This window comes from Bordetella muralis, from assembly GCF_054781015.1.
Genome location: NZ_BAAGVF010000008.1, coordinates 56,249 through 286,934, shown reverse-complemented (window position 1 = coordinate 286,934; position 230,686 = coordinate 56,249). Strand labels below are relative to the sequence as shown.

Sequence of the window (230,686 nt, the reverse complement as noted above, 5' to 3'; positions counted from 1 at the left end):
CTGCGGGGGCTTGCGAGCCATACTGGGCTAATTGGGGCGTCAATCGTGCGCGAATGGAGCCGGCCGATACGGCCACGCGTAACCGTTGCTCTCCGGTGCGCGGCGGCTTTTACCTGCATGATTCGACCAAGGGTTTCAGTCACGGATGCATTGAGGTCGATGGCCGCATTTTCCCGCTGCTGCGTACCTATGCGCGTGGCGGTAGAGGGCGTTCGACGATGATCATCAAGGTCGATTACGTAGCCGGCCGCGAGACCAATGGAGGCACGCTTGTCGAATAATGCACGATGCCTGGCGATGCTATTGGCAGCCGCCCTGACCGGCACGGCAGCACAAGCGGCCGGGCCGATCAAAGTCGAGAACGCCCTGGCGCAATGCGTCGCGTTGCAGCCGGGAGTGCGTACGACCACCGGACAGCAGGTGGTGACGGAGGCTACTCTGACTGTCAAGAAATCGATCGGAGAGTGCGGCTGCAAGTCTGCTATTGCGACGTATACCTCGCAGGTGGAGATGGAGGGAGGATATCGCAGCTTTTTGCAGCGCGGCGCCTTGTTGGTCAAGGAGTCGGGAGTGCAGCCGCTGACATTGGCGAGCAGTGCGCAGCTGCTGGGGGATCGAGGCGTGGTGCTATCGTTGGCTTGTGCGGGACCGGATTGACGTTGCTCAAGCATGGCGCTTGATTGATTTTCCTGTTTGATCCTGCCAGATTGTGCTGGCGGGCGGGTTCGTTTTCACGCTGGGTACTACACAACGATATGTCTGATATTGGCCGCATAGATTTGTTTGGCAAGCTCAATCCGCTGCTATACCAGGCGCTGGAGGGCGCGACCTCGTTTTGCAAGCTGCGAGGTAATCCCTATGTGGAACTGGTGCACTGGATACACCAGATCGTGCACACGCAGGATAGCGATCTGCATCGTGTCGCGCGGCGGTTTAATGTCGATATGGGGATGCTGCAGGCCGATCTGACACAGGCGCTGGATCAGCTGCCGCGTGGCGCGGGGTCGGTGTCCGACTTGTCCGAGCATATTGACCATGCTGTTGAACGAGCCTGGGTGCTCGGGTCGCTGCGCTATGGCGCAGGGCGCATTCGCGGCGGGCATTTGATCGCGGGGCTGGTAAAGACCTATGCCTTGCGTAATGTGCTGCTGGGGATGTCCGACCAGTTTTCGCGCATCGTGCCGGATGTGTTGCTGGAACAGTTGGATGACATCGTACGCGGGTCGCCCGAGGATGCCACGGCGCAACCGGTGCAGACTGATGCGGAGGGTCAGGCATCAGCCGAGGGCGGCGGCTCCGCATTGGCGAAATATGCGGTCGACTTGACTGCCAAGGCGCGCGCGGGCGAAATCGACCCTGTATCCGGACGGGACGAGGAAATTCGCCAGATTGTCGATATTCTGATGCGGCGTCGGCAGAACAACCCGTTGCTGGCAGGCGAAGCCGGTGTAGGCAAGACGGCGGTGGTCGAGGGGCTGGCGCTGCGTCTGGCCAGTGGCGATGTGCCGCCTCCGCTGCGCGAGGTTTCTCTGCTGTTGTTGGATATCGGGCTGTTGCAGGCAGGCGCCGGTGTCAAGGGCGAGTTCGAGCAACGTCTGCGCAGCGTGATCGACGAAGTGCAGTCCAGCCCGCGTCCGATCGTGTTGTTTATCGATGAGATTCACACGCTGGTAGGCGCTGGCGGTGCGGCAGGGACCGGTGATGCGGCGAATCTGCTCAAACCCGCATTGGCGCGGGGCCAGTTGCGCACGATCGGCGCGACGACGTGGTCCGAGTACAAGAAATACATCGAGAAAGACCCCGCGCTGACGCGGCGTTTTCAGGTGGTGCAGATCCATGAGCCGGCAGAGCCTCGTGCGGTAGGGATGCTGCGAGGGCTGGCAGCGACACTCGAGGCACACCATCAGGTGCTGTTGCTGGACGAGGCGATCGAGGCGGCGGTGTCGTTATCGCACCGATATATTCCCGCCCGGCAATTGCCTGACAAGGCGGTTGCCTTGCTGGATACGGCGTGCGCCCGGGTTGCCGTGAGTCAACATGCGGTGCCTGCTGCACTGGAGGACGCGCGTCGCCGTATCGAGGCTCTGGAAATCGAGCAGCGTATCGCCGTGCGCGAGGCGCACTTGGGTGCGGGAGCCGCAGACCGGGTGGATCAGGTCGCAACGGACCTCGAGCAGGCGCGTGGACAAGAGCGCGAACTGGTGCAACGCTGGGAGGCCGAGCGTGAGCTGGCCGAGCGGGTATTTGCGTTGCGGCAGGCGCTGGATGCGTCGAACACGCGCGATGGTGGGTCGACAGAGGCATCGGCTGGCGGTGCGGCTGGTGCGGGTGGCGCATCGACGGCGCGTACCGTTGCCGCGACGGATGCAGAGGGAACGAGTGCAACGGCTGCGGCTGAAGCATCGGCGCAGAGCCCGGTCGCCACGGCGGACCCTGCGCAATTGCGTGCCGAGTTGGCGCAGGCACAAGAGGAGCTGGCACGCCGTCAGGGCGAGCATGCGTTGATTTATCCTGCCGTGGATGCCGCGGCAGTGGCGTCGGTCGTCGCGGATTGGACCGGTATTCCCGTGGGCCGCATGGTGCGCGATGAGGCCCATTCGGTATTGCGTTTGGCGGATACGTTGGAACAGCGGGTCATTGGCCAACGGCATGGTCTGGAGGCGATCGCACGGCGTATTCAGACTTCCCGCGCGCGTCTGACCGATCCCAACAAGCCCGTAGGCGTATTTTTGTTGTGCGGCCCCAGCGGTGTGGGCAAGACCGAGACGGCATTGACCTTGGCCGAGGCCCTGTACGGCGGTGAGCAGAATCTGATCTCGATCAACATGAGCGAGTTTCAGGAATCGCATACGGTGTCTACGCTGAAGGGCGCGCCGCCGGGCTATGTGGGGTACGGTGAGGGCGGCGTGCTGACCGAGGCTGTACGGCGGCGTCCCTATAGCGTCGTGCTGCTCGACGAGGTAGAGAAAGCCCACGCGGACGTACATGAGATTTTTTTCCAGGTCTTCGACAAAGGCTGGATGGAAGACGGTGAAGGCCGCTATATCGATTTTCGCAATACCGTCATCATCCTCACCTCGAATGTCGGTACCGAGTTGATCAGCAGCCTGTGCAAGGATCCGGATCTGATGCCGGATGCCGATGGGCTGGCCTCTGCCTTGCGAGAGCCGCTATTAAAGGCGTTTCCTGCAGCATTGCTGGGGCGTCTGGTGGCGGTGCCCTATTTGCCGCTCTCTGACGAGATGTTGGCTCGGATTGTGGATCTGCAGTTTGAGCGGGTTCGCCAACGGCTGTGGGATAACCATGGCATTACGTTGACGGTCAGCCCCGAGGCGACGGCCCTGGTGGTAGCACGTTGCACCGAGGTTGAATCGGGCGGACGCATGGTGGACGCGATTCTGACCAACACGGTGTTGCCGCAGATCAGCCGCGAACTGCTGACCGCCTCAATGGATGGGCGCCGGGTGAACGCCGTCAGTTTGCAAGCGGCTGATGGAGAGTTTCAGTACGAGTACGAGTCGTAGCCCTAGCCCTGAGCGTTCGGGGCCCTCTCCGTGCGCTATTTGCGGCGGGGAGTGTCTGGCTTGCCGTCGGCTTCGTCGGAGGTGGGAGCAGGCTGCTGCACGCGCGCCGGGCGCAGGTAGCCGCCATATTCGCGCAAATGATCGCGTGCCGCCCAGCCTTGGGTATCGTGATCCTGCTTGTTGCGCAGGGCCTCGCTGACAGGGTCCAGGCGATGCGGGGCGAGCGGATCATGTGAGGGCAGGGTCGAGGGCGTTTGATCAGAAAATACGTTGTGCACGTCCTCGCCTTCGTGAGAATCCAGCAGGTCCAGAGGATCGCGCAGGGGACCTGAAACATTGGCATCGCCGCGCGGCAAATGACGCAGGGGATCTTCGGGATTGCGGGTTTGCGCGGATTCCATATCGAAGGGATGTGCGGAAACATCGGGTACGCTGCCGACGGGAAGGGTGCCCGGGCCGAACAGGTCACTGAAAACGTCGGTGGATGAGGTATCAGCTGACGATGCCGGAGCAAGCGGTTCGTCGAAAAGGCTTTCCTCGGCGACGGGGGGATTGTCCGCTGGTGCCGTCTGCGGGAAGGGATCCGTGGCCGGGGATTGCGCGAAGTGCGTTGTGGGCGGAGGCGGGGCAACGGGCTCAACGGCGGGCTGCGGCGGGACATCCTCGGTGAACGGGGCTGCTGCGACAGTCTCTGGAACAGGGGCTGTCGTGGTGGGGATATCGGCCGCAGATGAGGTGTCTGAGGTATCAGAGGGATGTGCGCTTTCGGGCTGAGCTGCGGTTTCTGGCTCGGGCTTGGCGGTGACGAGTGGGGCCGTCATTTCGGCAGCAGTGGTCATTGCCGCGGTTGCTGTTGCGACGGCGACAGGGGCCGATGTGGGGAGTGGCGGCGAGGCAGGTGCGGACGTAACTCGCGAGATAGGCGTCGGGTTTTCCCGAGGTGCTACGGATTTGGGCGTGATCGCTGCAGGGTCCAGTAATGGGCTTTCCAGCAGAGGGTCCGGTTCTGCCAGGAGCGGGTCCGGCGCTACGGCGTTCAGCGTCGCGAATCCGCCTGCCGATGCAGGGGCGTCCTCGACGGCGGGGGCAAGCGGGTCTTCAGCTTTGAGCGTATAGGATCCGATCACCAATTCGTCGCCGGGAGAAAGCGGCACCTCCTGGTCTCGCTGGATTGCGCGGCCATTGATGCTGACGCTGCTCATGCTGCTGAGGTTCACCAGGTAGCAAGCATCGTTGCTGATACGCAAGGCGGCTTGAATACGGCATATGCCGCGTTCAGGATCCGGCAGGATGAGGTGGTTGTCTGCCGACCGTCCCAGCGTGCCGCCTGGGGCTTCGAATACCGCGGACCACGGCGTGATGAAGCCGGAGTCGTTGGGATAATGCTGAACGGTGAGTTTCATGCAGAGATCTCCAGTGCAGGTTGTTCAATGATAACGACCCTTATAGGTGGAAGTGATGACGGGGAGTGATGAAAATTTATTGGCTCAAGGTTTTTTCGCCATGTGCGTAACAGTCGTAACTGTTTCTGTATTTACACGACAGTTTCTTATTTTTCGCTTGATATAGTCGGTTTATTCATAAGCTAGGGAGGCGAGCCGCGAATGATGGTGTTCCGTAATACCTCGACTGCGCTTGGGAGAGCCCTGCGGGCAGGGCTGCTGATGGTTTTCGCGCTGGTGATCGCGGGCTGTTCTTCCACGGCAAGCCGTGTTGCGGTGCCGTATGCGATTGAGTTGACGGCTGATAAGCAGGTTAACCCCGACATCAACGGGCGGCCTTCTCCTGTACAGATCACAGTCTATGAGTTGAGCTCGACCAGTGCGTTCAGCTCTCGCGATTTTTTTGCACTGCAATCTGATCCCCAGGTTGCGTTGGGCAAAGAACTGCTGAATTCGGATCAGGTGGTGCTGCGCCCCGGCGAAACAAAGACCCTGCAGTATGCTGGCAATACCGAGGCCCGCATGGTGGGTATCGTGGCGGCGTACCGCGATTTAGAGAAAAGCCAGTGGCGCCTGGCGGTGGAGTTGCCCGAGGCGCAGAAAACCAACATCTTCAAGGTATGGCAGTTTTCACCCAACGAAGAGACGATCAAGGTCTCTGTCAAAGATAACGAAGTGGTTGTCACGGATCGGGATAGATCGTGGTGGCCGTTTTAGGCGCACGGCTCGCGCTGCCCGCGGTCTGACTCCGCAACCCTATTGCAAGCATAACCATGGCAGAGAAGAACAAAGTCATTTGGTCAGAGGGGATGTTTCTGCGTCCCCAGCATTTTCAGCAATTTGAACGTTATCTCGATGGCGCGCTAAAGCAGCGCACCGCAGCGCTGCAGGGGTTTTTCTGGGGCTTCAGCCACCTGGTGCTGGATCGCGATGCGCTGGCGATCGGCAAGCTGGTGATGACGGAGGCCAGCGGCGTCTTGCCGGACGGTACGCCGTTCGACTTTTCCCATCCGGACGATGCACCGCAGGCGCTGGATGTGCCCGGCTCGGCGCAGGACGTGCGCGTCATGCTGGCTTTGCCGCGCGTGCGGCCTGGGGCCACTGATGTGCAGTACGAGGACGAAGCGGATTCGCTGGCGCGCTACCTTGTGCAAGAGGCGGAGGTCGCCGATTCGGGATCAGTGGGGTTGGAGCCTGCATTGCTGCAGGTGGGACGCCTGCGCTTGCGCCTGATGCTCGAAACCGACATGGGTGACGAGTGGCTGGGCCTGGGTGTGGTGCGCGTCATTGAGCGCCGTGCGGACAATCGGGTCGTGCTGGACGAGCGCTACATTGCGCCGTGGCTGTCGACGGGGACGCATCCCTTGTTGCTGGGCTTTGTGCAGGAGCTCTACGGCTTGCTGCAGGCGCGCAGCGAGGCGCTGGCGATGCGCCTGTCGCAACCTGGCCGAGGCGGCGTGTCTGAAGTCTCCGATTTCATGTTGCTGGAGACGGTGAATCGCTATATCGGGTCGCTATGGCACACACGCCAGTCGGCGTGGCTGCATCCGGAACGCCTGTTTCATGATTGGCTGATGCTGGCCTGCGACTTGGCGACCTATACCGCGGCAACGCGACGGCCTGAGGTCCTGCCCACTTATGAGCATGACGATCTGCAATTGACGTTCGGTACCCTGATGGATGAATTGCGCCGATCGCTGTCGGCGGTGCTGGAGCAGCACGCTTTGCAGATACCGCTGCAGGATCGTGGCCAGGGTGTGAAGGTGGCGCAGATTCCCGATCTGGAGTTGCTGCGCACGGCGGGGTTTATCCTGGCCGTGCACGCGGACATGCCGTCGGATACGGTGCGTTCGCGCTTCCCAGCACAGGTCAAGATCGGACCGGTAGAACGCATTCGCGATCTGGTGCATTTGCAACTGCCCGGTGTGACGGTACGGGCTTTGCCGGTGGCGCCTCGTCAGATTCCGTACAGCGCGGGCCACGTGTATTTCGAGCTCGACAAGGGCGGCGATTTCTGGAAACAGCTGGAGCGCACGGGCGCTCTGGCTTTGCATTTGGCGGGCGAGTTCCCGGGCCTATCCATGGAGTTCTGGGCATTGCGCGATTAGGGTAGCCCGCCGGAGATATCATGCACGCATCTGATTCTGCATTACCCGGCCCCATGGGGTCAGGCCTTCCAGAAGGGGGCGCTTCGGCCTCCGGCCGATTGCGGCCACACGAGTATGTGATCAGCGGCTCTAATCCATTGGTCGCTGCCGCGAATCCATTGCTGGATTTGATTCCCCAGATACGTGCGACTACGTCGCACCCGTCACCAGCCATGTTGCGCGAGCATCTGCTCGATGAGATTCGCCAGTTCGAGTTGCGTGCGCAGCAGGCCGGCATCCCTAACGAGACCATTCTCGGGGCACGATATTGCTTGTGCACCGCATTGGATGAGGCGGCTGCTCTGACCCCATGGGGAGGCAATGGGGTATGGTCGGCGCACAGTCTGCTCGTGACGTTTCACAATGAGACCTGGGGCGGGGAGAAATTTTTTCAGTTGCTGGCAAAACTCTCGCAGAACCCCGGTCAGCATCTGGATTTGCTGGAACTGCTGTACTTTTGCCTGGCGCTGGGGTTTGAAGGGCGTTATCGCGTCCTCGATAACGGCCGTTCGCAGCTGGAGACGCTGCGTCAACGCTTGCTGCGGATTTTGCGCGGTGCTCGAGGCGAATACGCGCTTGCCTTGTCGCCACATTGGCAGGATGTGCCGGCCCAGACCCAATTGCGGCGGTTGCCTGTGCCCTTATGGGTGTTCGGCGCGCTGGCTGCAGTATTGGCGCTGGCTATTTATTGGGCCTTGGCTTGGAGTTTGAGCCGGCAGTCTGATGTCGTGTTTTCGGCAGTGAACGGTTTGAGGCCACCTACGGTGCAGATCGCACCGACGCGCCAGCCAGCGTCTTCGCCGCGTTTGGCGGTGTTTTTGGCGCCGGAAATCCGGGATGATCTGGTGACTGTGCGCGATGAGGTTGACCGCAGTGTTGTCGTGCTGCGCGGCGACGGGTTGTTCGAGTCAGGATCGGCTGCAGTGAGAGACCAATACTTGCCGGTGCTGTCGCGCGTGGCCGATGCCATGCGTCAAACCGAAGGCGATATTCTGGTGCGTGGGTATTCCGACAATGTTCCGATACGCAGCGCGCGCTATCCGTCGAACTGGCATTTGTCGCAAGAGCGTGCGGACGCGGTCAAGGATCTGCTGGAGGCCCGATTGAATCAACCAAACCGCGTGCGGGCAGAAGGCCGTGGCGACGCCGACCCGGTTGCGCCCAACGATACTGCAGCAGGGCGCGCGCGTAATCGTCGTGTTGAGATCACGCTGATGGTGCCACCGGTGCCGCGAGGGGAAACTGTCGAGGGTGCGCGGCAATGATTCATAACGTGTTTAGTTTCCTCTTTAGCCGAGGGCTGTGGAATTTCTTTGGCTTGGTGGCGATTTCGCTGCTGATCTGGATTGCCGGGCCGCTGCTTGCCATTGGCACGACGCGTCCTCTGGAAAGCGAGATGACCCGCATCATTGTGATTGCGGTGTTGTTCGGGCTCTGGTTGTTGCGCATTATCTGGCGCAAATGGCGTGAGGGCCGATTGAATGCGCAGCTGCTAGGTCAACTACGCAAGCCTGCTGCTAAAAAGAAGGTCGAGCCCGAGCCTGGCAATCCTGAGATTCGCCAGCTCGAAGAGCGTTTCAACGAGGCCGTGGAGTTGTTGCGCAAGACGCGCTTTGATGGCGATAAGCGACGGTTCTCGTTGTCTCGTTTTTCCAAGCAGCATCTGTATCAACTGCCTTGGTATGTCATCATCGGTGCGCCAGGGGCGGGCAAGACGACGGCGTTGGTGAATTCAGGCCTGAATTTCCCGCTGGCGGATCGTTTTGGCAAGGTCGCGCTGCGTGGGGTGGGCGGTACACGGAATTGCGATTGGTGGTTTACCGACGATGCCGTGCTGCTGGATACGGCCGGCCGCTACACCACTCACGAAAGCGATGCGACGGGTGACGAAGAGGAATGGAAAGGATTCCTCGGCCTGTTGTCGAAGTATCGCGGCCGTCAGCCGATCAATGGCGCCATGCTGACGATCAGTGTGGAGGATTTGCTCGCCGCGTCGGACGCGGAGCGTGCGCAGCATGCCGCGGTGTTGCGCCGTCGCTTGCAAGAGCTGCGTGAGCAGCTTGGTATTCAGTTTCCGGTGTATGTGCTGGTGACGAAAGCCGATTTGCTGTCGGGTTTCGAGGAGTATTTCGGGTCCTTCAGCCGCGAGGATTTGTCGCAGGTGTGGGGCTTTACCTTGCCCTATACCCGGACTCAGGAAGCCGATTTCGATTTGTACGAGGCATTTCATACTGAATATCAGTTGTTGCAGCGCCGCTTGCATGATGCATTGCCCGAGGTGCTGGCGGCTGAGACGGATCCAGCCCGGCGGGCGTTGGCCTATATGCTGCCGCAGCAGTTTGCCGGGTTGCAGACGGTGTTGGGACAGTTCCTGAGTGATGTGTTCGCGACGTCGAAATTCGAGGCACGGCTGGTGCCGCGCGGTGTGTATTTCACCAGTGGCACGCAGGGCGGCGAAACGTTTGACCAGGTAACGGGCTATCTGAAGCGCTACCTGCGTATTGATGGTGGCGCGGCACAGGCAACGCCAGCACCGGAGGAAGACGGACGCAGCTATTTCTTGAAAGGCGTGCTGCAGGACGTGATCTTTCGCGAGGCCGGCCTGGCAGGCCGGAATTTGCGCTGGGAACGCCGCTATCGGCGTTTGCATTGGGCGGGTTATGGGTTGATCACGGTGTTGTTGATTGCCTTGCTGGTCGGGTGGGGTATCAGCTATCGCAATAACAAGACGTATGTCGCCGAAGTCGAGCGTCGTGTGCCTACCGTAGAGAAGCTGGGACGCGACATCAAGATTACGCGTGCAGGCGATGTGCTGGGGTTGATGCCCTTTCTGGATAGCTTGTGGTATTTGCCGCGCGATGCGAGCTTTGAGTTGGATTCGCCGCCCTTGACGTATCAGTTTGGCCTGTATCAAGGTCAAAAAATGCAGTCTGCAGCCCAAGGGGTGTATCGAAATACGCTAGAGCAAGTACTGTTGCCACAGATAGCACGTCGCGTAGAAAGTGCATTGCGTACGTCGGCGCCGAATGACCTGGAATTTTCGTATGAGGCCTTGCGTGCCTATCTGATGCTGTATGAACCTGATCATTATGATGCAGAGTTCATGCATGCCTGGTTGCTGTCGGATATGCAAAAGACCTTGCCCGAGGGCTATACGCGGCGTCAGTATGATTTTATGTCGTTGCATTTGCGCAATCTGGTGCAGGGCCGTGTGTTGTCCTCGCCGTTCCCGCGTGATGACGAGCTGGTGACTCAGATGCGTCAGAGACTGGCGCATTACACGTTGGCGCAACGCTCGTATAGCCGTCTGCGCCGATTGCTGTCCAATACCGATCAAGGTCCGGAGCAGACAGCAGTGACGTTGGGTGGGCCTCAGGCCAGTTCCGTGTTTGTGCGCAAGAGCGGCAAGCCCCTGACGGACGGGATCCCATCGCTGTACAGCTACGATGGCTATTGGAAGGTTTTTAATCAACGGGTGAATCGGGTTGCCGAGTTGCTGCGTCAGGATGATGCCTGGGTGCTGAATATCGCGCCGCCTGGGGCCTTGGATCAGGCAGCCCAGCAGCAGTTGATCGTCGATATCAAGCGGTTGTACATGAACGACTATGTACAACAGTGGGATGCCTATCTGAATGATCTGAAGCTGGCGCCAGCGACATCGCTGCTGCAGAATATTCAGATTGCCCGCACCTTGTCAGCGCCGGACTCGCCGTTGGTCAAGCTGGTGCAAGGCGTCGCACGCGAGACGAATCTGCTGCGCGATACGGGTGACGGACGCTCGCTCATGGATCAGGCCCGTGAGCGCGTGAGCAGCACACGCGATGCGTTGGAGCAGATGTTTGGTCCCACAGGGCCCAATTCGGCCGTCCGTAGCGACGCGACGGATGACAAGCTCGAGCGGATCGTGGACCTGCATTTTGAGCCTTATCGTCGCCTGGCTCAGAGTGAAACGCAGGGTGGTCCGCCGCTGATTACGGCTACGACGGGTTTGATCAACGACCTCTACACGTATCTGACTGCCGCAGATGCGGCGCTGCGCAGCGCCAGTCCCGCGCCCAATTCGGATGTCGTGACCAAGCTGCGCGCGGAGGCGGGACGATTGCCCGAGCCGATACGTGACGTGCTCAATACGATGTCGGTGAATGCTTCCGATGAGATCTCCGGTGCATCGCGCCAGCGCATGGGCGAGACGATGTCGGCGACCATCGGATTGTTTTGCCGGCAATCGATTGCGGGGCGTTATCCGTTTGCCCGCAGTTCGTCGCGCGATGTTGCGCCGAACGATATGGCGCGGCTGTTCGGCCCCAACGGGATGATGGACGAATTTTTCCAGAAGGAATTGGCCACACAGATCGATGTGTCGGGTTCGCGGTGGCGATTCAAACCCGGTATCGACGGCGAAAAAGGTGAGCGCGCGTCGTATCTGGATTCGTTCCAGCGTGCGGGGGTGATTCGCGATGTGTATTTCATGGCGAGCAGCCCGTTGCCGTCTTATCGAGTCGCGATTCGTCCGATCGAAATGGATGCGCAGATTACGCAATTCGTGATGGATGTGGATGGCCAGGCCGTGCGCTATGCTCATGGTCCGCAGATCGCAACCACGGTGCAATGGCCGGGGGCGAGAGGATCGAATCAGGTGCGCATTGAACTGACGCCGCAGACGGGGGGCGCAGGTCTGTCTGCTTCGGGGCCTTGGGCGTTGAACCGGTTGCTGGACAAGGCGCAATTGAGCCGCGGCCCATCGCCTGAGATTACGATAGCGACATTTGATATTAACGGCCGCAAGGTCGTGTTGGAGATCACTGCGAGCAGTGCAAAAAGCCCTTTCAATCTCGCCGAGATGCAGGGTTTTGCCTGCCCGGGCCGCTAGATGAGACTCGCCATGGACGACGCAAGAGGACAGTTGGGGTGGTACGGCAAGATTCCCGCGTCGGGGGACTTTGTTCATCGTCGCTTGTCGCGTGAGCTCATTGCCTGGTGGGACCGATGGCTGCAATATGGATTGGCGGCGATGAAACAAGCGCCCGATGACAGCGTGGCTCGCAGTTTTGCATCGGCGCCAATTTGGAATTTCGCAATACCGGCCGGGCCGAGTGGCGGCGGCGCGCAATTGGGATGTCTGGCGCCGAGCCGGGATAGAGTGGGGCGAGCCTATCCTTTGTGCGTGATCATGCCGATTGCCGAGAATGACTATCACAGCAGCATTCTGGATGGCGCGAGCGACTATTACCGCAAGATCGGCGCGAGCATCCTGACAGCAGTGCGCCATGGTTGTGCAACGGAACAGTTTGATCGCGAGCTGCAGACGATCCAGATACCGGGGGTCTTGCAGCCGGTGGCCCGCTCCAGCGGCAGCGACATCATGGATATCTTGAATGCGGGTCTGGAGACGGCGGCCGAACCGGTGGCAGCGCGCAGTTTGACGGCGTGGCCCGATTTGCCTTTTTGCTTTAACCCCAGTTCGCATACCAGTTATTGGTGGACGAATCAGATTGATGGGGCTGCATTACAGACGTATATACACGGCGGGGCTTTCAATGCCACGTTGTTTACCCGATTGTTTGCATCGCTGCCCGCGTGGCGCTAGCGACGTAGCAGGTGTCTGGAGTTCCGAGCATGAGTGCGACCACCCCTTTGCCCAAGCGCGATGCGTCTGCGAGCGATGCTCCTGGATTGCGATCTTTGAATGTAATTGCCGCTGCTGCCAACGGCGGCGTTCCTCAGGCGCGGATCCGCAGAGTGTTGGCCGATGTCGCCGAATCGCTCAAGCCATTGCATGCGCAAGGCGGTGTGCATGGCGGCATCGCCATGAGCACCATTGGTCTGGATGCATCGGGCAAGGCTCACTTGTTGATTCCGCCGCTGACGCCCGCGGCCGATGCGGAGAGCGCCGCCCGTATCGACGGTTATGCGGCCTTTGAGCAATACACCGATGATCCAGATTCGCCCTGCGGGCCTTGGACAGATATTTATGCCTTGAGCGCGGTGGCGCACACGATGCTGGTGGGAAAGGCCCCGCCGTCAGCGCTGGAACGCTGCATCAAAGACGTGTCTGCTCCCTTGGCGGGTCGCGATATCGGTGCTTACGATCCGGAGTTTCTCCAGGCAGTGGATCGCGGATTGTCGATGAGACCATCCGCGCGGCCTGCGAGTATCGAGTCGTTTGCTCGCGCGTTCGGCTTGGAGCCGGCCGTGTCGGCCGTTGCGCCCGCGGCAGCGGCAGTTGCAGGATCGACGCAAGCGCCTGAGTCAGTCTCGACATCTTCACATCAGCCAGAGCCCGAGTCGCAGCCGCAGTCAGAGACGCAGGCGCCCGTTGCATCTGCCGAGACCAGCGATGCATCTGCCGCACTGCCTCCGGTGGCTCCGGCGGTGACAGGACGGGCCAAGTCGGGGCCGCGTGTACCGTTGCTTGTTTTATTGGGGGTTTTGGCAGCGATAGCGCTGGCGGTCTATATGTGGTTGCGTCCCGATGGTCTGCTGTCTGCTTCCAACGGGCAGAAACCCGCGCCCAGCGCTGGAATCGAGCCGCCTCCTGCGCCGGCCAAACCAGAGCCGCCGGTCCCGACGCCACCCGCCTTGTCCGATCTCGGACGCAGTGCGCAGCCAGGCGAGGGGACTGAAGGGACTGCGTCTGGCACTTCGCCCGCGGCTACGCCGGACCCCTCTGCGGTCACGAGTTCCGGCGCGCCACCGACAGCAGGCACCGCGAATGGCGAGGACGGACAGACCGGGGCTATCAATTCTGGCTCATCCGTTAGTGCTGCGGGGACGGCGTCAACGTCTGCCGCTGCGACACCAGAAGGGGCGATTGCGCCGCGTGTCTTATCGAATCCCGGCAGTGACTTGAGCCCGGGGGCTGCATCGGGCTCTGAAACTGCACCCAGTGCTCAGGCGCCGTCGAATACCGGTGCGAGTGTGGCAGGGACGGGTACGGACCCAGGCGCGACGCCAGATGGCGCTTCGACCTCGATCCCTGCGACGCCGCCCGCGCCCGGAACGTCTCCCGATGCAGCAAACGCCTCGACAGTTACGGATGGCAACCAGGCCCTCAGCCAGGATATCGACGCTGCTGCGCAAGCAAAGGCCGCTGCAGAAGCGAAAGCCGCCGCAGACGCCAAGGCGGCAGAGCAAGCCAAGACTGCAGCCGCACAGGTGGCGGTGCGGATCAGCGTGCGCCCCTGGGGTGAAGTGATCATCGATGGCCGTTCGCGGGGAATCAGTCCGCCGTTGGGCCAAGTCATGCTGGCGCCAGGCCGGCACCAAGTCACGATTCGCAATCCTGCATCGAGCGATTATCAGACGACTATTAACGTCACGGCTCGTGGTTCAGCCGGTATTTCTCACGTCTTTGAGTGACGGCGGATGCTCGTGTTGGCGCCGCAGCGGCGCTAACACGAGCGCCTGGGTTTTCGAAGCCGGCGTGCTATTGAGCTTAATCGGAGTCCGTCATCGTTCCCTCGAAATCGGGAATATCTGCGTCGACGAGCAGATCGGCAGTGAACATATAACCCCAACCGTGCACCGCTTTGATGGGCAGGCGCACTCGCTGAGCGGCCGCTTTGCGCCGCATGCGGCTGATCATGACGTCGATAAAGCGCCCACGGCGATCGCTTTCGGAGCCTTCGCCTGCGGCAGTGTCGAGGCTCAACGCATCGCGGCTGATCCGTTTGTCGGGTTCGTGGGCAAATCGCAGCAGCAAGCTGCGTTCGGCGGTGGTCAGAGAAAGTGTCTGTCCACTGGGTGCCATCAACGCCCAGCCTTTGCTGGTCAGGCGCCATCCGCCCGAGGGGGACGGAACGGATTCGGCTGAAGCGTACGCAGAGTCGGGCGCCGTTGCGGTGGGAGTCAGCGTTTGGGCCGAAGCGGCATCCGCCGGAGCAGGGGCTTGCGTAGTGTCGGGCATCCGACGCATGAGAGCCTGAAACACGGCAGCCAATTCCAGGCCGTTGATATAGGTGTCCAGACAAGCATCGGCGCCGCTTAACAGCGTGCGCACCCGAGCATCGCTATTGGGAAATTGTGCGAGGGCGACGATGCCGATACCAGGGCGCATGACGCGCAACTGCGCTGCTGCAATATCGATAATGGCCAACGGACCTGCGAGCACTACTAAGGGAATGGCCTGCTGGGACAGGTGCAGATATAGCTCTGATAGTCCAGAATAACGATGTATCTGAAATCCCAGGCGCGATAACTCAGTGATCTGCTGTGGATAGGCGGTGTCGTCGCCAGTAAGAAAAAGGACGTCCGGCGATGTGTTCATGATTCCGTTCCGAATAGGGCGTCGAGACCCATCAATAATAGGGCCGTGCCCGGTCAACCCCGGCGAGGGACTTGTTTGTGTTGTGGCTCAGGACGAGCCGTGCAAGATGCACGCGGCAAATCTGAGCTAATGTCCAATTCGCGCGAATCAAGGATAGATCGCCAGGCTGTAACAGACGAGATGTGAAGGGCAATCTTGTGTGACGCTGTGTGTCATATGGCGCGAGGCGGGCCGAAGTCCGCGTTACAGTTAATGAGTGTACAAATAGGTTGGAGTGCAAAGATGTTCACTTGGTTGCATGTGCGTAATGTGATATTCGCCGGTTTACTCGTCGGGACGGCCGGATGTGCCGGCACAACCGGCCATGCCACGGCAGAGGGGGCTGCGGCCAGCAACGCGGCCACCAGTGCGGATTCGTTGGCTCAGACCAGCTGGGAGTTGACCCGCTGGGTGAACGCGACAGGAGATCAACGGGCCATTCCGCATGGTGACAATGGTGAGCCTATTCAGTTGGTATTTTTGGCCCAAGGCCAAACGTATCGGGTCAATGGGTTTTCTGGTTGTAATCGCTATATGGGCGATTATCGCTTGCAGGACGGGAAACTGTCGATTTCTGTGCAGGGGGCGACTCGCATGGCATGTGCGGCGCAGGATCGCGCCCAACTGGAAGCCTCGTATTTGCGAGCCCTGTCGGATATTCGGTCTTTTACCCTGGATAGTGGCGGTGCGCCACGTCATTTGACATTCAATGTGCGCAATGGGGATGTGCTGGAGTTCGTGCGCAGACAGGACCCGCCGACGCCGCAATAATTTACCCGGGTAAAATTCTGAAAAACGTCATTTCCGGCGGACTCGTTTACTATTACGCCGCTCCGCTTATGCCGTTGTTTCATTTGCCATGTCTTCCGTCGTCAATATTGCTGCTTACAAATTTATCCCTTTGCAGGGCCTCCCCGATCTGCGGGCGCAGGCGTTGGCTCAGGCTGAAGCGGCAGACCTGAAAGGCACTGTGCTGTTGGCCGAAGAGGGTATCAATCTCTTTTTGGCTGGGTCTGCCAGCGGTATCCAGGCGTGGCTGCAATGGCTGCAGTCGGACTCGCGCTTTGCTGAATTAGAGGTGAAATTCAGCTATTCGGCGCATGTTCCATTTCGCAAGATGCTGGTCAAGATCAAGCGCGAGATCATCCGCATGGATCATCCGGCGATTCAACCGCGAACCGGGCGCGCGCCCGCCGTCGCGCCGGTGACGTTGGCCCGTTGGCTGGATCAAGGGGTGGACGACGAGGGGCGGCCGGTGGTGATGCTGGATACGCGCAATGCCTTCGAGGTCGACGAGGGGACTTTTGACGGAGCCATCGACTGGCGCATTGACCGGTTTACGCAGTTTCCCGATGCGGTGCAGACGAACCGCGATAGTCTGCTCGGCAAGACGGTGGTCAGTTTCTGCACAGGGGGCATTCGCTGTGAAAAAGCAGCCTTGTACATGGCAGAAGCCGGGGTCGAGCATGTGTATCAGCTCGATGGGGGCATCCTGAAGTATTTCGAAGAAACCGGCGGCAAAGGGTTTCGCGGCAATTGTTTCGTGTTCGACGAACGTATCGCGCTGGATCCGGCGTTGGCACCGGCCCCGGCGCCGGACGATTCAGCCGGATAGGACCGTTGACGCGGGTGCGCCGGGAAATCCCGGCGTCCCGCGCGATGTTTTAACGCACGCGCATGCCCGGCTTGGCGCCGGGCCAGGGCTCCAGGACGTAGATGCCGGCATCGACCTTGTCATCGGCATGACTGCCGGCCAGGACCATACCCTCGGAGACGCCGAATTTCATCTTGCGTGGCGCCAGGTTGGCGACCATGACGGTGAGTTTGCCGACCAGATCTTCGGGTTTGTAGGCCGATTTGATGCCGGAAAACACATTGCGATGACGGCCTTCGCCGACGTCGAGCGTGAGTTGCAGCAGCTTGGTCGAGCCTTCGACGTGCTGGCAATCGACGATCTGCGCAATCCGCAGGTCGATCTTGGCAAAGTCGTCGATGGTGATGGTGTCCGCGATGGCTTCGCCACCCGGCATGGGAGCGACGGGCTCCGGCGCCGCTGGCGGTTCGAAGAGCTGATCCAGCATGGCGGGGTCTACACGTTGCATCAGGTGCTTGAAGGGCGCCACATGTTGCGGCAGCGCGGCCGCGTCGGCCCAGGTGTAGGACTGCTGGGCGCCGAACAGCTCGCGTGCCACACGATCGGTCAAGGCGGGAAGAACCGGCGTCAGCATGACGGACAGTGCTTTGAAGCCAGCCAGCGAACGCGAGCAGATGTCTTGCAGCGCGGCCTTTTGCGCCGCGTCAGCGGTGCCGATGCCTTTGGCCAGAACCCAGGGCTGGGCTGTATCGAACGCCTGGTTGATGCTGTCGGCATAGCCCATGATCTCGCGAATGGCGCGGTTGTATTCACGGGCCTCGAAGGCGGCACGGATGGTCTCTGCCTGGGCCGCAAAGCCGGCCGAGAGCGCATCGGTATCGCCGGTGTAGGCCAACGCACCGTCAAAGTGCTTGGTGATGAAGTTGGCGGCGCGGCTGGCGATATTGACGTATTTGCCCACCAGGTCGCTATTGACGCGCGCGATGAAGTCATCGGGGTTGAAATCGATGTCTTCGACCTTGGCATTGAGCTTGGCGGCGATGTAGTAACGCAGCCATTCCGCATTCATGCCGATTTCCAGATAGCGCAGTGGCGAGATGCCCGTGCCCCGGCTCTTGGACATTTTTTCACCGCTGACGGTGATAAAGCCGTGCACGTTCAACGAGTCAGGTGTCTTGCGGCCGGCGAATTTGAGCATGGCCGGCCAGAACAGGGCGTGGAAATAGATGATGTCTTTGCCAATGAAGTGCACTTGTTCGGTGCTGCCCTGCGGGTCCAGCAACGCGTCGAAATCCAGCCCTTGTTTGTTGCAATAGGATTTGAGCGAAGCCAGGTAGCCCACCGGGGCGTCCAGCCAGACGTAGAAATATTTGCCCGGTGCATCGGGGATTTCGATACCGAAATAGGGGGCATCCCGCGAGATATCCCAATCGCCCAGTTTGGCTTCGCCGTCGTTGCCTCCCAGCCATTCGCGGGTCTTGGCCTGAACCTCGGGTTGCAGGTGCTTCAGGCCCATGGCGTTGGTGCCGGTCGTCCAGCTTTGCAGAAACTCGACGCAGCGGGGGTCGGACAGCTTAAAGAAAAAGTGTTCGGATGATTTCAGGACCGGCGTGGCACCGGTCAGGGCCGAGTAGGGGTTGATCAGTTCGGTCGGGGCGTAGACGGCGCCGCAGACTTCGCAGGAGTCGCCGTATTGGTCCTTGGCATGGCACTTGGGGCATTCGCCCTTGATGTAGCGGTCCGCCAGGAACATGCCCTTGACTGGATCATAGAACTGCTCGATGGCGCGCGTTTCGATCAGGCCCTGTGCTTTGAGTGCACGGTAGATGTCATGCGACAGGGCGATGTTTTCGTCCGAGTCGGTCGAATGCCAGTGGTCGAAACGGATATGAAAGCCGTCCAGGTAGCGCGGGCGCTCGGCAGCATAGCGGGCCACCAGGTCGCGCGGCGAGATCCCTTCTTTTTCGGCCTTGAGCATGATGGGCGCGCCATGCGCGTCGTCAGCCCCCACGAAATGCACGGTGTGACCCGCCATACGCATCGAACGAACCCAGATATCGGCCTGGATGTATTCCATGATGTGGCCGATATGGAAGGATCCGTTGGCATAGGGAAGCGCGGTCGTGACGAACAGAGTGCGAGACATATCGTGGATGACGTTTGAGGACTAGAGTGGCGCTATTTTACCGGCCCTGTCAGGGTCATGCGGCAGAGGTAGAAAAGCGATGCCCCCGCCTTGGCTCGTGCCAGGACAGGGGCTGGTGATTGGTGCGCCGGACGCGGGGCGCTGTGACGCGGCCCGGAAACGTGGGCTACGCCAGAGGCACGGTACGCTGTTGGCGCGCGCCGTGCAGGTGGCCGGGGTCAGTGGATCTCTCGGGCCTCGACGTCGATGACCTCGCCGCGCGGCGTCGCAAAGGGCGGCGCGGAACGAGTGGACGACGATGCGGTCTGGCCACTAGGCCGAAAAGCGTTCGGGCGGCCGTTTGTCCGCTGGCTCCAGTAGGCACGTACGCCGAAGGGCTTGCCACGGACCTTGGCGACGAGATACAGGATACCGATCGCGATGGCGGTCGATATCATGAAAGCCAGCGCCATGGCCATGCCGAACAAAGCCAGCACAGCGAACGCTACGGCACGAAGAAATCGGGAAATTGTGTCGATCATGATCATCCGATGCAAAACAGGAGAAAAGGTTCCCTTGTATCCGCTATCCTTGCGGGTAGCGGCGAGCGCAAAGCTCTCCTGCCTATGGAATTAGAGTAATGAGTATAACGATAGCGCAAGTTCGCGAGGTGTTGCGAGCAGTTACAGATTCGGCAGGTCCCTCCGACCGGGCGGCGGGGCGGGCATTATCGACGTTTGTAAGAGACAGTGACATTAACGTGGCCGGCGAGTCGGTGGCGCTCACTCTGACGTTGGGATACCCCGCGGCGTATGCCGCCAGTCGCGTAGAAGAGGCGGTACGGCAGGCGTTGATCGCGGCTGGGGCAAAGCAGGCGCAAGTGACGGTGAATTGGTCCGTTACGCCTCATGCCGTGCAGCGTGGCCTGAAACCGTTGCCCAACGTGCGTAACATCATCGCGGTAGCCTCCGGTAAAGGCGGCGTCGGCAAAAGCACGACAGCAGTCAATCTGGCCCTGGCATTGGCTGCGGACGGTGCCCGGGTAGGAATGCTCGATGCCGATATTTACGGTCCCAGTGTGCCCACCATGCTGGGGATTTCGGGCCGTCCGGCTAGCCATGACAACAAGACGATGGAGCCGCTGGAGGGCCATGGCCTGCAGGCGAACTCGATAGGCTTTTTGATCGATGCCGACGCCCCCGCCATCTGGCGAGGTGCGATGGTGACGCGAGCTTTCGAGCAGATGTTGCGGCAGACGAACTGGGGCGATCTGGATTATTTGATTATCGATATGCCGCCGGGGACGGGCGATCTGGCCCTGACTCTGGCTCAAAAGGTGCCGGTCGTGGGCGCGGTGATCGTGACGACGCCACAGGACCTGGCGTTGCAGGATGCCCGTAAGGGGTTGCGTATGTTCCAGAAGGTCGACGTCCCGATTCTGGGAATTGTGGAAAACATGGCCGTGCATATTTGCACGCAATGCGGTCATGCCGAACATATTTTCGGCGAAGGCGGCGGCCAGCGGATGGCGCAGCAGTATCAGACGCCCTGGCTCGGCAGCCTGCCGCTGACGATGCGCATTCGCGAGCAAACGGATTCGGGCCGCCCCACGATGGTGTCGGATCCCGACAGTGAAGCTGCCCGGCATTACCGCGACATCGCGCGTAAGCTGGCCAGAGCGGTTGCGGCGCTGCCGCGTGACATGGCGGGCAAATTGCCTTCTATCGTCGTACAGCCGCCGACCTGACATATGCGGGTCTGGGTTGCACTGTTACTCGTAGGCCTGCTGGGCGTGATGGGCAGCGCTCGCGCGCAGGGACCGGAGGTCATTATTGATCCTGGGGGCGTACCGCCTGCGGCACTGACTTCTATCACCGAGGCGGTTGCCGCGATTACGCGTCTGGCCGAGGACCAGGACGGTGGCGAGATCAATCGGCTGCGGCGGCGCGCGCGTGATGCCGCGTTGGCTGCGTTGGCCACACAGGGGTATTTCACGCCTACTGTCACGCTCGAGGCGGGAACCGATGTTGGCGGTGAGACCTGGGATATCACGATTCAGCCCGGCAAGCGCGCAGTGGTGGCTGCGGTGGATCTCAAGTTCACAGGGCGCGTGACCCGCCCCGAATACGCGGCGCGCATCGAGGAACTGCGCAAGAGCTGGTCCTTGGCGGTCGGACAGCCCTTTATTAATAGTGATTGGAACAAGGCCAAGGCGGCGCTGTTGGATTCGGTGTCGTCGCGTGATTTCATGCTGGCCTACATGACAGCGTCGGAGGCGGCTGTGCACGCCGACACGGCGGAGGTCTATCTGGCGGTCACTGTCGACAGCGGGCCGCTGGTGCGTATGGGGCCGCTCAAGACACAGGGTTTCAAGCGGGTGCCCGATTCATTGGCGCGCCGTTATGTGCGCTATGACGAGGGCGAGCCCTACAGTCAGGACAAGCTCGATAATTGGCAGCAGGACCTGCAGGCTACCTCGTTTTTCCGGGGAGCCTTTGTGACCTTGGGGTCAGCGTCGGACCAGACGCGCTCCTCGGGTGCGGACGATCTGGCGGCAGCGACGCCGGGCGGGGATCCGGCCGTATCAGGCGGACCCGCGGCGGCGCCCGCCCCATCGCGCGATTCCGACGGTGTCGTTACCTTGCCGGTTGATGTGCGCGTGGTCGAAGGGCCTGCTCGCCGCCTGAGCGCATCCATCGGCGTGGACGACGACGTGGGCGTGCGTGGTGAAGTGACATACCAGCAGAACGTTGTGTTCGGTTTGCCAGTGACCTTGGAGAGCGGCATCAGCCTGGACCGGCAGGAGCAGCGCGCCTACGCTGATTTCCATTTGCCACCTGATGAAAAAGGTCAGAAGGACTCGGTTGGCGTATTGGCGAGCCATTCGGATATCCAGGGACTGGACGTCCGTCGTGTTGCCCTGGGGGCGACGCGGTTGCGCGAACGCAAGGGCGCGGGCGACAGTCGGGTCGAATACGAAAACCGTTGGGGCGCATTGTTGGCCTATGACAAGGTAAAAATCGATGGCGGCGACGAATACGATTTGCCCACGGCAACGCTGACATCGGAATGGCTGCGGCGGGATGTCGATAGCAAATATGATCCGCGTGAAGGCAATTTGATTGCCATCGGCGGCGGGGTCGGGGTGGTACTGGATACTGGCAAGCCGTTCTTCCGCGCCCGCTTGCGTGGCCAGAAATGGTGGCCTATCGGCGAACGCGATGTGTTGACACTGCGTGGCGAGGTCGGCCGCATCTGGTCTGATTCGAAGACCCGGGTGCCGGATGATTTCGGGTTCCGTACCGGCGGCGCCCGTACGATTCGGGGTTACCGCTACCAGAGTATCGGTGTGGAGCAAGATGACGCGGTGGTAGGGGCACCTACGTTGGCCGTCGCGAGTATTGAATACGACCATTATTTTGACGAGCGTTGGGGGATGGGCGTATTTGTCGATGCGGGCGATGCTGCCGAGTCTTTCGGCGAGATGGAAATGCATGTAGGGTACGGGGCCGGGCTGCGGGTGCGCACGCCGGCGGGCCCCATTTTTCTGGATCTGGCGTACGGTCAAAAAGAGCGTGACCTGCGGCTGCACTTTTCGTTGGGGATCGCGTTTTGAAGGGCCTGCGAGCGCTGTTGCGTCACCTGTTGGTGTGGTGGTTGCCGCTGCCGATTGCGTTGGTGGTGCTGCTGTGCGGCTTTGCATTGTGGCTGACAGGCACGCAATCGGGAACGCGCACGTTGCTGGGCGCGGTGGCGCAGCAGTTTGACGGACGAGCAGAAGACGTCAACGGTACGATCCTCGGCAAGTTGCAGGTCGGACGTCTGCAGTTGGTGTTCCCGGGAACGGCTGTCGATTTGGCGGATCTGCGTCTGGATATACGGTGGAGCGCCTTGGGGCAGCGTTTGGTGCATGTACAGGAGTTGTCTGCGGGCACAGTACAGGTGGCGTTGACGACGACGCCGGACGAGCCGGAGCCGATGGTGGTTGATGAGCCTTTCGTCATGCCGGACTTGCCTGTGAAATTACAGGTTGACCGGTTTGCCGTGGGCAGTCTGGACGTGACGATGGACGGCGAGCCCTTGCCTGTCGCAGTGAGTGACGTTGGCGTCAGCCTGGGCGCGGATCAAAAGGGCGCCAGCTTGAGTCTGCACAGCTTGCATGTGGCGCACGATCAGGTGTTTGCCGATATGCACGGCAAGGTCGAATTGTTGGGGATGGCTCAACCATGGCCGTTGCAGGCAGCGCTGGATATCCAGGCTCAGGGACGGGGGGACGATTCTCCGCTATGTGCCAGCCAGATGCTGGCCGCGAAATCCGATAAGGCTGCCGGAGCGAAAGCAGCGGCGTCAAAAAACGCTGCGACGAAGGCATCCAACTCGAAAGCCGCAGCATCGAAGGCGTCTGCCTCGAAGGCAACTGTCTCGAAAGCGGCGGGATCGCGAGACGCCGGGCCAAAAACTGCAGACTCAACGGACGCAGCACCAACGGCCGCAGCTTCCGCTGCATCGACGGCCATCTGCGCAGCGACGGTGCAGCTTCAGGCCGAAGGTTCGCTCCAGCAGATGGATGTACGCCTGGATGGCGCAACCGCTGATGGCGCGTTGAAATTGTTGGCGCAGGCCGGCCTGGAGCTTGACCAGCCATTTCCCCTGCGCACGGCCAATGTGAATATGCGCTTGGCGGATCAGTCGGGCGTCGTCGTAACAGTGGATCGTCAACCTTTACCATTACAGCCCGGTATAGATCGGGTCGTGGCGACGCTGGATGCCGAGCGGCTGAATATCGGCGATTTTGTCGGTGACGTGATTCCGCCTGCGTTGTTGAGCGCGCGTATGGCCGTCGATGCGCAGGTCGAAAATGTCTATGACTTGAAACACGCGTATGTGCAGGCCACGATTTCCAAGGACAGCCGTTGGAATAAGCAGGTATTGGCCGGGAGTCTGACAGGCCGCATTGATGCGTTGCAGGAGGCGGAGTCTAAGGCAACATCTGGATCGACATCGACATCGACATCGACATCGACATCGACATCGACATCGACATCGGCACCAGAGACGTCCGCCTCGCATGCCGCTGATCCCCTGGCTGGCTTCGAGCTTCGCGATCTGCTGCTCGATCTCACCGTGGGTCCGAATCGCGTAAAAGCCCAGGGCGGATTGAGCCGGGGCGAGGGCACGCTGACGTTGGACGCCGATACGCCGCGGCTGGATGCGTTCTGGCCGGATCTGCCGGGTGGCGCGTCGCTGAAAGCCAAGCTGGCCGGACGGCTGGATCAGCATCAGGGACAGCTTTCGGCCCGTTATACGCCCGGGGATTCCCGCGCCGATACATTGGGCCGGGCACCGATGCAGGCAGATCTGGCTTTTAGCGGCGGTTGGGGGCCGGGACGTCCCACACCTGCTTCAGGGACTACACCCGCTGCGCAGACGAACACACGCTCTGGACCCGCGGAAAACGGCGCTGCGGGCCTCATCGGTTGGCGCGGCAAGGTAGAACGCTTGACGGCGGAATCGATGAAATTCGCAGCGGCATTGCAGCCTGTGACGTTGTCGTTCCTGCCTGATGCCAAGGCCCCTCATTGGCAATGGGACGTGGGGGCGACGCAGCTGACCATGACCTTGCCGGACAAACAGCGTGCCGTGCTTTCGCATCAAGGATCGCGTGGCGGCCAAGGACGGTGGCAGACGGCTGGCCGTGCGGATAATCTCGTGATTACCGCGTCCATGTTGCGCCAGATCATGCGGGCGCTGGATCCCGCAGCGGCCGAAGCCCGCCGACAGCGTGTCAATGCCCGTCCATCGGAGGGACAGCGCCGCATTGCGCTGGATGCCGCGTGGGATCTGAAATTCGCAGGGGCTTTGTCGGGCACCGCGCGTGTCGCCCGCCGTGATGGCGATTTACGCATTCCCGGGGACCCTCCGATTCCGCTGGGACTGACCAATCTCGCGATCGATGTCAAAGCGACGCCGACCAGCGGCAACGCCAGCCGCCTGGATGCGACGCTGGATGTCCGTACTCAGAAAATGGGCACGGTATCTGGTTCAGCCTCGGCGGTGCTGGTGAGCGGCGCAGGCGGCGCGATGGCCTTGGATGCCAAACGCCCGATTCGCGTCAATCTCGATGCGGATATTGCCGATCTGACATGGGTAGACCTGTTTGTTGGCGACACCATGGAGATCCGTGGCAAAGTCCAGGCGAAGATCGACGCGCAAGGTACGCTCAATGGCAAATGGACTACGGCGGGAACGATCCGCGGTGAAGCGTTGCGCCTGGTCCGCATCGATGATGGCGTGCGGCTCATCGATGGCACGCTGAATGCGCGTCTGGACGGGACGCGCCTGGTGTTGGACTCGTTGAAATTCCCGGCCTCGCTGCGAGTGATGCCGGACGAGTGGCGCACGAAGGAATGGGTGACCGAGAATCCTGACGCCAAGAACGGCTATGCCGAGGCCTCGGGACAGTGGGATTTGCAGGCGATGCAAGGCGCGATTCATCTGAAGCTGCATCGGTTCCCCGCGTTGCAGCGTTCCGACCGCTATGCCATGGTGTCGGGGACCGTCGATGTCGATGCACAATTGCCCCGCTTGACGATTACCGGCGATCTGACCGCAGATGCGGGCTGGTTCAGCCTGGAGATCCTGCAAGGCGTTCCGAGCCTGGATGAGGATGTCCATGTCATTAAAGCCGGTGAGACGGATCAGGCTGCTGATTCGCCGATACAGATGTCCATGACGCTGAAATTCGATATGGGGCCGCGTTTCTACATTACGGGTATGGGGCTGGATGCGGGCTTATTGGGTTCGATCCAGATTCATATGGCCGACGGTCGCCTGACGGGTATCGGAGCATTGCGCACGCGAGGTGGTGGCATCGAGGCATATGGCCAAAAATTACGGCTGCGGCGCGGCACGCTCACGTTCCAGGGGCGATTGGATAATCCGCTGCTGGATATCGAGGCGTTGCGTACCGGCGATCAGGTCGAGGCCGGCGTCAAGGTAGGGGGGACGGCACAGCGTCCCAGGATCGATCTGGTGTCGTATCCGGATGTCAGCGATGTTGAGAAATTGTCCTGGCTGGTGCTGGGCCGCGGTCCCGACGAGAGCGGCAATGACGCTGCTCTGATGTTGTCGGTCGGTGCAGCGTTGCTGGGCGGCGGACAGCCGTTTTACAAGCAGTTCGGGCTGGACGACGTGAGTATCCGCTCTGGCGCTATCGGCAGCTCGGGGAGCTTGCTGCCGGATCGTACCGTTGCCAGTGCGGTCAACGCAGACAGCGACAGCGATCTGGCGACGCAATTCCTGGTGGCGAGCAAACACTTTGCCAATGGAATCACGCTGAGCATCGAACAGGCGATGGCAGGGTCGGAAACCGTGGGGCGTGCCAGCTATCAACTGTCTCGGCGCTGGTCGTTGGACCTGAAGGGCGGGGCAGTGAACGGGTTAGCATTGGTGTACCGGACGTTCTTTGCCGATTGAGGCGATAAAATACCTGCTAACCAACCTGAGCAAGTTATTACCATGAGCATTAAAAGCGACCGCTGGATCCGACGCGCGGCCGAGGCCGGCATGATCGAACCTTATGAGCCCGGCCAGGTTCGCACGGCCAATGGCGGCCGTATCGTGAGCTATGGCACCAGTAGCTATGGCTACGACGTGCGCTGCGCGAACGAATTCAAGATCTTTACCAATATCAATTCCACCATCGTCGATCCCAAAAATTTCGACGAGAAGTCCTTTGTGGATTTCACGGGCGACGTGTGCATCATCCCGCCCAATTCGTTCGCCCTGGCGCGTACGGTGGAGTTTTTCCGCATCCCACGCAGCGTGCTGACCATTTGCCTGGGCAAGAGCACCTATGCGCGCTGCGGCATCATCGTCAACGTCACGCCGCTCGAGCCGGAATGGGAAGGCCACGTCACGCTCGAGTTTTCCAACACCACGCCGCTACCCGCCAAGATCTATGCCGGCGAAGGCTGCGCGCAGATGTTGTTCTTGGAAAGCGACGAGGTCTGCGAGACGTCGTACCGTGACCGTGGCGGAAAATACCAGGGCCAACGTGGGGTGACCTTGCCGCGCACCTGACGGCGCGCGGCTTGGCGAGGCCTGATTTGTGTTGCTTTTTTGCAACTTTACGTGGGTGGCCGGAATATAATGGAGTTTCCTTATCGCGCGGGTTGCCGGCGCAGGAGCCTACGATGTTCGGTTTCCTCAAAAACCCCCAACATGTGGACGAAGATGCGCAAGATGAGTTCGTCGAGCGCGTCAATGCAGCGGCCGAGGACTTTTTGACGGCAGTGTCTGATCAGTCCGCCCTGGACTACTCCCTCCAAAGCATCGACGCTTTGGATTCGGTACTGGGCGACGCTCATCAAGGGCGCCTCACGCTGACTCCGATGCAGACCGTTGGCGCTGCCGCCTATTTGTACGAGGTGGCTCGGCGGCACTTTGGCGGTTTGTATGAGGTATGCGACGACGAGGATCCGGTGGTTCTGGTGACGGGCGAACCCGAATTCGACGTGTGCCTGTGTGCGATCGCCAAGGTTGAGCGGCGGATTCGCTATGGCCAGACCGAATCATTGCCGGCCTTTTTTCAACGCTATGTCGGCGCGGTGAACACGCGTGCCTCCGTGACGATCAGCTAGTGTCATTGCTCGATCGGCGCAGTCCAGATGTAAATCTCCCTGCCAGGTTGACGGGATGTCAACCTGCTGCCTCCTTATCGCTGTACACTCGCGTCCGTTTTGGCCTTGCCTCAGGAGCGCCCGCATGAAATTCCGCTTCCCTATTTTTATCATCGACGAAGACTACCGTTCCGAGAATGCCTCGGGTCTGGGGATTCGTGCATTGGCGACGGCGATTGAGGCCGAGGGCGTAGAGGTGATCGGGGTCACCAGCTACGGTGATCTGAGTTCCTTTGCGCAACAGCAGAGCCGGGCCAGCGCATTCATCTTGTCGATCGACGACGAGGAGTTCGACGTCGACTCGCCCGAGGATGTGGCCAGCGCGATCAAGAATCTGCGCAGCTTTATCGGCGAATTACGTTTCCGTAATGCCGACATCCCGATTTATCTGTACGGTGAGACGCGCACCTCCGAGCATATCCCCAACGATATTCTGCGTGAGCTGCATGGCTTCATCCATATGTTCGAGGACACGCCCGAGTTCGTGGCGCGTCACATTATCCGCGAGGCGCGCAGCTACGTCGATGGCCTGCCGCCGCCGTTTTTCCGTGAGCTGGTCAATTACGCGCAAGACGGTTCGTATTCCTGGCACTGCCCGGGGCACTCTGGCGGCGTGGCATTTTTGAAGAGCCCGGTGGGGCAGATGTTCCACCAGTTCTTTGGCGAAAACATGCTGCGCGCCGATGTGTGCAACGCTGTGGACGAACTGGGTCAACTGCTGGATCACACCGGCCCGGTGGCCGAGTCCGAGCTGAATGCGGCGCGTATTTTCCACGCGGATCACTGCTTTTTCGTGACCAACGGCACGTCCACATCCAACAAAGTCGTGTGGCACGCCAACGTGGCCGCGGGCGATGTGGTGGTGGTGGATCGTAACTGCCACAAGTCGATTCTGCATGCGATCACCATGACTGGCGCGATCCCGGTGTTTCTGCGTCCGACGCGTAATCACCTGGGCATCATCGGCCCGATCCCGCTCGAGGAATTCGACCCCGAGAACATCAAGAAGAAAATCGAGGCCAACCCGTTTGCACGCGAAGCGGTCAATAAAAAACCGCGCATCCTGACGTTGACGCAAAGTACTTACGACGGCGTGATCTACAACGTCGAGATGATCAAGGAAAAGCTCGGCGATTACGTCGACACCTTGCATTTCGACGAGGCGTGGCTGCCGCACGCCTCGTTTCATGAGTATTACCAGGACATGCACGCCATTGGTCAGGACCGTCCGCGTCCGCACGGACCAATGGTGTTCGCGACGCACTCGACCCACAAGCTGCTGGCCGGTATTTCCCAGGCGTCGCAGATCATTGTGCAAGAGTCCGAGTCGCGCAAACTGGATCGCAATATCTTCAACGAAGCCTATTTGATGCACACCTCGACATCGCCGCAGTACGCGATCATCGCCTCGTGCGACGTGGCGGCGGCGATGATGGAGCCCCCGGGCGGCACCGCGCTGGTCGAAGAAAGCATACGCGAGGCGATGGATTTCCGTCGCGCGATGCGCAAGGTGGAATCCGAGTTCGGCAAGAACGATTGGTGGTTCAAGGTCTGGGGACCGAATCGCTTGGTGTCCGAAGGCATCGGCAATCGCGATGATTGGTTCCTGGAGGCCAATGATCACTGGCATGGCTTCGGCGAGATGGCCGACGGCTTTAACATGCTGGACCCGATCAAGGCGACCTTGGTCACCCCCGGATTGGACATCTCGGGCAGCTTTGGCGAGACGGGTATCCCCGCTGCGCTGGTGTCCAAGTATCTGGCCGAACACGGCGTGGTGGTTGAAAAGACCGGTTTGTACTCGTTCTTTATCCTGTTCACCATCGGCATTACCAAGGGCCGTTGGAATACGCTGTTGACCGCGTTGCAGCAGTTCAAGGACGACTACGATCGCAACCAGCCTTTGTGGCGCATTCTGCCCGAGTTCTGCCGCGGTCATCGCCGCTACGAGCGCATGGGTTTGCGCGATCTGTGCCAGCAGATCCACGAGGCCTATCGCGCCAACGACGTGGCGCGTCTGACGACCGAGATGTATCTCAGCGACATGGTGCCGGCGCTCAAGCCCTCGGATGCGTTCGCACGCATGGCGCACCGCGAAGTCGAGCGCGTGGAAGTCTCGCAGCTGGAAGGGCGTGTGACCGGCGTGTTGCTGACACCGTACCCGCCGGGCATTCCGTTGCTGATTCCGGGCGAACGTTTTAACCGCACCATCGTGCAGTACCTGCAGTTCGCGCGTGACTTCAACGAGCGTTTCCCGGGATTCGAAACCTATATCCACGGCTTGGCCGAAGAGACCGCGCCCGATGGCAGCAAGCGGTATTACGTGGATTGCCTGATCGAAGAGTGAGCGCGATGTTTGCGACTGCCGTGCTGGACTCGGTGCACGGCAGGCTCCGTGATGTCGGCGTGGACAGCTGTCCATCGCTGGGGAGCCGCCTGTGTTTGACGTAGCCATCATCGGCGCGGGCGCTGCAGGCATGATGTGCGCTGCCGTGGCAGGACAACGTGGACTGCGCGTTGTATTGATCGATCACGCCGAGCGTTTGGCGGAAAAAATCCGGATCTCTGGCGGCGGCCGCTGCAATTTCACCAACCTGGGGGCCGGGCCGGCAAATTTCTTGTCTGATAACCCGCACTTTTGCCGGTCGGCATTAGCGGGCTATACGCCGCAGGACTTTCTGGCACTGTTGCGCAGCCATCGTGTGGCGTGGCATGAAAAGCATCGCGGACAGTTGTTCTGTGATGACAGCAGCGAATCGATCATCGAGATGCTGCGCGCCGAATGTCAGACAGGACGCGTGCATTGGCGCATGCCGTGCAGTGTGAACGAGATCAGCCGCTCCGAGGCGGGCTATACCTTGCGCACCAGCCAGGGCGAGATCCGCGCTGCCAAATTGGTTATTGCGAGCGGTGGAATGGCCATTCCCCAATTGGGCGCCACGGATTTTGGCTTGAAAATCGCTCGGCAATTCGGCTTGAAAGTCGTCGAGCCGCGTCCGGCGTTGGTGCCGCTGACCTTCGATGCCGCGCAGTGGAAGCCTTTTGCCGAGTTGTCCGGGGTGGCGCTGGAGGTCTCTCTGGTCACAGGCGCCGGCCGTGCGCGTGGCGAATTTCTGGAGGACCTGCTGTTCACGCATCGCGGTTTGTCGGGGCCGGCAATTTTGCAGATCTCCAGCTTTTGGCAACCCGGCGAGGCCATCGTGATCGATCTCGCGCCGGGCCGTGACCTGGCGGCCGAATTGATCGCAGCCAAGCCGGGTAACCGGCAGCAGTTGCATACGGTCCTGGGCGCACTGTGGCCCAGGCGCCTGGCCGATCAATGGCTGGGCTTCGCGGGACAATCAGGACACGCAGGGCATCAGGCCGCCGGGCAAACCAGGCAAGCCGGGCGGCAAGCGGTCAGCCCTGCCGGCAAGAGCGAATTGGCCGAACAGCGTTTAGCTGACATTCCCGATAAAACCTTGCGCTCCCTGGCCGACGGCATTCATCAATGGCGTCTCGTTCCCAGCGGTACCGCCGGATATAAAAAGGCCGAAGTCATGCGCGGTGGCGTCGATACGCGCGGGCTGGATCAAAAGTCCATGCAGGCGCGCACCGTGCCTGGCCTGTACTTCATTGGCGAGGCGGTCGATGTGACCGGCTGGCTGGGCGGCTATAACTTCCAATGGGCCTGGGCCTCTGGCGTGGCGTGCGGCCGCGCGTTGTGAGGACGCGGCTGGCATAGGTGTCGAGGCCGCGCCGCATCAGACAAATTTTTTCCAACTTCAGAATCCGTCACGCCAGACTGGTTCGAATCTGAGCACCATGAGCGTGCTCAGGACACGTCGCGTTGTTTTATTAAATAAAAATGACTATCATTTAGGTTGTCTTTATTGATTAATTTCATCCTGACGGAGAGTCTCGATGGTCCATATTCAACCCAGGCCTGCCGCAGTACCGCCTCCTGCGACGACGTCTTGCCTTGGCGTATGGCAGCGGACGACGTTGCGGGGCAATCGTGCCTATGAGCGGGGTGATCATGCTGCAGCGTTGACCCAATACCGCGCGGCCTTGAGTCTGGCCGATACCTTGCCGGGGCAGTCGGATGATGTCGAAGCCGCATTGGCTGCGCTCGTCGTGTCGCATCACAACCTGCTGACGCTGTATGAGTTGACCGCCCAGCCTGAACTGGCCGCCGCTCACGCCTGTCGGGCACATGAATTGCTGCATGAAATGGCGTTGGATCCCGCCTTGCCGGAGTGTTGGCGTGAGGCTGCCTGGCGTCATGGGCGTGCGACTTATGCGGAGCTGCTGCAGTTTTTACAGCGTCATCCGGGTCATGAGCGCGCCTGCCGCGCCGCCGCGCTGGTATGGCGCGATGCGACGCAGCCGCCGCACTAAATCTCAACGGAAATATTGAGCGTCTCAGATTGCTGTGTGAGGCGCCATGTCCCTCATGACTGCCGATTCGCGTTGGCAGCCGAACCGCTCCTCCGGGAGCTCGAACAGGAGATTTGCCATGCCCTATACCTTGCCCGATCTGCCCTACGCCTACGATGCGCTTGAGCCGCACATCGATGCGCAGACGATGGAAATTCACTACACCAAACATCACCAGACCTATATCAACAACTTGAATGCCGCGCTGGAAGGCGCTGGTCTGTCGAGTGACGAGCCGGTCGAAAAGCTGATCACCCATATCGACAGCCTGCCCGAGGCCGTGCGGGGCGCCGTCCGTAATAACGGGGGCGGCCATGCCAACCACAGTCTGTTCTGGACGGTCATGTCTCCCAAAGGCGGCGGCCAGCCCCAAGGCCGCGTGGCGGCCGCGATCGATGCCGATCTCGGTGGCGTCGAGGCATTTCGCGACGCCTTTACCAAGGCGGCCCTGACCCGTTTTGGCAGCGGCTGGGCCTGGCTGAGCGTCACGCCGCAAGGCAAGCTGGTGGTGGAAAGCTCGGCCAATCAGGACAGCCCCCTGATGCAGGGCAATACCCCGGTGTTGGGCCTCGATGTCTGGGAACACGCGTATTATCTGAAATATCAGAACCGTCGCCCGGAATACATCGGCGCGTTTTTCAATGTGATTGACTGGGCCGAAGTGGCCCGCCGTTACGAGGCCGCCTTGGCCTGAGTACCGGTTTGTGCTGCATCCTTTGCGCAGGTTGTTGATGAACACATTCAGCCGTCACCGTATTCGCCCGCAGCTGACCAGCGTCAGTGTCTGGACACTGGCTGTCCTGGTCGCGTGTCTGGGCGCTTATGCGTTGTGGGAATATCTGTTGCCGCGCGCGCCCCACGTCGCCAATGCTTTGGCGGGTGGCTTGCTGGCGGCGGGCGCGACGGCGCTGGGCACGGTGCCGGTGATGTTCTCGCAAACCCTGTCCGACAAGGTGCAGGATACGATGTTTGGATTTGGCGCAGGCGTCATGTTGGCGGCCTGCGCTTTTTCCCTGGTGGCTCCAGGCCTCGAAGCCGCCGGCCAGTTGGGGCATGGACCCTGGGGATCAGGGTTCATCGTCGGCGGCGCTATTTTGTTGGGTGCGGCGGTGTTGTTGACGATGGATCGTCTCTTGCCTCACGAGCATTTCATCAAAGGCAAAGAAGGCATCGAGGTGCATCGTTTGCGCCGCACCTGGCTGTTTGTGTTTGCCATTGCGCTGCATAACCTGCCCGAAGGCCTGGCCATAGGCGTGGGGTATGTGGGGAACGACCCGGTGCAAGGCAGTGCGCTCGCGACCGGGATTGCGATCCAGGACGTGCCCGAAGGGCTGGTGGTCGCGCTGGCGTTACTGTCGGCGGGCTATAGCCGGGCGTTTTCCGTGGCGCTGGGCATGTTGTCGGGGCTCGTAGAGCCCTTGGGGGCTGTCGTGGGAGCCCTCGTGGTCGGCTGGTCCGCGGAGTTGCTGCCCTGGGGGCTGGGCTTTGCGGCGGGCGCCATGTTGTTTGTCATCAGTCATGAAATCATTCCAGAGTCCCATCGCAAGGGCCACGAAGTGTTTGCGACCGGGGGGCTCATGATCGGTTTTGTCCTGATGATGTTGCTGGATACGGCGCTGGGGTAAATCAGCTCTCACGCTGCGCCTGAGGCAGGTTGCCCCGGCCCGGCGGGGCTTTTTAACGTCCAACCGCTTCGAGGATGGAAAACCGGCACGCCGCCGCTAGTCGGCACCCCGCTTTTCGCGGTATGCTTCACTCCGCTGTCATGTTCGTCGCGGGAGAGAGCGGCCCACCACCACGGTATAGGGTCGCCGCCGAAGGCGCAATTCGCCCGGAATCGCTCAGGTAACCCATACCGCGACGCATCAGTTTCCTGCCTGGCCGTGTGCCGAGGCGGGGGCTGACACAGCACTCTGGAGAGACCTGGCGCCGCGGATTCCGTGCGTAGCCCAGGCGCCGAAGGTGCAAACCCGCACAACGCGGGGCAACTCTCAGGCAAAAGGACAGAGGGGCGGAAAATCCAGCTGGTTTCTGGCGCTTTCCGCATCCAGACCGGCATTCCGTAACCTCGAGGCGATGCCGCCACTCTGGAGCCTGTTCATGTCCGCTGTTCTTCAACGTACCCCCTTGGCCGAGACCCATGTCGCCGCTGGCGCGCGCATGGTCGATTTTGGCGGCTGGGATATGCCGTTGGCGTACGGATCGCAACTGGAAGAACACCACGCCGTGCGCCGCGACGCAGGCATGTTTGACGTGTCGCACATGTTGAATGCCGATGTCGCCGGTCCCCAGGCAACCGAATTTCTGCAGCGTCTGGTGGCCAACGATGTCGCCAAACTGACAGTCCCGGGCAAAGCGCTCTATACCTGCATGCTGAACCCGCAGGGCGGCATTGTGGACGATTTGATCGTCTATTTCTTTGCCGCGGATCAGTGGCGTGTGGTGGTCAATGCCGGCACGGCCGACAAAGACATTGCCTGGATGCGCCGCGTGGCGGCCGCCGGGCGGTTCGACGTGACGATTACGCCCCGCCGAGATCTGGCTATGGTGGCGGTGCAGGGCCCCAACGCCCGTGCCAAAGTCTGGGCTGCGCGTCCGGCATGGCAGGCTGCTACCGAGCCGCTGACTCCCTTCGTGGCCGCTGTAGTGGCCGACGATACCTTGGTGGCGCGTACCGGCTATACCGGCGAGGATGGTTTCGAAATCGTGCTGCCTGCCACCGAGGTCGTGGCATTGTGGAACGATCTGGCCGCTCAGGGCGTGCGTCCCTGCGGTCTGGGCGCGCGTGACACGCTGCGCCTGGAGGCCGGCATGAATCTCTACGGCCAGGACATGGACGAATTGACCCAGCCGAATCAGGCAGGATTGTCGTGGACGGTATCCCTGAAAGACGCCTCGCGCCGTTTTGTCGGCCGCGATGCACTGGAGCAGTTCGCGACGCCGTGCGCATTCGTGGGGCTCAAGCTCCAGGACCGTGGCGTGATGCGTGCCCATATGGCGGTGCGCACGCCGCAGGGTGCGGGCGAGCTCACCAGCGGCACCATGTCGCCGACCTTGGGCGTATCCGTGGGTTTTGCCCGCGTTCCCCTGGGCGTCGAACCCGGTCAGACGGTCGAAGTCGAGATCCGCGGCAAATGGGTGCCCGCCCTGGTAACCAAATTACCATTCGTGCGTCACGGCAAAGCCGTCGAACACTCGTAAACTGCCGCCATGCGCTGGCAGGGGTGCCGGCGCAGGTGCGACCCAATTTTTAGGAGCTTTTATGAGCCTGCCCACCGATCGTAAATACACTGAGTCCCATGAATGGGTGCTCGCCGAAGGCGACGTGTTCGTCGTCGGCATTACCGACAACGCCCAGGAACAATTGGGTGATCTCGTCTTCGTTGGCGATGTCAACGTAGGCGCCAAGCTCAAGGCCGGCGAGACCGCAGGCGTGGTTGAGTCGGTCAAGGCTGCCTCCGATATCTATGCACCCGTGACGGGCGAGATCGTGGCCTTTAACGAAGAGCTGGAAAACACGCCGAACCTGATCAACGATTCGCCCTATACCGCCTGGATCTACAAGATCAAGCCGGACAACGCCGCTGACGCCGACAAACTGTTGGACGCCGCCGGCTACGAAGCCGTCGCCAACGGCTGATCTGGCTGACGCCGCGCGGGCGCTGCGCCCGCGCGGCCATTTTTCTGTACCGAGACCTCTCATGTCGCGCGCTCTAGATACCCATTCCGATTTCATTCCTCGTCATATTGGTCCCTCGCTGGGGGATCAGGAAAAAATGCTCGCGGCCGTTGGCTGCGATAGTCTGAACACCTTGCTTGACGAGGTCGTGCCGCCCGCGATTCGCAGCCGGGCGCCCTTGGCGTTGCCTGCCTCGCGCAGTGAGCCCGATGTGCTGGCCGAGCTCAAGGCCATCGCTGGCCGTAATCGCATTTACCGCAATTACATCGGTCAAGGGTATTACGGCACGCACACGCCGAATGTGGTGTTGCGCAACGTGCTGGAGAATCCGGCTTGGTACACGGCGTATACGCCTTATCAACCCGAGATCTCGCAAGGCCGCCTGGAAGCCCTGTTGAACTACCAGACTATGGTGGCGGACCTGACGGGCCTGGATATTTCCAATGCGTCGCTGCTGGACGAGGGGACAGCGGCTGCTGAGGCCATGACGCTGGCGCGCCGTGGTTCCAAATCGGCCAGCCCGGTGTTCTTTGTCTCGGCGCATTGCCATCCGCAAACGATCGAAGTCGTGCGCACGCGTGCCGAAGGCCTGGGTATCGAGATCGCCATAGGCGATGAGGCGCAAGGTTTGCCGGAATGCTTTGGCGTACTGCTGCAATATCCGCATAGCCTGGGCGCGGTCAGCGACTATCGTGCGTTGGCCGAGGCGGCACATGCACAAGGCGCCGTTGTCGCGTGCGCGACGGACTTGCTGGCGCTGGCGTTGTTGACGCCCCCGGGAGAGTGGGGCGCGGACATCGCCGTCGGCTCGTCGCAGCGCTTTGGGGTGCCGTTTGGTTTCGGCGGCCCGCACGCGGGTTTCATGGCCTGCAAAGACGCCTTCAAGCGCAATATGCCGGGCCGTTTGGTCGGCGTGTCGAAAGATGCCCAGGGCAATCCGGCATTGCGCCTGGCATTGCAGACGCGCGAACAGCATATCCGCCGCGAGAAAGCGACGTCGAATATTTGCACGGCGCAGGTGCTGCTGGCCGTGATGGCGGGCTTGTACGCCGTGTGGCACGGTCCCGAGGGTATCCGTCGCATCGCCACGCGCGTGCAGCGCTACACGGCGATTCTGCGCACGGCGCTGACGCAGTTGGGGGTCAAAGTCGTCAACGACACGTTCTTTGACACGCTGCTGCTGGAAACAGGGGCGGCGACGCCAGCGTTGGTAGTGGCTGCCGAGTGCGAACACATCAACCTGCGCCGCGTCGATGGCGCACGCTTGTCGGTCTCGCTGGACGAGACGGTGACTGCCGCCGATTTGCAGGCTCTGGTGAATGTCTTTGCCGCGGGCCTGGAAAAAGACGACGTGGCGCTGGATATCGACGCCCTGGATGCCAAGGCTGCGGGCGGGATTCCCGCGGCGGTGCAACGTGAGAGTGCGATTCTGTCGCACCCCGTGTTCTCCAGTGTGCAATCTGAAACCGACATGCTGCGCTATCTGCGCAAGCTGTCCGACAAAGACCTGGCCCTGGATCGCAGCATGATTCCGTTGGGCTCGTGCACGATGAAGCTGAACGCGACGGCCGAGATGATTCCCGTCACGTGGCCCGAGTTTGCGCAGATCCATCCGTATGCGCCGGTGGACCAAAGCCAGGGCTATCGCGAATTGGTGCAGCGCCTGTCTGACGCGCTGTGCGAAATCACCGGATATGACGATATCAGCCTGCAGCCGAACTCGGGCGCGCAGGGCGAATATGCGGGCCTGCTGGCGATCCGCGGTTATCACCGCGCCAACGGCCAATCTCAGCGCGATGTATGTTTGATCCCCGCCTCGGCGCACGGCACCAATCCCGCATCCGCCCAGTTGGTGGGGATGAGTGTGGTCGTCGTGGCCTCTGACGCCAACGGCAACGTCGATATCGCAGACCTGCGCGCCAAGGTCGAGCAGGTGGGCGATCGCCTGGCTGCTTTGATGATCACCTATCCGTCGACACACGGTGTGTTCGAAGAGGCCATCACCGAGATTTGCGATCTGGTGCATCAGGCCGGTGGCCAGGTATATCTGGATGGCGCCAACATGAACGCCATGGTCGGTGTCGCCCAGCCCGGGAAGTTCGGTTCCGATGTCTCGCACCTGAACCTGCACAAGACGTTCTGCATCCCGCACGGCGGTGGCGGGCCGGGTGTCGGTCCGGTGGCCGTGCGTTCGCATCTGGCGCCGTATTTGCCGGGCGTGTTGAATGCGCAAGGCAAGCTGGATGTCGAATCCGAGGTCGGCCCCGTGTCCGCAGCACCGTTTGGCTCGGCCAGCATTTTGCCGATCTCGTTTGCCTATATTGCGCTGATGGGAGCCGATGGCCTGCGTAGCGCGACCGAGATGGCGATCCTGAATGCGAACTATCTGGCAGCACGATTGCGTGATCATTATCCGGTGCTGTACGCCGGCCGAAATGGCCGTGTCGCGCACGAATGTATTCTGGACGTTCGTCCGCTGAAAGACACGACGGGTATCAGCGCCGAGGACATCGCCAAACGCTTGATGGACTATGGTTTCCACGCGCCTACGATGAGCTTTCCGGTGGCAGGAACGCTGATGGTCGAGCCGACCGAGTCCGAAGGCCTGGCGGAACTGGATCGCTTTGTCGATGCCATGATCTCCATCCGTGAAGAGATCGCGCAAATCGAACGCGGTGAGCGTGATCGCGACGACAACGTGCTGAAGAATGCTCCGCACACGGCGCAGATGCTGTTGGCTGAGGAATGGCACCACGACTATCCCCGTCAGCAGGCCGCGTATCCGGTCGAGTCGCTGCGCGAGACCAAGTACTGGCCGCCTGTGGCGCGCGTGGATAACGCCTACGGTGATCGCAATCTGGTGTGCGCTTGCTTGCCCATCGAGGCCTATGCGTGACCTCGTAGTGTGACGATGGCGCTGCGCGGATAGCGCGCCAACGTAAAAACGCCCGCCGATTGATAGTCGGCGGGCGTTTTTGTTTAGCGATGCCAGCGGGGCCGGCATCATGTCAGTGCTTATTTACGAGGCGCCTCTTTCATCGTGTCGGTGAACATCGACACATTGGCCAGGAACATCTGTACTGTGAATTCCACATTGTCTTGGCCTACGCCACCGTAGGCATTTACATCCATTTCCATGGTGGCGACTTTGTTCTCGGTATCCCAATAGGCGCGCGTCAGGCGGTTGTTCTGGTTCCATTCGTTGAGCACGCGCATCGGCACGGGGTAAGGCGTGGCGACGGTGAGGCGCATTTGCATGTCGGTGCACGAGGACTCGGTGTCGCAATCGTTGAACAGGATCTCGACGCTTTTGGCGCCTTCGTTGTTGCCATCGATCGTCAGCACGGGCGTGTCGTAATCCGAGGTGCCGAGTTCGTAGTCGAAGCCCGTGTCACTGACCATCTGGCCGATCTGGGCCGGGTCCAGCGAGTTCAGCAAGGTGTTTTCGCTGTCCTCGCCATAATCGTGGTCGTCGTCCTCGACACTGCTCAGCAGGGCGCCAAACAGCTCGTCGGCGGGGACTTCTTCACCATTCAGGTTGGCCTTGCCGTCGGCATAGTGGAACGTGCTCACGACGTTGTCGCCATCGGTCTTGGCGATGCCGAACATCTCGGCCATACCGGCCATGGAGGTCACTTGGTCAGCGGCTTCTTTGGCAGCGGCTGCAGCGTCTATTCCTTCGCCTTGCAAGTACTGTGCGGCCAGGCCTTGCACCATGGGCTTGGAGACGGTGACCTTCATGTCGATCAGCTTGACGGATTGCTGCAGCAGTTGCTTGGCATCGTCTGGCAGTTCCTTGCCTGCGACCAGGCCGGCGGGCTTGGTCAACTCGATGGCCAGGTTCAAGTTGCTTTTGCCTTTGGCGGTCTCCCAGACGAAGGGATCGACGCGCATGGTCGGGTTGGCGGCCAGCAATTGGATCGCCTGGTTGACGAGTTCGATTGCCTGCGCGCCGTCCGCCTTGCTGTCTTCGGTACCGTCGGCGACCTTGGTCAGCATTTCGTTATAGAGATCGGACAGTGCTTTTGCGGCTTTGCCGTCGATCTTGTCGAATTTGATCGTGGCATGGCCTTTACCGAAATCGCTGCCATTGACGGCGATCTGGCCGATTTTATAGTCGGCTGCGACGTTGATGGTGGTGTCTTGTTCGGCGATTTTCGCGGTGTAGGCCAGATCCTTCAGTTCGATCTTGGTCTTGACGGTTGCCGCTGGGGGCTGAGCAGGCTGTTTAGGCTGGGCGGGCTGTTCGGGTTGCGCCGGCGTCTGGCTTTCTGCGCTCGGATTCTGCGCAGCATTGGCGGCCTCGTCGGCGGCTCGTGCAGCTTCTTCCGCCGCTTCTGCTGCGTCGGAGGCGGCGTCCGCGTAGGGGTCCTGCGGCTCTTCGACCTCGATCATGATGTTATCGAATTTGGCACCAGAACTGCCTACGCCAAAGCCGAATTTGCCCTGCTGGCTGTCGACGTCCACCGTTATGCCGGTGATATTCGCATTGACCTTCTGGCCTTCGTCGTCCTCGGACAATTGCAGAGCCAGTTGGTTGACCTTGCCGGTGCCGACGGCGTGTTTGGTGGCGCGTACAAAGCTGCCTTCGAATTGGGCGCCGCTGAACTTGACGGACTGGTCCGTTTGCGCAGCGTACTCGATAGGGGCAATCGTGGCCGTGCCGACGCCGTCACCGTTGTAAGACAGGACCGTGTCACCGACCAACGGCGAGACGCCCTTGGTCAGTTCGAACAAGGGTTTGACGAGATCATTGGAGGCGACTTCGCTGTGAACGAAAGCCAGCTTGGGCAGCCATTGGCCACGGGCCAATGCGCCTTTGGGGAAGGGGCCGTGTTCAATGCGGCCGACAATTTCCACCATGCCTTTGGGGGGCGCTTCTTCGCCCGGGACTTTGGTCAGTTGGATGCCATAGCGGACGTCGCTGCTGAAAAAATGACGGTCGTAGGAAATCTGGCTGATCGTGACACCAAAGCCTGTGCTGCCCAATGCGCTGGCCAACTCTTTGTTGAGTTCCGTCAGGCGCACAGGCTCTTCTGTTTGGATGCGCTTGCCGGTGTACCACGTGGCGCCGAGCCAGCCTGCGACTGCGATGACGACCACGCCCGTCGTGATCCCTACTACCTTTTTCATTTTTTCGTCCATTTATTGTTTGCATGCTGACGGGACGGCGATGGTGCGCCGTCCCGTCAGGAGCGATAGCCGCCCGCGGTGAGTATAACGAGGTGTAGTCAGCGCGTTCTGGGAACTACATTACAAGTCGTGTCTATGGTAAACAAATAACATCTGGCCTGACTACAGGTGTCTCGCCGACGACGCTAAGAGAGCGGTGGGAGTATAGCGAATGGACTTTGGGACAACGAGGCCGGCGTGAGCGCTGGAATCGTAGGTGGTACAGGGGGGCACAGCCTGCTTTGATGCCCCCCCGAAAATCGGACCCACGGAGCACACGGGCGCGAACCTGTCGGTGTTGATGTCATGCGTTTTCGTTTACAGCGGGTCTAGAGGATAAATCGGGCGCCGCACGTGCTTGAATTCCAATTGGCTGTAGTCGGAGGTAGTGACGCCCACCCCGGTGCATTCGATGATCTCGCTCGCCAGATCGGAAAAGCCGGCTCGCCAGTGAACGCGGCTTTTCAGGACCACATAGTTTTTCTGCAAGGGATCTATGCCCGCCGAGAGCAGGCAGTTGATGTCAAAGGGTTCCTGGTGGCGCGAGATCAAGACGATTTCGACATTGCCCGTGTCGAAGACGACGGTCAGTCCGGTGTCGTTGCGTACGCCGCGATACATGGGGCCGCGGTTCAGGTAGACGCCGTCAAAGATCAGCTTGACGCGACCGGTGACAGATAGGGTCCGACTTTGCTGTTTGAGGGCGGGCATGGGCATTTTGCCGCCCAGGTTTAAGGTGATCTCGGTACCTACCCCCGCGGCGGCGGCTTGTTGGGCGGCCTCGGGGTCGCACAGCGCGTAGAAGGCGACGTTTTTCAGGTCCTGGCGCAGGATCTCGGCGAGGACTTCGGTGGTGTCCATCGTGCCGCCCGAGCCTGTATTGTCAAAATGATCCAGCAAGACGACAGGGCCTTGTGCGATGGCCTTCGCGCGGGTGATGGCGGGAGCCAGGGGCTCGCAGTGAAAGACCCATTGTTCGCGTGCGTTCCACGCGGTGTCCAGCAACTCGTCCCGATAGCGTTCGGCGGCAGGCAGGTCGCCGTCGGTGCAGATGACGGCGCTCAGGCCCGCCTCGCCAATGTCTGCATGGGGAAAACCGACAAATACAGAAGCAGCGAGAACGGCATCCTGCGATTCCAATGCTTCGCAGCGTTGCTGCAGCGACTTATTCGGCTCGGCATGGGTGCCCTGGCACATGATGTGAGGCAGCATGGGTTTGTTGGCCCATGTCATCACGGGGCGAATTTCGCCTTTCAGCGTGCGTGCAATCGTATCGGCCGCACGGACGCCCGCGGCGCGAATGTCAACGTGAGGGTACGTATGAAACCCGGTGACGACGGTGGCATGGCGCACGATGTCGTCGTAGATGTTGGCATGCATATCCAGCGTGACGCCCACCGGTGTGTCGGGGTCTATCTCGCGCAGACGGCGCAGCAGATTGCCCTCGGCGTCTTCGACGCCCTCTGCCACCATCGCGCCGTGCAGATCGAGCAGGATGGCGTCATAGCCGCCGCGCCGCACCTCGTCCAGAATGAGTTCGCACAAGCGTGCGTAAGTATCTGCATCAGTGGGGGCGCTGGGCCACGATTCCGCGGCGACGGGGATCGTGATCTCGGCGCCTTCGCGGCGTGCGATCTCGATATAGCCTCCCAGGCCGCTATCGGTATTCTCGTAGGCACGAACGGCGCGCTCGCCTGCCAGGATCTCCGGGCTGCCGCGAAAGAATCGCTCCAGCGGCGTGGGCACAGGAGAAAAGGTATTGGTTTCATGCTTGATCATTGCCAGTAGCCAACGCATGTCGAAGTCCTTATTAACCTATCAATGAAGAGAGAGTCGAAGTCAGCGAGAGATGACAAAACCGGAAAACCGCTATGTCCTTCGGCCGTCATCGTCACGCAGCGGCCAGCGGCCGAAAATGCTGAAAATCCCATCCGCGCCCGGGCGCAGCATCGATCAGGGCGCGGGTGTAATCGTGTGTCGGCTGCGTGAGCACGGTTTCGGCCGCGCCCGTTTCTACGACCTGCCCGCGTTGCATGACCAGAATGGTGTCGCAGATTTGCGCCGCGACCCGCAGGTCGTGCGTAATGAACAGCACGCCCACGCCGGTGCGTTGGCGGATTTGTTCCAGCAGCCCTAATACTTGGGCCTGCACCGAGACATCCAATGCCGAGACGGCTTCGTCGGCAACGAGGACTTCGGGTTCCATCACCAAGGCGCGGGCGATGCAGATGCGTTGCCGCTGTCCGCCGGAAAACTGGTGGGGATAGCGATCCATGGCATCAGCATCGAGCCCGACGATGCGCAATGTATCGACGGCCTTTGCGGTGGCTTGATCACGTGGAGTGCCGAAATTCAGCAGGCCTTCGATAATGGATTCGCCAATTTTGCGGCGTGGATTCAGCGAACGATAGGGATCCTGAAAAACGATTTGAATACGCTGGCGTACCGGTCTGAGTGCAGTGCCCGACAGCACGGCGATATCGTCGTTGCCCATCAATACTTTGCCAGTTGTGGGCTCGATCAAGCGCATGATGCAACGCGCGACCGTGGATTTTCCGGAGCCGGATTCGCCCACGATACCCAGGATCTCGCCCTTGTGCAGTACCAGATTGACGTCTTGGGCGGCAGGCACTTGGCGCAGACCGCCGGACCAGAATGAACGTTTGTCGATGTAGGTGCGCCCCAAACCCTGTACCCGCAACACCGGATCGCCTGTCGGCGCGTCGCGACGCAATGGGACCAGGCTGGGCACGGACGATACCAAGCGGCGGGTATAGCTTTGTTCGGGGCGCGCCAGAATATCGTCGCGTGTGCCGGACTCGATCAGATCGCCTCGATTCATGACCACAATGCGGTCGGCGATTTCCGCGACGACGCCAAAATCATGCGTGATGAACAGGACCGCGGTCTGATGTTCGGTCTGAAGCTCTTTGATCAGCGCCAGGATTTGTTTTTGCGTGGTGACATCCAGAGCCGTGGTCGGCTCGTCGGCGATCAGCAGGCGAGGCTCCAGAATGAGCGCCATTGCGATGACGATACGCTGGCGCTGACCGCCGGAGAGTTGATGCGGGTACGAGTCATAAATGCGCTCGACGTCTGGCAGATGTACCGAACGGAACATGTTCAGTACTCTATCGCGCCGCTCGGCGCGCGACAGCCGGCGATGCAGCCGCAGAACCTCATCGACCTGGCGGCCCACAGTGTGCACGGGGTTGAGCGCGGTCATGGGTTCTTGGAACACCATGGCCATGCGGGTGGCGCGCATCTCGCGCAAACGCTGCGGCGTAGCGCTGAGGATGTCCTCGCCTTCGACGCGAATGGCGCCGCTGGGTTTGAGCGCGCCGGGCGGCAGCAACCCCATGATAGCCAGTGAACTGACCGATTTGCCCGATCCTGATTCGCCGACTACGCAGACGGTTTCGCCTGCCCGCACGTCCAGGCTCAGATTGCGGACGACCTGTTTGCTGGTGCCGGCCACTGTCACAGACAGATTGCGAATGGCCAGGACGGCGTCCGACGTGTCTCCGGCAGGGGGGTACGGGGAATAGGGCATGACGTTAGATCCTGCGCACCATTTTGGGGTCGAGTGCGTCGCGCAATGCATCACCCAGAATGTTGACACTGAGCACCGTGAGCGACAGAAACAGGCCGGGGAACAGAATTAGGCCGGGCAGCATCCGAAAGTACATGCGGCCCTCGGACATGATGTTGCCCCAGGACGGAATTTCCGGTGGAATGCCTGCTCCCAGAAAACTGAGAATGGCCTCTGTCAGCATGGCCGAGGCGAATACGTAGGTGCCTTGCACGGTGAGCGGAGCAATCGTGCTGGGCACCATATGCCGCCACAACAGCAGCGGCAATGGCGTGCCCAGAGCCAGCGCGGCCTCGACGTAGGGCTCGCCGCGTACGCTGAGGATCTGGCCGCGCACGAGGCGTACGACGCGAGGGATTTCAGGAATGGTGACGGCGACCAGGACCGTGGTCAGACTCGCACCCGTGACGGCGACCAACGAGATCGCCAGCAAGATCCCCGGGATCGCCATGATCGCGTCCATGACGCGCATGATGAATCCATCCAATCGACGGAACCAGCCTGCGAGCAGGCCGATGACCAAGCCTAGGGCGACACTGATGACGGCGGCGCCCAGACCGGTAATGAGCGAGACGCGTGCGCCGTACACGATGCGAGACCAGAGGTCACGGCCAAACGCGTCTGTTCCCAGCAAGGTTTCGGTAAAGGGCCGTTTGAGTCGCTGGCCAGGATCCAGGGCAGTCGGGTCGACCGTCCCTAGCCAAGGAGCCAACAGCGCGGCCGCGGCGATGACGAGCAGAATCGCCAGCGCCAGCAGCACAGGCCAGCTTTTGAATCCCTGCAGCACCCGATGCCATGCCGTGGATCGTGGCGCTGTGTCGGGTGCCTGAACGGCAGGGGCGGCGACGTTGGGCGGGGTGGCCATGGTCAGTACCTGATGCGCGGGTCGAACAGCGTATAGGCGCAATCGACGACCAGATTGATGAACACATATACAAAGGCAAAGAACAGCGTCAGCCCTTGAATGACCGGATAGTCGCGCGCCAATACCGCCTCGACCACCAGACGTCCCAGGCCCGGGATGTTAAACACCGACTCCGTGACGACGACGCCACTGATCAACAAGGCGATGCCTACGCCGATCACCGTGGCGATGGGCACGGCCGCATTGCGCAGCGCATGTCCCAGCAATACGCCGGTTTCGCCCAGGCCTTTTGCTCGAGCAGTGCGGATGAAGTCTTCGCCCATGACTTCGATGACACTGGTGCGGGTGATGCGCGCAATCAGCGCAATGTAGATGGTGGAAAGCGCCAGCGCAGGCAAAATCAACCGATGGAGAAAGGGCCAGAAACCGCTGGATAACGGCGTATAGCCCTGCACCTTGAACCAGTTCAGTTCGATCGCAAAACCCCAGATCAATAGATAGCCTGTCACGAAGACCGGTACGGAAAATCCCAATACGGAAAATCCCATGACCATGCGGTCGAGCAAGCGGCCCTGTTTCCAGGCAGCCAGAATGCCCAGGGGCAGCGCTACGATCAGGGTGAACACCAGTGTCAGAACAGCGAGGCTGAGCGAGGGTTCCAGACGTTGCCCGATCAGCTGCCGCACAGGCACTCCCGACATCAATGAAGTGCCGAAATCGCCCTGTACGAGGCGGCCAGCCCATAGAAAGAACTGTTTGAACAACGGTTGATCCAGCCCCATCACCTGGCGTATCTGCTCGATGCGTTCAGGAGTGGCGCCGTCGCCGGCCATGATGACAGCCGGGTCGCCGGGACTCAGGCGCAAGATGGCAAAGACGACCACGGCCACCAGGATGAGTACCGGAATGGTGGCCAGCAGTCGGCGCAGAATAAAAGCCAGCATGACAGGGCTACCGGATCAAGGGGCTTTCTTGACGTTCCAGAACGCCATGATCGGTGCGTGCACCAGCCCACTGAGTTTGACAGAGTACGCGGTGGGAACAGACATCTGACCGAGCGGCACATACAGGCCTTCGTCGATACCGATGCGTTGCGCTTCGTCGGCGATTTTCTTTTGCTCGGCCGGATCGGAGGTCAGTGCGAATTTGGTGCGCAGGGCTTCGATTTCCGGGAAATTCGGCCAACCGAACCAGGCACTGTCGCCATTGGCCGACGCAGGGGCGGAGCGTACCGGATCCATGATGTCGGTGGCGTACCAGTTGGTGTTGTGGATGTTCCAGCCGCCAGCATCCGGTGCGGCCTTCGATGCACGTCGAGTGGCGACGCTTTGCCAGTCCATGGCGGCCAGGTTCACGTTAAAGCCGGCTTTGCGCAGCGCCTCCGCCATGACGACCGGTTGCGGACTGAGGGTGCCGACGTCCGTCGCGTGCATGAGCAGGACAGGGGTATTGTCGTAACCGGCTTCTTTGAGCAGCGCTTTGGCTTTGTCAATGTTCGACGGTACGACGATGTCTTTGCCGATATCGCTTTCAAACGGCGTGCCGCAGCCCCAGAGCGAAGCGCAGGTCTGGTAGTACTTCGGATTGCCTACCAGTGCCTTCATGACGTCTTCCTGGCCGATCGCGTACATGGCGGCCTGCCGGATCTTTTTATTGTCGAAGGGTGGGTACTTGAAGTTGAAGCGATACATCGTGAAATAGCCCACCGGACTGAGCGACTCGACCTTGAATTCGTCGTTGCCATCCAGCATGGGCAGCAGGTCATACGGGAACTGTTCGACGTAGTCGAGCTCGCCGCCCAAGAGTGCGTTCGCCGTCGTCAGCGCATCGGGCATGACGTCCCAGACGACTTTGTCGACGTTGACGACTTTGCCGCCGGCCAATCCGCTGGCGGGTTCTTTGCGCGGCACGTAGTCCGTGTTCTTGACGTAGACCGTTTTGACGCCGGGTTTGAATTCGGCGACTTTGAACGGGCCGGAGCCTGTCATGTCGGTGATGGGCTTGCCAATAGGCGTCTCCGCGATGCGCTTGGGCATCATGAACGCCGCGGTGCCGGTGGGTTTGGAAAGCGCGCGCAAGGCCAGGTCCGTGGGCTCGGTCATGACGATGCGAAAGGTCTTGTCGTCGACCACATCAATGCTGGAGACGAACTTCAGCAGCGTGCGGCCCATGCCGTCGCCGGCAGCCCAGCGTTTGATCGAGGCTACGCAATCCTCGGCTTTGACAGGCTGGCCGTCATGCCATTTCAGGCCGGGCCGCAGCGTCATCGTGTACGTCTTGCCATCACTCGACACGTCCCACTTGTCCAGCATTTGCGGCTGGACCTTGTTGTTTGCGTCGGTCGCCAGCAAGGTGTCGTAGATCATGTAACCATGCCACGTCGTGATGTACGCGGTGGTCGCATGAGGATCGGTTAATCGCAGCGGCGAGTGCATCACCGCGCGAATGGCGGTTTCTGCATGGGCGCTTCCCACTGCGAAGAGCGCAGCACCGGCCAGGGCGGCCGCACGAACAAACTTCAACATGAAAATCCCCTTTTCTTTCCGTTGTTGGGCGAGCCGAGAGCCGCCGCATGACCGTATACGCCGCGAAGGCAGCATATACGGTCAGAGTGTTGCCGTGCGGGCCGCAAAGGCGGGACCGCAAGGCGCCATTCTGATGCCATGGCGTAGCCGTGTCCATGGCTGCTGTGCTGCATCCATCAGCATCGATCCAGGCGCAGCACATACCAGGATGGTCTGCGCAATCTGGGTGAAGTCTGCCCGGAAATGGGCGGAGCTTTTCAGTACGAGGATGGCCTGGCGCGTGGGCTCGATGCCGGCAAAGCGGAACATCTCCTGATCCGCCATCTGGACTTTGTTGGACGCGACCACAATGCGTACGTCATTCAGGCGCAAGCAGGCACTGGGGCCGAGGTCCATGTGAAAGCCGCGGTAAAACGCGCCGTGAGTGTCGAACCGGCCATCGGAAATTTTTTCGACGATGTAGTCGGCTTCGAGAGGCTCGTCGTCGGGGATGCCCGAATGCCCGCCCAACGCGAGGCGTACCGTTTTGCCTTCGCCCGCATGGTGTGCCGCGAGCGCCGCCGCGGGGTCGACGATCAGGCCGATGGCTGCGTTGGTGGCGTTGTGGCGTATCAGGGCACGCAGAATGCCGGTGGTGTCTGAGCTCCCACCTGCGCCGGGGTTGTCCTGGACGTCGGCAATGATGATGGGGCGAAGGCTGTTGTGCGCCAGGGAGATGGCCATTTGCACGGCTTCGTCCGCGTTCAGTATTTTGCCGCCAAAGTCGGCTTCGGCGTTGAGGACGGCGCGTTCCATGGCATCTGCTGCAGTATCGGCGTCGGCCTGCGTGTCGCCATAGGCCCAGACGGTGGGAGCGCATTCGGGAAAGTCTGCGGCTGGAAAGCCCGTGGCAAAGGACAAGCTGATCGAGGAATCGCGAGACTCGAGATCCTCCAGCCGCTGATACAGGCTGTTCGAGGGCTCGATGTCGGTGGATTGCCAGCACAGCGATATCAAATAGGGAATGCTGCGCAGGGCGACGTAGGGGCGAGGCATGCCATGCAATCTGCGGTCGAGCAGTTGTGCTGCGCGTTGGCCGGTTTCGGCCATGTCGATGTGCGGATAGGTGCGATAGCAGATCAGGCTGTCGGCCTGCGCGATCATGGCGCGCGTAACGTTGGCGTGCAGGTCCAGGCTCGCGACGATGGGAACGTTCGGCCCGACGAGCGCGCGTACGCGGCGCAGGAGTTCGCCTTCGCCATCGTCGAGATGTTCGGCCACCATGGCGCCGTGCAGATCCAGATAGACGCCGTCCAGGGGAAGTGCTTGTTCCAGACCGTTGAGGATCATGCCGCTGATACGCTCGTAGGCGTCGCGGGTGACGTGTCCGGAGGGACTGGCTGCAGCCCAGGTGGTGGGTAGGAGTGTGTGGGCGCGCATGGCATCGATGAAGCCTGCGATCGGGATGTTGGCGCCTGCGACGGCATCAAACAAGGCTGGACCGGATACTAGTTTGGGCCAGCCGCCGCCTTTGTCGGCGAATTCTTCCCAGGTGGCGCGTGAGGGTGCAAAAGTATTTGTTTCGTGCTGGAACCCGCCTATCCCGATACGCATCGGTACGATCCTTCTGTAGTGGGCGTGCGTTGGTGGTAGTTGACTATAAGGATTCTGCGGAAGATGCAAGGGATGGGCAATCAGGCTTTGCCCGGATGTTTGGGCGAGGCGTGCCTGTGAGATGGGGGGGCGTTTCAGTGAGGATGTTTGTTTTTGTAATTGGCGTTTGTTTTTAGTGTTGGAGTTTGTTTTAGACGATGGCGTTTGTTTGTTTTTTTATGGTGATGCTTTTGGGGTTTGAGCTGTGGGGAGAGGGCTTTTGTCTCTAGCTCGTTTGTTGTTCTCGGCTCATCGGCTGTTCGTTCTTAATACGTCGGTGCGGGGGGATAAAGGCTGACAGGGCTTCGCGGGACCGGCCTGGGCGCCTGCGCGCCCAGGCACCGCTTCGTCAACCTCGTCGCTGCGCTCCTTCGGTTTCCCTCGCTCGGTCCCGAGGCGCCCTGTCAGCCTTTATCCCCCCGCACCGACTGTACCAATGAAAGGCGAACGGCCCGACGTATCTGATGTGAGTTTGTCGCCGCCCGGCAGGCGTGGCGGGCAGGCCTGTCGGAGGCTGCCGAGTCCGTGGAGGATTGGCGGGGGAAGTCCGGGGGCCATGTTTGAGTGGAGCGCAGCGGAGCGAGTTTGGCCCCCGGCCCGCCGATCCTCTGCGGACGAAGGCCGAACCCCCGTCCAGGGGGTGAGTCAGCCGACCAGGCCTGTCCGTCACGCCTGCCGGGCGGCGACAAACGTGTTAAGAATCCGCTCTCCCCCAAAAGACATCCGGCTCAGGCCCATTCAATCAGAGCCCGATTCGATTTATCAGGCAACGTCTTTCAGTGCATTACCGATATGCTGGAAAAGCTCAGCGATCTGGTTTTCCTCGATGATCAGTGGTGGCGAGAGGGCGATGGTATCTCCGGTGTAGCGGACCATGAGTCCGCTGTCGAAGCATTTTTGGAATACTTCGGCAGCGCGAGCGCCGGGTGCACCTTCGCGCGGTGCGAGTTCGATGCCGGTGACCAGGCCAATGTTGCGCACGTCGATGACTTTGGGGTCGCCTTTCAGGCCGTGCGCCGCGGCTTCGAAGGCCGGAGCGAGCTCACGGGCGCGGGCAAACAGATTGTCGCGCTTGTAGATATCCAGCGTAGCCAGGATAGCGGCCGCAGCCAAGGGGTGGGCCGAATACGTGTAGCCATGGAAAAACTCGATGCCACCTTGTACACCGTTGACGATGGCGTCGTGGACATCTCGCTTGACAGCCACCGCACCTGCCGGGACCGCAGCGTTGCTGATCCCTTTGGCCATCGTGATCAGGTCGGGAGTGACGCCGAAGTATTCGCTTGCGGTCGCGGCACCCAGACGGCCAAAGCCGGTGATGACTTCGTCAAAGATCAGCAGGATGCCGTATTTGGCGGTGATGGCGCGCAAGCGTTCCAGGTAGCCTTTGGGGGGAACCAGGACGCCGGTGGAGCCGGCCATGGGCTCGACGATGACGGCGGCGATGGTTGATGGGTCATGCAGGGCGACGATGCGTTCGAGGTCGTCGGCCAAGTGTTCGCCCCAGGCGGGCTGGCCTTTCGAGAAGGCGTTCTTCTCCAGGTTGTGGGTATGCGGCAGGTGATCGACTGCGGGCAACAAGGCGCCGGAGAAGGTCTTGCGGTTGGGCGAGATGCCGCCGACGGAGATGCCGCCGAATCCCACGCCATGGTAGCCGCGCTCGCGGCCGATCAGGCGGGTGCGCTGGCCTTCGCCGCGGGCGCGGTGGTAGGCCAGGGCGATCTTCAGTGCGGTATCGACTGACTCGGAGCCGGAGTTCGTAAAGAAGATGCGGTCCAGGCCTTGCGGCATGAGCCCGGCAACCGCCGATGCGGCTTCGAATGCCAAAGGGTGCCCCAGTTGGAAACCGGGCGCGTAATCCATCTCTGCGGCTTGGTTGGCGATGGCTTGTACGATTTCTTCGCGGCAATGGCCGGCATTGACGCACCACAGGCCGGAAGTGCCGTCCAGGATCTGGCGGCCGTCAACCGAGGTGTAGTACATGCCCTTGGCGCTGGACAACAGGCGCGGCTTGCTTTTGAACTGCCGATTGGCGGTGAAGGGCATCCACAGATGGGACAGGTCGGGCAAATCGGTGGGGGCGTTCATGATGCAAGCTCCAGATGAAACTGCGCGATGGGCCGCTGGTACGCAGCAGGATGGCAACCATTCTGATCGTGCCGGGACAGGATGAAAATATACAATGGGTGCAAAGCTTGCGAACTGTACTGGTTTTAATCCTATAACTGTATTGATATGTTCGATTTTCAGCCTGTCCGTACCCGTCATCAGGCGCCGACACTGGTGGACCAGGTGGTCGACGCCTACGTCAGCGCCATCCGGGACCAAACGCTGCGTTCGGGCATGCCTGTGCCGTCGATCCGCGATTTTGCCCGGACCTATCAGCTCAGCACGTTTACGGTGGCGGGCGCCTATAGCCGGTTGGTGGCGCAAGGGTGGCTGGTCGCGCGGCCTGGCGCCGGCTACCGTGTTGCGCCTCGGCCCAAATCGGATGCGCAGGTACTGCCAACGCCATGGCAGCCGCCACGGCTGAATGCGGGCTGGCTGCTATCGGACATTTATGCGGATCATTCCATCCCTATCAAGTCGGGAGGGGGATGGTTGCCAGGCGAATGGCTGAACGAGGAGGGGCTGCATCAAGCATTGCGGCATCTAGGGCGTGTGCCGGCTTTGCGTATTGCGGGTTATGGACATCCGTACGGCTATGCGCCATTACGCGAGACGGTGGCGGCCAGCCTCGCCACGCAGGGCCTGGATGTGACGATGGATCAGGTGGTGCTCACGCAGGGCGTGGCGCATGGTCTGGATGTGGTGATTCGTACCTTGTTGCGGCCGGGCGATACAGTGCTGGTCGAGCAGCCGTGCTATGCCAACCTGTTGCCGCTGTTGCGCTTGGCGGGGCTGCGGATCGTCAGTGTGCCGCGGACCTCGGAGGGGCTGGATTGCGAGGCGTTGGCTCGGGCGGCCGAGGCGCATCGTCCGCGGGCGTTGTTCGTCAATACGGTGCTGCAAAATCCGTCCGGTGCCGTGATGACCATGGCGAATGCGTTCCGTGTATTGCAGGCTGCGCAACAACATAATCTCTGGATCATCGAGGACGATATCTCACGCGAGTTGATGCCAGGTACCGCGCCGTTATTGGCTGCGCTGGACGGCGCGCAGCGTGTGGTGTATCTCGGCGGTTATTCCAAAGTCATCAGTCCGTCGGTCCGCGTGGGCTACATCGCCGCGCATCGGGATTTGATCCGTGATATCGCCCGCACCAAGATGGCGGTGGGGCTGACGTCGCCAGAGATTATGGAGCGTGTTGTGTATCAGGTGATACGCGAGGGCCGTTATCGCGCGCACATCGTCCGTACGCGCGAGCGTCTGGCTCAGGCTCATGCGCAGGTGACGCAACAGATGGATGAGCTCGGTATGCAGGTGTGGGCGCGCCCGCAGGCCGGGTTGTTTCTATGGGCTCGCTTGCCCGAGCCCAGCATGCATTCTGGTGCAAATGCGTTGGCCGAGTTGGCGTTGCAAGACGGCATCTGGTTGGCGCCGGGTTCTTATTTCGACCCGGGCGAAGCCGATATTCCCTGGATACGCTTTAACGTCGCGTATTCGCAGGGTCCGCAGTTATGGCGATTCTTGCAGCGCGTGCAGGCGGGCGAGCGCTGATCGAGACAGCGGCCTGCGATCGAATTCCAGGCCGGTGCATTGGCGCAAGACGGCATGCGCCTTTGAGTTCAGTGACTGTCTCAATGATCGCCGGGTGTTCGTGCGCCATTGTTTCGATAACGATCAGGCCCGGCGTTCGTATCCGACAAAATCGTAGGCGTAGCCATTCTCGGCAGGCTGCGGCTCACGCGATATTTCTCGCCATTGTTCAGCGGGTAATGCAGGGAAAAACGCATCGCCCTCAACAACGGCATGCACTTCAGTGGCGATCAGCCGTTGGGCGAGGGGCAAGGCTTGTTCATAAATCTGTGCGCCGCCGATGACGTAGGCATCAGCGACATCGCCACAGGCTTGAACAGCGGCTTGCAGCGTGGGTACCACGACAGCTCCCGGCGCGGCATATTCCGTATTACGGCTCACGACCACGTTCGTGCGTCCCGGCAATGGCCGCCCCAATGATTCCCATGTCTTGCGGCCCATGATGATCGGACTGCCCAGCGTGGTCCGTTTGAAATGCGCCAGATCACCTGGCAGTTTCCAGGGCAGCGCATTGTCGCGGCCGATCACACGGTTATCAGAATAGGCGACGACTAGCGTCAGGCGAGGCGAGGCGGACATGGCAGTAATAACGAGTGATGAGGATGGCCCAGTTTTGCAACGACTTCGGTCTCACACCGCCATCGGCGCCGTCAGGGCGGGGTGGTGTTCGTAGCCGTGCAGGACAAAATCCGTAGGCTCGACTTGTTCCAACCATTGCGGTTCATATTTTCCAGTCACTGCGTAATCGGGAATGCGATCCGACAGCACCAATTGCGGCGCGGCATAGGGTTCGCGCGTCAATTGTTCGCGCAGCATCGGCAGATGGTTTTCGTAGATATGCGCATCGCCTATGAAATACGAGAACCAGCGAGGTTTGTAGCCCGTCAGGCGGCCGACCAAGTGCAGCAGCGCCGCGCCTTCGGTCAGGTTGAACGGCGTGCCCAGGCCGACATCGTTGGAACGGATATACAGGCACAGCGAGATTTCGCGCGTGCTGGCGTTGGGCAGGAATTGGTACAGCAAATGGCACGGCGGCAGGGCCATTTCCTCGATCTGCGCCCAGTTCCAGCCATGGAACAGGATGCGGCGATCCTGCGGGTTGCTCTGGATCGTGTCCAGGCATTGGCGCAGTTGGTCCACGGCTTTGTACAACAGCACGTGAGGTACGCCGTCTTCGTCGGGTTCGGCGACCTGGCGGTAACCGCGGTTTAGCGCGTCCTGAATCTGTGCCGTGTTCGTGCGAGGCAGCAGCTTGTATGCAGGCCAGCGGCGCCATTGGACGCCATAGACCGGGCCCAGGTCATCGGGGCCTTCACGATAGGGGTTGGCCAGCCAATTGGCGTTTTCATTGGCGTTCTGGTCCCAGACCTTGCAGCCCAATGCCCGAAAATCGGCCGCGCTGCGTGCGCCGCGCATGAAACCTACCAGTTCGCCGATGGCGGATTTGAACGCCAGCTTTTTGGTGGTCACGGCGGGAAAGCCCTGTTGCAGGTCAAAACGCAGCGCCGCACCAGGCAGCGACAGCGTCCGTATGCCCGTGCGGTTTTCCTGCCACGCACCGTGATCGAGAATGGATTGAATAAGCGAAAGGTATTGTTTCATGGCGATCTGCCCGCCGATGCGGGCTTGCTGGCGAGGCGGCATGCAAAAGCGCGCAGCTGCCTCAAATTGCTAGAGCCCCTCGCGGGGCGAGCCGGGTAACGCCGGCCTGGAGGGCGCTTTACGCGGCCTGGGCTTCCTGTGTGTCGACAATATCCACTGAGAACGTCAGCTCTGCCGTTTTTTCCAGCATGGCCGACGCCGAGCAGTATTTTTCGTGCGACAACTGCACGGCGCGCTCGACTGCGGCACGTGGCAGGTTCTTGCCCGTGACGGTGAAGGCGAAATGAATCCGGGTGAAGACTTTGGGATCCGTTTCCGCACGGTCGGCCGAGAGTTTGACGCTGCAGCCGGTGACCGCATGGCGGCCGCGCTTGAGGATCAACACGACATCGTATGCCGTACACCCGCCGGTGCCGGCCAACAGCAACTCCATCGGGCGCGGCGCCAGATTGTTGCCGCCGCCTTCGACGGCGCCGTCCATGGTGGCGATGTGACCGCTGCCAGTCTGGGCCACGAACAGCATGCCGTCCGGGCCGCCCCAGTTGATCGTGCAATCCATGAGAAAAATTCCTTGTGCGTGATTCGCGAACAAAGGTTGATGATAACCGGTGGGATTGCCAGCGTGCTGGGCAGGGGAAACGGGGACAGGAGCACTCAGGGGCGAGGAGGCCGCTGAGGGTAGGCCGAGGTGCCCAGCGTGTTGCCCATGCGATTGGACGTGGCCGAGCGGTTGAACAGCCCCAGTTGGTTTCCGGGCTGCGAAAGGGTGTCTTTGGAGGCTAGCGCCGGGTTGTCGACAGGCCGCTGCGGGGACGGCGCGATCTGGGCGCTCAGGCACTCATAGGACAGGGCGCGGTAGCCGTTTACCTCGACGTCGACACAGGGGGATGCGCTGGGGGGCGGTGGAGGGGCTGTACCGTCTGACTGCGCGACGGCCGTGGCAGACAGCGCCAGACCGGAAAGGAATAGCCATTTGGATGCGGGCATGATGCAGCTCCTTCGAGCCGTCAGTGTAGCGCCCGTTCGGACCGGTGAGATTGGGTTTCCGGCGGTGTCATGGATCTTTCTTGTGGGATGAGCGCGATGGGCCTTCCTGCCTGGCACCGCATGCCCTGCGGTGGGGTGCGATCCATGATGCTTTGCGGAGACTCGCTGCCCCTGGGGCACGCTCGGCATGTCACGAAACCGTCACGGCGTCTGCCTACTATCCCGGCTTTCCTCGCGTGCTGGCCGTAGGTTTGGCCGGTGATTTATTTCTCGGCAATGAGGCATGACGGTAGAGCAGGTGCCGATCAAGGTTCGTCCCCTGGGCTGGCGCGCGATGGCGGCGATGGCCTTGCTGGCCTTTACAGGGGCTTGGGCTCATTTGCCAGCTCCTGAGGTGTCCGGCGTGATGGCTTTCGACATTCCCGCCCAACCGCTGGATGCAGCGCTGAATGCCTTTACCCAGACGAGCGGATGGTCGGCACTGGTTGATAGCCGTTTGACGGCGGGGCGCCGATCGACCTCCGTGCGTGGATTGTTCACGCCGTCGCAGGCCTTGCTCGAGTTGATTGCAGATACGGGTTTGCATGTGCGTTACATCAGCTCTACTTCGTTCACCCTGGCCGAACGGCCCGAAGCAAAGCCGCGGGCCGTGGGGCGTGGGGGGAGTGTGGCCGCCTATGCGGGCAAAGTGCAGGCAGCCTTGACGCGCTCGTTATGCCATTGGCAGGGCAGCGATTTTGGCCGCTATCGGGCTGCCCTGCAGTTATGGATCACGCAATCCGGTTCAATAGACCGGATCAAACTCCTGGACACCACGGGTGTGCCGCAACGCGATAACTTGCTGCGGCAGCGTCTGCGGGGCTTGTTTGTCGGAAAGCCTCCGCAGGGCATGGTCCAGCCGCTGACGATCCTTTTGACCCCACGCAACGATGCCGAGCAGGAATGCCGCGCGGCGGGCGAGATGCCGTAGACCGCCATGTCCAATACGCAAAGCGCGTTGCGCGCGTTGTTTCTGTCCAAGTACGAGTCGTTCAGGCGTCGCCTGCGCCTGCGCCTGGGCTCGGAAGACTTGGCCGACGATGCCCTGCACGACGCTTGGCTAAAGCTCCAGGGCCTGTCGGAGACGGGCTCCATTGATTACCCCTCCGCCTACCTGTTCCGTATGGCCGTCAATGCCGCTGAGGATCAGCGCCGGGGCCAGGCGAGGCTGTTGTCGGTCGATGAGGTCGAGGCACTGTACGACATGGCCGATGAGCTGGCCGGCGGGCAGGCGGGAGATGTGCTGGACCCGTCGCGCATCGCCGCCGGACGGGCCGAAATTCAAGAGCTGGAGCGTGCGTTGGATGAGCTGCCGCCGCGGCGGCGCGCGATCGTCATCGCTGCTCGGGTCGAGGAGCTGCCGCACCGCGATATTGCCTTGCGCTTTGGTATTTCCGTGCGCATGGTCGAGAAAGAGTTGCGTGCCGGTCTGAAGCATTGCTGCGCCAAACTTGAAAGAAATTATGTCCAGCGATTCGGTCCTGGTGCTGGCCGTACGTCATGATGAGTATGGCGATCCTTCCCTTTACCCGTCGTGGTTATCGCAGAACCTTGCAGCGCGAGGCCCAGGCTTGGCTCGTGCGCCTGACATCTGGAAGAGTCAGCGAGGCTGATGGTGCGGCCTTTCGGTGCTGGTGCGCGCAAAGCCCGGAGCACGCACGCGCGTTCGCGCAGGCCCGGCAAGTGTGGCAAAAAATGCAGCCGGCGGCGCGACAAATCGCTGGCCGTGTGCCTGCGAGCCGCTCGTGGGCAGCGCGTGCAGGCCGGCGCGCTTTTCTGGGTGGCGCCGTGACGGCTGCAACGGCGTATTTGCTGGTGCGGCCACCGCTGGGCTTGTGGCCCGGCCTGACCGAATGGCAGGCTGATTACCGCACTGGTACGGGCGAGCAGCGTCAACTCACGCTGGCTGGCGGCTTGCAGGTCGAATTGAACACGCAGACACGCATCAACGTGCAGCAGGATCAGGCCATGGGCGGTGTGGTCGGCATCGAACTGGTGGCGGGCGAGGCTGAAATCCTGACCCCGGCACGTGCCGGCGGCGAGCCCATGTGCCAAGTGCTGGCCGGTCCGGGTCGGATCACCGCCATGGCGGCCCGTTTCAATGTGCGCTACACCGATGCAAAGGTCCATGTCAGTTGCCTGCAGGGCGAAGTCAGTGTGGAAAGCGGTCCCGGCGGGGCACCGGTGCGCCTGTTGGCGTCCCAGCAATTGAGTTATGACGACGCAGGGCACTCGACGCCTATGCCTATCGACGGGGAACAGGTTTCGGCATGGCGCCAGCGTATGCTGGTTTTCAATGGCGTGCCGTTGGCTGCGGTGATTGAGGAACTGAATCGCTACCGTCGCGGCCGCATTGTGCTGACCGATCCGGCGCTGGGCCGTAATCCCGTGCAGGCGCATTTTTCTCTGGATCGTCTGGACGAGGCCATTGCGTTGATCCGCGATGTGTATGGCGCGTCGATCACGCAATTGCCCGGCGGGATCGTGCTGGTGGGACAGGGGAGGGCCTAGACTCGCGCAGCGTTTTTCAGCGTGGAAATACGCCAACGTTAAATTTTTATGACCCGGTTCAATCCCGCGCCCGGTGGCGCGTCTAGGGCTTGACTCAGGCGGCCGAACTGCCGCGTCAATCCAGGACAGCATAAGAAGGGATTCAAGCCATGCACAGCCGCCGCGCCCGCACCGCCGGTTCTTCGCCCGCCCGCAAAGGGCACGTTATTCGACTGAAACCTTTGGCTGCTTCGTTGTCGGCATTGGCGTTGCTGACGGGTGTTTCCCTGTCTGTCGGGATGCCGAATGCCTACGCTGCCGGCGCATGGTGGGTGGGCGCGGATGCTGCAGGCAAAGCCCGCGCGCTGCGGCAGAATGCGCCGGGCTTGAACACGCAGACGGCGGCAGCGCAGCGCCGGCTGGCAAAGCAGCAACTGAGCCGCTCCGTCGAGAACCTGAATCGCGTGGCCGGTGAAGCGGGTGCCATTGCTCGGGCACAGTCTCGTCAAATGGAGGCCTGGCGCAAGGAACGCGATCGCCAGGCGCTGGCGACGGATTCGCCCAATGGGCTGACACAGGGCGGGCTATGGGACAAAGACGCCAGTGGTCAGAACCTGCCCTGGATCGGCGTGTCGGGCAAGCGGGCGGTCGTCGGCAAGGCGGCCAATGGCAATACGACCGTCACGATCGAGCAGACCGAGTCCAAGGCGATTCTGGACTGGGATACCTTTAACGTGGGGCGCAATACCGAAGTCGTATTCGACCAGGCGACTTATGCGAATGCGGCCGACCGTACGGGCGCGCGCACGGCGCAGCCCGACTGGGCGGTCTTGAATCGGGTGACGGGGGCTTCAACGAGCCCGAGCCAGATCCAGGGTTCGGTCCGGGCGGACGGCACGGTGATGGTGGTGAATCAGAACGGGGTCGTGTTTACCGGCACCAGCCAGGTGAATGTGCGCAATCTGGTGGTAGCCGCCGCGAAGATCAGTAACGATCAATTCCTGAGCCGTGGGCTGTACGGCGCCGACAATAACACCGCTACGTTTACCGATGCGTTGGGCAAAGTCACGGTGCAGGCGGGAGCGCTGGTGCAAACCCATGAGCCGGCCAGTGTGACGCAGGGCGGGGGTTATGTGCTGCTGTTGGGCCAAGAGGTGCACAACGACGGAGAAATCACGACTCGCAAGGGCCAGACACAATTGGCGGCAGGCGATAGTTTCGTCATACGCAAGGGCCTCGTCTCCAACAGCTCGGCGGGCGGAACGGCGTATTCCACGACACGCGGCAACGAAGTCGCGCCCAAGGCGGTGCCGGGACTGGATGGGGCGCTGATCGATCCCGCCATCCAGCGTGGCCGGGTGAGCAATACCGGTCTGATTCAATCCCGCGAGGGCGACATCACGCTGGCGGGGCGCGATGTACGGCAGGAAGGCGTGGCGCTGTCCACGACCACCGTGAATACGCGCGGCACGATTCACCTGCTCAACAGTGCTGCCGATGCAGAGGGCCGAGTGACGTTGGGACAGGATTCGGTGACTGCCATCCTGTTGGAAAACGACGGACAGACCGCTTTTGACAGTCAACGTCAGACCTTGATCGAGGAGTCGGCTCAACTCGACGCGCAACGTCGAGGGGGAATCACGGGGACGTTCGACAACCTGTCCACGATGGCAGATCGGCGCGATCAGTCGCGTATCGAGATTGTGTCTGGTCAGAGCGTTGATTTCAGCGCAGGCAGCCTGACGCTGGCGACCGGAGGGCAAGTCGCCGTGATGGCACAGGGCTCCGCGACCGTACATGAAAGCGCTGCCGTGGATGTGTCCGGCGCCGTGGGCGTGCAGGTCGCAATGGCGGCCAACAATGTGCAGATCAATATCCAGGGCAACGAGCAGCGCGACGCGCCGGGTAACCGCGACACCGGCAATCTGAACAACAACAATGTGTGGGTGGATCGCCGTTATCTGGTGCTGGTGCCGGCCGGCACGGGTGGATATGAAACGGATCGCTGGTATACGCCTGGCGGCTTGCTGGAGGTAGGTGGCTACCTGGGCACGACGGGCCATACGATCGGCGAGTGGATGGCACAGGGCGGAACCGTGAATTTTGCCGGCGGCAATGTGGCGACGCGCGCGGGTTCCAGCATCAATCTGTCAGGGGGGACGCTGGACGTTCAAAGCGGCTACATCAAGCAAAGCTGGGTGCGCGGCCAGGATGGCCGGCTGTACACCGCAGACCGCGCTCCGGGCGACTTGCTCTACCAGGAAGGCCTGTACCAGGGATATCAACGCGAGAGTGTGCGTTGGGGCCGTACGGATACCTGGGTCAATCCGCTGGTCGCACAGGGTACGCGTTGGGAGGAAGGCTATACCGTGGGCCGCGATGCAGGCCGCTTGATTATCAGTACTCAGGCAGCGATGTTGGCCGGAGACATCGAGACCGAAGTTTTCCAAGGCTCGCGCCAACTGACGACGCCGGTGTCCACGCTGGACGGCTACCGTCAAAGCCAGATGGCGGTAGGGCGTCGCGGTGGATTGATCATCGGTAGTTGGACTCCGGTCTATGACGAAGCGACCGGGAACCTGCGATTCAGTCCCGGGGCGATGGTCGATGACATTGTGATCGGCTTGCTGCAGGGGAGCCCCGGTACCGCTCCTGCCACTGATCCTGTATCGGGCGGCGCGGCAAACGAGACCCCAGCCGACGAGTCGACGCGCATCGTGCTGGATGCTGCCTGGCTCAACGGCCTGGAATTGGGTGAGCTGCGCGCCTATGCGAAAGGCGCGATCCAGACTGACGAAGCCGTGCAGGTCGCGCCTGGTGGCGAGATCGCGCTGCATGCCACGCAGGTGAACGTGAATGCCGATCTGGTTGCTCGCGGGGGTGCCATCACCCTGGGCAATATGGTCGATCAGTACGTCGGCAACACCACGGGTTGGCAGTCGTTGCCACTGACGGGGGCGGGGGCTCAGGCCGCTTATCCAGCGCGCGTTTCGATCAGCGATGGCATCACGCTGGACGCGCGTGGCCTGTGGAGCAATCTGCTGCTGGATGATGCCAATATCAATGCCCTGCCTTTCGTCAATGGAGGCAGCATCACGCTGCGCAGCAGTGGCGACGTACGTGTGGGCGCGGGTGCTCTGTTGGATGTTTCTGCAGGCGCGGCGCTGCTGGAGGATCAGAGTCTGCAGGGAGGCAAAAGCGGCAGCATCACATTGTCTGCCGACGCTTATTCGGTAGCGGGCGGCCCCAAGGGGCGGCTGGAGATCGAAGGCGAGTTGCGCAGCCGCGGCATCAAGGGCGGCGGCACGCTGACGTTGCAAACCGGCAATGTGATCGTCATCGGCGGCGAAGTGGCCGGCAGCAACGGTTTCCTTCAGGCGGGGGATAGCTCGCCGGTGGACCTGGTTACTGAAGAGGCTTTCACCGTCGCTGCGGGAGCGGTTCTGCCGGTGGATTATCACTACACCCGTACGCACGCCAATCCGGGGGATGTCATCGGCGGGGCGCCGCGGGTGATCGCCGAGAATCCGGCCAGCTGGCTGACACTGGGCGCCGCGTGGACTTTGCCAAAGGCAGCCACCGAAAGCTCCAGCTACAGCGTGACGTTGTCTAATGGCCAATATCTCACGGTCAACGGTTACAGCTGGAGCACGCCGCCGACGCTACCGGCAGGCACGGTTATTACGTCCATCGTGAATCCGCAGAATTTCCCGGCCAGCTATGTCGTCGATGCGGCCGTCCTGCCCAACGGTGTCGCGATCGCGCCGACCGCTGGGGTGCTTAAAGCCGGTGCTATTGCGGCAAGCGATGTGACGTATGCGGCCGGTACCTTGATCCGCGCCGGGTCGAGTCTGCCACAGACAGTGGCAGTCGAGTCCATGCTGCACTTGGATGCTGCGCGTTTTCAACAGGGGTTCTCGCGTTACGACATCACGGGCAACGCGGGCCTGGCGGTGGCGCCAGACGCCGATCTGCACGTGACGATGCCTGTGCTGCAAGCCGATTTATCCCTGGTGCGTGACGTGGCCACGGGTGCGGACCTGCAGTCCGTATTGACGATGTGGCAGCCGCCGCTGTTTGCCGAAAAACCCAAGCAAGGTGTGCTGGCACAACGTGCCGGTGCGGATCTCGTCTTGACCGCTGGAGGCGCACGCACGACGGTCGTCGGGGGCGAGGCACCTACGCTGGCCATTGCCGAGGGCACTCGTGTCGAGGTTGATCCGGGACACAGCATCGTTCTGAATGGCAACGGCCAGATCACCATCGACGGCGAATTGCATGCAGCCGGTGGCCGGATCGGGGTATATGGCCTGGGCTTCGGCAATGAGGATGTGGGTGATTTGAAAGGTCACGACCGTTCGGTATGGATCGGCAGCAAGGCCTGGTTGAACGTGGCGGGCGTCGCCCGGACGGCAGTGGATGTGCAAGGGCAGCGCTACGGTGTGGTGCTTGATGGCGGCCGTATTGAAATCGGAGGCGAATATCGCGCCTATGCCACGCAGGCTGGAGCGATCGATCAATTCATCGTCATTCGAGACGGCGCGCGCCTGGATGCATCCGGCGCTGCCGCCACAGTGCATTTGCCCGGCCAGGGCCCGACCCAGTTAGCATCCGATGGCGGGGTGATACATCTGGCGAGTTTCAACGGCCTGTATCTGGACGGCGACATGCGGGCAGCGGCCGGCGGCGCGGGCGCGTCTGGCGGTACCTTATCGCTGGCGCTGGAAGCGCCAGCCTATCGTAACGCCGGCTTGCCGACCGATCGCGTGCTGGCGCCCCGGGAACTGCAGTTGGTACAGGAACAGACGCCCGAGAGTCTCGCGGCGGACTTGCGTCCGAGCCAAGCCGATCCGGCGCTGGTCTACGGTCGTGGGCGTATCGGCGTGGACCGCGTCGAAGCGGGTGGGTTCGATAACTTGTCCATGCTGGTGACTGGCGTTTTGTCGCTGGGCGACGGTGTCGATCTGAGGCTGGGGCAGAGTTTGAATCTGGCCTCGCGCGCCATTGCGCTCACCGCAGATGCGCCCGTAGGCGCGCGCGTGAATCTGGCCGCGCCCTATGTGCGTGTGGCGGGGCACTCGCGCCTTGGCAAGGACGCCTATACCTTGCCCGATCTGATTGCCCCCTCCACCGCAGTGGGCGGCATGGTCGAGTTGCAGGATGCCACGCAATTGCAGATCGAAGCGGGCGTGCTGGACGTGCTCAACAAGGTTGCGTTCGGCGCCTATGGGCACTCGACGCAAAGCGACAGAACGATCGTTTCGCGCCGTGGTTTCGAATTGCTGGCGCTGCGCAGTCAGAACGATCTGCGTTTCCTCAAGCACACGGTCAGCGACCGCACGTCGCTGACCACAGAGGGCGATCTCGTGCTGGCCGCCAGCCAGATTTATCCCGCCACCGGTGCGATAGCCGAGGTGATTGCGGGGCGTAAGGGCCAAGTTGATATGTGGGGCAACTTTCAGGTTCTATTCGACCCCGAACGCAGCCTGCGCATCGAGCGCAGTGGCGCCGAGACGCCGCCCGTGCCGTACTCGGCTTTTGGCACCTTGCGCCTGATGTCGCTCAATATCAATCAGAGCGGTGTCGTGCGTGCGCCGCTAGGCGTGTTGGAGTTTGGTCCCCGCGCAACGAACAACCAGGCACCGGGCACGATTGTGATGCGCCCCGGCAGCATCTCGTCGGTCAGCGCAGCCGGCCTGATCATGCCTTATGGCGGCACGGTCGATGGCCTGACCTACAACTATGCTGGGTCGGATGCGCGGTTTTCCGGACTGGGAGAGGGGCTGGGCAATGTGCACTTGATAGCCGACCGCATCGACGTGCAGGAGGGCGCCCGGATCGATTTGTCCGGCGGTGGCGAATTGACAGGCGCGGGCTTTTTGACGGGGCGTGGCGGCTCTACCGATGCCCGCTTGAACCCGCTGATGCAGGTGGAGTGGGATGGCAACGGCTTTACCCAGCCGGGGCTGGATAGCAACCCGGTCTACGCCGTCGTCCCGGGTCTGCAACCGGTCGTGGCGCCGATTGCTGCCGAGAACGGTGCGGGTGATCCGGCAATAGGGCGCCAGATCACCATCGCCCCCGGTGTGCCGGGCCTTCCCCCGGGGACCTATACGCTGTTGCCATCCACCTACGCCTTGTTGCCGGGCGCCTTCCGTGTAGAGCTCAATGGGCTGGCGCCGAATCAGGTGGCCTTTGGCAGTGGCGGCGTCATGCGCAACCGGTCTTACACCACGGCCGCTCGTTTGAACATTCGCAACACCGGCATCGCCGATGTACAGACCACTCAGGCTATTTTGACGCCGGCCGACACGCTACGTAGCTATTCGCAATACAACGAGACCGGCTACGCACAATTCGGCATGGACTGGGCTCTGCGCGACAGCGCACCGCGCCCTCAGCTAGAGCGCGATGCGCGTCAATTGAGTCTCTCGCCAGGCAGCCAGCTGAATATCGCCGCCGGGACCGCAGATTTCACGCCGGCCGAGGGCGGGCACGGCGGCACGGTGGTTCTGAACGGCAGCCGTATTGAGATACTCGCCGATGGTGCAGCGCCGACTGAGGGGTTCGAGGGCACGTCTGTCTATGCACGGACGCTCAACGGTCTGGGCGCCGCAGGCATCAGTATCGGCGGTACGCCGACGTCCATGTTTACCAAAGAGAATGTCGATGGCTTGTCGACGCAGGATTCCTGGCGGGTCGGCCTTGCCAATAGCTCCACCGGTGAACTCATCCTGCGTCAGGGGGCCGTGCTCGAAGCGGCCTCGGTATTCCTGGTGGTCAACAACAAGACCCAAGGGCTGACCATCGAACAGGGCGCGGGTGTCAATACCTTGGGGCGTGGCAGCGCGCCCTGGGACTCGAACGATGGCTATGTGTTGAGCCCCGGTCAGAACGGGGTGCTGGCCGTGACCAATGGCTGGTTGAACGTGATGTCGCCGACCGCCGACGATCCCTCGACGTCGGCGGGCGCCGGGTATTTGCACATCGGGACTTGCGCCGCGGGGGCAAGCTGCGCCGGTGAAACCGTGCTGTATTCCGAAGGCACAATTACCGCCGCCACCAACAAATCGTTCGAACTGGGCGAGTCGGTGCGTTATGGCACGCGTAACCTCGTGCTGGCGGTGGGCGGTATCAACGTGGGCAGTGCTGCCTCGCTGGCCCAAGCGAACGCTGACGGCGTCCTGCCCTCGGGCTTGACGCTGAACCAGGCTGTGCTCGATCGCCTGTTGCGAGGCGATACCACCACTGGCGCTCCCGCGCTGGAAAACCTGGTCCTGAACGCCAGTGATTCGATCAATTTTTACGGCAATGTGGATCTGAGCACCCTCAACCCGGCAACGGGCGAGTCGGCGCTGGAACGGTTGGTATTGGGAACCCCCGCTATCTATGGTCATGGCGGCGCCAACGATGTCGCGCGCATCCAGACCAGCACGCTGGTCTGGAATGGCGCAACGTCGCCCGCCAGCCCCGTCATCGCGGCAGGCGCCGGCACAGGCAGCGGCCGGTTCGTGATTGACGCTGATACCATCGAATTCGGCTATGGGCCGCAGAGCCAGCCCGATTCGGTGGGAATGCACGAGCGGCTGGCGCTGGGCTTTGCCAACGTCGATCTGAATGCCAGCGGGCGTATTACCGCCAACCACAAAGGCGCCCTGGCGGTGTATCAATCCCAAGGCGCGTGGGACGAGACGACCAAGGCATGGCGATACAGCGGCGGCAATCTGAACATCAATACGCCGTTGCTATCCGGCCAGGCCGGCTCGGTGAACCACATCAAGGCCGGTGGCGCCATTACCGTGGTTGCGCCGGCAGGCTCTGCCGCGCCGTCTCTTGACCACGCCATGGCCGCCGGCGCTCTGGGCGCCGAGCTGTCGCTGGATGCGGGCACCCGTCTCGTCGTGGACACCGCCATGCTGCTGCCCAGCGGCAAACTCACCTTGTCGGCGCAACGCGATGTGAGTCTGGAGGACGGTGCGCAACTGGATGTGGCCGGCCGCAAAATCGATTTCTTTGACGTCAGCAAATATAGCTGGGGCGGCGACATCACGCTCCAGAGCCGTCATGGCAACATCGTTCAGGATGCCGCATCGACGATCAACATTGCGGCGGACAACAACCGCGCCGGCCGGTTGACGGCGATAGCACTGGAAGGCGCAGCCGACCTGAAGGGCAGCATACAGGGCGCCAGCACCGGCCGCTACGATGCGGGTGGAACCATCGTGCCATTTGCCGGCGGCTATATCGATGTACGCGCACAGAATATCGCCGATTTTGCCGGACTCAACGAGCGGTTGACGCAGGGCCAGGTCTTTGGCGGCCGCAGCTTCCAGCTCAAGCAAGGCAATCTCGCGATAGGCAGCGAACTCAAAGCTCGGGAGATCAATATCTCTGTGGACAATGGCAGCCTCACGGTGTCAGGTCTGGTCGATGCGAGCGGTGAGCAGGCTGGCAGCATTCGCCTGGCCGCGAACAACGGCGTGACCATTGTCGGCAGCGCCGTACTGGATGCGAGCGCAAGCGCGCTGCGCCGCGACAGCTATGGACAGGCCATCGACGCGCCTAACCGCGCCATCATCGAGATCGACGCGGGCCATGGCCGCCTGGTGTTGAGCAACGGTGCTCGTATGGATTTGAGTGTGGATGGCGCGAACGCGAACTACGGCACCGTGGCGCTCAATGCACCGCGCCTGGGGGGTGCTAGGGGCGATGACGTCGATATCGACGCCAGTGGCGCCGTGGCGATCACCGGGGCGAAATCCATTGCGGTCAATGCTTTCTACACGTATGACGATGCGGCCCCGGGCACCGATGTTTCCGTGGATGGCCGTACCTATCAGCGCATCGACCAGGCCTACCTGGATGCCAAACACAACGATAGCGTTGCCTTTATCGACAACGCGCTGGCCAACGGGACGTTGATGAATGGCAAGCTGGGGGGCTTGCGCGGCTATGGTGAACAATTCCACCTGCGTCCTGGTGTAGAGATTGTCAGTAACGCGGCGGTCAATCCCGATGGCGGTCTGCACGTCGACGGTGATATCGACCTGTCGCGGTATCGTTACGCCAGTGTCAATCCGCGTACGCAGCAAACGGCGGTTTACGGTTCTGGCGAAGCCGGCGCGCTCGTGTTGCGCGCACAGGGCGACCTGGCGATTTTCGGCAGCATTACCGACGGCTTCGACACGTCCAAGCAGGGCGTGACCGCGGATGATAATGGTTGGGTGCTGCCTGCCGGGCGCATGCCGTTTGGTGGGGATCTCGTCATTCCGCATGGCGGTATGGCCACGCTGGAGACCGGCACCAAGTTCGCGAGCGGCCGCACGCTGAACTACGATCTGCCGGTTGCGGGTTTGAGCTTGCCTGCGGGCACGCTGCTGCCTGCCGCCATGCCGCTGGCCCAGAGCCTGACTTTGTCTGCCGGCACGGTGCTGGGTGCCGCGGTGCACGACGTCGCCGGCAACGTCGTGCTCGCGGCCGGCACGGTCCTGCAGACACCATTGACGCTGGAGCCCGGCATGCAGCTTGGTGCCGGTTTCCGCTTGCCCGCGCAGACCCAGATTGCCGCCACGGTGTGGCCCAAAGGCGTAGCGCTGCCGGTGGCCATGACACTCAGCCAGCCGCTGGCCTTGGCCAAGGGTGCTGTGGTGCCGTCAGAAACCGACGTGGTGTTGCCCGGCGGTGTCGAAATGGTGAATTTGCGTCCTGTCGGTATCGACAATACCCAAGGCCGCACTCTGGCACTGGCGCCCATGCTTGCCGCTGGCTCGCAGTCCTGGGACATCCGGATGGTGGCCGGCGCGGATCTGCAGGCCGCCGACTCGCGCCTGATCCAGCCCGTCAGTACGACTCGCCTTCGCCTGTCCGATACCCACTTCGGCCTAGGCGTCGACGTGCGCGAGGTACCCGGTACGGGGTCACCCGCGATCTACCGTTGGAGCGATGTGAGCGGGTTTACGCAGCTGTCGGAGGTGTTGACGGGCGGCTATTTCTTCAGCTTCGTGCCGGCGGCGGGCGAGATTATCACGCAGGCGCAGATCGACGAAATGGTGATGTGGGGCTTGATGTGGGAGTCTCCGGCGGATCTGAACATTTTCGGCTTTGGTGACAACATCGCCCAGTTCGACACACCGGCGACGCCTCCCGACAAGGTCGAGGCCTACCGCCCCGCGCGCCAGCAGTTGTTCAGCGTGGTACGTACCGGCACGGGCGACCTTGATCTGATCTCTAGCGGCGATTTCGAGATGACCTCGCTGTATGGCGTCTATACCGCCGGCACCGCATCGACGTCCACGGGCGGCGGCTATAACCAGGTGCGCGGCCGCTTAAGCGACGGCACCGTCTTGCGTCCTGAAGGGGCAGGCTTCGAGGCGCTAGTCGATGGCGGCGCCGGCAGTTTGTATCAGGCCTGGTATCCGGAGCACGGCGGCAACGTGCTGGTGCGCGCCCAAGGCGATCTCAAGGGGGATCTGGTCGGCAACAACGACAATCGCCTCGACCCCGAGGGCTATACCTTCTACAACACGCGTCAGCAGATCGCGACCACCGCCATCGGCAACTGGCTATGGCGTCAAGGGTCGGGCAGTGTCGAGGCAGGTGCGGATGCGGTGCCGACGGCATGGTGGGTCAACTTCGGTACCTATGTCGCGGGTGATGCGACTGGGCAGCGCGACCCCTATAACCAACGATTATTCAGCAACGACCCCTTCCTGGTGGGATTTACCGGCATCGGCACACTGGGGGGCGGCAATCTGACCGTGCAAGCCGGCGGCGACGCAGGCATGATCGACCCACGCGGGATACAGGCGATGACGAATGTCTCGTTCCACACGCCGCGCAGCCAGGGGCTGAACCTGGTCGTGGCCAGTACCGGCCGCATCACGCAGGCGGGCGAACTGGTGCAGACAGGCGGCGGCGACCTCGAGTTGCGCCTAGGCGGGACACTGAATCCCAACCCCGAACTGCGGATCAACGAACACGATCTCAACAGCACCTTCGTCAATCTGCGTGGCACGCTGTCCATCGATGCGGGCGCCATTGGGGGCGTGAAGTTGGGCTATGGCGACCTGGGCCAGATGGACTCACGCCTGGGCGATGTGTATACGGCCGGGCGCGGCAGTGCCGCCGGCGGGCCCATCGTCGTGCTGGGCGATGCTCCTGCACGCATCGAGACGCGCGGTGATCTGGTGTTGGGCGGTGCAGCCGATCCGGGACGTACGCTGCTGCTAAATTCGACGCCTTTCACCTATCAAGGCACCCGCCATGACGGCGACGGCTGGAGCTGGTTTTCGCTATGGACGCCAGCCACGGCGATTGATCTGTTTAGCGCAGGAGGAAGCCTGACGCCGACCACAACGTGGGACGAACGGGGTGGCACCGAGGACGTGCGCTGGGGCAGCAACGGCCGTAACCAGTCGGCCAACGGCGACGGTTATTTCTACCCGTCCATTCTGCGCGCGGCAGCGGCCAATGGCAGTGTGTACTATGGCGCCAGCGCTAGTGTCGCATCTGCAAGTGGTGGCCCGTTCATACGTTACGGCTACGGTACGGTGCTGGCGCCGTCACCCGTAGGCGAGCAGTTTACGAACGCTACCGGCAAAGGCGAACTGCAGTTGCTGGCCCAGGAGTCGATTCAAGGTGCGGGCTACGTATTCTCAGCCTCCACTGCCGATCCCTTGTCCATGGCCAGTCCCTTCCGGCCCGGTTTCGTCGGTATGGTGGCCGAGACGGGCGGCGGCCAGTTTGGATTCAACCCTCTGCTGATCACGAATGCAGCGCCTGAAACGCAAAGATATAACGACTGGATTCTGAGCAGCTATGACGCGTCGCCGGTGGGCACCGGCGGACGCATGAACTCGGCGGCGTTGTTCACCTTTGGCAACGCCGTCACGTCTGCCTATGCGACGGCAGGACGGGAGCCCGCGCGTTATTACGCGGTCAATGGCGATATCGTTGGCCTGCGCGTGGGACAGGCTGTTCTGGGGGATTTCCAAGCGGGCTTTGAGCAAGCGCGCTACGAAGCATCGATCCCGGTGGCGATTCGTGCCGGTCGCGACATTACCAATTCCGGCACGCCGTTGGGTCAGAAAGATCCGACGGCAGGCACCCAACGGGCCGGCAACGTCTCGACCCGCGGTAATCTCATCGCTCACGCCTATGGCGATGATATCTCCGTCGTTCAAGCCGGCCGCGATGTGCGCGACAGTAGCTTTTATATTCTGGGCCCAGGCCTGCTCGATGTTTCGGCGGGGCGCCACGTCTATCTGGGCAACAAAGGCGAGCTGAAGAGTCTGGGGCCGATCAGCGGCGCCGCGTCCTCGGGCGAGCGCAGCGGCGGCGCCGGTATCTCGGTCTCGGCCGGCATGGGAGAGGGCGCATACTGGGATGCCTTTGCCGAGCGTTATCTGAATCCGGACAACCAGGCAAATCCGGATCTGCCCTTCGCCGACCAGCCTGGCAAGGCTGTGATCACCTATGGTGGTGAGCTGACGCTGGGGCAATGGCTGCAAAGTGAGTTTGGCTATACCGGCGATGAAGCCGGGGCCGAAGCGTTCCTGGCTCAGAAACAAGCCGAACTCGATGCGGCGCGCGTCACTGCAACGGCCGAGGGCCGCAGCGCTGGCAACCGATCGCTCGCGCGCGAATTCCGAGCGGAAAGCCAACTGCGCTTGGTGAATTGGTTGAGCGAACGTTTCGGTGGTGCCAATGGCCTGGGCTTGCACTTCGATGCGGCCACCACGGACGCGCGCGCCTTTTTTAACGCTTTGCCGTCGGATCAGCAGCGTGCCTTCCTGCGCAATGTCTATTACGCGGAACTGCGCGAGTCGGGCCGCGAGTACAACGATCCCGACGGCAAGCGCTTTGGCAGCTATCTGCGCGGCCGCGAAGCCATCGCCACCCTGTTCCCCGCACAGGATGTGCAAGGCCGGGCGCTGACGTACGAGGGCGACCTGACAATGTTCAGCAGCGCGCTCTACTTTAACGCCGACTATGTATCCAACAACATTGGCCGCACCCGTCCCACACCGGGCGTGACCTACATTACCAAGGCGCAGTGGGAAGCGATGGGCAGCCCGGGTTACAACGTGTCGTTTTACGATGTACTGGACGCCGGTATCCACACCAATTTCGGGGGCGATATCAGCATCATGACGCCAGGCGGCCGTACCCTGGTGGGCATCGATGGCGGGTTCAATCCAGGTCCGGGTTCGGGCGTGATCACGCAGGGCGATGGGAATATCAATCTCTACGCGCTCGACAGCATCTTGATGGGCCAGAGCCGTATATTCACGACTTTTGGCGGCAGCATCCTGGCCTGGTCTGCTGAGGGAGATATCAACGCCGGCCGCGGCAGCAAGACCAGCATGGTCTATACGCCCCAGCGCCGGGAATACGACAGCGTAGGCAACATCGCGTTGTCTCCCTCCGCGCCTACGACCGGCGCGGGCATCGCCACACTGAATCCCATCCCGGAAATCCCGCCGGGCGACATCGACCTGATTGCGCCGTTGGGTACCGTCGATGCGGGCGAGGCGGGTATCCGGGTGTCAGGCGACGTCAACATTGCCGCATTGCGTGTGGTCAATGCGGAGAACATCCAGGTGCAGGGCGAATCCACGGGGATCCCGATGGTGGCGACAGTCAACGTCGGCGCGTTGACCAGCGCCAGCGCAGCGGCATCCACTGCTGCCTCTGCCGCATCTGATGCGGCAAGAGGTGCACGTGCCGCCGCCCAGCGTGCGTTGCCCTCGATCATCAACGTCCAGATTCTGGGTTTTGGCAACGAACCCATCAGCAGCGCGCCGCCGCCCGCCAGCTCGTCTGCGTCGGTCATCCAGCCGCTGTCCTATCGTCCAAACGGCGTGGTCCAAGTCGTCGGCACGGGCTCCCTGACGTCCGAACAGTTGGCAAGCCTGACGCCGTCAGAGCGGCGCAATCTTGCACAGTAGAGGAGCATCGTTAAAAAGGGGGCGCCAGCCCCCTTTTTAACGACTGCAGTACAAGCCCGCACTGAGCACAGCCGCACGGTACAACGCGTACCGTCTTCGCTCCTCTAGTCAGCGGCCATTGTCCTGAGCATGCTGCGCTTCACAGGTGCGCGTCCACTACCCAGTACCCGCTGCGTAGCTTCTTTCCTGCTCCACACAAATTTCTCCGTGAAGTTTTTGTGACATTGAGCACTCCCCACGTCCGTCATTCGTCTAGCAATCAGTAAACGCTGGTCATTGCCGGTTCGTAAATGTGATCGGTTTGATCGACCGGCTTTTCGTGATTCACAGGCGGCCGCTGCGCGTTGCTGATGCCTTGCGGCTCCGTGACTCGCGGCGAATTCTAATCAGGATTGAGTGCGGTTCTATGCATGAATTGAACAACGCAGGCCACGGCGTCTGTCTCAGGATCTTTAGCGCGGCTCTCGCGGCGCTAGGTATACATGCCTGTGTAAACGCCCAATCATCGGTGGGCACCGATAGCGCCGAACCCGTTGCTGCCGCTGCTTCACAGCGGGCCGACGCCCGCCGTGTGAACGTCAGCGAGTACATCGTGCGGGGCAATTCCGTATTGACCGCGCGCGACATCGAAAAGGCCGTTTACGCTTATCTGGGACCCGACCGCACGATGGCCGACATCGAGGCGGCTCGCGATGCCTTGCAAGAGGTCTATCACCAATCAGGTTACCAATCTGTGTACGTCGACTTGCCTGAACAGCAGGTCAGCGGCGGTGTGGTGATCTTGCAAGTGACCGAAACCAAGGTGGGGCGCCTGCGCGTGGTGGGAGCCAAACATTACTCGCCGCTGGAAATCCGCGATGAGGTTCCTGCCTTGAAAGAAGGCGAGGTTCCGGATTTCAACGAAGCGCAAACGCAGTTGACTGCCTTGAATCGTACGGCCAGCCGCCAGGTCATGCCCCTGGTGCGTGAGGGCAAGATGCCCGGCACCATGGACGTCGATCTGCGCGTAGAAGACAAAAGCCCCTGGAATGCCAGCGTGGGCTTGAACAACGACTACAGCGCCGACACGGAAAAACTGCGGGCGATGGTCACACTGGGCCACGATAATCTGTGGCAGCGCGGGCATGCGTTCTCGGTGACTTATTTCACCGCACCCGAGGAGCCTTCCAACGCCAAAGTGTGGTCGGGTTCCTACACCATGCCCTTATCCGGAAAGTGGAGTCTGCAGTTTTCCGGCTATCACTCCGATAGCAACGTGGCCACGATTGGCGGCACCAATGTGCTGGGCAAGGGTTACTCCTTCGGCATGATGGCTACCTACTCCATGGAGCCATTAGGCAATTGGCACAACTCCTTGTCCGTCGGTGTGGACTACAAGAACTTCGATGAGAACCTGATCTATGGCGGGGACGGCGACGAGGTGCCGTTGAAATACGTTCCGTTCACCTTGGCATACGACGGCTACCGCTATACCGAAACATCGCAAAGCTCGGTCAGCATGAGCGTGGTCGGTGCCACGCGTACCTCGTTCGGCGTGAGCAGCAGCGACGAAGAGTTCGACTACAAGCGCTATATGGCCAGCCCCAGCTTTGCGCTGTTGCGCGGCGACCTGACTCACACTCAAACGGTCGGCAACGATTGGCAGGCTTTCTTGCGCACGGGCTTTCAGTTGGCCTCGGGTGCGCTGGTATCCAACGAACAGTTTTCGGCCGGAGGCGCCACCAGTGTGCGCGGCTATCTGGCAGCCGAACGTTCGGCTGACGAAGGCCTGATGGCCTCTCTCGAATTGCGGACTCCTTCGCTGTCGCGCTGGTTGGGGCCTCAGGTGAATGAATGGCGTTTCTTCGCCTTTAGCGACTGGGCCTTTATGCGCCTGCGCGACCCGCTGCCCGATCAAGAGAGGTCTTTCGGTTTGGCCAGCGTCGGCCTGGGCACGCGTATGCAGTTGTTCGATTGGCTGCATGGCGGCCTGGTCTGGGGCTATGCCCTGCGTGACGGCGATGTCACCAAGAAAAACGAATCGCGCGTGAATTTCAACCTGCGCGCCAACTTTTAACCCTTACGCATGACGGACTACCGGAGCACGGCAACCATGCAACGCTTACTTTTCCTCATGCTGGCCTTGATGGCCAGTGTGTTTCCCTTGACTGCCAACGCTTGGTGGCAGGCCGACTGGAATTTTCGCAAGCAGATTTCTGTTGATACCACTGCACAGGCCGGGGCCATCAATGAAAACGTCGGCCGCATGCCGTTACTGGTGCGCTTGCACACCGGCAACTTCGCGTTTGACGGCGTGAACGAGAAAGGCGACGACCTGCGCTTTGTGACCAGCGATGATCAGACGGTGCTGAACTACCAGATCGAGAGCTTTGATCCCTTGCTGGGCATGGCGTTGGTGTGGGTGGATATCCCAGACGTCGTCGGCGCGCAGCGCCAGGACATCTGGATGTATTACGGCAACCAGAAAGCGCCTGCCACCTCGAACGGCCAGCTTGCGTTCGACCCGAACTACACCTTGGTGTACCACTTCAATGGTGCGTCGGATGCGCCGCCGCGTGATGCCACGGCCTACAGCAACCACGCCCAGACTGCGCTGGCAGGCATGGTCGATGGGGTGACGGGCCGTGCGGCGCAGTTCGTGGGCGGCGCCCCGCTGATGCTGCCAGCCAGCCCCTCGCTGGCCGTTCCGGCCGCAGGCGCATTCACATTCAGCGCCTGGGTGCGCTCGGACCAAGCCGCGGGTGCGCAATTGATCTACGCACGTCGGGATAGCGGCAACGCGTTGTTGATCGGCGTGGATAACGGTGTTCCCTTTGTCGAAGTCAATGGCCAACGCACGCAGCCGGGCCAGCCTTTGTCGCCGGCCGCGTGGCAACATTTGGCTGTCACGGCGGATGGCCGTCAGGTCGTGCTCTATGTCAATGGTCAGGCGAGCGCAACGCTGGCCGCCAGTCTGCCGCCGCTGAACACGATCGCCGCCATCGGGGCCGATGTTCCAGGTCAGACCACGCCGGCCGTAGCGGCGCCCACAAACCCTGCGCCATCTGCCGACACCCCCGCAGCCCAGGGGACCGCAGCCGCGTCAGAATCTGCTGGCGCTGCGGCGCCTGCCGTCCCGGTCGCGACCTATGCACCGTTCATCGGCGCCATCGACGAAATCCGTTTATCCAAGACCGCTCGGTCCGCTGCGCTGATTCTGGCCGATGCCGTGTCCCAGGGAGCAGAGTCGCGCTTGGTCGTCTACGGTGCCGACGAAGAGCAATCCGGTTTTGGTTTTGGCGGCCTGGGCTACTTGTTGAACGCCGTGCCGCTGGATGCCTGGATCGTGATCGCGGTGCTGGTCTTCATGATGCTGCAATCCTGGGTCATCATGGTGTCCAAGAGCCGCAAGGTCAAACGCGTGGAGCAAGGCAATGCGGCATTCCGCGAAGCCTTTGCCAAAGTCGGCAACCGCCTCGAAATGTTGATCGACGACACGGCGTTGAAAGGCCGTATGCAAGACGCGCCGCTGTGGAACCTGTACGAGGTTGCAGTCAACGAACTGCGTGTGCGCCGTTCGCAAGGTGCTGACACCACTTCGATTTCCGGCGCCACCATCGAAGCCATACGCGCCTCCATGGATGCCGTGCGGACCAAAGAATCCCAAGCACTGGGACGTCGCATGGGCGTGTTGTCCAACGCGATTGCGGGAGGACCCTACATCGGGCTACTGGGTACTGTGCTCGGGATCATGGTGGTGTTCCTGGGGACGGCCATGGCTGGTGACGTGAATATCAACGCGATCGCCCCGGGTATGGCTGCCGCGCTGCTGGCGACTGCCATGGGCCTGTTCGTCGCGATCCCGGCACTGTTTGGCTACAACCGTCTGCAGGGGCGCAACAAAGATGTCGGCGCCGACATGCGCGTATTCGTAGACGAGTTCGTGACGCGCCTGGCCGAGGTGCAGGGCGAAAGCCAGGCTGCCGAGGCTGCCCATCAGGGCCGTCGCACACCGGCATCGGTCAAACCCGAAGCCGCCGTTGTCTAAAGGAGACCGCACATGGCATCCGTGTCCTCGACCCCTGATGACGACGACGGCGTACCGGTCGACAGCATCAACATCACGCCGTTGGTCGACGTGCTGATGGTGGTGCTGGTGATGTTCATCCTGACTGCCACGGCGCAAGTCGCGGGCATTCAAGTCAACCTGCCCAAGGCCAGCAGCACCGTATCGCTGGCGCAGCCCAAGACGAAAGCCATTTCGATCAACGAGAACGGCCAGGTTTTCCTGGACGCTTATCCGGTCACCTTGCCCGAGCTGGAAGATCGATTGCGCACCGAAAAGGCGCTGAACCCCGATTTTCCCGTCATCGTCCGCGGCGACGCCATCGTGCAATACCAGAAAGTCGTCGAGGTGCTGGACATGCTGCGCCGTCTCGAGCTGTCCCAGATTGGTCTAGTCACCGGCAAGCCGACCTCGTAGAGCGCGCAACATGTCGTCGAACATTCCTGATCCAACCGGCCGCCAGGACGCCGGCCGCGGCAAAGACCGGCGCGTGCGCATCGCCAAAGGCGCAGGGGTCGTGGCGGTGGTGGCCGTGCTCGGCTATTTCCTCTGGCAATGGGCCAACGATATGGCCGGCGTGAAGCGGGAGGCCCCGAAGGTCGCCACCATTATTCCGCTGCCCCCGCCGCCGCCTCCGCCTCCCGAGCCGGAACAGCCGCCTCCTGAGCCCGAGCAGAAAGAGGAAGTCGTAGAGCCTGAACCCGAGCCCGAACCCGAGCCTCAGGACGAACCGCCGCAGCCCAAGGAAGAAGCGCCGCCGTCGCCCTCCGATGACCTGGCCAAGCCCATGCAGATGGACGCCGACGCGCAAGCCGGCAGCGATTCTTTCAACATCGGCGCAGGAAAAGGCGGCGGCATGGCGGGTTCCGGAGGCGGCCGCGCAGGCAATGCGACGTACAGCCAATACATGGCCTACGCCCTGCAGAAAATCCTGCGCGAGGACGACCGCACCCGCAATCTGACTTTCCGCATGACCGTCAACATCTGGCTCAACGCAACGGGGCAGATTCTGCGCGTAGAGATCGGGCGCTCCAGTGGTGATGCCGACGTGGACGAGCGAGTGATTGCCGCATTGCGTGCCGTGCCTGCGCTGGACGAGCGGCCACCGGCCTCCGTCAGCATGCCTGTGCGCGCGTCGTTGACGGGCCGCCGCCCGTCTTGATCGAGCTGTCTTGAACATGATTCTTAGATTCGGAGTTTTGCAGATGAAATTCACATCCACACGATTGGCTAGCGCTTTGGCCGTCGCGCTGGTGGTAGGCGTGGGCCCGGCCGTCGCGCAGAGCCAGGCGTCGCCCAACGCCACTATCAATCTGATTCGTCTATTGGTCCAGCAGGGCGTACTGAAACAGGATCAAGCCGACGCCCTGGTGCAACAAGCCGAATCGGAAGCAGCCGAGGCGCAAAAAGCGCAGGCCCAGGCCGCCCCGGCACATCAGGTGGGGGCCGCAGGCGCCGCAGTGGCTCAGCCGGGCGACGTGCGCGTGACCTATATCCCCGAATCGGTGCGCGATAGTATTCGCGACCAGGTCAAAGCCGAGGTGATGGTCCAGGCCAAGGCCGAAAACTGGGCGCAGCCCAATACCTTTCCTGACTGGGTTTCTCGCATCACCGTCGAAGGCGATGTGCGGGCTCGCTACGAGTCGCGCCTGTACGACTCGTATAACAGCGACACGATCGTCGACTTCAACGATTGGAACCGCAACGGTCCTGTCCCTGTCGTCGTCAATGGCCAAGACTATCCGTTGGAGATGCCATTCCTGAATACCCGCAAGGACCGCCGCAACATGATGCGTGCCCGCGCGCGTCTGGGTGTGAAGGCTCAGATCTCGGATCAATGGATGGCGGGCATCCGGTTGGCCACCGGCAGCGACGACAGTCCCGTGTCCACGACGCAGACGCTGGGCGGCGGCATGGACAAGAAGGATATCTGGCTGGATCAGGCCTATATCACCTACCGGCCTGCACAGTGGGCCAGCATCACGGCAGGGCGCGGGGCCAATCCCTTTGTGTCCACCAATATGCTGTATTCAGATGATTTGAACTTCGACGGCATCTCGGCCCAGTTCAAGCAGGCGCTGCAAGACAGCCCGGTGACACTATTCGGCTCGTTAGGTGCGTTTGCCCTGGAGAACACCTTCGGCAGTTGGAGTGATAGCAGCTGGAGCGAGGGCGAGACGGAAAACAAGTGGTTGTTCGGCGCGCAGATCGGCGCTCGTTGGGAATTGGACAAACGCAATACGCTGACCGGTGCGTTGGCGTATTATCGTTTCGATAATATCGAAGGCCAGCGTTCCTCGCCCTGCCTGACGACCTCGGCCGTGTGCGACACCGACTGGTCGCGGCCCGCTTTCATGCAGCACGGCAACACGGTGTTCCTGCTGCGTGACCTGATGGCCGCTGTGCCGGGTAATCCCGCCGATCCTGCCAACGATCAATATCAATACGTCGGCCTGGCCTCCAAATTCAATTTGCTGGACGTCAACCTGATCTGGGATACCCAGATATTCGACGGCATGGGTCTGCGTTTGCACGGCAACTATGTTCGTAACCTGGCCTACGACGAAGACAAAATGGTCAGCCGCGCGGGCGGCATCAACAACGTGGCCAACAATCGGACGGGCGCAAACAACGATTCGATCGAAAGCGGCCCCAACGCCTGGATGCTGCAAGCGTCGCTCGGTCGCGGGCTCGATCTGCGTGCCCAAGGCGATTGGATGGTGTTCGCGGGATACAAATACATCCAGCCTGATGCGATGCCTGACGGCTACAACGATTCCACCTTCCACTTGGGCGGCACTAACGCTCGCGGCTATTTCCTGGGAGGCGGTTACGCCTTTGACAAGAACGTCTACGGCCTGCTGCGTTGGACCAGCACCAAGGAAGTCTATGGTGCTCCGTACTCCGTCGACGTCCTGCAGGCGGAAGTCAACGCGCGCTTCTAAGGTGGTTGGCACTCATGACAACTTTATATTTTTCTCGTCGTCACGCGACGATACGCCAAGAGCCCGTGTCCCGGCGCGGCTTGCGTTTTCCTTGGGCGGGGCTGTGGTTGGCCCTGTCGGTAGTGTGGGCCGCGCCGGCCGCCCACGCGCAGAGCATGGAGGAACGCCTGCGGTCGGAATTGCGCAACGTCACCCAGCAATTGCAGCAAGTGCAGAGCGAGCGCGCCCAAACCTTGGCCGCCAAGGTCACCGCGGAGGCGCAACGTGAAGCGGCACACAAGGACAACGAGCAGCTGCGAGCCCAGATCGCGCAACTTCGTACGCAATTGGGCGTCGCGCAAGACGAAGCCGGCAAACTGGAGGCCGTACGCGAAGCCGCCCACGCCCAGGTGGCGGCCAGCCATGCGCAGATCGACAAATTTCGCGGCGCTTACGAGGAACTCCTGGGCATGGCGCGCGCCAGCGAGGCCAAGCGCGTCACCCTGGAGGCGTCCTTGAAAGACCGAGACGGCCTGCTGACGATGTGCGAGAAAAAAAACGCCGCAATGTATGCCGCTGGCAAGGAGTTGCTATCGGCCTACGAAGCATTCGGAACGGGCGACATATTGAAAATCCGCCAGCCCTTTGCGGGGCAGGCTCGTGTGTTGTTCGACGAGCAGGCCCAGGCGCACGGCGACAAACTGTACGAGGCCCAGTTCAGCCGTGACGCGGCCGCTGCACTGGCGCGCAAACAACAGGCGGCCAATCAAGAAACGGCGGAGCCTGCTGCAGCCGGCAACGCGTCACGCCTGACCAACGACTGAGTTTTCATTTTTTCTACATGGAAAGATCACACAATGACCGACAGCACTTCTCTCGTCCAGACCGTCACAGCCGAAAGCCTGACCCACTTGTTGCAAGATGCGGGCTACCGCGTGAACCGTTCCGAACAGAACGGTTCGGTGCAGTTGCTCAGCGCCAGCCAGGGGGTGGGGTTCTCCGTCCGTTTCGGCAACCCGGGTCCGCAAGCAGGCGAGTTTGTCGACTACACGCTGAGTTGCGCATTGCGCGTGCAAGGCGAGCTGTCTGCTGACTTCGTCGCTGGCTGGAACGTGGCCAAGCGTTTCGCACGCCTGACGGTGCAGGGCGGTTCGTTCCTGGTGTTGGAGTTCGACGTCATCGTTGCCGGCGGCGTCAGCCAGTCTCACGTGCGTGCCGTGACCGAGTTGTGGGACCACTTGCTGCAGGAGTTTCTATTGTTCCTGCGCCAGTATGCCCAACAGACGGTGGCATCACAGCAAGGCGCAGGCAGTGTTGCTCCGCAGGATCACGCTGTTGCGGTAGAAGAGGGCAGTGCGCAATCCGCCGCGGTGCATGACGCCGCGTAGTTGTGTTGTGTCCATTCCGAGAGTCCTTATGAACGAAAGCAATATCTTGCGTGTGGCCGCCGTGCTCGGGTTGAGCGCGGCATTGTTGGGCGGCTGCGGCGACGGCGGCGATGCGCACGCGCAATCGCAGGGCGCGCCGAACACGCCGGTCCGAGCGGTGGGTGGCGCCGCCTCCGGACCGGTCACTCAAAGCGCAGGCAAGTCCGCGCCATCCAAGATCGACGTCAGCAAACCCGTGGCCACGCTGGGCACCATTTCGATTTCGCGTGCCGACATGGACGCGGTCTTGCGTGGTTTGCCGTCCGAGCAGCGTCTGCAGTTACAGGCCGACCGGGCATCGCTGGATCAGTGGCTGCGCGGCCGTTTGGCCGAAAAAGCGTTGATCGAACAGGCCACCCTGCAGGGCTGGCCCGAACGTCCGGAAATTCACCGTGTGCTGGAGCTGGCCCACAATCAGGTGGTGCTGCGCACGTATCTGGAGTCGGTCAGCCAGCCGCCTGACGATTACCCCTCGCAACAGGAACTGCAGGCTGCCTACGATCAGAGCAAGTCGCAGTTGACCATGCCTGCGCGCTATCGCGTCAGCCAGATCTTCCTGGCCGCCCCGTACACCGATAACCAGGCCGTAGCAAAGGCTCGCAAACAGGCAGCCGACTTGGTCAAGCAAGCGCGCGCCGCCAATGCCGATTTTGCCTCCCTCGCGCGCGAATATTCGCAGGACGCGGCCACGGCCAAGCAGGGCGGCGACAGCGGTGAAATGACGTTGCAGCAATTGGTGCCGGGCCTGCGCGAAGTCGTGCAGCACCTGTCCGAGGGCGAGGTCAGCGATCCCATTCAAATGCCGGGTGGTGTCCACATCATCAAAGTCGTAGATGCGCACATGGCCCAAGTGCCGCCGCTCGCGCAGGTACAAGACCAACTGCGCATCGCATTGCGCACCCAGCGTCAACAGCAAGCGGCGCGGGCTTATCTGGAGGGACTGATTAATGGCGGAACAGTCAGTATCGACGGCAGTGAAGTCAACGCGGCTTTCAAAGCCATCGAGACGGCGGCAACCGTCCAATAAAGACAACGCAGGCCTGGACGTGCGCACCAGGTTGCAGCGGCGTATCGAGGCATCGCTTGGTTATGTGAGCTCGCCCCGGTCGACGGCAATGGGTCCCGTGTTGCTCGAGATCCTGCGGGATGATCTGACCGAAGTCAGCCTGTCGTGCCTGATCGAACCGGCTCCTCCGGCTGAGATGACCCGCAAATATGTGGTGTCGCTGTACCGCGCTGTGCGCGTCGTCTGGTTGGCAGAACTGGTCTTTGGCAATCGAGACACGGCCCGCGCGTGGCTGCGTCAGCCCAAAAGCCGCCTGCATGGCCGTGCGCCCCTGGAACTGGCCCGTTGCGCCGCCGATGCCCCCTTGCTGGAGCGCTGGCTGATCGCGATCGATCAAGGCAGCGGGCTCTGACGTGGGCGCGCCGACGAGGCATATGGCGGCGCAGGCCGGACGGCCCGCTGCAGCCATACCCACAATGTATTAGGAGACATACAACCTTGACGACACTTTGGCGGTTGAGCAATAGCGACAATTTGACGGGTACGGCAGTTCTGGACGGGCGCTGGGCGGTGGCGGGTGCACCGGTGATCCTGTTGGATGCGAGTCCAGCTGCCGCAATTTGTGCGCGCCTGGCCTTGGCCGAGGTGCCGCATCCTCATCAACTGCCGCGCACCTATCGGCTGCTCGAAATCAACGCGCCGGCACGTTGCATCACGACGCCACCGCCGGCGCTTTTACGGGGTCACGACACGGAGGCGACCCGAGCGTTTGGTCAACGCTGGCTGGACAATGAGAGCTCGTTGTTGCTGCGGGTTCCGTCCATGGCCGGTGCGATGCAATTCCTCCTCAATAGCGTCCATGCCGACACGGCGCTGTGTACTGTCAAACGCCGCGCTGTTTATCCCTTTGATGGACTGCTCGAGGGCCTCTCGCTCAACCTGGCCGACGGCAGCGACTGGTTAGCCCGCGAGCCGGCGCGCGCGGCATGTCTTTATGCATTTCCGTACAATTCCTAGAGGAGAACCTCGGCCATAGCCGGGGATGTCCACTTAGGAGTTCTATTTATGTCTGTGTCACCCTCAATGTCCGATTTCGCCCCTTTTTCACGCCGGCGAGGTCCGCTTGACGCTTTGTTTGGCGAGGTTGACCGGGCATTGCGAGTGTTGACGGGGGCGGCGACGGCGTCTCGTCCCAACCCTGCCGAGGCGGCCGAGCCCGAGCCACCGCTGACGGAGCAAGAAAAGCGTCATGCCGCGGGCTTGATGCGCGTCAATCATGTCGGCGAGGTATGTGCGCAGGCGCTCTATCGGGGCCAGGCAGCGGCCTGCCGAGAGGAACCGATTAAAAAATTGCTCCTCGATGCAGCCGTCGAAGAGGTCGACCACCTCGTCTGGTGCACCCAACGGCTCGAGGAGCTGGGCAGCCGTCCCAGCCTGCTCAACCCGATCTGGTACGCGGGCTCGTTTACGTTGGGTGTGCTGGCCAGTTATGCAGGCGCGCCGCGTAATCTAGGTTTCATGGCCGAGACCGAACGTCAGGTTGAAGAGCATCTCGACAGCCATTTGTCTGCTTTGCCGGCGACCGACCAGCGTTCGCGCCAGATCGTGAGCAAGATGAAAGACGACGAGGCAAAGCATCGAGCGAGCGCCGAAGATGCCGGCGGGGTGTCCCTGCCTATGCCCGTACGGGGAATGATGCGCGCGATGTCGCGTGTGATGACCACCACCGCCTATCGGATTTGAAGCGCGAAGGCGGGGCGAGGGTAGTGGCAGACGCTTGGTGCGTCGCACAACAAAATCCTCATATGGATAAGAAATGCCTCAATGCACTCGGTATAAGTGGTTGAAAACTATAGGGTAAGCCCGCAAGGGTTTACCCTTTTACCTAAAATCAGGTTTGATGCATGTGCGTGCTGCGGTGCGGCTTTCCGGCGAGGTGATGTGGTTTTGCAACACTCAACGGCGATCAAAATCCCAGCTAAAAAAATATCTTGCATCGCACAAAACCATGCGCTAATATTCATTCATGGATGTTGAAAACGCAGCGGCGCGGTGAATCACCCCGATGCGTAGCGGTCGAACCTGATGCAGTGTTCACCCCAACATGCCCCGGTTGTCTCCTCCACCCTCCTCCTTTGGTGGATTTAGCCCGAGATCGCAAGATCTCGGGCTTTTTTTTAATCAGAATTGTTGTGTCCCCAATTCTTGCGGATAGACCCGACTTTGCGATATGGAGCCGACTCGAGGACGCTCGACGGCGATAGAACCCGAGTGACGAGCCCTCGTTGTAGAGCCTGTTCAGACACCCCGTAATTCTTTGTCTCGGTTGGCGTAGGGATAGCATTACAATCCGTTGAAACTAGGTGTGTAATGTAGGCTCATATCCATAGCGCCGTTACGTTTTGTGGGGGTGCCTTGCACTTGTTTATGCCCTACATACAAGAGCGTTACACGCACTGTAGATAATGGTGTGTTTCCGGGCATTCCGCCCAATCTGCTTTTTTGCCGCCGAGCCGGCTCAAGGCAAAACGCCTTCTTGCGAGGGCAACAAGCCGAAGGCGCAGCGTGGGGGTTAGATTTTGTGACTTGGTTGTATATCTGCGTGGCGGCGTTCATGGTTGGGGGGCTCATTGTTGCCTCCGAACGCTGGCATGGTGCATTTACCGGTGATAGCGACCTGAGCAAGCCGCAGGCCTCGCACACGCGTGCGACGCCTCGCGTGGGTGGTTTGGCCGTGTTGGCAGGCTCTTTGGCGGGCCTGTTGGTGCTGGGGCCCAGCAATATGACGCTGACCTGGCTGTGGCCCGCGCTGTTTGTGGCAGCGCTGCCTGTGTTTGTCGCAGGCCTGCTCGAAGACATTACAAAAGATATCGGTGCCAGTAAACGTCTGCTGGCGGCTTTTCTGTCTGCGGCGATTGCGTGGTGGCTGCTGGGCGGCGTCAGCCGTGTCGGTATTGCCCCGGTAGATTGGGTACTGTCGTTCTGGCCCGTTTCGCTGGTGTTCACGATGTTCGCTGTCGGTGGCTGTACGCACGCGCTGAATATCGTGGATGGTATGAACGGCCTGGCGGGTATGGTGGCTACGCTGATGGCCGTGTCCATCGCGCTGGTCGCGCTGCAGGTCGGCGATATGCCTATCTTTATGATCGCGGCGTCGCTGGCGTCGGCCACGCTGGGCTTTCTGGTGTGGAATTTCCCGTTTGGCCGGGTGTTTCTGGGCGATGGCGGGGCATATTTCCTGGGCTTTATGTTGGCGGAACTGGCGGTGCTCCTGGTGGTGCGCAATCCGTCCGTGTCGCCTTTTTATGCCTTGGCCGTGCTGTTTTATCCTGTATTCGAAACCGGTTTTTCGATCTGGCGCCGCCGTTTCAAGCGTGGTGTGCCGGTGGATCAGCCGGATGCGCTGCACTTGCACCAGTTGGTGTTTCGCCGCTTGGTCCGGGTGACGTTCAGCCGCGGGCGCCGTCATGCCGTACCGGCCTTGTGCAATGCCCTGGCTTCCCCATATATGTGGGTGTTGGCCTTGATAGGCCTGGTCCCGGCGACCATCTGGTGGGACAACGCCTGGATCCTGAGCTTGAGTCTTGCTGTCTTTGCGGCAGCCTATATCTGGCTGTACGTGCGGCTGGTGTCGTGGCGTCGTCCGGGGTGGCTGTTGTTGCCACGTACTCACTGAGTGAATGTCCTGGCGACAGGCCCACAACGGGTCAAGGGCCACTGTTACAATTTTCCCCGTTCCTATTTAAAATGCCGTGATCGTAGCGCGGCAAAGGGAGAGCTATCTTGCGTATCGATGAGGTAAAACTTGCCGTGGTCGGCCTCGGTTATGTCGGGCTGCCGCTGGCCGTGGAGTTCGGCAAGAAGCGTCCGGTCATCGGGTTTGATATCAACGTCAAGCGTATTCAGGCCCTGCAGGCTGGTCATGACCACACGCTGGAGGTCGATGACGCCGAGTTGGCCGAGGCCAAGCATCTGACATATACCGCCGAGCGTGCCGAGTTGGCCAAGGCCAATGTGTACATTGTGACGGTGCCTACGCCTATTGACGAATACAAACAGCCCGATCTGACACCGCTGGTCAAGGCCAGCGAAACCATCGGTGCGGTACTCAAGCGCGGCGATATCGTCATTTACGAGTCCACCGTCTATCCTGGCGCCACCGAAGAAGACTGCGTGCCGGTGCTGGAACGCGTGTCGGGCCTGAAATTCAACGAGGATTTCTACGCCGGCTATAGCCCCGAGCGTATCAACCCGGGCGACAAGGCGCACCGCGTCAGCACGATCAAGAAAGTGACCTCGGGTTCCACGCCCGAAATCGCCGATCTGGTCGATGCGCTATATAACGAAATCATCACGGCGGGCACGCACAAGGCGTCCAGCATTCGTGTGGCCGAGGCCGCCAAGGTCATCGAAAACACACAGCGTGACGTGAACATCGCGTTGATCAATGAGCTGGCCCTGATCTTTAACAAGATGGGCATCGACACCGAGGCCGTACTGCAGGCTGCCGGCACCAAATGGAATTTCCTGCCGTTCCGTCCGGGTCTGGTGGGCGGTCATTGCATCGGCGTGGATCCGTACTATCTGACGCACAAGGCGCAATCCATCGGCTACCACCCGGAAATCATTCTGGCAGGCCGTCGTCTGAACGACTCCATGGGCGGCTACGTAGTGTCGCAGCTGGTCAAGGCCATGACCAAAGAGCGTATCCATGTACAGGGCGCGCGCGTACTGGTGATGGGCCTGACCTTCAAGGAAAACTGCCCCGACCTGCGCAACACCCGCGTGGTCGACATCGTGCACGAGCTGGGGGAATACAACGTCGATGTCGACGTTTACGATCCCTGGGTCGATCCGGAAGAAGCCGTGCACGAATACGGCATCACGCCCGTCGCCAAACCGGAACAGGGCAAATACGACGCCATCATCCTGGCGGTGTCGCATGAACAATTCGTCAAAATGGGCGCTGCCGAGATTCGTAAACTGGGCAAGGCCAAGCATGTGTTGTACGACTTGAAGTACGTGCTGGCCACCAACGAATCCGACCTGCGTCTGTAAAGAGGGTGGTATGAGCGAACGTTACGAAAGCATTCAGCGCGAGTTGCGCGCTACGCCGCGTAAATGGCTGGTCACGGGCTGCGCTGGTTTCATCGGATCAAACTTGCTGGAAGCGCTGCTCAAGCTCGACCAGACAGTCGTGGGGTTGGATAACTTCGCGACCGGCCATCAGCGCAATCTGGATGAGGTGCGCGATTCGGTGGAGCCCGCTCAATGGGCGCGCTTTACCTTTATCGAGGGCGATATCCGCAATCTCGAGGATTGCCAGAAGGCCACGCAAGGCGTGGACTATGTGTTGCATCAGGCGGCGCTGGGGTCGGTGCCTCGTTCGTTGAACGATCCGATCACGACGAATGCGGTCAACATCAGTGGTTCGCTGAACATGCTGGTCGCAGCTCGCGATGCCAAGGTCAAGACCTTCGTGTACGCCGCCTCCAGCTCGACCTATGGCGATCATCCGGCCTTGCCCAAGGTCGAAGACCAGATCGGCAAGCCGCTGTCGCCCTACGCAGTCACCAAATACGTCAACGAGTTATATGCGGATGTGTTTGCGCGCTCGTACGGTTTCCGCAGCGTGGGCCTGCGTTACTTCAACGTGTTCGGCAAGCGCCAGGATCCCGATGGCGCCTACGCGGCGGTCATCCCGAAATGGACAGCCGCCATGATCGGCGGCGAGGACGTCAACATCAACGGTGATGGCGAAACCAGCCGGGATTTCTGCTTTGTGGACAACGCCGTGCAGGCCAATTTGCTGGCTGCAATGGCGCCCGAAGAAGGCATCAATCAGGTGTACAACGTGGCCTATAGCGGACGCACGACGCTGACTCAGTTGTATGGCTTTCTGGCCAAAACCTTGGCCACGGAGGGCGTGCAATACGACAAAAAGCCGGTGTACGTGGATTTCCGGGCGGGCGATGTACGGCATTCGCAGGCCGATATCAGCAAGGCAAGCAAACTGCTGGGTTATCAGCCCGCGTTCGATATTCTGCGTGGCCTGGAAACCGCGATGCCCTGGTACGTCAAATTCCTGGGTTGATCATTCCAAAGGCCGCGGGCGCGCTCTGCCGGGCCGCCCGCGTGCCGTGCGGTCGCTTTTACCGCGACGAATCATAGGCGAGTGGGAGAATTCTTGAAAGCGCTCATTCGCAGAGTCAACGCGATCCATCCGGATCATCAACGCATCTTCAAGGCTGCGTTCCGTGTGGCAGTTTTCTTGATCCTGGGCAAGGCTGCCGGCGCTGTCAAGGAAATGGCGGTCGCGTATCGTTATGGCATCAGCGATGCGGTAGATGCCTATCAGTTCACGATGACCATGACCAACTGGTTGCCGGTCACGATCGTCGGCGTCCTGGGGGTGGTATTGATTCCTGTGCTCGTGCGCCTGAGGCGCACGGGGGGCAAGGAACGCGACCTGTTCATCAGCGAGCTCCAAGGCTGGATGCTGATGCTGGGGCTGGTATTGGCTGTGGCGACTGCGCTGGCCTGGCCCTGGGTATTGCAATGGCTGGGCAGCGGCCTGTCCGTGCAGGTCGCCAGCATGAGTACGGATTTGCTGCTGGCGTTTGTGCCGGTCACGGTGTTCTTGTTGATGGCAGGCATCAGCGGGGCGCGTTTGCGCTCACACGAGCGGCACGTCAATACCTTGCTGGACAGCGTGCCGGCCATCGCTACGCTGGCATGGGTCATGCTGGCCGCGGCCTCACCGCACGATGTGGGCCCCTTGTTGTGGGGGACGTTGGTCGGCTATGCGATTCAGGCGGTGTGGCTGGCTTGGCTGGCGGCGCGCGCCGATAACGGTTTTTGGGGTACGCCGCGCCTGACGATGCAGTCATCGCACTGGCCCGAGCTGGTAAGCGCGGCGGGCATCATGCTGGTGGGCCAAGTCGCGATGAGTTTCGTTGGTCCGCTGGATCAGTACACAGCCGCCAATCTGGGCGACAACGCCAATGCGACGCTGGGATATGCGGCTCGGTTGTTATCGTTATTGATCGGTATCGGCGCCGTGTCCGTCGGGCGGGCGGCGTTACCGGTGCTGGCTGATATCCAGAGCCGTGGCGATGCCGCGCGGGCGCGTACGATGGCTTTGAAATGGTCGGTCTTGATGCTCGGGGCTGGCGCCGTTGCGGTGGCGATTGCGTGGGTGTTGGCGCCTTGGGGCGTGTCGGTGTTGTACCAGCGCGGTGCATTTAGCGCCGACAATACTCAGGCCGTAGCCGAGGTATTTCGCTGGGGACTGCTGCAACTGCCGTTTTATTTCGGGGTGCTGATTCTGGTGCAACTGTTGGCGAGCCAGAATCGATATCGCGTCATGGCGCTGATCGCGGTCGCCAATTTTCTGCTCAAGGCGGTGTTGAACACCGTGCTCGCGCCGCGTATGGGGGCATCGGGCATCATGTTGGCCACGGCGCTGATGTATGCCTTGTCGTTTGCGTGTTATCTCGTGGTGGCATTACAGCGTCATGAGCCGCCGGCCGCTAAGGAGACCGTTTGATGGATTCGCCCGCGATGCGTGAGCCGCGTGTCCTGATCTTTATCCACTCGCTGCATGGCGGTGGCGCCGAGCGCGTCGCTGCCGATTTGAGCGCGCATTGGGCGCAGGCCGGCTGGCAAGTCATGCTGGTTACGCAAGCGGACGCCCGCGACGATGCCTACACGCTGCATCCGCACGTGCAGCGCAAAATCCTGCACACGGCAGGCGAGGGCGGTGGCTTACGCGGGATATGGGCGAATGTGCGGCGCGTGCATGCTTTGCGCCGGGTGTTGCGAGAGTTTCAGCCCGATATCGTGCTGGGCATGATGACGACGGCGTCGGTGTTGGCGGTGATGGCCGCGCGCGGTATGCCGTGCCAAGTCATCGCGACAGAACACACGCATCCGCCATCGCAGACGTTGTCTGGGTTATGGCAACGCTTGCGCCGGTGGACGTACCCGCAGGCCGCCCGCGTGGTGGCGCTCACACGTGGCACGGCGGATTGGTTGGAACAGCACGTACCGGGCAGCAAGCTCGCAGTGATTCCGAATCCGGTGCATTGGCCGTTGTCGCGTGCCGAGCCGGTCGTCGCGCCGCCTGCAGCCGATAGCCGACGCCGTCTGTTGGCGGTGGGACGATTGCATCCGGACAAGGGGTTCGACCTGCTGGTACAGGCCTATGCGCAGATTGCGGATCGGTACCCGCAGTGGGATCTGATCATCCTGGGCGAGGGTGGCGAACGCCAACGCTTGCAGACCCAGATCGATGCGGCGGGTTTGCAGGGGCGTGTCAGCATGCCAGGGCGGGTAGGCAATGTGGGCGACTGGTATGCGAGTGCGGACATCTATGTTCTGAGCTCTCGTTTCGAGGGTTTGTCCAATACCTTGCTGGAGTCTTTGGCCAGCGGATTGGCTGCGGTCTGCTTTGATTGCGATACCGGGCCGCGCGAGGTCGTCCGTGACGGTACGGATGGCGTACTGGTTCGGCCCAACGGTGATGTCGCGGCCATGGCGGCGGCGCTGTCGGCGTTGATGGACGATGACGAGACCCGTCAGGCTTTGGCGCAGCGGGCCATCGAAGCGCGTGAACGATTTTCGGCTCAGCGGGTGCTGGGCTTGTGGCAACAACTTTTCGACGATGTGCGAGGGCAGGGCTGATCGCCCGGCCCAACAGTCGTCTGGACGAGCACGGAAGAAACCATCATGTGTGGAATAGTCGGAATCTGGGGAGCCTTGCAGGACAAGGCGCAGGTGCTGGCAGAGAGCTGCCGGCGTATTCGGCATCGTGGTCCTGACAGCAATGGCTTTTGGGAAGACCCTGCAGCCGATGTGGCGCTGGCGCATGTCCGTCTGGCCATTCTGGACCTGACCGAGGCTGGGCATCAGCCTATGGTGTCTGCCTGCGGCCGTTATGTACTGGTGCTCAACGGCGAGATCTACAACCATATGGAGTTGCGCGCTCGCCTGGAGCAGTCCGGGCAGGCGCCTCAGTGGCGTGGGCACTCGGACACGGAAACCGTACTGGCCAGCTTCGCCGCATTGGGTGTCGAGGCGACCTTGCAGGCCGCCGTGGGCATGTACGCGATTGCCTTGTGGGATCGTGAGCGCCGCACGTTGACGCTCGCGCGAGACCGGATGGGCGAAAAGCCGTTGTACTACGGCTATACGGGCGCCAATCTGGTGTTCGCCTCCGAGCTGAAGGGCTTGATGCCGATTCCAGGGTTTGGCCGCCAGCTGAGCCGCGCTGCGATTACTTCGCTGATGCGCCATAACTACATTCCTTCGCCGCAATCCATCTACGAAGGCATCTACAAGCTGCCACCCGGAACGTGGCTGGAAATTTCCGAGGCGGACATGCGCGCGCAGCGTGTGCCCGCACATCATGCCTATTGGTCTGCCTTGCAGATGGCGGATCAGGGTGTGCAGACACGCAGCAGTTTTGCCTCGGATGCACAGGCCACCGATGAACTCGAGGCAGTGCTGTCCAAGGCGGTGGGTGGACAGATGCTGTCAGACGTGAGCCTGGGCGCGTTCTTGTCGGGCGGCATTGATTCGTCGACGATTGTCGCACTGATGCAGGCGCAAAGCTCGCAGCCTGTGCGTACATTTGCGATTGGATTCCACGAGAAAAAATATAACGAAGCCGAGCACGCCAAGGCGGTGGCGCAGCATCTGGGCACCGACCATACCGAGCTCTACGTCACGGCCGACGATGCCCTGGCTGTCGTGCCGACGTTGGCCGATATGTATGACGAGCCGTTTGCAGATTCTTCGCAGATCCCTACCGCGCTGGTGACGCGCTTGGCGCGCCAGCATGTGACCGTGGCGCTGTCTGGTGACGGTGGCGACGAGCTGTTTGGTGGTTACTCACGGTATTTTCGCGTGCGGGATTGGTGGCGCAAGTGTGAACGTTTCCCCGGCCCGGTGCGTCATGCGATGGGCGCCATCATGGGGGCGTCCACGGCATTGCCTGGACGTGGCGCCTGGCGCGGTAAAGTAGGCAAATTCGGCGAGATGCTACGCGCCGACACGCATGGTGATTTTTATCGGTCGTTCGTTTCGTATTGGTCGGACCCGACTTCGGTCGTCAAGCAAGGGGTCGAGCCTCCGTCGTTGTTCGAACAGTCTATGGACGGCTCCGTGTTCGACGTAATGATGAAGCTCGACACGGTGACCTATATGCCGGATGACATTCTGGTCAAGGTCGATCGCGCTGCCATGGCAGTCAGTCTCGAAACGCGCGTACCCTTGTTGGACCATCGTGTTTATGAGTTTGCCTGGCGCTTGCCCTTTGAATACAAGGTGCGCGGCGACACCGGCAAGTGGTTGTTGCGCCAAGTGCTGTACCGCCATGTGCCTCAGTCTTTGGTGGATCGTCCCAAGCGCGGATTTGCCGTGCCGCTGGCGAGCTGGCTGCGCGGGCCGTTGCGAGATTGGGCCGAATCGTTGCTGGACCCGGCGCGCTTGCGCCAGGAGGGCTGGTTTGAACCCGAACCCATCCTGCACAAATGGCGTGAGCATGTCTCCGGTCATCGCGACTGGAGCAGCCGCTTGTGGGGCGTGCTGATGATGCAGGCCTGGTTGGATCGCTATCACGCCGGCGTTGCCGGCGAAAAGGATGCTTCACGATGAAAATATTGCTGCTGGTCAGTTCCATGCATGCAGGCGGAGCCGAACGGGTGGCCGCCACGTTAGTAAACGCCTGGACCGATCGCGGTGATACCGTGACACTGGTGCCCACTTATTCCTCCAAGGGTACGTGTTTTTATCCTGTTTCCGATGCCGTGAATCTGATCTGGCTGGCCGATCGGGTCGGCACGCGCAGCGGCGGCCCATTGACCGCGTGGCGGCGACTGCGCGCATTGCGGGAATTGATTCGCGAACAGGCCCCTGATGTGGTGGTGTCCTTTCTGACCAACGTCAATGTGGCCGCGATCCTGGCAACGAAGGTGCTGGGCAAGTCGGATATTCCACTGATTGTCTGCGAACGGACGAACCCAGTCGCGGAACTCTCGACGGGCCGTGTGTGGCGTATTGCGCGCCGCTGGCTCTATCCTCGTGCCGACATGGTGACGGTGCAGGCCGATGATACGGTCGCTCCATTTGCACGTGATGTGCCCGGCATCAAGCAATTGAAAGTCATCCCCAATCCTTTGCCGCCCGAGTTGCTGGACGCGCCCTTGGTGGATACGCAGGCCGTCACGCCGCGCAAACAGCTGTTGGCGATGGGACGGCTGGCGCCGGCCAAACGGTTCGATTTACTGATCGACGTTTTTGCCGACTTGGCCGACGAGTTTTCCGATTGGGATCTCAGTATCTGGGGCGAAGGCGCGGATCGCGACGATCTGCAGGCGCGTATCGATGCAGCGGGCCTGCAGCATCGCGTGCAACTGCGCGGGCGCACCGACGCTCCGTGGGATGCGTTATCTCAGGGACAGGCGTTTGTGCTGAGCTCGGCGGTAGAGGGTTTTCCAAATGTGTTGTTGGAGTCGATGGCATTGGGCCTGCCTTGCGTGACGTTCGATTGCCCGAGCGGTCCGCGAGAGATGACGCGCGATGGCCAGGACGCCGTGCTGGTGCCCGCGGGTGACCGGGACAAGCTGCGCGAGGGGTTGCGCCGCGTATTGTCCGACCCGGCCTTGCGTCAGGAATTGGGCAAACGTGCCGCCGAGTCGGTACGCAATCGCTATGCGTTGCCGGCGGTATTGGCGCAATGGGATGCCTTGTTTGACAGCGTGCGAGGCAGATCGTGAATACGCCTGCGACTTTGCGCGTCACGCATGTGATTACGGGTTTGGGGCAGGGCGGCGCCGAAGCTGTCCTGTTTCGCTTGGTGACGTATCCCGACCAACAGGTACATCACACGGTGGTGTCGTTGACGGATGAGGGTGTGTATGGAGAGCGCCTGCGTGCTGCAGGCGTCACCGTGCATACGCTGGGTATGGCGCGTGGCCGTGTCAGCCTGAGTGGCGTGTTGAAATTGCGTCAACTATTGGCCGAGCAAAAGCCGGATGCGGTGCAGACATGGATGTATCACGCGGACTTGATCGGCGGCGTGGCCGCGCGGTTGGCCGGTGTGCGTGCCGTGGCGTGGGGGATTCGTAATTCCGGAGCGCATCTGCAACGCAGCAGCCGCTCGGCCCGATTGGTGTTGAAGCTCTGCGCGTTGCTATCGGGTCGCGTACCCGCCGCGATTGTTTGCGCTGCACGCGATGCCGCGGTACGTCATGAGCAGTATGGTTATCGCGCAGATCGCCTCGTGGTGATTGCCAATGGCTATGATTTATCGCGCTATCAGCCCGATGCTGAGGCTCGCCGGCGCGTGCGCGGACAATGGCAACTGGCTGACGAAGTTCCTGTGATCGGCTGCGTGGCGCGTTGGGATCCGTTGAAGGATCATGCGAATTTGCTGGGGGCTTTGGCCGTGCTACTGCGCCAGAGACGTGATCGCGGACAGGGTGCGGATCAAGGACATGGCAGCAGCGAGAGGGACGCAGGGGCTGGTCCCGACACCACGGCTGATCCGGCTGCGTTGGCTCAGTTGCGTTGCGCGTTGGTGGGGCGCGGCATGTCGCCAGACAATGCCGAGCTGGGCGCGTTGATAGATCGTTTGGGACTGCGCGATCATGTCCTGTTGTTGGGCCCTAGTGATGACGTCCCGGCCGTCATGAATGCATTGGACATGCACGTACTGTCCAGTTGCGCAGAAGGTTTTCCCAACGTGGTCGCCGAGGCCATGGCCTGCGGCACGCCTTGCGTCGTCACGGATGTGGGCGATGCGGCCCACATCGTCGGGCAGACAGCCGCTGTCGTGCCGCCCGAGAATGCCGAGGCCTTGGCCCAAGGGATCGCTACGACATTGCAAGACATCGCGGCACGCGGCCGTCGGGCTGTCGGCGAGCCGGGGCGCGCACGCGTGCTGGCTGAATTCGACTTGGCCCACATGGTCGCGGCATACGATGCCGTGTGGCGCCGCATCGCGCAGGAGGCTAGATGACCGCACCTCGTTTGCTGTTCGTGGTGAATAATCCCGCGTTCTTTCTCTCGCATCGTTTGCCATTGGCACTGGCCGCGCAGCGTGCCGGTTACGATGTTCACGTGGCCACCATGGCAGGCGACAGCGTGTCGCGCATCCAGGGCCATGGGCTGACGCATCATGCGATTCCGATGACGCGCAGTGGTAAGAATCCCGTACAAGAACTGCGCACGGTGTGGGCGCTGTATCAATTATTCCGCCGCTTGCGGCCGGATGTGGTGCATCTGGTGACGATCAAGCCTGTGCTGTACGGCGGCATCGCTGCACGGCTGGCCGGTGTGCCTGCCATGGTGTCGGCGATCTCCGGGCTGGGCTTCGTGTTTGTCGCCAAAGGCGCTAAAGCTGCATTGGTACGGCAGGTGGTAGCCATGTTGTATCGCCTGGCGCTCGGCCACCGCAACAGCCGTATCGTTTTTCAGAATGGCAATGATCGCGACGTGCTAGCGGGCCTGGGCGCGGTGCGCGATGGGCAAGTCGTCATGATTCGTGGATCCGGTGTGAACCTGGCTGACTATGCCGCTGTCGCCGAGCCGCCTCCACCCGTGGTGGCACTGATGGTGGCCCGTCTGCTGCGGGACAAGGGACTGCAGGAGTTCGTTGAGGCAGCCCGCATCCTGCGCCGTGAAGGGGTCAACGTGCGTATGCGCTTGGCCGGCGGCATCGACCCTGGTAATCCCGCCTCGGTCACGCAAGCCGATGTCGACGCATGGCAGCAAGAAGGCCTTATCGAGGCCCTGGGCGAACGCAGCGATGTCGCCGCGTTGTACGCGGCTTCGCATATTGCGGTATTGCCTTCATATCGCGAGGGGCTGCCGAAATCGCTGATCGAGGCTGCGGCATGCGGCCGTGCGGTCGTCACCACCGATGTGCCGGGTTGCCGTGATGCCATCGAGCCTGATACGACGGGGCTGCTCGTTCCCTCGCATGATGCGCCAGCGCTGGCCGCAGCGATTGGCCGTTTAGTCAACGATGACGCATTGCGCCAAAAAATGGGTCATGCGGGCCGCGTGTTGGCCGAGCGGGAATTCGATATCGACGATGTGTGCCGTAAACATCTGGATATCTACCAGACCTTGCTCGATCAGCGTGCCCGTTAGCCGGGCGGCATTGAACTCGAGATGTCCGCGAGGATGCGTTGCGAGAGCCTTGACGTCAAGGCTCTCGTTCGGCGTTGACCGCCATCCCAATCAGAACGGCAATTTCGCACCAGGGGCGAGTTGCTGCAATTGCTTGCGGAAATCCTCCTGGATACGAGTCAGGGCCTCATCCGTGTCGGCCTCGAATCGCAGCACGACGACCGGCGTGGTGTTCGACGCACGCGCCAGGCCGAAACCATCGGGATATTCTGCACGCACGCCATCGATGGTGACCACGCGCAGGGAACCGTCGAACTTGCCTTGCGCTTGCAGCTTTTGAATCAGCGCAAATGGCTGGCCTTCTTCCATTTCGAGTTTGAGCTCGGGCGTGGAGACGGCTTGCGGCAGGGCTTCGAGGAGCTGCGAGGGGTTGCTTTCTCGCGAGACGATTTCGAGCAGGCGCGCACCGGTGTACAGGCCATCATCGAAACCGAACCAACGTTCCTTGAAGAAGATATGGCCGCTCATTTCGCCCGCCAGCGGCGCGCCGGTTTCGGCGAGTTTGGCTTTGACCAATGAGTGGCCGGTCTGCCACATCAGCGGTTTGCCGCCGGCGGCCTCGACAGCCAGACCCACGTGGCGGCTGCACTTGACGTCGTAAATGATGGTCTCGCCCGGGCAGCGTTGCAGCACGTCGCGCGCGAACAGGATCAACTGGCGATCAGGCCAAATGATCTGCCCGGACTTGGTGACCACGCCCAGACGGTCGCCGTCGCCGTCGAACGCCAGGCCAATCTCGCAATCGGTCGTCGCCAGGCAGTGAATCAGGTCTTCCAGATTGTGCGGGTCGGCGGGATCGGGATGGTGGTTGGGGAACGTGCCGTCAACCTCGCAGAACAGCTCGGTGACTTCGCAGCCCAGCGCGCGAAACAGCTGTGGCGCCACGGCGCCGGCAACGCCGTTGCCGCAGTCGATGGCGATCTTGAGCGGGCGTGCCAGTTTGACGTCGCCGACGATGCGCTGGATGTACTCGTCAATCAGATTCAGCTCACGGCGGGTGCCGCGCTGGCTCGCCGGCGCGGTTTGCCCGGACGTTGCAGCGGTATTCATGGCATCGCGCAGCGCCAGGACACCTGGGCCGTAGAGCGCCTTGCCGCCCATCATCATTTTGAACCCGTTGTATTGCGGCGGGTTATGGCTGCCGGTAATGGCAACCCCGGAGCCGGTTTTCTGCGTGTAGGCTGCGTAATACACCAGCGGAGTCGGGACCTCGCCGATATCGATCGTATCGATGCCGCCATCCAGAATGCCGTCTTGCAGGGCTTGTGACAGCTCGGCGCTGCTGAGGCGGCCGTCGCGGCCGACCACCAGCGCGGAAATGCCTTGGGCGCGTGCCTGATCGGCCAGCGCGCGGCCCAGTGCAACAGCAAAGGCCGGATTCAATGCATCGGGTACCGTGCCCCGGATGTCGTATGCCTTGAAGACGGAATCGGGGTAATGAGTGGCGGTGTTCAAGCAGGCTCCTGGGAATGATGAATAATCAAATAGGGCTGATCATATTCAAGCAGCAGGGCGTTACGTGTGCGTGAATGTGAATTATGTGTGCAGGAATGTGAATTATCCTCGATTCGCGGGTGTTGCGGGGCGGCTGCCGGCGGAACGGACCGCCAAATTTGCTGGTCAGCCCTACAATAACCCTCCTGTCTTCCATGTCGTCCTGCGTGGCCGGGCGCTTTGATTGCGGTTTTCGCTATGAGCTTATTGAACGCATTGCAATCCCTACTGGGCCCGGCCCATGTGCTGACCGGCGAAGATGCCGCGGTGTACCTGCAAGACTGGCGCCGACGTTATCGGGGAACCGCGTTGGCGGTGATCCGTCCCGGCTCCACTGAACAAGTCGCGCAGGCAGTGCGGCTGTGTGTCCAGCACGGTACGCCGGTAGTGCCGCAGGGCGGTAATACCGGTCTGTGCGGCGGTGCAACCCCCGACGACTCGGGCCAGGCGGTCGTGCTGTCGACCGGCAGGTTGAACCGCGTCCGTGCCATCGATACGGCCAACGATACGATTACGGTCGAGGCCGGCTGCATTTTGCAGGCTGTGCAGCAGGCGGCCGCCGAAGCCGGGCGTCTGTTTCCCCTGAGCCTGGCGGCCGAAGGCAGTTGCACGATAGGCGGAAATCTCGCCACCAACGCGGGCGGTACGCAGGTGTTGCGCTACGGCAATGCCCGCGAACTGGCGCTAGGGCTGGAGGTCGTGACCGCCGAAGGCGAGATATGGAACGGCCTGCGGGGGCTGCGCAAAGATAACACTGGTTACGATTTACGTGACCTCTATATCGGCAGCGAGGGCACGCTGGGCATTATTACCGCCGCCACCCTGAAGTTGTATCCGCAACCCGTGGCTTCTTGTACGGCGTTGCTGGCATTGGATTCTATCGATGCTGCAGTCGAGTTGCTGTCGCGGGCGCGGTCCGGGTTCGGGGCGTCGCTGACGGGGTTCGAGTTGATGGCGGGCGATTGCCTGCAGATCGTCGTGCAGCTATTTCCCCAGCAGCGGCTGCCCTTTGAGGGCGATTCGGCCAAATCCCCGTGGTTTGCCTTGCTGGAGCTATCTGACAGCGAGAGCGAGGCGCATGCCCGCGAGCGTTTCGAGGCAGTATTGGGCGAGGCGATCGAGGCGGGGCTGGTTACCGATGCGGCCATTGCTGCCAGCGTGGCGCAGAGCCGTGCACTATGGCATTTGCGCGAGAGCATTCCCTTGGCCGAGGCTGAGCAAGGCAAAGGCGTCAAGCACGATGTGTCGATTCCGATTTCATCGATTGCCGGGTTTGTGCACAAGACCAATGGGTTGCTGCAGGAACGCTTTCCCAATGTGCGCAACGTGGTATTTGGGCACCTCGGCGATGGCAACCTGCATTACAACGTGGCGCGTGCGCCGGGCCAGACAGAGGCTGATCTGCTGGCGTTGCAGCAAGACATTTACGACGTCGTGCATCGTAGCGTGATCGAGCATGCAGGCTCCATCAGCGCCGAGCATGGAGTCGGTCAGCTCAAGCGTGATGAGCTGCCTCATTACAAGAGTGCCCTGGAGCTGGGCCTGATGAAGCGGATCAAACAGGCGCTGGATCCGCGGGGATTGATGAATCCTGGCAAAGTCTTGCAAGCGTGATCGATCCGCGGCGGCATGCGCAATGCCGCCGCAGTCTGCGTCGTGTCTACTTGAACAGCAGATCAGGCAACCACGACGAGAACGTCGGCACATAGGTCACGAGGGCCAACGCCACAATCAGCGCGCCATAGAACGGCCATATGGTGCGCATGACGGTACCCACTGACACTTTTCCTATGGCGCACCCTACAAACTGCACCGTGCCTACCGGAGGCGTGTTCAGTCCCAGTGCGCAATTCAACAGCATGACCACGCCGAATTGCACGGGACTCATGCCGTACTGCATGCAGATCGGCAGAAAGATCGGCGTGCAGATCAGGATCGTAGCTGCCATGTCCAGAAAAGTGCCCAGCACAAACAGCGCGATGTTGACCATCAGAAAAATGGCCCAGGGCTCTGTAGAGATCGCGCCCATCAGTTCACCGGTCTTTTCTGCGACGCTGTAGAACCCGATCAGATAGCCGAAGGTAGCCGAGATACCGATCAGCAACAGCACGATGCCGGTGGTCTTGACCGCCTTGGCGGCCGCCCGGATGAACTGATCCCAACTCAGCGAACGGTACACCAGCGCGGTGAGCGCCAGTGAATACAGGACGGCGACAGCGGCAGATTCTGTGGCGGTGAAGACGCCACTGAGAATACCGGTAATGATCAGCACGATGACAAACAACCCCGGTGCAGCCGCTACGAGCGATCGCACTACCACTGCCCATCCGGGAAATGTGCCCGCGGGATAACCGCGTTTGCGGGCTACGAGATAGGCTGCTGCCAAGTTGCAAAGCGTCAAGATGACTGCCGGTACAACGCAGGCGGCAATCAACGCCGCGATGGAGACTTTGCCGCCGGTAGCCAAGGTATAAATGATGATGTTGTGGCTGGTGGGCATCAGTGCGCCCACCAATGCCGCATGCGTGGTGACGTTCACCGCGTAATCTGCGTGGTAGCCCTCGCGCTTCATCATCGGGATCATGACTGAACCCATTGCCGAAACGTCGGCGACCGGCGAACCCGATACGCCGCCGAACAGCGTGCAAGCCAGGACATTGGACATGCCGAGCCCGCCGCGCACATGACCGACGACGGATTTGGCAAACGCGACAATACGGTCGGCAATGCCGCCGTACAACATCAATTCTCCGGTAAAGATAAAAAACGGAATGGCCAGGAACGAAAAGGCGTTCATGCCCGAGGTCATCTGCTGAAAAGCCACCGCGATAGGCAGGTCCTCATAGACGATGGCCGATATCGAGGCCAGACCGATGGCAAAGGCGACCGGCACTCCGATGACCAGGAACCCAATGAACGTCAATGAAAGTAGAGTCAATGCCATGCGGGGACCACCTTTTGATTGCGCAGCAGCGCAATGATGTGTTCGATCGAGAACAGCACGATCAGTGCGCCGGACAACGTGGCAGGCGCGTATTTCCAGCCTTCAGACAGACCCAGGTTGGGAATTTTGTAGCTGTGCACCGACTCGGCCAATTGGCCGCAATACCACGCCATGAGCGCACCGAACAGCAGCACCAGCAAATGGATGACAATCTGCAGGCGCCGTTGGCCGGCTTCGGGCAGCAGATTGACCAGCGATTCAAAGCCGATATGGCCAGCATCGCGCACGGCCACAGCCGCACCCAGCATCGTGACGTACAGCACCAGCAGCAGCGACAGGCTTTCGGCCCAGGTCGGTGTGTTGTTCAGGACGTGACGGCCGAAGATTTGATACGAGACAGCGGCGACCAGGCATATCACCCCGATCACACTTAGCACCATGCATAGCCGGGCAATGGCTGCGCACAGACGTGCGTAGCCATTTAACACCCGTGACACTGTGCTGCCGCTGCTTTCCGTAGGTGAAAGCGTTTGGGCAGACATGGTTGTTCCTTTATTGAACGGCCTGGATGCGAGTCACCAGATCTTTCGTTTCTGGTGTCGTGACAAAGCGCTCGTAGACGGGCTTCATTGCCGCCTGGAACGAGGCCTTATCGGGCTCGATGATTTCCGAGCCTGCTTTGACGACGATGGCACGCGATGTGTTTTCGCGCTCGGCCCACAGCTTGCGCATATAGGGCACGGATTCGCGAGCGGCATCGCGAATGATCTTGCGATCTTCGTCCGACAGCTTGTCCCATTGACGTTTGGAAAACAGCAGGATTTCCGGTGTCATGGTGTGTTCGGTCAGAGAGTAATACTTGGCCACCTCATAATGGTGCGCGCTTTCGTAGCTGGGATAGTTGTTTTCTGCGGCATCCACGAGGCCGGTCTTTAATGCCGTGTAGACCTCGCCCATGGACATGGGGGTGGCATTGCCGCCCAGCGCCTCGACCATGGCGACTGACAGATCCGACTGCTGGACGCGGATCTTCATGCCTTTGATGTCGTCTTTGCTCTTGACCGGTTTGTTGCGCGTGTACATCGATCGTGCGCCGCTGTCATACCAGGCCAATCCGACAAAGCCCGCGTTCTCGCAGGATTTCAGAATTTGTTCGCCGATGTCGCTATCGAGCACTTTGTGCAGGTGCTCTTTGGAACGGAATAAAAAGGGCAGCGATGGCACGCGGGTGGTTTCGCAGATGTTGTGCATCGCGGCGCTGCTGACGCGTGTCATGGCGAGCGCGCCCATTTTGACTTGTTCGATGGAGTCTTCTTCGCGCCCTAGTGTGCCGCCAGCGTAGACCTTGACGTCGATACGTCCGTTGGTCCGTTGTTTGATCAACTCGCCCATGTGGCGTACGGCTTGTACGGTGGGGTAGTCGTCAGGGTGTATGTCCGCCGAGCGCAGCGTTTCGGCATGAAGGGATGCGCCTGTGGACAGGCACGCAGCAGTCAACGCGGCCACGGTGGCGCGTTTCAGGGTAAAGCACAACATTGTCTACCTCCGGCTTAGGAGTGGGGCGTAATCAGGTTTCTTGTGGAAAAAAACGCTGCGGGCACTACGTTGGTGCCAAGTGGGCCATGGGTGTTGGCCCGTTATGAGTCAGTCGCTCGGGGGCTAGCCGATAAAAGCGGGTTCCTCCAGGCCGCGGGTGCCAGGTGTGAGGGCGAACAGGGCGCCGTCCAGCGCGTCGGGCGCAGCATGAGGAGGGCGGATGCTGGTGATGAATAAGGTGTCCAGGCCTGCACCGCCAAAGGCGCACATGGCCAGTTTGGCGACGGGCAGTGCCAGACTGCGATCCAGTTTGCCCGCCGGGGTGTAGCGGTACAACATGCCGGCATCGTTGCCGCATATCCAGTAGCCGCCGTCTTGATCCACGGCTGCGCCATCCGGGCGGCCCGCGGGCAGGCGATCGATGAAGACGCGGCCATGATGCGGCACGCCGTTATCAACGTCATAATCAAAGGCCCATACGGTCTGACGAGCCGGGTGTGAATCGGACACATACATGATGCGGCCGTCGGGGCTGAAGGCCATGCCGTTCGGCACGATGAATGTCGTGGGCAAGGGGATGCTGAGTTCACCGCCCGCGTAGCGATATAGCCGGCCGGCGTCATGGCCCAATGCCATGTTCTGGACCATCGTGCCTGCCCAGAAACGGCCCTGGCGGTCGCAGCGACCGTCGTTAAAGCGCATCTCGGGTGCGGCATGCGTGACGAGAGCGAGCGCTGTCGCAGGCAGCGGTGCCGGTTCAGAAACGCTATTGCCGGCGCTGGGGGGCGCGGTGACTGCTGGCAAGGCATAGAGGCCGCTTTCCATGGCAGCCAGCCAGCCTGTGCCGTGCATCGCGATGCAGCCCGCCATTTCAGGGAGCGGCCAATGATGTGCCAATCCTTGGGCGGGATCGTAGCGCCACAGGCGGCGTGCCGGGATGTCTGTCCAATACAGGGCCTGCTCACTGGCACGCCATACGGGGCTTTCGCCCACGGTGCATAGCATGCTGCCCAGCCGTTCTGCTTGGGGCTGGGTGTTCATGATCGTTCTCTGTGATGAATGCCCGCTGCGCGGGTCGGCGGGCAATGGCAGTGTCGGGTGTTCGTGGGTGATTCAGTAACGAGAGTCATTCAAGCATTCCGGCGGTGTAGCAGAAGCAAGGGACAGACTGAGTGATACGTGAACGCCGACAGATATCCTGGGTGATACAGATACGTTGTCGTACAACTTCGGGCAGTATAATGAGGCCAGAATTTTCACGTCAAGCGCAGTATTACTCGGGATATCCCTTGATGACGAACAACGCAGACTGGCCGGTTTCTGTACCGCGTCGGCCGCGCAATCTGGCGCAAGGCTTGGTTGAGGACGTGTCCGAACGTATTCGAGGTGGGCAAATCCGGCCAGGTGACAAATTACCGACCGAGTCCGAATTGATGCGTCAATTCGGTGTCAGCCGTACGGTAGTGCGCGAGGCTTTGTCGCGTTTGCAGGCGGCAGGGTTGGTCGAGACTCATCATGGTATTGGCACTTATGCGCTGGAACCCAGCGGCGGGGCGGATTTTCGGGTCGATCCCGCGGATCTGGCGACGGTGCGCGATGTGCTGGTGTTGCTGGAATTACGCATCTGTCTGGAGAGCGAGGCGGCGGGGTTGGCCGCGATGCGCCGTACGGATGCGCAGTTGGCGGATATGCGGGTGGCGCTCGATGAGTTCCGCCATAGCTTAGGATCCGATGGTGACACGATTACGCCTGATTTTCGGTTCCACTTATTGATCGCACAAGCGACGGACAATCGTTATTTTGCTGATCTGATGTCTCATCTGGGGTCGGCGGCGATTCCTCGCACTCGGATCAATTCGGCACGTATTGCTGATGAAGGACGCGAGCAGTATCTGGCTCGGGTCAATCGGGAACATGAGGATATTTATGACGCGATTTCGCGTCAGGAACCGGATGCGGCTCGGGGGGCGATGCGGACGCATTTGAGTAATAGCCGGGAGAGGTTGAGGAGGGGGCAGACGCGGTAGGGGGGCTGTGCAATGCGAGCATGTGTGCGTTGCGGAGGCATTGTGCGGATACGTATTTCGTTTCGGTTGAGGGGGCGGAGTTCTTTTGGACGTCGAGCCGAGGCAATCGGGCCGGGAGGCCTTCGCAAAGCCAGTCCGGCGCGCGGGCGCCGGACACCGCGTTCGCTCGCTTCGTCCGGCCCCTACGGGCCTACCTTCAGCATCCGCTCCGCTTGGCTTTGAGGCGGCCTCCCGGCCCGATTGCCTCGGCTCGACTGGCAGCAATTAGAGCTCTCTGCATCGCTGGCACGTTTTGTTTGCTTGGCATTTTTTTGTGCCGGTGGTGGCAAGGAGAATGATCTTGCGGGGCTGTTTTCGTTGAGCGCCCTGCGCGCCCAACGAAAACGATCATGTACAAGGCGTGCGGAGGTATCGAGATTCGGCGTTTCGCTTGTCCGCGACGGCGATCAGATCATGCTGTGCGGAAATGTTCGCAATCGTTCTGCGTGTCCGGAAGCAATCAGGTCGCGATTTGCCTGTACTGACATGCGCATTCTCGCCGCTGCGCGCCCGCCCGATGAAAGCCATCGGGCGGTGATTGTTGCGCGATCGGTCGTCCGCGATGCAGGCGTTTACAGGGCAGGCAGGACGGTGCCGACGGATTCGCCGAAGGCGATGCGCGGGTAGCCGGGTTTGCGGCACTCGGCGCGGATGATGATCTGGTCGCCGTCTTGCAGGAAGGTGCGCTGCTCGCCCCACGGGAGCGTGATGGGGGTTTTGCCGCCGTTGGTGAGTTCCAGGATGGAGCCGGCTTGGTCGGGTTCAGGGCCGGACAGGGTGCCGGTGCCGAGCAGGTCGCCAGGCTGCAGATTGCAGCCGTTGACGGTGTGGTGCGTGATCAACTGAGCGATGTTCCAGTAGGCGTCGCGGAAATTGCTGGCCGACAGGTGAGCAGGCGCGTGCTGGGCAGTGCGCGAGGCCTGTGTGGTCATGAGCACTTCCATTTGCACGTCGTAGGCACCCTGGGCTCGGTTGGTGTCCGATGCCAGGTACGGTAGAGGTTGCGGCTCGCCGGCTGCGCGGGCGAAGGCGGTGCGAAAGGGCTCCAAGGCCTCGAGGGTGACGATCCACGGCGATATCGTCGAGGCGAAGTTCTTGGATAGGAAGGGGCCCAGCGGCTGGTATTCCCAAGCCTGGATGTCGCGTGCGGACCAGTCGTTCAGGATGCACAGACCGAAGATGTGTTCGTCTGCCTCATCCAGCGGGATACGATGGCCTTGTGCGTTGCCTGTGCCTACGAATACGCCGAGCTCCAGTTCGTAGTCCAGGCGCTGGCAAGGGCCGAATTGAGGCATTTCGCCTTCGGCGGCGGGACGGGTTTGGCCGACGGGGCGCGGGAACTGTTGATTGACGCCCAGGCTGGAGGCGCGGCCGTGATAGCCGATCGGTACCCATTTGTAGTTGGGCAGCAGGGGATTGTCAGGGCGGAACTGTCTGCCGATGTTGGTGGCGTGATGCACCGAGATATAAAAATCGGTGTAGTCGCCGATGCGCGCGGGTGTGGTGTATTCGGCATCACTTTGCGCGAACAGCAAGGGCTCGATCTGCGATTGCAGGGTCGATCCGGTGCGCAGCGCGCGCGATAGCGCGAGGCGCAATGCGCTCCAATGGGCGCTGCCCAACGCCATCAGAGCGTTCAGGCTGTCTGCGGTGCAGGTGTTCAGGGCTGCAGCGGCCGGGCCGTCGAATAGATTCAGTTTAGCTAACGCGGCCAGATCGACAATTTGGTCGCCAATGGCGACGCCAGGGCGGAAGGGTTCCGAGGAGCCGCGTTTGCGGAATACGGCAAAGGGCAGGTTTTGCACCGGAAAGCCGGTGGTGTCGTCGTTCGCGCTGGCGACCCAACTGGTGAGGGCGGCGTCGTGGGTTTCGTTCAAGGTGGTCATGGGCGTCGTATCAATCAGTTAGGGGTGGAAGGCGTGAAGTGTTTTTTCAGGCCCTGCCAGCATTGGTAGTAGTCGCTTTGCAGTTCGGCGCACGCCAGTGCCTGGTCAGTAGGCCGGATGACGCGGCGTGTTTCGAACATGAAGGCCATCGTATCGCGGATGTAATGCGCTTGTTTGGTGTCGGCGACGCTGGCTTTTTCAAAGGTTTCCGCATCGGGGCCGTGGCCGCTCATGCAGTTGTGCAGGCTCGCCCCGCCGGGTGCGAAGCCTTCGGCTTTGGCGTCGTAGACGCCGTGAATCAAGCCCATGAATTCGCTGGCGACGTTGCGGTGAAACCAGGGTGGACGGAATGTGTCGACCATGGCCAGCACGCGCGGCGGGAAAATGGCGAAGTCCATGTTGGCAGTGCCCGGGGTATCAGACGGTGCAGTCAGAACCGTAAAAATCGAAGGGTCCGGATGATCGAAGCTGATCGAGCCCACGGTGTTGAAGCGGCGCAGGTCGTATTTATAGGGGGCATGTGTGCCATGCCAGGCGACGACGTCCAGCGGGGAATGATCGATCTTGGCGCGCCAGAATCCGCCGGTGAATTTGGCGATCAGTTCAAAGTCGCCATCCACGTCCTCGTACCAGGCCACGGGCGTCTGGAAATCACGGGCGTTGGCCAGGCAATTCGATCCCAAGGGCCCGAGCTCCGGCAGACGCAGTGCGGCGCCAAAGTTCTCCAGCATGTAGCCGCGAGCCTGGCCATCGGGCAGCTCTACACGCAGGCGTACGCCTCGCGGGATGACGGCGATCTCCTGGGGTTCGAGTTCGATGACGCCCAATTCTGTGACCAGGCGCAGCCGCCCTTGTTGCGGCACGATCAGGAGTTCGCCATCCGCGTTATAGAAGAAACGCCCTTGCATGGAGCGGTTGGCCGTATACAGGTGAATGCCGACACCGCTTTGCTCGCCCGGAGAACCGTTGCCGCCCCAGGTTTGCACGCCTTCGATAAAGTCGGTAGGACTGTCCGGGATGGCCAGCGGGCTCCAGCGCAACTGATTGGGCGTGACAGGGCCTGTGCCAAAGTCGCTGAGCCAGCGTGAGGCGGCGCCGAACGGCTCAAACGGCAGGTGCTGTGCAGCGGGTCGGATGCGATACAGCCATGAACGGCGGTTTTCGGCACGCGGGGCGGTAAACGCCGTGCCCGACAACTGTTCGGCATAGAGGCCATAAGGGCAACGCTGAGGGGAGTTGCGGCCGACCGGTAATGCGCCGGGCAAGGCTTCGGTGGCCCAGTCATTGCCAAAGCCTGATTGGTATTGCAAGGACATGATGTGAGTCTCCTGGCGCACGTATGAGTTGGCCGTATGTGAATGGCCGGGTGGCGCCGTGATGCAAGCCTTATTGTCGGGAAAAAGTGGAGGCCTGGCTACGGGAATAGAAAAATATCGACTATAAATTTCGTGAATATTGATGCTATCGTTCAATAGCAGCTCGGTTAGGCAAAAAAGTCTCTATGGTCACCGAGGGCGATCGCAAAGGAATACGATGGCGGAATTGCGAAATATCGATCTGAACCTGCTGGTGGTGTTTCAGCATTTGCTGGAGGAGCGCAATATTTCGGCCGTCGCGCGGCGGCTCGATCTGTCTCAGCCGGCCGTCAGCAATGCGTTGCGACGCCTGCGTACGGTGTTGGGCGACGAGTTGTTCGTGCGTACTGCGCACGGCATGCAGCCCACCCCTCAGGCAGAACGATTGGGCGGGCCGGTGGGCGAGGCGCTGGCGCTGTTGTCGCACACGCTGGACGCGACACACGATTTCCGGGCGGCCGACAGTCAGCGGCGTTTTCGTATTGCCATGTCAGACGTGGGTGAAATTCACTTCATGCCCAGGCTGATGGAGCAATGTGCGCATCACGCGCCGGGCGTGCGTATTGATTCGCTGCGACTGTCGGGCGCGGATTTGCGTAGAGAAATGGACGCGGGCCGCGTAGATCTGGCAATAGGCGCATTCGAAGACCTGGGCAGCGGGTTCATGCAGCGCATGTTGTTTCGCCAGGGTTACGCGACGCTCTTTCGGCGCGGTCATCCCACCGCGCACGAGGGGATGAATTTGAAGGCGTTTCGTGCTGAACGGCATCTGGTCGTGTCGCACGCGGCACCGTATGGTCAGGTGAATCAATCGTTGGAAAAAGCTGGGGTGGCGCTGGATGCCCACTTCAGCGTGCCGCATTTCTCGGCCGTGCCCTATATCGTGAGCACGACCGACTTGCTCGCAACAGTGCCTAAAAAGCTGGCCGACACGGTGGCCACACATTTTCAACTAGGGCTCCTGACGCCGCCGCTGCGCGTGCCGGCATTGCAGACCAATCTCTATTGGCATCGGCGCTTTCATCGCGATGGCGGCAATCAATGGCTGCGCGCGATGACGATCAATACTTTCGCCGATGCGTCCTGAGTCTGCGGGCGCATTCAGGCTTTAGCGACAGCTTCCACTTCGACCTTGAAGCCATGATGCAGCGGGCCCGTGGGCACGATGGCGCGTGCTGGCCGTGCCGTTCCTGCCCATTCGGCGTACACCGCATTGAAGGCAGGCCAGTGTTCGACACTGTCGATATATACCCGTACCTGCACCAGGCGGTCGATGCCGCTGCCGGCCGCCTCCAGTGCGGCGGCGACATTGGCCAGGACCTGGTGCGCCTGATGCTCGAACGAGGCGTCCGCCAGTTTTACGCCATCGTGCCGGATCGGTAATTGGCCGGACACATAGACCATGCCGTTGGCGACGCAGGCATGGCTGTAATGGCCGCCGGGCGCAGCCAGCGTGGCGGGCGAGACATACTGAATAGAGGTGTCGGGTAGGGGCATGGTGGAGGTGTCGGGTAGAGGGATGATGCGCGGCTGCCCGCCGGCCGCATCGATGGTCGTGGGCATGGCGTTCACCAACCGTGTGCGCGGTCCCAGACCTGCAGGCCGACATCGGGCGACAAGGCATGGTATTGCGGGAATTGTGCGCCGGTGGCACAGGCGTGGTTCGGCAGGATGCGCAGGCGCGTGCCGATCGGGAATTGCGTCGTGACATCCGCGCCGGTCGAGACGGCAGCCGCTACGATGCCGTGCTCTTGATTGGCGCCGATGACCGTATAGCCGGGCAACGGTTCGCCATCGAGCGTGCATACCTGGCCGTAGCCGAAGTCGTGCTTCTGCTTACGCGTGCCTTGGTCGCGGCTCATCGCCATCCAGCCGGCATCGACAATGACCCAGCCTTTTTCTACCTGATGCCCGATCACCGTGGTCAGCACGCTGAGTGCCAGTTCGTCAGTGCGGCATACGCCGATGTTGTGCATCACGAGGTCGAAAAAGACATAGACGCCGGCGCGCACTTCGGTCACGCCTTGGAGCTGCGTGGCCGACAGCGCGGTCGGCGTCGAGCCCACGCTGACGACTGGGCAGGGCAGGCCGGCGGCGCGCAGGCGTTCAGCGGCTCGCACGCAGCCCGCGCGTTCCTGCTCGGCCATGGCAGCCAGTGCCGACGGAGTATCCAGATCGTAGCTGGAGCCGGCATGGGTCATGACGCCGCCTAGCCGCATCCCGCCCTCGTGCAACGCCGTGCCCACGTCCAGTAGCGCGGCTTCATCAGGTTTGATGCCGGAACGATGACCATCCGTGTCGACTTCGATCCAGACTTCGAAACGTTCACCGTGCGTGCGCCCGAAGGCCGCAATAGCCCGTGCGGAAACGGCATTGTCAGTGATGATCTTCAGATCGCAGCCGCGCTGACGCAGCGACAGCGCGGCTGGCAGGCGGTGTTCGGCCATGCCCACGGCGTACAGAATATCGGTGACGCCGGCCTCGAAAAACTGCTCGGCCTCTTTCAGCGTGGACACGGTCACACCGCGCGCACCCGCCGCCAGTTGTGCTTGGGCGACGGGTAAGCATTTGCTGGTCTTGACGTGAGGTCGCAGCTTCACGCCCAGCGTGTCCATGCGTTGCTGCATACGGCGGATGTTCGCTTGCATGCGCGCGACATCGACGATGGCGGCAGGTGTGTCCAGTGGGGCGAGGGAATGAGTGGAATAGGGCATGATGTTAGTAACGTATCGTGGCGCGAGACGCCTTAGTCTAGAAATTCTTGCTTGGCTTGCAAAGCGGATACTCAGAACCGGCAGCGGCATTCCAGACGGTCCAGGAATCGAGCAGTGCCGGGAGCAGGTCGAACAGCACAGCACGTGGATATGCAACAGGCGCGGCAGACATGAAAAACTCCAAGGTCGATGAGCAATGCGATGACTATAGGCGAGGCTGACCCCGTTGTGATTTAATGATTCTTCATCAATCGTTAAGCTGTGCTGAATGATCAGGATCGAGGATCTGGAGCTCATCGTCGCGTTGGCCCAGGCGCCATCGCTGAGTGGCGCTGCCCGCGCACTGAATGTGACGCCGCCCGCGCTGTCGATGCGGCTGCGCAAACTGGAGACGACGCTGGGCTTGGCGTTGGCAGTGCGCACCGCGCGCCGTCTGAGCCTGACTCCCGCGGGCGAGCGCTTTGCTGCGGAGGCCTCGGTCCTGCTGGCTCAATTGCAGGCCCTGCCCGAGGCGCTGCAGCGCGACGACAACAGCCTGACCGGCACGCTGCGCGTGGCCGCGCCATTCGGCTACGGACGGCGTCACATCGCGCCGGTGTTGGCGCGCCTGGCGCAACGTTATCCGGGCTTGCGGGTACAACTGGATTTGCGTGAAACGCCCTGGCCGGACTATCACGACGCCGACGCCGTCGTGCATATCGGCGCGGTGCGTGATTCGTCGTGGGTGGCGCGGCGGCTGGCTGCCAACGAGCGCTGGCTGTGCGCCAGCCCGCAATACCTGCAAGCGTTCGGTATGCCGCGCGAGCCACGCGATTTGCTGCATCATCGCTGCATCTGCATCCGTGAGAATGACGAGGATGTCACCCTGTGGCGTTTTCGTCGGCCTGGCCGGCGCACCGCGGGGCAAAAGGCTTTTGAGACGGTGCGGGTAACAGCCGCCTACGTTTCTAACGACGGTAATGTGGCGCGAGCCTGGGCCGAGCAGGGGTTGGGTATGGTGGTGCGCTCGCAATGGGATGCCGAGGCCGCCGTGGCGCGTGGCACGCTGGTGCGCGTATTACCAACGTGGCAATTGGAAGCCGCGCCGGTCATGTTGCTGGTGCCGGGTCGCAAAGGCCGCAGTGCGCGGGTCAAAGCGTTGCTGGCATGTTTCGACGAGGCCTAGAGCCAGACTGGCCGGACCCCGTGTCGCAGGATCCAGCCGCGGGGATCAAGGTTGCACCGACTGACGCGCTCGCTGCAGCGCCTCGCGGATAATCCCCATATCGCCAATATGATTGGCCAACAGCAGAATCAGCGCGGCATTCATTTCGGCACTTTGTTCGTCCGTCAGGCCGCAATGCGTATCGATCAAGGTCTCGTAGAACGCGTCCGGGGCAGGTAAATTGGGTTCAACGATGAGGGGCATGATGGATTCCTTCAAGCTCGGCCCAGGGCGCGTTGCAATGCTGAGTTCATGACTGTCTCGTTGAGTTCACGGCGGCGAGCGGCAATATGCTGATCGGGCCGAAATAAATAGCAGGTGCCAGGGCGAGCGTCGTAGCGTTGCCTCAGGCAGGCATGTTCATCCTGTACCACCGTGAAATTGTCGGGCACGGTTAACGGCGCGCTGCCATCACCGATCAATACGATGCGTACCGGCACGGTGCCGTGCGAGAGACGTTGCAGTGCCTCCAGCGTCGTGCTGTCTGGAGTGACGGCGCCGCAAAACAACGCCAGCACAAAGCGGCCATCCAGATACGATAGCCACCAGGACTCATTGCCTTGCGCATCACGAACGGGTGCATCGAGCGCCACAGCGCCCGGCACCATGCGGCCTGTAAATGCGCCGGTATTTGTCTGAGGGGCTTTGGGGCCCTCCGCGTCATGCGTGTTCAACGGCGAGTCTACGTAAGTGCTGGGCAACGACAGCCGTCCGCTATTGACCAGGCCGCGCGCGAAAGCATGTTCGCGAGCCAGGTTCAAGACCGCATTGCGGAAATGCCTGCTGGCCGCGCTCTTGGGCGTGATGAAATCGGTCGATCGCGTGGAGTTCAACAGGTTTTCGTCGGCGGCGTATTCGCGTTCTGTGGCATAGGTATCGAGCAAGGTTTCGGGTGCGACGCCGGCCAGGACTGCTTGCAATTTCCACGCCAGGTTTTCAGCGTCCTGCACACCACTGTTCGCGCCGCGTGCGCCAAAGGGCGAGACTCGATGCGCCGCATCGCCCGCAAACACAATGCGCCCGTGACGAAACGCGTCCATGCGTTCGCAGGCAAAGGTATAAACACTCGCCCATTCCAATTCAAATTGCGCCTCGGCGCCCAGCAAAGCGCGGATGCGCGGCAGGACATTGGCAGGTTTGATCGCCTCTACGGGGTCGGCATTCCACCCCAACTGGAAATCGATCCGCCATACATTATCGGGTTGCATATGCAACAGCACCGATTGATTCGGATGAAACGGCGGATCGAACCAGAACCACCGCTCGGCCGGGAAATCAGCGTGCATTTTCACGTCGGCGATCAGGAACCGGTCTTTAAAAACGCGGCCATGGCTTTCCTGGCCCAGCAGTTTGCGGATGGGCGAGCGTGCGCCATCACACGCAATCACCCATTCACTATGCAGGTCATACGAGCCGTCAGGTGTCTCGATACTCAAATCGACGCTGCTCGCCTGCTGCGTGACGCCCACCACTTTGTTTTTCCAGCGCAGGTCGATCAATGGGTGTGCCGCAGCGGCTTCGTACAAAAAGCCTTCGACATAGTATTGCTGCAAATTGATAAAGGCCGGACGTCGATGGCCGTGCTCGGGCAGCAGATCAAAACGCCATACCTCCTGGTCGCGGAAAAATATTTTGCCGACGTTCCACGACACGCCTTTGCTGGTCATCCGTTCGCCTATGCCCAGGCGGTCCCAGATTTCCAAGGTACGTTTGGCAAAACAGATGGCGCGCGATCCGGTGGACAATTTGCAATCATCGTCGAGCACAACGACCGATACGCCGCGCTGTGCCAGGTCCAGCGCGGTCGTCAGGCCGACAGGTCCGGCACCCACCACGATCACGCGATGCGAGGCAGGCGCGGGGGCTGTCTGATCTGAGTGTTTTAGATAGGCGAATTCCAACGCCTGATAATCGATATCGGTCACGCATGGTCTCCTGATGACGAGCGTTGTCGCTCATCACGGCCCGTCGCCATCCCCTCTGGTGGGAGATGTGCGCGAGCCTTGCGATGCAGATGTTGTTGGCACAGCCGTTCAGCTGGGTGGAGCCGGTCGATCCCTTTGGCCGAAAAAAAACCTCGGCGAAATCAAGCTATCTAGAGATGGTCCCCATGCAGGAATGTCAGCCTTCCAACTGTTTCCACATCTCGATATCACGCTTGTCCGTCCAGATGCGCGGATCGTCGTAGCCGGTGGCCTCATCGTAGGCGCGCGATACATCGAACGGCATGCAGTGATCAAAGATGACCCAGTCGCTATAGCGCGGCTGCATAAAGTCATAGACTTCGCGGTAGATCGTCTTCAGGTCCTTGCCGTCGGCGACGCCTCGATTCACGGCGCTGTAAAGATCGGTCAAGAATGCGCGGGTACCGGCCAGACCCTGGCGAACTTCCGTCGCGTTTTTCAATGCCGGTCCGCGGCCGGGAACCATTTTTTCAGCGTTGAATCCGGTCAGCGTATCCAAGGTACCAGGCCAGTCGCGGAAATAGGCATCGCCGCAATAGGGCGTGGATTGGTATTCGACCAGATCGCCTGCAAACAGAATTTTTTGCTCGGGCAGCCAAGCGATGGTGTCACCTTTGGTGTGGCCGCGTCCGACTTGCAATAGTTGGACCTCCAGGTTGCCCAGATTCACCGTCATGGCGCCCTGAAAGGTCATCGTGGGCCACACGAGGCCGGGAGGAATCGACTCGGCATTACGGAACAGGCGAGGGAACCGCCCGATTTCGCTGGCCTTGTCCTGCTCGCCTCGCTCGGCGATCAGGTCGTACGTGTCGCGGCTGGCCAGAATTTCCTGTGCGTCATAGGCCGAGGCGCCGAACACCCGCACCGCGTGGTAATGCGACAGCAGGATGTATTTGATCGGCTTGTCGGTGACCTCGCGGATGCGGCGGATGACGTCCTGCGCCATCACGGGGGTTGCCTGGGTATCGATCACCATGACGGCCTCGTCGCCGATGATGACGCCGGTGTTCGGGTCGCCCTCGGCCGTGTAGGCATAGGCGTTATCGGACAGCTTGTCGAACGACACGACCTTGTCGGCCATGTCAGCGTGCGACGCGAATTGTTTGCTCACGATGTCTCCTTGTTTTATTCCGGCCAACGGCCGCGACCATGGAGGCAATATTAAATTGCAGTTCGTTTTTGTGCAATACGTTCGCTATAAACGAATTATCGAGGCATGTTCGTGGTGGAGGAAGCGATCAGGCTCTCATCGGAATGGTCGTTCGCCGTGCCGGGCGCCGCAGCGAGGCGTTATAGAGGCCACGCGGCCGCTCCCTGCTTGATCGCGCACGGCCTGCTTCTGCGCTCAGACAGGCGCGGGCTATCCGGGACAGGAAGGAATGCAGGGCGCGGAAGGCGGCTTATCGCCGTTGGCAGCGAGGGCAGTAATAAGTGGCGCGTTGGCCTTGGACCAATCGCCGGATAATCGTGCTGCAAACCCGGCAGGGCCGGCCGTCACGTTCGTAGACGGCGGCATGGATATCGAAATAGCTGCCCGGTTGCCCGGTCGCGCCCACATAGTCGCGCAGAGTGCTGCCGCCCGACGCCAGTGCATCGGCCAGCGTGGCCCGGATGCTGTCGGCCAGCTTCGTGCAGCGCGCCAGGGAAACTCGGCTGGCCGGCGTGCGGGGATCGATACCCGCGCGAAACAGGCTTTCCGAAGCGTAAATGTTACCCACGCCGACAACGGCGCTGCCCGCCAGCAAAGCCTGCTTGATGGCCATGCTTCGGCCACGAAACTGCTGATGCAGCCAGGCCCCGTCAAAGCGAGGGTCAAAGGGTTCGATTCCGAGCTTCGCCAGCAAGGGGTGAGCAATGATCGGTCCATCGCTATCCGGGTGCCACAGCACCGCGCCAAAACGGCGTGGATCGTGCAGCCGTAGCGTGGCGTGCTCAAAGATCCAATCGACGTGATCGTGTTTACGCGGAGCCTCGCCTGATGGCACGCTGCGCAGCGACCCGGACATGCCCAGGTGCACGATCTGCGTGCCATGTTCGAAACGTAGTAACAGATATTTGCCGCGGCGCGCACATTCCAGGACAGTACGATCAGACAGCAGCGAGGGCATGTCGGCCGGGATAGGCCAGCGCATGCGGGGCTCGCGCACGACCAGACGGCGCAGTGTCTTACCGGTAATGACGGCGTCGATTCCGCGACGCGTTGTTTCGACTTCGGGGAGTTCCGGCATGAGCCAGTGTAAGATGATCAAACGTTGTACAGATGATTGTGCCATTAACCGGGCGGGTCGTGTGAAGTCGTCATTCAAATCAGTTCATTACCTAACTTTCGTGCTGGCGTGTGCGCTGGCGGGCTTACAGCCACTACCGGCGCTGGCGGCCGGTGCCGTTCCGGGCGATGCCACAGGGCCGCGAATGGGAACCCAGCCGCGCGCGCCCGAGACCCAGGTCATACGTTTACGGCCGGGCCAGTTGCCTTATGTGTCACTGACAGGCGACATCTTCTTTCGCATCATGGCGTCCGAAATCGCGGCGCAACGCGGCATGTACGACACGGCGGCAACGACCTTGTTGGGGTTGTCCCAGGAAACCGGCGACCCTCGTCTGGCGCGTCGTGCTCTCGAATTCCAGCTCGCAGGGGGGAACCTGCCGGGCGCTTTAGCGGCTGCACGCACCTGGTCGCGCCAGGCGCCTCGCGATCTGGAGGCCAGTTCCACCGAGCTGGCTTTGGCCGCTGCCAATGGCGAAACGACGGGGTTGTCTGCGGCACTGCGTAATCGCATCGACGCCTCTCCCAACAAGCCCGCCGCGATTGCCCAGGCGCTCGGGGTGCTCAGCCGCCTCAATGACCGCCGCCTCGCGTTGCGGATTTTGAACGAGTCGTTCAGCCCCGAGGTGAGCAAGCTGCCCGAGGCACATCTGGCACTGGCCGATGTGGCGCAGGCCGCCGGCGAAGACGCTCGTGCCGTGGCCGAGTCGCGCGCCGCATTGCAGGCCGATCCGAACTCGGAAGCTGCCGCGCAACGCGTACTGGAATATGGCGCGCGGGTCGATCCGGTCCGTGCGGAAAGCGAGGCGCGCGCCTTTTTGGCCAAACATCCTGATGCCCGTAAATTGCATTTGTCTCTGGCGGGCCTGATGGCCGATCGGGGAAATTACGATGGGGCGCTGACCGAGCTGCAACTGATGGCGCGCCGGGCACCGGAGGACTTTGACCTGCTGTACCTGCAGGCGCAGTTGGCGTACAAGGCCGGCCGGAAAGACCAGGCGCGCGTGCTGCTCCAGGAGTATCTGGACGTCCAGAATCAACGCCAGGAGGCCATCGCCGAAGGGGCAACCGACGCGGGCGCCGCCGAGGCCGATGCGCGCGTTCTGTTGTCGCGCATCGCCGAAGATCAGGGGCAGTACGATGAGGCTATCTCGCAGTTGGGCCAGATCGATGACCCGGCGCTGCGTTATTCCGCGCAAATGCGTCAGGCGGGATTGCGCGCCAAACAGGGGCGTGTGAATGAGGCGCTGACGATGGTCGATGCCGCGCAGCCCAATGACGAAGACGACCAGGTTCAGGGTGTGCTGACCAAGGCGCAGATATTGCGCGACGCGGATCGCGTCGACGAGGCGGTCAAGGTCCTGGAGGCGGCCAATCAGGCTCAGCCCGACACGATAGAGATCAAATACGAACTGGCGATGCTGTACGAACGCCAGGGGCGCTACAAAGAACTGGAAACACAACTGCGACAGGTCATTGCGCTTGATCCCGATCATGCGCATGCCTACAACGCCCTTGGTTATACCCTGGCCGATCGCAACGAGCGTCTGCCGGAGGCGTTGGACCTGATTACCCAGGCGCTCGAGTTGCTGCCCGACAATCCATTTGTGCTCGACAGTATGGGCTGGGTCAAATTCCGTATGGGCGACAGCCAGGCGGCGGCAGATTACTTGTCGCGCGCCTATGCACAACAGCCTGAGCCGGATATTGCCGCCCATTGGGCCGAGGTCCTGTGGACCCAGGGGCAACGCGCGAAAGCCCAGGAATTGCTGCAGTCCGGATTCAAAAAAGATCCGAAAAACCGTACGTTGTTGGACACCGCCAAACGGCTCGGTGTGCAGCTTGAGGGCGCGAAATGATCTGGAGCTTCACAAGATTACGCGCCTGGCTGGTTGTGGGGGCTTGTGCTTTGGTGACGGCGTGCACCAGCGTGCCCGAGACGCCCTTGAGTACGGACAACGGCGCGTTTTCGCGTAACGGCCGTTTCGCGATCACCGTCACCGAGTCTGATGGGCAACAGAAAGCCGTGCAGGGAGGATTCAACTGGCATGACGATGGCAGCCGCTATCGCCTGGATCTGACCACCCCGTTAGGGTCTATCGAGGCGCGCGTCGAAGGGCGTCCAGGACACGCCACGCTGACCAAGGCTGACGGCGCCGTTTATGAGGCCCGCAACCCCGACGAATTGGCCGAGGAGGCACTCGGGGGGCCGATTCCCGTATCGAATCTGCGCGATTGGATGCGCGGCCGCGTTGCCGATACGTCGGCAACGGACCTGCAGCGTGACGAGTTGGGTCATCCCGTCTCGTTCCAGCAAGACGGCTGGCAAGCCCGACTATCGCGCTACGACACTCAGGGCCCTGGCTTGCTGGTGTTGCAGCGTGCCGAGCCGGGCCGCCGTATCGTGGTAAGGCTGGCGGTTGACCAGCCATGATGTATGACGTTCCGGCGCCGGCCAAGCTGAATTTATTTCTGCATGTGGTCGGCCGCCGTGCCGATGGCTACCATCTGCTGCAGACGGCGTTTCGGTTCATTGACCTATGCGACACGCTGCATTTTGAGGCACGCAGCGATGGCCGCATCGAGCGCGTTTCAGAGCTGCCCGGTGTACCTTCCGAGCAAGACCTGACGGTGCGTGCGGCGCGCGCGCTGCAACAGGCGGCCGGCGTTCGGCAGGGCGTCAATATCGCTCTCGAAAAACAGATCCCCCAAGGCGGTGGCCTGGGCGGGGGCTCCAGCGATGCGGCCTCGACGCTGATTGCACTGAATCGTCTATGGGGGACGGGCCTGTCACGCCGTGAGCTGATGGCCTTGGCTTTGCCTTTAGGCGCTGATGTTCCGGTGTTTGTGTTCGGGCAATCTGCTTTTGCCGAGGGCGTCGGCGAAATCCTGTCTCCGCTGGATCTGCCTGCCGCAACCTATCTGGTGGCCCAGCCCGACACGAGCGTGCCCACCGCAAATATTTTTTCCGATCCGGATTTGACAAGGGATTCTTCTTCCGTCACAATAGCGGACTTTCTTGCTTCACAAAGTTTTGGCGCAGATGCTTCAGGGCAGGCGGCACCGGAATTTTTCGGCAGAAACGACTTGGAACCGGTGGTTTACCGGCGCTATCCAGAGGTTTCTCAGGCAGCGCAGTGGCTATCGGGACGTGGTATCCACGTCCGCATGTCGGGGTCTGGCGCGTGTTTATTCGCCCAGTTTTCGACAGCCAGACAGGCCGTTTTGGCGGAGCACGAAATTACCGCTACAATGCGCGTCGCTGGTAAATTAACTGGCAACACGCAAGTCGGGTTCAGATTGATACGGGTATGTCCCGGATTAGCTGAGCACCCGTTGCGGGACTGGATCGCAAGATAGTTGGGGAGTCGCCAAGCTGGTTAAGGCACCGGATTTTGATTCCGGCATGCGAAGGTTCGAATCCTTCCTCCCCAGCCAAAAATTTCAATAAAAAAGCTGTTGAACGCGCCTGTCAGACACTGGCCTCGGTTCAGCAGCTTTTTTATTTGCCGGATTTCCGGCGTGTATCTTCGTACGGCAGTACACGTTTTCGCGTCTTAACCGACCATCGCAGCAGCTTCCATCATGGCAAACGACAGCTTCATGATCTTCACCGGCACAGCCAACACCCGTCTGGCTGTGGACGTAGTCAACCATCTGGATATGTCGCTCGGCAAAATGACCGTCGGCCGATTTTCCGATGGCGAGGTGATGGTTGAAATCAACGAAAACGTGCGCGGCAAAGACGTTTTTGTTTTGCAGCCCACCTGTGCACCGACCAATGACAATCTGATGGAAATCATGGTCATGGTCGATGCCTTGCGCCGGGCTTCGGCGGGCCGCATCACAGCCGCCATTCCGTATTTCGGCTACGCCCGCCAAGACCGCCGTCCGCGTTCGGCACGTGTGGCGATCTCGGCAAAGGTCGTGGCCAACATGCTCCAGGTCGCCGGCGTTGACCGCGTGCTGACCATGGACTTGCACGCTGACCAGATCCAGGGCTTTTTCGACATCCCGGTCGACAACATTTACGCCGGTCCGATCTTGCTGGGCGACATTTGGCGCCGCAATTTCTCCAACCTGGTCGTGGTGTCGCCCGATATCGGCGGTGTGGTGCGTGCCCGTGCGCTGGCCAAGCAGCTCGAAGCCGACCTGGCCATCATCGACAAGCGCCGTCCCCGTGCGAACGTGTCCGAGGTCATGAACATCATCGGCGAAGTCGATGGCCGTACCTGCATCATCATGGACGACATGGTGGATACCGCCGGCACGCTGTGCAAGGCTGCCCAAGCCCTGAAAGACCGTGGCGCCGGTGCTGTATACGCGTATTGCACGCACCCCGTGTTGTCCGGTGGCGCGATCGACCGCATCGAGGGCTCCGAGCTCGACGAATTGGTCGTGACCGACACCATCCCGCTGTCCGAACAAGGCCAAGCCAGCAGCAAGATCCGCCAATTGTCGTGCGCGGCGCTGTTGGGCGAAACCATTCTGCGTATTTCCAACGCGGAGTCGGTCAGCTCGCTGTTTACCGACTGACGTCATCGACGGCAGTCCGCATTTTCGAATTTGCCCGCTTGCTGGTCGCGGCAGGGGGGCGAACAACACGGTACGCATGTCGCGTGCCGTGTCACTTAACCGGCAGTGTCGCCACTGCCAGATTGTCTGGAGTCATCCATGAAATTCAATGCCACTGCGCGTAGCGTCCAGGGTTCGAGTGCGAGCCGCCGCCTGCGCCGCGCGGGCCGCGTTCCTGCCATCGTTTATGGCGGTAAGGCTGCCCCCCTGAACATCGAACTCGACCACAACGAAATCTTCCACGCCCTGCGCAAGGAAGAATTCCACGCCTCGATCCTGCAAATGGAAGTCGACGGCAACAAGGCAGAACCTGTTCTGCTGCGTTCGGTTCAATGGCACGCCTACAAGCCGCAAGTCTTGCACGTCGACTTCCAACGCGTCGATGCCGGCCAAGCCCTGCACACCAAGGTGCCCCTGCACTTCATCAACGGCGACGAATCGCCCGCGGTCAAGCTGAGCAGCGCCATCATCAGCCATGTGGTTACCGAACTGGAAATCACCTGCCTGCCGGCCGCCTTGCCTCAGTTCATCGAAGTCGACCTGGCTGACCTGCTGGGCGGCGCTTCGGTGCACTTGGCTGACATCAAGCTGCCCAAGGGCGTGACCTACGTCGCGCACGGTGGCGATGCCAACCCGTTGTTGGCCACGGCTCTGGTCAAGGGCGGCGGTGCTGCAGCTGCTGACGAAGGCGAAGGCGAAGCCCCCGCTGAAGCCTAAGCCAGTGCTCTCGGCCTGAGCCGAGCGCCAGCGCAAACCCTGCGTATGCTTTTCGCATTCGCAGGGTTTTGTTTTTTGTCTTGCAGAGATGCAAAGTCAAAAGACGGCCATTCCCCTTTATCATGCTCCCCATGTCTACTGCTATCCGTCTCATCGTGGGTTTGGGTAATCCTGGCCCGGAATACGAAACCACCCGCCATAACGCCGGGTTCTGGCTGGCCGACCATTTGGCCGACGATTTGCATGCCAGCTTCAACCTGGAAAAGAGCTTCTTTGGCTTGGTCGCCAAAGCGCGTCGCGCAGGCGAAAACGTAATGTTGGCCAAGCCCATCACCTATATGAACCGCTCCGGCCAGTCGGTGGGCGCATTGGCGAGGTTTTACAAGCTCACGCCTGAACAGGTATTAGTGTTGCATGACGAACTGGATCTGCTGCCAGGTCAGGTGAAATTGAAACAAGGCGGCGGCCATGCAGGCCACAATGGCCTGAAAGACATCCAGGCCGCGCTGGGCAGCCCGAATTTCTGGCGTATGCGTATCGGTATCGGCCATCCTCGTTCATTGGGCCTGGCACAGCAAGTCGCCGATTTTGTTTTGCATCCGCCGCGTCGCGAAGAGCAGACTGCTATCGACGAGGTGATTCGCCGTTGCCGCGTTGTGGTGCCGGCAATGTTGGACGGCGATATAGAGCGCGCCACGCGCGAGTTGCATAGCGGTAATTCGGCCTGAGTGAAATGAATACGACCATGGCCACTCCGCAAGGCAAGATGCGATTCCGACAAGAGCTCGCCGATTTCTGGCATTTTCTTCGCCAGCCGGACTTGCGCCGTTTGCCGGGCCGTCGCGCCAGCAGCGGATTGGCCAGCGATTGGTGGTCGGGCATTCCGTTCGGTCGTCTCCTCGCCTGGGCTGCAGTGTTGTGGCTGCTGAACTTCATCGCATTGGGGCCGCTCGCCGTTCTGGCGGCGAACTCCGGCGGCGCAGCGCATCGCATGGACCCCACGGCCATTCCATGGCTGACCGCCATCTTGTGGGCGCCATTGATCGAGGAAATGCTGTTCCGCTATGGCTTGCGCCGCCCTCGACAGGCCCTATGGGTATGTCCTGCCATGTTGCCGCCTTTGTTGTGGGGCGTGCAGGGATGGACGGTCGCGTGGGTTGTGGCGGTGATATTGTTGGCCAGCCTGCCGCTGCGGCGTGGTCATATCAAACGATCAGGCTGGCAGATGGATTGGCGTCGCTACTATCGTTGGCGGTTCGGTTGGGTCTATCACCTATCTGCACTGATATTCGCCGCTGTGCATCTGAATAATTTCCGTCTGGCCGATGTTCCCTACTGGATGTTGCCGTTGCTGGTCTTGCCTCAATGGTCGGCAGGGCTGGTTGTGGGGTGGATGCGCGTGCGGCGGGGCATCGGCGCGGCCATGCTCCTGCATGGCATTTTCAATTCCGGCCCGATATTGATCATCATGCTGGTATTGAATCGAGCGGGATAATGCGTTGTTTCAGCGTGTTTAGCTCTTTATAGGCTTTCAGGGTATTGTCGATCAAATCGTTATTGACCATCAATATCATTATTCCTTGGCGAAACACCCCGCATTGAGTCAGACGCGTGCCTACCTGTTTTCTTAGAAGGTATAAGCGACCCCTACGCTCACGACGGGATACCACCGCACCTTGTTCGCCATTCGCTCGATTTCGCGCTTTTGTTCAGCCATACCGTCTCTCACTCGTTGAGAGTTGATATTGCGCAGCCGCTCAGGCGGCTCAACGTTGACTCTGGCGTGGCCTTGATAGAGCACGCCGATATCTGCCGCAAAGCTGAATCCTTCTTTTGTGACGTTGTGGTATCCGATTCCCAGATAAGGGGCGACTGGCGCATAGTCAACCGTGACCGCGCTTTTCCCCAGTTGCTTGCCGTCTATCTGGACCACATGATTGCCGACGCGATGAGAAAACGTACGATCGAGAACGCCGCTCGCGGAAATGCGGTTGTTGTTCCGGTACAAGCCCGCGGTCACATGAAAACCATTGTCCAGCGGATATAAATCAAATAACAAGCCGATCGATTTCAAGTGGATATCGGCATCGTATTTGGCATTGCCGACCTCGAACGACTTATCAAAACCAAACTGGTTCCAGGCCGCACGTACGCTGAAGTCATGGTCAGATCGATACCCCAACTGTGCGCTTACGCCTTGCGTACCGATTTGGGGGGAAGCAAACCATGATGAGGCCAATACGCTCCTGGGACACAGGACAACGAGAACCAATAGGAGACAGCACACACCGGGACGGCCAGACGATTCTGTTTGCATCAAGTTTTCGTTCTTTGCAGATTGACGGAACCCGTGAGTGGTCCGTTTCCTGGTTGAGTTCCATAAATCAACGGTGCCCCATCACTGGAACCTTCTGCAATTTAGGGTTACTCACGCGTTGTTCACTGCCTTTTTTTGGATACGCATAATGTCAACGGACTCAGCGGCACAGTTACGTGATTGGGGAAGCTCTCTCGAACAAGCTCTAGGGATCTCAATCGTCATAGATCAGAACGGCATGCTGGCCTTGACGACCAAGGGCGGGAACGTCTTTAGCGTTGCGCCGGCGCCTGTCCCGATGGGGTTGATCTTTACCGGCATTCTGGGCATGGCCGATGAGACGGTGCCTGCCAGTACCCTCCGCGCGTTGCTGACGGTCAATATGGCACCGAGTCTGTCAGGCATGGCTATTGTCGGGGTCGCACCTGTAACCCACGAAATCTTGCTGAAACTGACCTGGATGCCGAACGAGGCCAGTTGGACCGAGCCTGCGTTTGCTGGCGTGCTGATCGCATTTGCCGAGCATGTTGACGCATTGGCGGCTGCTATTCGCGATGGCGAACTGGAGCCGATACTGGCGCTTGCCTCTGTCGTCGATCCGTCTCTCGCGGCATCGGCAACGCATTCTGCTGACTTGGTTTAAAGGACGGATCGATTATGCAATTCTCTCCTGTTGGCGTGTCATTGATACCCGGCGTATATGACATTGACCCTGACATTCCGAAGGACGTGAAAGACCTCGGATGCGATGTGGTCAAGCTGGTAGCCGACGTGCTGAGCGTCAAATCGGTGGCGCACGCGAGCCGTGAAAGCCTACGAAATTTGGGCAGCGTAGCTCAGGATTCTGTCTTGGCTGTTTTTGGCACGTGTTCCACAGCGATCGCTGTCGCCAACAGTATGACAAGCGGCCTTTTCAGCCCCGATGCGCTGTCAGCGGTGGCTAACAGTTTGAATGTGATGGCCTTGGCGGATCGTGCCGTGCAGGCGGGGGCAGGCATCGGGATAGGGGCCGGAAATTATCAGGCCGTGACCGGGAATTTAGTGACAACGGCAACGCTCGTCTCGCGGGCGTATCAGGGCGATGTGCCAGGCGCGATCCTTTCCGGCGGAAAACTGCTAACCAGCATCGCCTGCACAGGCGGTTCCCTTGCGCAGATACTGGTCGCCGCGGATATGCTGTACGTCTCCTCGGGCTGGCTGCCCATAGGGAGATAAGCGCAGACAGCCGATCAGGCACTTTCAATGAATGGCATGATAGTGAATTCGTTATATAGTTGTGTATATAACGAATTCACTATGCTTTCTGTTGTAGGATGACTCTGTCATGACTGCCATGCGTTTTGCTATCGTTTTGACTGCTGGTCTGTTGCCGGTATCCACATCCGCGGTGGCCGCAGAGGTGCAAGTCGCCGTCGCAGCCAATTTCACCGCACCGTTGCAGGCCATCGCCAAGCAATTCGAGCAGGACACGGGCCACAAGGTTAGAGCCTCCTTTGGGGCGACCGGCCAGTTTTATTCGCAAATCAAAAACGGTGCGCCCTTCGAGATGTTCCTGGCTGCCGATGATGATAGGCCTGCCAGACTCGAGTCCGAAGGCGACACGGTGCAGGGCTCGCGGTTTACTTATGCGGTAGGGACATTGGCGCTATGGTCCGCCCAGCCCGGTTATGTCGATGATCAGGGCAATGTATTAAAGAAAAATGGATTCCGGCATTTGGCCATCGCCAATCCGAAAGCCGCGCCGTATGGCTTGGCTGCCATGCAAGTGATGCAAAAACTCGGCTTGGCCGAAACCTTGAAACCCAAAATTGTCGAAGGGCAGAGCATTGGGCAAGCACAGCAATTTGTCGGCTCCGGCAATGCCGAGCTAGGCTTTGTCGCGCTGTCGCAGATCTACAAGGACGGCAAACTGAGCTCTGGCTCGGCCTGGATCGTTCCGGGTGATTTGCATGACACCATCAAACAGGATGCCGTGGTGCTGGCCAAAGGCAAAGACAATCCCGTAGCCGCCGAGTTCGCTGCATACCTGAAAGGCCCCAAAGCCGCCGAGATTATCAAGTCCTACGGATATCAATTAGGCGGACAATAGGCGTATCTCGTCGTCCCTGTCTCTTATGCCCTTAGACTCTGCCGATTTGGCCGCGATCTGGTTGACGCTGGAACTGGCGTCTGTGGTGACTGTGTTGTTATTGATCGTTGGCACGCCCATTGCATGGTGGCTGGCGCATACGCCATCGCGTCTGAAAGGCCCAATCGGTGCCGTTGTGGCCTTGCCCTTGGTATTGCCGCCGACAGTGTTGGGTTTTTATTTACTGGTACTGATGGGCCCCAACGGCTGGATCGGCCAGGTCACTCAGGCGTTGGGCCTGGGGATATTGCCGTTCACCTTTGCGGGGCTGGTGGTGGCTTCGGTCATTTATTCCTTGCCCTTTGTTGTGCAGCCCCTGCAAAATTCGTTCGAAGCCATTGGACGCCGTCCGTTGGAGGTCGCGGCTACGTTGCGGGCCAGCCCCTGGGACCGCTTCTTTTCCGTGGTGTTGCCGATGGCGCGGCCCGGATTTGTCACGGCCGCGATTCTGGGGTTTGCCCACACGGTAGGCGAGTTTGGTGTCGTGCTGATGATGGGTGGCAACATCGAGGGAAAAACGCGCGTGGTCTCCGTGCAGATTTACGATCATGTCGAGGCGCTGGAATATGCGCAGGCGCATTGGTTGGCCGGGGGGATGGTCGCGTTTGCATTTGTGGTGTTGCTGTTGCTGTATACGCGCCGGCGCACTGCACGATTGTGGTGACGAGTGTGATCACACCTGCGCAAAAACTTTCCCCTGACACCATGACGAGTACAGGTATCGAAGCCCGCTTTCGCGTGGATTATCCTGAGTTTTCGCTGGACATTGCACTGGAACTGCCGGGACGCGGTGTGTCGGCGCTCTATGGGCATTCCGGGTCGGGCAAGACGACGTGCTTGCGATGCATGGCGGGATTGGCGCCGGTGTCGCGAGGTTATTTGCGCATCAATGGCGAGGTCTGGCTGGATACGGAGGCCGGCATTGCCGTGCCTACGCATCGCCGGTCGCTAGGCTATGTCTTTCAAGAGGCCAGTCTGTTTGACCACATGACGGTCCAGCGCAATCTTGCGTTTGGCCTGAACCGCATCCCTGCGCCCGAGCGTCGCGTGGATCTGTTGCAGGCAGCCGAACTGCTGGGGATCGCGCATCTGTTGGAACGTATGCCAGACGGGTTGTCTGGCGGTGAACGCCAGCGTGTCGGTATCGCTCGAGCGCTGCTGACCAGTCCTCGCCTGTTGTTGATGGATGAACCCTTGGCTTCGCTGGATGTTGCGCGTAAGCAGGAGATTCTGCCTTATCTCGAACGGCTGCATGACGAACTCGATATTCCTGTGGTCTATGTCAGTCACTCGCCCGACGAGGTGGCGCGTCTGGCTGACCATCTGGTGATGCTCAGTGGCGGACGAGTTATTGCGAGCGGTGCAATTGCTCAGATGCTGACGCGTTTGGATTTACCCTTGGCGATGGCTGATGACGCTTCTGTCGTGGTTTGCGGGACGGTCGCCGGATTTGATCCGGACTATCGGCTGATGTCTGTGCAATTGCCTGACAGCGCATCGTGCTTGCGCGTCGTGCACGAGCGATTGCCGCCAGGTACTGCAACTCGTTTGGCCGTCAAGGCACGTGACGTGAGCATCACGCTCGTGCATCCGGAGCAGAGCAGTATTGTGAATGTGATTCCTGTCCGCGTGCAGGACATGGCGCCCGCCGACCATCCCGACCAGATCCTGGTGCGCCTGGATGCTGACGGCACACCATTGTTGGCGCGGATTACCCGCTATTCGCGTGATCAATTAGGCTTGGTGCCGGGCACGCATGCCTGGGCGCAGATCAAAGCGGTATCGGTGTTGACCTAAGCGTCGTAGTGCGTGTGTGTCGAGTTGCGTTTGATACTCGGCGTGGCTTTCGTTTGTTGGGCCGTATGCATACAACGCATCGCCATACAACGCATCGCCTTTATTTCCTGAGAGGCGGTCATGCAAACAGTTGCCGGATATCAAGATCCCGGATGATGTTCGCGGTGGATTCGACCAGCGGGGGGAGCGTCTGACGGTCAGGCGTGGCCAAGGTCAGATTATTCATAATGACGGGATCGGTAATGCTCGAGCAGACCAGATCGTCGCGTCCTTGGATATCGTGTAACGCCGATCTCGGCAGTATGGTGTACAAGCTGTCCTGGGTCATGGTTTCCAGAATGGTGTGCACAACGTCGACCTCGGCGACGATGTCCAACGATACATTGAGCTCGCGGCATGTTTTCTCGACCAGTGCCCGGATGGTGTTCGGAGCGCTGGGCAATACCAGGGGATAGCGGCCCAGATCACGTGCGCGAACGCTGGGGGGCGGGGCAGGCCTGCACGATCTGGTGTAGGCCAGGACAAGATCCTCGCGATACACCGACTGATAGCGCACCAGCGTCGAGGGAGGCGGGTCGTACAGCAGCGCCAAGTCGACGCGGTCTTTGACCAGCCATTCGTTCATTTCCAGGCTCAGGCCCTCTGCCAACGTCAATGCGGCCGTGGGATGTTTTCGGCGAAACGCTTGCATGATGTGGGGAGCCAAGCGACGCGCTACGCGATGCGGCATGGCGAGACGGACCTTGTCCTGCGAGATCGAGGCAAAGGCACGCATATCCTGTTTTGCATGTTGAGCCAGATCATCCAGCGCCTGCGCGTGCGCCAGAAAACGCAACCCGGCAGGTGTAGGAGCCACGCCGCGGCCGGTGCGGATCAATAAATGATGGCGCAGCTCCGCCTCCAGCAACTGAATCTGCCGGCTGAGCGAGGGTTGTGACAGTCCCAGCACCTCGGCGGCGCGGGACAGGCTGCGCATTTCGCAGGCCACGATGAAATAACGGATTTGCTTGAGATCCATAGACACAATGGTATACGTTTTTTCTATATCAGAAGTCCGCTAAGTCTCATTGCCGATGGGGCCTGGACTGCGCATCATGCGAATTCACGACAGCCACCCGATTCCCATGCCCGATTGCGCGCCTCCTCTAGCTCAGATTACGCCTGCCAGCCAAGTATTACCGGCGCAGGCCTGCGATAGCCATTTTCATATCTTTGGGCCAGCCGATGTTTTCCCTTACGCGGTAGATCGGCCCTATACGCCTCCCGATGCGTCTTTTGAACAATTGCGCCGTATGCATCAGCAACTGGGGTTCAGCCGCGGCGTGATCGTTCAGCCGGGTTGTCATGGCTACGACATGTCGGCCACCTTGGACGCGCTGGACAAAGGCGCTGGGCAGTATCGCGCCATTGCGTTGGTGCGACCCACGGTGAGCGAGCGTGAGCTGGCGGATATGGATTCCCGGGGTGTGCGGGGTGTGCGCTACAACTTCGTTGCCCATCTTGCCAATGGGGGCTGGGATGAACTGGCTCAGGTCGCGCCTCGGATCGCTCGGCTCGGCTGGCATGTGTGTATTCATTCCGACCAGGCATCGCTGATGGATCTGTTGCCGCGTCTGAAATGTTTGCCGGTTCCGTTTGTGATCGACCACATGGGACGGGTCGCCGCCTCGCAAGGTGTCGCGAACGACGCGTTTCAGGCCTTGCTGGCATTGCGTGATCACCCCAATGCCTGGATCAAGATTTCCGGGCTCGATCGTGTTTCCAGTCGTGGGAAACGGCCTTTTGCAGATGCCGAACCCTTGGTTGCCGCCTTGTTGGAGACGATGCCGGAACGCTTGCTGTGGGGCACGGATTGGCCGCATCCGAACGTGGCCGGTGATATGCCGGATGACGGCGAGTTGCTCAACACGTTTCTGCGTTTGTGTCCGGATCACGCTATGCAGCGTCAGATATTGGTCGATAACCCCCACACCTTGTATCGATTTGGATTATGAAATCACTGTTGATCAAATTTCCCGATGAGGCGTTAAGTGCGGTCACGGTGCTGGCGCTGCCTGGTGCAAAGCAAGCGAATGTGCGTGTTTATCATGCGGTGGATCACGTTGAAACTTATGTGTGGTGGTCTTGGCCCGCCGAGGGCGCCAGCACGGACTCTCGCTTGAGCACAGACATCGGCAGTTTGCAGGCGGTTTTGCGGCAATCGCATCCTGACGCGCTGATGGTGAGCCTCGCATTGACGACTGACGTTGCGGGTCACTCAGCCGGACAGGCGGCCCCTTGGTTTTACATGGTCGAGACCGACATCCAGTCTGGCGCAGAAACCGATTTTGATCGTTGGTATGAGACTGAGCATCTGCCCGGATTAGCTGCCGTGCCAGGCACGGTGCGGGCACGCCGTTATCTCGCTGAAAACAGTTCGCCGCGCTATTACGCCTGCTATGACCTGGCACAACGCGAAGCCTTTGGGTCGCCTGCCTGGCTGGCGGTGCGCGCGACGTCCTGGAGCGATCGCGTCCGCCCTAATTTCATCAATACCAAGCGCACCATGTTTCATCTGGTGCTAGACCAGGCAGAGGCCTGAATATGCCACGACTGAATCCTCCCGAACTCGAAAACCTGTCCGACCATCAACGCCGCATCTACGACGCGATCGCCTCTGGGCCTCGTGGCAAAGTCCGCGGGCCTCTGGCCATTTGGTTGCATCGCGCTGGCCTGGCAGAGCACGCACAAGCCTTGGGCCAGTATTGCCGCTATGACTCCAGCTTGCCGCCGAGATTGTCTGAGCTGGCCATCTTGACGATGGCGGCGTGGTGGCAGGCATCGTTCGAATGGTGGGCGCATCATCCGATCGCACTGAAAGCCGGGCTGGATGCAGGCATCGCCGAGCAGATTCGCCTGGGTGACGTGCCCGTTTTTACGCAGCCGGACGAGTCGGTGGTGTATCGCTTCGTATGCGAATTGCTGCAGACCCGTCGCGTTCCGGATGCCTTGTATCAAGAGGCGGCAGAGGTATTGGGAACGGACGGTGTCGTCGATCTGGTCGGCATCACCGGCTACTACACCTTGATTTCGATGACGATCAATGTGTTCGAGATCGAGCCGCCGGATGGCAGCACGATCAGCTTTGGACGTTGAGGATAGCCGTTTCTACGCTGCATTCTTTTTTAACGAAAACAACATCATGCGAGACAGATTATGACAGGCCGTTTGCAAGGAAAGGTAGCCATCGTTACGGGCGCGGGCAGCGTGGGTCCGGGTTGGGGCAATGGCCGCGCCATTGCCTATCGATTCGCGCAAGAGGGCGCACAGGTCTTTGCCGTGGATCGCGACGAAAGTGCGATGCAGGAAACCGTTGTACGCGTGCGCGAGGTGGGAGGCCAGATCACGACCTGGTGCGCCGATGTGACGGACTCCGATGCCGTACGCAATATGGTGCAAGCCTGCGTGGATACGTGGGGGCGCGTCGATATCCTGGTCAATAACGTAGGTGGGTCGCGCAAAGGCGGCCCGGTGGCCTTGGACGAAGACGCCTGGGATAGCCAGATCGATTTCAACTTGAAGAGCGTCTACCTCGGTTGCCGCCATGTATTGCCGCAGATGCAGGCTCAAGGCGGCGGCGCCATCGTGAACATTGCATCGACCTCCGGTATCCGCTGGACGGGTTCGGCACAAGTGGGATACGCCAGCGCAAAAGCGGGTGTGATTCAACTTTCCCGTGTGGTGGCGATAGAGCACGCCAAGCAGAATATTCGTTGCAATACGGTGATCCCGGGCCAGATGCATACTCCCATGGTCGAAGTGCGTCTGGCAGGTCAGCGTTCGGGAGGTGATGTAGACGCTTTGCTGGCGCAGCGGCAGTCGCGTATTCCGTTGCCGTTCATGGGTGACGGCATGGATACTGCCAATGCCGCGTTGTTCTTGGCATCGGACGAGGCGCGATTCATTACCGCGACCGAAATCATCGTCGACGGAGGCATGAGTGCACGATGCGATTGAATGGGCGCAGCCCACGCGTTATCCCGACGCGGCGGTGATTTCACTGGACCCCCGTTTCGAGAAATTGGTGTTGCCGTTGGCTGCCATTGAGCGCGTGGCTACGGGCAACCGCTGGGCAGAGGGGCCGGTATGGTTCGGTGATGGACGCTATCTGCTTTGGAGCGATGTGCCGAATGACCGCATCATGCGATGGGATGAGATCAGTCAGCAAACGCACGTCTGGCGTCACACCTCGGGCTATGCGAATGGCAACACGCGTGATCGCCAAGGCCGCCTGATTACCTGCGAACATCTGGGCCGCCGTGTGACGCGCACAGAGCATGATGGCCGAATCACGGTACTGGCCGATCGCTATCACGGCAAACGCCTGAATTCACCTAATGATGTGGTGGTGAAGTCCGATGGTTCGATTTGGTTTACCGATCCCCCCTTTGGCATTATCGGCTATTACCAGGGTGAGAAAGCCGAACAGGAGCTGCAAGCGGCGATCTATCGTATCAGCCCCGATGGTCAAGAAATCCGCTTGATGTGCGACACCGTGCAGGGTCCCAACGGACTGGCATTTTCACCCGACGAACGGCATTTGTACGTGATCGAATCGCGCTCGCGGCCGCGCAATATCGTGGTGTTCGATGTGGCGAGCGATGGCCTCAGCCTGAGTCCGCCCCGCGTGCTGTTTGACGCTGGCGACGGAACACCTGACGGTTTTCGCGTGGATATAGAAGGCAACCTGTGGTGTGGCTGGGGGATGGGCTGCGCCGAGTTGGATGGCGTACGCGTGTTTTCCCCGCAGGGTGAATTGCTCGGGCGTATCGCGTTGCCTGAGCGTTGCGCCAATCTGTGTTTCGGCGGCAAGCATCGCAACCGGTTGTTCATGGCGTCGTGCACGTCGATCTATTCCTTATTCGTTAATACCCAGGGCGCTACTGCTTTGTAGGTTCAACGTTGTTTTGCAGCTCTCGGCGTGGCTGGTCGAGCTGCACCCCATAATCAGACAGGAGACAGTCATGTTTCATTTACTCTACGCAGGCGTGGCCAAACGCCTGAGCGCGGCGCATCTGCCCATATCCCATTTATTCAAGTATGTCGCGGCTGCCGTATTAGGTGTTGCCGCTGTCGGTGCGCAGGCACAAACCAGCACGAGTCTGGTGATCGCCTTTCCGGCAGGCGGCCCCGCAGATTCTCTGGCTCGTATTGTCGCGGCGCAGCTGGAAAAAGAATTGAAGCATCCCGTTCTGGTCGAGAACAAGCCCGGTGGAAACGGTGCCATCGCCGCGTCGTACGTGGCGCGTGCACGCCCTGATGGCCAGACCTTGTTCTTGAGCTCTGTTGGCGCGATTTCCATCAACCCTGCGCTGTATCCGAAGCTGATTTACGATCCCGTCAAGGACTTCGCGCCTGTATCGTTGCTGGTTTCCGTGCCGGAGGTATTGGTGGTCGGTGCAAAGAGTCCGTATGCTGACGCACAGGCATTCGTGGCAAAGGTCAAGAGCGACGGCCTGTCGATGGCATCGTCCGGTGTGGGCAGCATGCCGCACATGGCTGTCGCCCAGCTCAAGCTCTCGACAAAGGGCAAGATTCTGCATGTGCCGTACAAGGGCGCTGCACCTGCCATTACTGACACCATCGGCGGACAAGTGGATGGATTCATTGGCGACGTTTCCGGGCTGATGCCGCACATTCAGTCCGGTAAAGCGAAAGCGCTGGCGATTGCTGCGCCCAAGCGTTCCAGTGTGCTGCCCGATGTGCCGACATTTGATGAGCTGGGCATTCCTGATGTTTACGCCAATAACTGGTACGGCGTGTTTGCGCCGAAGGGCACGCCAGCCGATACCGTCGCTGCGCTGAATACCGTTTTGGCCAATGTTCTCAAGACCTCCGAGTTAAAAGCCTATGCCGAGTCCACAGGCGTCGAGCTGTCGCCGACGACCCCTCAGGCGTTTGCCGATCTGATGCGCGACGACACCAAAAAGTGGGGCGACTTGATACGGGCCGAAGGAATCACCGTCGACAACTGAGTCGCCCGTATCGATGGGGAGGTTGCCTCTTGAAATTGGCCAAGCCGCTGGCTACACTGCCGGCCGTTCCTTGGCCTTTTCTGGCGCCTTCCATCATGACCCGGCTACAGCCGAATCCCGTCGAGCTTATTGCTCCCGCCACGCTAGGTGGCGATGATGCCAATCCCTGCCTGAGTTGCGGCGCCTGTTGTGCGCATTTTCGGGTGTCGTTCTATTGCGGCGAGGTTGCCGGCGAGAACGGCGGCATTGTTCCTTTGGAACTGGTGCGGCCCATCAGTCCTCTGCGGGTGTGCATGGCCGGCACGGAAAAAGGCGGCGGGCGTTGTGTCGCATTGCGCGGAGAACTGGGCCAGCCGGGGATCCATTGCGATATTTACCCGCTGCGGCCCACGCCGTGCCGCGAATTCGAGGTCTGGCAGCCCGATGGGTCGGTCAATCCCGACTGCCAACGTCTGCGAGCCCAGCTCGGTTTACCTCCTATTGCGCCTCGTCCCGACGCCGAAAACGATCCGCAGGGGCCTTTTACCCCTGTCCATCCCGCTGCGGCCTGAAACTTGCTGTGCGGCTATCGTCCACATCATCATTGCAGAGAGCGTGGTTTTTATCTCTTTTTTGGCATGGCCGATTGCGTCTTTTGAACGGATTTAGAAAAATCCGTATACATTCTCTGGCAATGACTCCCTGATCTGCCTATACCCTAGGTAGGAAAGCCGGGCTGCATGAGGCGGGTCAGGCAAAGGAATACAGCCATGACGCGTACGAAGAAGGTACTTATCGGGCTGGGTAGCGTCATCATTGTCCTGGTGGCGGCCCTGGTAGTCGTTATTGCCCTTTTTAATTGGAACTACTTCAAGCCCACCATCAATAACAAGGTCTCTGAGGCAATCGGACGTCCGTTCGCCATCAACGGAGATTTGACGGTGCAGTGGCAACGCCCCGGCGATATGCCCGGCTGGCAGGGCTGGATACCCTGGCCCCATGTGGTGCTGAACGATGTCACCCTAGGCAACCCGCCATGGGGACAGTATCCGGATATGGCCTCGCTCCAACGCGCCGAATTCACACTGTCACCGCTGCCGTTATTGACTCAGCGCGTTGTCATTCGCGAAATCCAGCTGACAGGGCCTCGGGCGAATCTGGAACGCTTGAAGGACGGGCGCACCAACTGGTTATTTACGCTTCCAGAAGGCGACGGACAGCCTTCGAAATGGAAAATCGATATAGACGAAATTGGTTTTGACCGAGGGCAGATCTCATTTCGGGATGAGACCTTGCACGCGGAGATCCTGGGCCAAATCGACCCCTTAGGCAAGCCCATTCCCTACGAAGCCATCGCGGGCAAGGCCAGTACCAGCGGCAAAAAAGAGGACGCAGGCAAAGACGCCAAATCCGCGGCCAAATCCGAGAAAAAGGCAGGCGATAAAGCGGCAGAGGCAAAAGCGGCAGAACCGGCTCCTTCAGCCGCCTTGCCCGCCCAGCAGGCCGCCAGCCAGGGACCTGCGGCCAAGCCCTCGAGCGCTCAGCTGGCTGCGGCGAAGGCCGAGTTGGCTACCAAGCCGCCAGCCAGCGGCGAGGACGGAGCCAACACCGCGCAAGCGACGAGCCAGGCCGCCGTCGCGGTTCCGGATGACTACGTTTTTGGTTGGAAAGTAAAAGGTCGCTACAAGCAACTGCCCCTGAAAGGGGAGGGCAAGATCGGCGGCATGCTGGCAGTCAAAGATCCCAATCGGCCGTTTCCTTTGCAGGCCGACGTCACTATCGGCGACACACATGCCGCCGTGGCCGGTACGTTGACAGACCCCACGAATCTGGGGGCGCTCGATCTGCGCCTGGCCTTGTCGGGCGCCACGATGTCGGACCTGTATCCGCTGATCGGCGTGACCTTGCCAGACACGCCGCGTTACGCCACTGACGGCCGCTTGAGCGCGCGTCTCAAACAGGCTGACGGCGCTACGTTTCGCTATCGCGATTTCAACGGTAAGGTTGGAGCGAGCGATTTGCACGGAGATTTGACATTCAAGTTGGGCGTGCCTCGTCCGAAGCTCACCGGGACATTGAACTCGAATCAGCTGCGCATGCAGGACCTGGGGCCGCTGATCGGCGTTGAACCGAATGCCGGGAAAAAGACCGCTGCCAAAGGCGAGGACAAGTCGAAATCATCAGGGGGTAAAGTCCTGCCTACGCAGCAATTCCGTACCGATCGGTGGCGCGATATGGACGCGGACGTGACATTGACCGCCGGGCGCATCGTCTATGACGAAAAGAAACCGATCTCCAAACTCGACGTGCATCTCGTGCTGGATAACGGCTTGCTCACGCTGGACCCCTTACGCTTTGGCTTTGCCGGCGGCACGATCAACTCCGACCTGAAGCTCGATGGGGGCAAAACCCCTATGACCGGAGACGCAAAGGTCGCCGTACGCGGCTTGCGATTGAAGCAACTATTTCCCAACGTCGAAGCCATGCAGCAGGCCCTGGGCCAATTGAATGGCGACGTGGCGTTGAAGGGCTCGGGCAACTCCGTCGCGGCCTTGCTGGGTACCGCAAGCGGCGATGCGCGGTTATTGGTCAACGATGGTGTCATCAGCAAAGGGCTCATGGAGATTGCGGGCTTGAACGTCGGCAACTACGTGATCAGCAAACTGTTCGGTGACGAAGACGTCAAAATCAATTGTGGCGCGGCAGACCTGAACATGAAGCAGGGCGTCATGACGCCACGGGTGTTTGTCTTTGACACAGAAAATGCCATTGTGCAGATCGAGGGCAACGTCAATTTCAAGGACGAGACGCTTGATTTGGACATCTCGCCTGAAAGCAAAGGCATTCGCTTGTTCTCGCTGCGTTCACCACTGTATGTGAAGGGTACCTTTGCCAATCCCGATGCGGGGGTACAGGTGCTGCCGCTGGCCGCGCGCGGCGCAGGCGCGGTCGCATTGGGCGTGCTGTTGACCCCGGTAGCGAGCTTGTTGGCCCTGGTGGCGCCCAGCTCGGGTGAGGAAGACAAGCCATGCAGCGAAATGATGCAGCAATTGCGCCAACCGGCCAAGGCATCGTCGTCTGAGGGTAAAGCAAAATCCCGATAGCCGCGCTCGACACCAACGTGCCGAACGCGGCTTCTGGGGAGCAGTTTTATTGCGGGTCGAATGGCCCCGCGATGGTGAACTTGCCGCCTTGGAACCTCACCGACGGGTCATCGGGCGGGGGCGCGGGCTGCGACTCGATCTTGTCCCGATAGATCTCCGACGTGTCGCGCGGGGTGTAGCCGAGTCTGGCGGCATAGCGGTTGTCCCACCACACCTTGCGATTGTTCGACATGCCATAGACGACGGTGTGGCCGATGTCCGGCGTATATAGACAACGGTGCAACAGCGCGTCGAAATCGTTCAGGCTGATCCATGTCGCCATCATGCGCCGGTCCGCCGGCTCGGGAAACAGCGAGCCGATACGGATGCTGGCCGTTTCGATCCCATAGCGGTCGAAATACAGCTGCGCCATGTCTTCGCCAAACGATTTGGAGACGCCGTAATAGCCATCGGGGCGGCGCAGGGCATGCGCGTCGATGATCTCGTCTTGCCGGTAAAAACCGGTGACGTGGTTGGAACTGGCGAACACGATGCGTTTGATGCCGTGATGGCGTGCAGCCTCGTACAGGTTGAATACGCCCTTGATGTTGGCCTCGAGGATTTCCTCGAATGGGCGTTCGACGGATACGCCTCCTAGATGCACGATCGCGTCGCAATCGGCTGCCAGCGCGTCAAAGGCGGCACGATCCGAGATGTCGCAAGGAACGGTTTCTTCGTGCGGTGCCGGATTCGTCACCTGAGCCGCCAATGCTGCGGGCAGGTCAGACAAGCGCACGTGCTGTGCATGAGCCGTCAGCAGAGGGCGGATCGCTCGGCCCACGCCTCCAGCGGCGCCAGTCAATAGCAAACGGTTGAACAAACGAGATTGGGCAGGGGGACTGCTCATGATGTTGTCTCCGGTCGCGCAGGCCTGATATCGCTGCGGACAAGGGTAATGGTCGCAGGTGGACTGATTCTTGTATGTCATCGTACAAGTGGGAAGGAATCATCGAACACTGCCTGTTTGCTTGTCAATAGTGATCGGGGGGCGTTCAGCGTAATCCCGGATATATGACGCAGCCGCCGCCCTGTTTTCGTAAGTTATCTGTCAGTTTGCAGGGCTTATGGGGCAGTTTGGTGAGATTTTTAGAACCATGTATAATTTCGCCTCTTGATTGCTTGTGCGCTTTTTTGTGCGCATGCAGCAGTTCAGGGCTGTTAGCTCAGTTGGTAGAGCAGCGGACTCTTAATCCGTAGGTCGAGTGTTCGAGCCACTCACAGCCCACCAAGAATATCAAGCACTTACGCCAATCCTTCGGGATTGGCGTTTTGTTTTTGTGCTGGAATCTTGCCCGAATCCTGACTGAAAAATCCGCTGTTGGGCAGACCTGCTCGGACCTCGGTGGGTGAGTGTCAGGCGGCCATGCCTATGATCGCGTGCGCCGCAATTGTGCGGGCGGATGGCCGTAGCGGGCGCGCATGGTCCTGCTGAAATGCGATTCGTCCGCGAAACCCGCACGGAATCCGATGTCGGCAATAGTCAATGTGTCGAACTGCGGTGAAATCAGCATCCTGTATGCCACGTCGCTTCTGGCAGTGAGCAGCAATGCGCCAAAGGTTTCGCTGCCCGCCGACAAGGCACGGTGCAAGGTGCGAGGGGATATCCCGATGTCGGCGGCAATTTGCGCCGCCGTCAGGCCGATGTCCGTACAGCGCTGGCGTATGGACTCGATGATCCTGCCGCGCAGATCCGCCTGCGTCGACTTCCGCATCTCGCTCCTGCCGACGCCGTCCGTGGCCGAGAGCGTGATAAGCGCGCCCAACTGATCCTCAAGAACGGATGCGGGCAATGGCATTCGGGTCACGTCGAGATGGACCAACTGATCGACGAAGGTGGACAGGACATGTCCCCAGCCTTTGTCTCCACGCAGCCGCTTTCCCACGATGCGGTCCGGATCGGAAAGCCACTTTCGGAGGACGTCGGGGGCAATCGACACGGTGTGGTTGCGAAATCCGTCGGGCAATCGCGACGCATACTCGCGTTCGGTGTCGATGAGGACGAGGTCCGTTGCGTTCAGCTTGATTCGCTGGTCTCTACACTCGAAATCCCAGTTGGTGAGTCCCGCCACCAGATGAAAGGCCCGGTCGCCACTGGCCTTGATGTTCTGCCGCGTGCGGGCCGACTGCTTGGCCGATCCACCGATCGACGCGACACGCAGCCGTCCCAGCGGGCTCACTTGCATGTCCGTTTTGAAACCGCGCGTGTCGCTGCAGCGGGTCGTTACGCTGATGAGATTCTTGCGCACCATTTCGACGTATTGATCGAAGCGGTGATGAACCGGAATGTCATCCGTGTTCCAACGGAAAACAGGGGGCGTTAAGTCACTGGACATGAGTGGTGGACCGATATTGGCACTTTGAGTCATGCGGGTGGCACGCGCAGCCATTGAGCCAAGCTTGGCGTGAGGTCATCATATCACCGGCTACAGACGCAGCGAGCAGGGCGACGAAAGCTTCAAAAAACCATCTTCATCAACCACACAGCAGGAAAGCTCCATGACGAGTGAAACGATCCGCAATTCCCGAACCGACCAGCTTCTGTCGCCGGAGAATTCAGCCCTCATCATCATCGACTATCAGCCGATCCAGGTCTCCTCAATCCGCTCGATGGGGCGCGACGAACTGGTCTTCAATATCACGGGCGTCGCCAAGGCGGCGATCAACTACGGTCTTCCAATCGTCCATTCGACCGTCAATGTCGCGACCGGCCGAAACAAGCCGCCTATCCAGGAACTGCAGGACGTCATCGGCCATTTGCCGACCTACGATCGCACCTCGATCAATAGCTGGGAGGACGTCGAGTTCAAGGAAGCAGTGAAATCGCTTGGCCGGCGCAAGCTGATCATGACGGCACTGTGGACCGAGGCATGCCTGACGTTCCCAGCATTGGACGCAATCCAGGAAGGCTACGAGGTCTACGTGCCGGTCGATGCAGTCGGCGGCACGTCGCCTGCCGCGCATGAGGCGGCGCTGCGCCGCATCGAACAGGCGGGCGGCAGGCTGATCAGCCGCGTGCAGATGTACTGCGAGCTGCAGCGAGATTGGGCGCGCGAGGCGACGGTGCCCGGTTTTATGGATGTGTTCGAGAGCTTTGACGGATTCAATCCCGAAAAAGCAATGGCCCAAGAGGCCTGAGAGCCGCCCCGCTTCGCAAGGAGAAGAGTGAATGAGTGAACTGTTCATGGTCGTAGCCCTGAAGGCCAAGGCCGGCAAGGAGGACCTGCTGCGTCGCGATCTGTCCGCCCTGGTCGAACCCTCGCGCAACGAGGACGGCAATATTCGCTACGACCTGTTTGAAGACCAGACCGAGCCCGGACGCTTTGTATTTGTCGAGGCCTGGTCGTCTCCGGAGGCGCAGCGGCGGCATCACGAGCACGGGCCGCACATCCAGCAGTTTCACGCCAACGGCGTGGGCAACGTCGACAGGACGGAGTTCGCGCACAGATTGAAGCGGATCGTCTGATCGACGCTCCAGCTGCAAGCCTGGTACTGCCATTTTTCTCAACGTCTTGCAACCGTGCCAGCCGGCAGCATCGTATCGGCGATCTCCAGCATTGCACGCAAGCGATCCATGTGCCGAAGGTCGTGATGGTAGCCCACCCATATATCTCTGGTTGGAGGAGGCTCTGGCGTTTCGATGCGCTGCAATCCAGACACTGCATCGCCGAGCGGTCTTGGCAGTACGGCAATGCCCATGCCTCGTAAGCACATTTGTGCCTGAACGGCCCGGCTCGTGCTCGTGAAGACACGCCGTGATCGTGGAAACCTATCGAGCAGCCAGGCAACATCGGGAAAGTGGGATTGCGCCGTATTCATGAGAATAAGCCCCGCTGAAGAGGGATCTGTCTGCATTGCGCGCACGGTTTCGGCCGAGCCATAGAGACCGTATGAAACCGTCATCAGACGGCGCTGCACAATGTCCGGTTCGCTAAAGGGAACGAGCCTGAAGGCCACATCGGCATCTCGACGCGATAGATTGAGTAGCCGGTAGCTGGCGATCACCTCCGGCACAACGGCAGGATGGCGGCGCGTCAATTCGGCCAGGACGGGCGCCAGAACATAGCCGGCAAACCACTCTGCTGAGGATATCCGCAGGATACCTTCGAGCCGTTCGTGGTTGCCTACCAAGCGCCTTTCCATGGACAGAGCGGAATTTTCCATGGATTCCGCCAGGGTCATGACAGAGTCTCCCGCATCTGTCAGGACCAGCCCATCGCCTGTCCTGCGAAAGAGCGGTTGCTCTGCTTCATCTTCAAGCACCTTTATCCGGCGACCTACCGTCGGATGGCTTACACCCAGGCTTCGGGCGGCTGCACCGAAAGATCCTCCGCGGGCTACCGCCAGAAAGATTCGAACATCGCTCCATTCCATGCCATGAACCACCGTTCAAAAATGTACAGAAAATATACAGGAATGGCAGTTCACAAACAATTTCGTAGGCGTCACCATCTCGCCTGTCAGTCAGTCGGCCCATTCCGGGCAGTCGCACTTTAATTGGCCACGACAGGCTCACCGCCCATGAATACCTTGACTTATGCATCCCAGCCAGCGGCGCTTGATTCGCGCCGCTGGCTGGCCCTCGCTGTTCTGTTGATCGGCACAATGTTGCCGCCGCTGGACTTCTTCATCGTCAATGTGACGCTACCCGCCATCCGCGCCGACCTGCAAGCATCTTCCGATGTCGCGCAACTGGTGATCTCGGTCTACGCCGCGGCCTATGCTGTCACGTTGATTTTGGGAGGGCGTCTTGGCGATCTCTATGGGCGAAAGCGAGTTTTCGTCGGCGGTATTTTTGGCTTTGGCGTGGCGTCAGCGTTGTGTGGTTTGGCGCCGTCGCCAGGCGTGCTCGTTGTCGGGCGACTGCTGCAAGGCATATCGGCGGCCATCATGGCGCCGCAATCGTTGGCATCGATACACGCCCTTTTTCCAGCAAGCGAGAAGAATCGCGCACTCAGTCTGTATGGAGCGACGTTCGGCTTGGCTTCTGTGGGGGGGCAACTGCTGGGGGGCGTACTGGTTTCAACCAGTCCGTGGGGGCTAGGCTGGCGCAGCGTTTTTCTGATCAACCTCCCCATTATTGTCGTCGCGATCCCCGCTGCGCTGGCGCTGCTTCGTGAGAGTCGGGCAGAGCGTTCCGCTCGCCTGGACGTGCCGGGGGCGTTGCTGCTAGCGTCCGGTTTGCTGGCTTTGGTGGTACCCCTCGTAGAAGGACGAGAGCACCACTGGCCGTGGTGGTGCGTCGCTCTGCTCTGTTTGAGCGCGCCATTTTTGTGTGTCTTCTGGTGGTATGAAAAAAGACAAGAGCTCGCTGACAGAACGCCCTTGGTCTTGCCCTCGATTCTGGCGGCTCGCGGACTGAAACGCAGTCTGGCAGCAGCATTCTTTTTCTACTCTCTCGCGGCGTTCTTCTTTGTGTTTGCGGTGTACGAACAGGCCGGTTTGGCTAATGATGCATTGGCAGCCGGCCTGGCAATCCTGCCGCTCGGCATTGGCTTTTTCCTGGGGCCGCTATGCGCTCCACCCATCGCCCGGCGGCTGGGTTCGCGCACTGCAGCGTTTGGCATGATCCTGGAAGCCCTTGGTCTGGTCATGGTCGCCGTGTTGGCCTGCATCGATGCATCGTCTTGGCTCGTCTTTCCTTTGTTCCTGATTGGCGCTGGACAAGGCATCGCATTACCTGCACTGGTTCGCCTGAACGTGGACCAGGTTGACACACGTTGGGCTGGGCTTGCTTCCGGTTTGGTCACTGCCACTTTTCAGATTAGCGCTGCGGTAAGCGTCGCGATAATTGGTGGTCTTTTCATCGCGATCGCGCCTGACGGCGCAGCCGCTCATGATGTGCGGCTCGGATTTGCCGTGGCTTCATTGGCAATAGGCGCGGCACTGGCACTGGCGGCAGGACTAAGTTGGAAACGATAGCAGGTACCGACATCTTATAAAGGCAATACACATGAAAGATCAAACCCCTTTTGCGCCGTGGCAGATTTCGCCTGTGAGACGCGTCATGGTAGTAGCCTTCTGCTCGATTTCGATGACCGCGTCAGCCGGGTAACTCCGCCAGCGAAGTTTGGCAATTCAAGGCGTCGCGCTGAGGTATTTGCGCTGCAATAGAAGCAGAAATGATATGGACGCCGTCCACAAAGAACAACGCTCTATTGGCAATATGTTCAAGGGCATAAAGATATGCGCATGCAGAGATCGGCCTTTCGGTTTGGGATGTGAGCAGCGCCGCGTTGCGTAATGCAAGTCGTCTTTAATGTTCCGTGATTTTGGTGCTTGCGGCCGATATGCAGGAATCTATCCGGCCGTTTCAGACGCGGAACCTTTTGGAAACAGGGCGATGAAATCCAGCAGTTTCTCGCCCAGCAGGTTCACGTGTCCGCGCATCGCGTTGGCTGCGGCGTCTTCTTCGCCTTTGACAATGCAACGCAAGACTTCTGCATGTTCGCTGATGGTGCCCTCGCGACGGCTGGGTTTGTGGGTGACCAGTCGCCGATAGGCGCCGATGCGATTACGCAGCGCCCTCGTTTGCTCAGCCAGGAATTCGTTTTGCGAGGCCTCGTAGATCAGCTCGTGAAACTGCCGGTTCACGTCATAGAACTCTTCGACTTGATCGGTGTTCGATAGCGAAATCAAGGTCTCGTGCAGACGATTGAGCTCGGCAATCTGTGCGGGTGTGATCCGCCGGGCCGCCATGCGTGCGCATAGGCCTTCCAGTTCTGCCATGACCTGGAACATTTCCACGAGTTTGTGAGCCGACAGCGTGGCCACCGTAGCCGGTTGGCGGTTGCGTATCTGAATCAGGCCCCCTGAGGCCAGATGGCGCAGCGCTTCGCGCACCGGTGTGCGAGACACCTGGAATCGCTCGGCAAGCTCGACTTCATCCAGGCGGGTGCCTGGGCTGAGTTCGCCCGAAAAGATTTCGGCCTCCAGGGTTTGTTGAATCTGCTCTGAGCGGTTCTGAACGGGTTTCATGTCGGGGCGGTGATGAGGCAATACGGTGCGCGTCGAAGACTGTCCGGATGTTTTTGCGGACGACAAGAAGTCTACCTTCACTTGGGTCTCTCTAAACAAGGGAGCGAGTCGGCGGGCTCGTCGGATGATTGTTGGGGCAATGTGTGCAGCTATTTTAGCTACTAATGTATACAAGAACAAAAGCGTGGGATGCACATGTCTGAACAATATATGCACCAAGGATTGCACCGAAAAAGAGCCATTTCCAAAGGAAAAATCCAAGTTCTCTATGTGAAAAGGTTGGCATGGGTATTGCTTAAGAAATCGTAGACGGCAGTTTTTATGCTGACGATCGCATTAAGAAATACACATAAACAGACTTTGCATACATATAAATATGGACTCACTCATGCCCGACAGCCGTACCGTCGCCGTGCAATACGACGTTGAAACAGGCGGGCGTGCGCCGCTGTTGGCGTTGGCCGGCGTGTCTAAAACATTCGGCAAGACGCGTGCGTTGAGCGATCTGAGTGTGTCCATCACCCCCGGCGAGTTCGTGACCGTTGTAGGCCCCAGCGGCTGCGGGAAAAGCACGCTGTTCAATATCGTTGCCGGTTTGGAAGAGCCCGATGAGGGCGGGCGCATCGAGTTCCTGGGTAAACCATGCAAAGCCCGTGACCTGTTGGGCAAGGTGTCCTTCATGCCGCAGCGGGATCTGTTGCTGCCCTGGCGGACCGTGATCGATAACGCCATCCTGGCTGTGGAACTGGAAGGCGCCCGCCGTGCCGATGCGCGCCGCGCGGCCCTCGATATGTTGCCCGAATTCGGTTTGGCGGGGTTCGAAAAACAGTATCCGCACGAGCTGTCCGGCGGGATGCGTCAGCGCGTCGCCTTGATGCGGACGTTCATGTTCAACCGCGATCTGATGTTGTTGGATGAGCCATTTGGCGCGTTGGATGCCTTGACGCGCACGATGATGCAGCGTTGGCTGCTCGACGTCTGGCAAAAGCATAGGCGCACGATCTTGTTCATCACTCACGATGTGGACGAGGCGATCTTTCTCGGGGATCGCGTGCTCGTCATGACGTCGCGGCCAGGACAAGTAAAGATGGAGCAAGTGGTGGCTCTGCCCCGCCCACGCCGTGCAGATATCGTCACTTCCGCCGAATTCATGAAACTCAAGCGTGTATTGCTGGAGGCGATTGAGGAAGAAAGTATGAAGTCCTTTACCGCCAGCGAGCGCAGCAAAGGAGGGCATTGAACGCCATGATGAATATCACCTTAGCGCCTGTTCAATTGACGTCCGACACGGTCGAGCTTGGCCGAGAGCAGTATGGCGAAGCCGAATGGGAGGCCCGTGTGTCCCTTGCCGCCTGCTATCGGTTGGTGGCGCAATTGGGCTTGGACGATTTGATTTACAACCATATTTCCTTGCGCGTACCCGGCACTGACGATCAGTTTCTGATTAATCCGTATGGCATGCTGTTCGAGGAGATCACAGCATCCAGCCTCGTGCGTATCGATGTCCATGGCCGAAAGCTCTGTGATTCGCCTTACCAGGTCAATGCCGCAGGTTTCGTCATTCACGGCGCGATTCATCAAAGCCGCCATGATGCAGTCTGCGTGCTGCACACGCATTCGGATGCCAGTATTGCTGTCTCTGCCCAGCGGGACGGCTTGCTGCCGCTGTCGCAGTTCGCGATGCGCTTTTATCAGCGCCAGGCGTTTCACGACTACGAGGGCGTGGCGATCGATCTGGACGAGCAGGAGCGATTGATTGCGCATTTCGCTCAGCATCCCGTCATGCTGATGCGCAATCACGGCTTGTTGACCGTGGGGCGTACACCGGGAGAGGCCTTCATGCTGCTGTATTACTTCGAGCGCGCGGCCCAGATACAGCTGCAGATGCAGGCCTCGGTGGCAGGCGGGGCGGGCCCCCTGGTGTTGCCTTCTCACGAGGTCTGCGAAAAGGCCGCCAGACAGTTCTGGGAAATGAAAGGCGACATCCTGGTGGCGGGCGAGCGCGAGTGGCCTGCTTTCATTCGTCAATTGGATCGTCAGGATCCTACCTATCGGAATTAATCATGCTTTCCACATCGCTTCTGTCTACGCTCGAGGAACCCTTGACGTTGAATACCCGTCCGCTGCATCCTGGTTTTGGCCTGGAGGTGTTGGATCTGGACTTGTCATCGCCAGATAGTGATAACGCCATCGATGCATTGGTCGAGGAATTGGACAAACACTCTCTCATCCTGGTGCGCAATCAGACACTGTCCAATGAGCGTCATGTCGAGATAAGCCGTCGATTTGGTCCCTTGATGACACACGTACTCAAGCAGTTTCTGACGACGGGTTTGCCTGAAATTTATGTGCTGTCCAATGTGAGCGAGAATGGGAAACCCATCGGTAACCATAAGGAAGGCTGGAACTGGCACTCGGATCTGTCATATATGGCCGAGCCCAGCATGGGGTCTTTGCTATATGCCGTAGAGGTGCCACCGGAAGGCGCCGACACCCTGTTTTCGAGCATGCATTTGGCCTACGAGGGGCTGCCAGCAGAAATGCAGAAACGCATTCGAAACCTGCGCGCTACCCACTCGTACGCAGGCTACTACGGCAAGGCCTTTGCTGACCGTGCACCGTTGACCGACGAGCAGAAGGCACGTACGCCAGACGTGATCCAACCCGTGGTACGCACGCATCCCACAACGGGACGGCTGTCCCTGTATGTGGGGCAAGACATCGTCAAGTGCATTAATGATCTGCCTGAAGACGAGTCGGATGCGTTGTTGGCGGAACTGAACGCGCATGCCATCAAGGACGAGTTCGTATTCCGTCACCGCTGGCAGCAAGGCGATCTGATCCTGTGGGACAACCGTTGCACCATGCATTGCGCGACGCCCTACGACGACAACAAATATCGGCGGGTCATGCATAGAACGACAGTGGCGGGCTCGCGGCCATTTTGAGTTGACGGTTGCCAATGGCGATCTGATTCGTAATAGAGGGGAAAGTCGCTTTGGCCCTTCCTCCAGTCTTTTGTGTAGTGCTTGCCGGGATTCCATCATGAACAAACGATGCACATTGGCAGTATTGGCAGCTTCGGCTACGTTGGGTCTGGCTGCATTGGCGCCTTTTACGGCCCAGGCGGCAGATCTGATGAAAGCGACGTTGCGCTTGAAATGGCTGCCGCAGACGCAGTTTGCGGGCTTTTATTACGCCTTGGAAAAGGGATACTACAAGGATGAGGGCATTGACCTGACCATCAATCCCGGTGGCCCCAATCTCCTGACCGAGAACCTGGTGGCGACCGGCGCCGATACGTTCGGCCTGTCTGGCGGCACCGATAGCGTGATGGCGGCGATCGACAAGGGCATGCCTATTGTGTCGATAGGCGTCTCGCATCAGGTAACGCCGTTCGTTTTTGTGACACGTAAAGACGGTCCCGTTAAAACGCTGAAGGATTTTGAAGGTAAGAAAGTGACCGCGTGGTTCACCGGCGCAAACTATGTGTTGTTTGGCATGCTGGCCAACAATGGCGTGGACCGCAGCAAGGTCGATATCCAGCCGCAACAAGTCAGCGTCACGCCATTCGTCAATGGCGATGTCGATGTGGCTACCGCCACCTGGTACAACGAGCTTTATACGATCAAACAACGCATGGGGGCGGATAATCTGCGCACGTTCGTGGCCGAGGATTATGGTGCGACTTTCCCTCGCGATACGTTGATTGTGTCCAAGAAAACGGCGCAGGAACAGCCTGAGTTGATTACGAAATTCCTGCGCGCGTCCATCCGAGGGTGGCGCGATGCCATGACGCATCCCAAGGACGCGGTCGACGCGGTGATGAAGGTAGCTCCCACCCTGGATCGCGCCCATCAGGAATTCATGCTGACCGAGGCCTATCGTTTGATGACGCAAGGGCAGGCCAAGACCGAAGGATTGTTCTGGATCGATCCAAAGGCAATCCAGGCGACCGAGGCGTTTTTGCTCAAGAACAAGGTCCTCACCAAGCCCGTCGATGTCGCCGCCGTATTTGACGGGCGCTTTCTAGAGGCAATCCCGGTCGAGGAGCGCCGTCCATGAGCCGTGCGAGCGCGATGTTCAGGTCGTGCACGCTGACAGTGTTGCGTGGGGCGGCAGCTATCCTGGTCGCCGCTGCACTATGGGAGGGCGTGGTGGTGGCAGGCAATATCAAGCCGTACTACCTGCCGCGCCTGTCGGACATCGTCATGTCCATCGTTTCAGTGCCGGATGCCTATATCGCGGGGTTTCTTCGAACGATGAGCGAAACGTTGCTGGGTTTCGCGATGGGTGTGGTGGTGGGCGTGGCCAACGGCGTGTTGTTCAAGCAGTCGCGCGCCCTACGTGAGGTGATTTTCCCTCTGTTTGTGATTTCGCAGACGATACCTGTCATCGCATTTGGCGCCGTCGTCGTATTGTGGTTCGGGAACACCATATTGGCGAAAGCGTTGATCGCGTTCTACTTGACCTTTTTTCCTGTCACCGTGAATACGTTAAATGGCATGGACGCGGTTGATAAACGGCAGGTCGATCTGCTGAGGAGCTTCGGCGCAACGCGCTGGCAGCTGCTGTTTCGCCTGGAACTGCCCGCTGCTTTGCCGCAGATTTTCGTGGCGTTGAGGTTGGCGTGCACATTGAGCTTGTTGGGCGCGATCGCCGGGGAATGGTTCGGGGATACCACAGGGCTGGGGGTGTTGTTGTTGCAGGCGATGTACAACGAGCAGGTCATTGCCCTATGGGCGGCTATCCTGATGTCAGGATTGCTGGGGACGTCGTTCTATGGGCTGGTCGCATTAGCAGAGCGTCGAGTGGTTTTCTGGAGAAGCGAGCTGTGAACCTCAATCGTTTACGTCCGTCGAGGGCGACTGCGCGTGCACTGATGGGGCTGGCCGGCGTTGCGATATTGTGGGAAGCCTCAGCGAGAGTGTTTGACCTTCCCGCTTATGTGTTGCCGAGCGTCAGCAGTATTCTGGCCGCCATCGTGGACCAGCGAACATCTTTGGGTCATGCCGCTGCGCTGACGCTGATGGAGGCAATAGGCGGATTTTTCCTGGGCTCGGCCGGGGGAATGCTGTTGGCAGTGATATTGACGATGTTGCCCGCCTTTCGCCGTGTATTGCTCCCCACGGCGACCGCGTTGAATTCCGTGCCTGTAGTGGCCTATGCGCCCTTGATTCTGCTGTGGTTTGGCATCGGTCCTGAGTCCAAGGTCATCATGGTTGCACTAGCCGTGGGCTTTACGGTGTTCTTGCACGCCTTGGCTGGCCTGGATCGCGTGGACCAGAGAGCGGTCGATCTGATGCGCAGTTTCGGCGCCGATCGTGCCGCTATTTTGTGGCGGCTGCGGGTGCCCGCCGCGATTCCCCTGACGGCGGCTGGCATGCGGGTCTCGACTGTACGCAGCATGATCGTAGCTATCGTTACCGAAATGCTAGGGGCCACGGGCGGTCTGGGGTGGACGATATATCAAGCGGTACTGCAGATTGATTTCGTTCAAGTATGGTCCGCGATATTTGTGGCGTCGGCAGCGAGTCTGATTTTCTTTGGCACGATTAATTTGCTGGAAAAGCGCTATGTCTTCTGGAAGTAAGCCTCTGCACAGTCCATCCATGGCCGCGCTTGGCGTAGGGACGGCGAGCCGCCCGGAATCTGCTGCCGAGCGCCGTGCGCGTTACTTTAACTCGGCTAATGCGTTCAACATCCATTTGCCTGAGGTGCCGGCTGGGATTTTTTCGGAACCGGTGAGGATGGCTCTACAGGCCGATACCGAGACAGGTTATGTCGAGTGTGATCAGTCGCAAGCCCTGGCGACCTCGTATCCCGCCACGACGCCGTTCATGTTGGCCCGGTACGCGCGCGTTAATGCGGGCGATACTCTGGAGGCAGATTTCGCCGCCAGCGGCTCTATTTGGTATGTGATGAGCGGAACGCTACAGATTGCCGATTTGGCGGGCGAGGCCGATCAACGGCTCTTTGCCGGCGATGTGCTGTATTTGCCGGCGGGAAAACACCACTTGGCTAACGCTGGCGACGTTGCCTGCGTGGCGTGGCTGGTGACAGACGAGCCGATGCTGGCGCATCATGGGTTACAGGCGGCGCCCATGGCATCGCCGTGTCATGAGGCAGGGGCGGTTATCTTTCGGGCCCATGATATTGCGGATCAGATAGAGACGATTTATCGAACCACGCCAGATGCCGGCACGTCGGGGATGGCGGTGGTTTTTTCTGCACAAGCACATGAAAGCAGCCGCAACTTGATGACTAATTTGACGCTGTCGTTAAACACCTTGCCTGCACATTGTCATCAATCTGCGCATCGGCATAACTCGGCTGCGTTGACATTAGTCGTAGCCGGGCATGGCTGCTATTCCCGGGTTGACGGGCAGACGTGCCCTTGGACAATTGGCGCAACATTGGTGACGCCGGCGGGGGCTGCGCATTCGCATCACAACGATGGGGATGCGCGTGCGGCATTCTTGATCGTGCAGGATGGCGGACTGTACTATCAGGCCCGCACTATGGGGTTCGAATTCCTGGCTGCGGATGCAGATTGATCGCCTGACGGCTTGCCGCACGCGCTTGTAGCGCATAAACAAAGAGCCCACCGTTGCCGGTGGGCTCTTTGTTTTCAGCGGCATGTTGTTTTTGCCGACAGCGGCGCGGTTTTGTGAATAAAATTGGCGCCAAAATGTGTTACCGTAATGACATATCCAAACGACCGCCCCATAGAGAGGTTACGCATGCAGAGTACGAACGTCGAGGATGGCCGGTCTGACGCCGTTCCTGGCGCAACAGAGCTGGCTTTCGACGATGGTTTACTACGTGCAGCCCCGTCGTCGGTGGGAATAGACGGGGATCAGATCATCCGTTTCCTCGATCAGCTGGAGTCCGCCGGGTTGGATGTCCATAGTTTCATGCTGCATCGACAGGGCAAGGTCGCCGCCGAGGGGTGGCGTTGGCCGTATCGCTCTGACCGGCTGCGCGTCTTGCATTCAGTGGCCAAGAGCTTTACCGCTTGCGCCATTGGTTTGGCCATTGGCGAAGGGCGACTGAGTCTCTCGGACAAGGTAGTGAACTTTTTCCCTGATGAGGTGCCTACCGATCCCAGCGAATGGTTGCAGGCCATGACAGTGCGCGATCTGTTGACGATGCGTACAGGACACGCCCAGGGGGTGTCAGGCGCTGTATGGCGGAATATTGCCAGTAGCTGGACCGCGGAATTTTTCAAAATACCCCTGGTTTACGCGCCGGGCACGCGGTACGTCTATACCAGCGCGGCCAGTTACATGCTATCGGCTATCCTGACCAAAATCACCGGGCAGACATTACATGCCTATCTGAAGCCGCGCTTGTTCGAGCCGCTGGGTATCCGTGATGAGCGTTGGTCGGTGGGGCCTGATGGCATTAATCCCGGGGGCAACGGTTTGACGGCGCGGACTGCCGATCTGTTAAAGCTGGGTCTGCTGCATGCTCAGGGTGGGCGATGGAATGGCTCGCAGATTTTGCCGGAACGCTGGGTACATGACTCCACGCGTGCTCAAGGCGGACCGGATAGCACCTATGGTTATCACTGGCAAATACGGCCGGCAGGCGCCTACAGCGCCATAGGTGTATTCGTCCAGCTGGTCACGGTCTTTCCCGAGCATGATGTCACATTGGCCATCACGGCGGCCATAGACAAAAGCGCGACCTTGCTGCCTTATGTGCAGCAATATCTCGTGCCTGCCTTTTTGGCAGCGCCGATGCCGGATGCCGCGGCGGATGGCCGCCTGGCTCAGCGTCTGCGTGTCTGGCAGGCCGAGCCTTCGGCGCCGTCTGCGGGGTATTCAGACCAGCAAGGCACGGTAGCTGGGAAAAGCTACGTCATTGATCCCAATGCCGCAGGGGTTGAATCGATCCGGCTCATATTTGTTGACGGTGAATGCCGCTTTCAATTGACCGACGCCAATGGGTCACACGAGATACGGGCCGGTCTGGGACAGTGGATAGAGTCTGTCACGAGCATGCCCGGGCAGGATTTGCATCACGGTTATACCTTTGATCGAGAGCCCGTCGTTGCAATGGCGCGATGGGCCGGCGCGCACACATTGGAGATGACCTGGATTTTTCCGCAAACGGCTTTCAAGGACACGGTGGTGTGCACATTCGATGGTGATCGAATGACGGTACAGCGCAGCGTCAACGTGAATAGCGGTTTGTTGCGCCATCCCGATCTGACCGGGATGGTAAAGCGCTGAGGCCCCGGTGCCTCAAGCTCGCTCTATCAATGGGGGAAGGCAGATGACTCAACATACTCAACAACAGTTATCGAGGGAGTAGAAAGATGAGCACTATGTCAAAGTGCATGACCGCCGCGTGTCTGGCTCTCGTCCTGGGTTCGACAGCATATGCTGCTACGCCGTTGCGCATCGCCTTGACGGCAGATATCCGGTCGACGCAGCCCGGGGTGAATCGCGACGCGAATAGCGATACTGTTGTGCAGCATATCGTCGAAGGACTGGTAGCCTTTGGTGAGAACGGTGACGTCAAGCCACAGCTCGCCGAATCGGTGCAAATCAGCGAAGACGGCAAGACCTACACATTCAAGCTGCGGCCGAACGTGAAGTTCCACAACGGCACGACGCTGACGTCGGCGGATGTGCTGTGGACTTGGCAGCATTACATGGATCCCAAGACCGGCTGGCGCTGCCGAACAGAATTCGATGGCCGTGATGGGGTGAAAGTCGAAGACGTGCAAACTCCCGATCCGGATACCGTGATATTCAAGCTGGAACGGCCCAATGGCCTGTTTCTGAACAGCCTGTCGCGATTGGACTGTGGTGGCGCCGGCATTTTGCATCGTGACTCCGTACGCGCAGACGGGACCTGGGATCATCCCATCGGCACGGGTCCATTCGAGCTCAAAGAATGGCGGCGCGGAGAATATATCAGCCTGGAGAAATTCAAGGACTATGCCAATCGCACGGGGCCAGAAGGCGGTGTGCGAGACGGGTTTACCGGGTCCAAGCGTCCGTTGGTCGACGAAGTCCGTTTTGTCATCATTCCTGACGAATCGACCATCAAGCTGGCCCTGCAACGCAAAGACATAGACATCATTTCCGATCTGTCCAACACCGATGTGCCGGAAATGCAGAAGTCGCCCGGTATCACTGTGGCGCATGCCGATACGTTGGGAATGACCGGTGTGCTCATTCAGACTCGTGATGCCGTATTGAGCAATGCAAAGCTGCGCGAAGCGATTGCGCACGCGATTGATTATGTGCAGTTGGCCGATGCGGTGAACGAAAAGCTCGCGCCCTGGAACAATTCCATCGTGCCCTTGGCTTCCAGCTACTTTGATGATGTGCAGAGAAAAGGCTGGGCCTATGATCCTGCGTTGTCGCAGAAACTGCTGCAAGAATCCGGTTATCAGGGGCAGCCGATTTCCTTGATCGCCTCCAGGCGCTACGCACAGTCGTATAACGCGGCGGTATTGGTACAGGCCATGCTGCAGTCGGTCGGAATCAACGTACGGTTGGATGTCATGGAGTGGGGCGCATTGCAGGACCGCTACGTGACAGGGAAATATCAGATGCTGGTGCAACCGTACTCACCGCGCATGGACCCAGCGCAAAGCTATGAAGCCGTGTCCGGAGACAAGGCGACGCAGCCGCGCAAAGTATGGGACGACCCACAAGCCATCAAATTGATCGAACAGGCGGCGCAGGAATTGGATCGAGAGAAACGTAAATCGATCTTCGATCAATTGCATGGCATGTTTCTGAGCGACATCCCGACTATCCCTCTCTATAACGGCGCGGACGTCGGGGCATTCCGTGACAGTGTGGAGGGCTATAAGCCGTGGGCGCTGCGTAAGCCCAGAGCCTGGGAAGTGAGCAAGAAGGAGTAATTACTTCAGGTTGCGGCCCTGTCTGGCAGCGCCGCAACCTGCCTCGTGATTTACGCAGCGCGTCGAGCAGGTGCCTGACGCTCGGTCTGAGCGACCAGCGTGGCGTACAGATTTCTGGGGTCTTGCAATTCGGGGATCAGTGTCGCCTCTTGGCCGATACCTTGTTCGCGCGCTTCGGTATACAGTACACGCAAGGCGGAGTAATCCTCCATGGCAAAGCCGACTGAGTCAAAGACGGTGACTTCATCAGTGCTGGTGCGGCCTTTGACCTCCTGGCGCAGCACTCTCCATAATTCTGTGACTGGAAAATCAGCGGACATTTGCTGGATGTCGCCCTCAATGCGGCTTTGAGGTTCAAACTCTACAAAGGTCGACGCCTGAGCCAGGATGTCACGATGTAGTTCGGTCTTGCCAGGGCAATCTCCGCCGACCGCGTTCAGATGCATGCCGGGCTCGATCATTTCGGGTGTCAGAATGGTGGCATGGGTTTTGTCGGCGGTGACGGTGGTCACGATGTCGGCACCACGTACGGCCTGGGCCGCGCTATTTGCGACGATCACTTTTAGGCCGGCCGTCGGGGCGAGATTGTCGATCAGTTTGCGAGTCGCTGCGGCATCGATGTCGTAGACACGCAGCTCGGAGATACCTAGCAGGTGATGAAAGGCCAATGCCTGAAACTCGCTTTGCGCGCCGTTGCCAATCAAGGCCATCGAACGTGAGTTGTCGCGTGCCAATGCGCGGGCGGCCATGACAGAGGTGGCAGCGGTACGCAGCGCGGTGGTCAGGGTCAACTCGCTGATCAGTAATGGTTTACCCGTGGATACTTCCGCCAGGGCGCCAAAAGCCATGACAGTAGGCAACCCCGACAGAGGATTTTTGGGATGGCCATTGACGTATTTGAAACTGTACAACTGAGCATTGGCCACAGGCATCAGTTCGATCACACCGTGCGGCGAGTGCGCTGCCGGCCGGGCGGACTTATCGAATTCCGGCCAGCGCAGGAAGTCGTCATGGATGGCTTGTTCCAATTGCCGCAGAAAGCCAGGCAGCGTTCGTCGTTGGATCAGGGATACTACATCGGGAGTGGTCAGCAATAATGTCATGGTTTGCTCCGTTGTTCATACCTGAAATTCTGATGCGTATCACTGTCAAGAAATAGTCTGCATCCCGTACAGAAAACCACGATAAGATGCCAAACTGGCACCAAGAATTGACGAAATGAGAATGGACGATCTCGATCAACGATTACTCGGATTGCTGCGAGCCAACGCAAGAGAGTCGGTGGCGACGCTTGCCAAGCGTCTGGACGTTTCACGCGGCACCATCAATAACCGTATCGCCCGTCTGGAAGCCGAAAACATCATTGTCGGCTATACGGTACGGTTGCAACCCGATGTGCAGCCCGCGCAAATATCGGCATGGATGAGTATTGCCATCGATGGCAATGAGACTCGTCGAGTCATCAGCGTATTACTCGGCGAGCCCGGCGTTGCGGCGTTGCACGACACGAATGGGCGTTGGGACCTGTTGGCCGAATTGCGAGCGCAGAGCATTACCGAAATGTCGGAGGTCCTGGAGCGCGTACGGCTCATCAAAGGGATCGCGGCGACTGAGACTAGCCTGCATCTGAAGAGCTACAAGGCCGGGTAATCAGGCGCTGGAATGGTCTCGCACTGATTCTTTTCTTGTCATCGATGGATTTATCCAACTAAAATTGGCGCCAATTTATGCATAAATAAATAATGCCCGGTGCCAGCCCGGCGATGTCATTTGCTCATTCGAGGATGTCCATGCTTGTTCCCGTTACCAATACTGACCGCGCTCGTGCGCTTTACGATCTAGGCAAGGCCACGATATTTGCGTCTAAAAGCGATCCGCGCTTTTCGTATTGCATGTATGTACCGCCGCACATTGACATCGCCGAGCATCCGATGGAACTGGTGGTGATTGTGCATGGCACGGGCCGTGCTTTTGTCGAATATCGTGACGCGTTTGCCGAGTTCGCGCGCTGGAATGACTGCATTGTGTTGTGTCCACTGTTTCCTGTCGGCGTATTGGGCGACGGCAACCGCGACGGCTTCAAACAGATCAAAGAAGGCGAGCTGCGCTATGACCATATTCTGCTTGATATGGTGGATGAAATAGGGGCGAAATTCGGCTGTGACTTCAGCCGCTTCGCGCTGTTTGGCTATTCCGGCGGCGGACAGTTTGTTAACCGATTTGCGTTGCTGCATCCCGAGCGTCTGTGGACCGTGTCCATCGGTGCGCCAGGATCGGTGACCTTGCTCGACGCCGATCGTGATTGGTGGGTCGGGGTGCGCGATATGGAACAGCAGTTCGGTAAAGCTTTGAATATCGATGCTTTAAAGCAAGTAGCCGTGCATATGGTGGTGGGAGCCGCCGATCTCGAAACATGGGAAATCACGCATCAAGAGGGCGGAAAGTTCTATATGCCGGGCGCTAACGATGCCGGCAGCACCCGCCCTGCACGTCTGGAGAGCTTGCGTCAATCATTCGTGCGCGCAGGTATCGATGTCAAGCTGGATATTGTCGAGAACGTGCCGCATGAGGGATTGCTGTGCGTGGATACGGTACAGGACTTCCTTGCCAATGCGCTGAAACAGCGGCGTGCCGCCATAGTGGGCAAGCAGCCCGCAGATAGAAACGACAACTCATGATAATGGAGTAGCGACATGCTGCGTTTTTGTCTTGCTCGGATTGTCATGGCCATTCCCACGCTTGTCATCGTGGCTGTCGCCGTGTTTGTCCTGATCCGCCTGATCCCAGGCGATGCGGCGCAATTGATGCTGGGTGATCTGGCGACCCCAGCGGCATTGGCGGATTTACGCGCCTCGCTAGGACTGGATCGCAGCTTGTTTGTGCAGTTCGGTATCTGGGTCGGCAACCTGCTATCTGGAGATCTGGGGATATCCATCAGTACCGGCCAGCCGGTCCTGCCGTTGGTGTGGGACCGGTTTCTGATAAGCGCCCGCATAGTGGTGGCCGCCGTGTTCTTTGCCAGTGTCGTTGCGGTGCCCGCCGGCATGATAGCGGCCTGGAGGCAGAACCGGACGCCCGATCTGGTACTGGTGAGTGCGGCCACCCTGCTGGTGTCTATTCCTTCGTTCTGGCTGGGCTTGCTGCTGCTGATCTTCTTTGGCGTAAAGCTGGAATGGCTGCCTGTCGTCGGGTATGTGGATATCGGTACTGACTGGCGATCGGGATTGCTGTATTTGGTGATGCCGATATTGACGCTGTTTCTGCATGAAATCGGGGTATTGATGCGCATGTCGCGAGCCAGCACGCTGGAAGTACTGCGTCTGGATTACATCACCCACGCCCGTGCCAAAGGATTACGTGAATCCTCAGTGATGATTCATCACGCTTTTCGCAATGCATTTGGTCCGACTTGGACGCTCATCGGTTTGGTGATGGGAAATTTGCTGGGGGGTATTGCGGTGGTCGAGACGGTATTCACGATTCCGGGTCTGGGCCGTCTGCTGGTCGATGCCATTTTTTCTCGTGATTATCCCGTCATTCAGGGTTGCCTGTTGTTTGTGGCAGTGGTGTATGTCGCGGTGAACCTCGTCATTGACCTTTGTTATCCGTTCTTTGATCCCAAGGTGGCGGCAGAATGACCAAGAGAAAATTTCCCGCAAACGCGGTGATCGGTTGTGCGATCGTCGGCGTGATTGTGCTGATTGCGTTGATTGGTTCGGTGTGGACACCGCACGATCCATTGCGGATCAATTTTGCTGCACGTCTGAAGCCGCCTGGCGGCGAGTTCTGGCTGGGGACGGACGAGTTCGGCCGGGATGTGCTCTCCCGATTGATGGCCGGCGCGACGAGCAGTGTCTGGATCAGTCTGACCACGGTGGCATTGGCCATTATCGCCGGCACGATTATCGGAGCGATTACCGGCTTTGCACGAGGGTGGACGGATCGAGTGATTATGGCCTTTAACAACGCCTTGCTGGCGTTTCCCGGTCTGTTGTTGGCGCTAGGGCTATTGGCTATCGTAGGGGCGAATAAATACGGCATCATTTTGGCGCTGGGACTGGCCTATACCCCCTCGGTAACCCGCATCGTGCGTGGCACGGTGTTGTCGTTGCGAGAGCGCGAGTTTATCGAATCCTCTCGTGTGCTGGGCAACTCCGAGACCTACACGATGTTCAGGCATGTATTGCCCAACTGTGTGGCGCCACTGACCGTGCTGGCGACATCGATGTTCGGGTGGGTCATTCTGTCAGAAAGCGCGCTGTCCTTTCTGGGCTTGGGAGTGCCGCCTCCCGCACCTACCTGGGGCAACATGCTGGCCTCGGCGCGACCCTTCCTGGCGCAAGCCATCTACCTGTCCATATTGCCGGGCGTGTGTATCGCCGTGGCATTGTTGGGTATTAACCTGCTGGGTGACGCCGTGCGCGACAGACTGGATCCCCGGATGAGGAGTGCGATGTGAATCCCTTGTTGTCTGTGGCCGATTTGAGCATCGCGGTAGGCCAGGGCGGACGTGAAATCGTCCAGCGTGTTTCTTTCGAGGTCGCTCCTGGCGAGCGGGTAGGTATTGTTGGGGAATCGGGCAGTGGAAAAACGCAAGCAGCCCGCGCCGTGATCGGATTGACGCCCGCTCCTCTCGTGCAATCCGGTGGTTCGATCCTCTTTGATGGTATTGATATTGCCAAGGCCGACGCCGCGACACTGCGCACCCTGCGAGGGGCTCGTATCGGCATGGTATTTCAGGAGCCGATGACCTCATTGAATCCATCGATGTCGATCGGCCGTCAGCTAGATGAGGGCGTGGCATTGCATCGCCGGGATCTGGACGTGAAGGCACGTACTCAGCGCATCCTGAGCATGCTTGCGAGAGTGGGCATACGGGATCCGCAGGCGGCCATGCAGGCCTGGCCCCATGAGTTTTCGGGCGGTATGCGGCAACGAATGATGCTGGCATCCGTCATGCTGTTGGAGCCTGCGCTGTTGATTGCGGATGAGCCCACTACGGCGCTGGATGCGGTGGTGCAACGCGACGTGCTCGAATTGATGGGCGCTTTGGCCCGCGAACAGAATACGGCCCTCTTGATGATCAGCCATGATCTGCCAATGGTGGCGTGCTACACCGATCGCATTGTGGTGATGGAAAAAGGCCAGGTCGTTGAGTCGGGTGATACGCCGTTGATTCTGGCCGCGCCACGCCATCCTTATACGCGCAAACTATTGGACGCGATGCCCAGGCGTATGCCTGCTCGCCCTCCTGTGGCCGAGGCCCCACTGGTCGAAGTGCGTAATCTGGTGGTGGATTATGCCGGGCGGCGGAGATTGTTTTCCCGATCGGCGGGGATGCGTGCCTTGAAGGGGATCGATCTGCAGGTGCGCCCGCGCGAGGTGGTCGCCGTTGTGGGGGGATCGGGATCGGGCAAGACGACGTTGGGGCGCGTGATAGCGGGTCTGCTCAAGGCGTCGTCAGGCGAGGTGCGGTTTCGGGGGCAATCCATTCGGCGAGGCTCGCCTGGGTGGCGCGATTATCGAATGAACTGCCAGATGGTGTTTCAGGACCCGTATTCGTCGTTAGACCCCCGCATGACTATCGGTCAACTGGTTGGCGAAGGACTGCGTTTTATGCCCCAGTTGGACGGGCGAGCGAAGCGCATGCGTCTGGATGAGGTATTGACGGAGGTGGGCCTGGGGTCGGAGTACGCCTCACGTTATCCGCACCAGCTCTCAGGAGGGCAACGGCAACGGGTGGCCATCGCACGTGCCGTGGTGCGCCGGCCTGCGTTTGTCATTGCCGATGAGCCGGTATCCGCATTGGACGTTACGGTCAGGGCACAGGTGCTGTCATTATTCGCGCAATTGCAGGAAAAGCACGGGTTCTCCTGCCTGTTCATCAGCCATGATCTCAGCGTGGTCGAGCAAGTGGCCGACCGGGTCATTGTCATGCGCGAAGGGGAAATCGTAGAGCAGGGCGGACGCGACGGGATTTTCGACCAACCTCGGCATGCCTATACCCGGCGCCTGTTACAGGCGATCCCCGCCTTGGCGCCCAATGGGATGGGAGGGGTGAGTCTGCGTTGGCGTCTGGAGGGGGAACCTTCAGATTAAAATGTGTGCTTTAGGCAAATCGCGGGAGTAGCCGATGTCCAAATCGGTTGGAGAAAAAGTCGATCTGGCCGACCGTATCGCGCAAGACATCCAGGCAGGAGTTTTCAGTGCGGGCTCCTGGCTGAAGCAGATCGATCTACAAGAGCGTTACGATGCGACTCGCCTGGAGGTGCGTCGTGCGCTGGATCAGTTGGCGAGCACACGGGTGATCAGCCATGTCCCCAACCGGGGTTACCATGTGTTCGAGCGTGATGTGACACGGGACGAGCAGGTTCGCGACATACGTAAATTGCTGGAAGTCGCGGCGGTCGAGGACCTGATGCCGCATATCACCAAGGCTAAACTGACCGAACTGCGTACGTTGGCCGAGCGTTTTCAGGGGTTGCTGGTATCTGGCACTGTGCTCGATCTGTACGAGGTCAACATGGCGTTTCACACGGCCATGTACGACATGTGCCGCAATAGAGAGTTGGTGGCGCTGATCTACGAATTGCGCAAGCGCGGTCCGGCGGCTCCCGCGCGTGAGTGGGTGACTCACCAGCGTATCGTGCAGTCGGCCAAAGAGCACTTCGATATTGTCGATGCGATGGAGTCTCGCGACCTCAAGCGGGTACAGAAAGCCGTGCGCGCGCACGTGGGGCAGGACATCTCCTGAGTGCGCTGCGGTGCGACGGCGGGCATCGGGACCGGCGGCTCAGAATCACCGGCCCGTTTTTTCGGATCGCGCTTCCCAGAAAACCACGCGACGATGGATCGCCCGCATGATCAATGAACCTGTCAAGCCAATCGCAGCAAGCAGCAACACGCCAGAGAACATGGTTGCCAGGCTCATGCTGACGGACGCCGAGGCGATCAAGTAACCCAGGCCTTGCTGTGCGGAAAGAAACTCGCCGACGACTGCGCCGATCAGAGCAAGCGAGACACCAATCTGCAACCCTGAAAAAATTTCCCCTGATGCCGCAGGTAGTTTGACGTGCAGCAGCAGATACAGGCGTGAGGCGGAGAAAGCGCGGCATGCATCGAGCAGTTCGGGATCGGTGCGCTTGATGCCGTTGACTGTGTTGACGAACAGTGGGAAAAAGCAGACCAGCGCTACCAGTACGACTTTGGATGCCATGCCAAAGCCGAACCACACCAGAATAATCGGGCCCAGGGCCACTTTGGGCATGGCCTGCAGGCCGATCAGCAGCGGATAGAAGAATCGTTCAAAGGTGCGCGACTCTGCCAGCAATGCGCCCATGATTATCGCCAGGCTGCATCCTATTGCGTAACCACTGAGCGTTTCCCCAAGCGTCGTCGCAATGTGCGGCCAGAGTTCTCCGGAAATCAGCCCGTGGTACAGCGCGGAAAATACGGATGCTGGCGGTGGCAGCAGATAATCGGGGATGGTGAAAATCTCGATGGCCATGTGCCACACCAGGACCAATACAGCCAGGCTGATGAGCGGATAGAGAAACGCAGTGATATCAAGTCGCTTGAGCATGGGTGAAATGGCGTCGCAAGTGATGGCAGGCTGCGGTGAAGTCCGCGTCGTTCAGGGTCTCGAGGGTGCGCGGTCGGGGCAGGCCTGGACGGTAGTCTTCGATAATGCGTCCTGGACGGGGCGACATGACCAAGACGCGATCGGCGAGAAAGACCGCCTCTGGAATGCTGTGCGTAATGAACAATACAGATTTTTTCTGTGTGCTCCAGATGCGCTGAAGCTCTAGCGTCAGTGCTTCGCGGCTCAAGGCATCCAGCGCAGCAAAGGGTTCGTCCATGAGCAACAGATCGGGATCGGGCAGCAACATGCGAGCGATCCCCACACGCTGCTGCATACCGCCAGACAGTTCATAGGGATAGTTGCCTGCAAAGCCTGACAGACCGACGAGCTCCAGCAATTGCTGAGCTCGCTCACGAGCAGGCGCCTTGGGCAGCTTTAGCATCGTGGCCGGTAGCAGCACATTGTCCAGGACGGTCTTCCACGGCAGGAGATTGGGTTTTTGAAACACGACACCCGCGCGGCGGCTCGGTCGAGTAATACGTTCGCTACCCAGCCGCAGTTCGCCTTCTGTGGCGGGCAAGAGGCCGGCGGCCAGTTTCAATAAGGTCGATTTGCCGCAACCTGATGGACCCAGCACTGCGACAAACTCCCCCGCCTCGATCTGCAGATTTATGCCTTGCAGAGCCTGAATGAGACCCGTGCGAGTGGGATATGTCAGCCCGACATCGCTCAGGCTCAGGCTCGCGCTCATTGTGCCCCCTGGCCGGACTGCCGAGCGGTCTGGATTTGCGAGTCTCGGTGTGCGCGTATGGCTGCACGGAGGAAATCATGGGCACGAGACCAGGACGCGGTATTGGCGCGCGCATTAGCCTCGGGCGTGCCGCCGCCGGTCAAGACCACCTGTGCGACGGGATGGGGTTTGGCAATCAGGGTCGTGGGCAGGTTGGGTAACCCTATCGCATGGCCCGCCCCATCGCTGCGCACATGCTCGACTGGCCAGGCGTGGTGATGCTCGCGCAGCGTTTTTTGGATCTGTTCGCTGTACCAGGAGGACGGCCAAAACCCATCATCTGTACCCGAGATCAGCATGATGGGGCCACGGATCCGCTCGACCGGAATGCGTGCAGCGGCTACTGCGTCCTGATTGCGCATCGGGGTGTGAAAAGCGGGTTCCTGGCGTACGGCTTCGCCGTTTTTCGGGCGTTGATGGAATGCACTCCAGTCTGCCTGGCCGTTGTTCTGCCAGACGTTGGGCAGGGCTTTGCCTTGCCAGGTCCATACTGGTGAGTCCGGGGCCTGGCCCGGCTCGCCGGCCCGCAGCGTACCGTGAATCACCGAGCTGGGGACATAGGCGATGGTGGCGTTGATCTGATCGGGAAAGCGCGAGGCCAACAGCAACGACAGTTCGCCGCCGCGCGATTGGCCCGTGATGGCGACAAAGCCATTCTGCGGTTGCAGATGCTGATGCACCCAGGCCAATGCGTGTTGAAAATATTCCAGCGGCATGTTCCCGATGCTGTCGGGCAGGCCCGGCACCTTGAAGTAACCCAAGGCGAATGCCGTGTAGCCATGGGCCGCATACAAGGCGGCCCGCTGTTTTGGTATCCCGCCACCCGATCCGCTCATGACGATGATGACAGGGTGGGGGCCTTTCGCACCCGGCGTAAACAAGGTGCCCACCAGGCCGGACTCTGAAATCTCGCGCCGAGTGACGTTATCTACGACAAATCGTTGTATGAGCTCGGCGTGTGCGGTTTGGCCTTGGGCGTTCCGGGCCGATAGCCGTATGGTCAGCGTTTCGGTTTCTTCGGAGCGTGTGGCGTCGGTGGGAGGCGATTGACGTTGCAGTGACCACACGGTCGCCATGGCGTCTGCGACAGCCCAGTCACCATGCTGCGGCGCTTGAGCGTCTAAATCTACGATCCCATCGGTGCCCACCACAAAAGCTGCCGCGCTGCGCCAGAGGCTGCCATCAGGATGCGTCAAGGTCGCAACGAGTTGTACCGGACCTGGCTGGAATCCGGCCAATTGAATCCGTCTGCGTACGTCGACGGCGGCATCGCCAGGGCTGACGTTAATGCGTGGGTGACTCATTTCGCGCTCCGGGCCTGCTGGCGTACTGCCTGCGCATCGAAATCATTGATTTTCGAAATCAGATCGTTTGAAAAGATGTTGTTGATGGGGACCTCGGCCGACGGATATTCGCCTGCGTTTGCCATGGCTTGAATGCCGGCTTGAATCGCTTTCAAATCGTACTGGCCGGGCACGCGGGGCTGGCCATCGGGTTTGTTGAGCACGCGGTTCAGGCGGCGTGACAGCAGTGTGGTCGCATCGGCCAACGCGCGCGCAGGATCCGCGTCTGCGGGCTTTGCTTGGGGATTCGCGCGCCAGAACGCCTGCACGCAATATTCCGGGTTCGCCTGGCAGGCGATTTGGGCCTTGGTGTAGGCGCGGGCAAAGCGGACCAGCAAGTCGGGATGATCGCGGAAATTATCGGTGTGGGTGATGAATCCATTCCCCGCCGTCTCGCTGAAGATCTCGGGATAAGCAATGCGGCGGATCTTGGTGCCAGACATTTCCAGCATATCGTTCCAGCTGCTATTGAAATTCAATGCATCGACGCGACCTGTTTTGAGTGCCTGGAAGCCCGAAGCCAATGCGCCTACCGCGACGTATTGGACATCTTTGCCAGGGGTGAGTCCTGCCGTGCGCAAGGCGGCACGTCCGCCGGGAATGGTGCCCCACGTCAGCGCGCCTACGCCGATCTGCTTGCCTTTCAGATCGGCAATGGTTTTGATCGGGGAGTCCGCGAGCACTGCGAATTCCATCGTATTGGATGGCACGCCGTTATAAAAATAGCGTAGTGGCAGAATGTCTTTGCCGCTGAAATAGCTGGAGATGATGGGCTCAGACGTCGGGTAGCCAAAGGTCACGCGTTTGCTGGCGACTTGAGGCAACAGTGCACCTGCGCCTTGAAAGACGATGGTTTTGACGTCCAGATTCTCTTGTTTGAAGAATCCGAGTTCCTGCGCGGCGGCATACGGCGCGCCGTCGTGTACGGCGGGCGGGATGGCCAATGCAACCGTGACTTCGTCCAAAGCATGCGCGACGGAAAAAGGAGCGATTGCTGTTAGAGCCGTCATCAAGCTGATCAACGTAAAACGCATGGTGAGTCCTTTTAATCTAAACGGTCAGCGATACACGAGTGTCTGTATCGCGCTATCAATGACAGGGTGGCGTGTGCAGGATCAGTTCACATGTTGAGGATCCATGCTCAGCCGCCTCGCAGCTTCTGCCAGCAATTGATGACGATCGATCTTGTTCGTCGAGGCTAGAGGCAGGGCGTCGACGAACCAGACCTGACGGGGGTGCTGATAGGCAGGCGCGTTTGCCAATGCATACTGTTTGATCTGTTCGGTGTCGGCATGTTGGCCGGCACGCAAGACGATGAATGCGACGGGTTTGGTGCCTTTGATGTCATCGTCGACGGGCACTACCGCGGCTTGCTGAACGGCGGGATGCTGTTCGAGCATTTTTTCGACTTCACCGGGGTAGATGTTTTCCCCACCGCTGACAAACATATCGTCGCGCCGGCCGACAAAATAATAGAAACCGTCTGCATCGCGGCGAAAGACGTCGCCGGTGATGTAATGACCGTCGGAGGTGAATGGCAACGCCAGATCGGGGCGTTGGTGATACCCCTGCATCAAGCCTGGGCTGCGCAACGTCAGAATGCCTTGTTCCGACCCATCGCCAGGCCCCGGCATCAGTTGTACCGAGACCGCGGGATGCGGATAACCCACCGACATTGCCGGCGTGGGCAATCCTGCTGGATGGGGGCCAAATACGACGGGGCCGCCTTCGGTGGTGCCAAAGGCATTGATGACGCGTGCGGCCGGAAACATGGCGTGAATCTGTGTCAGCAGGCTGGCGCTGACCGGGGCTGAGCCCATGCGGATGACTTTAACGGATGACAGATCGGTGCGCGCCAGCAGATCGCGTTCGCGCAGCATCATCGCAATCATGGGCGGGACGGCGGTCAGCCAGGTGCAGCGATAGGTGCCGATGGCATCGATGTAGGCTGCGGCGGAGAACTGAGGCAGCAAGACCGTCGTCGCATGGCTGGCCAATGACAGGAAAGCCAGCGCCAGCGCATTCATGTGATAAAGCGGCGCAGCGATTAGCGCACGTTCGGCTGTCAGAGGGGTTGCCTTCTGCCTTGTCTCGACCGTCCACCACTGGCCCGCGTGGGATAGCCGTACACCTTTGGGTTTGCCGGTGGAGCCGGACGTATACAGCATGAGCGCCGTATCGTCATGGCCAGGCGTATAGGAGGGCGCATTGCCCTGCTTACGCCAGGCGTCGAACTCGGACGTATTCAGCGCCACGCTGGGAATATGGCCGGGAATGGACGCCGCGCGCGCCTGATCATGCAGCACCAGGCGCGCACCGCTGTCCTGTAGTACATACTCGATCAGCGCTGGCGGAAATTTGAAATTGACCGGTACTGCAATCAGTCCGGCGCGCATGATGCCCAGCACCGTGGCGATATAGGGCACTGAATTCGCAGCGAGGACAGCAATGCGATCGCCGGTTTGAAAACCCTGTGCATGCAGGGCCTGAGCAACGCCGCGCGCGATATCGTCGACTTCAGCATAGGTATATTGCCGCGCAGCCTCGGGCGATCCCACTTTGCCATCCAGTCCTATCAATGCGATTTTTTGTGGATCGGCTTTGGGGTCTATCAGATCACCGAGGTTCTTCAGAGTAGTCATGATACGGACGGCGTGGCAATGGGAAAGAATTCGAGGCTGAGTGGGATGGTGCGTCCGGCGCCTTGGCCCCGGACGCACCTCTGCATCAGGCCTTGGGCTTGGGCGTGGAATAGGCGCCGCGGCCGCTGGCCAGCAGTTTGCCGTCGGCGTCGTACACGTAGGCTTCTGCAATCGAGACCTGCGAGCCGAATTTGATGACTTTGCCTTTGGCGTGCAGATCGCCACGCAATGCGGCACGGTGGTAATCCACGCGCAGGTCGATGGTGGGCACGCCGCGTCCGGTTTGCGACACGAGTGCCCAGTCGGCTGTCAGATCGACCAAGGCTGCAAGAATGCCGCCGTGGGTGTAGCCGCCTTCGGGGTTGACGACCCATTCTTCGCGCCATTTGGCGGACAGTTCGATTTCGCCCTCAGAGACGGACAGGACCTCGATGCCCAGCCACTCGTGATAAGGGCCGCGGCGCAAGCGGGCCTGGATGTCTTCTTTGGTGGGGAGTGTGGTTTCGCTCATGATATGGATGATGAAAGATTCAGGGAAATGATTTCGTAAGCAGGCGCGAAATCAGGGTTTGACGATGACCTTGCCCAGCACTTCGCGGTCGCGGATCAGTGCCAGCCCTTCGGCGGCTTGTTCCAGTGGCACGACGCGATCGATAACGGGCTTGATACTGCCGTCGGCCACCATGTCCAGCAGGGCCTTGAGGTTGTCATCGTAGAAACTGTTCGAACCTTTGATGTTCAATTCGAAGCTCCATACATAGCGCAGATCTTCTTTCGGATCATGGCCTGCCGTGGCGCCGCATACGAGCAAGGTGCCGCCGCGTTTGAGGCATTTCAGCGAAGGCACCCAGGTGTCGCCGCCGGTGAAGTTGATGACGACATCCACGCCGCCTTCGTTGGTGCGGCGTTGGGGTTTGCCATATTGCGCGATGGCCCATTTCGAGAAATCGGTGTCGCGATAATTGATGACGTGATCGGCGCCGATCTTCAGCAGTTGTTCGCCTTTGGCGTCGCTGCCCGCGCAGGCGATGACTTCTGCGCCCAGCAGTTTTGCCAGGATGACGCAGGCAGTGCCTACGCCGCCGCTGGCGCCCAATACCACCACGCGATCACCTGCTTTGACGGTGTTGTGGGTGATCAGCATGCGGTGCGCGGTGCCATAGGCGACGGGCAGGGCGGCTGCATCTTCATAGCTGACTTGGTCGGGCAGGGCGATCAGTTGCTGTGCGGACACCAGGCAGTATTCGGCCATACCGCCGTCCAGCATCTCGCCCATCAGGCCCTTGGCGCGATTCAGCGGGTTGACCAGGACGCGGTCGCCGACTTTCCAGTCAGACACGTCGTCACCGACTTCGACAATTTCACCCGCCATATCCAGGCCGATCACGACAGGCAGCGGCACCTTGATGCCGGGCATGCCGCGCACGGTGAATACGTCGTGATAGTTGAATGAGGACGCACCCACGCGAATCACCACATGGCCTGCCGTGGCGGTGGGGGCGGGTTTATCGGTGACGACCTGCAGTTGATCCAGGTCGCCGTGTTCGCTCAACAGCAGTGCTTTCATGGTTTTGCTCATGCTATTCCTTTGTGGTGTTACTTGATGGTTTTGGATTGTTCGTAGGGACCGGTCATGAAAAGATCGTCTTTGAGTTCACCCTTGATCATTCCGCTTTCTGTAAAGACCTGATGCTCGCGTTTCAGCGTGGCAATATCCGCCGGCTCGAAGGCGACGCGGTTCATGTTCGACCATTGGCCTGCGTAGACGCGGGCATCTTGTTCGGGCAGGTTGGCGGACTTTTGCAGGATCTCCACGACTTCGTCCCGATGCGTTTCGCCCCACGACAGGGTGTTGCGCATGCCTGCCAGCACACGGGCCACCACATCGGGATGTTGCGCGATGAATTCGCTGCGCACGGCACCGATGCCGATATAGGGCACGGAGTCGCTCTTGGTCAGCTTTTTCCATTCGTCGGCAAACGACCCCAGGCGAGTGACTTTCAGTTCGCTCAGTTGGGCGATCGTGACGGAACGCAATGCCGCAGCATCGACTTGCTTTTGCGCGAGGAATTGCGCGATGCGGGATTCGTTGCCGCCCACTAGCGAGAAGTCATTGCTCTTGATGCCATAGTTGCCGTCCAGCACTGCGCCGGCGATGACAGCAACAGAGCTGCCGGCCGGTGACATGCCGACTTTCTTGCCGCGCAGCTGTTCCAATGACGTAATGGGCGAGCCTTCGGGTACGACGAATTGCACGTCGGCAGGTTGGGTTGCGGAAAAGACCTTGATGGGAACGCCTTCGGCGGCGCTGCTGAATACGCCGGCAGCGGGCGCGCCAAACGCCAGGTCGATCGAGTTCGACGCCAATGCACGCAAGGGAGCATTGACATCGGGGAAGCGAACGAATTCAACGTCCAGATTCTGCTTCTTCAGAAAATCGGTGGCCTCCAGCACTGAGCCATAGCCCAGGCTGACACCGCTGCTCCAATAACCAATACGTACTTTGTCGGCGGCCAGGGCATTGGCAGAGGCAAACAAGGCTGCTGCTGCCAGCGTGACGGGCAGATATTTTTTCCAGTTCATCGTAAAAACTCCGTTGAGTTTTAAATCGGTTTCCAGCGAAACAAACGGCGTTCCATCGGTTTCAACAGCCCTCCCTCGAGGGCGAGCATCAGCAAGACCAGTGTGAGCGTCCACGCGAATACCTGGTCTGTTTGCACCAGATCAGCTGCCTGACGCAGCCGGTATCCGATGCCATCAGAAGAGCCCAGCGTTTCGGCGACGAGCGACACCCGCCAGCCGAATCCGAATGCCAATCGGGCGCCAGAGAAAAAGTAGGGCAGGATGGTGGGCAGATAAATCTTGCGCAGGATTTGCGTGCGCGACATGCGAAAGCTGCGCGCCAGATCTATATGCTGTTTGTCTACGTTCTTTGATCCCTGCCATACATTGGTCAGGATCAGCGGCATGGCGGTCATGAAGACGACAAAGATCGTTGTCGCGTTCGATATCCCAAACCAGATGATCGCGAATACCGCCCAGATCGCCGACGAGACGGTATTGGTCACCGAGAGCAGGGGCTCGAAAAAATTGGCCAGCGTGCGGTTCGATCCCAGCGCCAAGCCCAATGGCGTGCCCACGATGGTGGCCAGGACAAAACCCATCGCTACGCGATACAGCGTCATGCCGATGTCGTGCAGGAACGTGGGCGTGGCGAACAGGGCCTGCATGGCTGCCCAGACTTTCGAGGGGCCGGGCAGGATAAACGCCGGCATGCGCGACGCTGCAAGCGCCCAGATGGCAATAAAGACCAGCGCGAGGAACAGACGCTGACTCAGCAGAATCCACAAGGAGCGCGTGGCGGTTTGCGTCATGGTGTCACCTTCAGGCGGAGCTGACGCGTCAGTTCGGCCGCGTCCGGGTCGGTGGGCAAGCGAGGACGGGCCAGAGGCACGTCGACGATTTGTTTGACGCGGCCGGGACGAGGTTCCAGCAGCACGATGCGATCCGCGAGCACGACGGCTTCTTCAACGTCATGCGTGACAAACAGAATGGTGGCGCCACTACCGGCCTGAATTCGCAGCAGTTCCTGATGCATCTGGCTGCGCGTGTGCGGATCCAGCTTTGAAAAGGGTTCGTCCATCAGCAGTATGGAGGGCTCGACGACCAGGCTGCGCGCCAGGGCGACGCGGCTGCGCATGCCGCCGGACAGCTGATGGGGCCACGATTGAGCGAACTCGGCCAGTCCTACGGTGCGCAGGGCTTGTTCCGCACGCTCATGCCGTTCGTGGCGGGGCAGTGATTGGGCCTCCAGCCCGAATTCCACGTTATCACGCACGGTGCGCCAAGGCAGCAAACGGTCTTCCTGGAACATATATGCCAGTTTGTGCCATTGTTCGAATTGCGCTGCAGGCTTGCCTTCTATTTCCAATTCGCCGCGATCGAACGAATCCAGGCCCGCTGCGATATTCAGCAGCGTGCTTTTACCGCAGCCGGAGGCGCCCAACAGGGCGACGACCTCGCCACGGTGCACGTCAAAAGATACGTCCCGCAGGGCTTGCAGGTCACCATAGAACTTATTGAGGTGTGTCGCCCGCAGCACGGTTGGCGTGGCAACGCGTGCCGTGTCATGAGTCGGTTCAATGTCAGCCTGCGCATTCATCGCCAGCTCCCTGGGCCGCTAATAGGAATGGCCGCACCGGTTTCCGCCAGACTTGCATAAAGTTTCTCCATGGTCATTGCCTGGAATGTCTCTATATGTCGTCGCGCGATCAGTTCGGCGCGCTTGCCGTCCTTGTCTTCGAACGCTGCTATCAAGGCGTTGTGGTCGTGCTTGATTTCGGGCTTGGTCTTCTGAACGCCGAATCCCAGGGCAACCAGCCGGGACATTTCGTCCAACAGCGATGCCAACGTGCGATGCAGCCGTTCATTGCCGCAGGCGGCCGAGATGGCCAGATGAAAGGCCGAGTTTGCATCCATGAACGCATCAATCTGATCGTTCAATTGCATGACCGGGTGTTGCACCCGGCAGGCGGCCTCGAGCTCACGCAACTGTACGATGTCAACGCGGCCGACGGCCAGACGTGCCGCCAGGGGTTCGAGCTGAACACGCAGCGTGAAGACTTCTTCCACGTCCCGCAAGGTAATGGGCGCAATTTGATAGCCCTTGCGAGGGCGGGACTTTACAAAGCCTTCATGGGCCAGTCTTACCAAGGCGATACGCACGCTGTTCTTGCGGATGCCGTACCTGGTCATCAGTTCCGGTTCGGTCACAAATGCGCCGGGAGGCAATCGGCAAGAAAGTATGTCTCGCCGCACGCGTGTGTAGGCGTCATCCCCAAAACTTAAGGCGCTGTTTGCTTCATGTGCAGGTGCAGAAAAAACAGGAGAAAAGATCATGGCCGCCGCATCTTCAGTGGATGTGTAAGCGGCTCACAGATGTTTCCAGAACTGCCTACATGAGCCCATTCTAGGTACTCACATGCGAAGTGTGAAACATCAATATGCACTATGCATATAAGTAAAAACCATATAAATCAAAGGTTTGTGAGCGGCTTACGTGAGCTGCTCACAAGATTTCCTTGAGGGAAACCGAGCGTGCATGGCGCGTGCGAAAGACGGGATCGAGTGGCGTTTTGCGTCGCCGCAATTATGCCGCCAGCGCTGCGCCGCAATAGCGGCATCCAGCGAATTGTTCATGGCCGGGAACTTGGGCTTTGGTGGTGTGTTCTTGTCATCTCGGGTTTGCTGAAAGGGACTTCCGGATGCGTCTTGTTCACTTCGCTGCTCTGTCTGGAGGATCACCGTTTGATGAAGCGGCTCCATACCTGTGATGAAAGCATCAGTCTGTCTGGTCAAGGGCGACTATTGGGATACGGAAATCAACCGCGCCCAACTCGACGGGCGACGAGATGGAAGACTATCCCGGACAGTACGAGTTTCAATGCCTGCTCGGCATGAGCGAGCTCTTGTATGAATAAGTCGTTGGTCTGGCGGACAGTGGTAAGCGCGATTGTCCTTGCCGGATCTGCGCGCCGGTGGGAACGCAAGAGACGCTGCTGGCTGAATACCCTGACAACAACGACATGGCATTGCGCCCGAAAATTGTCTAGTATCAAAGTCTATTACGCCGTATATCAATAAACAGGCAATGGCCGGTGGGTGACATCACGCATCGGCCAATCGAGGAGACATCCATGCTAGGAATCACACGGGTTTTGGCTTCATTGGTTGTGGCTGCGCTGCCGTGGGCGGCGGGGGCCGCGCCGGCAAAAGTCATGGCACCGGGAGGGCCGGGCGGCGGCTATGACGCCGCGGCGCGCGTGCCGTTGCAGGTCATGCAGCAGGCCGGCATTTTCACTGATGGGTTTCAGGTCACGAACAAGGGCGGCGCAGGCGGAACGATCGGCCTGGCAGAGTTCATCAACACCAGCAAGAACGACGACAACGCCATCATGTCGATGGGGGCCATCCTGGTCGGCGGCATCATCCTGAATAAATCGCCGGTATCGCTGGACCAGGTGACGCCGCTCGTCAGATTGACCGACGACGCCGATGTGCTGGCCGTACCGATGGATTCACCCATCAAGACCGTGGCCGATGTGATCGCCGCGATGAAGAGCAACCCGGGCGCACTGGCAATCGGCGGCGGTTCGATCGGCGGTGTCGACCAAGTCGCGGCAGGGCTGATCGCCAAATCCGCCGGTGTCGATCCGCGCAAACTCAATTACATCCCCTATCCGAGCGGCGCGGAGCTGGTGCCCTTGCTGGTCAGTGGGCAACTGAAGCTGGCGTTGTCGGGGTTGTCAGAGTTCAAACCCTATGCGGACCAAAAGCGTCTGCGCATCATTGCCGTGACGTCTGATAAACGCCTGCCAGGCGTTGACGCGCCGACCCTCAAAGAATCGGGCGTGGACGTGGTAATCGGGAATTGGCGCGGTATTGTGGGAGCGCCGGGGATGAGCAAAGAAGGCCGCGCCATGTGGCTGGATCGTTTTCAAAAGATGCATGCCTCACCTCAATGGAAGCAGACCCTGGAGAAGCAGGGGTGGGATGACGCTTACCTCGCAGGTGACGATTTCGCCAAATTCCTGGACGAGGAAAAAGTCCGTCAGGCACAAGTGTTGAAAGATCTCGGCCTGGCAAAGTAAGCCATTTCCGCACAGGAGAACGTCATGCCCGCGACACCGCAACGCCGTCCGTGGTGGTTGGGATTGGCCGTGATCATTATCGGCGCGATCTGGCTGCAGCAAGGGTATGCGCTGCCGGATGCGGCGGGTTACGGCGGGGTAGGGCCGGGGGCATTCGTCATGCTGGTCGGTGCAGTCCTGATTCTGCTCGGACTGGCGTTGATGGCGCAGATCGCGCGCGGCGACTCGTTTGATCCCCAGGAGGCCGAGAGCGCCGAGGCCGGCGCCGCGCCATCGCGCAAGGCCTTTGCCTTTGCGGCGGCAGGGGCAGGCATCCCATTACTCACGATGCAATCGCTCGGATTTCCCCTGACCGCCATGTTGGCGTTTGTCTTGGTCACGCATGCGTTTGGATCGCGCAGGCTGGTGCTCGACAGCGTGATCGGCTTGGTGCTGGGCGGGATTTGCTGGGCGGGATTCTCCTGGTTGGGTGTGACGTTGGGTGGCGCATTGCCGCTGGCAGGGTGGTGAAATGGGTGCCTTTGATTCCTTGATGGCGGGTTTTGCCGTCGCGCTGCAGCCCGTGCATTTGATGTGGGCCTTTGTCGGATCGTTACTTGGGACCGCCATTGGTGTGTTGCCGGGGATCGGACCGGCCCTGACGATTGCGCTGTTGTTGCCCGTGACGGTCAAGCTGGCGCCGACGGCGGCATTCATCATGTTTGCCGGCGTGTTGTACGGGGCGATGTATGGCGGGTCCACGACCTCGATATTGTTGAATACCCCCGGCGAAAGCGGCTCGATGATGACGGCGCTCGAGGGTAACAAGATGGCGCGTGCCGGGCGCGGCGCAGCAGCGCTGGCTACGGCAGCGATCGGGTCCTTTGTGGCAGGGACATTGGCGACGTTGGGCTTGACGTTCCTGGCGCCGGCGATCGCGGAGCTGGCATTCGTGTTCGGGCCGGCGGATTATTTTGCGTTGATGCTGCTGGCCTTTACGTCGGTATCGGTGGTGTTGGGGACGTCGCGGGTGCGCGGCTTTATTGCGTTGTTCCTGGGCCTGGCGATGGGTGTGGTGGGCATTGACGGCCCCTCGGGGCAGGCGCGCCTGGCGTTCGGCTCTCCGGATTTGTTGGATGGCATCGATATCACGGTGGTGCTGGTGTCATTGTTTGCAATCGGGGAAATTCTCTATGTGGCCAGCCGCTATCGCAACGCGCCGCCTGCGGTGAATCCGCTGTCGGGCGGGCGCTGGATGACGGGGCAGGATTGGCGACGGTCCTGGAAACCATGGCTGCGCGGAACGGCGCTGGGTTTTCCGATAGGCGCGTTGCCGGCCGGGGGATCCGAGGTGCCGACCTTTCTGTCGTACACGATAGAGCGTCGATTGAGCCGGCATAAAGAAGAATTCGGCAAGGGTGCGATTGAGGGTGTTGCTGGGCCCGAGGCCGCCAACAATGCGGCGGCGGCGGGCATATTGGTGCCGTTGTTGACTCTGGGCCTGCCCACGTCGGCTACCGCTGCCGTATTGCTGGCCGCGTTCCAAAGTTATGGTCTGCAACCCGGGCCATTCTTGTTCGTCAACAGCGCCGACCTGGTATGGGGGTTGATCGCGTCGCTATACGTAGGCAACCTGATGCTGCTGGTCTTGAATCTGCCATTGGTGGGCTTGTGGGTGCGATTGCTGTTGGTGCCTCGTCCGTATTTGTATGCGGGCATCCTGGTTTTTGCCATGGTCGGGATCTGGGGCGTCGGCACGTCGTGGATGGATCTGCTGCTGATGTTTGTGATCGGTTTGGCAGGTTATGTGATGCGCGTTTATGACTTTCCCATTGCGCCGGTATTGATCGGATTGATTCTGGGGCCGCTAGCAGAGACGCAATTGCGCCGTGCCTTGTCGATAGGCGAAGGCAATCCTCTGGTGCTGGTGTCCTCGCCGTTGTCGGCCACCTTCATCGTGTTGGCGCTGGCGGTGCTGTTCTTGCCGGCGTTGTTGCGCAAGTTGCGGGCGAATGCGTGATGGTCCTGCCAACCTGATAAGCCGGGGTATCGAGCGGGTAGAAAAATAGGAACAGTCCTGTTTTTGAATATGCCTGATCTTTACGCGTAAACCGTAGGATCTGCGGCTCAGCAAGCGATATCAACGTCCTCGCCGCTCAGGGGTAGCGAAATCCGGCCGCTACCCCGCTACAAAACAATAAGAACGTTCGCTAGCCTAGCAACTCGCTCAGCCGAGAGCGATGCGTTGGCGCCTGTTTATACCGTTGGAAACCGTGCAACGACATGCCTCGATGCTGGGCGTCTTGCCCTGGCTGAGTCCTATCGACTCGGTTAATGATTTCCTTCTCTCAATCGTCACGTCCATTGCACCGTCTCGCCGGTGGCGGTGCCGTGTGCGTCGTAAATGTGCAGATGATGCGTTCGTTTCGTATTCAAGTTTGTGGCGCGTGGAACAGAGTGTTCGCGTATGTGTTGCTGAGTCTCTCTGGTGGTGGCCCGGTATTGGCGCAGACTTTGCCCCTGACCGTCGATCCCCATGCTGCCGGCGTGCGTCCAGCAGTGGAGCATCAAGGCGGGGTGCCGGTGATCCAGATCGCACCGCCTGCGGCAGGCGTGTCGAACAACAAGTTCACCGAGTTCAACGTCGGCCCTTCCGGCGTCATTCTGAACAACAGCGGTGCGGCGAGCCAGACACAGTTGGCCGGCCAGATTGCGGGTAATCCCCATTTGGGCCGCAACCCCGCAACGACGATCTTGAATCAGGTGACCGCGCGCAATCCCTCGCAGTTGCGCGGGTTACTGGAGGTCGCGGGGTCTCGCGCCAATGTGATCGTAGCTAACCCGGCTGGAATTACGTGTGACGGGCCGGTCAAATTCATTATCAGGATAGTGGAGGCTCAAAGTACTACTATGATCCGAATAGAAAAGTTTTCTTTGATAAGGAAAAAGACGTCTTGGCCCCTAAGGCTGTTCAGGATTTGTTAAAAGAGGAGTCTTGTTATCGAGCAATTAGTAAAGCTCTGTACGGCTACTTAGGAGCAAGGAAGTGATTTTGTTCAACGACGAAATGAGACGACGTGCTTCTAGAGAGCTGTTGAATTTGGTTCGCTATCCGCAACTGCCGATTGGCCTTTCACAAATTATCCAGTCCGGCTTTTCAAAGAAAAACGGATGCTATTTTTTTGAGAACTATGCGTCAAAGCTTGAAGAGATGGGGCCAGACATGATTCGGTCAAGATTTGGCGATTTGACTGGTTATGAAGTTTCATTCAATACCATCCATATTGATGATTTTTCAGAAGAACTAACGTTGAGTATTGGATTGGCATTTTCACGGGAGTTCTTGAAGTCTTGGGCGAAGTGGGCTGATGTGCCATGCAAGCTAGTAGTTGCTTCTAATGACGGTGAGTTTGGCGAGGACACGTCTTTCCGGTTCTACGTACCGAGGGAAGACGAAGTTTATATGGATTATTCGAACATTAGCGGTTTCGATGAGGCGATCATCGCTGTGGACGTTCTTCCCGGGTCTGATTCGAATCTGCTGAATCTTGACAGGGTTAGAAATGTAATGGCTGGCTAAAGAGGGGGGGCATTCCCTTAAGTGAGTATGGAACCCTCTGGATTGAAATGTCCGGCAATGCGAAAAGAACTGATAGATTATCTGCAGGGGCATGCGGATAAAGACTATCAGTACAAAGCTTGGGTCAGTGATATGGCTAACACATTTAAGAATGCACGTTAGCGGCTCGAAAGTGCCGGCTTTCGAGCGACACACCGCATGGTGATAAGGGGGTTAAACAAACTGCTTGCTCGGTTTAACCGTATTGCCGGGGTTGCTGTGAGCGTCAACCTGTTGTTGAGCAACCCTAGTGCGCATAGGATCGGCTAACCAATCCAGGTCATTGATGTCGTCTAACGTGACACCGGCTGTCATCAAAATCGCGACGGCATGAGTATTGCCTGCCTCTATCTCGTTTCGCAGCATTATTTCAGCAAGGTCTCTAAAGAGCCCTTTGATTTCTGGGCGAGCATTCAATAGCCCTTTCAGCTCACGGATTTTCGACGACGAGGATGAATGTCCCTCCAGGACATAGTGTTGGATCATCGAATAAACAATAGCACTCTTACCGTCAGGAGAAGGCCGAGACAGCAGGACATTCATGACATCATTCTGTCGGACGCCGTTGCATCTGAGCAGGTTTTTTATTGCCAGTCCATCACCAACGGAACCAGCAAGGAACAGCGCGTGGTTCCAGCCCACACCACCAGCAATCATCAGTTCCGCCGCCTCTATATTGCTTTGCACTAATTGCTCATGGAGCGCCTTGTCTGAGGCAAACGCACCATGCTCAGGAACCTCCTCCGAGTCAACGATTGTCCGAATCGCGCTGATACGTTCTTCGCGGCTTAGGTCCGGCATGTTGATAACGGCCTCCATCAACGGGCCTGGGCTGATGCTTTGTGACCTGGCCATGTCCATCAATCGCACCAGATGACGTTTTTGCCCGAAGTGCGCGGCAACAAGCTTTTCGGCACTCGGCACATCGCCGCACAGCCATTTCAGCCAGTTCCCGCTTGGAGCGTTGTTCGATTCCAGCGCGTACGTCACGACACCGGAAAGACCCTCGCTGCCCTCTGAGAAGCGAAACAATCTGTCCTTGATGATGAGCTGCACGGCATCCCATTCGCCTCTATCAATCAAGCCTTTAGCAGCCTCAACAGTATCTGCCCCCGCCTCAAAGAATGCAGAGGCAGTGCACGAATCGCCCATTGCAGCAGCGAAGACAAAAGCCTCTGTCATGTCTCCCTGTGCAGCCGTCAATAATGTCTCTGCCAACGCGGGTACCGCGGCGTTGTGCGCAATAAGCGTCCTAGACAGCCAATCAGTCTTGCAGTCACTGATCATGCTGCGAATGCCCGACTCCAACTCCATGTTTTTGCTACGCATGAAGATTCTGGCAAGCTTATCCGACCCTGGTGTGCCGGCTCGACGCGGGACGGCTTGAACAGCGCTATCAGCCTTACCAGCGTGATCGTCTCCTTCCGGATCGGCTTTGATTGTTTTGACGCTCTTATCTGGCGTAGCGAGTTCGCTCATTGCAGGCCATGTGGTGGACGGGCCAGCGGATAGATTTTGTACGTGTTCCATAAGTGCTTTCTGAAAAATAGCGTTGTTGATTGGTGATTTCACCGATCGACGAGTAACACTGGCACTAAGCGTGCTCCCGTTCCTGGCTCGCACGCATCACGTCAGGCCTTAAGCTTTCCCTCTGAGTAAACGATAGTCGGTAGAATTTCTGAGTCTCTCCGATATCGTGGCTCCTTGAAAAAAAGCAGACGTAGAGAACGCCAGACCGTTGCGGTGCTGAAGGAAGGTGAATCCGCGCTGCCCGCGGCAGCGTTGTGCAGAAATTGACGGTGTTTGCGCCGCTTCGGATGCTTGCGAAGCAATTGAATCGCAGGATTGGTCCTATTTTAGTTTTCTAAATACTTGCATGAGAGCGGCGCCACTTGCCGTTCAACTAGCTAAATCAATGCGGTTGCTGTCGACAAGCTGGCAAGCCAACCGGTCCCGTCCTCTACAAAACAATGAGAACGTTTGCTAGCCTCCGCTTTCGCATGATCGAGAGTGATCTGGGCGAACCGACCTTTGAGAAATCGTGGTGCGGAATTCTTGACTTCAAAAGGAAGACTAGCAGCGCACGAACTCTCACGAGATCGGCTTTTTAAAAAACAATCACTGCATAGCAACGTGTCCAGAGCTAAGGGCACTCGACTGTGCACGTTCAAATAACAAGTAAGAAAATGATGAAGAGACTATTGATTTTGTGTGTCATGGGTGTGCTGTTTGGCGTGGTCCTTACCGCCTGCCGAAACGATCCGGAACCTACGGCAAAGCAGCGGGAAACCTGGCTAGCCGTCAATAACAGCAGTCCATTTGGCCAAGCGATGCGTGACCGATCAGAAATCCTGGTGGGAGTCGTGGAGGATGAACTGCGCGGAGCGCTGCATCATCATGGATGTCCTATCCATGGTGCTTCGGTGGCAGAGCGGCTGTTCTCCCCTCAGTACTACAAATACGTTGACGACGTGGGCCAGCAATGGCTTGCCGATAATTCGGCGTTCTATGTTTTCACCAACGGACCGCTCTTGCACGCCTTGGAGCATCTTTCCGACTCGGAATATCAGCAAAGTATGGACATGCTGACGCAACCGCATTTTCAAGATGCGAGAGCGATTGCGGACATACGGTCTACGTTGAACTGGCTGTTCTCCGAAAGACTTGGATATCCCAGGTCCGGGGATTCGGCTTATCAAAAACTGGCTATGGTGATGGAGTTCAAAAAGATCCTCGACAAAACCGGGCATACCGACATGGTGGTCCGTGCCATTGGTTCCATTGATAAGAATACCGAAGAAATTTTCAACGCGCTGCCGACTACGATGTCAGCACCCATCGACGAGAAATGGCTCACGATGGCGCAGTGGTTTGCGGGAGATGAAAAACTTGAACGCATCTCCTCGTCGCTACTGGAATACGTTCACGGTGAAACCGTTACCGCTGTGCGAGATTACGAGGGATCGCCTTTAAATACGCGTATGGCCGAAGCCCGTGACGCGATTTATCTATGGCGTACCAGAACGTCTTCTGACGAGTCTGCTTCGACGGAGCAGGAGTTGCTTGGGAAAGACATTATCACCAAACATCTGGGCCCCGCTGTGGGCTCTGATATCAGGCTGTACATTCTTTATAACCACAGGGCGAACCTGCGAAAACTCGCTGTTAACTACATTAAGAATAATTACAGAGAGCTATGCCCGACCTTGGGTTCTCCCCGATTGAATCGCCTTTCGCGGTACTGAAATCTTTCGCTTGGCAACGACTACGCGACCCCTTCCGCATACCCATCCCGTTGCGGGTCTGCACCGCCCTCGAGTTTGCCATCAAACAGAGTAATCCCATGTACGCCTGCAAAGGCGTAGCTCAGGTAGCTGCGGCGGACTTCGTAGCCGAGCTGTTCTACCGCTTTTTGTACACCGACAGGAATGCGGTTGGAAATGTCGATGGCGTTGCTGGTGGCGACGAGGCGCGGGGCGATGATGGCTTCTTGAACGCCCATGCCCCATTCGAGTACGTTGAGAATGACCTGTGCGACCGCGGGCCCAATCCAGGACGCTCCGGGTGCGCCGAGCGTGAGCACGGGTTGTTCCCCGTCGTAGACGATGCTGGGGCACATGGACGAGTAACGGCGTTTGCCAGGCCCGATGGAGTTCGGCGTGCCGGGCGTGGGGTCAAAGGTGCTCATGGCACCATTCATCATAAAACCCGCGTCTTTGACGATGAACCCTGAGGGATTGCCCAGCGTGTGCGTCAACGACACGATCATGCCGTTGGCATCGACGGCGCTGACGTGAGTGGTGTGTTTGGATTCCCCGGGTGTGCGGCGGACGACGTTGGCCTTTTCGCCGGAACGGATACGTGCCGCCTGTTCCTGGCAATAGGCGTCGGACAGCAGGCGGTCAATGGGATTGTCGGAATAGTCGGGGTCGCCGATGAATTGTTCCTTGTCGCGCAGGGCGATTTTCATCGCTTCGGCCAGGACTCGGATGTATTCGGGTGAGTTGTGACCCAGGGCCGGCAAGTCGAATTGCTCGGCGATGCGCAGGATCTGTCCCACCAGTACACCGCCTCCGGGCGGTGCAGGCATGTCTACACGCCAGCCGCGATAGTCGACCGATAGCGGGTCGGAGGTGCGCAGGCGAAATTGCGCCAAGTCCGCTGTAGAGAGCAGGCCATTGTTGTTGCGCACGTCATCAATGATGTGTGCGGCGAGGGAGCCCGTGTAGAAACTGTCGGCGCCTTCCTTTGCGAGCGTTTGCAACGTGGCGGCCAAGTCGGGGTTGTGAATATAAGAGCCCAGCTTTTTGTATGAGCCATCCGGTTCCAGATAAATACGGTGCCCGTCCGGCGTGAGGGCGAGTTTTTCGCCGTAATTCATGCGGCCGTATTTACGCTCGTTTTGCGTGAAAACGGTATAGACGTGAGGCCGTACGATCCACCCATCGCGGGCGCAGTCGATGGCAGCCCCGAAAAGATCGCTCCAAGCCATGCTGCCGAATTCCGCATGTGCGGCGGAAAGGGCTTTGAGGATACCCGGGGCAGTGACCGACTGCACACCGGCTTCGTTCACGCAGTCTTTGACGATGAAGCCAAAACCGTCTGTCGTTTCACCCAAGACGATGTCCTGCCACATGTCGGCGCGGCTCTCGATGGGGCATCCGCCAAAGCCTTCGTAGACTTTGCGGATCCCCGTCGCCGGGTCATGGATGTGCAGCATGCCGAAACCTCCGATGCCGCACATCAACGGATCCACGACACCTTGCACCATGGCGCAGGCGATCACCGCATCCAGCGCCGAGCCTCCTGCACGCAGAATCTCTGCCCCTGCGGCGACGGCCTCGGGTTGAGGCGCAACAATCATGGCGCGAGGGGCGGGTATTTTGCGTGCAGGAGCTTGTCCCATGATGGTTTCCTTCGGTGAGATCGATAGATGTGCGAGAGGCGCGATAGAGGGCGTTACAGCCCGGCCTTGAACTCCTTGTTCCAGAAGTCCAGGCTGGCTGCGCGATGGCTGGCCAGGGCTTTCAGGTCATAAGGATGAATGCGGGCGAGCTCTTCTTTGGTAAAGCCGACGGATGCCTGGAGTTCGGGCGGCAGCGAGGCGTTCTTGACCGTAGGCGCATATCCCATGGTGTCGGCAAAATGCACTTGGCCGGCGGGATCGAGCAGCGCGTTCATGTATTTCCAGGCCGCGTCTTTGTTTCGGCTGTTTTTGGGAACGGCGGCCTCGAATGTCACGGGGATGGCGCCTTCCTCGGGGATGACGAATTCCAGCGGCAAGCCGGCTTCTTTCCATTGCAGCGCGCGGGCTTTCCACATGCAGGCGATCCAGATTTCTCCGGATTTGAAGGCGGCGGCGACGGCTTCGTTGGACGGGAAGACTTTGGGTGAGTTGGCTTTGAGCTTCTTCAGGAACGCGTAGCCGGGCTCAAAGCTGGAGCCGTCGCCGCCTTCTGCCAGGCCGACAAAGAGGGTGTTGAAGTTAAAGAGAATGTCGGAGAAGCCGACGCGGCCCTTGTATTTGGGATCCAGCGCATCTTTGAATGAATGAGGCGGTGTGGTGACCAGGTCCTTGTTATAGACCAGCACCATGGCGCTGAAAATATGGGGAATGGAATAAGGCGTCTTGAAGGTGTCGATCGCGTTGGCGAGGTTGGGGATCTTGTCCGCGGTCACTGGTTCGAGTACGCCGGCCGTGCTGGCGTCGTACATGTCCAGGTCACCAAGCAGTGCGATATCCATGGAGCCGCGACGCGAGTTGCGCTCGGCTTTAAGTTTGGTGTTGCGCGCCGTGGCGTTGCCCGTATCGAAGACCACATCGACGCCTTGGGCCTTGACAATGGGGCTGATGAACTGCTGCAGCAGGTTTTGGTAATCGCCGCCCCAGGTCCCGACTACGACATTGGAGGAGGCGGCGTGTGCCATGCCAGGGATCAGAGGCAGGGCCGGCGCGATGGCCAGGCCTGCCGCCTGCTTGATAAAGCCGCGTCGATGGAGATTGTGCTTATGCATGGTGCCCTCTGTGGAAATGGCGCAGGGGTGGAGCTTCCTGCTGGGGAAAAGGGAAAACGGCAGCAGCGGTCAATAGGACCGGTGCATCAGGAAAGGCTGCGTTGATGTCCGCCGCATCGATATCGCGGGTGATCACAACGCAGATGTCGTCTGTGTCGGTACGTTGCGTCATTCTGCGCGGCATGCCGAACGTCGTGCCCACGCTTTGGATCAGGATGGGTTCGTCGCAGTCGGTGGCGTTGAAGACTGCCTTGACTCGCAACAGGCGATCGCCGCACAGACCCGCCAGATCATCCAGCCAGATCGATAGATCCTCCCATTCGGCCGGTTGACGCCGTGTGCCTTTGAGCACATGGATACGGGGATGCGCTTGCGCACGCGTGTCGGATGAGAGCAATGCCTGCAGTGCGAGGTCAACCGGATCGCTGGTGGGTGGTGTGGTGAACGCCTGCCGCACGGCCTGGGTGCGATCAGTATCTGCGACGATCTGGGCCAGCGGATTGACGCCGCGAATGGCGCTAAGGTGCTCTTCGATGGTTTCCGGGGCGATCAGATCGACTTTGGTCAGAACGATGCGTTGCGCAGCGGCGAGCTGGGCTGCAGCCTCGTCAAAGGACTCGATGTTGAGCAACCCTCGTTCGCAGTCGTAGGTACTGACTACCGAGATACGCAATCCACGTGAACCGAGCAGCGGATCTGCCAGCGAGGCGATGATGGGACCGGGCCGCGACAGGCCGCTGGTTTCCAGCACGATGCGCGTGAGAGGCCCATGGCCTGCGGGTCGGGGTGCGTCGAGCAACGACATCACAGTATCAACCAGACTGCTGCGCAGCGAGCAGCATACGCAGCCGTTGGCCAGCATGGTGACGGAGTTCTGCGAGCCGTCTTCGACGATCACGCCATCGATGCCGATTTCACCGGCCTCGTTGACGATGACGCCGGTTTCACCGCGATCATCGCTTTGCAACAGGTCAACCAGCAATGAGGTTTTGCCGCTGCCCAGGAAACCCGCGAGGATGATGAGCTCAATCGGCGCGTTGTCGCGTGATACGGCGCCGTGCTGACCAGGCGCCGTGTCGTTGCTCGAGGCGGCCGAAGCACTGGATGTGCCGTCGGCCGCGAAAGCAGCGTCAAGGCGGGAGTCCGTCGAATCGGAGGCGCGAGGATCAGCGTACATAAGGCGGCCGGTTCTTGTCATCGCCCCAGCCATCGTTGACCAATGCGCGTACATCGGCGAGCAATTGGTCTACGTCATAGACGATGCCGGACTTGATGGTGTATTGCAGGGCGCGGCGCCATTCAGGCTGGCCGGTGCCGTCGTTCAGGCGCAGTGCGCCCGTACCATACAGCAGTTTGAAATCCTCGAGCGGGTTTTCCTGCAGGATCAATAGATCGGCGCGTTTGCCGATGTCGACCGAGCCGCGGTCCTCGTTGACGCCGAGCAATTCGGCGCCCTGCGAGGTCGCGCTGCGCAAGACCTCCAGCGGATGGAAGCCGGCCTCTTGCAGCAGCTCCAGTTCGCGGATCAAACCGAAACCAAAGATCTGGAAAATGAAGCCGCTATCGCTGCCGGCGCAGACACGGCCGCCGAGGTTTTTGTACTCGTTGATGAACTGCATCCAGAGGCGATAGTTTTCTTTCCATTCGATTTCGTTGGTGGTGCTCCAGCGATACCAGTAGGAACCGTGGCCGCCGCGTTGGGGTTGGAAATATTTCCAGACGGCTTTCCAGGTGTACTCGTCATGCCAATCCGCACGGCGCGCGCGCATCAGATCGCGGTTGGCGTCATAGATGTTGAAGGTGGGGACAAAGGTATGGCCCAGTTCCAGGAACTGTTCCATGACCGATTTCCACTTTGCGCTGCCTGGGGCCGCGGCTTGTTTGAACGTCTGGCCGGCCAGCGCGAAACGGAAGTATTCGTCGTTGTAGTTGTAGTCGGTGGGGTAGTTCTGTACGACCTGGTTCTCGAACAGGGCTTCGGGCAGGCCGTAGTAGTGTTCGGAACTGGTCAGGCCCCATTTGGCGGACTTCAGCGAGTTGACGCGCGTCACGGCCATTTGAGCGTGGTGGCAGCCCGAGCCCAGGCCGACTTTGGCGGCTTCGTCCAGCGCCGCCTGCATGATCGTGGGCGGTGCGCCGAAAAATTTAATGCCGTCGGCACCGCGGGCCTTCAGGCGCTGTACCCAATCGCGCGCTTGATCGGGAGTGTGAATGGTCTTGACGCGATCATTGACGGCGGGGAAATAGGCGTACGACAGAATATGCGGTGCCGCGATTTCGTTTTTGGCCGAGGCTTCTCTTTGCTGCAGGGTATATCCCAGCCCGTTCAGGCCACCCATTTCGCGTACCGTCGTGACGCCGTGCGCCAGCCACAGTTTGTAGATGTAGTCGGCGGGAGGCTCGACGTCGCACATGGAGTGGTACGGCGTGCCGATGTGAGCATGCGAGTCGATCAGGCCGGGCATGACGAATTTGCCGTGGCAGTCGATCTCGTGATCGCCAGGGGCAGGGCGACGTGCCGGATTGATCGTGTCCAGCGAAGCACCGACGCCGATCAGGGCGACGATACGTTCGTTCTCCACGACGATATCGACTGGTCCCCACGGCGGCGCGCCGGTGCCATCGATGATGGTGGCGCCGCGCAGTACCAGGCGTTTAAAGGGGCCCTCACCGCGATCGCGAGAGGTTGCGGGAACGGGAGGCTTCCAGCCTTTACTGGCATTGAGGTCTCCCATTTCCTCGCCGGGCTGGGAATTGATGTAGGGATTGTCGGGCTTGGACATGGGATTCCTTTAATCAGATTCAGGCGGCAAGCTCGTCGTGATAGATCTGGCCAGCTTTCATGACCAGCGGGATGTGGTCGCCTTGGCCGAGCAGGCAGTTGATGTCGTTGTACGGGTCGCCATCGACCACCAGCACGTCGGCAATCGCGCCCGGGATGAGTTGGCCGAGCTTGCCTTGCATGTTCAGGATTTCGGCACCGATTACCGTGGCGCTTTGCAGGACGTCGAAGTTCGGCAGGACCTCGGCGCGAATGCGGAACTCGTCGCTTTGCAGTCGTTGCGAGGGCCCGAGCAGGTCTGAGCCAAAGCCCATTTTGACGCCTGCGCGTTTGTATAGCTCTAGCGAAGCGAGGCCCGCGGTGCGCACGGTCGCGATCTTGGCGACGCTGTCGGCGGGCAGGCCGTACGAAGCGCCTTCGTTGGCGAGCGCTTCGTAGGTGACCAGGGTGGGCACCACATAGGCGCCTTTTTCTGCCATCAGTCTGGCCACGGGTTCGTCGATCAGGTTGCCGTGTTCGATGGTGCGTACGCCGTTGCGAACCGCGCGCTCAATGGCCTCGGCGGTGTACGAGTGCGCCATGACATAGGTCTGACGGCCACGGGCTTCGGCGACGATCGCGGCGATTTCCTCTTCGGAATAGCCATAGGCAGCAATGGGGTCGGTGGGCGATGCTACGCCACCAGACGCCATGATCTTGATCTGGTCGGCGCCCATTTGGAACTCTTCGCGTACGGCGCGTCGCAGGTTGTCGACGCCATCGACGACGCGGCCGATATCACCGGCACGAAAGCAGCAGCCGCAATAGCTCATGGGGCGCAAATGATCCGAACGTTGGCGCGGATCGCCATGGCCGCCAGTCTGGCTCAGCGCACGCCCGGAAATAAACAGGCGGGGGCCGACGATGGTGTTTTCCTCGACGGCGCATTTCAACCCCCAGCCTGCTCCACCCGCATCGCGTAGTGTGGTGAAACCGCGGCGCAGCATGGCGGCCATGATGGGCACGGCCCGCATCATCACCAGCGCGTCGGGCAACGCGCCCTGGCTGCTGAGGTTGAGCTGCGTGGCCATGACGTGCCCATGCAGATCGATCAGGCCAGGCATGACGGTCTTGCCCGTGGCGTCGATGATGCGGGCCGATGCGGCGCTGATGGGCTTGTCGGAGACTTCTTTGATCAACCCGTCTTCGACGAGTACGTCATAGCCTTCTTGTAGCTCGGGTTGCGTGGGGTCCAGCAAATTCCCGTTCTTGAATAGCACTGCAGACATCGGGGCACTCCTAGAATTCGGCAAAGAGGTGGATCAGGACACCATCGTCTTGACGTAGCGGCGATGGATAAACCAATTGGAAAGCGTGGCCATGGCCAAGGTGGCGACGACCAGCACCAGGGCCAGGGAGGCGCCGAATGGCCAGTTTGCGGCCTTGGTGATCTGGTCGTATAACGCAGGCGCCATCATGGTGATGCCTGTGCCGCCCAATAACACGGGCGTGGCGTAGGCGTTCATGCACAGGATGAAAACCAACACGGTCCCGGCGGCGACGCCTGGGGCGGCAATGGGCAACACGATGCGATAGAAACTCACGAAGAAATTGGCGCCCAGGCTTTGGGCTGCTTCTTCGACGGAAAAATCGATGCCTTCAAGCACGCTTTGCAAGGTCAAAATGAAATACGGCAGCACTACGCCTGTTGTGCCGACGATGACGGCAAAGGGCGTGTACATCATTTGCACCGGCTGATCTGTGAACCCGAACAACTGTAGAAAATAGTTCACGAAACCTGCATTGCCCAAGATGATCATCCAACCCGCAGCGCGCACGACGTTGCCGACCATCAGGGGAAAGACCAGCAGGATGATGAACAGGCTTTTGTAGCGGCTTTGCGATTTGGCCAGAAAGTAGGCGACCGGAAAGCCGAGGATCAATGACAGGATCGTGCACACGGCTGCGACATAGACCGTATTCAGAAAGACATCCCGGTAGTACGGGTCACCGAAGAACTTCAGGTAGCTGTCCAGCGTGAAGCCGTCGACCATCATCCCGTTGTCGAAATGATTGAAGCTGTAGCGAAACAGCATGAGGATAGGCACCAGCATCACGATCAATACCATGATCGATGCGGGAAACGCCAGGCTGGCGCCCATGCGCCGGCCTTGGCGCGCGCTTTTTTCAGCAGAATCCATGTCGTGCCGCCTCATTCGCTGAATAGCACGCAATCTGCCGGGTCAAAGCACGCATGCATGCGGGTGCCCTCGGACAGGTGCTGAACGTGAGTGCCGCCCCGATTGGATACTTGCGCACTGACGGACTCCCCCGAGTCCAGGCGCATGCGGACGTCGATGATGGAGCCCAGATAGATTGCGGTATCAATGACCCCAGCGAGGGCATTGGGGCCTTGGGGCTCGGCCGATAAGGTGACGCGTTCGGGACGCACGCCGACTTTCTTGATGCCGCTATCTGCACCGGCGATGGCAATGTCGCGCTGATTCGTGGTCCGGAACTTGCCCGCCTCGGTGATCGAACCTTCGAAGAAATTCATTTTGCCCAGGAAGTCGGCCACGAATAGATTGGCTGGGCGTTCGTATAGCGCCTCTGGCGAACCGATCTGTTGTACTTTGCCGTCATACATGATGGCCATGCGGTCGGCGATGGCCAGGGCTTCTTCCTGGTCGTGGGTGACGAATATCGTGGTGAGACCCAGATTGCGTTGCAGTTCGCGGATTTCCTCGCGTACTTCGAGGCGCAGTTTGGCGTCGAGATTGGAGAGCGGCTCGTCCAGCAGAAACACGCGCGGCTGTATCGCCAAGGCGCGGGCGATGGCCACACGCTGTTGCTGCCCGCCGGATAGCTGGCGGGGATAGCGGTCATGAAACTGGGACATGCGCACCATGTCCAGCGCGGCGCGCATGCGCTTGTCGCGCTCGGCGGCTCCGACTTTATGCATTTCCAGGCCGAACATGACATTCTGGCTGACGGTCATGTGCGGGAATAATGCATAGCGCTGGAACACCATGCCGGTATTGCGTTTGTGGACCGGCATATGCGTGACGTCATCGTCGCCGATGCGGATGGTGCCAGCAGTAGGCTCGATAAAGCCTGCGATCATGCGCAGCGTCGTGGTCTTGCCGCAGCCGCTCGGGCCCAGAAAGGCAACCAGTTCACCATCAGCGATGTCGAGGGAAAAATCCGAGACTGCGACGGCAGAACCGAACGTCTTTTTAAGCCGCTCAATAGAGACCTTTGCCATTATTACTAAACCACCTGACTGAGTTTGACGAAGCGATCGGTCACCAGCATGACGATGCCCAACAGCAGAATCTGGATCGCGGATACCGCCGCAATGGTCGGGTCAAGGTTGAATTCCAGATATTGCATGATCGCAATGGGAAGCGTGGTGCGACCGGGGCCTACCAACGACAGCGAGAGTTCGAGGTTTTCGAACGAGACGACAAAACTGAACAGAGACGCGGCGACGATCGCGGGGCGAAGCATAGGGAGCGTGATGCGCCAGAACGCGATGCGGGGACTGGCGCCCAGGTTGCGCGCCGCCTCGACGATGGAAGGGTCCAGGCCGTGCATGCTGGCCGAGACCAGACGCACCGTCCAGGGGATGGTCAGGCAGATGTGCGCGAGCACCAACCCGCCATAGGTGCCCACCACGTCCATGTCCAGGATGTTTTCGACCTGTAAATACGCGAGATAGATGGCCACGCCGGCGACGATGCCGGGGACCAGCAGGGGCGAGAGCAACAGCGTATTGATCACGTTGCTGCCCTTGAATGCATACCGGATGATGCCGAGCGATGCGGCCACACCCAGCGTCACGCCGCAGAGCGAGGCAATGATCGCAACCTGCAGGCTGGTGATGAAGCCATTGACAAAGGCTGAGTCCGTGACTGCCTTGTGATACCAGGACAAGGTATAACCCGACGGCGGGAAATACAGAATGGCGTCCTTGAAGAAGCTGAGCCACACTACAAAAATCAGCGGGCTGAGCATGAAAAGGTACATCAAGACGACGAAAATGCGGTGGAGCCAGGTTGCCCACGGTGCTCGTGATTTGCGGCGAGGAGCCGCAGGAGAGGCAATGCGCGCGTCGGCGCGAGCGGTGGTTTGCAATTCACTTACCCGTTTTAAGTGGCCTACTGCAAACCCGTTGGAAAAATCCGGTTGCACCAAACCCATAAAGATACAACCCATGCTAATTAAAAGGCGCAACCGTTGATATCGGTGTTAGCCCCAATGGTTGTACTCGCCGTTATTGAGAGGGCCTAAACGCCATTTCACAGTTGCAATCATGTCGATTCATTGCAAGGTCGTTGAAATAATTTGGCAAACTCTGCGTGACATGCTTTGCAATCGGCGCCGCATCTGGTACAAAAAGTTGCAGTCGGCAGAGGACGCCTTGTTAGCATCATCTCGCCGGTTTGCCCGGCAATGTCTATTTGCGCCATTTCGTTGCGCTATTGGAGGCTGTCATGCAAGTAAGAAGAACATTTCCCCGTATCGCGGCATTTGCCGCCGCCACGTTGCTGGTGGCCGGTTGCGCGACTCAACAGCAAACCAATACGGCGGTCGGCACGGGTGCCGGCGCTGCTGCGGGAGCGGGTATCGGGGCGTTGATCGGCAACGGTAAAGGAGCCGCCATCGGTGCGGGTATTGGTGCGGTGGCAGGGGGGCTGATCGGATACAACTGGTCCGGCGTGAAGAAAGACGTCCAACAATCCGGCGCGTCGTCATTGGGTATTGACGTGGTCGAAATGCCCGATGGCAGCCTGAAGGTCAATATCCCCAGCAACGTCTCGTTCGATACCGACAAGACGGCTTTGAAACCGGCCTTGCTGCCGGTGCTGGATAGTGTGGCGCGTGCGCTGACTCAGCATCCCGAGTTGCGTACGAAGGTGGTGGGACATACCGATAGCACAGGTTCGGCCGCCCACAATCAGACGCTGTCGGATAACCGCGCGCGCAGTGTGACGTCTTATCTGGCCAGCAAGGGTGTGGCGCAAGATCGCATGAGTATCGAAGGCCGTGCGGCCCGCGACCCGATTGCCGACAACGGCACGGCCGAAGGCCGTACTCTGAACCGCCGTGTGGAGATTTATTTGTACGCGGTCAAGCAGTAGCACGTGTGTCATCGCCGGCAGGAAAACTGAGCGCCGGCGGTGCGTGATGTCAGTCAATGGCGGGCCATGTCGGCCCGCCATTGTTGCGTAGCGCGGCCTTAACCGCGCACGTAATACAAGCGCATGGCTTGTTGGCGCTCGGAAGGATCCAGCACCTGGATGCGTATGGCGTTCGGCGTAAAGCCTTCGGGCAATTCTGCCGTACCCTGAGCCACGTGATAACGCCCCAGCGTGACATCAATAGGATCCAGCTCGATAGCGCCTGCGCGTCCGTTGCGATAGACGCCCTGCACCGTCAGCCGCAACGTGCCTTTGAATTCCGTGTCCTTGCTTTCTTTCATCAGCAGGACCTGGTAGCTGAGTTTGCCCGGAGCACGGCTGAACGAACCCGCGCGTACGCCGATGTCCGTGCCGCGTGGATCGGGAGGCACGATATTCTGGAAAATCAGCAGATCTTGCTCGGCCTTTTGCAGCCGGGTGCGAGCCTCCGCCAACGCGGTGGTGGCTTGTGTCTCGGTAGCTTGGCTGGCGTCACGCTGGGTGGTTGCCTCGTTGACTTGAGTCCGCAAGCGTTGCCGATCGGCATTGGCCGTATTCAGTTCGGACTGTAGCTGCTCGGATTCCTCGGCAGTCAGGCGTGGCGGGCCATAATTGGCTTGCAGAAACAACAAGCCGCCCGCGCCCAAGCCGATACCGACCAATAGCACGCCGAGCCACCGCGGCATGCGGCGGGCCCGCTTGCTGGGCTGATAAACCGACGGTTTGAAAGCAGCTCGTTGCGAGCGTCCGAACATCCCCATACTTAAAACCTTGTGTGCGTGTGTTACCGGTTCACACCGGCCAAAAATCGTAAAGAATAACGTTTGTATCGGCGCCTAGGTTACGTCAGACAAATTCAGTTGCCTATGCGCCGCTTGGAAATATTTGCTTTATTGCCCTGGTGCGCGGGTCAGCCGCGCGTCCAGCGCCTCGAGCCGCTCAGGAGTCCCGACGTCGGTCCATGCGCCACGATGATGATCGCCCACGACGGCATCACGCGCCATGGCGGCCCGTAACAACGGTCCCAGGGGCGCTGGCGTAGCGCGAGGCAGATCGGCGAATAGCGCAGGGCGGTACAGTCCGATGCCTGCGAACGTCAACGTCGGGGAACGGGCTGATGCGTTGGCGTCTGCGCCAGGGCCGTTTGCCGCGTGCGGACCTTCCGAGCGGACTTTCCCTTGTGCGGACAAGATGAAATCGCCTTGAGGGTGATGCTCGGGATTGTCCACCAGCAATAGCCAGGCGTCAGCGCCCGCGCGATCCATATCGCGTAGCCGCGCCTGCGCCGCCGAGGGATCCCAATCGCACCAGATGTCCCCATTGATCACCAGAAACGGATCGGCGCCCAAGAGAGGCAGCGCCTGGGCGATGCCGCCGGCCGTTTCGAGGGCGGCAGGGGATTCGGGGGAATAGGCGATCTGCACCCCGAAACGGCTGCCGTCGCCGAGTTGCGCGGGCAGTTGCTCGCCCAACCAGGCGTGGTTGATGACGATTTCGCGAATGCCCGCCGCGGCCAGGCGTTCCAGATGCCAGGCGATGAGCGGTTTGCCGCCTGCGGGCAACAGGGGTTTGGGCGTGTGGTCAGTCAGCGGCCGCATGCGTTCGCCACGCCCGGCCGCCAGGATCATGGCGCGCATCAGAACGTATACCCCACTTGGACTTCACGGTCGTCGAGGCGGTCCAGCAGCCGCAGCAGCGGCGTGAATACCCCGTAACGCTGCGCGACTTGGCGGACATAGGCGTTCACGCGGGGCATGTGCGCCAGATAGGACGGCTTGCCGTCGCGGTGATTCAGGCGGGCAAACACACCCAGAATGCGCAGGTTGCGTTGCAGGCTCATCCATTCGTAGGCCTGGTGGAACACCGCAAAGTCGCTGTCGACCGGCAATCCCGCGGCGCGGGCCATTTCCCAGTAGCGCACCGCCCAATCCAGTTGCTGGGGTTCTTCCCAGGTGGTGCGGGCGTCAGTCACCAGAGAGGCCAGGTCATAGGTGATGGGGCCAGCCAGCGCATCCTGAAAGTCCAGAATCCCGGGGTTGGGCCCGTAGACGGGGTCATCGCACACCATCAAATTGGGGGAATGGAAGTCTCGATGCACCAGAACGGGGCGCTGAGCGGCGTTCGCGTCTGACAGCAGTCCGAAAATATGCTGGAGCGCCGCAGCGGTTTTGTCGTCCAGTTGTACGCCATGGTGCCGCCCGACATACCATTCCGGGAAAAGCTCAAGCTCGGCCGCCAGACGGGGGCGATCGTACGCGGGCAGTCCGTCCACACTGGCCTGTTGCATGCGTACGAGCGCAGCCAGGGCATCGCGGTAGAGCGACTGCAATTGATCGTCGCTGAGACCGGCCTGGATGCGTTGGTAGTACGTGTCGCGCCCCAGGTCAGACAGCAGCAGCAGACCTTGTTCGGGGTCTTGTGCCAGTATCTGTGGCACATTCAGTCCGGTTTTTCGCAGCAAGTTGCCCACGTGCAGAAACGGGCGGACGTCTTCGTGCGGCGGCGGCGCGTCCATGACGATGACCGTACGGTCGCCCGCATTCAGGCGAAAATAGCGCCTGAAGCTGGCGTCGCTGGAAGCCGGTTGCAGGGTTTCAGGGGCCAGGGCCAAGCCGGCGGGCAGCGTATTCAGCCAAGTCTGGACCTGGGTAAAACGGGAATCGTGGTCGGTGCTCAAGAGGGCCGTCTCGTATTGCGGTAGGGTTTGGTTTCGTACCGGGCGCTTTCAGTGAAGGATGTTGCGCACAGCTTCTCTATAATACCGGGTCGCTCCCGTTGACAGGCATGTTCCCATGTCTGGCGTGGTCGGGTCATCATCGCCACGGCGCCGGTTTGTGCCGGGGCGGGGTTTTTCTGTAAAAGGTTTACGTTCACGGTGCATATGGTCCGGTGGTTGATCCTCTCTGCTGTCAGCTTGGCGGGCGCCGTCCATGCCCAGGGTAGCCAGGGCACGCTTTCGTCCGCCGAGACGGAATCCGGGGCGTCGTCCAGGCTGCAGGTGGCGCCTCAGTTGCGCACGTCGCCAGGACTGCGCATTCATCGCGTACCCGAAGACGATGTGGCCTCGTATCTGCAGGCCGACCACATCGAGGGCAACCCGGATAGCAATGTGACCCTGACAGGGCATTCCGAGGTGCGTCGTATTGACGGCGTCGTCAAGGGCGATCGGATCGACTATCGCAACAATACGGGCGAGACGACCCTGCAGGGCAATGTGCGGATGATGCGCGATGGGACGCTGGTGACAGGCCCGGCCGCGCAGTTCAACGTGGACACCGATAGCGGCGAAATCGATTCGCCGAATTTCTGGATCGGGGCAAATGGCGGTGCTGCACGCGCCGAGCACGCCGAGATTTTCAGCCGGTCGCAGATGCGCTTGACGACCGTGCGGTACAGCGGTTGCCCTTGCGCTGATCCGTCGTGGTATATCGAGGCCGATGGCGTTGATCTGGATTTCGACGAAAACGAAGGCGTGGCCCGCAACGGCGTACTGTATTTCAAGGGCGTGCCGTTGCTGGCGTCGCCTTATTTGACCTTCCCCGTCAAAAAAGAACGCAAATCCGGGTTTCTGATCCCCACGTATGGGATCACCAGTAATAGCGGCGTGGATTTGTCCGTGCCGTATTACTTCAACCTGGCGCCCAACTACGACTTGACCTTGCAGCCGCGCTATCTGAGCAAGCGTGGCCCCCAACTGGGCGGGGAATTCCGCTACATGGGCAGCACGTATTCGGGCAACATGGTCGGCACCTATATGTCCAGTGACCAGGAAACCGGTGAACGGCGCTGGATGTTCCGCTCGCGGCACCAGCAGTTGCTCGGGGCCGGTTTTTACTACGACTGGGATTACGCCAAGGCGTCTGACGACGACTATTTCCGCGACTTTTCGACGCTGGGTCTGAACGAGGCATCGACCACCTATTTGCCGCAGCGTGGCAAGGTCGGCTGGGGCAATAACTACTGGCAGGCTTACGCGCAGGTCTATAAATACCAGACGTTGCAGGATGAGGATGACCTGTTGTCGCCGCCCTTGAACAAGCTGCCCGAGTTGTATTTGAAGGGCGCGCGTTACGATCTGGGGGGCGTTGATCTGGAATGGACGACGACTGCAGTGCGTTTTCAGCGGCCGCTGTTGAGGGGCGTGCGTCAGGGACCGGACGGTGATCGGCTGCAGTCTTATTTGACTGCGTCATATCCAATTCAGCGTCCAGGCTGGTTCATCATTCCCAAGGTCGGTTTGCACTATACGCAGTACCACACGGATTGGTATAACACCGCGTCGTACCCTGAAACGTACGGGATGCGCGGGGTTTACGATAAGAATGCGTCTCGCAGCCTGCCGATCATATCGCTCGATGCTGGCATGGTGTTCGAGCGCGATACCACCCTGTTTGGCAATGCGTCGATCCAGACCTTGGAGCCGCGGTTGTATTACCTGCGCGTGCCATACCGCGATCAATCCAAGCTGCCGGTGTATGACACGACGCTGGCGGATTTCAGTTTTGAGCAGGCGTTCTCGGAAAACATTTATACCGGTGGCTGGGATCGCATTTCCAATGCCAACCAGTTGACGGCCGCGTTGACGACGCGTTGGCTGGATGCGAACACCGGGTTCGAGCGGCTGTCGTTGTCGGCTGGGCAGCGTCTGTATTTCGAAGACCAGCGCGTTACATTGCCGCTCGAAACTCCGCGCGAAGACCGCAACGTGCGTTCCGATTTTCTGGTGGCGGCGAGTGCCGCGCTGACCGATACGCTCAGTACCGAAGTCGCGGCGCAGTTCGACCCCTACGAGGGTAATTGGTCTCGCGGCTTGATCAGTGCCCGCTGGCGGCCGCAGCGTTTGACCTCGGTGGCGCTGTCGTATCGATATCAGCGCGACCCCACTGTGAACACGATTTATCAACCGCAAGGGCAGAACCAGATCAGCCTGGCGTTTCAGTGGCCCTTTACCGAGCGTTGGTATGGTGTAGGCCGGATCGATTATGCGCTGAACTCCGACTCTGATTCCTCGTCTATAAACAATTCGTCGAGCAAAGGCGGGCCGCGTGTGACGCAGGCGATTGCCGGTCTCGAATACAAGGGCGACTGCTGCTGGACAGGGCGTGTGGTCTTCCAGCGTTATGCGGTGTCCGCAGCCGACACGAACACGGCCCTGTTCTTCCAGTTGGAACTGACAGGTCTGGGGTCCCTGGGTACAGATCCCATGAGCCTGTTGAACAAGAGTATCCCCGGGTATCAGTCTGTGACGCCACAGACGCCTCAGGGCACGACATTTGAAAGGTATGAATGATGCGTAGCTTGCACACTTTGCGCCGGCTCTCCGGTAACTTGCTGGTCTTGACGGCTTGCGCGTCGGTGTCTGTAGCCTATGCGCAGCCCAAGCCACAGTCTGCCAAGCCCGGCCCGGGAGCGGCACAGCCGGCCCAGCAAGGTGACCAGACGGTCGACGGGATTGCTGCGGTCGTGAACAAAGACGTGATCACGCTGCGCGAGGTCGATAGCGCTGCAAAAAATGCAGTCGCAGACCTGACGCGTCGCGGTATTCAAGTGCCGCCTCAGGACATCCTGCGCCGTCAGGTGCTGCAAAGCCTGATCATGGAGCGGATCCAAGTCCAGGAGGCTGACCGTATGGGGATACGCGTCAACGATTCGCAGGTCGATCAGGCCATCGCCGGCATCGCTGAGCGTAATCGGATATCGGTCCCGAATATGAGGACAGAGGTCGAGAAATCCGGCGTCAAATGGGATCAGTATCGCAAGTCCTTGTCCCAAGACCTGCGGATGAATCGTTTGCGCCAGCGCGCGGTCGACTCGCAGATCATGATCAGCGATGCCGAAGTCGACGCCTTTCTGAAAGACCAGCAGAATAACCCCGCGGCGCGCGCAGGAGCGGGCGCTCCCGCGCCGGGGCAGCCCGCGCCGCAAGCCCGTGTGCAGTCGGGTCCCGAGCAAGTCGCGCTGGGTCAGATTCTCGTGCGTGTCCCAGAGGGATCCAGTTCGGACCAGGTGGCTGCCCTGCGCAACAAGGCCGAGAGTATTTTGGCGCGCCTGAAGCAGGGTGCCGATTTCGCCAGCCTGGCTGCCGAGTCGTCTGATGGCCCCGAGGCATTGCAGGGCGGCGTGATGGGGGCCCGGCCGATCGATGGCTGGCCGGACCTGTTCGTGAAGGCAATCGCATCGTTGCAACCCGGTCAAGTCAGCGGCGTGATTCAAAGCGGTAATGGTTTTCACATCTTGAAGGTCCTGGATCGTGCCGGCGGGGCTTCTGTCGCGGCGCCTGCGCAACCAGCGCGGCCTGCTGCGCCTGCAGCGCCGGCCATTGCGCCTCAGCCTGGACAGGGGATGCCTGCGAACCAAGGGCCGGTACAGGTCACGCAAACGCATGCACGCCACATTCTGGTCAAGACCTCCGCGGTGATGACCGACGACCAGGCCCGCCAGCGTCTGGAGCAGATTCGCCAGCGCGTCATAAACGGCGGTGCGTCGTTTGCCGATATGGCGCGTCAGTATTCCGAGGACAACAACGCCCCGCAAGGCGGCGATCTGGGCTGGGTGAATCCTGGCGAGATGGTGCCTGCATTTGAACAAGCGATGAATGCACTGGCAGTAGGCGGCATCAGCGAGCCTGTGCTGTCGCCGTTTGGCTGGCACTTGATCCAGGTCGAGGAACGCCGCGAGCATGATGTCAGCGATGAGCTGCAGCGCATGCAAGCGCGCCAGATCCTGTTCGAACGCCGCGCCGAACCTGCATTCGAAGACTGGCTGGAGCAACTGCGCAATGGCGCGTATATCGACAACCGCCTCGAAAAGCAGTTGAGTATTGAACAGAACAATCGTTGAGCGCTGAGAGTGCATCCATGAGTAAGCACCAGGCGCGCAAGCGTTTCGGACAACACTTTCTGACCGACGATAGTGTGATCGAAGGTATTGTGCGAGCGATTGCGCCCGCACCGGATGATCACATCGTAGAAATCGGACCGGGCTTGTCGGCGCTGACGCAACCGCTGTTACGCAGCCTGAAGCATCTGACCGTGGTCGAGATCGATCGCGATCTGGCGGCCCGTCTGCGTAATCAGCATTCCGCAGAGCGATTGACCGTGGTCGAGGCGGATGCCTTGACCGTGGATTTTTCCACCCTGGGGGCGGGGCTGCGAGTGGTGGGCAATCTGCCCTATAACATTTCCAGCCCGTTGCTGTTTCACCTGATGGCGGCGGCCGACACGGTACGCGATCAGCATTTCATGCTGCAGCGTGAGGTCATAGACCGCATGGTGGCGGCACCGAGCAGCGCGGATTATGGGCGCTTGTCGGTCATGCTGCAATCGCGCTATCGCATGGATAAGCTGTTCGACGTCCCGCCGGAAGCCTTTGATCCTCCGCCGCGTGTGGTATCTGCCGTGGTGCGGATGGTGCCCCTGCCTGCGAATCGTTTGCGGCCCATCAGCGAGACCGCATTAGAGACCGTCGTGGCGCGCGCTTTTGCGCAACGTCGCAAGATGCTGCGGCGTGCGTTGGGCGATTGGGCGGCGCTCGTCCCGTGGGAATCTCTGGAGATCGCTCCGACCGCGCGTGCGGAAGAAATCTCCGTCGAAAAATTCATCCGGATGACGGATGCATTGGTCGAGGCCGGGGCCGTCGCGGTGTAGAGCATGGCCGCTGCCACACGGCGCTGTCAGCCGTCGCAACGGCAGTTCGCTGCAACGCCGTACATGAGCTGCTGTAAGGGCTGCACGTCTTCTGTACGTGCAGCCACCGGACGCTAATAGTTGCCGCTACAGCATGCGTTTGCTGGCGGCTACCCACAGCTGGGTCACATCGCGGGCACGATCACATAGATATTGTGCGGCGTTTTCGCAAGCCTGTTGCAGCGTGACAGGCCCTGGCGCCAGACTGAATGCCGCCGTAATGCCGCCTGCATGCAGTTTTTCATAGCCTTCGCCTAATGAGCCTGCCAGGGCCACCACGGGCACGCCGGCATGTTGCGCGATACGTGCGACGCCCGCAGGCGTTTTGCCGCGTAGCGTTTGAGCATCCATGCGGCCTTCGCCGGTGAAGGCGAGCGTCGCGCCTTCCATGGCTTGCGCGAGTTTGCCCAGTTCTGCGACGACTTCTACCCCCGGGCGAAAGCGTGCATTGAGAAACGCGTGCGCGGCAAAGCCCAATCCGCCGGCAGCGCCCGATCCCGCCTCGTCACGCATATCGCGCCCCAGGTCGCGCGCGCAGATATCGGCAAAATGGCTCAGGCTGTTGTCCAGCAAGGCGACTTGTTCTGGTGTCGCACCCTTTTGCGGGCCAAAGATATGCGAAGCCCCTTGCGGGCCGCACAGAGGGTTGTCGACGTCAGAGGCAATGTCGATTTGGATCTGCGCAAGACGCGGGTCCAGACCTTGTATATCGATGCGATCCAGCTCGGCCAGCGCCGCGCCGCCGGACGGCAGGTCTTTACCTGCCTTGTCCAGAAAGCGCACGCCCAACGCTGCCAGCAATCCTGCTCCACCGTCGTTGGTCGAGGATCCTCCCAGACCGAGGATGATACGGCGGGCGCCCGCATCCAGCGCCGCGCGGATGATCTCGCCCACACCCCCGCTGCTGGCGCGCAGCGGATCGCGTTGCGCGGGGGGCGTTTGCTCCAACCCGGCTGCGGCAGCCATTTCGATCACGGCCGTGGCATCATCCAGCCAGCCCCAGGGCGCATCCAGCGATTCGCCCAAGGCGCCGGTGACGGCGGTTGCGCGCCACTGACCGCCCGTCGCTGCCAGGACCGCCTCGACAGTACCTTCGCCGCCATCGGCCATGGGTACGCAGACGGTATGCGCATCGGGATAAGCTTGTTTGATGCCACGCGCGATGGCGGCAGCCGCGTCGGGGGCAGAGAGGCTTTCTTTGAACGAGTCAGGAGCGATGACGATTTTCACGATAGTCGAGGTCGGAAAAATAAGTGTTGATCGTGGTGGTGCGCTGGCAACGAAAGACGTTAATAATACTCGTGCAGGCGCTGAAGTCTGCTGTATCCGTGTACCACCCGCGATTCACCGCGGCGTCGTACCATGATGCATTCATCATTTTGCGAGAGAGGTGATTCATGTCCGTATTGCGCCGCACCAAAATTGTCGCCACGCTGGGGCCGGCTACATCGACGCCCGAGCAACTGGAAGCCCTGGTGCGTGCGGGTATTGATGTGGCTCGCCTGAATTTCTCGCATGGCACTGCGGACGATCACCGCGAACGTGCGCGTCTGGTTCGAGAGGTTGCCGCTAAACAAGGCCGTTATGTTGCACTGATGGGCGATTTGCAGGGCCCCAAGATTCGCATCGCACGATTCACCGACAAACAAATCGTGCTGCATGTCGGCGACAAGTTCGTGTTGTCCAATAGCCACCCGAAAGATGCAGGGAATGCTTCCATCGTCGGCATCGACTACCCTGAATTGGTTCAGGACTGCAGAGCGGGCGATGAGCTGTTGCTCGACGATGGACGCGTGGTGCTGGTGGTAGACCGCATCGTTGATGATGCGGTGCATACGACGGTGACGGTCGGTGGTCCGTTGTCAAACAACAAGGGCATCAATCGGCGTGGTGGCGGTTTGTCTGCGCCGAGTCTGACTGACAAGGACCGGGCCGACATTTTGGTCGCGGCCGAGCTCGAGCTGGAATACGTTGCGGTGTCGTTTCCGCGTTATGGCAGCGACATCGATGAGGCACGGCAACTGTTGCGCGAGGCCGGCAGCGAGGCCTGGATTGTCGCCAAAATCGAGCGCGCCGAGGCAGTGGTGGATGATGAGGCGCTCGACGCCTTGATCCGCGCCAGCGATGGTGTGATGGTCGCGCGCGGTGATTTGGGTGTCGAGGTGGGCGACGCTGAATTGGTGGGCATTCAGAAACGCATCATTCAACATGCGCGTACCTTGAACAAGGTTGTGATCACTGCGACGCAAATGATGGAGTCGATGATCTCCAGTCCGTTGCCGACGCGGGCAGAGGTCTCGGATGTCGCGAATGCGGTGCTGGATTACACGGATGCGGTGATGTTGTCGGCAGAGAGTGCGTCGGGACAGTATCCGGTCGAGGCGGTGCAGGCGATGGCGCGGGTGTGTCTGGGCGCGGAAAAGCATCCTACCAGTACGCATTCGCATCACCGTCTGGGTGAGACATTTACCCGCTGCGATGAGACGATCGCATTGGCGGCGATGTATGCGGCGAATCACTTTCCTGGAGTCAAGGCGATCATTGCGTTGACCGAAAGCGGACATACGCCGTTGATCATGTCGCGGATTCGTTCAGGGGTGCCTATTTATTGCTATAGCCCGCATAGTCAGACGCAGCATCGTGCGGCGATGTTCCGGGGGGTTTATACGGTGCCGTTTGATCCTTCGGCCTATGATCCGGCGGAGTTGAGTGATGCGGCGATTGGCGAGCTGAAAAAGCGCGGGCGTGTGCAGGTGGGGGATTGGGTGATCCTGACGAAGGGGGATTCGTATCGGGATAGTGGGGGGACGAATGGGATGAAGATTCTGATCGTCGAATAGTTTTTTTGCATGCTTTTTTGCATGTTGCATAGATAATCGCTGCATGCATGGTATTGGGTTCTTTAGGCGCCGTCGTCCGCCGTGTAAAAGGGGCACCGGGCCTATCGCCGCGACTCGGCCCATGAGCAGGGGCCTCGGCCCGCTGCGCGGGCTAAATCGCGGCTCAACGGCCCGGTGCCCCTTTTACACGGCGGACGACGGCTCGCGTTAATGACACATTACGGATGTCCCTGCTGTTGGGGGTATTGATGATGATGGCTTCATCGTTGGTTGAACCGGCAGGAACGTCTTCACAGCGATGGACATCCGCCTATCGATGACGCTTCGTCTCAACGACCCGCCAATTACCCAAAGAACCAATAACACACCGCAATAGAAGCCAGCACCCCCGCCAAATCAGCGATGAGTGCACAACCGACTGCATGCCGGGCACGCAGGATGCCGACAGAGCCGAAATACACGGCCAGGACGTAGAAGGTCGTTTCCGTGCTGCCTTGCATGATGGCAGCGAGCAGTGCGGGGAAACTGTCTACCCCGAAGTGCGTCATGGTCTCCAGCATCATGGCGCGCGCTGCACTGCCGGAGAAGGGTTTGACCAGTGCGGTTGGCAATGCATCGACGAAGCGCGTGTCCCAGCCTGCCGCATGTGCCAGCCAGCGAATACCGTCCAGGACGATGTCGAGGGCGCCTGACGCACGCAATACGCCGACAGCGCAGAGCATCGCGACCAGATAGGGCAGGAGGCTTTTGGCGACGTCAAAGCCTTCCTTGGCGCCAGCGATAAAGGTTTCGTATACCGGGACGCGTTTGTACGCGCCGATGATCAGAAAGGCCAGCAGTATGCCAAACAACATCAGGTTGCCCATCAACGAGGACAAGCTGGCAATGGCAGCGGCCGACATGCTGGCCAGCAGCGCCATAAAGCCGCCTAGCAACAGCGCCGCACCACCTAGCCAGGCCAGGGAGACGGGGTCGTAGAGCTTCAGGCGTTGGCACAGGGCGACGGCAAGCAGACCCGCGATGGTCGAAGCGCTGGTGGCCAATAGAATCGGCAGGAAGACCAGCGTCGGGTCCGCCGCACCTTGTTGAGCGCGGAACATGAACAGCGTGACTGGCAGCAGCGTCAATGATGAGGCATTGAGCACCAGGAACAGGATTTGCGCGTTGGTGGCCGTGTCTGGTTTGGGATTCAGCGTTTGCAGCTCGCGCATGGCGCGCAGGCCGATCGGAGTGGCGGCATTGTCCAGGCCCAGGCCGTTGGCGGCGAAGTTCAGCGTGATCAGGCCTATGGCAGGATGGCCGCGCGGGACCTCGGGCATCAAGCGGGCGAACAGGGGGCCGAGCAGTGTCGCGAGTTTTTCGACCAGGCCGGCGGACTCGGCAATGCGCAGGAAACCCAGCCATAGCGTCAGCGTGCCGAATAACAGCACCATGACTTCGACCGAGACGCGTGCCATATCGAACAGGCTGACCACGATCTGGCGGAAGACCTCGGCGTCGCCGATGACCAGCCAACGGTACGAGGCGGCCGCCGCCGCAGCAAGAAAGAATCCCAACCAGAGTTTATTGAGCATGACAAAAGGCAAGAGCAGCGTGGAAAAAGCCGTTCGCGGCGAGGCTCATTGTCGCAGACTTGGCAGGTCTCGGGGATGCCGCAGGCCGGCAATTCTGTTAACTTGGTTACGTACGCGCACTTCTATACAAGGTTGCATATGGATTTCAATGCCTGGCGCCGTCGCCGTATTTCCGAACCTGCCTACCGCTGGGCTCGCAAGGCCATGCCGGGCCTGTCCGACACGGAGCGCGAGGCCATCGAGGCGGGAGATGTCTGGTGGGACGCGGATCTGTTTACCGGAGATCCTGACTGGAACAAGTTGCTCGCCGTGCCGCAGGCGACCTTGACTGCTGCCGAGCAACAGTTTCTGGACGGCCCCGTGGCCCGGTTGTGCGCGATGCTCGACGAGTGGGATATCACCTGGCATCAGGGGGATTTGCCTGAGACTGTCTGGCAGTTCATGCGCGAGCAGCGTTTCTTTGGCATGATCATTCCGGAGTCCTACGGGGGATTAGGGTTCTCCCCCTATGCGCATTCGGAAGTCGTGCGACGTATTTCCGCGTATTCCATTACAGCGGGCGTGACCGTGATGGTGCCCAATTCTCTGGGACCAGGAGAGCTATTGCTGCAGTTCGGTACGCCGGAACAGCGCGATCATTGGCTGCCGCGTCTGGCGGACGGGACCGAGGTGCCGTGCTTTGGCTTGACCAGCCCCGAGGCCGGTTCGGATGCGGCATCGATGGTCGATACCGGTGTCGTGTGCCGTCAAATGGTAGACGGTCAAGAGGTATTAGGGATTCGTCTGAATTGGCACAAGCGATACATCACGCTGGGTCCAATTGCGACGGTTTTGGGCCTGGCGTTCAAGCTGCAGGACCCCGATGGCTTGCTGGGCGGCGAGGTGGACGTGGGAATCTCGGTGGCGTTGGTGCCGACGAGCACGCCAGGGATCACGATAGGACGCCGCCATTTGCCCTCCATGCAGGTATTTCAAAATGGTCCGAATCAGGGCGCGGATGTTTTTGTGCCGCTGGATGCGTTGATAGGCGGCACGGAAAAGGCCGGCCATGGCTGGCAGATGTTGATGAGCGCCTTGGCGGCAGGGCGCGGGATTTCGCTGCCTTCACTGTCGGCGGCAGCGGCGGTGTACAGCGCGCACGTGACGGGCATGTACGCGCGCGTGCGTCAGCAGTTCGGTATTGCGGTAGGCCGCTTCGAAGGCGTGCAGGAAAAGTTGGGTCGTCTGGCGGGCAACGCCTATCTGGTCGAGGCGGCGCGCCGGTTGACGTGCGCGGCGTTGAATCAAGGGCATAAGCCTGCGGTGGTATCCGCGATCATGAAGTACCACGCCACCGAACGTATGCGCGAGGCGGTGAACGATGCGATGGATGTGCATGGCGGCAAGGCCGTCATCGATGGGCCATCGAATTACTTGGGCTCGTTGTACCGGGCCTTGCCTATCGCCATTACGGTGGAGGGCGCCAATATCCTGACGCGTTGCCTGATCATTTTCGGCCAAGGCGCGATTCGAGCACATCCTTACTTGATGCAGGAGGTCTTGGCATTAGGGGACGAGGACGATGAGCGTGGGTTGCAGACGTTTCATGACGTGTTCTGGCGTCACCTCGCGCATAGCGCCAAGAACGGCTTGCGTGCGTGGGGCCGGGCCTGGACGGGCGGTGTATTGGCACGCGCGCCGTCGAGTGGGCCTGTTGCGCGGCAATATCGCAGGTTGAGTCGTTATGCTTCGGCGTTTGCATTAGTTGCGGATGTCGCGATGGGCACCTTGGGCGGCGCCTTGAAGCGGCGTGAAATGTTGTCGGCTCGCTTGGGGGATATCCTGGCAGAGTTGTATTTGTTGTCGGCGGTGCTCAAGCGCTGGGAGGACGAGGGGCGTAATCATGCGGATCTGCCGTTGGTGATGTGGTGCATGGAGGACGGGTGCGCGCGCTTGGAAACCCGCTTTGACCAGGTGCTGGCGAATTTGCCGAAGCGTCCGTTGGCTTGGGTGTTGCGAGCGATAGTGTTGCCTGTGCGTTTGAATCGTGGTCCCAGTGATGCGCTGACGCGCGAGTGTGCCGATTTATTGTTGGCGCCATCGCCTACGCGGGATCGGCTGATTGCCAACTTGCAGCGCGGTGAGGGCGATGATGTGTTGGCGCAATTGGAGCGGGCGTTTGCGCTGGTCAATGCTGTGCAGCCATTGCACGATAAGCTGAAACGCGAAGGCGTTCGCGACTGGCGTGAGGCGCATCGCGGCGGGGCGATCACGGACGAGCAGGCGCGGCAGATCGAGGCCGCCGAAGAGGCTGTCAGGCGTGTCGTGGCGGTAGATGATTTCGAGCCGGGCGCATTTGCGCGGCGGCCTGGTTGACGGTGAGGGAATGTTCCAGACTTTAGAGATTGGCTTCGCGCGGCAGCGAGTCCTTGAGCGAGACGGCGGTTTTCTTCAACGCCGCGACAAACAGCTGCGCGGGCCGGGAGAGCGGTGTGTTATTGGGCAGCAGTAATTGCGCCTTGACGGGCATGCGCGGCTGAAACCGAATGGTGGCAACCCCCTGATTGCGGCCGGTCAGCAAATAAAAGGGGTCGATAATCGCCACGCCCGCACCGGAACGCGCGAGCGAATAGGCGACAGCCGTCAACGTCACTGACAGCGCGATCTTTCGTTTGACGCCTGCAATGCGATAGCTCTCCTCGATCAAGGCACCTAGTGGCAGGTTCTTGTCAAACGATATCAAGGGATAGGGCTCCAGATCCTGCGGGGTGACAACAGGGAGCTTGGCCAGCGGACAATCTTCAGGCACCACGCACACCAGCTCGGCCTCGCACAAATCAGTCAGACGGCCTTCGATCATTCGTCCGTCCTGGCTGAGCGGCGACAACACGATGCCGAAGTCCACGCGTTCCTGGAACACGCTGTCGGATACGCTGACGTTGTCGGTCGCGATGACTGATATTTGAATCTGTGGCCAGTCTTCGCGGAACCGGACGCTCGTGGGAGCCAATAAGTTCTCTGCGATCGTGGGCACCGTGGAAATCTGGACCGAGCCTTCAGTCAACTCGCGCATGTCGTCCACCAGCCGGTTGACGCGAGCGATGCTGTCAAAGATGCGATTGAGTTCGCCCATGATTTCCAGCGTTTCGCGTGTGGCTTGCAACCGGCCGCGCTTGCGCACAAAAAACGGAAACCCTGCGTGCAAGGCGCACTCACGCAGCAACAAACTGACAGCAGGCTGAGAGATTCCCAGTGCCGATGCGGCTTCGCCTACGCTGCCGTATCGACTGACGGCGCGTATGACCTCCATTTGGCGTACGGTCAAATGCATCGTGTCCCCCTTGGCGGCAAGGCCAATTTTTATGCGGGCTGCATGTTTGCAGAGCCCTCCGTGTGACTGAACGCTGCCGCTATACATCAGCGCAGCACACGTTGAACATAAGTCTAGCTTATCTTTGAATTAGTCCACTTCGATTGTTTTTGCTTCGGGCGGCTTTTACAGTCATTGCATCTGATCGGTACTGATGTTGATGCCGCTGCAAAACTCAGTACCCCATCTGTCGCACGATAAGAAGAGGAGCAAACGCATGAGGATTGTGTCGGTGGAGTCTTCCGTGGTGTCGCTGCCGTTTGACATGGGAGGCCCCTATGCCCGGTTTGCAGGAAAGTTGTGGGACCGGCTGGAGATACTCTTGGTCCGGGTGGAGACTGAAGACGGATTGGTAGGATGGGGAGAGGCGTTTGGCCATGCTGCAATCCCCGCCACACGTGCCGCTCTGGATACGATTGTGGCGCCGCTGGTGATAGGCAGACACGCAGGCGATATCTCGGCCCTGACGCGCAATGTGCTGCATTCCACCCATTTGCTGGGTCGTAATGGCAGTTACGTTTACGCCTGGTCAGGAATTGAAATCGCGCTATGGGATCTGCTGGGCAAACGCGCAGGACTGCCTGTGCATCAATTGCTGGGTAATGGCAGCCGTACGCAGCTCGAGGCCTATTCCAGTTTGCTGGCGTATGGGGATGCCGAAATCGCTGCTCGCAACACGCGCGCAGCAGCTGATAGGGGGTTTCGCTACGTCAAACTGCATGAAACGACGCGGGAAGCCCTCGTGCGATCGCAAGAGGCGGTCCAGGGCCGGGATGTCCAGATCATGATGGATGTCAATTGTGCCTGGGATGTGCCTGATGCTCTGGATATGGCGCAAAGTATGCGTGGCGACGGAATGTACTGGTTCGAGGAGCCAGTCTGGCCGCCCGAAGATGCGCAGGGGCTGGCGCGCCTGCGCGCGTGTGGTATCCCCATCGCTGCTGGCGAGAACGTGGCCGGACTGCAGGGATTTCAGACTTTATTGGGGAGCGGGGCCATTGATATCGCGCAGCCCAGCGTGACGAAGATCGGCGGCATCGGCGAGACCATGAGGGTAGCAGCGCTGTGTGCAGCGAACGGTGTGCGTGTCGTGCCCCATTCGCCGTATTTCGGGCCGGGTTTTATCGCCACACTGCATATTGGCGCAGCGCTGCCCCAGCCGCCCTTGATCGAAGTGCTGTGGATGGATATGGAGGCCAATCCTTTTGCGCCCTATGTGCATGCCGTGGATGGGATGTTGAACGTGCCTCAAGGCCCTGGCTTGGGCTGCGACCCTGATTCAGAAGTGATGTCGCGATATCGCGTCGGCGACGTGCATCGCATTACCGAAGAGGCTGCCGTATGAAAGTCGTCAAGCTGGAAACCCGCCCGATAGAGATCGCATTGCAAGAGCCGATCATGAGTGCATTGGGGCCGATTTCAACATGCGGTGTCGTCCTGGTCCGTCTGCATACGAGTGATGGGGTGGTGGGCGAGAACTTGGTGTTCACCTTGAATAATCGGCGTACGGGGGTGTTGCACCGTATGGTCGATGAGTTGGCGGACCTGGTAGTGGGACAGGACGCCGGTCACATCGCGGGGTTTTGGTCGCGTGCCTGGAAAGATCTCAATTTCTTCGGGCAGAAAGGTATTCCGGTCATGGGGATATCGGCCATTGACGGCGCGCTATGGGATGCCGCCGCCAAATCGGCGGGCTTGCCGCTGTATCGCATGCTCGGGGGCGCACAGGATCGTGTGCCCGTCTATCACAGTGGCGGATTGTGGTTGCATCGCAGCGTCGACGAGCTTGCGCGCGACGCACAGCAGATGGTGGAACAAGGTTTTCAGGCGGTGAAGATGCGGCTGGGATCGCCCGATCCTGCCGTCGATGTGCAACGAGTGCGTGCAGTACGGGAGGCCATCGGTCCGCATATCAAATTGATGGCCGATGCCAATCAAGGGTTGAACGAGGCCCAGGCCATCCGGTTGGGGCGGATGCTGGAAGAATATCAACTGGCCTGGTTCGAAGAGCCGTTGCCCGCCTGGGATCTGGAGGGGGTGGCGCGAGTCGCGGCCGCCCTGGATACCCCTATCGCCAGTGGTGAAACGGAGTATGCACGTTATGGGTTCCGCCGCATGATCGAGCTGCGCAGCGCTGATGTGCTGATGCCGGATTTGCAGCGAGCGGGTGGCGTCTCGGAGTTCATGCGAGTGGGACATATGGCTGCTGCTTACGACATTCCCGTGTCGAGCCATCTGTTTCCCGAAATGAGTATTCAAGTGTTGGGTGCATTGAGCAACGCGATATTCCTGGAGTACATGCCGTGGTTCTCCGATTTGTATCAGGAGCGCCTCGAATTCGAAGACGGGATGGCAATCGTTCCGCAGCGCCCAGGCTGGGGTTTTACGTTTGATCTGGATCGTATTGCGCATTTGGAAAAACGCGGCCGTTAAACCACGGCGGTGACGATGGCGAGGGATGGCAGACAGGGGAACCCCGCGCCATTCAGCGATGACAATCCTTAGGAGACAACAAATGACAGTTTCTCGTCGTGACTTTGTGTTGGGCGCCGCTGGCGCATTAGGCGCGTCGGCATTAGGCATGCCCGCACTGGCGTTGGCCTCGAGTGAAGACCTCAAGATAGGGTGGCTTGCTGCATTGACCGGGCCGAGTTCTGCCCCGGGCGTGGGGTTCAATCGAGGTGTCGAATTTGCTGCGCAGGCAATCAATGCGGCAGGCGGAGTGAAGGGTCGCAAGATCGTGATCGTGACGCGCGATACGCAGGGTGATCCTACTAAAGCAGTGAATGCGGCGCAGGAGATGATCAACTCACAGAAAGTGCATGCGATCTGGGGGCCGACGAACTCGGGCGAGTCCTTGGCCGTCACGCCAATCATGGCTCGCGCCAAGATGCCGAATATTCATCCATGCGTCATAGATAGCTTGGTGAACACGGACAAGTATCCCAATGCGTTCCGCATCTCCCCGTCGAACAGTCAATGGGATGATGCGTGCCGGAATTACTGCCTGAAGGTACAGAAATATTCCAAGATTGCGGTGATCGGCGACACGACGGGATATGGGGTGAGCGCGAGCAAGGCATGCGTGGCCAATTTCAAAAAAGATGGCGCGGAGGTGGTGTACTCGGCGAATATCGACGCGACACAAGCAGACATGTCGCCCGACATGACGCGGGCTCGCGATGCGGGAGCGCAAGTGATCGTGATCTGGAGCGTCTCTACCGGGATGGAGGCGCGTTTGTTCAATACCCGAGCCCATATGGGCTGGGATGTCGCTTTTGTCGGCCATCCCTCGCTGGCATCGGGCGAGCTGCGCACGCTGGTGGAAAAGCCAGAGAACTGGGACAAGGTCTATGCAGTGGGCTACAAGAGCGCCAGCTATGACGCCAACGGCAAGCTGCCCGCGCATTCGCAGGAGTTCCTTGACATGGTCAAAGGCAAGGTCAGTCTGGAAGACACGCTGTACTGGTGGGTGTCGGCCGGCTACGACGCGATTGAGCTCGTGGCCAAGGCGGTGCAGACAACGGGGTCGTCGCAATCCAAAGACATCATCGAGTATTGGAATAGCCTGAAAGCGTACCCCGGATATTTTGGGACCTATACGTACTCTCCCACGATTCACAACGGTTATCCCACCGAAGAAGTCGTCATGTCCGAGGCCAAGTCTGCGCGCAACGGGACGTTCGCATTGGCGCCGGGTTATCAATAAGACCGAGGGGACGCAGTCATGCTGGCTTCTATTATCAGTTCCGGCCTGGCGGTCGGAGCGGTGTATGCCCTGATCGGCATCACGTACAACACGATGTATTCCACGTCTCGTGTCATGAGCTTTACGGCAGGGCAGCTTGGAATGCTGGGCGGTGTGTTCGGGTCCTTGTTCATGCTGCGCATGGGCATGTCCGGTCCGGTTGCATTCGTATTGACCCTGGGGTTATGCGCGTTGGTTGGCGTGATCACCGAGTTTGTCGCCGTGCGGCCTGTGCTGAAAAGTCTGGACCAACATCTGTATGTATTGTCTACGTTGGCGTTGGCCTTGATGATTCAACAGGTGACGGCGATCGAATGGGGTACCGAGCCTCAGCCTTTTCCCCGCTTGTTGGCCTGGGGGTCGGGACCGTTGGATGAACGGTTCTGGCTGCCCGTCGCGGCCTGCGTGATTGTGGTGCTGGCATTGGAGTATCTATATCGGCGCACATTGATCGGCCTGGCTTTTCTGGCAGTGGCGGAGAACAACTTTGCTGCACGTTCTATCGGATTGCCCGAACGGCGCCTGCGGGTCATCAGCTATGCCCTGGCGGGCGTGATCGGGGGCATCGCCGGGTTTGCCGCGGGTCAGTTGATGTTGGCTTTTTTTGCCAACGGCCCCTTGTTGAATTTCTACGGCTTCGTTCCTGTGGCATTGGGTGGGCTCGGCAATAATCGCGGCGCAGTGCTGGGTGGCCTGGCGCTCGGACTGTTTCAACAGACGGCGAACTTTACCGTGGGCGGCATTTTTGCGTCGATTGCCGTGTTCGTCTTGTTTATCGTGGTGTTGATGGCCGTGCCGCAGGGTATTTTCGGCTCCAACTCTGCACGGAGAGTGTGATGACCGCGCACGCAAAGACCTATCGAGGAACCCCTCAAGCGATGGAGCGTCATCCGATGAACCGGGGGCAGGGCTGGACGCGCATGTTGCCGTTCATCGTATTGCTGGTGCTGGCGATCGCACTGCCGGCATTAGGGAATACGTACTGGACAGTGATCGCGACACGCGCGGCGATCTATTGGATATTGGTGTCCGGGCTGAACCTGATTGTCGGCTATGCGGGCCAATTGGCGATCGGCTACGTGGCGTTGTTGACGGTGGGGGCATACACGGCCAGTGCATTGGTGGCCGGTAACGTGTCCGAACCGTGGGAGCCGTTTACGGCGCTGGCGGCGGCGGGGGCAGTGGGGGGGCTGTTTGGCCTGATTGTCGGCTTGCCGGCGCTGCGGCTGCGCACGTTTTATTTTGCGATGACCACCTTGGGATTCGCCACGATCGTGACGCAGATCGCTTTGGCCTGGGAGTCGGTGACGGGCGGCGGAATTGGCGTGCCGGGGCCCGCCATGCCGGCGCCGTTCGATTCCGATCGGGGCTTGTATTACTTGTGCCTGGGCATTGCCGCGGTGGCGACCCTATTGACGGCCAATATCGCACACAGCCGATTCGGGCGGGGGTTGATTGCTATCCGCGATGCGGAGGTCGCCGCGGAGGCCTACGGTATTTCCAAGGCCAAGTTACTGGCTGCCGTCTTTGTGCTTGCAGGCGTGCTGGCCGGTATCGCGGGAGGACTGTTCAGTTCACTTCAGACATACATTACGCCCGAGGCGTTTACGTTCGAACTGTCGGTACTGTTTTTCATCTCTATCCTGATCGGTGGACGCAGTTCTATCCTGGGTCCGCTGTTGGGCACGCTGATCTTGACCGTTTTGCCGGAGATCGCCGCGCCGTTGGCAGCGTGGTCCAATTTCTTATACGCGCTGTTGTTGTTGGTGATTGTTCTGGCAATTCCCGGTGGAATTGCGTCTTTGCTCGATTTTGGAGGACGCAGCCCCTTGCCGGCAAACCGGCGCATACAACCAGAGCTGGGCGCTGTACGCCAGATTTTGGCGGATGTGCCTCGTGATGGGAAAATCGTATTGAAAAATCTGCATTTATCGTTTGGTGGAGTCAAGGCGATCAACGGTCTGGATCTGCACATCAACGGTGGGCAAGTGCATGGTTTGATCGGCCCGAATGGCAGTGGGAAAACCACGACGCTGAATGTGATCTCGGGGTATTACCGGCCTCAAGAGGGCCTGGTGACGGAGAGCGGCACGGAAGTCCCTTCGGGACAACCCTTGGGCAGAGCCAGGCGCGGATTCGCGCGTACGTTCCAGACGCCGCGCATCGTTGGCGATACCTCAGTCCTGAAGAACGTCATGGCAGGCGGATATACGCGCGCACGCGGTACGTTCCTGGAGGCCTTGTTGCGGGTGGGTAGGCATCGAGAGGACGAGCGTAGATTGCGAGAGATGGCGGAGTCGGCATTAAAAGCGGTGGGGCTGTCTCAGCTGGCTCACGTGCGCGCCGATAGCTTGCAGCATAGCGAACTGAGGTTTCTGGAGCTGGCGCGTGCGTTGATGCTGCAGCCCAGGTATCTGATGCTGGACGAGCCCGCTGCGGGCTTGACGGGAGACGAGATCAAGCGCCTCGGTGACATCATCAAAGAGATCAGCCGCTGCGGAACGGCAGTGTTGCTGGTGGAACACCATGCAGACTTGATCTTTGATATTTGTGATCACGTCACGGTGCTGAATCTCGGGTCGGTGCTGGCCAGCGGCACCCCGCAGGAAATCCGTACGCATAAGGAGGTCGTCAGTGCATACCTCGGAGCCTAATAGTCTGCTGCAGGTGCAGGGCCTGAATGCCGGCTACGGCAAAATTCAAATCCTGCACGACGTCGATATGATCGTGAAACCCGGCGAAATTGTGGCATTGCTGGGCCCTAATGGCGCAGGAAAGAGCACGTTGATGCGGGCGTTGTCGGGCCTATTGCCATGGATGTCCGGCGACGTCGTGTTTGCAGGGAAAAGCCTGCGCGGTGCGACGCCGCGTGATGCGGCGCAGGCGGGCTTGGTGCACGTGATCGAAGGGCACCACGTCTTTACGCAATTGTCGGTACAAGACAATCTGGCCTTGGCGGGATATGACATTTCCCGGACCGAACGCCAGGAACGCATCCGGGATGCCTTGGCATTCTTTCCGGAAATCGAGGCGAAGCGCCATGATCGTGCAGGGGCGTTAAGCGGCGGGCAGCAACAGATGCTGGTGGTGGCTCAGGGATTGGTAAAGCGTCCACGTTTGCTGATTCTGGACGAGCCTTCTGCGGGGCTGTCACCAGTCCTGGTTGACCGTGTGTTTGAGGTCGCGGCGCGTCTGCGAGATGCTGGAACATCCGTGTTGCTGGTCGAGCAATTGGTCGAGAAATCCCTGGTGCTGGCTGACCGCGTTTATGCCATGGCCCACGGGGAAATTGTTTTGCAGGCGGATACCAGCGAAGCTGATCTGCAGACCCGCCTGGAAGATGCATATTTTGGTCAACATGCGTGAGCACCGATGAATTCGACAAAGCCCATTCTGGCACCTGATCCATTCTGGCGCGTCAGCCCTCGTTATCCTGACCCCAGGGTGCAATCCTTGGATCCGCGTTTTGATAAGTATCGGTTGTTTCATGCCGCGGTAGAGATGTTGGCATCCGGTTCACGATGGGCCGAAGGGCCTGTATGGTTCGGCGATGGCCGCTATTTGTTGTATAGCGATATCCCGAATAACCGGATGCTGCGCTATGACGATGCATCGGGTCATGTCACGGTGTTTCGTGAGCCATCGGGTTATGCCAACGGCAATGCGCGTGACTGTCAAGGCCGGCTGATTACTTGCGAACATGGCAATCGCCGCGTGACACGTACCGAATACGACGGCCGTATCACGGTGTTGGCGGATCGCTTTGAAGGAAAGCGATTGAATTCGCCGAACGATGTCGTCGTGAAATCGGATGGGTCGATCTGGTTTACCGATCCGCCGTTCGGATTGAGCAGCGACTACGAGGGCTACAAGGCCGAGCCCGAACTGCCGGAGAGGGTCTACCGTATTGATCCCTCCGGTCGAATCAGCGTTGTGGCCGACGATGTCGCTGGACCAAACGGCCTGTGTTTCAGCCCCGATGAAACGCTGCTGTATATCGTGGCGTCGCGTGCGAGGCCAAACCGTACCATTCGAGTCTATCGCGTGTCGGACACAACGTTGTCAGAGGGGCGTGACCTGATCGATTGCGGGCCCGGCACTGCGGATGGATTGCGTTGCGATGTGGATGGCAATCTGTGGTGCGGGTGGGGGATGGGAGCCGAGGAACTGGATGGCGTGCGCATATTCGCGCCCGATGCCACACCGATCGGACATATTCACTTGCCGGAACGCTGCGCGAATCTCTGCTTTGGCGGTGCGAAAGGAAACCGGCTGTTCATGGCTGCCGGAAAAGGGCTCTATAGCCTGTATGTGAATACGCGTGGCGCATCAAGTGCAGATGTGGTTGACGTCGGGATACCGTGAGCTGCTTTCGGATTCTGTGATTTTGCGCAGCAGATACAGTAAAGCCACGCGTTCCGCTTCATTTAACGGTCCGAACGTTTCTTCGGTGATGGCGTGGGCAAAGGGTTGCATCTCGTTGACGAGTTGTGTGCCTGCCTCGGTCAGGGTGACCATGACTTTGCGCCGATCGGAGGGGTCTGCCTGCAGAGTAATGAGCTCGCGATTCTTGAGCCGATCGACGACGCCGCGTATGGTCGCCTGGTCGATGACGGTGGCCTTGACCAGATTGGCGATGGAAGCCGGGCCGTCGTCATTGAGTGCGCACATGACGACGAACTGAGCGACGGTCAGTTTTGAGTCCGGAATGAATTTTTGAAAAAGCGCGGTGTGGCGTTGGTAGGCGCGGCGCAGCAGGTGCCCGACCTGCGACGAAAACAGGTAGGGGGCCGAATTGTCTTTGTCCGACTGGTCCGGCGATGGTAGTGATTCAGGCGTAGAGGTCGACATGGGCGCTTCGAGTGTTATGCATGACGTGGCGCAGTTTTTCTGGAGTATACGGTGGCGCACATAGACGCAGCCCCGTGGCATCGAATAATGCGTTGGCGACTGCAGGGGCGCCGGGTAGCGACGCCGATTCGCCCACGCCCATGGGAGGCTCGTCCTGGCGCGGCATGAGCAGCACGTCGATCTCCGGGATTTCACCGAATTTAATAATAGGATAGGCGCCCCATTCTCGGCTGGTGACTCCCTGCGGGCCAAACGAGACTTGCTCCAGCAGTGCGCGGCTCAGCGCCTGGATAACGTTGCCGTGGACCTGATGCCGAACGCCGTCGGGATTGATCATCATGCCGGCGTCGTGGCCGACCGTGACGCGGTCCACGCGAACGCGCCCGCTCAGCGGGTCTACGCTGAGATCCACCACCCATGCCGCCCATGCTGCCCCAAAACCCGGAAACTTGCTGTGGATATAGCGCGCGTAGGCCAGGCCTCTGCCGTGCAATAAACCATCGTCTGCGGGGATGCCGCGGCTGCCTGCCCTGAAGGGCTGCCAGCGGGCACGTTCGGCCGTGGCCGTCAATAGGTCGCGGGCACGCACATCGTCCAGATGGCGCAGGCGATAGTCGAGGGGATCTGCGCCCGCCCGATGCGCGAGCTCGTCAATCATGCATTCGTGCGCGTACGCATTCGGCAGGGCCGAAACGCCACGCAGCCACGAGGCACGCATCAGCGGCGGCATGTCATGGCAGACGATCTGCACGTGGGGATATTGATAGGGCGGCATCGCCGTGCGGTCGCCCATCTGCAGGGTGCGGGGTTGATTGGAAATGCTGCCCGTTAACAGCAGAGCCAGCAACGGGGCGTCGTTGGACGGGTAACGTACGCCGAAGTCATAGGCCAGCAAGTTGCCCATGGGATCGATCGCGGCCTGCACGTCGACGAGTTGCGCCGTGCCTTTTGGCTCCCACTGGTGTTCCTGTTCACGCGTGAGTTGCACGCGTACCGCTGTGCCGGTTGCCATCGCCAACAGGGCGGCATCGCCACAGACGTCGTCGGCGCAGTTTCTGCCATAGCACCCTGCGGCTTCAAGGCGCACGATTTCGATATTGCCCTCGCCCAGTTTCAACAGGCGGTCGAGATCGGTGCGCAGCATGTGCGGGTTTTGGGTGCCGGACCAGATCGTGAGACGGTCAGCGGTGTAATCTGCGACGGCGCAGGACGGACCGATCGATCCATGCATCTGATAGGGCCAGACGTAGCTGCGCCGGACCACGCGACTCGGGCTGGCCTGTGCTGCCTCGGCCAGCTCCTCGTTGGCATGTCCCTGATGGTGCAAGGCGCGCACCTCGGACGGGTGGGCGCGCAACGCCGCGTCCAGATCGCTCAGCTCGGGAGCCGGCGGGATGTCGCGCCATTGAACCTTCAGGGCGCGCATGGCGGCGATGGCTTGTTCTTCGCGATCAGCCACCACGCCGACGAAATCCCCTTTTACGACGACCTGCACGTTGCCGGGCAGATGCGCCACGGATGCGATATCGGCCGATATGAGGCTGGCGCCGACAAAGTCGCCGCCGTCACGTCCTGGATAGGGCGGGCGGATGACGCGGCCGTGCCGCATGCCCGGTATGCGTATGTCATGGACGAAGGTCAGCGCACCGGTTGCCTTGGCGGGAATATCGACACGCGCGCGGCCTTGCCCCACCTCTTGATACTCGGATGCCGGCTTGAGTTCGACGTCTTCGGATAGTATGAGCCGTTCTCGCCTGCCACGAATCAATTCGCCGTAGTGCGCCTGGCGAGTATCCTTTTCGTCCTTGAATACGACCATGCCTTGGCGGACTTGCAACGCCTGAGCGGAAACGTGCCAGCGCTGCGCTGCGAGGTTCAGCAGATGCGCGCGAGCCTGGGCGGCGGCACGCCGCAGCGGAACGGCCGAGATCTGAATGGTGGCGCTGGCAATGGTAGGACCCTGATTGGGCGAAGCCTCGGTATGGCCCAGCACCATGTCGAGTTGTTCGAATGGAATATCGAGCTCGTCGGCGACGATTTGTGCCAGCGCGGTGCGTATGCCTGTGCCCAGATCGACGTGCCCGTTAAAGGCCAGGGCGCGCCAGCCCTGCGCCGTATCGGGAGCGTCCACGACGGCGACGAAGATCTCGGGCGTGGCGGGTACGTAATCCGACGGCGCGCCGGGTTGGCCAGGCGCCGGTTTTGGGGGCGCGACCGGGTTACGCACAATCAGCAGCGTGCCGTACTGATCGAGCAATCCGTCGTGCAGTCGCTTGGGCTGGAGCAGGCTCATGGAATCAGCTTAGCGTGACAGTGCCTCAATGTCGACGAGGGCTTGGTCCAGCGGCATGACTGCCGCGTATTTCTGTGCCATGTCGAACAGGTTTGCATCATGCGGGCCCAGTGCACGGTCACCGACGCAATCGGATACCACCAGAGGGCGAAAGCCCGCCTGCATGGCATCGACGACGCTCGCGCGCACGCAGCCGCTGGTGACGCATCCTGCGACGAGCAATGTCTGCACGCCGCGTTGCGCAAGCCATGGCGCCAGCATCGTGCCATAGAACGCTGAAGGCGTGCTTTTGCGTACGACGTATTCTCCCGGAGCGGGTGCGAGCGCAGGTACGATGGCGCTGGCGGGGCTGTCCTCTTTGAGGGTCAGCATGCCCGGGACCTTCAGGCAAAAGATATTCTGGTCGGCGTCGTCATCGGCAAAGACAATGCGGCTGTGCGCGACGGGCCATCCTTGAGCGCGTGCGTGAGCGAGCAAATGGGTAGTCTGGTCGATCGCTTGCGGGATGTTGCCGCCGCCAAAGACCGCGGGATCGGCGAATCCATTGACGAAGTCCACGATCAGCAGGCCGAAGGGGGCTTTGAGCGGCAAGGGTGTGCCAAAGCCCTGCCGCGCGTAGGCCGAGACATCGCCTTGCACGCCGCCAGTGGGAATGGTTTGTGTGTTCATCGCACGATGCCCTTTAATTGATTGCGCCGTTCAGCGCGTGCCAGCCCTTCCTGGTCCTGGACGATGCCGTCGATGACGGTCGGTTTGCCGTCGAGTTTGACCGTGCAGCGGCGCATGGGGATGTCGATGTGGCAGGCAGTGGTGCGCTGGCCGCCGGCTTCGTTGTTGGGGCCCATGGACCAGAGAAAATTGCCCTCGAACGCGCGCGCGTCCATCCCGATGTGCGATTCCTTGTCGTAGTGGGCCAGCATCGACCAATGCGCGCGAGGTTGAAGACCCCAGCCGACATGCGATACGGCATAGGCCTCGGGGTCTTCGTAGGAAGCCATGTATTCGCGCAGGATCTCTGCCTGTAATCCGCCTTCGATGGCATGCACATAGCCATTTTCGATGGTGAGTTTGATGGGGTCGTGCACGTATTCTTTGAGTGGCAGCAGAATGTCGCCGCGATCCAGCACGACAATGCCCCGGCTTTGGCCTTCGTTGGGCCAGGTCAGTACAAAGCCGCTTGGCCAATGGTCCCAGCGACCGGGCTGGTCGACGAAGCCGTACTCGCAAATGACCGGGAACTCTCCCAGCTGGCACCGCAGGTCGGTGCCGGCTTGTGAGGTGATATGCATCTCCTTTGCCGCCTGGATGCGTTCAGAGGCGTTGACGACGCGCGTGCGGTCATCTGCGGTAGGCACGAGGCGGCACAGGATTTCGGGCGGCTCGACGGCCAGCAGGATTTTTGTGCCGCCGCTCAGGATCTCGTGTTGTTCGGGCGAAAACAGCAGCGTCATGAGATCCAGCACGAGATCGCTGGCCTTGAGCGCGGCAATCGCAGCGGGATTGCCCGTGAGCGGTGTCGTACCCAGATAGGCCAGCGAGTCGCGCGACAACGATTTTTCGGCGTTGACGGGCGGCAGGTCCAGGCGGTTGACTCTGGCGCCCATATCGCTGGCCGCGGCGATGGCACAGCGCAGGGTTTGCGGGTGCGTGTCGGCGCCGGTCAGGACAGTGACTGTCTGGCCGGGCTCGAGCCTGGAGAGGTTGAGGACCTGTTTCCAGGCTTGGATCAAATCGATATCGCTCACGGACATGGCGAACTCCGGTGTGATACGAGGTGGACGGAAATGAGGTTGAGGTGGGGAATACCCGCGATCAATCCAGTGTTTGTCCCAGGAAATCGCCAAAGGCGGCATAGAAGCCGGCTTCGTTATCCCAGGGGATCATGTGCCCTGCGCCGGGAACGCGTACGTGTTGTGTCTGGGGCGCCAGCGTCTGCCACTCGGCGACATCATCGTCGTTGACGACGTCTCCGCGTTCGGCGGTGATCAGCAGCAACGGTGTCTGGATATGGGGCAGGTCCGCGTGAATATCATCGCGGCCGAAATCTTCGAAACTCTGCACGATGGCGGGCTCGTAGCAGGTATGCAGCCACTGCGCGCGCAGGCGTAATTGCTGCTCGGTCCACGTGGGGCAGAAGGCGCGCATCGCGTCGGCATCCATGCCTAGTGTGGCCTGGCGTATGGAGTCCACATACCAAGGCAGTTTGGCAGGGTAGGGACGGCGTCCCGGTCCGGACACGGGAGGGTCGACTGCGACCAGTTGCGTGAGTCCGGCAGGTTGAGTCCGCGCTGCGCGTACGGCGATACGTCCGCCCATGGAGTGGCCCACCAGTGCGTAGCGTTGCAGATCGAGTGCCTGGGCAAAGGCCAGCACGTCGGCGGCCTGGGCATCCAGACCATAGTCCAGATCAGGACCCGATGCCGACAACCCCCGGCCGCGCACGTCGAGCACATAGGTGTCGAAATGCCGGCCAAGCCGTTCGGCGACAAAACCCCAGGTCACCGCAGGGCTGGTGATGCCGGGAATGAGCACGATGGCGGGGCGTTGCGCAGGGACAGTGTCTGCGCGGTAACGCAGATAGTGCTGACGGATTCCATTCGCATTGACATGCGCGCCGTAGAGATAGGTCGATGATGGGGAGGACGCTGGCACTTTGGTCTCCAGAGAGTGGAAAGTCGGCACGGCTCGGGCCCGATTCTGAATCCCGCTCAAGGCGTTGCTCGACGAAAATACAGTGTAGACGCTCAATATATAGAAATAAAACTGATGCCGCAATGTTCTAGACGATATGTTTGGATTTAAAAAAATCTAGGGAAAATACCTAGATATATTCGTCATTGTTTTCTTGTCAGCAAAATTTCTTGCCGGTAAATTTTAAAAAAAGAAGTGTGTACGCTTTAATTTTTGATATTCAAACCGGCCTCCCAACATCGGGGTCGTCGGCGCGAGCTTTTGATTCCCAGGAGAGCTTTTCATATGTCCGCACAACCTCGAATCGCTGTGATTGGCGCAGGTCTGGGAGGGGCTGCCGCCGCTTCGCTGCTTGCCAAGGAAGGATTCAACGTTCACGTCTACGAGCAGTCGCCCGCTTTTTCGCGGCAAGGGGCGGGCATTCACGTCGGTCCGAACGTCATGAAAATCTTGCGCCGCATCGGTATTGAGGACGCGCTCAACGAGCAAGGCTCCCATCCCGAGTACTGGTATAGCCGCCACTGGCAGACGGGCGATGTGCTCGCGCAGATCCCTCTGGGCGACTACGCCGTCAAGGAATACGGAGCGAGTTATTTGACGGTGCATCGAGGGGACTTTCACGCATTGCTGATTGATGCCTTGCCCGATAACATGCTGAGCTTTGGCAAGCACCTGATCAAGGTTGAAGATACGGGCGATGTCGTGCGCCTGCACTTCGCCGATGGTTCCATCGAGGAAGCTGATCTGGTGATCGGCGCTGACGGCGTGAACTCGCGGATTCGCGAGGAATTACTGGGACCTGAACCCCCGAAATATGCAGGCTATCTGGCGCATCGTGCGGTGTTTCCGACGCCGGTGGCCACGGCCGGTATGTTGCCCTTTGATCCCTGCGTGAAATGGTGGAGCGATGATCGGCATATGATGACCTACTTCGTCACGGGCAAGCAGGACGAGCTTTACTACGTGACGGGTGTGCCGGTCGAACACTGGGATCTCAATGACCGTTGGTTGCCGAGCAGCAAACAGGAAATGCGCGAGGCGTTCGAGGGATGGCACCCGACCGTGCAGGCGTTGATCGACGCGACGGTCGAAGTCACCAAATGGTCGTTGTTGGAACGCGATCCGCTGCCGCTCTGGAGCCGGGGCCGTTTGGTGTTGTTGGGAGACGCGTGTCATCCGATGAAGCCGCACATGGCGCAAGGCGCGGCCATGGCTATCGAGGATGCGGCGATGTTGGCGCGTTGTTTCAAGGAAGTGGGTGTGCACGATTACCAATTGGCTTTCGATCTGTATGAAGCGAATCGTGCTGAACGTGCGAGCAAGGTTCAGCGTATATCGCACGACAATACATGGCTGCGTACAAATGAGGACCCCTCGTGGTGTTTCGGTTATGACGTATTCAATGTGCCGCTCGTCGATCCGCAACCCAAGGCGGCGATGAAATGAGGCACTTTCGATTTGGGCTCTGAGCGATGACCATGGCATACAGCAGCGTTTCCGGCGCGCCGTTCTCTGCGGGTTCTCCTGTTTTTCGCTTGCTCGTCAACGGACGAGAGCAAGCGGTGCAGGCCGATCCGGCGACGCCGCTGTTGCTGGTCTTGCGCAACGATCTCGAATTGAATGGACCGAAGTACGGTTGCGGGCTGGGCGAGTGCGGTGCGTGCACCGTGCTGATTGATGGGGTGGCCGCGCGCTCTTGCGTGATTCCTGTTCGCGGCGTGGGCGAGCGAGAGGTCACGACCCTGGAGGGCTTGGGTGATCAGCAATGCCCGGGGCCGACCCAGCAGGCGTTTATCGCGTGTCAGGCAGCGCAGTGCGGCTACTGCTTGAATGGCATGATCATGACTGTTGAGGCGTTGCTGCGGCGTTGTCCTGATCCGACCGACGCGATGCTGCGGGAAGAGTTGCGCCACAATTTATGCCGCTGCGGCACGCATATTGAAATCCTGCAGGCGGCCCGCCAAGCCGCCGTGCTGCGTGCCGCCGCGGTCACGCCGCCGAGCTCAGAGGACGGGGCCCCATGAGCGGCGCCGAGTTGCCCGAGGTCGTGATTTCTGCCCGGCGCGCAGAGCTATCCAGCGTTGCGGGCGGATTGCTGCATGGCGCGCTGCTGCGTCCACCGCGAGTGTTGTGGGATGGCAGGCGTTATCGCGGCGCGAGCGTGGCGGACATCGATACGTCAAGCGCTCAGGTCTCGCCGGGTGTGGTTCGGATCGTGCGTCTGGCAGATTTTGTCGGCGTCGTGGCGATATCAGCGATGCTGGCGCGCCAGGCTCTGGATGGGCTTGACGTAAAGTGGCAATTCCCTGCTGCCTCGATGCGAGAGACGGAATCGCCGTCGCAGATAGCATCTGCTACGACAGCGTCTACGTCTGAGGGCCTGTCTTATGTGTGGAGCGCCGCCGAACATCCTGCAACGGATGGCCAGGGCGCGACGGTGTGGTGTACCGATAGCCACGCTACCGCCTGGCTGCCTTGTGCGGCAGCCTATCAACGATACGTGCAAGAAGAGCTGAGCCATTTGCTGGCCATGCCTGTTGACCGGATCACACTTGTCGATACGGCGCCGAACGGTGGGAATGAAATTCATATCCTCGACGTATTGGATGCGGCGGCAGATGCCGCGCTGCTGTCCCATGCCGTGGGCCGGCCGGTGCGTGTTCCCGTGCAGCGGGCGTCAACGCCGGGCGAGATGGTGTTGAGTCAAGCACCGGCATTCGTGCCTGCGGCTGCCGCGCCGTCGACTGCACATACTCCCGCCTCTGCTGCGGCGGTCGGCACAGGAGGCTCAGAGTCCGATGAGGGACCGGGTTCGCTTGCCGGCGATTGGAGCGCCACGCCGCGCTGGGTGTCGAACCGCCCCTGGGGCGCTCGGCCCAGTTTGGCGCGATTGCTCAGTCAGCCGGCACAGGCTGCGTCCGTGGCGACGCCTCGGCTGCAAGATGCGGGAGAGATCGTACGGACAACCGTTGATGTTGCGGCACCGTTGATCCATGCATCGCCTGCGGAGTTCGAGGCGATGCAGGTGTTTGCGCACGAGAGCCTGCTGGACGAAGAAGCAGCGCGATTGGGCGTGGATCCGATGGCGTATCGTTTGTCGTTGTTGCCAAACGGGCCGGGTCAGGCGTTGACGCGGCGCATGCGCGAACAAGTGAACGGTTCGGCGCTGGCTGCGAACATGGCAGTGCCGGGGGACGAGGAGACGGGATTCGCGGCATTGGGTTCCGCACGGCAAGTTTCGGCACAGCAAGCTTCAGCGCAGCAGACTTCGGCACCACAAGCTTTGGCCGAACGCGAAACCGCTGATCGGTCTCCTTTACGTGGGCGCGGCTATGCGACCGCTCACGTCCGGGATCAGCAGCCTGATGGCACAGCCGTGGAAACATGGAGTGCCTGGTTGGTCGAGGTTGAGGTAGCGCCGGATACGGGGAACGTGGATGTGACGCGACTGATGGTCGGGCGTGACAGTCAGTCTCTGCAGCCGGCCCAGGGCGCTGCCATTCATGAACAGGATCCCCGGCTGCTGGACGCTGCCCGTCGGCTGCTCACCGCGCCGCCGCAGTTTGATGATTGGGGCGCAAGCGGTTCGGGTAACGCTGCTTCTGTGCCGGCTGATCAGTCGGTGTCTCATGAGGTGGCGCCGGCGGATGCGCAGGAGTTGGCGCCTGCACAGCCGGTCGATCACGGTCAACTGGCGTTGGATGGGGTGATGACCCTGCCTGCCGCCGCGGCGATCGGAAATGCGATTTTTGATGCGACTGGTGTACGACTGCGGCAGGTGCCATTCAATGTGAAGCAACTGCGCGATGCGTTGGCTGCTCCAGCACCCTCGTTGTCGCCCACGCGCGGTTGGCTGCGGCGAAGTGGCCTATGGTTGGCCGCCGGTGCGGGCGCATTGGCAGGGGTGGTGACCATGGCTTGGCCGCTCAAGCCAGCGCTCGCGCCTACGGCGGGCCCTGATGTTTCGCTCTACTCTGCAGCAGCGATTGAACGAGGCCGTTTGGTCGCGGCAGCGGGAGATTGCGTGGTGTGCCATACCGTGCCAGGCGGTCAGGCGAATGCGGGCGGTCTGGGTCTGGATACGCCCTTTGGCACGATCTACACCACCAACATTACGCCGGACAACGAGACTGGGATAGGTCAGTGGTCGTATCGCGCTTTCGAACGTGCCATGCGCGACGGCGTGCATCGAGATGGACGCCAGCTCTATCCGGCCTTTCCCTATACCGCGTTTGCCAAAATGACAGATGCGGATATGCAGGCCCTGTATGCGTACCTGATGGTGCAGCCGCCTGTGCGCAACGAGCCGCCCAAGACCGCATTGCCTTTCCCCTATAACTGGCGGCCGATGATGGCAGGCTGGAATCTGTTGTTCCACGATACGGGCGTTTATGAGCCCGATCCGGCACAATCTCTGGACTGGAACCGTGGCGCCTATCTCGTGCAGGGCGCTGGCCACTGCGCCGCCTGCCATTCGCCGCGCAATACGTTGGGAGCCGAAAAAACAGGCGCCGGCAATTACTTGGCAGGGGGCGAGGCCGAGGGGTGGGAAGCGCCGCCGCTGGATCGCTTGGCAAGTGGCAAAGTGCCATGGACCCCCGATGCGTTGTTTCAATATCTGCGCACAGGATATTCACCGAGCCATGGTGTGGCGGCGGGGCCCATGGCGCCTGTCATCCAGGGGCTGAGCGAATTGCCCGAGAGCGATGTGCGCGCCATCGCCACGTATCTGCTCAACTTGCCTGGCACTGCCGCATCTGAGCCCGAACTGCCTGCCGCAGCGGCACCTGCGCCGTTGGCGCCGACGTCCGTCACTGCACAAATGCCTGTCGTACAGCCGTCCACGCAGCGCCTGTTCGAGGGCCATGCCCGGGGCGAGCGTATTTATCAGAATGCCTGTGCGGTGTGTCACGAGGCCGCGGCAGGGCCCACATTGTTTGGCGTCAAGCCCTTGTTGGCGGTGAATACGAATCTGCACGCCGCGACGCCCGATAATCTCGTGCAAGTCATTTTGCATGGCATTCAGACGCCGGCCAACGATGATCTCGGCTATATGCCAGGATTCAAAGACAGTTTGAATGATGAGCAAGTGCGGGATCTGTTGAATTACTTGCGGGTTCGATTTGCGCCGCAAGAGCCTGAATGGGCCGACAGCTTGGCAGTGATCGGCCAGATACGAAATCAATCCCGTTGATTCGAGGATGTTTTGAATACGCAGGACTGATTTTTAATTGCGCGACAGCGCATAAAAGCAACGGCAAACCTCGTAGGAGTAGCCATGGCAGCATCAAAAATAACGATTGAACAAGGGTTGAATACGGCAGGCGTAGGAAAATTCCAGTATCGGCTGTTTGTGATATTCGGGCTGGTCTGGATGGCCGACGCGATGCAAGTGCTGTCGATCGGTTTCAGCGCGCCGTCGATAGCAAAGACCTTTGGCCTGACGATTCCGCAGGCCCTGCAGACGGGTACTTTGTTTTTTGTAGGTATGTTGATCGGCGCTTTTGCGTTCGGCCGGTTGGCCGATCGCATTGGCCGGCGGCCAGTGTTGATGCTGGCCGTGGTCATCGATGCCTGCGCCGGGGTGGCATCGGCCTTTGCGCCGGATTTCCAATGGCTGTTGATTCTGCGCTTTCTGACCGGTATTGGCGTAGGCGGCACCTTGCCCGTCGATTACACAATGATGGCGGAGTTTCTGCCTGCCCAGCGCCGTGGCCGTTGGCTGGTGTGGCTCGAGTCGTTTTGGGCTTTGGGGACGGTTTTTCTCGCCATTTTGGCGTGGGTGGCCAGTGCGTATGGCGATGAAGCATGGCGCATTATTTTCTTTGTCACCGGCATACCTGCGATCGTCGGGGTGATCCTGCGTTGGTATGTTCCCGAGTCGCCTCTTTATTTGAACAAGACGGGTAAATCGGAAGAGGCTCGGCAAGTGTTGGAGCGCGTTGCCAAGACCAACGGCAACAACGTGCAAATCGGCGAGCTCGAGCCACAAACGATGGAGCGCAAATCCGTGTTCGCGTTGTTCGGCGCCGGCCTGGCGCGGCGCAGCGTGTCGCTGTTGTTGGCATGGCTGCTGGTTTCCGTCGCGTACTACGGCGTATTTGTGTATCTGCCGATCAAGCTGTCTGCCGAAGGCATGGGCTTTATGCGCGGACAGGCGTTCTTGATCGTCCTGGCGTTGGCGCAAGTACCCGGATACGCCTTGTCGGCATATGCGGTTGAGCGTTATGGACGCAAACCCACGCTGATCGGCTTCCTGCTGTTCAGTGCGGCAGGGTGCCTGCTGTACAGCCTGGGGAGCTCGGTCGCGTTGATGGTGACCTCAACATTGTTGATGAGCTTTGCATTGCTGGGTACCTGGGGCGCGCTGTATGCCTTTACGCCTGAGGTCTACCCCACGAGCTTACGCGCTTCCGGCATGGGGGCGGCAGGTGCCGTGGCCCGGCTCGGCGGGCTGTTCGCCCCGGCCCTGATTGCACCGATCATGGCGACGCAATTCACCTTGTCGTTGTTTGTTTTGTCGGGATTGCTGGTGGCAGGCGCCGTCGCGATCAAGTGGGTCGACGTCGAGTCCAAGGACAGGGCGTTGGATTAACTCAGCACGAAATGAAGGAGGGGCAGAGCATCTGGATGGATGCCTGCCCCTCTCTTCGTGTACGCCGCGTTTCAATCGTCCTGATTCGGGTCCATGTCGGGAAACAGGATCTCCGTGAATCCGAACTTGCTGAAGTTCTCGATCCGCGACGGATAGAGGCGGCCGATCAGATGATCGCACTCATGCTGCACGACGCGCGCATGAAAACCCTCGGCCTCACGTTCGATATATTCGCCCTGCGGGGTGTAGCCGCTGTAGCGGATATGCCGATAACGTGGCACCAGCCCACGCAGGCCCGGCACGGACAGGCAGCCTTCCCAGCCGTCTTCGCGTTCGTCTGACAAAGGCGAGATCACCGGATTGCACAGAACTGTCTGCGGAACTGCCGGCGCGTCGGGATAGCGTTCGTTCCGATCGAACCCGAATATGACCAGCTGCAGGTCGACGCCGATTTGCGGGGCGGCCAATCCGACACCCCGCGCATGCTCCATAGTCTCGAACATGTCGGCGACCAGGGTGTGCAGCTCGGCAGTGTCGAATTGCTCGACGGGCTGAGCCACCCGCAGCAAACGCGGATCGCCCATTTTCAGGATGGGATGAATCATGGCGATGTGAGTGTTGCGGTCAGTCGGCGCGGTCTTTTTTCTGGATGAATTCGATTTTGTAGCCGTCCGGGTCTTCGACAAAGGCGATGACGGTGGTGCCGTGTTTCATCGGGCCGGCCTCGCGCGTGACTTTGCCGCCTTTTTGCTTGACCTTTTCACAGGCCTCGTAGGCGTTGTCGACCTCCAGCGCAATGTGGCCATAGCCATTGCCCAGATCGTAGTGATCGGTGTCCCAGTTGTGGGTCAGCTCGATGACCGCGCCTTCGCTTTCGTCTTGATAGCCAACGAATGCCAGGGTGAATTTGCCATCGGGGTAATCTTTGCGGCGCAGCACGCGCATGCCCAGGACATTGGTATAGAAATCGATCGACTTGTCCAGGTTGCCGACGCGCAGCATGGTGTGCAGGAGACGCATGGGGAAATTCCTTGTGCTAAATGAAAATCGGGCTCGTGGCCGAGGTGATATCGTAGCAAACACGGAGGGGGTGTAGCTTTTTGTCACGATTTCGCGGGTTGTGTGCGGTTTTCGCTCTGTCTTTCGTGCCGGCGACCTCCTATGATTCCCGCGGCTTCCTCCAGGAAAAAGTCAGGCGCGATGGATACGTTGGATTTATTGAAACTACTGCTGTTGCTGGCAATGCTCGGCTATTCGCTGTATGGAGTGATCCGCTACCAATCGCGGCGCCGTGCCAGCAAGCGCATCCTCAAGAGCCTCGTGCAGGCAGACACGCCGCCGCGCGAGGCGACGGCCGAGGAACTGACACTGATTCAGCCCTTCTTGACGCGTCCCGGAAAGCGCCAGCGTCCATTGAAGCTGGCAAACGGCAAGGTTTACCGCCTGCGAGGCGAGTATCTGCGTCATGGATTGAGCACGAATGGCGGCGCGGAACAGATGCATGACACGCTGGGCGGGGTCGAGGTGATTCTGCCGTATGACGCGAACGATTTTCTGCAGAGCGATAACGATGCCGAAGTCATGCTGGCAGACAAGATCGCCATTGTGATTCGTCTCAATGGCGAGTTCGATTTGGCAGGCGGCCGCGAGCGAAGCGTCGTGCGCCAGGAACAGGCCCAGCAGTGGGCGAGCGGCAAGCTCGGCGAGATGTCGGATATCGATGCGCCGTCAGAGGGACTTTCGCCAGACGAAGAGGACGTCGTGCGTGTCGATGTGCTCGGGCAGCGTCATGAGACACCTGCCGAAATGGCTGCTCGCCAATCTCCAGGGTTGGGATTGGGTCCCGCATTGCTGCTTTTGCTGTCCGCAGTGAGCGCCGGGGTTGCCACGTTCACAGACGATGTGGTCCGTCTGGGATGTGCGGCCGGGGCAGGGGTATTGCTGTTGTGCGCGCTGTGGCTGATATGGCGGCCGCGCCGTTGGGCGATACCGAAACGCGTGAACCACGTACGAGGCGCGTTCACGGCCGTTCAATTGAATCATCCGAACAATTCGGCGGCAGTTTCCCAGCACTGGTTCCTGGGAGACAAGCTGCATCTCATACTGCCCAAGCATTGGCTGCCTCATTTGGTCATCCCTGCCACCGGCCGAGTCGATGCAGAGCTGCGGGTGGATGATTATTCCGTCGTACGGCTGGGCAAGCATTTTTCAGTCGATGTGGAAACGCGTGCTTATCCTCCGGTGTATTGGGGGCGTCATGTCGTGCTGGCGATCACGGCCTTGTTACTGCTGGTGGGCGTGGCCATGGTGAGCGGCGGAGGCCTGCGCGGAGACGTGCTGCAAACCAAGGCGTGGCTGCTGGGTACTCAGATGCGGGCTTATGACAGCGCTGGTGCATTACGCGAGGCGAGTCCTGCTGCGGGGGCCATGGTGGCATTGAAAGGAGAGGCGCGTTGTTCGTTGACGACGGCGCGTCAGGGCATGCCTGCAGTTCAGTGCAGTATGTTGCGTTGGGGAGGCGGCACGCCGCAAGCACCGAGATTGCATGAGGACGAGCAAGCGTTTGCGCTGTATAGCGGGAAATTTCTGCGTACGCGGGCGAATCCCATGCTGGATATCCTAGTGCAACAGCAGAGGTACCGGAACGCACAGGACAACCCGCTGGCGTATCTGAATGAGTTGCAGGGGCGTAATCAACGACAGCTCTTCGATGTGGTCGGCGTACCGAAAGCGATCGCGGAAGTGGATGCCTATTGTGCACGGCTCAATGCAAAGGGCCAGACAGGCTGCACGGCTTTGCGTAACGCGATGGTTGAGAACCTGCTCAGTGACAAGGAATACACCAACTGGCAGGCATTGGCGCAGGCCGCAGAGCAGAAGGAGCTCAATACCGGTAAGACGGCCATGGTGATTTCTGCGCAAGGGCTGTCCAAGGTAAAGCGGTTGGCACAACGAGTGGCTGCGCCGCAGGTGGAAGGGATTGTCGCTGCGGCGGCGGACGCGACTTTGCGTAGTCAGCGCGGCGGTGTGGTGCTGGATGTGCGAACGGGGCCGCATGCCCGTCTGCCGGCTGTCCCCACGTTTGACGACGCGGAATCATCGGTCGAGACGTCGCCGGAGGGCCGGCTCGATGCGTTGCAGCGTTATAACCAATATGCGTGGTTGGCCGGGCCTGACGGCGTTGCGCCATTTGCCGTCGAGGCCATGATCGTGGGTGTGTCGCAAGATGCGAGCGGCACGCCCGTCTATACGCTGGATGCCCGCCGAGGCGCCAGCGATCTGGCGCCCGCCATGCTGCGATCTGCCTGGTGGTTACTAGCGTGGTTACTGCTGATTGTGCATGGCGTATTAGCGATCGTGATGTTTCTGCGTGCTCGCCTGCGTGCAGCGCGGATCAATGCCTATGTTGCTGCGTGCGCACAGGCGGCCGCGCGAGAGCGCAATTTCTCCTAGGCATAGGCCTGCGTTAAGGCGGCATTGTTCGCGCGGTAGTGCAATCCCGGTATCTCCCAGCAGCACGTTGGTGGGTTTTGGCAGACTGGCGTGAGCGGTGAGATACCGCAGCATTCTCGTGAACATGATCTCTTTTTCTCGTGGTGGGGTGATTGGGCCTGCGTGATCCAAGACAGGTGCGGTTGAATGCCTCTGTCTTGGCCACTCGGGATAGTCGCCGTGCGCTTCACGCCTGCCGGGCGTGATTGACCGACGATGCCGGAACGAGAAAGATCAGGATGCTGCCCAGTATCATGCTGGCCGCGATGCCGAGGATGCCGCCTCCTGTACTACCCGTGGTCGTTTGAAACCATCCGATCAGGTAGGGGCTGACAACGCCTGAGATACTGCCGATGGAGTTGGCCAGCGCGATGCCCGCAGCGGCCGCCGCGCCGCCCAGGATCGCCGGAGGCACGGCCCAGAATTGAGAAATGGTGGTCATGACGCCCATGGTCCCAACGGTCAATGCCAGCATGGCCCAGACAACGGAGTGTGCTTGGGTGATGCTCACGCATAGCGCGATGGCGCCGATCAGGCCCGGCAGCGCCAGGTGCCAGCGCCGTTCGCCGTGTGCGTCCGAGCTCTGACCAACCAGAATCATCGCGATGGTGGCGGCGGCATAAGGTACCGCAGTCAACAGGCCGATATCCAGGGTGTTGGACACGCCTGAGGCCTTGATCAACGAAGGCAGCCAGAAGCTGACGCCGTACAAGCCCATGGTGAAACAGAAATAGATCAAGCCCAGCAACAGCACACGCGGACTGAGCAGGCCATCTCGCAGACTGTGCATGCGCCCGGGAGACGCGTCGTTTTCCAGATTGCGCTGAATGATCTGTTTTTCTTCGGCAGATAGCCATTTCGCATCGGAAACACGGTCGTCCAGAAAGAAAAACGCCACGACGCCCAATGCGATCGTCGGCAATCCTTCCAGCAAGAAGAGCCATTGCCAGCCGGCCAATCCATGATGTCCGCCAAAGGATTCCATGATCCAGCCGGAGAGGGGGCCGCCGATCACGCCTGACATGGGGATGCCGGTCAAAAAGAGCGCCGTGACTTTGCTGCGGCGTGATGACGGGAACCAATACGTCAGATACAGCAAAATAGCGGGAATGAAACCCGCCTCGGCAACGCCAAGCAGGAATCGCATGACATAGAACATCGTCGGTGTAGTGACGAACATCATGGCGGCTGAGATGAGTCCCCAGGTCACCATGATCCGGGCGATCCAGCGACGGGCCCCGACGCGCAACAAGATGAGATTGCTGGGGACTTCGAACATCAGATAGCCGACAAAGAAAATGCCGGCACCCAGGCCATAGACGGCTTCACTCATGTTGAGATCGTCCAGCATCTGCAGTTTGGCGAAACTGACGTTCACGCGATCCAGATAAGCACAGACGTAGCAGATGAAGAGAAACGGCAGCAGGCGCCAGATGACTTTGGTGTAGGTGGCGTCTTCTGATACGGGCAGATATTCCGCATGGGTTGCGGTGGTCATGTGTTGTCTCCGTTGATATGAGTTGGGCGATTCGCTTCGTACGTTGCGAAGCGAATTCATGACGAATGTCGTTGAGGTTCGTTGTTTCTCCTGGCAATGCTCTACGCTGACTGCAGGCGCAACGGTACTCTCATCAGGCGTCAATCAAACATGTCGGACTGCGTCGCGATCAGCTGGTCCCAGATCGTCTGAAAATGCAGCCAACCGATATAGTCGCTGCCCACATGTTCACGGCTATAGCGAGCGCGCTCTTCGGAAACGAGGCGCGGCGTGATGCCTGTGGCATCGATCATCAACTGCTGCTGGCAGCAGCGCTCCAGCGCAATGAACCAGAATGCGGCGGATTCGATACTGTGGCGGCTGGCGGTGAGCAGCCCGTGGTTCTGGTGGATGGCGGCTTTGACGCCTTTGAATGCGTTGGCGACTTTATGGCCTGCCTTGACTTCGACGGCGACTTGTCCTGCTTCGTCG

The 230,686-nt window shown here is 60.1% G+C and carries 186 protein-coding genes, 2 tRNA genes, 2 pseudogenes and 2 riboswitches (2 of these 192 cut by a window edge); of the genes and pseudogenes, 118 read left to right on the top strand and 72 right to left on the bottom strand.

Going from position 1 to position 230,686, the window contains the following annotated elements:
• The 3 genes from ACYVIT_RS19010 to tssH all read left to right on the top strand — a co-directional run.
• Nucleotides 1–281, top strand: partial view of a DUF2778 domain-containing protein gene (locus tag ACYVIT_RS19010; protein WP_415804045.1) — the 3' portion only. The gene continues 244 nt to the left of window position 1, outside the view; only the last 281 of its 525 coding nucleotides appear in the window; the start codon falls outside the window, past its left edge; it ends in the stop codon at nt 279–281.
• The gene (locus tag ACYVIT_RS19005; RefSeq protein ID WP_415804044.1) at nt 271–657 is read left to right on the top strand and encodes a DUF2195 family protein; all 387 of its coding nucleotides are present in this window, start codon (nt 271–273) and stop codon (nt 655–657) included. The genes ACYVIT_RS19010 and ACYVIT_RS19005 overlap by 11 nt, the downstream gene beginning before the upstream one ends.
• Before the next feature lie 98 nt (nt 658–755).
• Nucleotides 756–3,524: a type VI secretion system ATPase TssH gene (gene tssH / locus ACYVIT_RS19000; RefSeq protein WP_415804043.1), complete on the top strand. Its 2,769-nt coding sequence runs from the start codon at nt 756–758 to the stop codon at nt 3,522–3,524.
• A 35-nt stretch (nt 3,525–3,559) separates the two neighbouring features.
• Here tssH and ACYVIT_RS18995 read toward each other — a convergent pair whose 3' ends face one another.
• Nucleotides 3,560–4,927, bottom strand: a complete 1,368-nt coding sequence (locus ACYVIT_RS18995) for an FHA domain-containing protein (protein ID WP_415804042.1) — start codon at nt 4,925–4,927, stop codon at nt 3,560–3,562.
• A gap of 201 nt (nt 4,928–5,128) precedes the next feature.
• Between ACYVIT_RS18995 and tssJ the strand changes: the two genes are divergently transcribed.
• From tssJ to ACYVIT_RS18965, 6 genes are read left to right on the top strand one after another with little or no spacing between them, the layout of a single operon-like run.
• Nucleotides 5,129–5,683, top strand: coding sequence for a type VI secretion system lipoprotein TssJ (gene tssJ / locus ACYVIT_RS18990; RefSeq protein WP_415804041.1), 555 nt, complete (start codon nt 5,129–5,131; stop codon nt 5,681–5,683).
• A gap of 56 nt (nt 5,684–5,739) precedes the next feature.
• The gene (tssK, locus tag ACYVIT_RS18985; RefSeq protein ID WP_415804040.1) at nt 5,740–7,074 is read left to right on the top strand and encodes a type VI secretion system baseplate subunit TssK; all 1,335 of its coding nucleotides are present in this window, start codon (nt 5,740–5,742) and stop codon (nt 7,072–7,074) included.
• Nucleotides 7,075–7,094: 20 nt separating this feature from the next.
• Nucleotides 7,095–8,378, top strand: coding sequence for a DotU family type VI secretion system protein (locus ACYVIT_RS18980; protein WP_415804039.1), 1,284 nt, complete (start codon nt 7,095–7,097; stop codon nt 8,376–8,378).
• Nucleotides 8,375–11,983 carry a type VI secretion system membrane subunit TssM gene (tssM, locus tag ACYVIT_RS18975; RefSeq protein WP_415804038.1) on the top strand — a complete coding sequence of 1,203 codons (3,609 nt, stop codon included), beginning with the start codon at nt 8,375–8,377 and terminating at the stop codon, nt 11,981–11,983. The genes ACYVIT_RS18980 and tssM overlap by 4 nt, the downstream gene beginning before the upstream one ends.
• A gap of 12 nt (nt 11,984–11,995) precedes the next feature.
• Nucleotides 11,996–12,700, top strand: a complete 705-nt coding sequence (gene tagF, locus ACYVIT_RS18970) for a type VI secretion system-associated protein TagF (protein ID WP_415804037.1) — start codon at nt 11,996–11,998, stop codon at nt 12,698–12,700.
• A 29-nt stretch (nt 12,701–12,729) separates the two neighbouring features.
• On the top strand, nt 12,730–14,472 hold the full coding sequence (locus ACYVIT_RS18965) for a serine/threonine-protein kinase (protein WP_415804036.1): 1,743 nt from the start codon (nt 12,730–12,732) through the stop codon (nt 14,470–14,472).
• 76 nt (nt 14,473–14,548) lie between these two features.
• Here ACYVIT_RS18965 and ACYVIT_RS18960 read toward each other — a convergent pair whose 3' ends face one another.
• Entirely contained in the window at nt 14,549–15,379 is an 831-nt protein-coding gene (locus ACYVIT_RS18960; protein WP_415804035.1) for a winged helix-turn-helix domain-containing protein, read from the bottom strand.
• A gap of 282 nt (nt 15,380–15,661) precedes the next feature.
• On the opposite strand from ACYVIT_RS18960, the gene ACYVIT_RS18955 reads away from it, so the two are divergent.
• Nucleotides 15,662–16,189 carry an META domain-containing protein gene (locus tag ACYVIT_RS18955; protein WP_415804034.1) on the top strand — a complete coding sequence of 176 codons (528 nt, stop codon included), beginning with the start codon at nt 15,662–15,664 and terminating at the stop codon, nt 16,187–16,189.
• Nucleotides 16,190–16,277: 88 nt separating this feature from the next.
• Complete coding sequence (locus ACYVIT_RS18950) at nt 16,278–17,033, top strand: sulfurtransferase (RefSeq protein ID WP_415804033.1); 756 nt, start codon at nt 16,278–16,280, stop codon at nt 17,031–17,033.
• Between the two features lie 49 nt (nt 17,034–17,082).
• Here the strand turns inward: ACYVIT_RS18950 and metG are convergent, their stop codons facing one another.
• Both metG and ACYVIT_RS18940 read right to left on the bottom strand, forming a co-directional pair.
• A complete protein-coding gene (gene metG, locus ACYVIT_RS18945; RefSeq protein WP_415804032.1) occupies nt 17,083–19,158 on the bottom strand; it encodes a methionine--tRNA ligase in 2,076 nt (691 codons plus the stop codon).
• 218 nt (nt 19,159–19,376) lie between these two features.
• A complete protein-coding gene (locus ACYVIT_RS18940; protein ID WP_415804031.1) occupies nt 19,377–19,679 on the bottom strand; it encodes a hypothetical protein in 303 nt (100 codons plus the stop codon).
• 98 nt (nt 19,680–19,777) lie between these two features.
• Between ACYVIT_RS18940 and apbC the strand changes: the two genes are divergently transcribed.
• The 13 genes from apbC to gcvP all read left to right on the top strand — a co-directional run bounded on the left by apbC (nt 19,778) and on the right by gcvP (nt 38,812).
• Nucleotides 19,778–20,884, top strand: a complete 1,107-nt coding sequence (apbC, locus tag ACYVIT_RS18935) for an iron-sulfur cluster carrier protein ApbC (RefSeq protein ID WP_415804030.1) — start codon at nt 19,778–19,780, stop codon at nt 20,882–20,884.
• A 3-nt stretch (nt 20,885–20,887) separates the two neighbouring features.
• Complete coding sequence (locus ACYVIT_RS18930; protein WP_415804029.1) at nt 20,888–22,753, top strand: autotransporter assembly complex protein TamA; 1,866 nt, start codon at nt 20,888–20,890, stop codon at nt 22,751–22,753.
• Nucleotides 22,750–26,613, top strand: a complete 3,864-nt coding sequence (locus tag ACYVIT_RS18925) for a translocation/assembly module TamB domain-containing protein (protein WP_415804028.1) — start codon at nt 22,750–22,752, stop codon at nt 26,611–26,613. The genes ACYVIT_RS18930 and ACYVIT_RS18925 overlap by 4 nt, the downstream gene beginning before the upstream one ends.
• A gap of 42 nt (nt 26,614–26,655) precedes the next feature.
• Nucleotides 26,656–27,219: a dCTP deaminase gene (dcd, locus tag ACYVIT_RS18920; RefSeq protein WP_415804027.1), complete on the top strand. Its 564-nt coding sequence runs from the start codon at nt 26,656–26,658 to the stop codon at nt 27,217–27,219.
• Between the two features lie 113 nt (nt 27,220–27,332).
• A complete protein-coding gene (locus tag ACYVIT_RS18915) occupies nt 27,333–27,779 on the top strand; it encodes a hypothetical protein (protein WP_415804026.1) in 447 nt (148 codons plus the stop codon).
• A gap of 124 nt (nt 27,780–27,903) precedes the next feature.
• Complete coding sequence (locus ACYVIT_RS18910; protein WP_415804025.1) at nt 27,904–30,165, top strand: Orn/Lys/Arg family decarboxylase; 2,262 nt, start codon at nt 27,904–27,906, stop codon at nt 30,163–30,165.
• A gap of 130 nt (nt 30,166–30,295) precedes the next feature.
• Nucleotides 30,296–31,525, top strand: coding sequence for a BaiN/RdsA family NAD(P)/FAD-dependent oxidoreductase (locus tag ACYVIT_RS18905; RefSeq protein WP_415804812.1), 1,230 nt, complete (start codon nt 30,296–30,298; stop codon nt 31,523–31,525).
• Between the two features lie 196 nt (nt 31,526–31,721).
• Nucleotides 31,722–32,198 carry a DUF2753 family protein gene (locus tag ACYVIT_RS18900; protein ID WP_415804024.1) on the top strand — a complete coding sequence of 159 codons (477 nt, stop codon included), beginning with the start codon at nt 31,722–31,724 and terminating at the stop codon, nt 32,196–32,198.
• A 118-nt stretch (nt 32,199–32,316) separates the two neighbouring features.
• Nucleotides 32,317–32,931 carry a superoxide dismutase gene (locus ACYVIT_RS18895; protein WP_415804023.1) on the top strand — a complete coding sequence of 205 codons (615 nt, stop codon included), beginning with the start codon at nt 32,317–32,319 and terminating at the stop codon, nt 32,929–32,931.
• A 37-nt stretch (nt 32,932–32,968) separates the two neighbouring features.
• Nucleotides 32,969–33,862, top strand: a complete 894-nt coding sequence (locus ACYVIT_RS18890) for a ZIP family metal transporter (RefSeq protein WP_415804022.1) — start codon at nt 32,969–32,971, stop codon at nt 33,860–33,862.
• Between the two features lie 140 nt (nt 33,863–34,002).
• Nucleotides 34,003–34,105: riboswitch (glycine riboswitch) on the top strand.
• A 35-nt stretch (nt 34,106–34,140) separates the two neighbouring features.
• Nucleotides 34,141–34,254: riboswitch (glycine riboswitch) on the top strand.
• 83 nt (nt 34,255–34,337) lie between these two features.
• Entirely contained in the window at nt 34,338–35,438 is a 1,101-nt protein-coding gene (gene gcvT, locus ACYVIT_RS18885) for a glycine cleavage system aminomethyltransferase GcvT (RefSeq protein ID WP_415804021.1), read from the top strand.
• Nucleotides 35,439–35,499: 61 nt separating this feature from the next.
• On the top strand, nt 35,500–35,877 hold the full coding sequence (gene gcvH / locus ACYVIT_RS18880; RefSeq protein ID WP_415804020.1) for a glycine cleavage system protein GcvH: 378 nt from the start codon (nt 35,500–35,502) through the stop codon (nt 35,875–35,877).
• 61 nt (nt 35,878–35,938) lie between these two features.
• Nucleotides 35,939–38,812: an aminomethyl-transferring glycine dehydrogenase gene (gene gcvP / locus ACYVIT_RS18875; protein ID WP_415804019.1), complete on the top strand. Its 2,874-nt coding sequence runs from the start codon at nt 35,939–35,941 to the stop codon at nt 38,810–38,812.
• 119 nt (nt 38,813–38,931) lie between these two features.
• On the opposite strand, the gene ACYVIT_RS18870 is transcribed toward gcvP, so the two are convergent.
• The 8 genes from ACYVIT_RS18870 to aptA all read right to left on the bottom strand — a co-directional run bounded on the left by ACYVIT_RS18870 (nt 38,932) and on the right by aptA (nt 51,790).
• Complete coding sequence (locus ACYVIT_RS18870) at nt 38,932–41,049, bottom strand: DUF945 family protein (protein ID WP_415804018.1); 2,118 nt, start codon at nt 41,047–41,049, stop codon at nt 38,932–38,934.
• A gap of 357 nt (nt 41,050–41,406) precedes the next feature.
• Nucleotides 41,407–42,885 (bottom strand): M81 family metallopeptidase, encoded by a 1,479-nt coding sequence (locus ACYVIT_RS18865; protein WP_415804017.1) that lies wholly within the window; start codon nt 42,883–42,885, stop codon nt 41,407–41,409.
• Nucleotides 42,886–42,979: 94 nt separating this feature from the next.
• The gene (locus ACYVIT_RS18860; RefSeq protein ID WP_415804016.1) at nt 42,980–44,641 is read right to left on the bottom strand and encodes an ABC transporter ATP-binding protein; all 1,662 of its coding nucleotides are present in this window, start codon (nt 44,639–44,641) and stop codon (nt 42,980–42,982) included.
• A 4-nt stretch (nt 44,642–44,645) separates the two neighbouring features.
• Nucleotides 44,646–45,545 carry an ABC transporter permease gene (locus ACYVIT_RS18855; protein ID WP_415804015.1) on the bottom strand — a complete coding sequence of 300 codons (900 nt, stop codon included), beginning with the start codon at nt 45,543–45,545 and terminating at the stop codon, nt 44,646–44,648.
• Nucleotides 45,546–45,547: 2 nt separating this feature from the next.
• Entirely contained in the window at nt 45,548–46,489 is a 942-nt protein-coding gene (locus tag ACYVIT_RS18850; RefSeq protein ID WP_094823282.1) for an ABC transporter permease, read from the bottom strand.
• 15 nt (nt 46,490–46,504) lie between these two features.
• Entirely contained in the window at nt 46,505–48,070 is a 1,566-nt protein-coding gene (locus tag ACYVIT_RS18845) for an ABC transporter substrate-binding protein (RefSeq protein ID WP_415804014.1), read from the bottom strand.
• Nucleotides 48,071–48,151: 81 nt separating this feature from the next.
• Complete coding sequence (locus ACYVIT_RS18840) at nt 48,152–49,663, bottom strand: M81 family metallopeptidase (RefSeq protein WP_415804013.1); 1,512 nt, start codon at nt 49,661–49,663, stop codon at nt 48,152–48,154.
• Between the two features lie 801 nt (nt 49,664–50,464).
• A complete protein-coding gene (gene aptA / locus ACYVIT_RS18835) occupies nt 50,465–51,790 on the bottom strand; it encodes an omega-aminotransferase AptA (RefSeq protein WP_415806676.1) in 1,326 nt (441 codons plus the stop codon).
• 147 nt (nt 51,791–51,937) lie between these two features.
• Here aptA and ACYVIT_RS18830 point away from each other — a divergent pair, with 147 nt between their 5' ends.
• Nucleotides 51,938–53,362, top strand: coding sequence for an aminotransferase-like domain-containing protein (locus tag ACYVIT_RS18830; RefSeq protein WP_415806677.1), 1,425 nt, complete (start codon nt 51,938–51,940; stop codon nt 53,360–53,362).
• A 123-nt stretch (nt 53,363–53,485) separates the two neighbouring features.
• Here the strand turns inward: ACYVIT_RS18830 and ACYVIT_RS18825 are convergent, their stop codons facing one another.
• From ACYVIT_RS18825 to ACYVIT_RS18810, 4 genes are all read right to left on the bottom strand, one after another.
• Nucleotides 53,486–53,980, bottom strand: a complete 495-nt coding sequence (locus ACYVIT_RS18825) for a dihydrofolate reductase (RefSeq protein ID WP_415806678.1) — start codon at nt 53,978–53,980, stop codon at nt 53,486–53,488.
• Between the two features lie 51 nt (nt 53,981–54,031).
• Nucleotides 54,032–55,003 (bottom strand): thymidylate synthase, encoded by a 972-nt coding sequence (locus ACYVIT_RS18820; RefSeq protein ID WP_415806679.1) that lies wholly within the window; start codon nt 55,001–55,003, stop codon nt 54,032–54,034.
• 118 nt (nt 55,004–55,121) lie between these two features.
• On the bottom strand, nt 55,122–55,562 hold the full coding sequence (locus ACYVIT_RS18815; protein ID WP_415806680.1) for an OsmC family protein: 441 nt from the start codon (nt 55,560–55,562) through the stop codon (nt 55,122–55,124).
• A 95-nt stretch (nt 55,563–55,657) separates the two neighbouring features.
• Nucleotides 55,658–55,990: a hypothetical protein gene (locus ACYVIT_RS18810; RefSeq protein WP_415806681.1), complete on the bottom strand. Its 333-nt coding sequence runs from the start codon at nt 55,988–55,990 to the stop codon at nt 55,658–55,660.
• Nucleotides 55,991–56,273: 283 nt separating this feature from the next.
• Between ACYVIT_RS18810 and ACYVIT_RS18805 the strand changes: the two genes are divergently transcribed.
• From ACYVIT_RS18805 to ACYVIT_RS18690, 24 genes are all read left to right on the top strand, one after another.
• Nucleotides 56,274–56,960, top strand: a complete 687-nt coding sequence (locus tag ACYVIT_RS18805) for an STN domain-containing protein (RefSeq protein WP_415806682.1) — start codon at nt 56,274–56,276, stop codon at nt 56,958–56,960.
• Nucleotides 56,961–56,966: 6 nt separating this feature from the next.
• Entirely contained in the window at nt 56,967–57,533 is a 567-nt protein-coding gene (locus tag ACYVIT_RS18800; RefSeq protein ID WP_415806683.1) for an RNA polymerase sigma factor, read from the top strand.
• Between the two features lie 5 nt (nt 57,534–57,538).
• Nucleotides 57,539–58,540 (top strand): FecR family protein, encoded by a 1,002-nt coding sequence (locus ACYVIT_RS18795; RefSeq protein WP_415806684.1) that lies wholly within the window; start codon nt 57,539–57,541, stop codon nt 58,538–58,540.
• Nucleotides 58,541–58,689: 149 nt separating this feature from the next.
• Entirely contained in the window at nt 58,690–72,468 is a 13,779-nt protein-coding gene (locus ACYVIT_RS18790) for a filamentous haemagglutinin family protein (protein ID WP_460478278.1), read from the top strand.
• 406 nt (nt 72,469–72,874) lie between these two features.
• Nucleotides 72,875–74,524: a ShlB/FhaC/HecB family hemolysin secretion/activation protein gene (locus ACYVIT_RS18785; RefSeq protein WP_415806687.1), complete on the top strand. Its 1,650-nt coding sequence runs from the start codon at nt 72,875–72,877 to the stop codon at nt 74,522–74,524.
• 36 nt (nt 74,525–74,560) lie between these two features.
• On the top strand, nt 74,561–76,495 hold the full coding sequence (locus ACYVIT_RS18780; RefSeq protein ID WP_415806688.1) for a DUF2341 domain-containing protein: 1,935 nt from the start codon (nt 74,561–74,563) through the stop codon (nt 76,493–76,495).
• 12 nt (nt 76,496–76,507) lie between these two features.
• Nucleotides 76,508–76,930, top strand: coding sequence for an ExbD/TolR family protein (locus ACYVIT_RS18775; protein WP_415806689.1), 423 nt, complete (start codon nt 76,508–76,510; stop codon nt 76,928–76,930).
• A gap of 10 nt (nt 76,931–76,940) precedes the next feature.
• The gene (locus ACYVIT_RS18770) at nt 76,941–77,675 is read left to right on the top strand and encodes an energy transducer TonB family protein (protein ID WP_415806690.1); all 735 of its coding nucleotides are present in this window, start codon (nt 76,941–76,943) and stop codon (nt 77,673–77,675) included.
• A gap of 43 nt (nt 77,676–77,718) precedes the next feature.
• The gene (locus tag ACYVIT_RS18765) at nt 77,719–79,458 is read left to right on the top strand and encodes a putative porin (RefSeq protein ID WP_415806691.1); all 1,740 of its coding nucleotides are present in this window, start codon (nt 77,719–77,721) and stop codon (nt 79,456–79,458) included.
• Between the two features lie 14 nt (nt 79,459–79,472).
• Entirely contained in the window at nt 79,473–80,261 is a 789-nt protein-coding gene (locus ACYVIT_RS18760; RefSeq protein ID WP_415806692.1) for a coiled-coil domain-containing protein, read from the top strand.
• A gap of 33 nt (nt 80,262–80,294) precedes the next feature.
• Nucleotides 80,295–80,825, top strand: a complete 531-nt coding sequence (locus tag ACYVIT_RS18755; RefSeq protein ID WP_415806693.1) for a YbjN domain-containing protein — start codon at nt 80,295–80,297, stop codon at nt 80,823–80,825.
• A gap of 28 nt (nt 80,826–80,853) precedes the next feature.
• On the top strand, nt 80,854–81,891 hold the full coding sequence (locus ACYVIT_RS18750) for a peptidylprolyl isomerase (RefSeq protein ID WP_415806695.1): 1,038 nt from the start codon (nt 80,854–80,856) through the stop codon (nt 81,889–81,891).
• A gap of 19 nt (nt 81,892–81,910) precedes the next feature.
• Complete coding sequence (locus ACYVIT_RS18745; RefSeq protein WP_415806696.1) at nt 81,911–82,282, top strand: antitoxin Xre/MbcA/ParS toxin-binding domain-containing protein; 372 nt, start codon at nt 81,911–81,913, stop codon at nt 82,280–82,282.
• An 86-nt stretch (nt 82,283–82,368) separates the two neighbouring features.
• The gene (locus ACYVIT_RS18740) at nt 82,369–82,887 is read left to right on the top strand and encodes an RES family NAD+ phosphorylase (RefSeq protein ID WP_415806697.1); all 519 of its coding nucleotides are present in this window, start codon (nt 82,369–82,371) and stop codon (nt 82,885–82,887) included.
• Nucleotides 82,888–82,935: 48 nt separating this feature from the next.
• Complete coding sequence (coq7, locus tag ACYVIT_RS18735) at nt 82,936–83,613, top strand: 2-polyprenyl-3-methyl-6-methoxy-1,4-benzoquinone monooxygenase (RefSeq protein ID WP_415806698.1); 678 nt, start codon at nt 82,936–82,938, stop codon at nt 83,611–83,613.
• 838 nt (nt 83,614–84,451) lie between these two features.
• Nucleotides 84,452–85,546 carry an MraY family glycosyltransferase gene (locus tag ACYVIT_RS18730; RefSeq protein ID WP_415806873.1) on the top strand — a complete coding sequence of 365 codons (1,095 nt, stop codon included), beginning with the start codon at nt 84,452–84,454 and terminating at the stop codon, nt 85,544–85,546.
• Between the two features lie 107 nt (nt 85,547–85,653).
• Nucleotides 85,654–86,928, top strand: coding sequence for a Vi polysaccharide biosynthesis UDP-N-acetylglucosamine C-6 dehydrogenase TviB (tviB, locus tag ACYVIT_RS18725; protein WP_415806699.1), 1,275 nt, complete (start codon nt 85,654–85,656; stop codon nt 86,926–86,928).
• A gap of 10 nt (nt 86,929–86,938) precedes the next feature.
• Nucleotides 86,939–87,964 carry an SDR family oxidoreductase gene (locus ACYVIT_RS18720; RefSeq protein ID WP_415806700.1) on the top strand — a complete coding sequence of 342 codons (1,026 nt, stop codon included), beginning with the start codon at nt 86,939–86,941 and terminating at the stop codon, nt 87,962–87,964.
• Between the two features lie 93 nt (nt 87,965–88,057).
• Nucleotides 88,058–89,419, top strand: coding sequence for a murein biosynthesis integral membrane protein MurJ (murJ, locus tag ACYVIT_RS18715; RefSeq protein ID WP_415806701.1), 1,362 nt, complete (start codon nt 88,058–88,060; stop codon nt 89,417–89,419).
• Nucleotides 89,419–90,555 carry a glycosyltransferase family 4 protein gene (locus tag ACYVIT_RS18710; protein WP_415806702.1) on the top strand — a complete coding sequence of 379 codons (1,137 nt, stop codon included), beginning with the start codon at nt 89,419–89,421 and terminating at the stop codon, nt 90,553–90,555. Before murJ ends, ACYVIT_RS18710 begins: the two co-directional genes overlap by 1 nt.
• 45 nt (nt 90,556–90,600) lie before the next feature.
• Nucleotides 90,601–92,529, top strand: a complete 1,929-nt coding sequence (asnB, locus tag ACYVIT_RS18705; protein WP_415806703.1) for an asparagine synthase (glutamine-hydrolyzing) — start codon at nt 90,601–90,603, stop codon at nt 92,527–92,529.
• On the top strand, nt 92,526–93,650 hold the full coding sequence (locus tag ACYVIT_RS18700; RefSeq protein WP_415806704.1) for a glycosyltransferase family 4 protein: 1,125 nt from the start codon (nt 92,526–92,528) through the stop codon (nt 93,648–93,650). Before asnB ends, ACYVIT_RS18700 begins: the two co-directional genes overlap by 4 nt.
• Nucleotides 93,647–94,894: a glycosyltransferase family 4 protein gene (locus ACYVIT_RS18695; RefSeq protein WP_415806705.1), complete on the top strand. Its 1,248-nt coding sequence runs from the start codon at nt 93,647–93,649 to the stop codon at nt 94,892–94,894. The genes ACYVIT_RS18700 and ACYVIT_RS18695 overlap by 4 nt, the downstream gene beginning before the upstream one ends.
• The gene (locus ACYVIT_RS18690) at nt 94,891–96,030 is read left to right on the top strand and encodes a glycosyltransferase family 4 protein (protein WP_415806706.1); all 1,140 of its coding nucleotides are present in this window, start codon (nt 94,891–94,893) and stop codon (nt 96,028–96,030) included. The genes ACYVIT_RS18695 and ACYVIT_RS18690 overlap by 4 nt, the downstream gene beginning before the upstream one ends.
• Nucleotides 96,031–96,120: 90 nt before the next feature.
• On the opposite strand, the gene ACYVIT_RS18685 is transcribed toward ACYVIT_RS18690, so the two are convergent.
• Complete coding sequence (locus tag ACYVIT_RS18685) at nt 96,121–97,524, bottom strand: phosphomannomutase/phosphoglucomutase (protein WP_415806707.1); 1,404 nt, start codon at nt 97,522–97,524, stop codon at nt 96,121–96,123.
• 237 nt (nt 97,525–97,761) lie between these two features.
• Between ACYVIT_RS18685 and ACYVIT_RS18680 the strand changes: the two genes are divergently transcribed.
• Complete coding sequence (locus tag ACYVIT_RS18680; RefSeq protein ID WP_415806708.1) at nt 97,762–99,177, top strand: FAD-binding oxidoreductase; 1,416 nt, start codon at nt 97,762–97,764, stop codon at nt 99,175–99,177.
• A 46-nt stretch (nt 99,178–99,223) separates the two neighbouring features.
• Here ACYVIT_RS18680 and ACYVIT_RS18675 read toward each other — a convergent pair whose 3' ends face one another.
• The 4 genes from ACYVIT_RS18675 to ACYVIT_RS18660 form a co-directional block, all read right to left on the bottom strand.
• Nucleotides 99,224–100,507: a TRAP transporter large permease gene (locus ACYVIT_RS18675; RefSeq protein ID WP_415806709.1), complete on the bottom strand. Its 1,284-nt coding sequence runs from the start codon at nt 100,505–100,507 to the stop codon at nt 99,224–99,226.
• Complete coding sequence (locus tag ACYVIT_RS18670; RefSeq protein WP_415806874.1) at nt 100,498–100,947, bottom strand: TRAP transporter small permease; 450 nt, start codon at nt 100,945–100,947, stop codon at nt 100,498–100,500. Before ACYVIT_RS18670 ends, ACYVIT_RS18675 begins: the two co-directional genes overlap by 10 nt.
• A gap of 112 nt (nt 100,948–101,059) precedes the next feature.
• Complete coding sequence (locus ACYVIT_RS18665; protein ID WP_415806710.1) at nt 101,060–102,043, bottom strand: TRAP transporter substrate-binding protein; 984 nt, start codon at nt 102,041–102,043, stop codon at nt 101,060–101,062.
• Between the two features lie 123 nt (nt 102,044–102,166).
• Complete coding sequence (locus ACYVIT_RS18660) at nt 102,167–103,084, bottom strand: SMP-30/gluconolactonase/LRE family protein (RefSeq protein WP_415806711.1); 918 nt, start codon at nt 103,082–103,084, stop codon at nt 102,167–102,169.
• 251 nt (nt 103,085–103,335) lie between these two features.
• Between ACYVIT_RS18660 and ACYVIT_RS18655 the strand changes: the two genes are divergently transcribed.
• Nucleotides 103,336–104,070, top strand: coding sequence for a FadR/GntR family transcriptional regulator (locus ACYVIT_RS18655; protein ID WP_415806712.1), 735 nt, complete (start codon nt 103,336–103,338; stop codon nt 104,068–104,070).
• A 611-nt stretch (nt 104,071–104,681) separates the two neighbouring features.
• Here the strand turns inward: ACYVIT_RS18655 and fahA are convergent.
• Both fahA and hmgA read right to left on the bottom strand, forming a co-directional pair.
• The gene (fahA, locus tag ACYVIT_RS18650) at nt 104,682–105,995 is read right to left on the bottom strand and encodes a fumarylacetoacetase (protein WP_415806713.1); all 1,314 of its coding nucleotides are present in this window, start codon (nt 105,993–105,995) and stop codon (nt 104,682–104,684) included.
• A gap of 14 nt (nt 105,996–106,009) precedes the next feature.
• The gene (gene hmgA / locus ACYVIT_RS18645) at nt 106,010–107,311 is read right to left on the bottom strand and encodes a homogentisate 1,2-dioxygenase (RefSeq protein WP_415806714.1); all 1,302 of its coding nucleotides are present in this window, start codon (nt 107,309–107,311) and stop codon (nt 106,010–106,012) included.
• Between the two features lie 217 nt (nt 107,312–107,528).
• Between hmgA and ACYVIT_RS18640 the strand changes: the two genes are divergently transcribed.
• Complete coding sequence (locus ACYVIT_RS18640) at nt 107,529–108,437, top strand: LysR family transcriptional regulator (protein WP_415806715.1); 909 nt, start codon at nt 107,529–107,531, stop codon at nt 108,435–108,437.
• 14 nt (nt 108,438–108,451) lie between these two features.
• Here the strand turns inward: ACYVIT_RS18640 and ACYVIT_RS18635 are convergent, their stop codons facing one another.
• From ACYVIT_RS18635 to ACYVIT_RS18625, 3 genes and pseudogenes are all read right to left on the bottom strand, one after another.
• The gene (locus ACYVIT_RS18635; RefSeq protein WP_415806875.1) at nt 108,452–108,847 is read right to left on the bottom strand and encodes a RidA family protein; all 396 of its coding nucleotides are present in this window, start codon (nt 108,845–108,847) and stop codon (nt 108,452–108,454) included.
• 71 nt (nt 108,848–108,918) lie between these two features.
• Nucleotides 108,919–110,064, bottom strand: coding sequence for a DSD1 family PLP-dependent enzyme (locus ACYVIT_RS18630; protein WP_415806717.1), 1,146 nt, complete (start codon nt 110,062–110,064; stop codon nt 108,919–108,921).
• 70 nt (nt 110,065–110,134) lie between these two features.
• Nucleotides 110,135–110,236 (bottom strand): annotated as a pseudogene (locus ACYVIT_RS18625) (haloacid dehalogenase); the annotation flags it as partial.
• Between the two features lie 96 nt (nt 110,237–110,332).
• Here ACYVIT_RS18625 and ACYVIT_RS18620 point away from each other — a divergent pair.
• Entirely contained in the window at nt 110,333–111,229 is an 897-nt protein-coding gene (locus tag ACYVIT_RS18620) for a LysR family transcriptional regulator (RefSeq protein ID WP_415806718.1), read from the top strand.
• 45 nt (nt 111,230–111,274) lie between these two features.
• On the opposite strand, the gene ACYVIT_RS18615 is transcribed toward ACYVIT_RS18620, so the two are convergent.
• The 4 genes from ACYVIT_RS18615 to mutM all read right to left on the bottom strand — a co-directional run bounded on the left by ACYVIT_RS18615 (nt 111,275) and on the right by mutM (nt 115,460).
• A complete protein-coding gene (locus ACYVIT_RS18615; RefSeq protein WP_415806719.1) occupies nt 111,275–111,472 on the bottom strand; it encodes a DUF2783 domain-containing protein in 198 nt (65 codons plus the stop codon).
• Between the two features lie 11 nt (nt 111,473–111,483).
• Complete coding sequence (locus tag ACYVIT_RS18610; protein ID WP_415806720.1) at nt 111,484–113,193, bottom strand: FAD-dependent oxidoreductase; 1,710 nt, start codon at nt 113,191–113,193, stop codon at nt 111,484–111,486.
• Nucleotides 113,194–113,389: 196 nt separating this feature from the next.
• The gene (locus ACYVIT_RS18605) at nt 113,390–114,343 is read right to left on the bottom strand and encodes an MBL fold metallo-hydrolase (protein ID WP_415806721.1); all 954 of its coding nucleotides are present in this window, start codon (nt 114,341–114,343) and stop codon (nt 113,390–113,392) included.
• Nucleotides 114,344–114,632: 289 nt separating this feature from the next.
• Nucleotides 114,633–115,460 carry a bifunctional DNA-formamidopyrimidine glycosylase/DNA-(apurinic or apyrimidinic site) lyase gene (gene mutM / locus ACYVIT_RS18600; RefSeq protein WP_415806722.1) on the bottom strand — a complete coding sequence of 276 codons (828 nt, stop codon included), beginning with the start codon at nt 115,458–115,460 and terminating at the stop codon, nt 114,633–114,635.
• Here mutM and ACYVIT_RS18595 point away from each other — a divergent pair.
• The 8 genes from ACYVIT_RS18595 to ACYVIT_RS18560 all read left to right on the top strand — a co-directional run bounded on the left by ACYVIT_RS18595 (nt 115,459) and on the right by ACYVIT_RS18560 (nt 122,285).
• Nucleotides 115,459–117,357: a tetratricopeptide repeat protein gene (locus ACYVIT_RS18595; RefSeq protein WP_415806723.1), complete on the top strand. Its 1,899-nt coding sequence runs from the start codon at nt 115,459–115,461 to the stop codon at nt 117,355–117,357. The genes mutM and ACYVIT_RS18595 overlap by 2 nt on opposite strands.
• Entirely contained in the window at nt 117,354–117,932 is a 579-nt protein-coding gene (lolB, locus tag ACYVIT_RS18590) for a lipoprotein insertase outer membrane protein LolB (protein ID WP_415806724.1), read from the top strand. Before ACYVIT_RS18595 ends, lolB begins: the two co-directional genes overlap by 4 nt.
• Nucleotides 117,929–118,858: a 4-(cytidine 5'-diphospho)-2-C-methyl-D-erythritol kinase gene (ispE, locus tag ACYVIT_RS18585; protein WP_415806725.1), complete on the top strand. Its 930-nt coding sequence runs from the start codon at nt 117,929–117,931 to the stop codon at nt 118,856–118,858. The genes lolB and ispE overlap by 4 nt, the downstream gene beginning before the upstream one ends.
• 1 nt (nt 118,859) lies before the next feature.
• Nucleotides 118,860–118,936 (top strand) — tRNA-Gln (locus tag ACYVIT_RS18580).
• A gap of 147 nt (nt 118,937–119,083) precedes the next feature.
• Nucleotides 119,084–120,034, top strand: coding sequence for a ribose-phosphate pyrophosphokinase (locus tag ACYVIT_RS18575; protein WP_415806726.1), 951 nt, complete (start codon nt 119,084–119,086; stop codon nt 120,032–120,034).
• A 138-nt stretch (nt 120,035–120,172) separates the two neighbouring features.
• Nucleotides 120,173–120,790: a 50S ribosomal protein L25/general stress protein Ctc gene (locus tag ACYVIT_RS18570; RefSeq protein WP_415806727.1), complete on the top strand. Its 618-nt coding sequence runs from the start codon at nt 120,173–120,175 to the stop codon at nt 120,788–120,790.
• A gap of 131 nt (nt 120,791–120,921) precedes the next feature.
• Entirely contained in the window at nt 120,922–121,518 is a 597-nt protein-coding gene (gene pth / locus ACYVIT_RS18565) for an aminoacyl-tRNA hydrolase (protein WP_415806728.1), read from the top strand.
• A complete protein-coding gene (locus ACYVIT_RS18560; protein ID WP_415806876.1) occupies nt 121,515–122,285 on the top strand; it encodes a CPBP family glutamic-type intramembrane protease in 771 nt (256 codons plus the stop codon). The genes pth and ACYVIT_RS18560 overlap by 4 nt, the downstream gene beginning before the upstream one ends.
• Before the next feature lie 132 nt (nt 122,286–122,417).
• Here the strand turns inward: ACYVIT_RS18560 and ACYVIT_RS18555 are convergent, their stop codons facing one another.
• Nucleotides 122,418–123,029 (bottom strand): hypothetical protein, encoded by a 612-nt coding sequence (locus ACYVIT_RS18555; protein ID WP_415806730.1) that lies wholly within the window; start codon nt 123,027–123,029, stop codon nt 122,418–122,420.
• Nucleotides 123,030–123,255: 226 nt separating this feature from the next.
• Here ACYVIT_RS18555 and ACYVIT_RS18550 point away from each other — a divergent pair, with 226 nt between their 5' ends.
• The 5 genes from ACYVIT_RS18550 (at nt 123,256) to modC (ending at nt 127,032) form a co-directional block, all read left to right on the top strand.
• Nucleotides 123,256–123,750: a type III secretion system chaperone gene (locus tag ACYVIT_RS18550; RefSeq protein WP_415806731.1), complete on the top strand. Its 495-nt coding sequence runs from the start codon at nt 123,256–123,258 to the stop codon at nt 123,748–123,750.
• A 14-nt stretch (nt 123,751–123,764) separates the two neighbouring features.
• Complete coding sequence (locus tag ACYVIT_RS18545; protein WP_415806732.1) at nt 123,765–124,322, top strand: hypothetical protein; 558 nt, start codon at nt 123,765–123,767, stop codon at nt 124,320–124,322.
• A 118-nt stretch (nt 124,323–124,440) separates the two neighbouring features.
• On the top strand, nt 124,441–125,196 hold the full coding sequence (modA, locus tag ACYVIT_RS18540) for a molybdate ABC transporter substrate-binding protein (protein ID WP_460478295.1): 756 nt from the start codon (nt 124,441–124,443) through the stop codon (nt 125,194–125,196).
• 25 nt (nt 125,197–125,221) lie between these two features.
• Nucleotides 125,222–125,899 carry a molybdate ABC transporter permease subunit gene (gene modB, locus ACYVIT_RS18535; RefSeq protein WP_415806734.1) on the top strand — a complete coding sequence of 226 codons (678 nt, stop codon included), beginning with the start codon at nt 125,222–125,224 and terminating at the stop codon, nt 125,897–125,899.
• Between the two features lie 41 nt (nt 125,900–125,940).
• Nucleotides 125,941–127,032, top strand: a complete 1,092-nt coding sequence (gene modC, locus ACYVIT_RS18530; RefSeq protein WP_415806877.1) for a molybdenum ABC transporter ATP-binding protein — start codon at nt 125,941–125,943, stop codon at nt 127,030–127,032.
• Between the two features lie 118 nt (nt 127,033–127,150).
• Here modC and ACYVIT_RS18525 read toward each other — a convergent pair whose 3' ends face one another.
• Nucleotides 127,151–128,050 (bottom strand): LysR family transcriptional regulator, encoded by a 900-nt coding sequence (locus ACYVIT_RS18525; RefSeq protein ID WP_415806735.1) that lies wholly within the window; start codon nt 128,048–128,050, stop codon nt 127,151–127,153.
• 76 nt (nt 128,051–128,126) lie between these two features.
• Here ACYVIT_RS18525 and ACYVIT_RS18520 point away from each other — a divergent pair, with 76 nt between their 5' ends.
• The 8 genes from ACYVIT_RS18520 to ACYVIT_RS18485 all read left to right on the top strand — a co-directional run bounded on the left by ACYVIT_RS18520 (nt 128,127) and on the right by ACYVIT_RS18485 (nt 136,129).
• Nucleotides 128,127–129,026 carry an amidohydrolase family protein gene (locus ACYVIT_RS18520; RefSeq protein WP_415806736.1) on the top strand — a complete coding sequence of 300 codons (900 nt, stop codon included), beginning with the start codon at nt 128,127–128,129 and terminating at the stop codon, nt 129,024–129,026.
• Nucleotides 129,023–129,613: a hypothetical protein gene (locus ACYVIT_RS18515; protein ID WP_415806737.1), complete on the top strand. Its 591-nt coding sequence runs from the start codon at nt 129,023–129,025 to the stop codon at nt 129,611–129,613. Before ACYVIT_RS18520 ends, ACYVIT_RS18515 begins: the two co-directional genes overlap by 4 nt.
• A 2-nt stretch (nt 129,614–129,615) precedes the next feature.
• Nucleotides 129,616–130,167 carry a carboxymuconolactone decarboxylase family protein gene (locus ACYVIT_RS18510; protein WP_415806738.1) on the top strand — a complete coding sequence of 184 codons (552 nt, stop codon included), beginning with the start codon at nt 129,616–129,618 and terminating at the stop codon, nt 130,165–130,167.
• Nucleotides 130,168–130,227: 60 nt separating this feature from the next.
• Entirely contained in the window at nt 130,228–131,028 is an 801-nt protein-coding gene (locus ACYVIT_RS18505; protein ID WP_415806739.1) for an SDR family NAD(P)-dependent oxidoreductase, read from the top strand.
• On the top strand, nt 131,012–131,965 hold the full coding sequence (locus ACYVIT_RS18500) for an SMP-30/gluconolactonase/LRE family protein (protein WP_415806740.1): 954 nt from the start codon (nt 131,012–131,014) through the stop codon (nt 131,963–131,965). Before ACYVIT_RS18505 ends, ACYVIT_RS18500 begins: the two co-directional genes overlap by 17 nt.
• Before the next feature lie 70 nt (nt 131,966–132,035).
• Nucleotides 132,036–133,046, top strand: a complete 1,011-nt coding sequence (locus ACYVIT_RS18495) for a Bug family tripartite tricarboxylate transporter substrate binding protein (RefSeq protein ID WP_415806741.1) — start codon at nt 132,036–132,038, stop codon at nt 133,044–133,046.
• Between the two features lie 95 nt (nt 133,047–133,141).
• On the top strand, nt 133,142–133,597 hold the full coding sequence (locus ACYVIT_RS18490; RefSeq protein ID WP_415806742.1) for a YkgJ family cysteine cluster protein: 456 nt from the start codon (nt 133,142–133,144) through the stop codon (nt 133,595–133,597).
• A gap of 198 nt (nt 133,598–133,795) precedes the next feature.
• Nucleotides 133,796–136,129 carry an AsmA family protein gene (locus tag ACYVIT_RS18485; protein WP_415806744.1) on the top strand — a complete coding sequence of 778 codons (2,334 nt, stop codon included), beginning with the start codon at nt 133,796–133,798 and terminating at the stop codon, nt 136,127–136,129.
• 46 nt (nt 136,130–136,175) lie between these two features.
• Here the strand turns inward: ACYVIT_RS18485 and ACYVIT_RS18480 are convergent, their stop codons facing one another.
• The gene (locus tag ACYVIT_RS18480) at nt 136,176–137,015 is read right to left on the bottom strand and encodes an NAD-dependent epimerase/dehydratase family protein (protein ID WP_415806745.1); all 840 of its coding nucleotides are present in this window, start codon (nt 137,013–137,015) and stop codon (nt 136,176–136,178) included.
• Between the two features lie 305 nt (nt 137,016–137,320).
• Between ACYVIT_RS18480 and ACYVIT_RS18475 the strand changes: the two genes are divergently transcribed.
• Nucleotides 137,321–137,396: transfer RNA gene (locus tag ACYVIT_RS18475), tRNA-Lys, on the top strand.
• Between the two features lie 139 nt (nt 137,397–137,535).
• Here the strand turns inward: ACYVIT_RS18475 and ACYVIT_RS18470 are convergent.
• A complete protein-coding gene (locus ACYVIT_RS18470; protein ID WP_415806746.1) occupies nt 137,536–138,555 on the bottom strand; it encodes a helix-turn-helix domain-containing protein in 1,020 nt (339 codons plus the stop codon).
• Nucleotides 138,556–138,664: 109 nt separating this feature from the next.
• Here ACYVIT_RS18470 and ACYVIT_RS18465 point away from each other — a divergent pair, with 109 nt between their 5' ends.
• Complete coding sequence (locus ACYVIT_RS18465; RefSeq protein ID WP_415806747.1) at nt 138,665–139,303, top strand: hydrolase; 639 nt, start codon at nt 138,665–138,667, stop codon at nt 139,301–139,303.
• A 31-nt stretch (nt 139,304–139,334) separates the two neighbouring features.
• Nucleotides 139,335–139,631 (top strand): putative quinol monooxygenase, encoded by a 297-nt coding sequence (locus ACYVIT_RS18460; RefSeq protein WP_415806748.1) that lies wholly within the window; start codon nt 139,335–139,337, stop codon nt 139,629–139,631.
• A gap of 38 nt (nt 139,632–139,669) precedes the next feature.
• Here ACYVIT_RS18460 and ACYVIT_RS18455 read toward each other — a convergent pair whose 3' ends face one another.
• On the bottom strand, nt 139,670–140,539 hold the full coding sequence (locus ACYVIT_RS18455; protein WP_415806749.1) for a LysR family transcriptional regulator: 870 nt from the start codon (nt 140,537–140,539) through the stop codon (nt 139,670–139,672).
• A 147-nt stretch (nt 140,540–140,686) separates the two neighbouring features.
• On the opposite strand from ACYVIT_RS18455, the gene ACYVIT_RS18450 reads away from it, so the two are divergent.
• Nucleotides 140,687–142,087, top strand: a complete 1,401-nt coding sequence (locus tag ACYVIT_RS18450; protein WP_460478277.1) for an MFS transporter — start codon at nt 140,687–140,689, stop codon at nt 142,085–142,087.
• A 378-nt stretch (nt 142,088–142,465) separates the two neighbouring features.
• Here the strand turns inward: ACYVIT_RS18450 and ACYVIT_RS18445 are convergent, their stop codons facing one another.
• The gene (locus ACYVIT_RS18445; protein ID WP_415806750.1) at nt 142,466–143,224 is read right to left on the bottom strand and encodes a GntR family transcriptional regulator; all 759 of its coding nucleotides are present in this window, start codon (nt 143,222–143,224) and stop codon (nt 142,466–142,468) included.
• 307 nt (nt 143,225–143,531) lie between these two features.
• On the opposite strand from ACYVIT_RS18445, the gene ACYVIT_RS18440 reads away from it, so the two are divergent.
• The 9 genes from ACYVIT_RS18440 (at nt 143,532) to ACYVIT_RS18400 (ending at nt 153,035) form a co-directional block, all read left to right on the top strand.
• Nucleotides 143,532–144,383 (top strand): ABC transporter ATP-binding protein, encoded by an 852-nt coding sequence (locus ACYVIT_RS18440; protein WP_415806751.1) that lies wholly within the window; start codon nt 143,532–143,534, stop codon nt 144,381–144,383.
• Between the two features lie 5 nt (nt 144,384–144,388).
• The gene (locus ACYVIT_RS18435; protein WP_415806752.1) at nt 144,389–145,204 is read left to right on the top strand and encodes a class II aldolase/adducin family protein; all 816 of its coding nucleotides are present in this window, start codon (nt 144,389–144,391) and stop codon (nt 145,202–145,204) included.
• A gap of 2 nt (nt 145,205–145,206) precedes the next feature.
• Complete coding sequence (locus ACYVIT_RS18430; RefSeq protein ID WP_415806753.1) at nt 145,207–146,091, top strand: TauD/TfdA dioxygenase family protein; 885 nt, start codon at nt 145,207–145,209, stop codon at nt 146,089–146,091.
• A 97-nt stretch (nt 146,092–146,188) separates the two neighbouring features.
• Nucleotides 146,189–147,208: an ABC transporter substrate-binding protein gene (locus tag ACYVIT_RS18425; RefSeq protein ID WP_415806754.1), complete on the top strand. Its 1,020-nt coding sequence runs from the start codon at nt 146,189–146,191 to the stop codon at nt 147,206–147,208.
• A complete protein-coding gene (locus tag ACYVIT_RS18420) occupies nt 147,205–147,981 on the top strand; it encodes an ABC transporter permease (RefSeq protein ID WP_415806755.1) in 777 nt (258 codons plus the stop codon). Before ACYVIT_RS18425 ends, ACYVIT_RS18420 begins: the two co-directional genes overlap by 4 nt.
• Nucleotides 147,978–148,736, top strand: a complete 759-nt coding sequence (locus tag ACYVIT_RS18415; RefSeq protein ID WP_415806756.1) for an ABC transporter permease — start codon at nt 147,978–147,980, stop codon at nt 148,734–148,736. The genes ACYVIT_RS18420 and ACYVIT_RS18415 overlap by 4 nt, the downstream gene beginning before the upstream one ends.
• On the top strand, nt 148,720–149,700 hold the full coding sequence (locus ACYVIT_RS18410) for a cupin domain-containing protein (protein WP_415806757.1): 981 nt from the start codon (nt 148,720–148,722) through the stop codon (nt 149,698–149,700). Before ACYVIT_RS18415 ends, ACYVIT_RS18410 begins: the two co-directional genes overlap by 17 nt.
• 186 nt (nt 149,701–149,886) lie before the next feature.
• Complete coding sequence (locus ACYVIT_RS18405; protein WP_415806758.1) at nt 149,887–151,383, top strand: serine hydrolase domain-containing protein; 1,497 nt, start codon at nt 149,887–149,889, stop codon at nt 151,381–151,383.
• 95 nt (nt 151,384–151,478) lie between these two features.
• The gene (locus ACYVIT_RS18400) at nt 151,479–153,035 is read left to right on the top strand and encodes an ABC transporter substrate-binding protein (RefSeq protein WP_415806878.1); all 1,557 of its coding nucleotides are present in this window, start codon (nt 151,479–151,481) and stop codon (nt 153,033–153,035) included.
• Nucleotides 153,036–153,085: 50 nt separating this feature from the next.
• Here ACYVIT_RS18400 and ACYVIT_RS18395 read toward each other — a convergent pair whose 3' ends face one another.
• Nucleotides 153,086–154,138: an ornithine cyclodeaminase gene (locus tag ACYVIT_RS18395; RefSeq protein ID WP_415806759.1), complete on the bottom strand. Its 1,053-nt coding sequence runs from the start codon at nt 154,136–154,138 to the stop codon at nt 153,086–153,088.
• Nucleotides 154,139–154,259: 121 nt separating this feature from the next.
• On the opposite strand from ACYVIT_RS18395, the gene ACYVIT_RS18390 reads away from it, so the two are divergent.
• The 6 genes from ACYVIT_RS18390 to ACYVIT_RS18365 all read left to right on the top strand — a co-directional run bounded on the left by ACYVIT_RS18390 (nt 154,260) and on the right by ACYVIT_RS18365 (nt 159,789).
• Nucleotides 154,260–154,685 carry an Lrp/AsnC family transcriptional regulator gene (locus tag ACYVIT_RS18390; RefSeq protein ID WP_415806760.1) on the top strand — a complete coding sequence of 142 codons (426 nt, stop codon included), beginning with the start codon at nt 154,260–154,262 and terminating at the stop codon, nt 154,683–154,685.
• Between the two features lie 140 nt (nt 154,686–154,825).
• A complete protein-coding gene (locus ACYVIT_RS18385) occupies nt 154,826–155,713 on the top strand; it encodes an alpha/beta hydrolase (RefSeq protein ID WP_415806761.1) in 888 nt (295 codons plus the stop codon).
• Nucleotides 155,714–155,728: 15 nt separating this feature from the next.
• Complete coding sequence (locus ACYVIT_RS18380; RefSeq protein WP_415806762.1) at nt 155,729–156,673, top strand: ABC transporter permease; 945 nt, start codon at nt 155,729–155,731, stop codon at nt 156,671–156,673.
• Nucleotides 156,670–157,494: an ABC transporter permease gene (locus ACYVIT_RS18375; RefSeq protein ID WP_415806763.1), complete on the top strand. Its 825-nt coding sequence runs from the start codon at nt 156,670–156,672 to the stop codon at nt 157,492–157,494. Before ACYVIT_RS18380 ends, ACYVIT_RS18375 begins: the two co-directional genes overlap by 4 nt.
• A complete protein-coding gene (locus ACYVIT_RS18370; RefSeq protein ID WP_415806764.1) occupies nt 157,491–159,134 on the top strand; it encodes an ABC transporter ATP-binding protein in 1,644 nt (547 codons plus the stop codon). The genes ACYVIT_RS18375 and ACYVIT_RS18370 overlap by 4 nt, the downstream gene beginning before the upstream one ends.
• A gap of 34 nt (nt 159,135–159,168) precedes the next feature.
• Nucleotides 159,169–159,789: a GntR family transcriptional regulator gene (locus tag ACYVIT_RS18365; RefSeq protein WP_415806765.1), complete on the top strand. Its 621-nt coding sequence runs from the start codon at nt 159,169–159,171 to the stop codon at nt 159,787–159,789.
• 45 nt (nt 159,790–159,834) lie between these two features.
• On the opposite strand, the gene ACYVIT_RS18360 is transcribed toward ACYVIT_RS18365, so the two are convergent.
• The 11 genes from ACYVIT_RS18360 to ACYVIT_RS18310 all read right to left on the bottom strand — a co-directional run bounded on the left by ACYVIT_RS18360 (nt 159,835) and on the right by ACYVIT_RS18310 (nt 170,291).
• Nucleotides 159,835–160,617 (bottom strand): ABC transporter permease, encoded by a 783-nt coding sequence (locus ACYVIT_RS18360; protein WP_415806766.1) that lies wholly within the window; start codon nt 160,615–160,617, stop codon nt 159,835–159,837.
• Nucleotides 160,601–161,368 (bottom strand): ABC transporter ATP-binding protein, encoded by a 768-nt coding sequence (locus ACYVIT_RS18355; protein WP_415806767.1) that lies wholly within the window; start codon nt 161,366–161,368, stop codon nt 160,601–160,603. Before ACYVIT_RS18355 ends, ACYVIT_RS18360 begins: the two co-directional genes overlap by 17 nt.
• Nucleotides 161,365–162,711 (bottom strand): acyl-CoA thioester hydrolase/BAAT C-terminal domain-containing protein, encoded by a 1,347-nt coding sequence (locus ACYVIT_RS18350; protein WP_415806768.1) that lies wholly within the window; start codon nt 162,709–162,711, stop codon nt 161,365–161,367. Before ACYVIT_RS18350 ends, ACYVIT_RS18355 begins: the two co-directional genes overlap by 4 nt.
• The gene (locus tag ACYVIT_RS18345) at nt 162,708–163,784 is read right to left on the bottom strand and encodes an ABC transporter substrate-binding protein (RefSeq protein WP_415806769.1); all 1,077 of its coding nucleotides are present in this window, start codon (nt 163,782–163,784) and stop codon (nt 162,708–162,710) included. The genes ACYVIT_RS18350 and ACYVIT_RS18345 overlap by 4 nt, the downstream gene beginning before the upstream one ends.
• A gap of 81 nt (nt 163,785–163,865) precedes the next feature.
• Nucleotides 163,866–165,392, bottom strand: a complete 1,527-nt coding sequence (locus ACYVIT_RS18340) for a class I adenylate-forming enzyme family protein (protein WP_415806770.1) — start codon at nt 165,390–165,392, stop codon at nt 163,866–163,868.
• 85 nt (nt 165,393–165,477) lie between these two features.
• On the bottom strand, nt 165,478–165,903 hold the full coding sequence (locus ACYVIT_RS18335; RefSeq protein ID WP_415806771.1) for a PaaI family thioesterase: 426 nt from the start codon (nt 165,901–165,903) through the stop codon (nt 165,478–165,480).
• Nucleotides 165,904–165,954: 51 nt separating this feature from the next.
• A complete protein-coding gene (locus tag ACYVIT_RS18330; RefSeq protein WP_415806879.1) occupies nt 165,955–166,959 on the bottom strand; it encodes a zinc-binding dehydrogenase in 1,005 nt (334 codons plus the stop codon).
• Nucleotides 166,960–166,988: 29 nt separating this feature from the next.
• A complete protein-coding gene (locus tag ACYVIT_RS18325; RefSeq protein ID WP_415806772.1) occupies nt 166,989–167,975 on the bottom strand; it encodes an ABC transporter substrate-binding protein in 987 nt (328 codons plus the stop codon).
• A gap of 20 nt (nt 167,976–167,995) precedes the next feature.
• Nucleotides 167,996–168,766 (bottom strand): ABC transporter permease, encoded by a 771-nt coding sequence (locus ACYVIT_RS18320; protein WP_415806773.1) that lies wholly within the window; start codon nt 168,764–168,766, stop codon nt 167,996–167,998.
• Nucleotides 168,763–169,554 carry an ABC transporter ATP-binding protein gene (locus tag ACYVIT_RS18315; RefSeq protein WP_415806774.1) on the bottom strand — a complete coding sequence of 264 codons (792 nt, stop codon included), beginning with the start codon at nt 169,552–169,554 and terminating at the stop codon, nt 168,763–168,765. Before ACYVIT_RS18315 ends, ACYVIT_RS18320 begins: the two co-directional genes overlap by 4 nt.
• On the bottom strand, nt 169,551–170,291 hold the full coding sequence (locus tag ACYVIT_RS18310; RefSeq protein WP_415806775.1) for a GntR family transcriptional regulator: 741 nt from the start codon (nt 170,289–170,291) through the stop codon (nt 169,551–169,553). Before ACYVIT_RS18310 ends, ACYVIT_RS18315 begins: the two co-directional genes overlap by 4 nt.
• 521 nt (nt 170,292–170,812) lie before the next feature.
• On the opposite strand from ACYVIT_RS18310, the pseudogene ACYVIT_RS18305 reads away from it, so the two are divergent.
• From ACYVIT_RS18305 to ACYVIT_RS18280, 6 genes and pseudogenes are all read left to right on the top strand, one after another.
• Nucleotides 170,813–170,956: pseudogene (locus tag ACYVIT_RS18305) on the top strand (proline dehydrogenase family protein); the annotation flags it as partial.
• 132 nt (nt 170,957–171,088) lie between these two features.
• Nucleotides 171,089–172,042 carry a tripartite tricarboxylate transporter substrate binding protein gene (locus tag ACYVIT_RS18300; RefSeq protein ID WP_415806776.1) on the top strand — a complete coding sequence of 318 codons (954 nt, stop codon included), beginning with the start codon at nt 171,089–171,091 and terminating at the stop codon, nt 172,040–172,042.
• 24 nt (nt 172,043–172,066) lie between these two features.
• Nucleotides 172,067–172,552: a tripartite tricarboxylate transporter TctB family protein gene (locus ACYVIT_RS18295; RefSeq protein WP_415806777.1), complete on the top strand. Its 486-nt coding sequence runs from the start codon at nt 172,067–172,069 to the stop codon at nt 172,550–172,552.
• Nucleotide 172,553: 1 nt separating this feature from the next.
• On the top strand, nt 172,554–174,041 hold the full coding sequence (locus ACYVIT_RS18290) for a tripartite tricarboxylate transporter permease (RefSeq protein WP_415806778.1): 1,488 nt from the start codon (nt 172,554–172,556) through the stop codon (nt 174,039–174,041).
• 314 nt (nt 174,042–174,355) lie between these two features.
• Nucleotides 174,356–175,006 carry a two-partner secretion domain-containing protein gene (locus ACYVIT_RS18285; RefSeq protein WP_415806779.1) on the top strand — a complete coding sequence of 217 codons (651 nt, stop codon included), beginning with the start codon at nt 174,356–174,358 and terminating at the stop codon, nt 175,004–175,006.
• A 61-nt stretch (nt 175,007–175,067) separates the two neighbouring features.
• Nucleotides 175,068–175,601: a hypothetical protein gene (locus ACYVIT_RS18280; RefSeq protein ID WP_415806780.1), complete on the top strand. Its 534-nt coding sequence runs from the start codon at nt 175,068–175,070 to the stop codon at nt 175,599–175,601.
• Nucleotides 175,602–175,814: 213 nt separating this feature from the next.
• Here ACYVIT_RS18280 and ACYVIT_RS18275 read toward each other — a convergent pair whose 3' ends face one another.
• Nucleotides 175,815–177,170 (bottom strand): hypothetical protein, encoded by a 1,356-nt coding sequence (locus ACYVIT_RS18275; protein ID WP_415806782.1) that lies wholly within the window; start codon nt 177,168–177,170, stop codon nt 175,815–175,817.
• 656 nt (nt 177,171–177,826) lie between these two features.
• Here ACYVIT_RS18275 and ACYVIT_RS18270 point away from each other — a divergent pair.
• Nucleotides 177,827–178,885 carry a hypothetical protein gene (locus tag ACYVIT_RS18270; RefSeq protein WP_415806783.1) on the top strand — a complete coding sequence of 353 codons (1,059 nt, stop codon included), beginning with the start codon at nt 177,827–177,829 and terminating at the stop codon, nt 178,883–178,885.
• Nucleotides 178,886–178,905: 20 nt separating this feature from the next.
• Here the strand turns inward: ACYVIT_RS18270 and ACYVIT_RS18265 are convergent, their stop codons facing one another.
• Genes ACYVIT_RS18265 through ACYVIT_RS18230 form a run of 8 tightly spaced genes read right to left on the bottom strand, consistent with a single transcriptional unit; the run spans nt 178,906 to nt 188,445 of the window.
• On the bottom strand, nt 178,906–180,546 hold the full coding sequence (locus tag ACYVIT_RS18265) for a gamma-glutamyltransferase family protein (protein ID WP_415806784.1): 1,641 nt from the start codon (nt 180,544–180,546) through the stop codon (nt 178,906–178,908).
• Between the two features lie 53 nt (nt 180,547–180,599).
• Nucleotides 180,600–181,655 carry an ABC transporter substrate-binding protein gene (locus ACYVIT_RS18260; protein WP_415806785.1) on the bottom strand — a complete coding sequence of 352 codons (1,056 nt, stop codon included), beginning with the start codon at nt 181,653–181,655 and terminating at the stop codon, nt 180,600–180,602.
• Nucleotides 181,648–182,832: a CobW family GTP-binding protein gene (locus ACYVIT_RS18255; protein WP_415806786.1), complete on the bottom strand. Its 1,185-nt coding sequence runs from the start codon at nt 182,830–182,832 to the stop codon at nt 181,648–181,650. The genes ACYVIT_RS18260 and ACYVIT_RS18255 overlap by 8 nt, the downstream gene beginning before the upstream one ends.
• Entirely contained in the window at nt 182,822–184,438 is a 1,617-nt protein-coding gene (locus ACYVIT_RS18250) for an amidohydrolase family protein (protein WP_415806787.1), read from the bottom strand. The genes ACYVIT_RS18255 and ACYVIT_RS18250 overlap by 11 nt, the downstream gene beginning before the upstream one ends.
• A gap of 19 nt (nt 184,439–184,457) precedes the next feature.
• Complete coding sequence (locus ACYVIT_RS18245; protein ID WP_415806788.1) at nt 184,458–185,705, bottom strand: metal-dependent hydrolase family protein; 1,248 nt, start codon at nt 185,703–185,705, stop codon at nt 184,458–184,460.
• Between the two features lie 33 nt (nt 185,706–185,738).
• Entirely contained in the window at nt 185,739–186,617 is an 879-nt protein-coding gene (locus ACYVIT_RS18240) for an ABC transporter permease (RefSeq protein ID WP_415806789.1), read from the bottom strand.
• 11 nt (nt 186,618–186,628) lie between these two features.
• Nucleotides 186,629–187,681 carry an ABC transporter ATP-binding protein gene (locus tag ACYVIT_RS18235; protein WP_415806790.1) on the bottom strand — a complete coding sequence of 351 codons (1,053 nt, stop codon included), beginning with the start codon at nt 187,679–187,681 and terminating at the stop codon, nt 186,629–186,631.
• A gap of 5 nt (nt 187,682–187,686) precedes the next feature.
• On the bottom strand, nt 187,687–188,445 hold the full coding sequence (locus ACYVIT_RS18230) for an ABC transporter permease (RefSeq protein ID WP_415806880.1): 759 nt from the start codon (nt 188,443–188,445) through the stop codon (nt 187,687–187,689).
• Nucleotides 188,446–188,912: 467 nt separating this feature from the next.
• Here ACYVIT_RS18230 and ACYVIT_RS18225 point away from each other — a divergent pair, with 467 nt between their 5' ends.
• On the top strand, nt 188,913–189,560 hold the full coding sequence (locus ACYVIT_RS18225; RefSeq protein WP_415806791.1) for an OmpA family protein: 648 nt from the start codon (nt 188,913–188,915) through the stop codon (nt 189,558–189,560).
• A 98-nt stretch (nt 189,561–189,658) separates the two neighbouring features.
• On the opposite strand, the gene ACYVIT_RS18220 is transcribed toward ACYVIT_RS18225, so the two are convergent.
• The 3 genes from ACYVIT_RS18220 to ACYVIT_RS18210 form a co-directional block, all read right to left on the bottom strand.
• Nucleotides 189,659–190,354 (bottom strand): DUF6776 family protein, encoded by a 696-nt coding sequence (locus ACYVIT_RS18220; protein WP_415806881.1) that lies wholly within the window; start codon nt 190,352–190,354, stop codon nt 189,659–189,661.
• Between the two features lie 135 nt (nt 190,355–190,489).
• The gene (gene murU / locus ACYVIT_RS18215) at nt 190,490–191,236 is read right to left on the bottom strand and encodes an N-acetylmuramate alpha-1-phosphate uridylyltransferase MurU (RefSeq protein ID WP_415806792.1); all 747 of its coding nucleotides are present in this window, start codon (nt 191,234–191,236) and stop codon (nt 190,490–190,492) included.
• The gene (locus ACYVIT_RS18210) at nt 191,236–192,276 is read right to left on the bottom strand and encodes an aminoglycoside phosphotransferase family protein (RefSeq protein ID WP_415806793.1); all 1,041 of its coding nucleotides are present in this window, start codon (nt 192,274–192,276) and stop codon (nt 191,236–191,238) included. Before ACYVIT_RS18210 ends, murU begins: the two co-directional genes overlap by 1 nt.
• 198 nt (nt 192,277–192,474) lie before the next feature.
• On the opposite strand from ACYVIT_RS18210, the gene ACYVIT_RS18205 reads away from it, so the two are divergent.
• The 3 genes from ACYVIT_RS18205 to rsmA are packed head-to-tail and all read left to right on the top strand — an operon-like array spanning nt 192,475 to nt 197,245.
• On the top strand, nt 192,475–194,889 hold the full coding sequence (locus ACYVIT_RS18205; protein WP_415806794.1) for an LPS-assembly protein LptD: 2,415 nt from the start codon (nt 192,475–192,477) through the stop codon (nt 194,887–194,889).
• Nucleotides 194,886–196,439: a peptidylprolyl isomerase gene (locus tag ACYVIT_RS18200; protein ID WP_415806795.1), complete on the top strand. Its 1,554-nt coding sequence runs from the start codon at nt 194,886–194,888 to the stop codon at nt 196,437–196,439. The genes ACYVIT_RS18205 and ACYVIT_RS18200 overlap by 4 nt, the downstream gene beginning before the upstream one ends.
• Nucleotides 196,440–196,456: 17 nt before the next feature.
• Nucleotides 196,457–197,245, top strand: coding sequence for a 16S rRNA (adenine(1518)-N(6)/adenine(1519)-N(6))-dimethyltransferase RsmA (gene rsmA, locus ACYVIT_RS18195; RefSeq protein ID WP_415806796.1), 789 nt, complete (start codon nt 196,457–196,459; stop codon nt 197,243–197,245).
• A gap of 126 nt (nt 197,246–197,371) precedes the next feature.
• On the opposite strand, the gene ACYVIT_RS18190 is transcribed toward rsmA, so the two are convergent.
• A complete protein-coding gene (locus ACYVIT_RS18190) occupies nt 197,372–198,514 on the bottom strand; it encodes a glycerate kinase (protein WP_415806797.1) in 1,143 nt (380 codons plus the stop codon).
• 167 nt (nt 198,515–198,681) lie between these two features.
• Between ACYVIT_RS18190 and pyk the strand changes: the two genes are divergently transcribed.
• Nucleotides 198,682–200,124 (top strand): pyruvate kinase, encoded by a 1,443-nt coding sequence (pyk, locus tag ACYVIT_RS18185; RefSeq protein WP_415806798.1) that lies wholly within the window; start codon nt 198,682–198,684, stop codon nt 200,122–200,124.
• Between the two features lie 344 nt (nt 200,125–200,468).
• Here pyk and ACYVIT_RS18180 read toward each other — a convergent pair whose 3' ends face one another.
• A complete protein-coding gene (locus ACYVIT_RS18180) occupies nt 200,469–201,698 on the bottom strand; it encodes a nucleoside recognition domain-containing protein (RefSeq protein ID WP_415806799.1) in 1,230 nt (409 codons plus the stop codon).
• Nucleotides 201,699–201,836: 138 nt separating this feature from the next.
• On the opposite strand from ACYVIT_RS18180, the gene ACYVIT_RS18175 reads away from it, so the two are divergent.
• Nucleotides 201,837–204,053 (top strand): acyl-CoA dehydrogenase, encoded by a 2,217-nt coding sequence (locus tag ACYVIT_RS18175; protein WP_415806800.1) that lies wholly within the window; start codon nt 201,837–201,839, stop codon nt 204,051–204,053.
• A gap of 22 nt (nt 204,054–204,075) precedes the next feature.
• Here ACYVIT_RS18175 and ACYVIT_RS18170 read toward each other — a convergent pair whose 3' ends face one another.
• Nucleotides 204,076–205,008, bottom strand: a complete 933-nt coding sequence (locus tag ACYVIT_RS18170) for a LysR substrate-binding domain-containing protein (RefSeq protein WP_415806801.1) — start codon at nt 205,006–205,008, stop codon at nt 204,076–204,078.
• A gap of 256 nt (nt 205,009–205,264) precedes the next feature.
• Here ACYVIT_RS18170 and ACYVIT_RS18165 point away from each other — a divergent pair, with 256 nt between their 5' ends.
• The 7 genes from ACYVIT_RS18165 (at nt 205,265) to ACYVIT_RS18135 (ending at nt 213,160) form a co-directional block, all read left to right on the top strand.
• A complete protein-coding gene (locus tag ACYVIT_RS18165) occupies nt 205,265–206,392 on the top strand; it encodes a mandelate racemase/muconate lactonizing enzyme family protein (protein WP_415806802.1) in 1,128 nt (375 codons plus the stop codon).
• Entirely contained in the window at nt 206,389–207,480 is a 1,092-nt protein-coding gene (locus tag ACYVIT_RS18160) for a mandelate racemase/muconate lactonizing enzyme family protein (RefSeq protein ID WP_415806803.1), read from the top strand. Before ACYVIT_RS18165 ends, ACYVIT_RS18160 begins: the two co-directional genes overlap by 4 nt.
• A gap of 82 nt (nt 207,481–207,562) precedes the next feature.
• The gene (locus ACYVIT_RS18155) at nt 207,563–208,756 is read left to right on the top strand and encodes an ABC transporter substrate-binding protein (RefSeq protein ID WP_415806804.1); all 1,194 of its coding nucleotides are present in this window, start codon (nt 207,563–207,565) and stop codon (nt 208,754–208,756) included.
• Nucleotides 208,757–208,774: 18 nt separating this feature from the next.
• Nucleotides 208,775–209,632, top strand: a complete 858-nt coding sequence (locus tag ACYVIT_RS18150) for a branched-chain amino acid ABC transporter permease (RefSeq protein WP_415806805.1) — start codon at nt 208,775–208,777, stop codon at nt 209,630–209,632.
• Nucleotides 209,632–211,449 (top strand): branched-chain amino acid ABC transporter ATP-binding protein/permease, encoded by a 1,818-nt coding sequence (locus ACYVIT_RS18145; RefSeq protein WP_415806806.1) that lies wholly within the window; start codon nt 209,632–209,634, stop codon nt 211,447–211,449. Before ACYVIT_RS18150 ends, ACYVIT_RS18145 begins: the two co-directional genes overlap by 1 nt.
• Nucleotides 211,430–212,161, top strand: a complete 732-nt coding sequence (locus ACYVIT_RS18140; protein ID WP_415806807.1) for an ABC transporter ATP-binding protein — start codon at nt 211,430–211,432, stop codon at nt 212,159–212,161. The genes ACYVIT_RS18145 and ACYVIT_RS18140 overlap by 20 nt, the downstream gene beginning before the upstream one ends.
• A gap of 6 nt (nt 212,162–212,167) precedes the next feature.
• Entirely contained in the window at nt 212,168–213,160 is a 993-nt protein-coding gene (locus ACYVIT_RS18135) for an SMP-30/gluconolactonase/LRE family protein (protein ID WP_415806808.1), read from the top strand.
• Here the strand turns inward: ACYVIT_RS18135 and ACYVIT_RS18130 are convergent.
• From ACYVIT_RS18130 to ACYVIT_RS18110, 5 genes are all read right to left on the bottom strand, one after another.
• Entirely contained in the window at nt 213,125–213,646 is a 522-nt protein-coding gene (locus tag ACYVIT_RS18130) for a MarR family winged helix-turn-helix transcriptional regulator (protein ID WP_415806809.1), read from the bottom strand. The genes ACYVIT_RS18135 and ACYVIT_RS18130 overlap by 36 nt on opposite strands.
• Nucleotides 213,627–215,939: a xanthine dehydrogenase family protein molybdopterin-binding subunit gene (locus ACYVIT_RS18125; protein ID WP_415806810.1), complete on the bottom strand. Its 2,313-nt coding sequence runs from the start codon at nt 215,937–215,939 to the stop codon at nt 213,627–213,629. The genes ACYVIT_RS18130 and ACYVIT_RS18125 overlap by 20 nt, the downstream gene beginning before the upstream one ends.
• Nucleotides 215,940–215,948: 9 nt before the next feature.
• Nucleotides 215,949–216,608 carry an isochorismatase family protein gene (locus ACYVIT_RS18120; RefSeq protein ID WP_415806811.1) on the bottom strand — a complete coding sequence of 220 codons (660 nt, stop codon included), beginning with the start codon at nt 216,606–216,608 and terminating at the stop codon, nt 215,949–215,951.
• Nucleotides 216,605–217,690, bottom strand: coding sequence for a M29 family metallopeptidase (locus ACYVIT_RS18115; RefSeq protein ID WP_415806812.1), 1,086 nt, complete (start codon nt 217,688–217,690; stop codon nt 216,605–216,607). Before ACYVIT_RS18115 ends, ACYVIT_RS18120 begins: the two co-directional genes overlap by 4 nt.
• 61 nt (nt 217,691–217,751) lie before the next feature.
• Nucleotides 217,752–218,591 carry an alpha/beta fold hydrolase gene (locus ACYVIT_RS18110; RefSeq protein ID WP_415806813.1) on the bottom strand — a complete coding sequence of 280 codons (840 nt, stop codon included), beginning with the start codon at nt 218,589–218,591 and terminating at the stop codon, nt 217,752–217,754.
• A 324-nt stretch (nt 218,592–218,915) separates the two neighbouring features.
• Here ACYVIT_RS18110 and ACYVIT_RS18105 point away from each other — a divergent pair, with 324 nt between their 5' ends.
• From ACYVIT_RS18105 to ACYVIT_RS18090, 4 genes are all read left to right on the top strand, one after another.
• Nucleotides 218,916–220,076 carry an FAD-dependent monooxygenase gene (locus ACYVIT_RS18105; protein WP_415806814.1) on the top strand — a complete coding sequence of 387 codons (1,161 nt, stop codon included), beginning with the start codon at nt 218,916–218,918 and terminating at the stop codon, nt 220,074–220,076.
• Nucleotides 220,077–220,108: 32 nt separating this feature from the next.
• Nucleotides 220,109–220,654: a (2Fe-2S)-binding protein gene (locus ACYVIT_RS18100; protein ID WP_415806815.1), complete on the top strand. Its 546-nt coding sequence runs from the start codon at nt 220,109–220,111 to the stop codon at nt 220,652–220,654.
• Nucleotides 220,651–223,824 (top strand): c-type cytochrome, encoded by a 3,174-nt coding sequence (locus ACYVIT_RS18095; protein ID WP_415806816.1) that lies wholly within the window; start codon nt 220,651–220,653, stop codon nt 223,822–223,824. The genes ACYVIT_RS18100 and ACYVIT_RS18095 overlap by 4 nt, the downstream gene beginning before the upstream one ends.
• Nucleotides 223,825–223,908: 84 nt before the next feature.
• Nucleotides 223,909–225,225 carry an MFS transporter gene (locus ACYVIT_RS18090; RefSeq protein ID WP_415806817.1) on the top strand — a complete coding sequence of 439 codons (1,317 nt, stop codon included), beginning with the start codon at nt 223,909–223,911 and terminating at the stop codon, nt 225,223–225,225.
• 71 nt (nt 225,226–225,296) lie between these two features.
• Here the strand turns inward: ACYVIT_RS18090 and def are convergent, their stop codons facing one another.
• The gene (def, locus tag ACYVIT_RS18085) at nt 225,297–225,830 is read right to left on the bottom strand and encodes a peptide deformylase (RefSeq protein WP_415806818.1); all 534 of its coding nucleotides are present in this window, start codon (nt 225,828–225,830) and stop codon (nt 225,297–225,299) included.
• A 19-nt stretch (nt 225,831–225,849) separates the two neighbouring features.
• The gene (gene gloA / locus ACYVIT_RS18080; RefSeq protein WP_415806819.1) at nt 225,850–226,245 is read right to left on the bottom strand and encodes a lactoylglutathione lyase; all 396 of its coding nucleotides are present in this window, start codon (nt 226,243–226,245) and stop codon (nt 225,850–225,852) included.
• Nucleotides 226,246–226,425: 180 nt separating this feature from the next.
• Here gloA and ACYVIT_RS18075 point away from each other — a divergent pair, with 180 nt between their 5' ends.
• Nucleotides 226,426–228,678, top strand: coding sequence for an IgaA/UmoB family intracellular growth attenuator (locus ACYVIT_RS18075; RefSeq protein ID WP_415806820.1), 2,253 nt, complete (start codon nt 226,426–226,428; stop codon nt 228,676–228,678).
• 226 nt (nt 228,679–228,904) lie between these two features.
• Here ACYVIT_RS18075 and ACYVIT_RS18070 read toward each other — a convergent pair whose 3' ends face one another.
• Entirely contained in the window at nt 228,905–230,215 is a 1,311-nt protein-coding gene (locus ACYVIT_RS18070) for an MFS transporter (RefSeq protein WP_415806821.1), read from the bottom strand.
• A 140-nt stretch (nt 230,216–230,355) separates the two neighbouring features.
• Nucleotides 230,356–230,686, bottom strand: the 3' portion of a protein-coding gene (locus tag ACYVIT_RS18065; RefSeq protein ID WP_415806822.1) for a class II aldolase/adducin family protein. It continues 512 nt past the right edge of the window; only the last 331 of its 843 coding nucleotides appear in the window; its start codon lies off the right edge, out of view; it ends in the stop codon at nt 230,356–230,358.

Bases quoted from the DNA above. Each gene is read 5' to 3' on its own strand.
- tssH (WP_415804043.1), top strand. From the start codon at position 756: ATGTCTGATATTGGCCGCATAGATTTGTTTGGCAAGCTCAATCCGCTG.
- ACYVIT_RS18995 (WP_415804042.1), bottom strand. From the start codon at position 4,927: ATGAAACTCACCGTTCAGCATTATCCCAACGACTCCGGCTTCATCACG.
- tssJ (WP_415804041.1), top strand. From the start codon at position 5,129: ATGATGGTGTTCCGTAATACCTCGACTGCGCTTGGGAGAGCCCTGCGG.
- tssK (WP_415804040.1), top strand. From the start codon at position 5,740: ATGGCAGAGAAGAACAAAGTCATTTGGTCAGAGGGGATGTTTCTGCGT.
- ACYVIT_RS18980 (WP_415804039.1), top strand. From the start codon at position 7,095: ATGCACGCATCTGATTCTGCATTACCCGGCCCCATGGGGTCAGGCCTT.
- tssM (WP_415804038.1), top strand. From the start codon at position 8,375: ATGATTCATAACGTGTTTAGTTTCCTCTTTAGCCGAGGGCTGTGGAAT.
- tagF (WP_415804037.1), top strand. From the start codon at position 11,996: ATGGACGACGCAAGAGGACAGTTGGGGTGGTACGGCAAGATTCCCGCG.
- ACYVIT_RS18965 (WP_415804036.1), top strand. From the start codon at position 12,730: ATGAGTGCGACCACCCCTTTGCCCAAGCGCGATGCGTCTGCGAGCGAT.
- ACYVIT_RS18960 (WP_415804035.1), bottom strand. From the start codon at position 15,379: ATGAACACATCGCCGGACGTCCTTTTTCTTACTGGCGACGACACCGCC.
- ACYVIT_RS18955 (WP_415804034.1), top strand. From the start codon at position 15,662: ATGTTCACTTGGTTGCATGTGCGTAATGTGATATTCGCCGGTTTACTC.
- ACYVIT_RS18950 (WP_415804033.1), top strand. From the start codon at position 16,278: ATGTCTTCCGTCGTCAATATTGCTGCTTACAAATTTATCCCTTTGCAG.
- metG (WP_415804032.1), bottom strand. From the start codon at position 19,158: ATGTCTCGCACTCTGTTCGTCACGACCGCGCTTCCCTATGCCAACGGA.
- ACYVIT_RS18940 (WP_415804031.1), bottom strand. From the start codon at position 19,679: ATGATCGACACAATTTCCCGATTTCTTCGTGCCGTAGCGTTCGCTGTG.
- apbC (WP_415804030.1), top strand. From the start codon at position 19,778: ATGAGTATAACGATAGCGCAAGTTCGCGAGGTGTTGCGAGCAGTTACA.
- ACYVIT_RS18930 (WP_415804029.1), top strand. From the start codon at position 20,888: ATGCGGGTCTGGGTTGCACTGTTACTCGTAGGCCTGCTGGGCGTGATG.
- dcd (WP_415804027.1), top strand. From the start codon at position 26,656: ATGAGCATTAAAAGCGACCGCTGGATCCGACGCGCGGCCGAGGCCGGC.
- ACYVIT_RS18915 (WP_415804026.1), top strand. From the start codon at position 27,333: ATGTTCGGTTTCCTCAAAAACCCCCAACATGTGGACGAAGATGCGCAA.
- ACYVIT_RS18910 (WP_415804025.1), top strand. From the start codon at position 27,904: ATGAAATTCCGCTTCCCTATTTTTATCATCGACGAAGACTACCGTTCC.
- ACYVIT_RS18905 (WP_415804812.1), top strand. From the start codon at position 30,296: ATGATGTGCGCTGCCGTGGCAGGACAACGTGGACTGCGCGTTGTATTG.
- ACYVIT_RS18900 (WP_415804024.1), top strand. From the start codon at position 31,722: ATGGTCCATATTCAACCCAGGCCTGCCGCAGTACCGCCTCCTGCGACG.
- ACYVIT_RS18895 (WP_415804023.1), top strand. From the start codon at position 32,317: ATGCCCTATACCTTGCCCGATCTGCCCTACGCCTACGATGCGCTTGAG.
- ACYVIT_RS18890 (WP_415804022.1), top strand. From the start codon at position 32,969: ATGAACACATTCAGCCGTCACCGTATTCGCCCGCAGCTGACCAGCGTC.
- gcvT (WP_415804021.1), top strand. From the start codon at position 34,338: ATGTCCGCTGTTCTTCAACGTACCCCCTTGGCCGAGACCCATGTCGCC.
- gcvH (WP_415804020.1), top strand. From the start codon at position 35,500: ATGAGCCTGCCCACCGATCGTAAATACACTGAGTCCCATGAATGGGTG.
- gcvP (WP_415804019.1), top strand. From the start codon at position 35,939: ATGTCGCGCGCTCTAGATACCCATTCCGATTTCATTCCTCGTCATATT.
- ACYVIT_RS18870 (WP_415804018.1), bottom strand. From the start codon at position 41,049: ATGAAAAAGGTAGTAGGGATCACGACGGGCGTGGTCGTCATCGCAGTC.
- ACYVIT_RS18865 (WP_415804017.1), bottom strand. From the start codon at position 42,885: ATGCGTTGGCTACTGGCAATGATCAAGCATGAAACCAATACCTTTTCT.
- ACYVIT_RS18860 (WP_415804016.1), bottom strand. From the start codon at position 44,641: ATGCCCTATTCCCCGTACCCCCCTGCCGGAGACACGTCGGACGCCGTC.
- ACYVIT_RS18855 (WP_415804015.1), bottom strand. From the start codon at position 45,545: ATGGCCACCCCGCCCAACGTCGCCGCCCCTGCCGTTCAGGCACCCGAC.
- ACYVIT_RS18850 (WP_094823282.1), bottom strand. From the start codon at position 46,489: ATGCTGGCTTTTATTCTGCGCCGACTGCTGGCCACCATTCCGGTACTC.
- ACYVIT_RS18845 (WP_415804014.1), bottom strand. From the start codon at position 48,070: ATGTTGAAGTTTGTTCGTGCGGCCGCCCTGGCCGGTGCTGCGCTCTTC.
- ACYVIT_RS18840 (WP_415804013.1), bottom strand. From the start codon at position 49,663: ATGCGTATCGGGATAGGCGGGTTCCAGCACGAAACAAATACTTTTGCA.
- aptA (WP_415806676.1), bottom strand. From the start codon at position 51,790: ATGAACGCCCCCACCGATTTGCCCGACCTGTCCCATCTGTGGATGCCC.
- ACYVIT_RS18830 (WP_415806677.1), top strand. From the start codon at position 51,938: ATGTTCGATTTTCAGCCTGTCCGTACCCGTCATCAGGCGCCGACACTG.
- ACYVIT_RS18825 (WP_415806678.1), bottom strand. From the start codon at position 53,980: ATGTCCGCCTCGCCTCGCCTGACGCTAGTCGTCGCCTATTCTGATAAC.
- ACYVIT_RS18820 (WP_415806679.1), bottom strand. From the start codon at position 55,003: ATGAAACAATACCTTTCGCTTATTCAATCCATTCTCGATCACGGTGCG.
- ACYVIT_RS18815 (WP_415806680.1), bottom strand. From the start codon at position 55,562: ATGGATTGCACGATCAACTGGGGCGGCCCGGACGGCATGCTGTTCGTG.
- ACYVIT_RS18810 (WP_415806681.1), bottom strand. From the start codon at position 55,990: ATGCCCGCATCCAAATGGCTATTCCTTTCCGGTCTGGCGCTGTCTGCC.
- ACYVIT_RS18805 (WP_415806682.1), top strand. From the start codon at position 56,274: ATGACGGTAGAGCAGGTGCCGATCAAGGTTCGTCCCCTGGGCTGGCGC.
- ACYVIT_RS18800 (WP_415806683.1), top strand. From the start codon at position 56,967: ATGTCCAATACGCAAAGCGCGTTGCGCGCGTTGTTTCTGTCCAAGTAC.
- ACYVIT_RS18795 (WP_415806684.1), top strand. From the start codon at position 57,539: ATGGCGATCCTTCCCTTTACCCGTCGTGGTTATCGCAGAACCTTGCAG.
- ACYVIT_RS18790 (WP_460478278.1), top strand. From the start codon at position 58,690: ATGCACAGCCGCCGCGCCCGCACCGCCGGTTCTTCGCCCGCCCGCAAA.
- ACYVIT_RS18785 (WP_415806687.1), top strand. From the start codon at position 72,875: ATGCATGAATTGAACAACGCAGGCCACGGCGTCTGTCTCAGGATCTTT.
- ACYVIT_RS18780 (WP_415806688.1), top strand. From the start codon at position 74,561: ATGCAACGCTTACTTTTCCTCATGCTGGCCTTGATGGCCAGTGTGTTT.
- ACYVIT_RS18775 (WP_415806689.1), top strand. From the start codon at position 76,508: ATGGCATCCGTGTCCTCGACCCCTGATGACGACGACGGCGTACCGGTC.
- ACYVIT_RS18770 (WP_415806690.1), top strand. From the start codon at position 76,941: ATGTCGTCGAACATTCCTGATCCAACCGGCCGCCAGGACGCCGGCCGC.
- ACYVIT_RS18765 (WP_415806691.1), top strand. From the start codon at position 77,719: ATGAAATTCACATCCACACGATTGGCTAGCGCTTTGGCCGTCGCGCTG.
- ACYVIT_RS18760 (WP_415806692.1), top strand. From the start codon at position 79,473: ATGACAACTTTATATTTTTCTCGTCGTCACGCGACGATACGCCAAGAG.
- ACYVIT_RS18755 (WP_415806693.1), top strand. From the start codon at position 80,295: ATGACCGACAGCACTTCTCTCGTCCAGACCGTCACAGCCGAAAGCCTG.
- ACYVIT_RS18750 (WP_415806695.1), top strand. From the start codon at position 80,854: ATGAACGAAAGCAATATCTTGCGTGTGGCCGCCGTGCTCGGGTTGAGC.
- coq7 (WP_415806698.1), top strand. From the start codon at position 82,936: ATGTCTGTGTCACCCTCAATGTCCGATTTCGCCCCTTTTTCACGCCGG.
- ACYVIT_RS18720 (WP_415806700.1), top strand. From the start codon at position 86,939: ATGAGCGAACGTTACGAAAGCATTCAGCGCGAGTTGCGCGCTACGCCG.
- ACYVIT_RS18710 (WP_415806702.1), top strand. From the start codon at position 89,419: ATGGATTCGCCCGCGATGCGTGAGCCGCGTGTCCTGATCTTTATCCAC.
- asnB (WP_415806703.1), top strand. From the start codon at position 90,601: ATGTGTGGAATAGTCGGAATCTGGGGAGCCTTGCAGGACAAGGCGCAG.
- ACYVIT_RS18700 (WP_415806704.1), top strand. From the start codon at position 92,526: ATGAAAATATTGCTGCTGGTCAGTTCCATGCATGCAGGCGGAGCCGAA.
- ACYVIT_RS18690 (WP_415806706.1), top strand. From the start codon at position 94,891: ATGACCGCACCTCGTTTGCTGTTCGTGGTGAATAATCCCGCGTTCTTT.
- ACYVIT_RS18680 (WP_415806708.1), top strand. From the start codon at position 97,762: ATGAGCTTATTGAACGCATTGCAATCCCTACTGGGCCCGGCCCATGTG.
- ACYVIT_RS18675 (WP_415806709.1), bottom strand. From the start codon at position 100,507: ATGGCATTGACTCTACTTTCATTGACGTTCATTGGGTTCCTGGTCATC.
- ACYVIT_RS18670 (WP_415806874.1), bottom strand. From the start codon at position 100,947: ATGGTGCTAAGTGTGATCGGGGTGATATGCCTGGTCGCCGCTGTCTCG.
- ACYVIT_RS18665 (WP_415806710.1), bottom strand. From the start codon at position 102,043: ATGTTGTGCTTTACCCTGAAACGCGCCACCGTGGCCGCGTTGACTGCT.
- ACYVIT_RS18660 (WP_415806711.1), bottom strand. From the start codon at position 103,084: ATGAACACCCAGCCCCAAGCAGAACGGCTGGGCAGCATGCTATGCACC.
- ACYVIT_RS18655 (WP_415806712.1), top strand. From the start codon at position 103,336: ATGACGAACAACGCAGACTGGCCGGTTTCTGTACCGCGTCGGCCGCGC.
- fahA (WP_415806713.1), bottom strand. From the start codon at position 105,995: ATGACCACCTTGAACGAAACCCACGACGCCGCCCTCACCAGTTGGGTC.
- hmgA (WP_415806714.1), bottom strand. From the start codon at position 107,311: ATGTCCTTGCAATACCAATCAGGCTTTGGCAATGACTGGGCCACCGAA.
- ACYVIT_RS18640 (WP_415806715.1), top strand. From the start codon at position 107,529: ATGGCGGAATTGCGAAATATCGATCTGAACCTGCTGGTGGTGTTTCAG.
- ACYVIT_RS18635 (WP_415806875.1), bottom strand. From the start codon at position 108,847: ATGCCCCTACCCGACACCTCTATTCAGTATGTCTCGCCCGCCACGCTG.
- ACYVIT_RS18630 (WP_415806717.1), bottom strand. From the start codon at position 110,064: ATGCCCTATTCCACTCATTCCCTCGCCCCACTGGACACACCTGCCGCC.
- ACYVIT_RS18620 (WP_415806718.1), top strand. From the start codon at position 110,333: ATGATCAGGATCGAGGATCTGGAGCTCATCGTCGCGTTGGCCCAGGCG.
- ACYVIT_RS18615 (WP_415806719.1), bottom strand. From the start codon at position 111,472: ATGCCCCTCATCGTTGAACCCAATTTACCTGCCCCGGACGCGTTCTAC.
- ACYVIT_RS18595 (WP_415806723.1), top strand. From the start codon at position 115,459: ATGAGCCAGTGTAAGATGATCAAACGTTGTACAGATGATTGTGCCATT.
- mutM (WP_415806722.1), bottom strand. From the start codon at position 115,460: ATGCCGGAACTCCCCGAAGTCGAAACAACGCGTCGCGGAATCGACGCC.
- lolB (WP_415806724.1), top strand. From the start codon at position 117,354: ATGATCTGGAGCTTCACAAGATTACGCGCCTGGCTGGTTGTGGGGGCT.
- ispE (WP_415806725.1), top strand. From the start codon at position 117,929: ATGATGTATGACGTTCCGGCGCCGGCCAAGCTGAATTTATTTCTGCAT.
- ACYVIT_RS18575 (WP_415806726.1), top strand. From the start codon at position 119,084: ATGGCAAACGACAGCTTCATGATCTTCACCGGCACAGCCAACACCCGT.
- ACYVIT_RS18570 (WP_415806727.1), top strand. From the start codon at position 120,173: ATGAAATTCAATGCCACTGCGCGTAGCGTCCAGGGTTCGAGTGCGAGC.
- pth (WP_415806728.1), top strand. From the start codon at position 120,922: ATGTCTACTGCTATCCGTCTCATCGTGGGTTTGGGTAATCCTGGCCCG.
- ACYVIT_RS18550 (WP_415806731.1), top strand. From the start codon at position 123,256: ATGTCAACGGACTCAGCGGCACAGTTACGTGATTGGGGAAGCTCTCTC.
- ACYVIT_RS18545 (WP_415806732.1), top strand. From the start codon at position 123,765: ATGCAATTCTCTCCTGTTGGCGTGTCATTGATACCCGGCGTATATGAC.
- modA (WP_460478295.1), top strand. From the start codon at position 124,441: ATGCGTTTTGCTATCGTTTTGACTGCTGGTCTGTTGCCGGTATCCACA.
- modB (WP_415806734.1), top strand. From the start codon at position 125,222: ATGCCCTTAGACTCTGCCGATTTGGCCGCGATCTGGTTGACGCTGGAA.
- modC (WP_415806877.1), top strand. From the start codon at position 125,941: ATGACGAGTACAGGTATCGAAGCCCGCTTTCGCGTGGATTATCCTGAG.
- ACYVIT_RS18525 (WP_415806735.1), bottom strand. From the start codon at position 128,050: ATGGATCTCAAGCAAATCCGTTATTTCATCGTGGCCTGCGAAATGCGC.
- ACYVIT_RS18520 (WP_415806736.1), top strand. From the start codon at position 128,127: ATGCGAATTCACGACAGCCACCCGATTCCCATGCCCGATTGCGCGCCT.
- ACYVIT_RS18515 (WP_415806737.1), top strand. From the start codon at position 129,023: ATGAAATCACTGTTGATCAAATTTCCCGATGAGGCGTTAAGTGCGGTC.
- ACYVIT_RS18510 (WP_415806738.1), top strand. From the start codon at position 129,616: ATGCCACGACTGAATCCTCCCGAACTCGAAAACCTGTCCGACCATCAA.
- ACYVIT_RS18505 (WP_415806739.1), top strand. From the start codon at position 130,228: ATGACAGGCCGTTTGCAAGGAAAGGTAGCCATCGTTACGGGCGCGGGC.
- ACYVIT_RS18495 (WP_415806741.1), top strand. From the start codon at position 132,036: ATGTTTCATTTACTCTACGCAGGCGTGGCCAAACGCCTGAGCGCGGCG.
- ACYVIT_RS18490 (WP_415806742.1), top strand. From the start codon at position 133,142: ATGACCCGGCTACAGCCGAATCCCGTCGAGCTTATTGCTCCCGCCACG.
- ACYVIT_RS18485 (WP_415806744.1), top strand. From the start codon at position 133,796: ATGACGCGTACGAAGAAGGTACTTATCGGGCTGGGTAGCGTCATCATT.
- ACYVIT_RS18480 (WP_415806745.1), bottom strand. From the start codon at position 137,015: ATGAGCAGTCCCCCTGCCCAATCTCGTTTGTTCAACCGTTTGCTATTG.
- ACYVIT_RS18470 (WP_415806746.1), bottom strand. From the start codon at position 138,555: ATGGCTGCGCGTGCCACCCGCATGACTCAAAGTGCCAATATCGGTCCA.
- ACYVIT_RS18465 (WP_415806747.1), top strand. From the start codon at position 138,665: ATGACGAGTGAAACGATCCGCAATTCCCGAACCGACCAGCTTCTGTCG.
- ACYVIT_RS18460 (WP_415806748.1), top strand. From the start codon at position 139,335: ATGAGTGAACTGTTCATGGTCGTAGCCCTGAAGGCCAAGGCCGGCAAG.
- ACYVIT_RS18455 (WP_415806749.1), bottom strand. From the start codon at position 140,539: ATGGAATGGAGCGATGTTCGAATCTTTCTGGCGGTAGCCCGCGGAGGA.
- ACYVIT_RS18450 (WP_460478277.1), top strand. From the start codon at position 140,687: ATGAATACCTTGACTTATGCATCCCAGCCAGCGGCGCTTGATTCGCGC.
- ACYVIT_RS18440 (WP_415806751.1), top strand. From the start codon at position 143,532: ATGCCCGACAGCCGTACCGTCGCCGTGCAATACGACGTTGAAACAGGC.
- ACYVIT_RS18435 (WP_415806752.1), top strand. From the start codon at position 144,389: ATGATGAATATCACCTTAGCGCCTGTTCAATTGACGTCCGACACGGTC.
- ACYVIT_RS18430 (WP_415806753.1), top strand. From the start codon at position 145,207: ATGCTTTCCACATCGCTTCTGTCTACGCTCGAGGAACCCTTGACGTTG.
- ACYVIT_RS18425 (WP_415806754.1), top strand. From the start codon at position 146,189: ATGAACAAACGATGCACATTGGCAGTATTGGCAGCTTCGGCTACGTTG.
- ACYVIT_RS18420 (WP_415806755.1), top strand. From the start codon at position 147,205: ATGAGCCGTGCGAGCGCGATGTTCAGGTCGTGCACGCTGACAGTGTTG.
- ACYVIT_RS18410 (WP_415806757.1), top strand. From the start codon at position 148,720: ATGTCTTCTGGAAGTAAGCCTCTGCACAGTCCATCCATGGCCGCGCTT.
- ACYVIT_RS18405 (WP_415806758.1), top strand. From the start codon at position 149,887: ATGCAGAGTACGAACGTCGAGGATGGCCGGTCTGACGCCGTTCCTGGC.
- ACYVIT_RS18400 (WP_415806878.1), top strand. From the start codon at position 151,479: ATGTCAAAGTGCATGACCGCCGCGTGTCTGGCTCTCGTCCTGGGTTCG.
- ACYVIT_RS18395 (WP_415806759.1), bottom strand. From the start codon at position 154,138: ATGACATTATTGCTGACCACTCCCGATGTAGTATCCCTGATCCAACGA.
- ACYVIT_RS18390 (WP_415806760.1), top strand. From the start codon at position 154,260: ATGGACGATCTCGATCAACGATTACTCGGATTGCTGCGAGCCAACGCA.
- ACYVIT_RS18385 (WP_415806761.1), top strand. From the start codon at position 154,826: ATGCTTGTTCCCGTTACCAATACTGACCGCGCTCGTGCGCTTTACGAT.
- ACYVIT_RS18380 (WP_415806762.1), top strand. From the start codon at position 155,729: ATGCTGCGTTTTTGTCTTGCTCGGATTGTCATGGCCATTCCCACGCTT.
- ACYVIT_RS18375 (WP_415806763.1), top strand. From the start codon at position 156,670: ATGACCAAGAGAAAATTTCCCGCAAACGCGGTGATCGGTTGTGCGATC.
- ACYVIT_RS18365 (WP_415806765.1), top strand. From the start codon at position 159,169: ATGTCCAAATCGGTTGGAGAAAAAGTCGATCTGGCCGACCGTATCGCG.
- ACYVIT_RS18360 (WP_415806766.1), bottom strand. From the start codon at position 160,617: ATGCTCAAGCGACTTGATATCACTGCGTTTCTCTATCCGCTCATCAGC.
- ACYVIT_RS18355 (WP_415806767.1), bottom strand. From the start codon at position 161,368: ATGAGCGCGAGCCTGAGCCTGAGCGATGTCGGGCTGACATATCCCACT.
- ACYVIT_RS18350 (WP_415806768.1), bottom strand. From the start codon at position 162,711: ATGAGTCACCCACGCATTAACGTCAGCCCTGGCGATGCCGCCGTCGAC.
- ACYVIT_RS18345 (WP_415806769.1), bottom strand. From the start codon at position 163,784: ATGCGTTTTACGTTGATCAGCTTGATGACGGCTCTAACAGCAATCGCT.
- ACYVIT_RS18340 (WP_415806770.1), bottom strand. From the start codon at position 165,392: ATGACTACTCTGAAGAACCTCGGTGATCTGATAGACCCCAAAGCCGAT.
- ACYVIT_RS18335 (WP_415806771.1), bottom strand. From the start codon at position 165,903: ATGAGCGAAACCACACTCCCCACCAAAGAAGACATCCAGGCCCGCTTG.
- ACYVIT_RS18330 (WP_415806879.1), bottom strand. From the start codon at position 166,959: ATGAAAGCACTGCTGTTGAGCGAACACGGCGACCTGGATCAACTGCAG.
- ACYVIT_RS18325 (WP_415806772.1), bottom strand. From the start codon at position 167,975: ATGAACTGGAAAAAATATCTGCCCGTCACGCTGGCAGCAGCAGCCTTG.
- ACYVIT_RS18320 (WP_415806773.1), bottom strand. From the start codon at position 168,766: ATGACGCAAACCGCCACGCGCTCCTTGTGGATTCTGCTGAGTCAGCGT.
- ACYVIT_RS18315 (WP_415806774.1), bottom strand. From the start codon at position 169,554: ATGAATGCGCAGGCTGACATTGAACCGACTCATGACACGGCACGCGTT.
- ACYVIT_RS18310 (WP_415806775.1), bottom strand. From the start codon at position 170,291: ATGATCTTTTCTCCTGTTTTTTCTGCACCTGCACATGAAGCAAACAGC.
- ACYVIT_RS18300 (WP_415806776.1), top strand. From the start codon at position 171,089: ATGCTAGGAATCACACGGGTTTTGGCTTCATTGGTTGTGGCTGCGCTG.
- ACYVIT_RS18295 (WP_415806777.1), top strand. From the start codon at position 172,067: ATGCCCGCGACACCGCAACGCCGTCCGTGGTGGTTGGGATTGGCCGTG.
- ACYVIT_RS18290 (WP_415806778.1), top strand. From the start codon at position 172,554: ATGGGTGCCTTTGATTCCTTGATGGCGGGTTTTGCCGTCGCGCTGCAG.
- ACYVIT_RS18285 (WP_415806779.1), top strand. From the start codon at position 174,356: ATGATTTCCTTCTCTCAATCGTCACGTCCATTGCACCGTCTCGCCGGT.
- ACYVIT_RS18275 (WP_415806782.1), bottom strand. From the start codon at position 177,170: ATGGAACACGTACAAAATCTATCCGCTGGCCCGTCCACCACATGGCCT.
- ACYVIT_RS18270 (WP_415806783.1), top strand. From the start codon at position 177,827: ATGATGAAGAGACTATTGATTTTGTGTGTCATGGGTGTGCTGTTTGGC.
- ACYVIT_RS18265 (WP_415806784.1), bottom strand. From the start codon at position 180,546: ATGGGACAAGCTCCTGCACGCAAAATACCCGCCCCTCGCGCCATGATT.
- ACYVIT_RS18260 (WP_415806785.1), bottom strand. From the start codon at position 181,655: ATGCATAAGCACAATCTCCATCGACGCGGCTTTATCAAGCAGGCGGCA.
- ACYVIT_RS18255 (WP_415806786.1), bottom strand. From the start codon at position 182,832: ATGTACGCTGATCCTCGCGCCTCCGATTCGACGGACTCCCGCCTTGAC.
- ACYVIT_RS18250 (WP_415806787.1), bottom strand. From the start codon at position 184,438: ATGTCCAAGCCCGACAATCCCTACATCAATTCCCAGCCCGGCGAGGAA.
- ACYVIT_RS18245 (WP_415806788.1), bottom strand. From the start codon at position 185,705: ATGTCTGCAGTGCTATTCAAGAACGGGAATTTGCTGGACCCCACGCAA.
- ACYVIT_RS18240 (WP_415806789.1), bottom strand. From the start codon at position 186,617: ATGGATTCTGCTGAAAAAAGCGCGCGCCAAGGCCGGCGCATGGGCGCC.
- ACYVIT_RS18235 (WP_415806790.1), bottom strand. From the start codon at position 187,681: ATGGCAAAGGTCTCTATTGAGCGGCTTAAAAAGACGTTCGGTTCTGCC.
- ACYVIT_RS18230 (WP_415806880.1), bottom strand. From the start codon at position 188,445: ATGTACCTTTTCATGCTCAGCCCGCTGATTTTTGTAGTGTGGCTCAGC.
- ACYVIT_RS18225 (WP_415806791.1), top strand. From the start codon at position 188,913: ATGCAAGTAAGAAGAACATTTCCCCGTATCGCGGCATTTGCCGCCGCC.
- ACYVIT_RS18220 (WP_415806881.1), bottom strand. From the start codon at position 190,354: ATGTTCGGACGCTCGCAACGAGCTGCTTTCAAACCGTCGGTTTATCAG.
- murU (WP_415806792.1), bottom strand. From the start codon at position 191,236: ATGCGCGCCATGATCCTGGCGGCCGGGCGTGGCGAACGCATGCGGCCG.
- ACYVIT_RS18200 (WP_415806795.1), top strand. From the start codon at position 194,886: ATGATGCGTAGCTTGCACACTTTGCGCCGGCTCTCCGGTAACTTGCTG.
- rsmA (WP_415806796.1), top strand. From the start codon at position 196,457: ATGAGTAAGCACCAGGCGCGCAAGCGTTTCGGACAACACTTTCTGACC.
- pyk (WP_415806798.1), top strand. From the start codon at position 198,682: ATGTCCGTATTGCGCCGCACCAAAATTGTCGCCACGCTGGGGCCGGCT.
- ACYVIT_RS18180 (WP_415806799.1), bottom strand. From the start codon at position 201,698: ATGCTCAATAAACTCTGGTTGGGATTCTTTCTTGCTGCGGCGGCGGCC.
- ACYVIT_RS18175 (WP_415806800.1), top strand. From the start codon at position 201,837: ATGGATTTCAATGCCTGGCGCCGTCGCCGTATTTCCGAACCTGCCTAC.
- ACYVIT_RS18170 (WP_415806801.1), bottom strand. From the start codon at position 205,008: ATGCATTTGACCGTACGCCAAATGGAGGTCATACGCGCCGTCAGTCGA.
- ACYVIT_RS18165 (WP_415806802.1), top strand. From the start codon at position 205,265: ATGAGGATTGTGTCGGTGGAGTCTTCCGTGGTGTCGCTGCCGTTTGAC.
- ACYVIT_RS18160 (WP_415806803.1), top strand. From the start codon at position 206,389: ATGAAAGTCGTCAAGCTGGAAACCCGCCCGATAGAGATCGCATTGCAA.
- ACYVIT_RS18155 (WP_415806804.1), top strand. From the start codon at position 207,563: ATGACAGTTTCTCGTCGTGACTTTGTGTTGGGCGCCGCTGGCGCATTA.
- ACYVIT_RS18150 (WP_415806805.1), top strand. From the start codon at position 208,775: ATGCTGGCTTCTATTATCAGTTCCGGCCTGGCGGTCGGAGCGGTGTAT.
- ACYVIT_RS18145 (WP_415806806.1), top strand. From the start codon at position 209,632: ATGACCGCGCACGCAAAGACCTATCGAGGAACCCCTCAAGCGATGGAG.
- ACYVIT_RS18135 (WP_415806808.1), top strand. From the start codon at position 212,168: ATGAATTCGACAAAGCCCATTCTGGCACCTGATCCATTCTGGCGCGTC.
- ACYVIT_RS18130 (WP_415806809.1), bottom strand. From the start codon at position 213,646: ATGTCGACCTCTACGCCTGAATCACTACCATCGCCGGACCAGTCGGAC.
- ACYVIT_RS18125 (WP_415806810.1), bottom strand. From the start codon at position 215,939: ATGAGCCTGCTCCAGCCCAAGCGACTGCACGACGGATTGCTCGATCAG.
- ACYVIT_RS18120 (WP_415806811.1), bottom strand. From the start codon at position 216,608: ATGAACACACAAACCATTCCCACTGGCGGCGTGCAAGGCGATGTCTCG.
- ACYVIT_RS18115 (WP_415806812.1), bottom strand. From the start codon at position 217,690: ATGTCCGTGAGCGATATCGATTTGATCCAAGCCTGGAAACAGGTCCTC.
- ACYVIT_RS18105 (WP_415806814.1), top strand. From the start codon at position 218,916: ATGTCCGCACAACCTCGAATCGCTGTGATTGGCGCAGGTCTGGGAGGG.
- ACYVIT_RS18100 (WP_415806815.1), top strand. From the start codon at position 220,109: ATGGCATACAGCAGCGTTTCCGGCGCGCCGTTCTCTGCGGGTTCTCCT.
- ACYVIT_RS18095 (WP_415806816.1), top strand. From the start codon at position 220,651: ATGAGCGGCGCCGAGTTGCCCGAGGTCGTGATTTCTGCCCGGCGCGCA.
- ACYVIT_RS18090 (WP_415806817.1), top strand. From the start codon at position 223,909: ATGGCAGCATCAAAAATAACGATTGAACAAGGGTTGAATACGGCAGGC.
- def (WP_415806818.1), bottom strand. From the start codon at position 225,830: ATGATTCATCCCATCCTGAAAATGGGCGATCCGCGTTTGCTGCGGGTG.
- gloA (WP_415806819.1), bottom strand. From the start codon at position 226,245: ATGCGTCTCCTGCACACCATGCTGCGCGTCGGCAACCTGGACAAGTCG.
- ACYVIT_RS18075 (WP_415806820.1), top strand. From the start codon at position 226,426: ATGGATACGTTGGATTTATTGAAACTACTGCTGTTGCTGGCAATGCTC.
- ACYVIT_RS18070 (WP_415806821.1), bottom strand. From the start codon at position 230,215: ATGACCACCGCAACCCATGCGGAATATCTGCCCGTATCAGAAGACGCC.